The organism is Arthrobacter sp. NPDC093128, assembly GCF_040683875.1.
Taxonomy (GTDB): Bacteria; Actinomycetota; Actinomycetes; order Actinomycetales; family Micrococcaceae; genus Arthrobacter.
This window is the reverse complement of the sequence record NZ_JBFBEY010000010.1, coordinates 1-215,858: the sequence shown is the minus strand read 5'-3', so window position 1 is coordinate 215,858 and position 215,858 is coordinate 1. Positions and strand designations below refer to the sequence as shown.

Here is a 215,858-nt window from a genome sequence, read left to right as displayed (position 1 = left end):
GCCGATCTGCTGTCCCGGGTCGCCCGGCGCTGGATCGAGGGGATCGACCAGGACGGGTCCGAACCGTCGGAGGAAGAACTCCGCCGCCGCCAGGGCGTGTTCCTCCGGCAGGCCCGCCGCGGCCTGCAGCACATCGAAATCTTCGCGACCCCGGACCAATGCGAACCCCTCCTGGCCGTGATGAACACCGCCACCAACCCCCACACCCAGGCAGGGGCGGTTGCTGACAGCGACGCAGACAACAGCGGAAACGGCGTCGGGGTCAGCTACGACGGGACCGGCGGCGGCCTACCTGATGCTGACCTGGACCGGCGGACCCGGCAGCAGCGGCTCCTCGACGGCTTGGTCGGCGCCTGCAAAACAGCCCTCACCACCGATGCGCTGCCCGCCGCGGGAGGGCTCCGGCCCCAGGTCATGGTTACCATCGACTACCGCCACCTGCTGGACCGCCTCAACACGGGCACCGGAAACTCAGGAACCGGCACTGGGAGCAGCACTGCCTCTGGCACAGAAACGGGCACGGGCTCGTTCACGTTCACCGGGCCGGTCAACGCTTCCATGGTCCGGAAGATCGCCTGCGATGCAGATATCATCCCGGTCCTGCTCGGCAGCCAGGGACGCGTCCTGGACATCGGCCGCACCACCAGGGTCTTCCCGCCCCACATCCGCAAAGCCATCACCGCCCGCGATCAGGGCTGCGCCTTCCCCGGCTGCACCATCCCGGCGCCCTGGTGCGAAGCGCACCACATCACCTACTGGTCGCATGGCGGGAGCACGAGCACGGACAACGGAACCCTGCTGTGCTCCCATCACCACCATTTGATCCATAAGGAGCAGTGGCAAATCCAGGTCAAAACCGGGGTCCCCTGGTTCATCCCGCCACCACACATCGACCCACGCCAAAAACCCCGGCAAAACACCTACTTCAAATGCTGAAAATTTCGGGCGCTGCTTTACAGACTGGCGCTGCTTTAGAGACTGGCGCTGCTCTAGAGACTGATGAGGGAGCTGGAAGCCAGAACTGTCGGGGTCTGCTTCCCATGCTCCTGGAAAGTGATCACTGCGGTCACCGAGAAGTCGCGGTGTTCGTTGTTCCCGCCGCAGTATGAGTAGCCGTCGATCGCGAAGTCCACCTGCGTGAGGCCCGCGGTAGCGGCGTATATGAGATCCGCCGTGAACGTGCCACTCCTGAGGTCATGCGCAGTCGAGACGCTGGCGGCGTCCATACCTATGGACGAAAATGTCAATGACAGGCCGCCGGTGACCGACGCCAGCCGGCGTCCCTGCAAAACCGATGCGACCGGCGCGACCGGACTCATGGTCAGTTGAACGCTCAGAGAACCGGAGAGTTCGCCGAGTCCCCGCATGCTGAGCGTGACGGGCACCTTGACCGCGGGCCGCAGGTGGCCAGCCTCATTGGGATGCGTGTTCGAAGGAATGGCTCGAATACCTGAAACCAGCGCGGCGGAAGCCGTCGTTGCGGAAGCCGTCGTTGCCGAGGCCGGCGTGCTCGAGTCCGGTGCGGTCGAGGCCGGTGCGGCGGTCATGACGGCCGGCATGGCCGGAACGGACCATGCGCCGCCCCACACCACCGTGCGGGTCGCTTCGGCAGGTTCCGTGGCGCGATATGCGAGCTCTGACATCTTCGTCCCCCCGTACATTCGGTTGGGGATCCGCGACGGACCGCCCAGCTGCTGTGGCCGGTTTTACCGGTGACTCCACTGTGCACACTGAGCCTCTAGGTTGCCTCAACCGAGCCGCAAGGTTCGGTCAATATCTGCTGATTCATCTGGGCGATTCGACCCCGGGCCCGGGGTGCCCTGCGTGTTAAGTTGAATATCCGGGATCGCACCGATCTGCCAGCAACTCCGGAAAGAGCCCTCGCCGTGGAATCGCCAATGCCCGTACGGATCCTGACAGTCTGCACGGGAAACATCTGCCGCTCCCCCGTGGCCGAACGCCTGCTGCAGGCCGGCCTGGACCAGGTCCTGCCCGGCGGCTTCGAGGTGCGCAGCGCCGGCACCCGCGCCATGGTGGGCAGCCCCATCCAGCCGCTCTCCGCGGACATCGTCCGGATGTACGGCGGCACGGACAAGGCGTTCGCCGCCCGGCAGCTGACCGCCAAGATCCTCCGCGACACGGACATCGTCCTGACCATGACGTCCAAGCACCGCGGCGAGGTGCTGCAGCTGGACGCCTCCCTGCTCAAGCGCACGTTCACCATCCGTGAATTCGCCCGCATGCTGGAGGCACTTGAGGAACGCGATGCGGCCGCTGAGTCCTCCGGCGCCGGCGCCGCCCCCGAAAAAGCGTCCGACGCCGGCACGCTCTGGCGCGGGCTGTCCGCCCGCCTCGCCTCCGTCCGGCACCTCGCCCTCGCGGCCGACAGCGCCGACAACGAAGTGATCGACCCCTACAAACGGGGCCCCGAGGTCTACCGCCAGATGGAAGACGAACTGGCCCCGGCCATCCTCACCATACTCCGCTACGCCCGGCTCAACACGCCCACATAACAGGACCTTCGGCGTCGTTCTTTTCGGTGTCCGCGGTGGTACCGTCCGGTTATGGACAACCAGTCTGATCCGGAAGGGGCGGCTGAGAACAAGCCGCCCCGGGGAAGTTCCGTATGGCTTCCCACCTGGCTGCGCCGGCAGCCCACCTGGCTCAAAGCGGTTCTGGCGATGGTCCTGGTGATCGCTTTGGGCAGCACCGCCTACGCATTTTCGCAGGTGGGACGCGGCGGAGCGCCCGCCCCCACCGCCAGCGGGGCTGCGACGGCGGAAGGCGCCACTGCGCCGCCGTCTACGGAGGCCCCGTCCGAAACGGCCGCAGCACCCGCCCCCGCTCCGACGCCGCCGCCGGCACCTGAACCGCCGCCCGTCGCCCTGAACATCCTGCTGATCGGCAGTGACAGCCGCGGGGACTTCCGGGCCGAGGAAGCCCAGGCCGCCGCCGGAAGTCCGGCCGACCAGCGCGCGGACGTGCTGATGCTGATCCACATCCCCGCCGACCGGCAGAAGGTCTACGGCATTTCCCTCATGCGCGACCTGTGGGTGAACATCCCCGGCTACGGCGACGCGAAGATCAACGCCGGGCTGGAGCTGGGCGGCACCCCGCTGATGGTCCGCACCGTGGAGACGCTGTTCAACACCCACATCGACCACGCCGTGATGGTGGACTTCAAGGGGCTGTGGGATGCCACCAACGCCCTGGGCGGCGTGGATGTGAACGTCACCGTTCCCTTCACCTCGGGCACCGACTCGGGCCACTACTTCCCGCCCGGCATTAACCACCTCGACGGCGGCCAGGCCCTGCAATTCGTGCGGGAGCGCTACGCCTTTGTGGACGGCGACTTCCAGCGGATCCGCAACCAGCAAACGTTCCTCAAGGCGTTCATCGGCAAGTTCATGAGCGAGGGTACGCTGGGCAATCCTGCGACGGCGATGCTGCTGGTCAACACCCTCCGTCCGTTTGTGCTGGTAGACCCGGGCCTCACTCCGGAGACGCTCGTGCGGCTGGCCTTCGGCCTGCGCGGGGTGGGGCCGGAAGACGCCACTTTCTTCAGGCTGCCCGACGGCGGTCTCGGCACCAGCACCACCGGGCAGTCGATCGTTTTCCAGAACCCCGCCGCGGTGGCCGCCGTGTCCGCGGCACTCGCAAACGGCAGCCTGGCGGACTATGTGGCGGCCAACGGATTAGAGGGCGGTAATTGAGCGTTCACAATCGGCCTCCACAGGCGTGCAGGGCGTAAACTAAGGGCCAACTGCAGGGGCTGGGGAGCTGATGGGGATGCACGCACACTGCGTGGTGATTGAGGAGGATCCGGACATCCGGAGCCTCCTTTCCCTTGCCCTGTCCCGGGCCGGCTTCAACGTGAAAACCGAGTCGACCGGAGCTGCCGGCATCAATGCCGTGGCTGAGGACAAGAACCTTGAGCTGGTCACGGTGGACGTGGCCCTGCACGACCTCGGGGGCACCGACCTGCTGCAGGCACTCCGCGGTGTTTCACGTGCACCGATCCTGGTGATCTCAGCCCGCGCCGAACCCGTGGACAGGCTCGCCGCCTTGGAATCGGGCGCGAGCGCGTACCTCACCAAACCCTTCCGGCTGCGCGACCTGCAGGATCTGGTCCACACCCTCGCCCCGGCGAACTAGCCGGGGCGCACCACGCCATAACCACCTGCAGGCGATTAGGTGCCTACACAGCTGGTCCGTGGTGCAAGGTGATGGAGTCCTGCCGGGCGGTCCACGCCGCGGCGAGCGCCGCCGTCGTGAGTGTTGCCGGTGGGGGTACCTGCCGGGTGAGTGTTGCCGGGCGCCCGCCGCTTAGGCGGCGAGGCTCATGGCCCGGCTCCTGACTCCGGTTGACGTCCCGGAGCCCAGTGACGCGGGAGCCAGGACGCTGATGTTGCATTCCGACTGGAGCGGGTCAATCGAGGCCGGTAGGTGGTGCGATTTCGAACATGCCTGCAGCTGCTCCATTGCAGCTGGTTCGACACGTGCGTGGCTGACATCCACAACGAGGTGGAGTCCTTCTTTCAGGTGGTTGGCGCGCTTTACGACTACGTACAGGGCCTGGAGGCTTTGGGCCGTCACATGCCCTTGGGCTGCTACTTCTGCTTCTCCACAATCGAGGTCGAGCCGGACTAAAACCTTGAGCTTGTCGTTCAAGTGAATCCCCTATTCATGCATGGCCGCGACGCTGCGACCGCATTCAGACTATGGGCCAGATGTGACGTACGCAACACTCGGCGTCACATCAGGACAGAGTGGCGTTACGAACGGCGCGGGTTGTTGAACCCTGCTGCGCGGTGGGGTAATGGGCCGCCGTATTCGCCGCCGGGGCGTGGGCTGGGGCAATTCACGTGAGCTAAGGGCCGGCGGCGCCTGGGGAAGCCTCGGTCTCAGAAGGCTTGTCACCACCGGCCCAGCTCAACGTGATCCGGAAATATTGTCCGGGCCAAGTATCGGTCTGGCGGGGCCTTCCCAGGGGGACCGGGATGTCCGTCGACCGACTCCTAAAGACTATTTACAGCCGCCATTCCGATCTTGAGTGACGGCTACTTGTCTTTAAGTTGCAGAAGTGACGCTGTGTGCAGGGCGCTACGCACGGCGAAAGCGGACCACTCTATCCCCCTGTAGCGAACGCGGGTGCCCGCAGCGGAATAGCTTTATATATTGAGTCAATGACCGAGACTTCAGTGCAGCACCCAGCCGACAACACCCCAGCGGCCGCCGCCCCCGTAGCCCGGAAGGTCCCCACGGAACGGATCCACCACGGCGACACGTTCGTGGACAACTACGAATGGCTGCGCGCCAAGGACTCCGCGGAAGTGGTGGAGCACCTCAAGGCCGAGAACGCCTACCAGGAGACCGTCACCGCCCACCAGGAACCGCTCCGCGAAGCGATCTTCCAGGAAATCAAGGGACGCACGCAGGAGACAGACTTGTCCGTTCCGAACCGCAAGGACGGTTGGTGGTACTACACCCGCTCCGTCGAAGGCAAGGAATACGGCATCCAGTGCCGGGTCAAGGCGCAGGACACCGGAGACCCGGTGGCCGACTGGACACCGCCGGCGGTGGAGGCCGGCGTCGAACTTTCCGGTGAAGAAGTCCTGCTGGACTGCAACGTGGAGGCCGAAGGCAAGCCGTTCTTCGCAGTGGGCGGGACCGCCGTGACCGTGGACGGCAACCTTTACGCCTACGCCGTGGACAACGCGGGCGACGAACGCTTCACGCTGCGCTTCAAGGACCTGCGCACCGGGGAGATGCTGCCGGACGTCATCGAGAACATCTTCTACGGGGTCTCCTTCTCCCCCGACGGCACCCGCCTGTTTTACACCGTGGTGGACGACGCCTGGCGCCCCTACCAGGTGAAGTCCCACGTGCTGGGCACGCCGGTCACCGACGATGAGGTGATTTACCAGGAGGACGACGTCGCCATGTGGCTCGGCTTCGACCTCTCCTCGGACCGGCGCCACCTGGTGCTGAGCATCGGCTGCTCGGAGTACAGCGAAACGCGGCTGCTCCGCTTTGATGATTACGACGCCGGACTCGCCACCGTGATCTCCCGCGACGAACATGTCCTGTACGAGGCCGAGCCGTTCCTCCTGGATGGCGCTGAAAAGATCCTCGTGACGCACAACCGGGACGCCATCAACTCCATGGTCTCGCTGGTGGACCCGGCCGAGCTCACCAAGCCGCTGGCCGAGCAGGAGTGGACCACCGTCGTCGGGCATTCCGACCAGGTGCGCGTCAACGGCGCGGGGGTCACCTCCACGCACGTGATTGTGTCCGTCCGCAAGGACACCATTGAGCGCGTCCAAGTGCTGGCGCTGGCCGGCCTGGGCACGCCCGCGCAGGGCGATCCGGTGGAGCCCGCGTTCGACGAGGAGCTGTACACGGCCGGTGTGGCGGGCTCCGACTACGAGGCGCCCGTGATCCGGATGGGCTACACGTCCTACTTCACGCCGTCGCGCGTGTACGACTTTGTGCTGCCCACGCCTGCTTTGCCGGCCGGCGAACTGCTGCTCCGCAAGGAGAGTCCGGTGCTGGGCGGCTATTCCTCCGCCGACTACGTGGCGACCCGTGAATGGGCGACGGCGGCCGACGGCACCCGCGTTCCTCTTTCGGTGCTGCGGCACGCCTCGGTGGCCCGGGATTCCTCCGCGGCGGGCCTGGTGTACGGGTACGGCTCCTACGAGCTGAGCATGGACCCGGGCTTCGGTATCCCGCGGCTGTCGCTGCTGGACCGCGGCATCGTGTTCGTGATCGCACACATCCGCGGCGGCGGCGAGCTGGGCCGGCACTGGTACGAGGACGGCAAGAAGCTCCACAAGAAGAACACCTTCACGGACTTCGTCGCCGCCACGGACTGGCTGGCTGACTCAGGGTGGGTTGCACCGACGCGGATCGCGGCCATGGGCGGATCCGCCGGCGGGCTGCTGATGGGCGCCGTGGCCAACCTGGCACCGGAGAAGTACGCCGCCATCGTGGCCGCCGTGCCGTTCGTGGACGCGCTGACCACCATCCTGGATCCGGAGCTGCCGCTGTCCGCCCTCGAATGGGAGGAATGGGGCAACCCGATCACGGACCCCGAGGTGTACGCGTACATGAAGTCCTACACGCCGTACGAAAATGTTGGCGCCCTGCCGTACCCGAAGATCGCCGCGGTGACCTCGTTCAACGACACGCGCGTGCTATACGTAGAGCCGGCCAAGTGGGTGCAGGCCCTGCGGTCTGTTTCCACCGGGGCTGAGCCGATCGTGATGAAGATCGAGATGGACGGTGGCCATGGCGGAGCGTCCGGCCGGTACGTCCAGTGGCGCGAGCGGGCCTGGGACTACGCCTTCGTGGCCGACTCCGTAGGTGCCGTGGAACTGCTGCCGGGGGCCGGGCTGAAGTAGGTTCTTTCCCCCATCGATTGCTCCGTAGCCGCCCTTTTGGACTCCCAGAAGGGCGGTTACGGAGCAATGGATGGGATTTTCGGGGCCATCACCCCGGTCACCGCGACCGGGCGGTCCATTCGTCGCGGAGCATGGCGTAGATAACTTCCGTGGCCCATTCGCCCTTGTACCGCCATTTGTCCACGTGTTTGGCCTCGAGGCGCATGCCCAGCCGTTCACAGATGGCGGCCGACGCGGTGTTGAGCGCATCCAGCTTGGCGTCGATCCGGTGGAAGTCCAGGCCCTCGAACCCAAGCCTCAGCACGGCCTCGGCAGCCTCGGTGGCGTAGCCGTGGCCCCGCGCACCGGGAGCCAGGCTCCAGCCCACCTCGCCCTGGCCATGACCGGGAAGCCACTTGAGCACCACTTCGCCGATCAGGCCGGGCGAGTCCGCAGCCTCAATGGCCAGCGCCACCCAGTCGCCCTCCTTGTCGAACACAAAGTTGGCGTAGTGGCCCACGCGTTCCATGCACTGCGTATAGGTCTTGGCCGCGCCGGGCAGGAACCGCGCGGTGCCGGGCAGCGAGTGGTACGCATGGAAGGCATCGAGGTCGGCGGCCTCGAAGCGGCGCAGGACCAGGCGTTCGGTGCGGATGGGGAGTCTGATATCCGGCATGGTTCGAGCGTACCGTCTCCCATGGTCCTCCCATTTGGGGCGGCGCCTGGCACCACGATTTGCCGATAGTGGCCGCTATTCCAGGTTCATAGCGACCACTATTGGCAAACGGGCGGCCGTAGCCAGCGAAATTACGAAGCAGCCGGTGAACCGACGACGGCGGCAGTCGCCTCCGCGAGACGGCCTTGTGCATTACTTCTTCACAACGTGGAATCCATTGACGGGCTTAAGGAGCGCCATCATGACGGCCGTCGCTTCCATTGCACTGAACACCGGCAGCAGGACAACCTGGACTGCGGTCCACGCGCTTCGAGCAAGCCAACCCGTTATCCCGTGCTCGTCGAGGTTCGCCTTCAACCCCGTGAGATACAGGGTCACAAAAGAAGCGAAGGAGAAGTTGGCCAAGGCCCGCACCCAAGGCTGAATCTCGAAGCCATAGAAGAAGTGACAGATAGTGTACAAAACGGCGAACGGAGCGAGCGTCCAGAGCATAGTGTTGGCGCCGATGGCCACGCGCCACCTCAGCTTCACGGGGGCGTGGACCGCAACCTTCATCAGGCCCTGGTACCAGCGCCGCCGCTGCCTGAGAAAGTCACCTACGCTTTGTGTCGACTGCTCTTCAAGGTACCCGTCAACCCACCGCGCCCGCCCGCCTGCTTCCATGAGTTTGAGGGCCCAGAAGGCATCCTCGGTGATGGACCCGTGGGGTCCGAAATCGAAGCCGATGGCCTTCTCCACGTCGTTGCGGACCACGATGTAGCTGCCGTGCAGGCCAAAGACCGTCCGGCCCAGCTTGTGCTGGAAGTGGAAGCGGGCAAAGTCGTCGCCGGTGCGCACATTGTCCGCCAGGGTCAGGAACGGGTGCTTCTTCCAGTCCCGGTGGTAGAGGAGGGCTCCCTGGCCCGCGCGCAGCCGGCCGCTTTCCTCTTCTTCCCGGATCATCTGGGCTATGCCCTTTATGCCGGAGGACGTGGGTTGCGTTTCCTCGTCGAGGTGAACCAGCCACGCGTCCTCCGGAATGTGGGAACTTTCGAGGGCGAACTGCAGTGCGCGGGCTTTATAAAGGGAAGTATTTGGCGTTGCGTAATTGCGGGGGATGACCAGGTACCTGATGGTGTCGCCCTGGGGAAGATCACCGACTCCGGGGTCATCCTCGATGACGATTTCAACGAGGTAGCGGAAGAGCGGGGTTCTTTCCATTTCGGTAGCGCACCTCCGGATGGTGCTGGCCACCGCCTCCCGGTTTGTGCCGCGGGTGACTATGCGGAACACCACCAGCTGACTGATTGGTGCCACCGCGTCCAGGTGGGCCGGGTGCCGGAACGACAGAGCCCCCAACAGTCCCAGCAACCCGGGGATGACGGCGCCGAGCCACACAACACTGGCGGATCCCCACAGACTGTCTGCGAAGGACACAGGTTTCACCGCCACCGGCCACAGGAAATCCTGGAGCAAATAGAGGCCAACGATCGCCAGCGTCATGCACAGGACAATCCTGGTGCGGTGCCCCGTTACGAATCCCAGGCTCCAGTCGCGGACAGGCTCAAGGACCTTCCCCGGACGGTCAAAATGAAATCTCGTTCGGAATCCAGACCCTACTGCGATCCGCGGGGCCGAAATCCCCTCTTCGAGTGTTGACATAGCTCTTCCTTCAGATGGCTGGTTTTGGTCCGGCGCGGCGCCGGCGGAGTTCTGGTGTTGTGCCCCTGCCAGCCCGATTTTGGGCAGGACAAATCAGCGCGGCGTGATGCCGGGACCTGGCCGCATCAGGCAGGGGGTAATCAGGAGCGGTGCGTTTTAGGCTTTGAAGGCGTCTAGCCGCGGAGTAGCGGCACGGCCGTCCACTGTGCGCGGTGCCTGTGGAGGCTTAGCCAGTGCTGTGCCCACGTTGAAGTGCGCCAGCCTCCCGGATGCCTGCCCGGCGGTGCGAGGGGCAATGACATCTTGATACGCAAAGAGTTAGACACGGTGAGACCCCCTTAGGTTCCGCGTCGCTGACCAAAATTGACGGTTAAGAAACGACGGCGGGCCCCCTCAGTTGGGACCGCCGTCGCGTGAACGAAACCGCTTGCTTAGAGGGTAGGGACAGCGGCGGGGCAGGGTCCACCGTGAGCGCTACCCGACATTTTTGGCAGAGACACTGGAAACCCGGGCGGGACTACTCGCTTAAATGGGGCGGACTACCTGTTTCAGCCGCTATGAAGCAGCCGGTGAACCGACGACGGCGGCAGTCGCCTCCGCGATCGCACGCTCCTCGTCCGTGGGCACCACCAGGACGGGGATGAGTGACTCCGCGGTGGAAATCACGCGAGGTTCCTTGGACCGCTCACTGTTCAGCCCGGCGTCGAGCTCTATGCCCAGCGCACCCAGCTTCTCCCCCACCAAAGCGCGGAACTGGTGCGAGTTCTCACCGATGCCCGCGGTGAACACGAGGGCCTTGGCCCCGCCCACGGCCACGTGGTAGCCGCCGATGTACTTGGCCAGCCGGTAGGACGCGACGGCGAGCGCAGTGGCAGCGCGGGCGTCGCCGGCTTCGGAGGCCTCCACCACGGTGCGCATGTCATTGTTTCCCGCGAGCCCCTTGAGCCCGGATTCACGGTTGAGCAGGGAATCGATGTCCTCCGTGGACCAGCCGGCCCGGCCGAGGAACACGAGGATGGACGGGTCCAGGTCGCCCGATCGGGTGCCCATCACCAGGCCCTCCAGCGGGGTGAAGCCCATGGACGTGTCCACCGATTTTCCGCCGCGGATGGCCGTGACCGAGGCGCCGTTCCCCAGGTGGGCGATCACGCCGTCGAACTCTTCCACCGGCAGATCCAGCAGCGCCGCCGCCTGGTTGGCCACGTACTCGTGCGAGGTGCCGTGGAAGCCGTAGCGGCGGATCCCGTGGTTGGTGTACAGCGAGTCCGGCACCGCGTAGCGCCAGGCGTGCTCGGGCAGGGTCCGGTGGAAGGCGGTGTCGAACACGGCAACCTGCGGCATGTCCGGCCACTTCCTGGCGATGGCGCGGATGCCCAGCACGTTGGCGGGGTTGTGCAGCGGCGCCAGCGGGTTGAGCCGCTCGATGGCGCGGGTGATCTCGTTATCGATCAGCACGGGCTCGCCGAACCGCTCGCCGCCGTGCACCACGCGGTGGCCGACGGCGTCCAGCTTCCGGTCGCCCAGCACCTCGTGGATGGCGGCATCCACCTGCTCCAGGGCCTCCGCGTGGTCACGCGGGCCCTCGATCTCGCCGTCGCCTTCGCCGCCGTTGCCCATGCCGATCTTCTCGATCAGCCCCTCGGTGAGGACGCTGTGGGATTCCACATCGCGCACCTGGTATTTGAGCGAGGACGAACCGGAGTTGATGACGAGGACGAGCACTGGGCCTCCTAAGCCTTGGCTGCTGCGGTGGTCGGTGGAAGTTCGATCGTAGCGTGGACGGCCACCGGGATCTGCGGGGTTGCTGTAACGTCTCTGGGGGCCGGGCCCTTCGCGTTGTGCTCCCAGGCGGGACACGGCTTTCTCCCGCTGCAGGCGGAGGCTGGCCAACCCCAACCCTTAAGGACACATGACTACGACCAAACCAGCCGACATTGCAGGCCACGGTCTGCCTCCTGCAGAAACCCCAACCGCCGGTACGGCGGGGATGCCGTTGGGAGCCAGGCGCCTTGCCCTCATCGGGGGCCTCTGCATTCCGGTGGGTTTGGTCGCCGGTCCGTATCTGTTCGGTCTTCAGGCCGTGGCAGTGGCCGGGGCGGTGGCGGTGGCCATCGCGTTGTCCTACAGGCTCGGCGAGCGCTGGTTCTCGCCGTGGTCGTGGCTGACCGCAGTTGCCGGCGCCCTCTGGATCGCCTCAACGCTCGGATACTGGGCGACGATCGTGACGGCTGCCCAAGCGTCGGCTGCCCTGTCTACCTGGTCCGCTGTGCTGTTCAATGTCGGTGTCGGGGCGGTGGTGCTTATGGCCGCCGGTGCCCTCGCTGGAGCGGTCGCACGGTACCGCTCCGGACGGCGGACCAGCGCCCCGTCGGCCTGAAGCCGGCGAACCCGGACCCCGTCTCTTACGGGCGGCCTCTGCCGCGGCGGCTGAGACCGGCAGCCATCCGCACTGGCCGCCCGAAACGTAACTTTTCGGCACGCCTAAATTAACGCTATCCTCGTCCTAACAGGACCCCGATGACGAGGAACAACGATGACCACCACAACTCTTCCGGCCCGCCCCGCCACGAACGGGCGTTGGTCGCGGCTGCTGCTGATGGGGCCGGCCTTTGTCGCCGCCATTGCGTATGTGGATCCGGGAAATGTCGCGGCGAATCTCACGGCCGGCGCGAACTACGGCTATCTGCTGGTCTGGGTGCTGGTGGCCGCGAATGCCATGGCGGTCCTGGTGCAGTACCAGTCGGCCAAGCTTGGTCTGGCGACGGGGCTCAGCCTCCCGGAAATTCTTGGCAAACGCCTTGGCACCCGCCGGCGGCGGCTGTACTGGGTCCAGGCTGAAGTGGTGGCCGGGGCCACGGACATGGCAGAAGTCATCGGCGGTGCCGTTGCCCTGAACCTGCTCTTCGGGCTTCCCTTGCTGGCCGGCGGCCTCATCATCGGGCTCGCGTCCATGCTGCTGCTGGCACTGCAGTCCGCCCGCGGCCAGAGATCCTTCGAATACGCGATCCTGATCCTGCTCGGGATTATCGCTGTCGGGTTCGTGTCCGGGCTTTTCGTCAATCCCCCGGACGCCGGCGGCGCGCTGTCAGGTCTTGTGCCCCGTTTCGAGGGGACGGACACGGTCCTGCTCGCGGCCAGCATGCTCGGCGCGACGGTGATGCCGCACGCGATCTACCTGCACTCTGCCCTGGCCCGGGACAGGCACGGTTTCTCCGAGGACCCTGCCGTAAGGACCCGGTTGATCCGTGCCACGCGCTTCGATGTGGCCGGAGCCCTGATGCTGGCCGGTGTCGTGAACATCGCCATGCTCCTGCTGGCCGCGTCCAGCCTGCGGGGCATCGAGGGAACGGACACCATTGCCGGAGCCCACGCCGCCGTGACGTCAGCCCTTGGCCCCGTGATCGGCGTGGTGTTTGCGATCGGGCTGTTGGCTTCAGGTCTGGCCTCCACCTCGGTGGGCTGTTACGCGGGGGCGACGATCATGGGCGGCCTGCTCAAGATCCGGGTGCCGCTGCTGACCCGGCGGGTGATTACGCTGATACCGGCCCTGGTCATTCTCGGCGCAGGCATTGAGCCGACCCTCGCCCTGGTGCTGAGTCAGGTTCTGCTCAGCTTCGGGATACCGTTCGCCCTGATTCCGCTGATCCGGCTGACCGGAAATCGGGACGTCATGGGAATCCACAAAGACTCCACGGCGCTGAAGATCGCCGGCTGGACCAGCGCAACGTTGATCGTTGGCCTGAACTGCGTCCTGATCGTGCTGACGATTAGTGGGCAGTCCTAACAAGGCGCCGCCCGCACCTTATCGCCCGGGCATTGCCGTTGGGCGGGCTCGGACTATTTTGCGGCGTCATCAAGCAACTGCCGGAATTGTTCCTCCGAGTCCAGTGTCAGTTTTTCGCCGTTAAGGAAGAACGTGGGAGTGCCGGTGACACCCAAGGCGGTACCGTCGGCAACGTCTTTGCGGATCCGGTCCTTGGTTGCCTCATCGGCGACGGCGGCATCGTATTTGCCCAGGTCCAGACCGAGCTCTTGGGCGAAGGTGCGGAACAGGGCCGCCTGGGAATCCTGCTTTTCGCCCCACTGCGGCTGGGTTTCGAACATCTTGGTGTACATCCGTTCGTATTTTCCCTGCTGGGCGGCGGCCTCGACGGCGAGGGCGGCAGTGCCGGAGTTCCGGTGCCCGGGTAGGGGAAAGTAGCGGTTCACGAAGGTGACCCGGTCACCGTAGTCCTTCTTCAGTTCCTCCACCAGCGGCACCGCCACGCGGCAGGACTCACACTCAAAGTCCAGGAATTCAACGAGCTGCGCCTTTTCGGTGGCCGGGTTCGTGACCCGGTGGCTGTCCTCCCTGACGAGCTCTGCATTGACCGCAGGCTGCACGGCCTCCGGGGTCGGTTTGGTGGCCGTGAATACCGCGTACCAGATCAGGCCGCCGACGACGACAACTGCCATCAGGATCCATAGGACCAAGCGGACTTTCCGGGCGGGGTCGGTGGTGTTCGCGGGCGTGGATGGTGCTGGTGTCATTAGTGGGGCATGCTTTCCTGGTCGCGGTGGGCGGCAGGTTCTATCTGGAAAGTGGAGTGTTCGACGCTGACATCGAAGTGTTCCGCGACGCAGTGCTGCAGGTCCGCCAGGATGGTCGCGGCGTGGCCGTCCCTCATGCACGGGTCCTGGACGGTGACGTGGGCGGAGAGCACCGGTGTTCCGGAGGCGACGAGGGAGGCGTGCAGGTCGTGCACGTCGATGACGTGCGGCAGGGCCAGGATGTGTTCGCGGACCTTGCCCAGGTCCAGGCCGCGGGGCACGCTTTCCATTAGCACGTCGGTGGTGTCCCGGAGCAGCTTCAGGGTGCGGGGAATGATCAGCGTGCCGATCAGCAGGGACACGACGGCATCGGCCCGCGTCCAGCCGGTGAGCGCGATGACGACCGCCGCGACGATGACGGCGACCGACCCAAGGGCGTCGTTGAGGACCTCGAGGAAGGCTGCCTTCATATTGAAGTTGTGGTTCCGGCCCGAGGCCAGCACGATCAGGCCGATGGCGTTGCCGGCCAGGCCGATGATGCCGAACCACAGCATGGTGGACCCGCCGACTTCCGGGGGGTCGAAGAGCCGCCGGATGCCTTCGACGATGACGAATCCGCCCACGCCCAGCAGCAGGGCCGCCTGCCCGGCGGCGGCGATGATTTCGGCGCGCTTGTACCCCCACGTCCGCTTCAAGGTGGCAGGCTTCAAAGCCAGCGATGCCGCGATCAGTGCGATGAGCAGCCCGGCCGAGTCGGTGAACATGTGCCCTGCGTCCGCCAGCAGCGCCAGGCTTCCGGTCAGGACGGAGCCGATGATTTCGGCGACCATCACCGCGAAGGTGATGCCGAAGACGATGACCAGTTTGCCGCGCTGACTGGCGGCACCGGCGGCACCGTGTGAGTGGTCGTGCCCGCTGCCCATGGGTCAGACCTTCCTGTGGGTGTTCAGTGTCAGGGCCTGCGGCCGCTCCCCGGATTCACACCCGGCACAGCAGCCGTCCGTGTCGGCGCCGGGGGCCGTGTCGGCGGCGGGGGCAGTGCCTGCGCTATTGGCAGTGCCGGCGGTGTTGGGGACCGTGCAGCAGACATCGCCGCGCCAGGCGTTGATGCCTTCCCGGATGGCGATCGCCGCGATCACCAGTGCGGCGCCGGCATCCGCCCACCACCATCCCAGCGTGCTATTCAGGACAAGCCCCGCCAGCAGCACTGCGGAGAGATATGTGCACAGCAATGTCTGCTTTGAGTCCGCGACCGCCGTCTTGGAGCCAAGTTCCCGGCCCGCGCGGCGCTGCGCCCAGGACAGGACCGGCATGACGGCAAGGCTCAGGGCCGCAATCACCATCCCGGGCGTGGAGTGCTGGGCCTCTCCTCCTCCGGTGAGGGACCTGACCGCGTCGACGGTGACGAACGCCGCGAGGGCGAAGAAGGACACCGCGATGATCCGCAGCGTCAGATGCTCACGCCGTTCCGGGTCCGTTGCGGAAAACTGCCAGGACAACGCCAGCGCGGACGCGACCTCGATGACCGAATCCAGTCCGAAGCCGATCAGGGCGGAGGAGTCCGCGACGCCGCCGGCCCAGAGGGCCACCACCGCCTCGACGAGGTTATAGGTGATGGTCGCGGCAGCGAACAGCCGGATCCTGAGGCTCAGTACCGCACGGCGTTCCGGGCTCGGCTTGTGAACCAGGGCCGTCATGCGAAGCACTCCCCGTCCGGGGCGCAGCAGGACGGATCCACCGCGAGGACGACACCGATCAGGTCCCTGATCGCGTGGCCCAGCCGGGCGTCCGCGAGTTCATACCGACTACGGCGGCCGTCCGGGACAGCGACCACGAGCCCGCAGCCGCGCAGGCACGTCAGGTGATTGGACATGCTCTGCCGGGACACGCCCAGGGAGTCGGCCAGATCCGAAGGATAGGACGGGGCGTCTGAGAGGGCCAGGAGGATCCGGGCGCGCGTAGGGTCCGAGACAGCGTAGCCGAACCGGGCCAGCACGGGGGCCTTGGTGAGCGTTTCCATTCCACCAAAGTACATCTGTCGATGTACTCACACAAACCTGTATTACCGAACGGGGCATATCTCAGGCTGTCTGCCCCAGACGATGGTGGGAAACCCACGCCGTTGCGAAAGGTCCGGCGGGAGCCTAGAGTCGGCGGACCAGTTGGACAACGCACGGAGGACTTTGCCATGACTGATAGCACTTCCCGAGCGGACAGCAACGAGCCGGGCACCGGGGCCAAGAAGCCGGATCCCACCGGCGTCGAGGGTGCCAACCCCGCCCTGGACGACACCGGTAACGTCAAGGCAGCCGAGGTGGGCGAGGCCCCGGAGCCGCCCGAGAATCCGGAAGAGCTGGACCTCACGCCGGAGGGCCTGGCCGACGAGCCGGCCAAGCAGGAAGACCCCGACAGCCCGGCGGAGCCCGAAAACAGCTAGCCGGGCATCTGGCCGACGCCGGCGCCCGTACCGGCGCCGGTCGCCGGAAACCCCGGGGCTACGCGTGTGCGGCCGCGGGTTCCGGCGCCGCGGCGGGCTCCACGGACTGCGCCTGCACGGCGGTGATGGCCACCGTGTTCACAATGTCCTCCACGGTGCAGCCACGGGACAGGTCGTTCACGGGCTTGCGGAGCCCCTGCAGGACAGGCCCGACGGCGACCGCTCCCGAGGATTGCTGCACCGCCTTGTAGGTGTTATTGCCCGTGTTGAGGTCCGGGAAGATGAACACCGTGGCCTGTCCGGCGACGGACGAGCCCGGCATCTTGGACTGGGCGATGGCGGCGTCCACGGCGGCGTCGTACTGGATGGGACCCTCGACGGCGAGGTCGGGGCGGCGGGCCTTCACCACTTCGGTGGCCTGCCGGACTTTGTCCACGGCCTCGCCGGTCCCGGACCCGCCGGTGGAGTAGGACAGCATGGCCACCCGCGGGTCAACGCCGAACTGCGTGGCGGTCTCGGCCGAGGCCAGGGCAATGTCCGCCAGCTGCTCGGCGTTCGGGTCCGGGTTGACCGCGCAGTCGCCGTACACCAGCACCCGGTCCGGCATCAGCATCAGGAACACTGAGGAAACGATCTTCACGCCGTCGCGGGTCTTCACGAACTCCAGTGCAGGGCGGATGGTGTGGGCGGTGGTGTGCGCGGCACCGGACACCATGCCGTCCACCACGCCCAGCTGCACCATCATGGTGCCGAAGTAGCTGCCGTCCAGCATGACCTCCAGGGCCCGGGCAAGGTCCACGCCCTTGTGCGAGCGAAGCTCCGCGTATTTCTCGGCAAACTGCTGGCGCAGCTCCGACGTGGCCGGGTCCACGATGTTCATGCCGGAAAGGTCGATCCCCTGGGTGGAGGCCAGCTCACGGACATCCGACTCGTTGCCCAGGATGGTGAGGTCGCAGACGTCCCGCCGGTGCAGGATTTCCGCGGCGCGCAGGATCCGCACGTCGTTCCCCTCGGGCAGCACGATGTGGCGGCGCTGCAGCCTGGCCCGCTCAATCAGATCGTGCAGGAACCGCAGCGGCGTCATCCGCTCCAGCCGCGGCAGGTGCAGGCGCTCCACCAGCTCGGCCTCGTCCACGCGCTTAGCCCACAGCCCGACGGCGGAAGCCACCTTGCGGCGGTGCCCGGACCAGATTTCGCTGCGGACCTCGGACACGCGCTTGGCCGTGGTGTAGGTATCGTCCGGGGCCGCGAACACGGGGAACGGCGCCTGCGCCAGCAGCGAGTAGATGTTGGGGTCCGGGGCCAGGCCGCCGGTGAGGATCAGCGCAGACGGAACCGGGAACTCCGGCGAGAACGACGACGCCAGGCACGCGACCATCACGTCCGCACGGTCACCCGGGACGATCACCAGCGCGCCGTCGTCGAGCACGTGCAGGAAGTTGGCCACACTCATGGCCGCCACCTTGATGGAGTGGACGTCGCGTTCCATGTCCGGCCGGCCGGCCACCTGGCGGATCCCCAGGGCCGTGGCCACCTCGCCCGTGGTGGGCCGGGCAATGTCCTCCAGCTCCGGGAAGACGTACACCGGCCGGCCCGAGGCACCGGGCTTCACGGCGGCGACGATCCCGTCCACGTCCTCCGGGTCGGCGCGGTTCACCATGATGGCCAGCAGGCTGCAGCGTTCCGCCGCCAGCTCCTTGCGGGCAACCTCGACGGCGTCAGCCGCCTCGGCGACGGTAAGCCCCTTCGCGCCCACCACCGCCACAATCGGGGCGGCCAGATTGTTCGCGAGGCGCGCGTTGAGGTCGAATTCGACGGCGGCGTCCTGGCCGGTGAGGTCCGTTCCCTCCACGATCACCACATCGCAGTGGCGTGACATTTCGGCAAAGATCTCCACGCAGCGGGCGTCGATCTCCGCCCGGTTTCCTTCGGCCAGCAGGCCGCGGACCTCGGTAAACGTCAGGCCGCCGCGGCAGCGGTCGTCGTCAAGGTCGAACCGGGCCTTCATCAGGGCCACCATGGGGTCCGCCGCGGCGTCGTTGCCGTGGACCACCGGTTTGAAGAAGCCGATGCGGTCCGCGTGCCGGTGCAGCGTGTCCGCCAGACCCAGCGCTATGAGCGACTTCCCGGATCCCGGTGTGGTCGCGCTGACGTATATCCCCTTGGCCATGATCCGCCCTTAGGTTGTGACGTGGTGGTGCTCCGTCCCTCCATACTTTCATCTGTTGGCGGCGGGGGCGATCCGGCCCGCTTTCTCGGAGGCTTGGCGGTATCGGCGCAGCGTGCTGCTCAGCACTGCCAAACCGTAGACTATTGCGGATGGTGTTGCGACGGCCGCCAGGGCGACGCCAATCGGCGACACCTGCCCGTCATGTGCCAACAGAAGTCCGGTGGGACCTTGCAATGCCGTTGTAGCGCAACCAATCCACGTCACCAGCGCTGCGGGCAGTGCGCGGGATGCCGAACCCCGAGCCAGGAGCGGAGCAAGGAACCCTCCCGCCGCGGCGAGCGCGGTGACGATAAGGACCGTTCGCTGCGCGACCGAGCTCATTGCGGCCGGCCCGGTAGTTCCCGGTCCGAAAACGCCCCAGTAGGCCATCGCCGCAGCAAACCAAAGCATTCCAATTCCGCAGAAGACCGTCACCACGGCGTGCGCAGGAGGTCGCGGCCCTGTAGCGATGAGGTCGCCCCAGCGGTCGTCTGCGTACAGGGCCAGCAATATCGCCAGTACGACGGCCATTAGGCCAAAACCGCCGTAAATGATCGCAAACATCCAGCCCTCGAGGTTTCCTTCACCTCCGGACGTCACGCTGCCTTCGATTGCCAACTGAAGCGCACTACCCAGGGGAACGCCGATGAGGATGGGTGCGAGCAAGCCAGTGGCAGCACCGGCGACGACGATGACGGACCACGCGGGCAGGCGCCGTCCCCACGGTTGAATCAGCGCCAGGGCCAGCACCACAGCGGACAGGTCCAAGCCGGTTGTGAGGATGTTTCCGATGACGAAGCGTGGCGTATCCATCTCGCCCACGCCGGTGCCCGGCCGCATGCCCACCTGAGAGCCGGCCAGCCACGCAATCTTCACCACAGCATAAGGAGCGACCGAGGCTACTACGCCCCAGAAGGCCACGATCCGCCAGCTTTGTTTTGACAGCACCATTTCTTCCCCCCAAAGGTTAGAGACAGTTCTCTAGATGCTGGTCTCCAAGATGCCATAGAATGACGGAAATGCCAACGCCCACTTCATATACCCGAGAGCAAATCCTCGATGCGGCCATGCACGCCGTGCACGAGCACTGGCGCTCAGCGACGGTCGCTCACGTCACTGCCAGGCTCGGTGCTCCGTCCGGTTCCATCTATCACCGCTTCCGCTCCCGGGAGGCGCTCTTCGCCTCGGCCTGGATTCGCTCCATTAGGCGTTTCCACCGGGAATTGGAGCGCGTTAGTGCCGGCGATCCGGTCGAAGCAATCGTAGAGACTGCCCTGCTCATCCCGCGCTTCTGCCGCGAGAACCCCTTGGACGCCCGGATGATGACCGCGTATCGGTACAACGACCTCATGCAGGACCCCCCGCCCGGCTTGCTGGTGGACTTGGAGAACCTCAACGCCCCTGTCGGCGAAACCCTGAATCGGCTTACCCTTGCGCGCTACGGCCGGGCGACGCCGCGCGGGCTCAGCATCGTTGCTCTCGCCTGCCGCGAGGCACCCATCGGCCTGATCCGCCCGATGATTGGGGAAGCGATCCCACTGTGGATCGACGATGCCGTCCGTGCTGCGAGCACCGGGATCGCACGCCTGCCGGACGAGCCGTAGTCCAGCGGGATGATCCGCCCTTAGGGTGCGACGCGGCGGTGGTTCATTCCGCTAATCAGCCCCGGAACCAGCCCCGGAGTAGGCCCGAAATCAACGACGGCTCTTGACAGCATGCGCCAAAATGGGATTACCTAATGAACATTCGGTAAATAAAGCTGGAGGCAATGACGCATGGCTGAACTAACCATTCCCGGGGCAACCCACCAGATCCTGAAAGACGACTATGCCTCCGAATGGATGGGTATCGAAGTCCTCAAGCTCGACGACGGCCACGCCACCATCCGCATGACGCTCCGGCAGGAAATGCTCAACGGCTTCGGCATGGCCCACGGCGGAATGATCTTCGCCTTCGGCGATACCGCCTTCGCCCTCGCCTGCAACCCCGCCAGCCCGCCACCCGGCGCAGCAGGGACCGAGACCGACACCATCACCGTGGCAGCCGGCGTCGACATCAACTTCCTCAAGCCGGCCTTCCGGGGCCAGGTGATCACCGCCGTCGCGAACCGCCGCGCCCATTCGGGCCGCAGCGGCCTGTACGACATCCAGATCTACGCCGCAGACCCGCACAGCGCCGCAGGCACCAACACCGCCGACAATGCAGGCACCACCACAGGCGGCTCCCCCGCGGACGCTGCCGATTCCCCGGGCGAGCTCATCGCCGAGTTCCGCGGCCGCAGCCGCACCATCTCCAAGAAATAGAAACAGGGAACCCAGATGACCCTCCACGCCACCGAACCAGCCTCCGCCACCGGCGCCGTACTGGACCCCGAAGAAACCATGTCCCGCGACGAACTGGAGACCCTGCAGCTCAGCCGGCTCCAGCACACCGTCGCCTACGCCTACGACCGCGTCCCGCTCTACAAGCGCAAGTTCGACGAAGCCGGCGTGCACCCCACGGACCTCCGCGAACTGGCGGACCTGGGCAACTTCCCGTTCACCACCAAGGACGACCTGCGCCAGGAATACCCGTTCGGGATGTTCGCGGTGCCGCAGAACGAGGTGGCCCGGATCCACGCCAGCTCCGGCACCACCGGACGCCCCACCGTGGTGGGCTACACCAAGAAGGACCTGGCCGACTGGGCCAAGCTCGTGGCCCGCTGCTTCCGTGCCTCCGGCGTCCGGCCCGGCATGAAGGTCCACAACGCCTACGGCTACGGCCTCTTCACCGGCGGCCTGGGTGCCCACGCCGGCGCCGAAGCGCTGGGCTGCACCGTGATCCCCATGTCCGGCGGACAGACCGAACGCCAGATCCAGATGATCCAGGACTTCGAACCGGACGTCATCCTGGCCACTCCCACGTATCTGCTCACCATCGCCGACGCGATGGCCCACAAGGGCATCGACCCCACGTCCACATCGCTCAAGTACGCCGTGCTCGGGGCCGAACCGTGGACCCAGGAAATGCGCCACGAGCTCGAAGTGACCATGAACATCAAGGCCTGCGACATCTACGGCCTGTCCGAGGTCATGGGGCCGGGCGTGGCCGGCGAAGCCGTGGAGACCCAGGACGGCAGCCACATCTGGGAGGATCACTTCCGCCCGGAGATCATCGACGCCTTCAACCCGGCGCCCGGCAAGGAGAACGTCCTGGGCGACGGCGAGCACGGCGAACTGGTGTTCACCTCGCTCACCAAGGAGGCGCTGCCGATCATCCGCTACCGCACCAAGGACCTCACCCGGCTGCTCCCGGGCACCGCGCGTCCGGCGCACCGCCGGATGGGCCGCATCACCGGCCGCAGCGACGACATGATCATCCTCCGCGGCGTGAACCTCTTCCCGTCCCAGATCGAGGAAATCGCCCTGCGCATCCCCGAGCTCAGCCCGCACTTCCAGCTGGTGCTCACCAGGCCCGAAGGCCAGCGCATGGACCAGCTAACGGTCAAAATCGAATGCCGCGAGAACGTCACCTCCGCGGACAGCACGACGGCGGCACGCACCCTGCGCGAACAGATCAAGATCCACGTGGGTTCTTCGTGCACGGTGGAGATCGTGGAGCCTGGTTCGCTCGAGCGCTCCAGCGGCAAGCTGCGCCGGATCTACGACATGCGCCCCAAGGGCTAGCGCGAACAGACACTTTACGGCCCTGGGCCCTGGCGTTTAACCCACGACACGGGGATGGTCCCCGGCTACGGCAGCCGGGGACCATCTTTTCGGGAGGCATTCAGTGCACTGCTGCCAATGCGCGACAGCGCTGTGACGTGCCGATGGCTAACCGTCTACCGGGCAACCCAATGTGCCTGATCCCGTCCCGGTCTGTGAAGTCCCGGACTTTGAAGCTGTTCCATTGTTTGGACCGGTCCCCGCACCGGTAAGTTCCTAATACAAAGTTTCTAGCACCGGAGAATCCCCCAGGCAAGGGGTTTTTGCGGGCGCCCACCGCCGGTTACGCCGGTTGACCGAACGTTCATGAGAAAATAGCCGGTATGTCCACAACTGATGCACCCACCAAGCGCGGCCGCCCGGGATACGACCAGCAGTCGGTGCTGCAAATCGCCGTCGAGGTCTTCAACCGCCACGGCTACGACGCCACGTCCATGGGCATTCTTGCCGAAAACCTGGGCATCTCCAAGTCGGCCATCTACCACCACGTGCCGTCCAAGGGGGACCTCCTCAAGCTCGCCCTTGACCATGCCCTGGGCGGCCTCGAGGCGATCCTGGACCAGCCGAAGGCCCAGACCGGAAGCGCCGACGCACGGCTCGAATTCGTCCTCCGCCAGACCATCTCCGTACTGGTGGAACGCCTGCCGTTCGTCACCCTGCTGCTGCGCCTGCGCGGCAACACGGACATTGAGCGCAACGCGATGGAACGCCGGCGCACCTTCGACCACACGGTGGCGGCACTGATCTCCGCCGCCCGCGATGAAGGCTCCCTCCGCGAGGACATCGACCCCCGCACGGTCACCCGACTGCTGTTCGGCACCATCAACTCAATCGTGGAATGGTACAAGCCCGGCGGCACGCTGTCGCCGGAGAAACTGGCCGACGACGTCATTACAATGGCATTCAAGGGGCTCAGCGCGCCACGCTGACGGTGTTCTCCCCCACGTCCTCCCCGCGGCTGCGAGGGAAGTCATTGACGGCGGGAATGGCGGCGATCACCCTGTAGTCATGGCCACGAAGTTATCCGAAGTCATCTTCGGCACGTTCCCCCAGTTGCGTTACCAGCCCACCGCCAAACGGGTCCGTGCCATGGTGGGCGGGAACGCCGTCGTCGACACTTTATATGCACTCCTGGTGTGGGAGCCCAAGCGCGTCACCCCCATCTATGCCGTCCCCGAAGTGGATCTGCGGGCCGAACTCGAGCCGCCGCGGCAGGAGCCGGGCGAGGTCACGGAACACGGTTTCAAGCTCGGCTCGGACGGACCCCCGGCGCTGGATCCGCGCACCGGTTTCGGCCGGCACACGGCGCCCGGTGAGGAGTTCGACGTCGTGACCTCCGGGGCGAGGCTGCCCCGGGCGGCCTTCCGGCCGGAGGACCCCGACCTCGCCGGCTATGTGGTGCTGGATTTCAAGGCGTTCGACTGGCTGGAGGACGATGAGGAAATCATCGGCCATCCCCGTGATCCGTTCCATCGGGTGGATATCCGGGCGTCGTCGCTCACCGTTGAAGTCAGGCTCGACGACGTCACGCTGGCCACCACGAACGGCGCCCAGCTGCTCTACGAAACCATGCTGCCGGTGCGCTACTACATCCCTCCGGCGGACGTCCGGCTGGACCTCATGGAGGCCAGCCCCAAAAAGACGGTGTGCCCGTACAAGGGAACGGCGAGCTACTGGACCTACCCGCAGTCCGAAAACGGTCGGAACATCGCGTGGATGTACGACCCGCGGTTCCGCGACGCCGCGCAGATCCATGGGCTGGTGAGCTTCTTCAACGAGCGGGCGGACATCACGGTGGACGGCGTCAGGCAGGAGCGGCCGGTCACGCCGTGGTCCACGCCGCCGCCGGAATCGCCGTGAGGCCGGGTGATCCTTGGTCGCCCTGACGCGGGGGTCACCTTGGCGCGGGCAAAAGATAAGGCGTCCCGCTGAGCCGGAACGCCCGTCTTCTTCGCCGCCGGCCTGGTCACCGGCAGGGCCACAGCCGCTAGAGCTGGTACTCGGCCTGCTGGATGCCGAGGGTTTCGTGAACGCAGAGAACGTTGTTCTCGGTGTCCATGAACCATGCGCATTTTTCTGAATCGGTAGTACAAATGTGGTGTTCGCCAGTCTTCAGATCAGGGCGATCGTAATCCTGGAACCGGACGCCGCGGGCTTCCATTTCATCAACGGTCCGCTCGATGTCCCTGACCTCAAAGCTCAGCGTGGTGTGCTCTGAGTGCCTGCCGTCCTTTACGGGCATCAGCTGCAGCATGGGGCCGTCGCCGCTGCCAAACAATTCGCTTCCGTCATCTGCCACGCCGCGATGAGGCAGTCCGAGTGTTTCCGCGTAAAAACGACGGGCGCGCTCTTTGTCATCCACGGGCAGGACGGTTGTGGCTGTGTTCAATACTAGGGTCATTTCGCCACCTCCTACGCTGAAAATTTTACGCCGGGGCAGGGCGGAAAGATCTTACGAAAAGAGGCATCGACAGGCTCAACCACCGACCCGGTGATCGAGCCTGTCGAGATCCGCGGGCTAAGGTGGGGGCATGGACACCGCTCTGGACACGATCCTCGCCCGGCCGGTTTGCGCCTTGGTCTACGACGCCCTGCTGGCGCTGCTTCACGGCATCGGGTCCTTCGAAGTTGAGCCGAAAAAGACGTCCCTGCACATCACCCACGGACGGGCCTTCCTCGGCGTCCATCCGCGCAGCAACGGCCTGCTGATCAACGTTGTCACAGCAGAGCCGATTGAAGACCCCCGGATCCGCCGCAGCGAACGGGTCTCAGCCAACCGTGTGCACAACGAACTGCTGGTCACCACAGCGGCCGGCGTCGACGCGCAGTTGCAGGCCTGGATCGGGCAGGCCTACGACCTCACAAAGTAGCGACCCACCCCCAGACGCTCTCTCACTTCCTGCACCTTAAACCCCAACGCTCTCTCACCGGGGTGAGAGAGCGTCGGGAAAAAACCCACCGGAAGTGAGAGAGCGTCGGGGTGGGGGGCTACTTTTCGACCCGCTACTTTTCCACGAGGGTGAGGACGTCGTAGGTGGCCACGATTTCGTCGTTCTGGTTGGTCAGGACGGCGTCCCAGGCCACCTCGCCGTACTCGTCGGTCTCGCGCGGGGTGATTTTCTTCGCCGTCAGGGTGACACGGATGGAGTCCCCTGCGGCCACCGGAGTGATGAAGCGCAGGCTCTCCAGGCCGTAGTTGGCCAGGACGGGGCCCGGAGCCGGCTCGACGAACAGCCCTGCACCCCAGGCCAGCAGCAGGTAGCCATGCGCCACGATGCCCGGGAAGAACGGGTTGGCTTCGGCGGCCGCCTGGTTGGTGTGCGCGTAGAAGGTGTCGCCCGTGGAGTTGGCGAACGCCGTGATGTCCTCCAGGGTGACCTGGCGCAGCTCGGACCGGACAGCGTCCCCGATGTGCAGGGTGGCCAGCGGCTTCCGGAACGGGTGGGTGCCTTCGGTCTCAACAGTGAAGTTGCGGTCCGCGCCCGTGTGCCAGACGCCGGTGACGGCGGTGAGCATGTTGGGCGAGCCCTGGATGGCGGTGCGCTGCATGTGGTGCATCACCGAGCGGATGCCGCCCAGTTCCTCGCCGCCGCCGGCACGTCCCGGCCCGCCGTGGACCAGGTGCGGGACCGGTGAACCGTGGCCGGTGGAGCTGCGGGCGTCCTCGCGGTTGAGCATCAGCACGCGGCCGTGGTGCGCGGCGATCCCGGTGACCAGTTCCCGGGCCACGGCGGGATCGTTGGTGCATACCGAGGCCACCAGGGAGCCGCCACCGCGGGCGGCGAGGCGGACGGCGTCGGCCAGGTCCGTGTAGCCGATCACCGAGGAAACCGGCCCAAAGGCCTCCAGCGAGTGGACTGCCTCGGCCTCGGCGTCGGCCCAACTGAGCAGCACCGGGGACATAAAGGCACCGCTTTCGACGACGCCGACTCCCCCGTCCGCTTTGGTCACCTTGGGCGAATCGAGCGTGCCGTACGCGAGCTCGCCGCCGGCGTCGAGCATGGCCTGCACGGCGGCGCGGACATCGGCCAGCTGCTCGAGGGAGGCCAGGGCACCCATGGTGACGCCCTCGGCACGGGGATCGCCCACCACCACGCGTTCCTCAATGCGGGCACCCACGGCGGCAACGACGTCGGACACCAGCTCCCGGGGCACGATGGTGCGCCGGATGGAGGTGCACTTCTGGCCGGCCTTGACGGTCATTTCGGTGACCACGGACTTGATGAAGGCGTCGAACTCCGGTGTGCCCTTGACCGCGTCCGGGCCGAGGATGGCGGCGTTGAGCGAGTCCGTCTCCGAGGTGAAGCGGACGCCGCCCTGCACAACGTTCGGGTGCGACTTCAGCGCGTTGGCCGTCGACGCGGAGCCGGTGAAGGCCACCAGGTCGCGGTAGTCGAGGTGGTCCAGGATGGTGCGGGCTGAGCCGGAGATGAGCTGCAGGGAGCCCTTCGGCAGGATGTTGGACTCGATCATGGCCTTGACCACGGCGGCCGCCACGTAGCCGGTGGGGGTAGCAGGCTTGACGATGGTGGGAACGCCGGCGATGAACGCGGGCGCAAACTTCTCCAGCATGCCCCACACCGGGAAGTTGAAGGCGTTGATCTGCACGGCCACACCGGGGATGCGCGTGTAGATGTGCTCACCGGCGAAGGAGCCGTCGCGGGACAGCACCTCCATGGGACCGTCCACCACCACCTGGGAGTTGGGCAGCTCGCGCCGTCCCTTGGAGCCGAACGTGAAGAGCACGCCGATGCCGCCGTCGATGTCCACCAGCGAGTCGATCTTGGTGGCGCCGGTCTGCGCGGACAGCTCGTAGAAGTGGTCGCGGCGCGCGTTCAGGTACTGCGCCAGTTCCTTCAGCTTGAGGGCGCGCTGGTGGAAGGTCAGCGTGCCGAGTTCCGTCTGGCCGGTGGTGCGACCGTAATCCACGACGTCGGCAAGGTCCAGTCCCTCGGTGCTCACCTTCGCGAGGAGTTCTCCTGTGCTGGCGTCCAGGACCGGAACAGCGGAAGCCGCGGCTCCGGCGTCGGGCGTCCACCAGGAGTCCCGGACGAAACTGGGGACTGTCTCAACAGTGTCCAGTGAGGATTTCGGAGCAGTTGCTGTGGTGGTCATCGTTGACGGGTCCTTCCAACGGGGGGCAAGATCTTCACGGCCAGAGCATTACTGACCGTCCGTTCGGTAATATGTCTACAGTACATGAATGTGCCTTGCTGCACACTAGAGGAAGACCAAGGAAAGATAGGTGGCCATGCAGCCCGAAACAGGCAGCCCCGAACTGTGGAAAATCACGCTGGGCGAACTCGACGAGAAGATGGGCGTGAAAATCGTCGAGGAATCGGTGGAGCGCGTCGTCGCCACGATGCCTGTGGAAGGCAACCGGCAGTCGTTCGGGCTGCTCCACGGCGGTGCGTCACTGGCCGTGGGCGAGGCCGTGGGGTCCTGGGCTGCCGTGATCCACGCCAGCACCCTGGGCAAGACCGCGGTGGGTGTGGACGTGTCCGCCACCCACCACAAGTCGGCGCGTGAAGGCCGGATCACCATTACGGCCACGCCCATCCACCTGGGCGGAACACTGACAACGCACGAGGTCCTGCTGACCAACGACGCCGGCCAGCGCCTGTGTACCCTGCGGATCACCAACCTGCTTTTGGACAGGAAGAACTGACGCGACGCGGGTCGGGACTTATGGTCGAGTGCCGGTCCGTGGAGGGGGTTGATTCTGTCTCCGGTTACGAAGCTGTCATAGTCGGTAGCGCCATCCACAACCAGGCGTGGCTGCCTCCGGCCGCGCTGTTCTTCACCCGCCTTGCACCCGAGCTGGCTAACGACCCGTCTGGGCCTTCAACGTAGGGATGGCCGACGCCTTGACGGATCCAATTACAGCCCAACTCGCTAAACCCGCTTCCACGTCTTCAGGCAGCATCACGCCATAGCTTCCCGCCCTCACGGCCTGGCAGGACCGGCTGCTACCCTTTTTGCATGCGCCCGGCGACACACCGGCTCGCCGCGGTCGACGAGGCGAACTTGGTGCTTGACCACGCCGGTCAGGTCAACGTGTTCCTCGTCGCCGGTCTGCTGACGGCGGGCGGCTTCGTCGGTCCCGATGGCATGCCTGACCTGAGCGCCCTGCGCGCCTGCCTTCGCGAGCGGATCGCGACGCTGCCACAGCTCCGGAAGATAGCTGTCGCCACGGGCCGCCGGCACCGCTGGGTCGAGGCGGCGCCCGACCTCGAGCACCACATCCGGCTCATCGAGGCCGTCGATGGGCTCGCTGGCTTCGAGCAGACGTGCGGGGAACTGATGAGTGCGACGCTGGGACTGGATCGTCCATACTGGGAGATTCTGGTGGTGCCGGGTGCGACCGTGGGTGGGATCGGAGTGGTGCTGCGCATCCACCATGCTGTCGCCGACGGGATGGCGGCGTCAGCGATCGTACAACAGCTCTTCGACCCCGTGGAATCGCGGGGGACGTCGGTGCACGCGCCTAGTGTCCTGGTGCCGGGGCAGGCACCGCGACGCGACCTACGGCATATCCTCGGGCGGTTCGGCTTCGGTCTGCGCCGCATGCGGATGACCCTGAGCGGTCGCGAGGTCGGTCCCACGGTGCTGCTCGGTGAGCGTAGTCCGCATCGCGGGGTTGTGTTCCTGGACGCCGACCTCGCTGCGCTCGAGACGCATGTTCGGCCGGTCGGTGCCACCGTCAATGATGCCCTGCTCGCCGCAGTGGCGTTGGGCTACCGGGCGGTGCTGTCCGCCGCCGGGGAGCGGATCCCTGCCCGGCTACCGGTCTCAGTGCCGGTCGCGCTGCAGCGCCGCGGGACAGCGGGAAACCAAGTCGGGGTCATGCTCGTGCGGCTGCCGCTCGGCGACGTCGAACCCGATGAACTCGTCCGGCTCATCACGGAACAGACCCGGCAGGAGAAGGCGCGGGCGAGGGAGCAGGGAACGCTCGAGTTCATGCGCGGCCCGATCGGCGCACGCATCATGGACCGCGTGGCTCGAAGGCAGCATCTCGTCGCAGGGTTCGTCACCAACGTGCCAGGCCCGGCTGGCACCTTTCGCCTCGCGGGTGCCCCGGTCGTCGCGATCTGGCCGGTTGCCGTGCTCGCTGCCAACGTCCGGCTCGGCGTCGCGGCTGTCTCCTACGCCGGCAGGCTCCACTGCGGCGTCCATTTCGACGCGGAAAACGTGCCCGGAGCAACCTTCGCGCGCGCTATGGGCGAGGGACTGGCGCGGCTGGGCGCGTGAACCCCAAAAAAACTTCATGACTTTGCATCCAAAGAGGGCCTCCGGCCGGTAGTAAGGGCGTAAGCACAAACACAGCCCGTCACCGGGCATCCCTCTGAGGAGTTTGAAATGCGCAAAACAACCTACGCCGCCGGAGCACTATCGCTCCTGGCTGCACTGACCTTCGCGACCCCGGCCCAGGCCGGTGGCTGGCACCACGACGATGCCCCCGCGAAGCTCTCGGTCCTGCACGGCGTGCCCGGCCTGACCGTTGACGTGTGGGTGGACGGCAACCTCACCCTGGATGATTTCACTCCTGGCACCCTGGCCGGTCCGCTGGAGCTCGCGGCCGGGGACTACGAAATCGCCATCACCGCCGCGGACGCCACCAGCGCCGACAATCCAGTCATCGGGCCGGTGGACGTTGAACTCGACGGCGGTGGAGACTACACCGCGGTGGCCCATCTCGACGCCGACGGCGCCCCGACGGCCACGCTCTTCGCCAACGACACGACGGCCCCGCGCAACGACAGCAAAGGCAAGCTGACGGTCCGGCACGTAGCCGCGGCCCCCGCCGTCGACGTCCTGGCCGGCGGAACGGCCGTGATCGAGGGACTCAGCAATCCGGACGAGGCGACCCTTCAGCTGGAGGCCGGGACCGTCTCGGCGTCCGTTGCTGCCGCCGGAACCACAGCTCCGGTGATCGGGCCGGCTGACGTTACCGTCGAGGCCGGCAAGAACACGATTGTCTACGCCTGGGGAAGCCTGGCCGACGGCACGCTGGCTGTGGCTGTCCAGGTTGTTGACTCCTCCGGGCGGTGGTGCGGACGCCACTGACGCCGCAACCGAGAACGTCGTGCGCCATCACTGAATACCGCTCCCGGCGGGGCCGCCTGACAGGTGGCCCCGCCGTCGTGCACCCGCCCCTGTGTCAGAGTGCCCCGCCCGCAGCTTCCGGCGTTGCGGAGTCGTGGCTGTCGCCGCCATGGCCGCCGCCGCCGTGATGGTGACCGCCGTGACCTCCTCCATGACCGCCGCCCCCGCCGCCGCCGGAGTCGCCCACCCTTTCGCGGGCAAGGAACATTTCGACGTCGAAGAGGTTGTCCGCGCGGCGCGCCACATTCAGGAGCGTGGACATGGATGCCACCTCTTCCACCTGCTCCTTGAGGAACCAGAGCATGAACTGCTCACCGAGGGGGTCGTTTTCCGCCCGCGCCGTCGCGAACAGCTCCTTGATGCAGTCCGTGACTTCGACCTCCTGGGCCAAAGCCAGGACCAGGGGTTCCTCCGCCGACGTGAAGTCGTTCCGGACCGGCTCGATTCCGGGGATCGTGATCCTGATGCCCCGGTCCAGGATGTACCGCACCATCATCATGGCGTGGTTCCGTTCCTCCAGCGACTGCCGGTAGAAGTGCTTGGCCAGCCGGGGCAAATCCTGTCCGTCGAACCAGGCGGCTATGGCGATGTACTGCTGCGATGCTGCGAATTCGTTGCCCACCTGTTTGGCGAGCAGATCATTGAATGTGGTGCTCATGGGGCACTCCTCGAGTCGGGGTTCAAGGCTGAGGACCTGCGGCACAAAGGCTCGTCGGGGCCCGGGGTTGCCGGAGGGCCTGAAATGAGCTTGCTCCGGTGCGGCGCCGGCGGTCAAGACCCTCCCGGTACCTGTCCATGGGTGTGCCCATGGCCGCACCCATCGCCGCATCTATGGCGGACCGTCAGGCGGCACGGCATAATGTGGTTCCACAGGTCTCACTGCCGCTCGAAGGAGCCATCGATGACGCCTGCCGGCCCGCATGATTGGGACGCTGCTCTCGATCATGCGTTCGCGGCCGGCCAGGAAGCTGCACTCGCCGAGGCCTACAGGCGGCTGAGCCCGCTGGTGTACACCCTGGCGCTGCGATCGATGGGGGAAGGCGCGGCAGCCGACGACGTCACCCAGGAAGTGTTTATCCGGGCCTGGAAATCACGCGCAAGCTACCGGCCCGAGGCCGCCCGCCTGCCGGCCTGGCTGGTGGGGATCACCCGCAACGCCATTGCCGATGCGCTGTCCGCCCGCATACGCCGGCAGGAGCTGGAGCACGCGGCCGGCCAGTTCGCAGGTGACAGCCTCGCCGCAGCTCCGCCGGCAGCTGACGTGGAAGCCGTGGCCGACCGCATAACCTTGGAGGAAGAGCTGGAGCGGTTGGGCGATCCACAGAAGGCGATCATGAAGCTGGCGTTCTACGAGGACCTCACGCACGATGAGATCTCGTCGCGCCTGCAACTGCCGCTCGGTACCGTCAAGAGCCATATCCGGCGGAGCCTCTCCCGGATGCGGACCCGCCTGGAGGTGGGCCATGAAGCATCTTGACGACGAGCAGCTGAGCCTGATGGCCCTTGGCGAACCAGCCCTGACGCCGGCCGAGGCTGACCACCTGGCGTTCTGCAGTGACTGTGCCCGCACTCTCGCTGCCCTGGAACGCACCGTCCATGCCGCCACGATCGATCCCGCCGAAGTGGAACTGGCGACGCCCGGCCCGCACAACTGGACAGCCATCCACCAGGCGTTGGGTCTCTCCCCCGACCAGGCGCAGGACCCGTTGGGCCGGCAGTCGTCGTGGGGCAGTTCAACGACGACGGCGGCGGGCTCCGCGCCTGAGGCAACGACGGCGGCGGGCTCCGCGACTGAGTCACCGGAGCCGGCGGCGACGCCACCGGCGCCTTTCCGCAAACGCGTCCGCGAACAGCGCCCCGGTTCAACGGCCCGCCGGTGGGTGGCGATGGCCGCGGCGGCCGGAATCGTGCTCGGCGCCGCCGCGGTGTGGGCAGCCTACAGCTTCCTCGGGAAGGGCCCGGAAGCGATGCCCTCACCCACGCCGACCGCATCCCAAGCCGTGGTCATTGCGCAAGCACCGCTGCAGCCGTTGGAGTCCTACACAGCCAACGGCAAGGCCCTGGTGGAGAAGCTTCCCGACGGATCCCGTCAGCTGGTGGTCCAGCTGTCCGACGGCCAGGTCAGCGGCTTCCGCGAAGTCTGGGTGATCTCGCCGGACCTGAGCAAACTCGTGAGCCTTGGCGTGTTGGACGGCGAACCCGGCGTTTTCGCCATCCCCGAAGGACTCGATCTGGCTGAGTACCCCATCGTGGACGTCTCCAACGAGCCGTTCGACGGCAACCCCGGGCACTCCTCGGACAGCATCGCCCGCGGCGAGCTGGCCGCTGAAAACTGAAATACGAAGGGATCCATCATGCTCTCAGACACCTCTGCTCCTGTGATCAAGGCAACGCTGCCTGTTGTAGGCGAGCACATCGAGGAGATTGCCAAACGTTTCTACCAGCACATGTTCGAGGCGCGTCCGGACCTCCTGGACGGCCTCTTCAACAGGGGTAACCAGGCGGACGGCCGGCAGCAGCAGGCATTGGCGGGTTCCATCGCCGCATTCGCCGGATTCCTCGTGGACAAACCCGATCAGCTGCCGGACCATCTGCTCTCCCGGATAGCCCACAAGCACGTCTCACTCGGGCTGAGCCCGGACCAGTATCAGGTTGTCCACGACCATCTGATGTGGTCCATTGTGGATGTGCTCGGAGACGCCGTCACACCCGACGTCGCAGCGGCCTGGGACGAGGTCTACTGGCTCATGGCCAACATGCTCATCAACAAGGAGCGGGGACTCTACAACGCCGTGCACCTCTCGCCCGAGACGATCTGGCGGACCTGGCGCGTTGCCCGGCGGATCCAGGAAACCGACGACGTGGTCACGTTCATCGTGGAACGGACCGACGAGCGCGACGTCAAACCGTCCCTGCCCGGCCAATACGTCACCATCAAGATGGCCATGCATGACGGCGTGCACCAGCCCCGGCAATACAGCCTCACCAGGGCCGACGACGGGCACCACCGGCAGTTCGCGGTGAAGCGGGTTCATGGACTCCCGACACCCGACGGCGAGATGTCCAACTTCCTCCACGACGAGGTCCACGAGGGCGACGAGGTGGTGCTTTCGGTACCCTTCGGTGACGTGGTCCTGGAATACACGGACAGGCCTGTGGTGCTGGCCAGCGCGGGCATCGGCATCACGCCCATGGCCGGAATGCTTTCCCATCTGGTGAAGTCCGGTTCCCGACGCCAGGTCATGCTCCTCCACGCAGATGACACGGCCGAATCCTTCCCGCTGCGGGCCCAGGTGACCGAGGATCTGGCGAAACTGCCGGACGCGTCATTGAGCACGTGGTTCCTTGAGCCGGCGGTCCCGGCGACGGGCGGAACGGGCGGGGCCGGGGGTGCGCCGGAATTCGAAGGTTTTATGGACGTCAACGCCGTCGATCTGCCTGACGATGCCGAATACTATCTCTGCGGCCCCCTGCCCTTCCTCAAGTCAGTCCGGAGCGCCCTGATTGCAAAGGGCGTCCCGGCCAGGGACATCCAGTACGAAGTGTTCGGCCCGGACCTCTGGCTGGCAGATTTCCAATAGTTTGGAGTTTTTGTCCACTTATCGCGAGATAACGCCCCATTTGGACGCGATAGGTGGACAAAAACTCGGCTCAGCGGCGGGAGCGGCGCCTGGCCAGGACCAGCGCGATGCCGCCGAGGACCAGAACCCCGGCCCCGACACCCGCGGCCGTGAGGAGGCCATCGGCACCGGTGGCCGGCAACTGACCTGACACACCCGCGGGCGCGACGCCGGCAGGAACAACCACGGGGGCGGGGTCAACAAGAAAGGTGACGGTCACCGGAACCGAGGCAACGCCGTCGACCGTTTGGCTGGCTGCAGCCGTATGCGTGCCGGCCGCGAGTCCCGCCGGCAGCGGCGAGCTCCAGCTGCCGTTCGACGGGACCTGCGCCGGTGCGGCCCCGTCGATGGTCACGGTCACCGCGGCGCCGTTGAACGCGGTACCGGTGATCTGGCCTGGAACCGCGTCGTGGGCAAAATGCTGGCCGTCCTGGACGTTGGTGACCGCGGGCGCCGGCGGTGCGACCGTGAAGGTCCGGCTGGCCGCCGGGCTGTCAGCGATGCCGTGGGCGGTCTGAACTGCCGTAACGGTGAAGGAACCGACCCTCGCGTTGCCGGTGACGGGCACGGTCCAGTTACCGTCGAGGCCAACCACTGCCTGCCCGGAGGCGTCCCCGGAGAGATGCACGGTGGCGCCGGGCGTACCGGTGCCCTGGATGCGTTCGAGCGCCGTGAGGACTGCCCCGTCGGCCGGGCTGGCAATGGAAGGCGCCGGCAGGTCGGAAGGCAGCACAGTGACGTCGAACGTACTGGCGCCGGAGTGGCTGAAGCCGTTGATGGTTTCGGCGGTAAACCGCAGCCGGCCGGCCGGAGACGGAGCGGTGAACTGCCATTTCCCGGAGGCGTCCACGGGCACCTCCGCGGGCGCCTGCCCCGGCACTGTGATCCGGACGGTTGACCCTGCGGCGACGGCGGAGGCCGGAGCTGCCGGGACCTGTCCGGTGATTGCCTGCCCGAGCGCCACTCCGCCGCCGCCGGCCGGTTCCGTGAGCACGGGTTTGTTGAGGAACAGCTGCAGTTGAACGCCGGGAAGCCTGGTCATGGCGTCCTCCAGGGTGGTGGCCACGGCGAAATTCGACACGGAACCTGGCGCGTCACCCGCAGAGTGCGTGCCGACGGCGAAGTTTCCGCTGATCCACGGGCCGCCGGAGTCGCCGCCGCTGGACTGGACGGAGTTGGACAGGAAGCCGCGGAACGCCCGGAGATCCGAGGGGTCGGAGGTGATGCCGCCCACGACGTAGATTCCCACCTCATCCACCGTGCCGCAGGACCAGCCGTCGGTGCGGCCGGAGCGGCAGACGGCCTGCCCGGGTGACGGCGACGCTGTTCCGATGATCTTCACTGCCGTGGAACCGGGGTTTGTGGGAGCATCCCAGCGGGAGGCCGCAGGCCGAAGATCCAGGCCGGAGCGGATGGACTCGATCACTGCGATGTCCGTGCCGATGTTTCCCGGGTTGGCCTCGTCACCGGTGATCCACGAGTTGCCCGGCCCGCCGAACTGGCTGAAGCCCAGGGTGCCGAGCAGGTTGCTGGCAGGCGATTCGGGACGTTCCACGTTGGCCGTTGAAAGGGTTCCGTCGTCAGTACAGTGGCCAGCGGTGAGCACTATCGGCTCCCCCGCCGGGCTGTAGGCGCCATACCCTGCGGAGCAGATGATTCCGTTGTTGAGGACAAACCCTTGCCCGCCGAAGAAGTCCTCCTCCGGAGCGAGCGGTTCGCCCTGCTCCAGCCGGACGTTCGAATACCGCGCCACGAACTCGGACGGCGAGGCCGCGGGGGCTGACGATGCGGTGCCTCCAGCCGGGGCCGCCGGGGCCGCGGGGGTCGCCCGAGCGATGCCGGCCTCCGCCTGGTTGGTGCCGCCGGTGCGGATCACAAAGCTGCCGTTGGCGTAGGCGACGGCCTGAAGGCCGGCGGCGCCAACTTCGCGGACGTAGTCCGTGAACAGCTGGTCCGTGCTGGCCGCAACCCGGTCCGGCGTTTCCGCGTCGGACGGTGTTTCCGGTGTTCCCGGTGTGGAAGCGGAAGCGCTGGGTGACGGCGCCGCGGGCGACGGTTCAGGGGCGGACGACGCCCCGGCTGATGGCTTAGGTGCCGGCGCCACCAGGACGAATTCACCGGGCGCATCCGCATGACCCGCCGCGCCGGATCCTGCAGCATTGAGTTCAGCCACCCGGGCCGCAAGCTCCGGGCCGATGCCCTCGACCACTATCCGGCCGTCCTTCAGGCTGATTCCCACATAGCCGGGCAGTGCGCGCAAGGAGGCAACGGCGTCGGCCGCGCGTTTGCCCTGGTCACCGGCGGCGTTGAACTGTTCGAGCGTCATTCCCAGGTCGCGGAGGACGGCCTCCATCAGCCCGGCATCGCTGATCGCGGGCGCGGAATCGCCCGCTTCGGGAGCCGGTGTGGACACGGCCGGCGCCGCGGGAGAGGCAGCAGGCGCTGCGGTGGAAACGGCAGGCGCCGAAGGACCAGGGAGCGGCGGACCGGACTCTGCGACGGCGGGACCCGAGAGGAAGGTGGAGCCGAGGGCCAGGGCGGCTGCGGCAGCCAGTCCCAGGGCGCGGTTGAAGCGGTTACGTCCGGAATGATGCGTCAAAGCGTCCCCCAAATTTCGTTCACGTCGCCACCCTTGTTGCCAGCCGGGACCGGATCGCAGCCAGCTCGGCCACGGTGATCCCGTGCCGCAAAAGATAGTTTGTGGTGTCCAACTGCCGGACGAACTCGAGGGCTCCCCCGCCGCGCTTCTCCAGCAGGGGCACCAGGGCGTGTTCTTCCAGGTAGCGCTCGTGCTTGTGGGGCACCGCGGCCGTGCGGTGGCGTTCGTTGATCCCCCGCATGGCGGCCTGGTAGCCCGAAACAATCTCGTGGTCACCGGCGCCCGTGAGGTCCTGGAGCATGGCAGCGATCATTCCGCTGCGGTCCCGCCCGGCCGAACAGTGAATCACCACACCGGCAGGTGCAGCGGCGACGGCCCGGAAAACGGCCACGAGCTTGTCCGGAAACAGCCGGGCGTTGGCCGCGTAGCACTCCGGATCGTTCAGGTACGGGGAACACAGTTCCTTGAACTCCGGGTGCTCCGGGTCTTCGGTGGGAGCATGCACCACGTCGAACACCGCCAGCACGTCCGCGCCCACTTCGGGATCGGTGTCCCGGCGGCCGTGTTCCGCAGCGTTCCGAAGGTCGATCACCGTGCGGACGCCGTGGTCGTACGCCTGTTTCCAGCCCGCTTCGGTGACCCATTCCCGGCGCCCCATCCGGAACACGCTGCCGGAAATGCGCCACGCATTCACGGCTCCGTCCCAGTGCACGGGCTGTCCAGGCTGTTCCATCCAGCCAGCTAACCACAGACCCCCGGCATCCGGCACCGGTACTTGCCGAAAAATGGGGTGGCTGCCGGCAAACAAACGGGAACGCCAAACGGTGTTCGCAGGGCCGGCGCAAGCGTACTCTTGGGCGTACTTGCGGCTTTGCCGCCTGCCCGCGGCCACGCGGCCCGGCGCACAATTCAGAACAAAGGGGAAACTGATGGGTGACCGGATATTACGACGGCGGCGCGCGGCGTTCGCGGCAGGCCTGGCGACGCTCGCCTTGGCGTTGGGAACCGCGGCGGGTCCGGCGGGTCCGGCGACAGCCGCTCCTGCCCTGCAGCTGAATTACGTCGCTATCGGCGACTCCTACACTGCAGGAACAGGTGCCGGAGAAGACGTCAAACCGGCGAGCACAACGTGCTGGCAGAGCAGCCCGGGGTATGTTGCCGACGTCGACAAAACAGGTCGAGTGTCCCTGGTGGTCAACGCCGCCTGCCACGGGGCACTCCTCACCGGCGGAACTGAGACGAGCGTGCAAACCCAGATCCAGACTCTGGCGTACACGCAAGCCCTGAATGCCTCCACCGGCATGGTTACGGTCACCGCCGGAGCCAATGACGCCGGAGTGAGCCCCGTACTGCTTGCCTGCGCATCCAATGGCGTAGAGGTGTGCGCCAACGCGGTCGCGGCGTCGGAGGGCGCCCTTGGACAGGTGGGCACCGGGCTGGCGACCGCCTACGCGACAATCCAAGGGGTGGCTCCGAACGCGAAGATCGCGGTCCTGGGGTATCCCAGGCTGTTCGAACCGGCCGACGGGAATCCCTACTTCTCCTTGGACGAGCAGGTCCTGATCAACCTGGCCACGGATCGGCTCAACGCCGCCATCGCCGGGGCCGTCGCCAGTGCCAACGCCGGCGGGGCGGACGCACAGTTCGTCGATGTCACCCCCAGGTTTTCCGGGCACGCTGTGAACTCCGACGATCCCTGGATCGTCTACAACGGTGGGAACCCTCTGGCTGATTCCAACTTCCACCCGAACGCCGCGGGGCACCGCGCATATGCAACTGCGGTAATGAGTGAGGTCAAGCCGGCCAAATTGGCTAAGTAGCGGGCCAGCGCCGCCCCGGTGGACTATGCCTGCGGGTCCGCCGGGACTCGGCCCGCCACGGGGCGCGCCATTCCGGCGCCTCCCAGCCTTCCATGACGTAGATCCGCTCTCGAGCCACTTTGTCGTCCCTGATTTTGGAATCCGTCACGATGCGTTGGCGGCGCCGACCCCTGTGCCATATTGAGTGCTAGGCCTCCGGCGCCGGTTCAATGGACTCCACTGCGTAGGGTTTAGTCGCCGACCGCCGCAGTGGAGGACGCAGGCGCACCTGATACGGGCCATTCCGGAACGTGGCGCGGGGGTCTAATTGGACAATCAACAATGGTTCGTCGCGGGCGGCGTCCACCCGCACCACTATGCCGTCCCGCCGCCCGCCCACGAGCAGCGGGGTCGCCGGCTCTACCGCAGTCTCCTTAAGTCGTTCCTGATATTCCGGTCCCGCCGCGAGGAACAGGATTCCGTGGGCGACCCCAACGACACTCAGCGGGATCACCGCGTCAGGCGGTGGGGGTGCCGGGGCGGGCAGGGTTTGCAGGTGGTTTTCCTGCGCAGACGACGCTCTGGCTATCTTCAAGTCCCGATCGCATTCCTGGCACGCGGCCCGCGCCCCGACGTCGGCCAACAGGGTCACGAGCAGTCCTCTGGGTGCGTGGCCCCATTTGTCGGCCACGATCTGGCACCACGCCGTGTGGTACTCCCTCCCGTACTTCATCACGTAGACCTGATCCTGGCCGAGTACGGGCACCCCTTCGCGCCAGGCGGCCGGCTCGACTGGCTTGAGCTCGCCGAGGCCTCTGGTGTCGGCTTGGGCGGGGTGGCTGGCCTTGACGTACTTGCGGATCAACGGATTGAGTTGCCGTTTTGGCTTTGGAATTGCGAGCCTTCCTGTGCGGCGGGAGAGCGTGCGCTTCGCGGACACTCCAGTTGCCCCTTACCTAGCTTGCGGGCTTTTCGCGCAAGTTGCCAGTCCGGACTGTGACTTTTGGTTGGGAATGCCGGCGTTAGTGCCGATCCATGCCCTAGCGCTGCTTCGCGAGCCTGAACTCCAGGCCGGTGCGGACCATGGGCCATTCGTGCTCGAGGATCGAGAACACCACGGTGTCCCGGAGCGTGCCGTCCGCGGTCCGGGAGTGGTTGCGCAGCACGCCGTCCTGCTTGGCGCCCAGCCGGGCGATGGCTTCCCGGGACTGGTGGTTGAGCCAGTGCGTCCGGAATTCGACGGCCGGGCAGCCCAGCGTTTCGAAGGCATGCCGGAGCAGCTGCAGCTTCGAATCCGGATTGCTGCCGCTGCCGTGCGAAGAAGCCGCGTTCCAGGTGGAGCCGATCTCCACGCGGGGAGTGGCGGCGTCGATGTTCATGTAGGTGGTCATCCCGATCACCCGGCCGGGACCGCCCGTGGCGGGGTCGATCAAGCGGGTAGTGAACGGCAGCATGGAGCCCTGTTCCTGGAGCCCCAGCCGGCGGTCGATCTCGGCGGCCATGCCTTCAGGGGTGGGCACACTCGTGTACCAGAGCTTCCAGAGCTCGCCGTCACGGGCCGCTTCCACCAGGCCGTCATGGTGCTCGTGGCTCAGCGGCTCGAGGACGACGTATTGACCGGTCAGCGTGATGGGTTCGATGGAAGTCACGGCACCATCCTAGGGGGCACCGGCTAGGCTGAACCCCCTAAGCCACCACGCTTACGCCGGCCAGTCGAAGAATCCCTTGCCGGTCTTCCGGCCCAGTTCCCCGCGGGCCACCTTGTCGCGCAGGATCTGCGGCGGCGCGAAGCGCTCCCCCAGCGTGGACTGCAGGTACTCCGCGATGCCCAGCCGGACATCCAGGCCCACGATGTCCGTGGTCCGCAGCGGCCCGGTGGGGTGCTTGTAGCCCAGCACCATGGCGTTGTCGATGTCCTCCGCGGACGCGACGCCCTCCTCCACCATGCGCATGGCCTCCAGCGCGATGGCCACGCCCAGCCGCGACGAGGCAAAGCCGGGCGCGTCATTGACGACGACGGCGGTCTTGCCGAGTGCCTCGACCCACCTTTTCGCGGCAGCGGCAAGCTCCTCGGAGGTCTGTTCACCGAGCACCACTTCGATAAGCGTGGACGCCGGCACCGGGTTGAAGAAGTGCAGGCCCAGGAAGTTCTGCGGACGCTTCAGTTCGCGGGCCAGGCCGTTGACGGACAGCGAGGACGTGTTGGACGCGAGGTAGGCGTCGTCGGAAAGGCGCGCTTCGATTCCGCGGAGCGAGGTGACCTTCAGGTCCCAGTCCTCCGGGACGGCCTCCACCACCAGTTGGCGGTCCTTGAAGTCGTCGTAGTCCACGGTCACGGACAGGCGGGAGGCCATCTCGTCCAGGTTGGCGTCCGTGGCGCCCCGTTCGATGCTCTTGGCTGCCGCGGACTCGACGCGTTCCCGGGCGGCTTCGGCGGAGGCTTCGTCCCGCTCCACCACCAGGACGTTGGCACCGTTGATCAGGAAGGCGTGGGCGATGCCGGCCCCCATGCGGCCGCCGCCGAGAACCCCAACGAAGTTGGGAAGTTTGGCGTCGGGAAAGTTGGCGCCGCGAAGGTTTGCCGGAAGTGCGGAGTTGCTCATGGTCACTGCTTCCCGTCGGACTGGTCTGAATTCTTGGCTGACTTCTTATCTAAGAAAGCCTGCATCCGGTCGAACTTCGCCTGGGATTCGAACAGGATCCCCTGCGCCAGCTGGTCGATCAGCGGGTGCGCCTCAGCCGGTGCATGGAACACTGATTTGGTGATCCGCACGGCCAGCGGGTCCTGCCGGGCGATGCGGTCCGCGAGGCTGTGGGCCCCGTCCATCAGCACGGGGGCCTCGTGGATCTCCGTGATGAGGTTGACAGCGAGGGCCTGTTCGGCGCGGAGCACCAGCCCCGCCAGCAGGATCTGTTTGGCGACGGGCTCGCCCACCAGCTCCTTCAGCCGCCAGCTGGCACCGGCAGCGGCGAGGATGCCCAGGCCCGTCTCGGGGTTGCCGATGCGGACGCTGGGCGTGCCGATCCGGAAGTCCGCGGCGTAGGCAAGCTCGGCGCCGCCGCCCAGGCAGTAGCCGTCCAGTGCCGCAATGACCGGCATGGGCAGCTTGGCGATCCGGACGAAGATCGTGGAGTTGATGCCCTGCAGCGCATCGTCCCGGCGCCGTTCACGCAGCTGGGCGATGTCCGCGCCGGACGCAAAGACGCCGTCGACGCCCGCGATGATCAGCACCTTGGGGTTCTGCTCCAGCGCGGCACACACGAGGTGGAGTTCGTCCACCATCTGCTGGTCGATGGCGTTGCGGACCTCGGGGCGGTTGAGGAGCACCACCACGCGGTCGTCACGCTCCTCGACCAGGAGGGTGCGGAAGTCGTGGGTGCCCAAGTGTCCGTTCGCGCTGTCCGGAGCCGGCATTAGACACGCTCCAGCAGCATGGCAGTGCCCTGGCCGACGCCGATGCACATAGTGGCGAGACCCATTTTGGCGTCTTCGCGTTCCATCCGGCCCAGCAGGGTGATGGCGATCCGTGAGCCGCTGGAACCGAGCGGGTGCCCCAGGCTGATGGCGCCGCCGTCGTTGTTCACAATGTCCGGGTCCAGGCCCAACCGCCGCATGCTGGCGAGCGACTGGGTGGCAAACGCTTCGTTGAGTTCGACGGCGCCGAGGTCGCCCACGCTGTAGCCGCTGCGGGCCAGCACTTTCTGAGTGGCGGGGACGGGGCCGATGCCCATGATCTCGGGTTCGCACCCCGCCGAGGCGCCGTCGATGATGCGGGCGCGGGGGGTGAGGCCCAGCTTCTGGATGGCCGCCTCGGACGCCACGATGATGGCTGAGGCGCCGTCGTTGAGGGTGGAGGAGTTGCCGGCGGTGACGATCGAGCCGCCCTTGACCACGGGGCGGAGCCCGGCCAGGACGTCCATGGTGGTCCCGGCGCGGGGTCCTTCGTCGGTGTCCACGACGGTTTCGCCCTTGCGGGTCTTGACCGTCACCGGGACGATTTCCTCGGCGAAGCGTCCGGCGGCGATGGCCGCGAGGGACCGTTCGTGCGAGCGGACAGCAAAGGCGTCGGCGTCTTCGCGGGAAATGCCGTCAATACGGCCCACCTCCTCCGCCGTCTCCGGCATGGAGTACGTCATCTTGCCGTCCCGGGAGAGTTCGCCCTTCTGGAACAGCGGGTTGGCGAACCGCCAGCCGATGGACGTGTCGAAGATGGCGCCGGGCTTGGCGAAGGCCGTCTGCGGCTTCTCCTGTACCCAGGGTGCCCGGCTCATGGATTCCACGCCGCCGGCAATCACGATGTCCGCGGCTCCGGATTTGATCATGTGGCTCGCCATGATGATGGCGCTCAGTCCGGATGCACACAGCCGGTTCACCGTGATTCCGGAGATATGGAGGGGAAGCCCCGCCAGCAGCGTGGCCATGCGGGCCACGTTGCGGTTTTCCTCGCCGGCGCCGTTAGCGTTGCCCAGGATCACTTCGTCGATGGAGTCGGGGTCAAGCCCGGCCCGCGAAACGGCCTCCCGGACCACGAGGGCGGCGAGGTCATCCGGGCGGACAGCGGAGAGCGCGCCTCCGTACCGGCCCACCGGCGTCCGGGCACCGCCCACCAAAAATGCCTGCGGTCCTGCTACTGCTGAGGCCATGGAAACACCCTTCACGCGATAAACGGCACTGTCATCTGCGGCGGCAAGAGCCCTGCGACTAATTTACCGACCGTTCGTTCTATAAAGATTACACGGCGGCCGCAAGGGGTCAACCGGGCTCCCGGCGCTTCCTGCCGGAGTTTTTGTCCACTTGTCGCGAGATGGAACCCCTTTTGGACGCGATAAGTGGACAAAAACTCCAGAAAGTTACAGGACCACGACGCCGAGATGGGCCGCCAGGAGCGGGGCGAGCAGGCTCAGCTGATAGTCATCGATCACGACCCCCGCGAGGCTTTCGAGCCCGCTGATGGTGCGGAAGTCGGTGCCCCTGAGATCGAAGTCCTTGAACTTGGCGCCGGCCAGGTCGAGGGTGCCGATGGTGCAGTTCTTCAAGGCCACCCGCGTCCCCGTCACCGAGCCGAGGTCCAGCTCGTTGATGATGCAGTCGCTGATCTGCACGTCCGTCAGCCGCGATCCGCGCAGGTTGACGTAGTCCAGCTTGCCGCCGTCGATCCGCACCGACGTCCAGCCGCTCTCGTACAGCTCCGCCGATCCCCACCGCGGATTGCTGATCTCGACATCCCGCAGCGTGGCCCGCGCCGCCGTGAACACCGGGGCGTAGACCTCCGCCAGGATGCAGTCCCGGAACGTGGCACCGCGCAGCTGGGTTTCGTTGAAGGAAACCCCGCCGAATTCACACTCGGCGAAGTCCGTGCCGCTCAGCTCCAGGCCGTCGGCATCAGCACGGCTGAATCTCAGGCCGTCGTACCGTTCTCCACGCTGGAAATCCGGCGACGGCTCATCGCGGAGTTCCTCGAGCCGGACCGGAGAGAGCCTGGGTGCTGTCACCTTTGCTGCCTTGCCTGATGCTGCCTTGCCCGAAGGCGCCCGGCCTGCCGCCGCCCTGCCCGTGGCGGGCCTGCCCGCCATCAGAGGGACTCGGCCTTCGCAGCAATCTCGGCCAGGTCCTTGGCCAGCGCCTTCCTGGTCATGCTCATGCCGATCTTGCCGAAAAGGGCCATGGCGATCTTGCTCAGCAGGGTGGGCCTGACCACCTCGGCGCCGAAGGTCAGCGAGAGGTCCGTCCCGCCGTCGCGCCCGGCAAGGGTGAACCGCGTGGTGTAGTCCGCGCCGCCCTGGAGCGCTTTGACCGTGGTGCTGCCGGCCCGGGTCGGCGACGGCGGTTCGGCCTGGGACACCCACATTTCCACGGTTTCGGCGCGGCCCATCATGGTGCGGGTCTCCTTCCACCGGGTGCCTTCGCCGTATCCGCCCTCGCTGAGCATCTGGATGGAATCTATTCCGGAAAGGGTGGCGGCCGAGCCCGGAATGTCCGAGATCACGGCCCAGACCTTGTCCGGGCTGGCATTGACGTGCTGCGTGAGGGTGGTCTTGTGGTCCATGCAATCGAGCCTAGCCGGGAGCACCGACAACCGTCACGGACGGCGCAGGGCACCTTCAAATTCCTTTGGAGCATCCGCAAAACGCCACTTGAATTAGTAAGCATGCTTCGTGTTATTGTATTGATGCTTAGTTTTTTACCGGCAACGAGAGGTGGAATACACCATGGGAATCGGCGACAAAATTCAGAACGAAGCAGAGCACCTCGGCGGCAAGGCCAAGGAAGCGGCCGGCAACGCCACGGACAATGACCGTCTGCGTGCAGAGGGTCAGAAGGACCAGGTCGTTGCCGACGCCAAGAAAGTTGGCGAAAACGTGAAGGACGAGTTCAAAAGAGACTAGAGCAACCTAGGCAGCGGCCACGGCAGCTGCCCGGAAACGGCGGCGGGCATTCCTTTGGGGGATGCCCGCCGTCTTTTTTGTGAGATTCTCTGGTGACAGCAACTGCCCTACGGAAGGTCCGCACGATGACGATCATCGACCTCAGCGGGGCCGGCACTGCCCCGAAGAACGCGGGGAACCTGCGCGGCTACCTCGCGGAACCTGCGGGGACGGGTCCGTTTCCCGCCGTCCTGATGATTCACGAGGCGTTCGGCCTCAACGACATTGCCCTGCGCCAGGCGGACCGGCTGGCAGCGGCCGGCTACCTCACCCTGGCTGTTGACCTCTTCAGCGACGGTGGCTCCCGCCGCTGCCTGGTGTCCGCCATGAGGTCGATGCTGTCCGGCTCCGGCAAGGCGTTCACGGACCTCGCCACTGCGCAGGCCTGGCTGCAGGGCTCGGGACGCACCAACGGCAAGATCGGCGTAATCGGCTTTTGCATGGGCGCCGGCTTCGCCCTGCTGGTCGCCAGGAACGGCTTCGATGCCGCGGCCGTTAACTACGGCAGGCTGCCCAGGCACCCGGAAGAAGCCCTGCTTGGCGCGTGCCCGGTGGTGGGCAACTTCGGCAGGAAGGACCGCACCCTGCCCGGCGCTGCGGCCAAACTCGAAGCCACGCTGGAATCGCTGGGCATCGAGCATGACGTCAAGGAATTCGAAAACGCCGGCCACGCTTTTATGAACGACGCCGAGGAGGGGCCCCGGCCGCTGCGGCCCCTGTTCCGGGTGATGGGCATCAAGCCGGACCCCGAAGCGGCCCCCGAAGCCTGGCAAAGGATCGAGGACCACTTCGCCCGGCACCTGAAGAACTAACCCCATCGATTGCTCCGCAACTGCCTTTTTGCGGCCCCATAACGGCGGTTACGGAGCAATCGACGTGGATATTACGACGACGACGGCGGCGGCCGCCTCGTGAAGGTGACCGCCGCCGTCGTCGTACTGCTTGGGTGGAAAGCCCTAGCTGAAGAGTTCGCTCTTCGGTTCGTTGTTCCTGACTTTTTGCCAGCCGAGCCACAGCACCAGGGCGAAGAACGGGATGGTGGCCAGGGTCCAGAGGCCGAGGTGGAAGACCTCGCCGGTCTTGCTGGTCATGGTGTCGAAGCCGATCAGCACCGTGATGGCCAGCAGGGCGACCAGGCCGGCCCAGCTGCTCCAGGTTCCGCCGGGCGCGGGTAGGGAGGAGACCTTGCCCTTCTTCTTGCGCAGCGCAATCTGGCTGGCGAAGATGGCGCCCCACGTGAAGATCACGCCGATCGACGCCGAGTTGAGCGCGAGGTCGAAGGCGTGCGAGCCACCAAGCCAGATGTTGAGCAGGATGCCGACAAGGTACACAGCACCGATGGCCAGGATGGCGGCGTACGGCACGTGGCTCTTGGACATCCGGGTCAGCCACTCCGGGGCGTGTCCGTTGTTGGCCATGGTGCGGAAGATCCGGCCGATCGAGTACAGGCCCGAGTTGCAGGAGGACAGCGCGGCGGTGATGACGATCATGTTCATGACGTCGCCCATCCAGCCGAGGCCCATCTGGCCGAACACGGTGACGAACGGCGAGGTGCCGGCCACGTACTGGTCCGAGGGAAGCAGCATGGCCAGGAGGGTCACGGAACCGACATAGAACACCACGATGCGGAAGACGACGGCGCGGATTGCCTTGGGCACTTCCTTGGCCGGGTCCTGCATTTCGCCGGCCGTGATGCCGACGAGTTCAATGCCGTTGTAGGCGAAGATCACGGCGTTCAGGACCAGGATCATGACCAGCGCACCCTTGGGGAACATCCCGCCTTCGGCTGCGAATAGGTTGCTGACCGAGGCGTGGCCGTCGCCCACCTGGGCGTTGGTGACCACCATGAAGGTGCCCACGGCCAGGAAGATCAGGATGGCGCCCACCTTGAGGCAGGAGGCCCAGAATTCGAATTCGCCGAACGCCTTGACGCTCAGGAGGTTGACGCCCACGAGCAGCAGCAGCGCGGCGATGGCGGACAGTTCAACAGGCACGTTGGGGAAGAAGAACTGGAAGTACAGTCCGATCGCGATGAGCTCGGCGATGCCGGTCATGGCCCAGTTGATGAAGTACATCCAGCCGGACAGGTACGCGCCCTTCTTGCCGAACATTTCGCCGGCATAGCTGACGAAGGAGCCCGAGGTCTGGCGGTACATGATGAGTTCGCCCAGGGCGCGCATCAGCAGGTAGGCGATGACGCCGGCAATGGCGTAGGAGAAGATCAGCGCGGGGCCCGTGGAGGCCAGGCGCCCGCCGGCACCCATGAAGAGGCCGACGCCGATGGCGCCGCCCATGGCGATCATGGTGACCTGGCGGCCGCTCAGGGACTTCTTGTAGCCCTCGGCGCTGAGGGTGGAGTCGACAACGGCGGATTGCGCCGTCGAGCTCACGAGTTCTGTGGGGGTACTTTGTGGCACAACTGTTCCTTGTGGGTCGGGGGATGGCCGGCACCGGAACGCGGAGTTTTTGTCCACATAATTCGGGTTTATCCCCCGTTTGGGGCAATTACGTGGACAAAACTCTTCGGGCGTCGAAGGTTCGCGCGGCCTACCTAGCTTACAAGGCCCACGGAACCGCCCGTGACGCAGACAACAGATAGGAGGAGTTATGCCGAATTAATTTCCCTACCTGGCCGAAGTTCTCAGAATAATATTCTGGTGATTATCGATTTGGACGTCATAGCTGGTCAAAGGTTCGGCGCCGGTGGTGGAGCAGCCGGTGTCCAGTCTGAAGGCGTTCTGATGCAGCGGGCACAGGACCAGGTCCCGGTCGATGGTGCCGTCCGCGATCGGACCGCCCTTGTGCGGGCAGACAGCGGACAGCGCCCGCAGGCTGCCGTCGCGGAGCCGGAACACCGCCACCTGTTCGCCGGCCACGCCGAACGCCCGGCCCTCCCCGAACGGGATCTGGTCCACGGAACCGAGGTTGTGACCGGCGTTCATCGGACCGGCACCTGGGGAAGCACCGTGAGCGGCAGCGACGTGCGGAACTGCCCGGGCGTGAGCGGATCGTCGCGCTCGGTCCACGGATCCACATAGCTGTCCACAGAGGCCTGCATGGCCGCGTCCAGGGCGGCCGCGATGCCCTCGGCGTCGTCCACCACCACGGCGCGGATGTGGTCGATGCCCACCCTGGGCACAAACGCGTAGGTCCGCTCCAGCCAGTTGGCGTTCTCCCGGTAGTACTGCATGAACCGGCCGGTCAGCACCTTCACCTCCTCGGGGTCGTCGACGGTGGCCAGCAGGTCACCCTTGCGGATGTGGGCGCCCGCCGCTCCCCCGACGTAGAGTTCCCAGCGGCCGCCCTCCACGGCCACTACGCCCACGTCCTTGACCAGCGACTCGGCACAGTTGCGCGGGCAGCCCGAGACAGCCAGCTTCAGTTTGGCCGGTGCCTCGATGCCCTGGAACCGTGACTCGATCTCGATCCCCAGCTTGGTGGAATCGCCGGTGCCGTAGCGGCAAAAGTCCTTGCCTACGCAGGTCTTGACCGTGCGGAAGCTCTTCCCGTACGCATAGCCGGACGGCATGTCCAGGTCGGCCCAGACCTGCGGCAGGTCCTCCTTGGGCACGCCCAGCAGGTCGATGCGCTGGCCGCCGGTCAGCTTGATCAGGGGGATGTTGTGCTTTTCGGCGACGTCGGCAATCCGGCGCAGCTGCTGCACGGACGTCACGCCGCCCTTCATCTGCGGAACCACGGAGAAGGTGCCGTCCCGCTGGATGTTGGCGTGCACGCGGTCATTGATGAACCGGGCGTCCCGCTCGTCGATGTATTGGTCCGCGAGCATCATCTTCATCAGGGACGCGAGGCCCATCTTGGATTTCGCGTCCTCCGCACTGCCGGGTGCGAGCGCGGCGAACACCGAGGATACCGAGCGCAGGCCCTGCTTGCGGATGGCTGCCATCAGTGACGCCTTGTCCAGCGGAATGCCGGGCACGTAGTAGCTGGCGGCGGGGTCCTCTTCCACGGCGCCGCCGGCGGCCCATTCCACCACCTGCTTCACCAGCAGCTTGCAGGACCCGCAGCCTTTGCCGGCCCGCGTGGCGTCCATTGCTCCGGCCACGGTGTTGCACCCGCCTTTGACCGTGTCCACGAGGGATCTTTTGCTGACGCCGTTGCAGTTGCAGACCTGGGCGTCGTCGTCGAGCTCGGCCACGCCCTGCTCCTCGGCGGGGCCGCCCAGGTCGAACATCAGCGAGATCCGCTCCTCGGGCAGGGGCAGCCCCTTGTCGAAGGCCTGGGTCAGGTACGCCACCTTGCGGCTGTCGCCGAGCAGGGTGGCGCCCACCATCTTGTTGTCCCGGATGACGATGGACTTGAACACGCCCCGGCTGGGCTCGGAGAACACGATGTGTTCGTCCGTCTCCCGTTCCGGGCCCTGCAGGCCCATCGACGCCACCTCGACGCCGGCAACCTTGAGTTTGGTGGCGATCCGGGAGCCGAGGTAGGCCGCGGTGGAGTCCGCGCCGGTGACGTGATTGGCGAGCACCACGGCCTGCTCCCACAGCGGCGCCACCAGTCCGTAGACCTCGCCGCGGTGCTGGACGCATTCGCCCACGGCATAGATGTCGTCCTCGTCCACCACGCGCAGCTGGTCATCCACCACGATGGCGCGTTCCACGTGAAGCCCGCTGAGCACGGCGATGTCCACGTTGGGGCGGATCCCGGCGGCCACCACCACCATGTCGCAGCCGATGTCCGGCCGGTCCCGCAGCCGCACGCCGATGACCCTGTCCGTGCCCAGGACGGCGGTGGTGCGGCTCCCGGTGTGCACCCGGATGCCCAGGGCCTCCACACTCCGGCGGAGGATGGCTCCGCCGTCGGGTCCCATCTGGGCGTTCATGAGGTGCCCGCCGGAGTGCACCACGTCGACGTCGATGCCGTGGCTCTGGAGCCCGCGCGCCGCTTCCAGTCCCAACAGGCCGCCCCCGATGACTACGGCACTGCGTTCTCCCTCCGGGGGACGATCCTGCTGAGCGTGCTGGACCATGTTGCGGGTGTCGTCGATGGTGCGGAACGTGAAGACCCCGGGCTTGATCGAACCGCTCGGCGTGTACAGGCCGTCCATGGGCGGCATGAAGGACTGGCTGCCCGTGGCGATGATCAGGACATCGTAGGGAACAACGTGGCCGTTGTTGGCGAAGACGTATTTGGTGAACCGGTCGATCCGTTCCACCCGGACGCCCGCGTGCAGGGTGATGTTGTTGTCCTGGTACCAGTGCAGGGAGTTCAGGAAGATGTCCGCGTCGCTTTCCTCGCCGGAGAGGACGTGGCTGAGCATGATCCGGTTGTAGTTGCCGTAGGGCTCGTCGCCGAACATGGTGATGGTGAACTGCTCGGCGCCGCCGCGGGCCAGGATCTCCTCGACGGCACGGGCACCGGCCATGCCGTTGCCGATCACCACCAGCCGGCGCCGGGCGGCCGGCTTGGCCTGGCGCCTGCGCTGGGTCTTGAGCTGCGTCTTGAGCTGCGTGTTGTCTGCGACGGACGTCATCAGTGTTCCACCATGCCCAGGTCGATGACCACGTACCCCGCAACGCCGTCGGCCGCCAGGAGGAACACCTCGATGACGGACCCGCCCTCGATGTCCTCCACCACCCGGAGCGGCACATGGACGTCGCTCTTGGCGCCGATGGGGAAATACCGCATGGGCACGCCGTCGCGCATCAGGACCACGGTGACCAGTTCGGAACTGGAATTGCCGCCCCGGAAGTAGAGGGCCTGGTTGATGATTCCGTCCGGAACGAAGTGCGCGAGCTCCCGGTGGATGGGGACGGGCTTCTCGAGTCCCGCTCCCTCGAAGGGGAAGACGCCCTGCAGGAAAAGGTTCTTGGTGATCACGGGACAGATCCTTTCGGCCGGCTGAGTAGGTCCCGGCGGCGGACCGCTGGGAGGCTACTTGAGCGTGGGAATCACTGACTCCCTTCCATCGTGCTCCGCGGTTGTTTCGGCCCTGCAGGCAGGGCGTAACGATCCCTTAACGCAAATCTCACCATTTTTCGAAGCTGCTTCCCGGGCCGCTTCCCGCGGCGGCCCAGGTGCCCGAAACTAGGCCAGCGCGCCTTCAGCCATCCCGTAGCGGAGCCAGCCTGCGCCGCCGGTGCTCCCGGCGGCGGACCGTGCGGCGCATTTACTGAACCATTCGCCCAAGGCGCGGTCGTGGCTGACCATGATCAGCGTTCCGCTGAATTCCGAAAGGGCCGCTTCCAGCTGCTCCACCAGCACGGGTGCCAGGTGGTTGGTGGGTTCGTCCACGAGCATCGTCTGGAATCCGCCGAGCAGGAGCCGGGCAAGGGCCAGCCTGCGCTGCTGCCCGGCGGAAAGGCTTCCGACCGGAACATGGAATTCCGTGGTCCGGAAGAGGCCCAGCCGCAGCAGCGCTTCCGCGTGCTCGTCGATGTTGCCGCCCAGGCCGGCGACGAAGGCCGGGAGAAGCCGCATCCCCGGACGGACCGGCGGTTCCAGCTCCTGCTGCAGATAGCCGATCCGGCCATGCCGCAGCACAGTGCCCGCCTCCGGTTCGAGGGTGCCGGCCAGCACGGACAGCAGCGTTGACTTCCCTGCCCCGTTGGGACCGGTGATCAGGATCTTCTGACCTGCCTCCACCCGGAAATCGGTCGGTCCCAGGCGGCCGGGCACCTGCACACCGCGCGCTTCCAGCGCCGGTCCCGCCGTGGCAGCGTCCTCGTCAGTCTCCCCCTGAAGGTCCACCGCCAGTTTTAGGGGAACCGGCGGCCGGTCAATGGGATTGGCTTCGAGCCGGCGCAGCCGCTCCTGGGCGTTGCGGACCTTGCTGGTGGCGGCCTGCTGCCAGGTGCCTGCCTTGAAGTCGAAGCCCATTTTGTCGCCGTCGCGGCGGCGGGCGTAGCCCATTTTCCCGGCCACGGTGTCCGCCTGAAGGCGCTCGGCAGCCATCGCGTCCAGCCAGCCGCGGTACTGCTGCACCCAGCGTTCCCGCTCGGCGGCCTTCTCCCGCAGATACCCGTCATAGCCGTTCCCATAGCGGTTGACCGCGCACCGCTCGGCGTCCACTTCGATGACGGAAGCGGCCACCTTGCGCAGCAGCGCGCGGTCGTGGGAAACCACGACGACGGTCCCCCGGTGAGCGGCCAGCCGCGCCTCGAGCCAGGCCGTGCCGCTGGCGTCCAAGTGGTTGGTGGGCTCGTCCAGCAGGAGGACGTCCGCAGGATCAGCCAGCACGCAGGCCAGGGCCACGCGGTGCTGCTCCCCGCCGGAGAGCGAACCCAGCGCCCGCTGCCGGTCCAGCCCGCCGAGGCCCAGTCGGTCCAGGGCCGCCTCCACCCGGGACTCGGCGGCGTAGCCTTCCCGGAGCTGGTACTGGGTCTGCAGGTCACCGTAGCGTTCCAGCTGTTCCTCGTCGGCATCGGCCAGGCCGGATTCCAGGCGGTCCAGTTCGGCCTCGATGGCGCGGAGCGACTCGAGTGCGTGGTCGATGGCGTTGCCCACGGTGAACGACGCCGGCAGGCCGGTGGTCTGGGCCAGGTAGCCGACGCGGCCGTGGTTCGCCGCCGTGCCCTCGTCCGGGGACTCAAGCCCGGCAAGGATCCGCAGCAGCGTTGATTTGCCGGCGCCGTTTTCGCCGACGACGGCCACGTGTTCACCGGCACCGATGGTCAGGTCGACGGCAGTGAAGAGCCGGCGGTCCCCATAGCCATGGGTGACGCCGGTCAGGGAAAGATGTTCAGTCAAGAGGAGTCCTCGCAGGTCCGCAGTGAATGGCGACAGCGCCGATATGTGTACTGGGAATGCAGCCGGAAAGAAGGGCCGCGCTTAGGACTTCATCGCTCCAGACTGCCCGGCGGAGGCGGACGAGTCAAGCCGCGACACCACGGTGACACCACCAATCACCAGAATGCATTGACGCGACACCATAATGGCGTCATAGTGGTGTCATGCAACTCAACCAATACGTAACCTCCGTCCAGCACCAGCTGGACGTTGCCGCCGAAGCCGGCGGCCCTGACGCCCGGGAACTCAGCGAACGCCTCACGGCCGCGCTCGAGTCCACCGTCCGGCTCGTCCTGCTCGAAGCCCTGTCCGACGCCGCCAGCGAGATCACCCTGGAGCTGGCACCGGCCTCAGTGGAGGTCAGGCTGCGGGGACGCGATCCCGAGTTCGTGGTCACCAACCCGCCCGCCGCCAGCGAGTACGAGGCGGTGGTGGAGCGGTCCAGCCAGCCTGCGCGGCAGGCCACCGAAGAGCTCGACGGCGCCAGCACCTCCCGCACCACGCTCCGGCTGCCGGATCACCTCAAGCAGCAGGTTGAAGAGGCCGCCGGCCTTGAAGGCCTGTCCGTGAACTCCTGGCTGATCCGGGCCGTGGCCGATGCCCTCAACGGCAGCCAAACATCACACCGAACCGCCCGTCGGGATCCCGGCGAGCAGACCTTCACAGGATGGGCACACTGATGGAAACCTTCGAGACACCCCAGCCAATCGCCGTCGTCGTGGACGTTTCGGTCCGCGCCGATATCTGGATCGTCGCCGGCAACCGCACCGACACCGTGGTCAACGTCCAGCCCCGCACCGCAACCCGCACCTTGGACGTCAAGGTGGCCGAGCAGACCACCGTGGACTATTCGGACGGACGCCTGCAGGTCAGGCTGCGTCCCCAGCGCCGCCACACCTGGTTCAGCGACGGGGGCGCCGTGGACATCACCGTTGAAGTGCCCATCGGCTGCAGCCTGGAGCTGAAGTCCGGCATGGGCGACCTCCGCTGCGAGGGCGAGTTCAGCTCGGCCGAGCTGAAGACCGAAATGGGCCACGTCCGCCTGGACCACTGCACGGACCTCAAGGTCCACACGGGCATGGGCGATGTGACCGTCGAACGCGTCGCGGGCCGGGCGGAAATCAAGACAGGCTCGGGCAAGATCCGCATCCGGGAGATCGACGGAATTGCCTCTGTCAAGAACGGCAACGGCGGCACGCACATCGTGGATGCCGCCGGCGAACTCCGCGTCAGTGCCGCCAACGGAGACGTCGCACTGGAACGGGCCGGTGCCTCAACAACGATCAAGGCCTCCAACGGCGACATCACCGTCGGCGAGGTCTCGCGCGGAACCCTCACCCTGCAGACCGCCGCCGGCTCCCTGGCCATCGGCGTCCGCGAAGGCAGCGCCGCGTGGCTGGACCTCAGCACCAAGTACGGGCGCGTCCGCAACGGACTCGACGCCACCACCGGGCCCGGCGAGACGGACGCCAAAGTGGAGGTCCGTGCCCGCAGCGCCTACGGCGACATCACCGTGCGGCGCTCCCCTGTTCCCACCAGGTAACCCAACCAGGCACGAACCCAGCAAAGGAAGAGTCATGGCAAGCACCACCTCTTCGGCCATCACTGTGGCCGGGCTGCGCAAGGCATACGGCAGCAAACAGGTACTCGAAGGCGTGGACCTCACCGTTCCGGCGGGAACCGTCTTTGCCCTCCTCGGCCCCAACGGCGCCGGCAAGACCACCATCGTCCACATTCTGTCCACCCTGATCTCCGCCGATGGCGGGGAGGTCGCCGTAGGAGGTTTCGACATCGTGCGCCAGGCCGATGAGGTACGCGGCAAGATCGGCCTCACGGGGCAGTTTTCGGCCGTGGACAGCCTGCTCACGGGCGAGGAAAACCTGGCCCTGATAGGCAGGCTCCGGCACCTTCCGGCGGCTGAAGTCAGGCGCCGGACGGCAGGGCTTCTGGAAAAGTTCGACCTGGTCGAGGCGGCCAAGCAGCCCCTTGCCACGTACTCGGGCGGCATGCGGCGGCGGCTCGACCTCGCCATGACCCTGATGGGCGATCCGGAGATCATCTTCCTGGATGAGCCCACGACGGGCCTGGATCCGCGGAGCCGCCGCACCATGTGGGAGATCATCCAGGGCCTCGTGGCCCGCGGCGTCACGATCTTCCTGACCACCCAGTATTTGGACGAAGCCGACCAGCTCGCGGACAGGATCGCGGTGCTGGACAAGGGCCGCATCGTGGCCGAGGGCACCCCTGCCGAGCTCAAGCGGCTGGTCCCCGGCGGGCACATCCGCCTCACCTTCGGTGACCTGGCCGCGTTGGAGCGGGCCGCCGTCGTGCTCGAACCGGACAACCGTGACGACGATTCCCTCACCCTGGAAGTCTCCGGCGACGACGGCGTCCGGTCCTTGAAGGACGTACTGGACCGCCTGGAGCGCGCCTCGGTGGAGGTGGCCGACCTGTCCGTCCACACACCCAACCTGGACGACGTCTTCCTCGCCCTCACCAGCCAGAAGGAGAACGCACGATGAGCACCCTCAGTTATGCCGCGTCCGACGCGACCACGATGCTGCGCCGGAACCTCAAGCACGTGGTCCGCTACCCCTCGATCCCGCTGTTCGTCGCGGGGACCCCGATCATTTTCCTGCTGCTCTTTGTGTATGTGCTCGGCGGGACGCTGGGTTCGGGTCTGGGCGGCGGCAGGGATGACTACCTCGCGTACATCGTGCCGGGCGTACTGATGCTCACCCTCACCGGGAGCGCGACGGGAACCGCCATCTCGGTGTCCACGGACATGACGGAAGGCATCGTTGCACGCTTCCGCACCATGGCGATCTCCAGGGGCGCCGTGCTCACGGGCCACGTCCTGGGCAGCCTCATCCAGACCATGGCCGCCATGCTGCTGGTGGCCGCCGTTGCCCTGCTGATCGGATTCCGGCCCACCGGGTCCCCGGCAGGCTGGCTCGGAGCCCTGGGCGTGCTGACGCTGATCGGCTTCTCCGTGACGTGGTTGTCCGTGGCCATGGGCATCAACGCCAAGAGCGTGGAAACAGCCAGCAACCAGCCCATGATCCTGTTGCTGATGCCGTTCCTTGGCAGCGGGTTCGTGCCCACGGATTCCATGCCCGAGGTCCTGCGCTGGTTCGCCGACGTGCAGCCGTTCACGCCGTTCATCGAAGCCGTACGCGGACTCCTGATGGGCACGCCCGTGGAGGCTGGCACCATGCTTGCGACGCTCATCTGGTGCGCAGTCTTCAGTGTGGGCGGGTACGTGTGGGCGCTGTGGCTCTACAACCGCAAGTCCGTCCGGGCGTAGGAAGCAGTGCGGGCCCGGGGCGTAACGCCCCGGGCCCGCACCGCCGTCGTACGTTCCGTCGCCGGACACAAACCTAGGCGGCGAGCGCCACAGCTTTCTTGCGGCGCGCTTTCGCCAGACGGGTGCCGATCAGGCCCTGGCGGGGGCTGAACAGGTAGACGACGGCGAAGATGGCACCCTCGGTGAGCACCACCATGGCGCCGGAGGCGGTGTCCAGGTAATAGCTGAGGTAGATGCCGGCGATGGAGCAGAGCGCCGAAATCACCGGGGCGATCACCAGCATGCGGGAGAACCGGTCCGTCAGCAGGTACGCCGTGGCTCCGGGGATGATCAGCATGGCCACCACGAGGACCACGCCCACGGTCTGCAGCGCCACCACCGAGGTGAGCGCCAGGAGGCCCAGCAGCAGCGCCCCCAGCCGTTTCGGGGACAGCCCGATGGCGTGGGCGTGCGTGGGATCGAAGGCGTAGAGCGTGAGGTCCCGCCGCTTGAGGATGAGGATGGCGAACGCCACCACTCCCAGCACCAGCACCTGGATGAGGTCAGGAATGCTGACGCCCAGCAGGTTGCCGAAGATGATGTGGTTGAGGTCGGTCTGGCTCGGTGTGACCGAGATAAGCACCAGGCCCAGGGCGAACAGCGAGGTGAAAACGATGCCGATGGCCGCGTCCTCCTTCACCCGGCTGGTGTTCCGGACCACCCCGATCAGGGTGACGGCGATCAGCGCGAAGACCAGCGCGCCCAAGGCGAACGGCGCCCCCACAATGTAGGCGAGGACCACGCCCGGGAGCACGGCATGGGACACGGCGTCGCCCATGAGCGACCAGCCGATCAGCACCAGCCAGCAGCTCAGCACGGCGCAGACAATGGCGGCGAGCGCCGTGGTGATGATGGCGCGGACCATGAAGTCGTAGCTCAACGGTTCAAGCAGCAGGTCGAAGAGATCCATGGTCAGTTCCTGCCCTGGTGGTTCGAGAGATCCTGCACCCGGCGGCCCGCGCCCGAAGGACCCGGGGCGTCCTCATCGGGGAGATCCTCGGTCGGGAGGTCCCGGTTGAGGACGTCCAGGCCGAACGCCATGGCCAGGTTCTCGGGCTGCAGGACCAGCTCGGGCGGGCCGTGCATCAGGACCTTGCGCATCAGCAGCACGGCTTCGTCGCACAGCTGGGGCAGGGCGTGGAGGTCGTGGGTGGAAATGAGGATGGTGCAGCCGTCCGAGGCGAGTTCACGCAGCAGGCGGGTGATGGTGGCTTCGGAGCGTTTGTCCACCCCGGCGAACGGCTCGTCCAGGAGCATCATGGTGGCGCCCTGGGCGATGCCCCGGGCCACGAAAGCGCGCTTCTTCTGGCCGCCGGAGAGCTGGCCGATCTGCCGGTTCGCGAACTCGGAGAGTTCCACCCGGTCAAGGGCAAGCTCGACGGCGGCACGGTCCGCCTTGGAGGGGCGGCGGGTGAAGCCCTGGTGCCCGTAGCGGCCCATCATCACCACGTCGCGGACGGACAGCGGGAACTGCCAGTCCACGTCCTCGCTCTGCGGGACGTAGCCGATGCCGCCCTCCTTGCGTGCCTTGGCGGGTGACTCACCGTTGATGAGGACGCGGCCGGCGTCGGGCTTGATCATTCCCATGATCACCTTGAACAGGGTGGACTTTCCGGAGCCGTTCATGCCGATCAGGCCGCAGATCCGGGCGGTGTCCAGGGTCAGCGACGCGGCGTCCAGCGCCAGGACCTCGCCGTAGTGGACGGTGACGTTTTCAACAAGGATGGCCGGGTTGCTCATGATGCCGCCCCCGCCGGGGCACTAACCAGTGCTTCGGTGATGATCTTGGAGTCGTGCCGGATGAGCTCCAGGTACGTGGGGACGGGGCCGTCCGCCTCGGAGAGCGAGTCCACGTAGAGGACGCCGCCGAATTTCGCGCCCGTGGCTACCTCCACTTGGCGCATGGGGGCATCGGAGACCGTGGACTCGCAGAACACGGCAGGCACCTTGTTGGCCTTGACGAATTCGATGGCCCGGGCGATCTGCTGCGGCGTGGCCTGCTGCTCGGCGTTGACAGCCCAGATGTAGACCTCGCGGAGGCCGGCGTCGCGCGCCAGGTAGGAGAAGGCCCCCTCACAGGTCACCAGCGCCCGCTGCGCCTCGGGAACGGAGGCGAGCTTCTGCACCATTTCGTCCTTCACGGTCTGCAGCTTGGCCTTGTAGGCCGCACCGTTCGCCTCGAAGGCGGACGCGTTGTCGGGGTCGAGCTTCGAGAACGCCTTCACCATGTTGTCCACGTAGATCTGGACGTTGACCGGCGACATCCACGCGTGCGGGTTCGGCTTGCCCTGGTAGGAGTCTTCGCTGATGGACATGACTTCCACGCCTTCAGAGACCACGGCGTGCGGAACATCCAGGCCCTCAACGAACTGGGCGAACCAGGCTTCCAGGTTCAGGCCATTGTCCAGGATCAGATCGGCCTTGGCCGCCTTGCGGATGTCCCCTGGAGTGGGCTCATAGCCGTGGATTTCGGCGCCGGCCTTGGTGATGGACTCGACCTGCAGCTTGTCCCTGGCCACGTTCTGCGCGACATCCGCCAGCACGGTGAAGGTGGTCAGCACCACGGGTTTCTCACCCCCTGACCCTTGGCCGGGGGCGGCACCCCCGCACGCGGCTAGGGACAGGCAGAGGAAAACGGCGACGACGGCGGCTCCGGCAGTGCGAAGGCCCTCGGTTCGGCGGACTACTTTGGCGCACCGAAACAGAAATTTAGGCATACCGAATATTGTACTGGGCGCCTCCTCGCGGCTGCAACGTCGCTGCTTCACACGCCGACGAACTGACACGCATCTGCCGACCCAGCTGACTCGCAGTTAACGTCGTCATTCTCCGTTTTCACGACGCCTACTGCGAGTCAGTTGGGAAGCTAGGCTGGAGATATGGGAACAGCTGTCCGCAATTCCCCGGCGCCACAGCCGGAGCTCTATCGTTTTTCCGCGCTCGACTACACCACCGTGGGGCTCTACGTGGCCGTGGCGGCACTCTTTGCCGTGGCAGGATCGCTGCTGCAACCGCTGCTGCAGCTCTCCCCGGACCCCACTATTGCCGTGTACTCGGTGAACCTGCTGTTCTACGGCGTCGTCGGTGTCCTGGCCTTGGCTGCCGCCCGCCGGGTTGTCTCCCGGGACCTCCGCGTCCTGGCCACCAGGCCCTGGTTCACGCTGATCATGATTCCTGTCGCGGTGGTGGCCATGCTGATCCTGACGGCCCTGCTGGTGGCCCTCACCGGACCGGTGCAGGGCTCCGCCAACCAGGCCAATGTCCAGGCGCTCGTCCAACAGGTGTCGCCGTGGCTGATTGTGCCGCTGCTGGTCATCGTGGGTCCGTTCGTGGAGGAGTACATCTTCCGCCACCTGCTGATCGGCAAGCTCAGCCGCCGCCTCAACATCTGGGTGTGCTGCATCCTGTCCACGGTCCTTTTCGCGGCGCTGCACATCGTGGGCCAGGAAACCCTCACGCTTCCGGTGCTGATGCCGTACCTGGCCATGGGCGCCACGCTGGTGTTCGTGTACGTGTGGACCGGGAAGAACGTGATGTTCTCCTACTTCGTCCATGCCGCCAAGAACCTGCTGGCCGTGGTGTTCATCTACGCGATCCCGCCCGAACTGATGGAGCAGCTGCAGCAGGTCCAGCCCTAGGTTGAGGGACAGGCCGCGGAGCGTGAGCGTAAGGGTGCCGCGCGCCCTGCCCGGGCGCGCTGAACCCGGACCGGAACTGTCCGCAGACCTCTTCCGGCGGGAACACCGCCGTCGTACTTTTGACCCATGGGACTCAACATTCAGATAGCGATCGACTGCAGCAATCCGCACGAACTGGCGGACTGGTGGGCGGAAACCCTGGACTGGGCGGTGGAACCGCAGGATGAAGCGTTCATCCGCTCCATGATCGAGCAGGGGTTTGCCACCGAAACCGAAACGAAGACCCATAACGGCAGGCTGGTGTGGGCTGCCGGCGCAGCGATCCGGCCGGTCGAGGAACTCGAAGCCAAGGCACCCGCCCGCCGCCTGCTGTTCCAGACCGTGCCGGAAGCGAAGACCATAAAAAACCGGGTGCATTGGGATGTCCGCCTTGACGGCAGGGACAAGGATGAGGTCCGCGCGGAGCTTGAGGCACGCGGCGCAAAATTCCTGTGGACCGCCAGCCAGGGGCCGCACGAATGGCACACCATGGCGGACCCCGAGGGCAACGAGTTCTGTATCAGCTGAGGCGATTACTAGACTCGGTCTGTGAGCAACGAATTCCCAGCCAAGGTATCCGACGTCTTTAAACCCTCCCGGTGGCGCACCGTGGCCGGCTTCGACGACTTCCAGGACATGACCTACCACCGGCAGGTTGAGCGGGACTCGGACGGCGCCGTGCTGCGGGACCTGCCCACGGTCCGCATCGCCTTCAACCGCCCGGAGGTCCGGAACGCGTTCCGCCCGGGCACCGTTGACGAGCTCTACCGCGCCATGGACCATGCCCGTATGACCCCCAACGTGGCCACGTTGCTGCTCACCGGCAACGGGCCGTCACCCAAGGACGGCGGGCACTCGTTCTGCTCGGGCGGGGACCAGCGGATCCGCGGCCGTGACGGGTACCGCTATGCGGAGGGCGAGACCAAGGAGACCATCGATCCCGCCCGCGCGGGCCGCCTGCACATCCTGGAAGTCCAGCGGCTCATGCGCACCATGCCCAAGGTGGTCATCGCCGTCGTCAACGGCTGGGCGGCCGGCGGCGGGCACTCGCTGCACGTCGTTTCCGACCTCACCATCGCCTCGCGCCAGCACGGCAAGTTCAAGCAGACGGACGCCACCGTAGGAAGTTTCGACGCCGGCTACGGCTCCGCGCTGCTGGCACGCCAGATCGGCCAGAAGGCCGCCCGCGAAATCTTCTTCCTGGCCCGCGAATACTCGGCCGAGGACATGGTCCGGATGGGCGCCGTGAACGAAGCCGTGGACCACGAACGGCTCGAGGAAGTGGCCCTGGAGTACGCGGCGGACATCGCCCGGCAGTCGCCGCAGGCCATCCGCATGCTCAAGTTCGCCTTCAACCTTGCCGACGACGGCCTGGCCGGGCAGCAGGTGTTCGCCGGCGAAGCCACCCGGCTGGCGTACATGACGGACGAGGCCGTGGAGGGCAAGGAAGCCTTCCTCGAGAAGCGCGATCCCGACTGGTCCCAGTTCCCGTACTACTTCTAAGCCCGCACTACTCCTAAGGCAGCCCCTGTGACTTCCCAGCCCCCGAACTTCGAACCCGCAAACCTCGATTCTGCCCTGCGGGCCTTGGCGGACGCCCTCCACGGCGAGGGCCCCGCCGTCGAACTTTCCGCCGACGCTGACGGCAACATTGTGGTTTCCGCCGTGGAGACTCCCGGCTTCGAGGACGCCGCCGTGGTGGTGCGTACTTCCGGTTCCACCGGCGCGCCCAAGGCGACGGTCCTCACCGTGGAGGCTCTGGCGGCGTCGTCCGTGGCCACCGCGTTCGCACTCAAGGGCGAGGGCCAATGGCTGCTCGCACTCCCCCTGCAGTACGTTGCCGGGGTGCAGGTCCTGGTGCGCTCCCTCTTCGCCGGCACCCGGCCGTGGGCCATGGACCTCTCCGCAGGGTTCACGCCGGAAGCGTTCACCGCGGCTGCCAAGGAGCTCACGGACAAGATCCGCTTCACGTCGCTGGTGCCCACTCAGCTGCAGCGGCTGCTGGACGCACCGTCGGCTGAAACGCTGGCCGTGCTGCGCCGGTTCAACGGCATCCTGCTCGGTGGCGGCCCCGCCTCTCCGGAACTGCTTGATGCGGCCCGTGACGCCGGCGTCCGCGTGATCACCACCTACGGTTCCGCGGAGACCTGCGGCGGCTGCGTGTACGACGGCTTCCCGCTCGAGGACGTCCTGGCACGGGTCGACGGGGACGGCAGGATCCTGCTGGGCGGCGCCACCCTGGCCGCCGGCTACCTCGGCGAAGCCGGACCGGCAGCCGACGACTTTTTCGAGGAGGACGGCGTCCGCTGGTACCGCACCGGCGACCTCGGCTCCATCGACGCCACCGGGAAGCTCACCGTGCTGGGCCGCGCCGACGACGTCATCATCACCGGAGGCGTGAAAGTTTCCGCCACGCACGTGCAGGCCGAGCTGGAAAAGCTCGACGGCGTGACGGCGGCCTTCGTGGCAGGTGTCCCCTCGGAAGAGTGGGGCCAGGCCGTGGCCGCATACGTTGCAGTGGAGGACAGCTCCCCCGCCGGCATCGAGGGTTTCACCGCGAAGCGGCACGATGGCCTGGGCCGGCTGGCTCCGAAAACCGTCCTCGCTGCCGGCGAGCTGATGATGCTGCCCAACGGCAAACCGGACCGGCTGGGCATGACTGTTCTGCTGGACGCGCTGCATCAGGGAAAATAGAGAAGCCCCGCCCCGGCCAAAGGGCCGGAGCGGCAGGATTTCGGCGGGTTTACCCCTCCGCACTGAAATGAACAACGAAGCAATCGGAGTACTGACCGTGGCCACAGCCGCACAATGGATCCAAGGCGCCCGACCGCGCACCCTGCCGGCTGCCATCGCACCGGTCCTGATCGGCACCGCCGCGGCCTTCGAGATGGACGCCTTCAAGCCGCTCAACGCCGTCCTGGCCGCGTTTGTGGCCCTATTGCTCCAGGTCGGCGTGAACTACGCCAACGACTACTCGGACGGGATCCGCGGCACCGACGAGGACCGTGTGGGGCCCCTTCGCCTGGTGGGCTCGGGCGCTGCGAAGCCCGAGATGGTGAAGCGGGCGGCGTTCGCCGCGTTCGGGCTGGCCATGCTGTTCGGCCTGGTCCTGGTGGTCATTACCCAGGCGTGGTGGCTAATTCTGGTGGGCCTCGGCTGTGTCCTGGCCGCCTGGGGGTACACCGGCGGCAAGAACCCGTACGGCTACATGGGCCTGGGCGACGTGTTCGTGTTTGTGTTCTTCGGCCTCGTGGCCACCCTGGGCACCACGTACACGCAGGCGGGGCAGCTCAGCCTGGCCGCCATCATCGGGGCAATCGGCACCGGCCTGATCGCGTGTGCGCTCCTGATGGCCAACAACGTCCGGGACATCCCCACGGATATCCAGGCCGGCAAGAAGACCCTGGCCGTGCGGCTCGGTGACAAGCACGCCCGCGAAAGCTACGTCCTGATGCTGGCCGTGGCCATCCTGCTGGTGGTGGTCCTGGCACCCGCACGCCCGTGGATGCTCATTGTGCTGCTGCTGATCCCGGCCAGCCTGATGCCGTCATGGCTGATGATCAACGGCCGGAAGCGCAAGAGCCTCATCCCCGTCCTCAAGCAAACGGGCCTGATCAACCTGGGCTACAGCGTGCTGTTCTCCGTGGGCCTCGTCCTGAGCCACGGGCTGTAGGGATACAGCCCGTGGCTCAGGCGGGGTGGGCCGCCGGGCGAGCTCAGGCGTCCTTGCGGGGAGTTTCTTCTTTGCTGGGAGCTTCAGTACGGGGAATTTCCGTACGGGGAGCTTCGGTGCGGGGAATCTCCGAACGGACCGTGATGTCCGGGTTGGCGTCCACCAGGGTGTCCTCGGCGTCGGCGTCTTCCACCTCGCCGGCGGTGCGGATGGGCTTGGCCCGGCCGGAGAAGCGCTCATGCAGGCTGGCCGTAGCGGCGTCGCGCTGCTTCTGGAAGAACAGGTAGCTGATGGCGAAGGCAATCAGGCCGGCAAAGACTGCGGCCAGCAATATTCCCACCTCGAGGAAGCTGAACAGCACGAGCAACGGCACGAACAGCGCCAGACGGATCAGGGAGTATTTCATAAAAGCCACGGTTCAAGTTTAGCCGTCCGGCGTCGAAGCCCCCGCCAGTTGTGCGGTGGAGCCCCTGCCCGGGAGGGAGCCCGCCGGTATGCGGCCGGGCCCGGCAGGCGAAACATCGGGAGGGCAGTGCTGCAGGCGTCCGGACGGTAGACTAATGGTATGCCCCGTGTATTGGTCGCCGTCGCCGTTCTAGCCATATACGTCTATGGCATCGTGGACGTGATCCGCACTGAAAAGCACCTCACGAGGGGTATCTCCAAGACTGCCTGGATCATCGTCGTTGCTGTCCTGCCGGTCGTGGGTGCGGCACTGTGGTTCATCATCGGACGGCCGCGCGGGAGCCGCCCCGCCGCCCAGACCTACAGCCACACCGTCGCGCCGGATGACGACCCCGATTTCCTGCGCAACCTCGAAATCCGCCGCCGCAACCAGGCCGAAGCGGACCGCCTGAAGAAGCTCAAGGACGAACTCCAGGCCAAAGAGCATAAGCTCAACGGCGGTGCTTCCGGCACGGGCGGATCAGGCGAGGGCAAAGGCAAGGGAAGCCAGAACGGCAGCCACCGGGGCGACAAGCACTCCGAAGAATCACACCACCCCGAGACCGACTCCCACGGCACGGACGAGGTCAAGTAAGCCGCTTGAGTGGGCCCGGTCGCGTAAGCCTGTTCAAGTAAGCCCGCTTCGGTGGCAGCAGGTTTCCGCCGTGCCCGGCGCCCTGAACAAGCCGGCGCTAAGACTCCATGCGTGCTAAGACTCCATGGCGTTAAGAATCCATCAAGAATGCGGCAACAACGCACCGCAGTGCAGTCCGCGGATGTTTGATGAATTTAGTGGACTCTCGCATGCGGAGCACGTAATGCAGCGAGCCGAGTGCAGACAGCCGAATGCAGCGAGCCCCCGAGCCAGGCGTAAGGAGCCCTGCCATGACCAACGACACTGCCGAGGCGGTCCTGTTCTTCGTGGGCATGGCCGTGCTGCTGATTGTCCTGGTGGTCACCCTCATCCGGTCCACAAAGTAGAGCCGCCCTCGTTCCCCATTTGCCACTAGTGGCCGCTATTCTCCACGCATAGCGGCCATTACTGGCTAAACGGCGGCGCCTGGAGAATCGCCGCCGGCCGCCAGCCGCGGCAGTCCGGAACCTCCACCTGTCCTCCACATTGCCGCGGGGCTGTGGGGGCCGTCCTGCTACGGGGTCAAAATGCTCCTATGCACCTTCCCTCCGAGCTTCCGCAGGACCTTCGCCACGGTCCGTTCACTGTGGCGCAGGCCCGGTCCGCGGGCCTGACGAGGCGGCGCCTGAGGGCAAGCGACCTGGTTCAACCTTGTCGCGGGGCACGCGTTTCAGCACTGGCCGGGGATACGTTGCTGCTTCGCGCCACCGCCCTCGTCGCTGTCACTGGAGCGGTGGTCAGCCATCTTTCAGCGGCCGCGCTGTGGGGGTTCCCGCTGCCGCTGAACCTCCGGAACATCGACGTCGTCCATCTGACGTGCAGTCCGGGCCAGCGAGCCGTCCGGCGGAAGGGTGTGGTGGGCCACCGGCTGATACTGGAGCCTGCGGAAATCACCAGCGGACGGCACGTGCAATGCACCTCTCCCCTGCGGACGTGGTTCGACCTTGCGGGAATCCTTGGTCCCGATGACCTTGTCACAGCCGGCGATTTCCTGTTCCGACGGAGGAATCCGCTCGCCACTCTTGCCGAGCTGGACGACTTCCTGTCCAGCAAGACCGGTAAGCCCGGCTATCGCAGGGCCATGCGGGCACGTGCCTTGCTGCGGACACGGACGGACTCCCCCAAGGAGACGGAAGTCAGGCTGCTACTGCGTCGCCATGGCCTTCCCGAGCCGGCCATCAACGTGCCCATGCTTGACGCCTCCGGCAGGTGGATCCAGGACCCGGATATGTCCTATGAGCGGGAAAAGGTCGCCATCCAGTACGACGGCGGCCACCACGCCTCACCTGCTCAACGCCGCAGCGACATCTGCCGGGACGAGGATGCCAAGGAGGCGGGATGGCGGGTAGTGGTGCTGACCCAGAGCGACCTCGATCCCTTCGCACCCGGCACTGAGCCCCGGGCCGTGACCCGTGTCCGCAAAGCGCTCGTGGAGCGTGGCTGGGCACCTAAAGCTTCCCCCCGTCGTCGGCCATCCGACAGCAATGGCCGCTAAGCGGGTGGCTTAGCGGCCATTAGTGGCAAATCGGGCAGAAATCGCGCACAGGGGGAACGCAGAGAAGGCGCCCCCTGCCTACAGCCCCGAGTAGGAGTGCAGGCCGTTGAAGAACTGGTTCACGATGGTGAAGTTGAAGATCACGCAGAGGTAGCCCACGATCGACAGCCACGCGGCGCGTGTGCCGGTCCAGCCGCGCGTGGCCCGGGCGTGCAGGTAGCCGGCGTAAACCACCCAGATCACGAACGTCCAGACTTCCTTGGTGTCCCAGCCCCAGAACCGGCCCCATGCCTTCTCGGCCCAGATGGCACCGAACATCAGCGTGAACGTCCAGCCGACGAACGCGACAGCGTTGATGCGGTAGGACAGGTTCTCGAGGCTCAGCGCCGAAGGCACCAGGCGCATGAAGCCCAGCTTGTCCCCGCCGCCGGCCGCGATGGTCTTCTGCCGGTGGGCCTGAACCAACTGCAGGGCGGACATCGCGAAGGTCAGAGTGAAGAGCGCGGAGGAAATAACGGCGATGGAGACGTGGATGATCAGCCAGTAGCTCTGCAGCGCCGGCACCAGGTGCCCCACGGGCGTCCAGTAAGCCACGGACGCGGCCACGAGCATGATGATGGCCAGGCCGATCACAAACGTGCCCAGGAAGCGCAGGTCGCGGCGGATCAGCACCAGCAGGAAGACCGCAACCGCCACGAAGGCGCCGGTGGTCAGGAATTCGTACATGTTGCCCCACGGCACCCGGCCCGAACCGATGGCACGGGTGACCACGCCCGCACCGTGGATCAGTGCGCCCAGCACGGTCAGGGCAACTGCAACGCGGGCAGGTACGCGGCGTTCGGCGGCGTAACGCATTCCGGCGTCGGCCGTCTGCCCGGCACCGCCCGCGGCGCCATTGGACAAACCACCCGTTGCCGACGACGGCCGCTCGGCGCGGCCTATCGGCCCGCTGACGTCCGAATCGGCCCGGTCGACTGCGGGACGGTCAACAGCTGCACGGTCGACGGCGGCCCCCACCCCTGCACCGACCGGGACCTTGGCCGTTGCGGAGTCTGACGCACCCGCCGCGGCAGCAGCCTTGAGGTCCACTGCGCGCAGCGCCTTGCTGCTCTTGGCCAGGTCCCACGCGAAGGCGATAAAGGCCACCGTGTAAGTGCCGGCCGCCAGCAGCATAAAGAGCTCGCTGTACTGGCCCATGGTTTCGTTGATGGGGAACATTACTGGTCCTTCTTCGACTCGGGTGAGCCGGCTGTTGACTGGATGAAGTCTTCTGTGGGCGTGTCCGTGGCGGCCTCGTTTTTGCCGCTGCCGGCCTTGCTGCTGTCCGTGGGGACGACGCCGGCCGGGACACTCCCCGCCGGGCCATTATCCATCTGCCCGCTGGGAGCATTCTGGGAGTCCAGGTCCCATTCGTCCGTGAGGAGTGAACGGATCGCCGCCGCCTCTGCGGCGAGGCGGTGGTCCTCGCCGCGGGCCAGAAGCCCGTACTCCACCATGGTGCGGCCGTCCTCATGCGTGCCTGTGCGAACCCAGACCCGGCGGCGGTTCACGTACAGCGAGGTCACCAGCCCGGCCACGGCCAGCAGCGCGAAGATCAGGGCGTACAGCTGGCCCGGGTTGTGGTGGATGTCCACGCCGATGTAACGCTTCACGCCGTCGAAACTGATCGAGCCCTTGCCGTCCGGGAGCGTGTAGGTGCTGCCGGGAGCCAGGGTGATGCCGCCGGCGTCGAGGTTCCGGGCGTTGAGCGGCGTCAGCTTCTTCACGTCGAGTTCGAAGACGTTCTGCGGGGAGCCGTTGTCCAGGCCAAGGTCGCCGAAGTATGAGTTCAGGGTGAGCTGCGGGTTGATGAGCTCCGGATCACCGCTAAAAGAGACGCCCTTCTCGGTGACGAACGCGGTGGGCAGGAAGAACCCGGCGAAGCCGAGCTGGTCCGGCTTGGCGTCCGGGACCTTGATCACCACGGAGGAGTAGTAGTTCTCGCCCTGCAGCTTCGCCACCACCGGCCCCTGCATCGCAACATTCCCGGCGCCGTCGCGGACGGTCACAACCGGGGCGTAGCCGTTGCCGGTCAGGTAGACGCTGGTGCCGCCGAGGCTCACGGGATCGTTGACCTTCAGCACCTGCTTCTCCGCAGGCGCGTCCGGGGTATCCCGCGTGGTCACGTCCGCCTTGAAATCGATGGGCTGGCCGAACTTGCCCTTCGATTCACGGTCGAACGTGATCTGGAACTTGTCCAGCTGGATGGAGTACGGCTGGAGCTGGCTGCTTTGGAAATTGGAGCCTGGGGTGAACTGGTCGTAGCCCACCAGCGTGTTCACGAACGTGTCGCCCTCCACCAGGATCCGCTGACCGCTGTAGCCAAAGAGCCCGCCGGCCGCCACGGACACCAGGACGCCGATCAGGGATGTGTGGAACACCAGGTTTCCCACTTCCCTCAGGAAGCCGCGCTCGGCCCCCAAAGAGGGCCGCGCACCGTCGTCGTCCCTCACGTCAACGCGGTAACCGCGCTTCTTCAGCTTCGCGGCAGCGTCCGCAATGGCGGCCGACGCCGGGATCCCGGCATCCGGGGGGATCACCAGCGTGCCGTACTCGGGCAGGCGGGACAGCCTCGCCGGAGTACGCGGAGGCTGGGAGCGCATGGCCTTGTAGTGGGCGATCGCGCGGGGAACCACGCAGCCGATCAGCGAGATGAACAGCAGGATGTAGATGGCGGAGAACCACGCCGAGGAGTAGACGTCGTAGAGCTGGAGGGAGTCCAGGATCTTGCCGTAGTCCGGGTGGTCCGCGATGTACTGCGTGACGATCGACGGGTTCGCGGGGCGCTGCGGGAACAGCGATCCGGGCACCGCGGCAACGGCCAGCAGGAGGAGCAGGAACAGCGCTGTGCGCATGCTGGTGAGCTGGGTCCAGGCCCAGCGGAGCATGCCCAGGGGCCCCAGCACCGGAAGGGCAGCTTCGGCCTTGGCCTGGGCCACGGGAGTCGCTGCTCCGGTCTTGCCGCGTTCCGGTGCTGTTTCCTCCGGGGCAGGGGACTTCTTCTGTTTGTTCACTCGCTCGCTCATCAGATCGGCAATTTCACGTCGGTTTGGAACCAGTACTGCAACCCGGAAACCCAGGCGCCCCACACTCCGCTGGCCATCAGCAGGCCCAGCACCACCAGGATGCCGCCGCCGATCCGCTGGATAGCGAGCCGGTGCTTGCGGAAGAAGGACATCACGCCGACGCCGCGGCGCACGGCCAGGGCGATCAGCAGGAACGGGATGCCCAGCCCGAGGCTATAGACGAAGGCCAGGAAGGCGCCCTTGGCGGCCGAGGACCCTCCGGACATGCTCAGGAGCTGGACGGCGGAGTAGGTGGGACCGATGCACGGCGCCCACCCCAGGCCGAAGGTGATGCCCAGCAGCGGCGCGCCCCACAGCCCGGCGGGCGGCTTGGCATGGATCTTGGCGTCCCGCTGCAGCCAACTGAATCCGCCCATGAACACCACGCCCATGATGATCACCAGGATGCCCAGCACCTGCGTGATCCAGGCATTCTGACCGCCGCTGATCATCGACCCCAGCTGGCCGAACGCCCCGCCCAGCAGGACGAAAATCACGGAGAAGCCGAGCACGAACAGGCCGATGCCGGCCAGCATCCGGCCGCGCTTCTGCTTCTCCAGGTCCACGCCGGTCAGTCCGGTGACGTAGCCCAGGTACCCCGGCACCAGCGGCAGGACGCACGGGGAGAGGAAGGACACGAGTCCGGCCAGCAGCGCCACCGGGATGGCAAGCAGCAGCGAACCGTTGAGGATGGCTTCGGCGAAGGGGCTGTTCACGGTGAGGGCGCCGCCGTCACTCTGCCACGGCGGCGGTAATAAGGGCCTTGAGCGTGCCCTTTTGGATTTCGCCCAGGACGCGGGACGCAACCCGGCCCTGCTTGTCCAGCACCAGCGTGGTGGGCACAGCACCGGGAGGCACCAGCCCGGAGACGGCCAGGAGCACGCCGCCGTCCTTGTCATGGAAGCTGGGGTAGGTCAGGTCGAAGGTCTTGTCGAACGCCTCGGCGGCAGCCTTCTCGTCGCGGAGGTTCACGCCGTAGAACTGCACGCCCTGCTCCTTGAACTCCTGGTGCAGCGCTTCCAGCGACGGCGCTTCGACGCGGCACGGCGCACAGGCAGCGAACCAGAAGTTGAGGACGGTGACTTTTCCGACGAAGTCCGCGGGCTCCACGGTGGTTCCGTCGAACAGGGTTCCCTTGATGCTGACGGCGGATTTGCGGTCCGCGGCAGCGAACTCGGTCACGGACCCGTCGCCGGCCACATAATTCTTGTTGTCCCCCGCCTTGGCCTGTTTGGCCAGGGCGTCTTCCTGCGCACACCCGGAAAGGCCCAGTGTCAGGGCGGCCAGACCCAGGCCGCCGGCGGCGAGGACGCTGCGGCGGGAGGCCGGGCGCATCGCCTTGCTGCCTTCGTAGACTCCGTTGTTGGTCTTGGATCCGGCCACGCTCAGGCCCCCGGGGTGCTGGAGGCGCCGGGCAGAAGGGCGGCAGCGGGCTCGCTGTAATCCACGCGCAGCAGGGTGCCGTCGTCGTCGAACACCAGCGAGGTGAGGGAGGTGAGTGTGCATTCGCGCTTGCGCGGATCGTGCCAGAGGGGCCTGCCCTCGGCGCTCAGCCGCGTGGACCAGATGGGGAGCTGATGGCTGACAAGGATGGCCTCGGCGCCGTCGCCACCCAGTTCGATAGCACGCAGGCGTGCGTCCTGGACCGCGGCGATGACGCGGGCGGCCTGGTCTTTGTAGGGCTCGCCCCACGACGGAATGAACGGGTTGCGCAAGTGCGGCCAGTGCTTGGGCTTGAGGAGTTCGGCCTTGTTGACCCTGAGGCCTTCGAAGTGGTTGCCGGCCTCGATGATGCGGTCCTCGGTGTTGATTTCGAGGTGCAGCGCTTCGGAGATGGGGCGGGCTGTTTCCTGTGCCCGGGTCAGCGGCGACGCCACCAGATGCACGATTTTGGCCCCCTGCGCGGCGCGGTCGCTGAAGTGCACGGCGAGCGTCTTGGCCATCTGCTGTCCGAGTGCGGAGAGGTGGAATTCCGGCAGCCGTCCGTAGAGGACGCCGTCCGGATTGTGGACCTCGCCGTGGCGAAGGAGATGAACAGTGGCTTGGGGCATGTTTACCAGTTTCTCAAAGATGTCGGGTGATCTGAAATCTTCTACAAGAAGTAGAACTGGGACGTTTGAAGAAATGTTCCCAGGAGTTGGAATAAAAGATGCAAATGCATGTTTATACTTGGTGAAGCAGTTAGTTGAGACTTCAACCAAAGAAGTTTCGGCTGGCGATCAGACATCCTTCCGCAAGAGATTCCGACCACAGATCACAAGGAGCAACACCATGGCACTGCCCACCAACATCACCACCGGCACCTGGACCCTCGACAACTCGCACAGCGAAATCGCCTTCACCGTGCGCCACGCAGGCATCAGCAAGGTCCGCGGCCAGTTCAAGGACGCCGCAGCAACCCTGGACCTCTCAGAGAACGTTGCCGACTCCAAGGTCAACGCCACCATCCAGACCGCCAGCTTTGACTCGGGCGACGTCAACCGCGACGGCCACGTCCGCGGCGAAGACTTCTTCGACGTCGAGAAGTTCCCGGAGATCTCCTTCGTTTCCAACGCTATCGTTCCCAAGGGCGACGCCTACGAACTCCAGGGCGATCTCACCATCAAGGGCGTCACCCGCGCGGTTGCACTCGAGACCGAGCTCCACGGCGTGGCTGTGGACCCGTTCGGCATGACCCGCGCCGGACTCACCGCTGAAACCACCATCAGCCGCAAGGACTTCGGCCTGACCTGGAACGCCGTCCTGGAAGCCGGCGGCGTGCTGGTCAGCGACAAGGTTGCCATTAACCTTGAGCTCGCGTTCATCGCCCCGGCCGCATAGTTTCTGCGCCCGAGAAGAACCGCACACCAACACAGCACCCCGCTCCGTCACTGCGACGGAGCGGGGTGTTGTGTTTTGTGCGCCGTGTTTAGTGCGTTCTCCCTAATTCGGAATACCTCTCCGGAATGATCCACCGCGCGGCCGGAGAGGGGTACGGTGGAAGCAAACCATGCTGGGGGCAGGGCACCGTTACTGATCCCGGTACCCGTTTAATCAGTAGTCGACCCGCAAAGGACCAACTATGAGCACGCCTCCAGCCCAGCCGGCCAACCCGAACGAACCTGAGAACGGCAAGCCTGACGCTCCCCAGTACGGGCAGAACGCGCCAGAGTCCCCCGCGGCACCGCAGTATGGCCAGCAGTCCCCAGCCGCTCCCCAGTACGGGCAGAACGCGCCAGAGTCCCCCGCGGCACCGCAGTATGGGCAGCAGTCCCCAGCCGCTCCCCAGTATGGCCAGAACGCGCCAGAGTCCCCCGCGGGACCGCAGTACGGGCAGAACGCGCCGCAGTCGCCTGCAGCCCCGCAGTACGGGCAGAAGGCGCCGCAGTCCCCCGCCGCACCCCAGTACGGGCAGCAGCCGCAGCAGTTCGGACAGCAGGGCACGCCGCCCCAGTACGGCCAGCAGCCGCAGCAGCCCTACGGCCAGGCCCCCCAGCAGTACGGCCAGTCACCGTACGCCCAGTACCCGTCCGAGCAGCCCCAGGGTGCTGCCGCCGGCGGTGTTCCGAAAATGGTCAATAACGCTTTCTGGATGATCGTTGCGGCAGGCGCCCTGTGGCTCATCTCCCTTCTGGTTGCCATTCCCGGGCTCGATGATCCCACCATGCGGAGTACGTTCGAGGAGCAGATGCGGGCCGGCGGAGCGGACGTCGACTTTGAGTCGATCAAGGGCGTTGTGATTGGCATGATGGTTGTGGTGGGCCTGATCGGCGCGGGACTGTACGCACTGGTGGCGCTCAACGTACGCAAGGGCAAGAACTGGGCACGCATCCTGGGCACGGTCCTGGCGGCCCTTTCGATCTTCAGCCTCCTCCCGCTCGGCATCGGAACAGTGGCAGTTTTGCTTGGCATTGCAGCCATCGTGATGCTTTACCTCCCGGCCTCCGCGCCGTACTTCCAGAAGCAGCAGCCTTTCGGGAACCCCTACTCCCAGCCGGGCAACCCCTACGGCCGCTAACTTCGGCCCGGCTGCCTGACGGCAGCCAAGCAGCACCACAACGCAACACCTCAGTTCCACAGCCAGCGGGCGTGGACTTCGGAAGGTCAGCGGCTTCAGCCGCCAGACTCCGGAGTCCGCGCCCGCTGTGTTTTGGCGGGCCGCTCCTTGAGCCGAAATTGAGGTGAAAACTATCCACAGATCGCTCCTGCGCGCGGTACCGTGTAACCAAAGTGACGCTGGGGGCAGAAAGACGTGGCTGATCCCGGCAAGTGTTTAGTCAGTGGCCGACTTGCAAAGGATCAACATGAGCACTCCGCCCGTCCCGCCGTCGTATCCCTACGATCCCCACTCAGGCGGTCAGTACGACCAGCAGCCTCCGCAGTACGGGCAGAGCCCTCAGTTCGGGCAGAGCCCTCAGTTCGGGCAGAATCCTCAGTACGGCCAGCCCCAGCAGTTTGGGCAGAGCCCTCAGTACGGCCAGCCCCAGCAGTTCGGGCAGCAACAGTTCCTCGTCTACCCTTCGGAGATGCCGCAGCAGCCGACTGCGGCTTCCAGTGCCGCTCCTCCGCTCGTGAACACCGCCTTCTGGCTGCTGATCGGCGCGTGCGTCCTGTGGGTCAGCTCGGTCTTCCTGTCGATAGGTGCAATTGACGACCCCGCAATGCGCAGTCAGTTCGATGCCAGGCTGGCAACCAGCGGAGCTGACGTGGATTTCGAGGCCCTCAAGGGCGTCATCGTGGGAATGGTGGCACTGATAGCCGCCATCGGTGTGCTGATGTATGCGCTGGTCGCATTCAATATCAGGAAGGGCCGCAACTGGGCGCGGATTCTCGGCACCATCCTTGCGGCGTTCTCCCTGCTTGGCGTCCTCGAAATGGGGGCTGGGCACGCTGTCCATCCTGGCCGGCGTGGCCGGGATGGTGCTCCTGTACCTCCCCGCATCCGCACCGTTCTTCAGGAAGTACCAGCCATTCGGTAGCTCCTACGCGCAACCGGGCTACCCCTACGGCCGCTGAGCGCCGGTAGACCCGGGACGCACTCCAGTGAACGGATCCCCCGGGCTGACCGGGCAAGCGGGGAGCTATTCGGCGTCGTCCGGGCCCTGGGTCCGCTGTGCGTGATAGGCAAGGATCTGCAGTTCGGTGGCCATGTCCACCTTGCGCAGGTTTACGCCGGCCGGCACCTGCAGCATCACCGGCGCGAAGCTGAGGATGCTGCGCACTCCGGCTGCGATAACGCGGTCGCACACACCCTGAGCCACAGCCGCGGGCAGCGCCAGCACCACCATGTTGGTTCCGGTGCGCTGGAGGACGGGCTCGAGATCCGCGACGTCGCTGACCCGCAGCCACCCGACTTCGTTGCCCACCACCATCTGGTCGGCGTCGAAAATCGCCACAACGTCGAATCCTCGGGACTCAAAGCCCCCGTACCGCGCCAAGGCCTTGCCCAGGTTACCGGCGCCCACGATCGCCACTTTCCAGTCGCGGGTCAGGCCCAGCGCCGCTGAGATATGGCGGCTGAGGTACTGCACTTCGTAGCCGACGCCGCGTGTGCCGTAGGACCCGACGTGCGAGAGATCCTTCCGGAGCGTGGACGAACTCACGCCGGAGGCTTCGGCCAGCGATTCGGAGGAGACGCGTTCAACACCCTCGGCCAGCATTGTGGTGAGGGCGCGCAAATAGATGGTCAGCCGGGCCACGGCCGCGGGCGGAATCTGCTTGGCCGCAGTACCGCTATCCCCGTGGACAGCCTCGGGGGAAGAATCCAGCGAAGTCACTATCTGCTCCATTGCGTCGCGTTGTGAGTCCACTCTAGAGCCCAGTCTGCACTGCCAACAAAGCAGGAGTCACGGCGCGCCACGGCTCCCGGTGCATAATGCCGCCGTGCTCCGGCGTCACCCGGCCGCGTCCCATGCAGCTCCCCGCCATCCCTACTTGGCCATGGCCTGGCGCAGGACCCGGTCCAGGCGGGGTTCGTCGATCTTCCAGAAGTCACGCTGGATCCCGTCGACGAGAACCACGGGGATTTCTTCGGCATACCGCTCACGGAGTTCCGGACGGTTGTCCACCAGCTGTTCCGTCCACTCCAGGCCCAAGGCGGCGGTGACGCGTCCGACGGCGTCGCGCGCCGCCTCACAGAGGTGGCAGTCAGCTTTGGTGATCAGTACCACGTCGGGTTTTGCCATGCCTTAACCGTAGCCCGGGCCGCCGTCCCGCCGCGACGTCACCAAGGCCGGGCGGGCATTGACTAGACTCAAGGCATGCCCGAGGAGAAGTACGTCGCCGTAGTCCGGCAGCCCGCCGGTGCGTCCCATCACGGCGAGGCCGCCTTCTTCGACGTCGACAACACCCTTATGAAGGGCGCCAGCCTCTTCCACGTGGCCCGCAAAATGCACCAGCGCGGCGCGTTCACCCTGCCGCAGGCGGCCGGTATGGCGTGGAAACAGTTCAAGTTCATCCTCCGCGGCGAGAACATGGACGATGTCCATGCGGTCCGCGATTCGGCACTGACGCTGGCAGCCGGCATCACAGTGGAGGACATCAAGGCACTCGGCGAAGAAGTCTTCGACGAAATGATCGAGTCCAGGATCTGGCCCGGCGCCAAGGCCCTGGCCCAGCAACACTTACGGGTAGGCCGCATGGTGTGGCTGGTGACGGCGACGCCCATCGAGGTGGCCACCGTGATTTCCACGCGGTTGGGCCTGACCGGAGCCCTGGGAACCGTGGGCGAAATTGAGAACGGCGCGTACACCGGCCGGCTGGTGGGCGACATCCTGCACGGGCAGGCCAAGGCCGTAGCTGTCCAGGGCATCGCGGACGCCGAGGACCTGGACCTCAACCGCTGCTGGGCCTACAGCGATTCACACAATGACATTCCGCTGCTGAGTATGGTGGGCCATCCGGTGGCCATCAACCCCGACTCCCGGCTTCGCCGCCATGCCCGCGACAACAACTGGCCTGTCTACGACTTCCGCTCAGGCCGCCGCGCCGCCACGCTGGGACTGAAGGCGGCCACGATTGGCGGGGCAATCTACGGCCTCTGGCGGGGCTTCACCCGCTTCCGCGGCCCCACGGTCTAACCCAAGCCGGACTCCCGCTCCCCGCCTCTTCAGCGAGCATCCCGGAACTCCAACCGTCGGCGGTTTTTCGCGCAGGAGCGCATCTCGACGGCGAAGCACTGCGGCCGGGACGCTGGCCCAAAGAAAAATGCCCGCTGCCAAAGGCAACGGGCATCTCACGCTGTAGGAAGTATCTCTACTTCTTGTTACGGCGCTGGTGGCGGGTCTTACGAAGCAACTTGCGGTGCTTCTTCTTGGCCATACGCTTGCGACGCTTCTTAATAACTGAACCCACGAAAGTTCCTTACAAACTAGATGGAGTACCTGTCTGATGGAAGAGGTCCGTGGACTAGGCAACAGACTAAACAACAAACAGATTCTTACAATAACGAAAAACGTTCCCTAACAGGGTACCGCTTATCCGGCCCACCCACTGACCGCCTGCCTGAAGGCACATACGGCGGCGGCCGCGAAGGAACCTAGGCGGAGTCCGACTGGCCTTCCACAACAGCACCCTTGACGTACTGTTCGACGGCGCTCTCCGGCACCCGGAAGGACCGGCCGAAGCGGACGGCCGGCATCTCTCCGGAATGGACAAGGCGATACACGGTCATTTTGGAAACGCGCATGAGCTCGGCCACTTCGGCCACAGTCAGGAACTGAGCGTTCGAGAAGTTCGACTCTGCGGACATTTCCCTTATTCCTTTTTTGTTAACAGCTGATAAAGGCAACCCCATTGAAACCCCATTGCGGTGTGCCGATGCTGAGCCATCAACCTACCCTGTGCTAGTTACTCTAGTGGCTGATGGTGCCATAGTGAAAGTCATTCCGCGTAACCAGTTTCCGGGCCCGCGCCCGGTCAAACGCTGAAAATTCAGCCCTGCAGGGCACTCCTGCGCTTGCGCGCGGACGAAGCAAGCTGTCCCAGCACCGACGCCGTGACATCCCACTCCATGCAGGCGTCGGTGACGCTCTGGCCGTAGACCAGCTCGTCAGTACCGGCAGCGTGCTCGGCCACATCCAGGTTCTGCGCACCGCCCACCAGGAAACTCTCCAGCATGACGCCGGCAATGGCCGAGGCGGCGGTTCCGCCATCCTCCAACTGCGCTCCGATTTCGAAGGCCACTTCCGCCTGGCGGTGGTGGCTCTTGCCGCTGTTGGCGTGGCTGGCGTCCACAATCAGCCTCGAGTTGAGCTGCTTGCCGGCCAGTTTCGCCGACGCCGCCGCGACGTCCGCCGCTGAGTAGTTGGGGCCCTTGCGCCCGCCGCGCAGGATCACGTGCGTGTCCGGGTTGCCGGCCGTGGCCACGAGCGCAGCCCGGCCGTCACCGTCGATTCCCAGGAACGCCTGGGACGCCGCCGCGGCACTGCAGGCATCAACGGCAACCTGCAGGTCGCCGTCGGTCCCGTTCTTGAACCCGATCGGCATGGACAGTCCGGACGCGAGCTGGCGGTGGATCTGGCTTTCGGTGGTGCGTGCCCCGATGGCGCCCCAGGAGACGAGGTCCGCCATGTACTGCGGGCTGATGGGTTCCAGGAACTCCGTGGCCGTGGGAAGGCCCAGCGAGGTGACCTGCTTCAGGAACTGGCGGGCGGCCCGCAGTCCAGTGGCGATGTCGTGGCTGCCATCAAGGTGGGGATCGTTGATGAGGCCCTTCCAGCCCACGGTAGTGCGCGGCTTCTCGAAGTAGGTCCGCATGACGATCAGCAGGTCTTCCCGGTGCTTCTCCGCCTGGCTCACCAGCCGGCGGGCGTATTCCAGGCCGGCTTTGGGGTCATGGATGGAGCAGGGTCCCACGATCACCAGCAGGCGATCGTCCACGCCGTCCATGATGGCCCGGACTTCGTCCCGGCCGCGTTCGACGACGTCGGCCACCCGGGCGTCCAGCGGCAGCTCCGCGATCATGTCCTGCGGTGACGGGAGCGCCTGGAATTCGCTGACGCGCAGGTTGGAGGTGGATTTCTGCGCGGACGCAGTACCTTCCCGGGAAACAGTGTTCTCCAGTGGATTGGAAGGATGCGTTTCGGTGGCTGCTGCGGTGCTCATGTGTGCGGGTCCTGTTCCGGATGGTGCGGAGCGGGCCCAGATCAGAACCCGCCGGAGAAATGGCGAAGGGCAGAGAATGATCTCTGCCCTGTTGGCTCTGAAGGAAAGTTGGGGTGCGTGTCAGTTAGACGCGGGCTCCTCCAGAGCCAACGAAAAATACGCATACCAACGGTTAGTCATAGCCAAGACCATAACGGCCGAACGGACCGTCCGCAAACCGGAGGCGTCACAAAAAGTCCCCGTTACGGCCCACCACCCTGCCCCGCCCCGCCCTTCCTGACCCAACTAGGTAGCAGCAGGTGTCGTTTTGAGCCGCCAAAACGACACCTGCTGCTACCTAGTTGGGGGCGGGAAAGCGGGACCTCAGCCGAGCAGCTTGCGCAGGTACTGCAGCTGACGGTTCCACTGGTGTTCCTGGCCGCCCTCATGGTTGTTGAACCGGTACACCTCGATGTCCTTGGCCGGAACGCCTCCGGTTCCCGCAGGCCTGGCCGTTGCCGGTTTCGTTCCGTAGGCGTTGAAGCTGGCAAAGACCGTGGACGGAGGGCAAATATCGTCCATCTGCGCGGCCGAGAACAGCGCCGGCGCCGTTGCCGCCCGGCCCAGGTTGACGCCGTCGAAGTAGTTCAGCACGGCGAGGATGGGCTCGTAGCGATCCCGGTGGCGGGCCAGGAAGGCGGCGATTTCGGGATACGGCCCGCGCGGTGCGATGTCGATGGAACGGGGGAAGTCCTGCAGGAATGGCACATCCGGCAGGGCGGCGATCACGCCGTCGAGCCTTCCGGCCGCGAGCCCGGCCACCGCAACGGTAATGCCGCCGCCCTGGCTGACGCCCGCCACCACAACCCGCGAGGCGTCGACGGCGGGGTGTGCCTGGGCGGCCTCCACCGCACGGAAGGCATCCACATAGACCCGCCGGTAATAGTAGTCCTCGCGGCTGCCGACACCGCGGGTCATCAGCCCCGCATGCGCCACGTCGCCCGCTGAGGGGTGCGGGTCGGCGGTGTGCCCCAGAATTCCGCCGTAACCCTGCCCGCGGGTGTCCATGATGAAGTGCGCGTAACCGGCCTGCGCCCACTTGGTGTCCTGGTTGGACAGCCCGCGCCCGCCGGAATAGCCCACGTACTGCACGACGACGGGCAGCGGCTCGTCCGCAGGCCGGTTCGCCGGCAGGTGCAGCCAGCCTTTCACCAGGGAACCGCCGAAGCCGGCAAACGTGACATCGAAGGTGTCGATTACCGTCAGGTAGTTGTCCACCGCTTCGAAAACGGCGTCCAGCGTGTAGTCCCGGGCCTCGCTGATGGTGCGGTCCCAGAAGGCATCAAGATCCGCCGGGGCCGTGACGCCGGACGTGTAGTTTCGGAGCTGCTCAAGCGGTAGGTCGAAGAGGGGCATGGGGATTCCGGTTCTGTGAAGCGGGGCGAGAGGTAGGATGTTGTATCTTCTCAGGCGCACAAGGCAGGTTCAACCGGCACGACGCCACATTGAGGACTGTGTACCAGCGCGACTGGAGATGACGTTGTTGGACGCGCTGCCCCGCCACTCAGACCAGCGCCGCCTGGTAGTTTTCCAAGGCCTGCGACCCGCGCACGAGTGCCCGCAGCTCGGCCAGGCCGCCGGAGACCGCGCCTGCGGCACGGGCCTGGACCAGGACGTTGCCGACAGCTGTGGCTTCGACGGGTCCGGCGATGACGCGTTTTCCGGTGGCGTCGGCCGTGAGCTGGCACAGGAGCCGGTTCTGCGAGCCGCCGCCCACGATGTGCACTACGTCCACGGGCACGTCCGCGAGGCGTTCGGCGTCGGCGATGGTTCGGGCGTAGCCGGCTGCGAGGCTGTCCAGGATGCAGCGGGTGATGGCGGCCGGGTGGTCGGTCAGGACGGCTCCGGTGTTGCGGACGGCTGCCCGGATCCGTTCGGGCATGTTATCCGGGGCGATGAAGTACGGGTCATCGGCGTTGATCTGGGGCCCGCCGAACGGCAGCGCGGCGGCGGCCGTGAGCAGTTCGTCCAGCGTCGCCGTGTATCCCCGCTGGGCCCAGGTGCGCTGGCACTCGCTGAGAAGCCAGAGCCCGCCGACGTTGCGGAGATACCGGATGGTGCCGTCCACGCCGCGTTCGTTGGTGAAGTTCGCCTGCCGGCTGGCCTCCGTGAGCACCGGTTTGGGGAGCTCGACGCCGACGAGGGACCAGGTGCCGGAGGAAATGTAGGCGAAGTTCTCCGCTTGCACGGGTCCCGGCGCGGCGCCTGTTGCGCCGGCGGGTACGGCGACGACGGCCGGTACGGCGGCGACGGCGGAGGCGGTGTCGTGCGAGCCGACGGCCACCACCTTCGTTGCCCGGGCCAGTCCGGTGCGCACGGCGATGCCGGGCAGCAGGGTGCCGACGGTTTCGCCTGGCTGGATCAGCGGCGGGAACAGCTTTTTGGGCAGTCCCAGCGCGGCGACGAACTCGGTGGCCCACTCCCCCGTGACAGCGTCAACGAGCCCGGTGGTGGAGGCGTTGGTGGCCTCGGTGCGGCGGACCCCGGTGAGCAGGAACGCGATCAGGTCCGGGATGAGCAGGGCCTGCAGCCCGTCCAGGTCCGGCTCGGTGGCGAGCTGGTAGATCGTGTTGAACTGCAGGAACTGCAGCCCGGTGGTGGCGTAGAGCCGGGCCGGGTCCAGTTTTTGGTGGACCCGGGCGACGGCGGCGCGGCTGCGGTCATCACGATAGCTGAACGGCTGCGCGGTAAGTTCCCCGGCAGCGTTCACCAGGCCGTAGTCCACCGCCCAGGTGTCGATCCCGATGCTGCTGATCGTTTCGCCGCGCTCGGCGGCGACGCGGGCCGCGGCAGCGAGCCCGGCCAGCACTTCGGCGAACAGGGCATCGAAGTCCCAGCGGAGGCCGCCGTCGGACTCCACCACGCCATTGGGAAAGCGGTGCACGGTTTCCAACGTCGCTTTGCCCTCAGAACCGGCACTGCCGGCTGCTACGCGTCCCAGGATGACCCGTCCGGAGGAGGCACCAATATCGACAGCGGCGAACACCCTGCCGGCGGACAGGCCGCCGGCGGACACCGCCCCGGCCGGGGCCGGGGCAGTGTCCACAGATGCACCGTCCGGCGCTGTGGGCACGGTGCTCACCGGAGGAAGGCGGCGGCGACGCCGGCGTCCACGGGAATGTGGAGACCGGTGGTGTGGGACAGTTCGGCGCTGGTGAGCACGGCGGCGGCGTTGGCCACGTGTTCGGGCAGGACCTCGCGCTTGAGCAGGGTGCGCTGGGCGTAGTACTTGCCCAGTTCCTGCTCGTCCACGCCGTAGACCGCGGCGCGCTTGGCGCCCCAGCCGCCGGCGAAGATCCCGGAGCCGCGGACCACGCCGTCGGGGTTGATGCCGTTGACGCGGATGCCGTATTCGCCCAGTTCAGCCGCGAGCAGCCGGACCTGGTGGGCCTGGTCGGCCTTGGTGGCGGAGTAGGCGATGTTGTTCGGGCCGGCGAACACGGAGTTCTTCGAGGAGATGTAGATGATGTCCCCGCCCATGTCCTGGTCGATCATGACCTTCGCCGCGGCCTTGGCCACCAGGAAGGAGCCCTTGGCCATGACGTTATGCTGCAGGTCCCAGTCCTTTTCGGTGGTTTCCAGCAGCGGCTTGGAGATGGACAGCCCGGCGTTGTTGACCACCAGGTCCAGGCCGCCGAAGGCCAGCACCGCTTCGGCGATGGCCGCGGCGATCTGCGCTTCGTCGGTCACGTCCGCCTGCACGCCAATGGCAACGTCCGGTCCGCCGAGCTCGGCGGCGACGGCCTGCGCGTTCGCCAGGTTCAGGTCCGCGATGACGACGCAGGCGCCTTCCGCGGCGAGGCGGGTGGCGATGGCCTTGCCGATGCCCGACGCCGCACCGGTCACAAGCGCGATGCGGGTGGCGTGCGACTTGGGCTTGGGCAGGCGGGCCAGCTTGGCTTCCTCCAGCGACCAGTACTCGATCCGGAACTTCTCGGATTCCTCGATCGGGGCGTACGTGGAGATCGCCTCGGCACCGCGCATCACGTTGATGGCGTTCAGGTAGAACTCACCGGCGACGCGGGCGGTCTGCTTGTTCGCGCCGAAGGAGAACATGCCCACGCCCGGGACCAGCACGATGGCCGGGTCCGCGCCGCGCAGCGCCGGGGACTCCGGAGTAGCGTGCCGGTCGTAGTACCCCTGGTAGTCCTCGCGGTAGTCGGCGTGGAGTTCCTGCAGCCGGGCGATTGAGTCCTCGACGGAGGCGTCCGCGGGCAGGTCCAGGATCAGCGGCTTGACCTTGGTGCGCAGGAAGTGGTCCGGGCAGGACGTGCCCAGCGCGCCGAGCCGCGGGTGCTCGGCGGCTTCCAGGAAGTCCAGGACGACGGCGTCATCACTGAAGTGCCCCAGCTGCGGTTTGTCCGTCGACGCCAGCCCGCGGATCACCGGCGCCAGTGCGGCGGCCTTGGCCCGGCGCTCGGCTTCCGGGAGTGCACCGTAACCGGGCAGCTTCGGCCCGAACGGCTCAGCGCGGCCGTTCTCGGCGATGAACTTCTCGGCCTGGTCGATGATCCACAGCGAGTTCTGTTCTGCTTCTTCGCTGGTGGCGCCCCAGGCGGTGATGCCGTGCCCGCCCAGGATGGTGCCGACGGCCTGCGGGTTCGCATCCTTGATCGCGGCGATGTCCAGGCCCAGCTGGAACCCGGGCCGGCGCCACGGAACCCAGAGAACCTTGTCGCCGAAGATCTTGGCGGTCAGCGCCTCCCCGTCCACGGCCGTGGCAATCGCGATGCCCGAATCCGGGTGCAGGTGGTCCACGTGCGCGGCGTCCACGAGCCCGTGCATGGCAGTGTCGATCGACGGGGCCGCGCCGCCCTTGCCATGCAGGCAGTAATCAAAAGCGGCCACCATCTCATCTTCACGGTCCACCCCGGGGTAGACGTTCTTCAGGGCGTTGAGCCGGTCCAGGCGGAGCACGGCAAGGTTTCCCGGCTTCAGCGTGCCGAGGTCCCCGCCGGAACCCTTCACCCAGAGCAGCCGGACGTCCTCGCCCGTCACCGGGTCCTTCTCGGTGCCCTTGGCCGAGGTGTTGCCGCCGGCGAAGTTGGTGTTCCGCTTGTCCGCACCGAGGCGGTTGGAACGGGCAATCAGGTCTTCAACAGTCTTGTTGGTGTTCTGCGTGCTCATGCTGTTATGCGCCCCATCCGGCTTGCTGGCCGCCCACGCGGTCCTCATTGATCTGTTTCTGGTAGCCGCTGGCCTTGAAGGCAGCCATCGGGTCCGCGGGCAGGCCGCGGGATTCGCGCCATTCGGCCAGGACCGGGCGGACGTCAGTGTAGAAGGCGTCATTGAAGACCGCGTTCGCGGCCAGCACATCACCGGACCGCTGAGCCTCGCCCAGCGCGGCGGTGTCCACCATGAGGGCACGCGCAGTCATCTCCTGGACATTGAGCACCGAACGGATCTGGCCCGGGATCTTCTCCTCCAGGTTGTGGCACTGGTCCAGCATGAGCGCCACGCCGGAATCCTTACCGAACCCGCCGCCGCGGATCACCTCGTACATGATCCGGAACAGCTGGAACGGGTCAGCCGCGCCCACAATCAGGTCATCATCGGCATAGAAGCGCGAGTTGAAGTCGAAGGACCCCAGCTTGCCCAGGCGCAGCAGCTGCATCACGATGAACTCGATGTTGGTGCCCGGGGCATGGTGGCCGGTGTCCAGGCAGACAAACGCCTTCTCGCCCAGCGCCAGTGTCTGCGCGTAGGAGGTGCCCCAGTCCGGAACGTCGGTGTGATAGAAAGCCGGCTCGAAGAATTTGTACTCCAGCACCAGGCGCTGGTCCTCACCCAACCGGGCGTAAATCTCCTGCAGCGACTCCGCCAGGCGGTCCTGCCGGCCGCGCATGTCATCCTGGCCCGGGTAGTTCGTCCCGTCCGCCAGCCAGATCTTCAGGTCCTTCGAACCGGTGGCGTGCATGATGTCGATGCACTCGAAGTGGTGCTCCACCGCCCGGCGGCGCACGGAATCATTGGAGGACGTCAGCGAACCGAACTTGTACTCATCATCCTGGAACGTGTTCGAGTTGATCGTGCCCAGGCCCACACCCAGGCCCGCCGCGTAGTCCTTCAGCGCGGCGTAGTCATCCACCTCGTCCCACGGAATATGCAGCGCCACCGTCGGGGCAAGCCCGGTCAGCTCGTGAACCTTCGCTGCGTCCGCCAGCTTCTCCTGCACCGTCCGCGGCGTGCCCGGCGTGCCGAAAACCTTGAAACGGGTGCCCGAATTGCCATACGCCCAGGAGGGTACTTCAATGGCAAGCTCCCCGAGCCTGCCCAGCGCCGTTGCTACGTCATTCATGATGGTTCTTCCGGTCTCTCGTAGTGCGTTTGTCTATTGAGTGCCGACTCCCGTGTCGGCGGCATGCGTTGTGTCCCGGCCCGTGACGCCTAGCCGTCCGCAGCGTTGGCTAGTCCGCAACGCTGGCTAGTCCGTGGCACTGGCCGTGGCCAGCTGGTCCTCTAGGTTGAAGATCTCCTCGAGCGCCACAAACCCTGTGTCAGGGGGCTGCTCCGTGTCTTCGAAGAGCGTGGCCATCTCCGCCTGCCAGCGGGCGTTGACGTCGGTCAGTGCCATCCGTGCCCGCACGGCGTCGAAGTCGTCGCACTCCACGTAACCCACCAGCAGTCCGTCCCCGCCCAGGAAGAGCGAGTAGTTGTGCCAGCCCGCGTCCTTGAGCGCACGGAGCATCTCCGGCCAGACGGCGGCGTGGCGGCGCCTGTACTCATCGATCAGTCCCGGTTGGACTGAGGAGCGAAAACACACCCTCATCTGCGACTCTCCTGGATTTCCGATTCTTTGAATCGTTTCATTGTTACGATTCAAAGTACTCTTGAAGTGAAGTGGGTGTCAAGCATTTGTCAGCGGATGAAAACCATCTATCTGCTGGCTGGGCCGTTTCGTCGCCCCCGAACGCCGCACTGGCAAGGACAATTGGTCAGGGGTCTGGTCCAGGCGGTTGCCCGCCGTCCCGCATGAGAGAGCTTGGAGAAAGATGTCACGGTCAGCCAGCATCAAGGATGTTGCGAACCATGCCCGCGTGGCAGTGGGAACAGTTTCCAACGTCCTGAACTATCCGGACCGGGTTTCGCAGCGGACCAAGGACCGGGTGCTGCAGGCCATCGACGAGCTCGGCTTTATCCGCAACGATGCGGCCCGCCAGCTCCGGGCCGGGCACAGCCGCACCATCGGCCTGATCGTCCTGGACGTGGGCAATCCCTTCTTCACCTCCGTGGTCCGCGCCGCCGAGGACGCCGCCGCCCTGCAAGGCAGCGCCGTCCTGCTCGGGGACAGCGGGCACGACGCCAGCAGGGAGTCGAACTACATCGACCTCTTCCAGGAGCAGCGAGTCCAGGGCCTGCTTATCTCGCCGGTGGGCGATGTCACCGAGCGCCTGGACCAGCTGCGCGAACGCGGGGTGCCCACCGTCCTGGTGGACCGGCTGGCCGACGAGGCGAAGTACAGTTCCGTCTCCGTTGACGACGACGCCGGCGGCTACCTTGCGGCGCGGCACCTCCTGGACATCGGCCGCCGTCGGCTCGCCTTTGTGGGAGGCCCGACGTCGATACGCCAGGTGGCGGACCGCCTCCAGGGGGCGCAACGCGCCGTCGCCGAGGTTCCGGATGCTTCCTTGGAAGTACTGGATTCCGCCGGACAGACGGTCCTGGCCGGCCGAGGCGTGGGCGACCAGTTGGTCCGCCGCAGCGCTGACGACCTTCCGGACGGGGTGTTCTGCGCCAACGACCTGCTGGCCCTGGGCGTTATGCAGTCCCTCGCCATGATGCACACGCTGCGGATCCCCGAAGACATTGCACTGATCGGCTACGACGACATCGACTTTGCCGTGTCCGCCGTGGTGCCGCTTTCCTCCATCCGGCAGCCCACGGAAGCGCTCGGGCGGACCGCCATCGAGCTGCTGGCCGAGGAGCTGGACGCCATGGGACCGACGTCCGTGCGGCCCCATCACCGCGCGGTGATCTTCACTCCCGAGCTGGTGGTGCGGCAGAGCACGGCGGGGGCTTCCGCCGGCTAAAGCTACCGGAGGCCGCGGAAGAACGCACGCACATCGACCACCAGGAGATCGGGAACCTCCATGGCCGGGAAATGGCCGCCGCGCTCGAACTCCGCCCAGTGGACGACGTTGTTGTCGCGCTCAGCGATGGCACGGACCCCGAAGTCGCCGGGAAACACCGCCACCCCGGAAGGCACCTCGGACCGTTTCGCCTTCTGCCCCCAGCTGGCGCGCCCCTCCCAGTAGAGCCGCGCCGACGAAGTGGCAGTTCCCGTGAGCCAGTACACGCTGACGTTGGTAAGCATCAGGTCGCGGTCGACGGCATCCTCCGGAAGCTCGAAGGCAGGATCTGTCCACTCCTTGAACTTCTCGACGATCCAGGCGAGCTGCCCGGCGGGCGAGTCGGCCAGCCCGAACCCCAGCGTCTGCGGCCGCGTCGACTGGATGATCGCGTACCCCGCACCATCCTCCATCTGCCGTTGCATGCCCGCGAGGCGCGCCTGTTCGGCCTCGCTCAGACCGGCCAATTCCGCCGGATCGCCTGTGGGGAATCCGAGGCTGCCGTTGACGTGGACCCCCACGACGTGTTCGGAAGCGATGCCGCCCAGCATGGGTGAGACCACAGAGCCGGTGTCACCGCCCTGGGCGCCGTAGCGCTCGTAGCCGAGCCGGCTCATCAGCTCCGCCCAGGCACGGGCGACCCGCGCCAGGTCCCATCCTGCCTCTCGTGTCGGCCCTGAGAATCCGAATCCGGGGATGGATGGTGCGATGACGTGGAATGCGTCGGCCGGGTCGCCGCCATGGGCGCGGGGATCAGTGAGCGGCCCGATGATGTCCATGAACTCCACGATCGAGCCCGGCCACCCGTGGGTAATGATCAGCGGCAATGCGTCCGGTTCGGGTGAGCGCACGTGCAGGAAGTGAATGTTCTGCCCGTCAACGGTCGTCGTGAACTGCGGGAAGGCGTTGAGCTTCGCCTCGTATGTGCGCCAGTCGTAGGTGGTCCGCCAGTAGTAGGCCAGCCCCTGCAGGTAGCTGACGGGAACGCCGTAGGTCCAGCCGACGCCGGGCAGTTCGTCGGGCCACCGGGTGCGCTCCAGCCGATCGCTCAGGTCATCCAGCTCGGCCTGCGGGATCTGGATGCGGAACGGCCGGATCTCAGTGCTGTTGGTTTCCATGCGTCACACGGTACCGACCCTTGCGGACAATAGCTGTCCTCAATGAAGCACGTTTCGATGCCGGGCGATTCCGGTCAAATCCGGAGCCTGCGATGGACTATCGGCGGAAAAACCGCTATGTTATCGATATTCGTTACTATCGATCATCGATAACACATGGGGGAACAATGAAACTGGCCAAGAACCGTCAGCGGCCCGGAGAAAAGAAGGTAGTGTCCAGGGCGGATGCCGTGGCGATCATGATCACCGCGGGCGCGGCAGCGGCGGTCACGACATGCCTGACTGCCTCCGGAATCATCGAAAGATTTACCGGGCCGGTGACGTTGATCCTCCCGCTGCACTCTGCGCATCAGAGCCCGACGGGACTCGGCCTGGATGCGGTGGCACGGTTTACGTCCATGGAAGCAACCATCCCGGCCCTGCCGGCGGGCGAAGCCGTGCTCTTGGCCTGGGCCGGCGCCCTGAACCAGGTCAGTTTCCTGGCTGTGATGGCGTTGCTGTTCCTGCTCGCTTTCCGGCTCCGCGGAGAGAACCTGTTCACGCCGTCGTCGGCCTGGATCGTGGGGAGCTGCGGAGCGGTCCTTGCCCTGGCCGGAACCGTGGCACAGGCTCTCGATGCGGCGGCCCGAACCCGCATTGCCGAGCTGATTGGCGCGAACCATCGGACCCCCGGCGAAATCATTGTCCTCGTGGCGGACTTCAACATTGCACCCCTGCTGGCTGGCACTGTCCTGGTACTCGTCGCCGGGGTCTTCCAGTTTGGCCGCCGGTTGCAGAGGGACACCGAGGGACTTATCTGATGCCGGCCGAGGACTACTCCGCCATTCACTGCCGGCTCGACGAACTGCTTGCAGAACGCGGCATGAGCCTGACGGAGCTGAGCCGCCAGGTCGGCGTAAGCCTGGTGAACCTGTCCGTGTTGAAAAACAACCGTGCCAGGGCGATTCGCTTTTCCACGCTGACGGCTTTGTGTGAGGTCCTGGAATGCCAGGTCGGCGACCTCCTCCGTCACCAACCCGCCGGGGACTAGCGCGGCGCGGGCTGCCCGTCCCACCATGCCAGCACGCGCGTGCCGAAGAACGTGAGCCATTTGGACGGCTCTCCGGGCGCCACATCGACGTCGAACCACACCCGCCCGGGGTGGCGAAGCTCCTGCAGCCAGGTGCCGTCGGGACGGCGCGCGGCGCGTATCGCTTCGATCGCGTCGGCAAGCCGCGGATCCGGCACCGCACCGTCGTGCAGGGCAGCTGCCCGGAAGTAATCTGCCGCGTTGAGCGCACTGTAGAACCAGCGGAAGGGGTATGCGAAGCGGGTCGCCCACGGCCCCACGGGCTCGCCTGCGGACAGGGTGCGGAGCAAATGGCGCTGAAGCAGGTATTCCTCGGCGGCCCGCCGAACCGCCCGCTGCGCGCGGCTGCCGCCGGTAGCGTCCTCGTAGTACAACAGGCCCTTGAGGGAATTGAGGGTGGAATGGAACGACGAGCGTGTGGAGCCCTCCACCCACTCGCAGTTCCAGCCGCCGTCGGCCATGCGGTGCTTGAGGAACCACCGGGCGATTCCGGAGACGTCCGCCCCAAGCCACGCGCCGTTGGCGAGGGTGTACGCGTTGATGCAGCAGTCGACTTCGCCGCCCCAATACGGCAGGTTGCCGTACTCCCAGCGGCTGTTCCGGGCGAGCAGCTCGGCCGTGCCGGCGAGGGCGGCAGCATCGAGGCCCCAGTCACGGAGGGTGTTGAGGGTCCACGTCGTCGCGGTCCAGGGCTGTCCCGCGTCCTCGGCTGCCTCGGGGCCGCGGAAGTCGAAGTCTTTCGGGAAGAATGCCCCGCCCGCCCACTGGCCGTCCGGATCCTGCAGCGCGAGCAGCCGCGCCCCGAACCCTTCCGTCGCGATGCGTGCCCGGGTCGCGACCCACACGTCCGGCGGGGCGCCCGCGAGGTCGCGCTCGACCTGCCAGCGCAAGGCCGGGTCCGCATCAAGCAACCAGTCGAGCAGGGCGGGGTCGAAGGCCATGGTCCGAATACTACGGCTACTCCGGCCCGGTCTACGGGTGCGGAGGCTAAGCGCGAACGGACAGATAATGACCTGTTTTTCACTTTTGGGGTCATTCTCTGCCCGTTCGCGCTCAGTGGGGGCCTACAGCGCCTGCACCACCAGGTTCCGGTAGGCAGCCCGCAGCGGGGCCATCTGCCGGAAGCCGAGATAGCCGCCGCCCAGCACATTGCCGCTCCCGTCCCGCCAGGCCAGCACAGGCAGGCCGTTGATGGAGAAGGCAACGCCCGGCCCGTCCTTGACGAGTTCCATCCGATAGAAATCCAGGGCGTCCTCCGTGGGCGGCAGCGGGTCCGCCGCCTGCGCCACCAGCTCGAAGCCTGAGCTCTTGCGCAGGTTGCAGGTCCGGAAGGCCCGCTCCTCCGCGTACTTGTGCCGGAAATAGGAGACGTGCAGGGCATCGATGTCGCCCGAGTGGTACTGCGGGTAGTAACCGGTTCGCGGCGCCAGGCCGCCCGAGAACAGGTCCCGTCCGCCGTGGCCCGCTGCCGCAAAGAACACCATGGCCAGCCCCGGCTCCGCGAGCGGCAGGAACTGCCAGCTCACCCTGACGCGGTCCGGGAACTCCACCGGGCACCAGAACGTCCAGTGGGCGTGGTCGCCGAACTCTTCCTCGTCCCTTGACCCGGACAGCAGCAGCGCCCCCGGCCGCGGGTCAGCGGAGGGTGGCGTCCCGCCGTCGTCGTGCGTTTCCGGATGCCGGGCCAGGCTGACCGGGCCCTCGGCAATCCAGTCCGCCACGTCCTCCGGCCCGGTGAGCGGGTTGCTGTACAGCACGCCGCCGGAGTTCTCCCCGGGCGTTCCCATCAGGCGGACGCCGCCGTGGAGTGCTGACGGGTTCCCCCGGGGACCGCGAGGCCCAGCGATGTCAGCTGCGATGAGACGTGCTCCGCCACCAGCCGGGCACCGTCCACGTGGAAGTGCGTGTTGTCCGCCAGTCCGTCCGGCCAGTGGGCGTGCTCGCCCGGACCAAAATGGCAGAACAGTGACTTGGATCCTTCCACGCCGAGCCGCGTGTACAGGCCGCGCGTCCAGCTGTTGAGGTCGATCAGCGGGACGTGAAGCTCCGCCGCGAGCTCCCGGACCACCTCGGGGTAATCCTCCAGGCTCTGCTCCAGCCGTGCACCAGCCGCGGCAGCTGCCCCGGCCAGGAAGTGGCGCCGCTCCACCGACGTGCACAGCACCGCTACCGCGCCGAGGGCCCCGACCTCGGCGACCATGGTCCGCAGGTTGGCCGCGTAGCCGGTCCTGGCCGCCAGGTGCGGGCGCTTCTGGTCGTTGTGGCCGAACTGGATCAGCACCAGGTCGCCCTCGCCGGCCAGTTCCAGCAGCGCGTCCCACAGCCCTTCGACCCGGAAGGACTCGGTGCTGGCCCCGCCCTTGGCGAAATTGTGGACGGAACCCCAAGTGTGGACGTGCGGGGCAAGCTGCGCGCCCCAGCCGCTCATCGGGTACTCATGGGTGGGACAAGTGGCGACCGTCGAGTCGCCGGCCAGGAGGATCTTCATTTTCGGCCTTTCGGTCAGGTGACGGTTGGGGTGACAGGTTTCCGGGCGTGCCGGGGCAGGCGGTGCCGGAGCGGCAGGCCGTGCCGGGGCGGCGCGGCTCAGCCCTTGACGGAGCCGATCAGCATTCCCTTGGCGAAGTGCTTCTGCAGGAACGGGTAGAAGATCAAAATGGGCAGGGTGGCGACGACGATCACGGCAAACTTGATGCCCTGTTCCGGCGGGATGTAGTTCGGGTCCACGTTTCCGGTGCCGAGCAGGTCGGAGGACGCGGTGACCTGGCGCAGGTACATCTGCAGGGTCCACTTGGAGTTGTCGCTCAGGTAGAGCAGCGGTGACATGAAGTCGTTCCAGATGCCCACGGCGTAGAACAGGGCGAACGTGGCCAGCACCGGTTTGGACAGCGGGAGCAGGATCCGCCAGAGGATCCCGATTTCGGTGGCGCCGTCCATCTTGGCGGACTCCTCCAGCTCCTGCGGGAGTTCCTGGAAGAAGTTCTTGATGATGATCAGGCTGAACGGGTTGATCGCAGCCGGCAGGATGAGCGCCCAGTAGCTGTTGAGCAGGCCGAGGTCCTTGATCAGCAGGAACGTGGGGATCATGCCGCCGGAGAACACCATGGCGAAGACCACCAGGGACAGGATCAGCTGGCGGCCGCGGAGGTTTCGTTTGGCCAGCGGGTAGGCCATGGTGACCGTCAGGATCAGCTGCACCACCGTGCCCACCACGGTGACGAGCACCGTCGTGACCAGGGCGCGGATGAACGCGGGGGTCGAGAAGATGTACTCGTACGCGCCCAGGCTGAACTGCTCCGGCCAGACGAAGAAGGCCCGCCGGGTGATCTCGGCCTCGGTGGCGAAGGAGCCCGCAAAGACGTAGACGAACGGCAGTAGCGTCAGGACGCCGATCACGGTCAGGAAGACGTAGTTGGCGGCGTCGAAAATCCGGCCGCCGGTGGTGTTGTGGATCTTCATTAGAACAGTCCGCTCTGGTTGAACCGCTTGGCCAGGGCGTTGGTGCCGAAGATCAGCACGATGCCCACCAGGGACTTGAACAGTCCGACGGCGGTGGAGTAGCTGTAGGCGCCCTGGGTGATGCCCACGAAGTACACGTAGGTGTCAAAGACGTCTGCCACGGACCGGTTCAGGGCGTTGGTCATGAGGTAGATCTGCTCGAAGCCGGTGTTCAGCATCTGCCCGATCGCCAGGATGAGCATGACGATGATGGTGGAGCGGATCCCGGGCAGCGTGATGTGCCAGACCCGGCGGAACCTGCCGGCGCCGTCAATGATGGCGGCCTCGTACTGGTCCTGGTCCACGGTGGCCAGGGCGGCGAGGAAGATGATGGTTCCCCAGCCGGTGTTCTTCCAGATCTCCTGCAGCACAATCAGCGGCCGGAACCAGGCCGGGTCGGACAGGAAATCGATGTCCGTGCCCAGCACGTTGTTGATGAAGAGGAACAACGGCCCGAAATCCAGGGCGAACAGCAGGAAGCTCAGCGACGCCACAATGGTCCAGGACAGGAAGTGCGGGATGTACACGAGCGTCTGGACCGTGCGTTTGAGGATCGACAGGCGGACCTCGTTCAGCAGCAAAGCCAGGACGATGGTCAGCGGGAACGCGATCCCCAGGCTCAGGAACGCGAGGATCAGGGTGTTGCCCAGCAGCCGGCCGAAGTCCGGGTTGCTGAAGAAATCCTGGAAATGCTGGAAGCCAACCCACGGGCTGCCGTTCACGCCCAGGAACGGGACGTAGTCCTTGAACGCGATCGACACCCCGTACATCGGGGCGTAGCGGAACACCGCGAAGTAGACCACACCCGGCAACAGCAACAGATACAGCCACTTGTAGTGGGCGAAATGGACGGCGAAGCGGCGCCGCCGCCCCGGGGCAGGCGCGGGTGGCGGCGCCTGCCCCGGGGCTTTGACGTCAACTGCGGACGCTGTCACTTGCTGTCCTGCCAGAGCTTGTTGATCTCTTCCTGGACCTTGTCCCCGCCGCTGGACTTCCACAGCTTGATGGCGTCCTTCAGGCCCTGCTCATCGATCTGGCCGGCCAGGTATTTGATCCGGGCGTCCGCCACGATGTTGTCCAGCTGCGCGCCCTTGGCAACGTAGGTGGGTGATACGAAGGCCGCAGCCGGGTTGTAGACTGCGCTCTTCAGGTCCCCCGCCATGACCTCAACGCGCTTGTCGAAGACTTCCTGTTCGTAGTCGGAGGCCTGCTTGACGGGATAGAAGTTGTTGCCGGTGACGTTGGTGCCCAGCTGCGCGTAGCTCTTGATGTCCGTGGCCACAGCTTTGCCCTCGGCAGTCTCGGGTTTGATGGCGGCGGTCTTTCCGTCCTCGACAGTGAAGTTCACGCCCTCGATTCCGTTGTTCAGGAGGGCGGCCACTTCCTTGCCGTTCATGGTGTTCAGGAACTCAAGGACGTTCTTCAGCTCAGCCTCGGTCCGGACGCTGGTCTTGGGAATGGCCAGGAAGCCGGAGTAGCCGTCCGTCGGGTGTGCGTGGAGTTCGCCGTCCGGCCCCTTGAGGTTACCGACGAAGCCCACCTTGTTCTCGAAGTCATTGGGGTTGGCCTGCTTGAAAAGGTTGATGAGGACACTCACGCGGGAGTCGACGTCGACGATGATGCCGCCCTTGCCGTTGAAGAACGGCTCGTTCCACTTGGTGCCGTCGAAGGTGGCGAAGTCAGGGTTGATGAGCTTCTCGTCCACCATCTTCTTGACGAAGCGGTTGGCTTCGAGGAACTCCTCGGTTTCGAAGCTCGGGATCAGCTTCCCGTCTTTTTCGGTCCAGCGGTTGCCGGCGCCGTACCACTCTTCGATGATGTCATAGGGGCTGTTGGAGCCCAGGGCGCCCCACTTGGGGATGGTGATGCCCCAGGTATCGTCCTGGCCGTTGCCGTCCGGGTCCTGTTCAGTAAAGGCCTTGGCCACGTTGTACAGGTCCTCGGTGGTCTCGGGTGCCTTCAGCCCAAGCTTGTCCAGCCAGTCCTGCCGGAACATCACGGCCGCACGGATGGGGTTGCGGGCGCGGAAGACGCCATAGACCTTGCCGTTGATGCTGGCGTTCTGCTCAACCTCCGGGAAGGTGGTCTTCAGGTTCGGGTACTGGTCCAGTTTGTCGGTGAGATCCCAGAAGGCGCCGGCCTCGGCGTTCTTGACGAACCCGGGCGACTTGCTCTGGACCACCAGGACCTGGGGAATTTCGGCGGACGCCAGCGTGATGTTCATCTTGTCCTCGTAGGACGCATTCGGCGTCCACGTGATGCTGATGTCCTTGCCGGTGAGCTCCTCGAGCTTCTGCTGCACGGCGCCGTCGGCCGACGGCGGCTGCGCCTCGAGGAACGGCGCCATGAGGCTGATCTTCGAGGTGTCCGCAGCCGGGGCTTCACCCCCGCTGCAGGCTGTGAGTGTCAGTGCGGCGGCGGTCACGACGGCGGCCGCCAGGCTGAGTTTTCTGCGGATCATGGTGTTTTCCTTTTCCACTTCTTCGGGGGTTGGCTGGGTAAGTCTGTTAATGGTTTGGTGGTTTGGTGGTTTGTGGTTTGTTGGGAGTTCACTGTTTGATACGTTTCATTCCTGGGCCGCGCCAAGGCAGGTCAAGTCGATTGTGAAGACCTTCCGGCAGCCGCCATCTCGCGCCCTACCCTGACCCCGAAGCCATCACCGACACCAACACCGACACCAACACCGGCACCGGCACCGGCGCCAGACTCCGCCGTCACGGAGTCGTCATTGGCGGTGAAGAAGCGGTCGCACAACCAGCCGGTCACGTACAGCCACGCGCCGATGCTGAAGAAGGGGATAAGTCCCGGCAACGCCTGGCTGGCGAACAGGGCGGCCGCGGTCACAAAAAGCAGGATCGCGGTGCCCGCCAGATGGCGGAGGGCAAACCGCGAGGACATCAAAAGGTATTGCGGGAGCGGCAGCTCATAACGGGCAAACATGGGGAAGATATGGCAGACCGCGGCCACCAGGAAGATGGCACCGACGAACACACCGGCAGCCATCAGTTGCGACAAAAGGTCCCCGGAGCCGGAGAAGTAGTTCCAGTTGAGGGCGAGGGCTGCGCCGGCGAGCATAACCGGCAGCGCCAGGGCGTTTCCGCGACCAAAGTTGCGCCGAAATTCCTTCGTGAACGCACGAAACAGCGGGGCAGCCTCGCCCCGGACCCTACGGCGCACCAGGATATGCGCGGCGGCGGTCGCGGGGCCAGCGCCAAACACCCCCACGCCCGCCAGCGAGAACACAATCCACAACAGGTTCAGGCATGCAATCCACAGCAGGGTGTCGAAGAATGAATAGGCCTTCGCGCTAAAACTTCCAGCCGGCACGTCTGGCCTCCGATCTCTCCATCGTTGCAGGAACGGGGGCCACAGTGGTCCACGTCACGTAAGTAAGCGGTTTCTCGAAAATGTAGACGCTTTTGGGGTGGCGGTCAAGATGCAATTTGAATCGTTACATAATCCGCCCGGGCGGGTTATGCTGTTGTCACCAGCATTTTGGAAAGCGCTTACCATGGGTGTGCCTGGCGGTCCCGGCCTAGGCTGATGTCAGCCGTCCAGGGCCACGGCCCGGCGATTTGCTGACCAGACACCGACGTCAACACCCCGTCCCGGGGACAGAAGAGGAGAGCCATGGGCACCCTGTCCGAGCCCGTCCCGGAAGAACGCAAACTCACCACTATGTCAGCGGCCAGGGTGGCACTCGTCGGGGTCCACGGCTTCGGGACGCACCACCTCCGCAACCTAGAACGGCTGCAGGCAAGCGGCGCCGTCACCCTCGTGGCTGTAGCGGATCCAAATCCTCCTGCGCCGGGCGCTCTTCCTCCCGAGACTGCGGTCTTTGGCACCCTTGACGAGCTCCTGGCGGCGACCCCTGCACTGGACCTCGTTATAGTGGCCACGCCCATCCAGACGCACGCACCCCTGGCGCTGACCGCCCTCCCCCGCGCCGACCTGTACCTGGAGAAGCCTCCCGTCGCTTCACTGGCCGACTTCAACCGGCTGCAGGAGGCCGCCGCCGAGGCCGGACGCAGCGTCCAGATCGGCTTCCAAAGCCTTGGCTCCCACGCGCTCCGGGCCATTGAGGACCTGCTCGCGGCGGGCGAGATCGGCACACTCCTGGGAATCTCCGCCACCGGGCGCTGGGTGCGGGACCGTGCGTATTACAAACGTTCGCGCTGGGCGGGCAAGCGCAGCCTGAACGGCGTCGACGTCGTGGACGGCGTGGCCACCAATCCACTGGCGCATGCCATCGCCACGGCCTTGGGGATCGCCGGCGCGCGGACCCTGGATGACCTCGAATCGGTGGATACGGACCTCTACCGGGCCAACGACATTGAATCGGATGACACCTCCGTGATCCGGGTGCGAACCACATCGGGGCTGCCCATCACCTGCGCGCTCACGCTGTGCGCCACCGAATCCGTGGAACCGTACATCACGCTGCAGGGCAGCGAAGGAACCGCGGTGTTCCACTACACCGAAGACCGCCTCAGCATCAGAGGCACCGACGGCGAGCGCAGCCAGGTCTTCGGCCGGGATGACCTCACCGAGAACCTGCTGGAACACTTGCGCCAGCGCCACTCGCCGGACAGCTCATCCCACGCTGCGCCGCTCATCAGCCCGCTCGCCGACAGCGGCGCGTTCATGAGCGTGCTTGAAGCCATCCGCACCGCCGACGCTCCGGCACTGATCCCTGCGCAGTACATCAACTGGACGGGCGACGGCGATTCCGCCCACGCCGTGATCACCGGCATCGAAGACGCCCTGGAACGCGCGACGGCGGCACACGCCACCTTCAGCGAGCTTGGCCTGCCGTGGGCACGGTCCACGGCCGACAACCCGGAGAAGCCTTCACTCGCCGTTCAGGACCCCGCCGTTCAGGACCCCGCCGTTCAGGACGGCGGCCGGCACGACGGCGGTCCTGCGGCCGGTGCGCTCAGCGGCGCCACCACGGTGGCCACCCTGCAGGACGGCACCGCCATCGCGGCACGGCTCTCACCCCGGCCATACTTGCACCCGGTGCGCACGCTCGGTGGTGTCACGGTCACGGACCACCTCCCGTCAGACCACTCCTGGCACCTCGGTGCGGGCGTGGCCCTGCAGGACGTCAACGGCATCAATTTCTGGGGCGGAAAGACCTACACCCGCACAGCCGGACGGTACGAAGAACTCCCGGACCACGGCCGGATCGTGCAGCTCTCCGCCGCTCCCGTGCCGGGGTCGCTTGACGGTAATTCCGTGCAGCAGGAACTGAGCTGGCAGGCTCCGGATGGCAGCGAGCTCCTCCGCGAGCGCCGCAGCATCCGGTCGACTCAGGTGGACGCCCGAACTTGGCGGCTGGACCTGGCGACGGAACTGACCGCCGTCGTCGACGCCTCACTGGGAGGACCCGGCTCCAACGGTGCCGCCGGCAGCGGCTACGGCGGATTCTTCTGGCGGCTGCCCGCGTGCTCCGCCGCTGAAGTCTTTACAGCCGCGGAGCACGGTGAGACTGACGTCCACGGCTCCGTCTCGCCCTGGCTGGCGTGGACTGCGGACTTCCCGGAGGGCCCGGCGAGCCTGGTGTTCGCCGCCCCTGCGGAGGCGCCGGATCCGTGGTTCGTCCGGCTGTCCGGCTACCCCGGGGTAGGCTCGGCCTTCGCTTGGAACAGGCCCGTGGACCTCGCCGCGGGGGACGCCGTCTCGCGCTCCTTCACGGTGTGGATCGCGGACGGCATGCTGTCCCCGGAGGAAGCTGCCGCCTTGGCTGCCGGGCCGGCTGCCGGGCCGGCTGCCGGACCAGGCGAAGCTGCCTCACTATCTGAGGACCGGTGACGGGCGCACCTGGTCCGCTTCGGTGGTCCGGGAAACCCTTAAACACCTGCCCGGCCCTTCCGGGCGGCTAGCTCAACCCGCTCTTGAGTTCCTCGATGGCTTTCTTCGCGGCTTCCTCCGGGCTGAGGCGGCCGAAATGCACGTCGCTGGAGAACCGGGTGAGGATTTCCCCGGCCGGGCTTGCACCTGCCGGGGGCACTGCCGGCGAGTCGCCCACTTCGTCCGCAATGTCGTCAATGAAGGATGCTGTTGCTGCATCCACCGCGCTGAGCTTGGGCGTGATGGCGGCACGGACCTCCGAGTTGCCGGGAATGCCGCGGTCTGCCAGCGCGATCTCTCCCGCTTCGACGCTGTTGGCCAGGAAGTCGATGAACTGCTGGGCTTCCTTGGGGTGCTTGGTCCGGGAACTTGCCGACCAGAACTGGGATGCCTTGTAGTATTGCTGGGCCGACTTTGCGTTCCCGTCGGTGCTCGGCGGGCGCTTGATTTCCAGTGGCTGCCCGGAGGCCTTGGTCAGGGCACCCAGCTGGTTGGACCACATCCATCCCAGGGCAAACTTGTTGGTGGCCATGCCCGTCTGGTCCAGCGGCGCGCTGGCCTCTTCGGTGAGGATGGAGGCCGGCGGGACGGACTTCGCGTCACGGAGGTCGGCCTGGAACTCGAAGAAGCCCTTGGCGTCCGCTTCGTCGAATCCGAGCTTTCCGTCCGAGGTGAACAGTGACTTGCCGTGCTGGCGCAGCCACAGGTTGAAGGAGGCGTCACCGGTCACCGGCCCGGAACCGTAGGTGCCCGCCTTGCCCTTGGCTGTGATGTCCGCGGCCGTATGCTCGTAGTCCTTCCAGGTCCAGGACTGGTCGTCCGGCAGGGTCACGCCGCTGGCGGAGACCAGCGAGGGGTTGGCCAGCACCACCAGCGCATTCATTCCTGCCGTCACGGCAAACTGCCCGTCCGGAGTCTTGCCGGCGTCGGCCGCGGCTTTGTCGAACTTGGACAGGTCCACGTCCTTCAGGTCCAGCAGCGCACCGCGCTTGGAATACTCCCCCAGGTACTGGAGGTCCATCTGGATGACATCCGGGGCCTGCTGCGAAGCCACCTGGGTAGCGAGTTTGTCCCAGTAGCCCGACCAGTCCCCGTATTCGCCTTCGATCTTGATATTGGGGTTCTTGGCCTCAAAGGTGTCGATTAGTTCCTGCGTCATCTTGTGCCTGACGTCCGAACCCCACCAGGTGAAGCGCAAGGTCACCGGTCCGCCGGCATCCGGCTGGGCACCACCACCGCAGCCCGAAAGGGTCAGGGCGAGTGCGGCTGCCACGGCTGCGATCTTGGGAGTTCGGGATTTCAGGGCGCGCAAAATCATTCGATGTCCTCTTGACGGCTTGGTTTGTCGAAGCGAGAAAACGCTTTCTCACCCACCCTAGGTATGTGTCACATCACAGTCAAGGGCTACTTGGTCCTGCCCGGGACTGCCGGGGCACGGCGCTAGGCCCTTCGCCATCTATGGCCGCTATACCCGGCGTTTAGCGGCCCTTTTCGTCAGATCGCGGGGTCAGCCGCGGGTCGCGGGGTCAGATCGCGGGTCATTTCCGACTCTCGGCCATGCTCCCTCAGGCTGGCCTGCTCCCTCAGGAAGCCGCGGTCCGCCGTCGGGCGTTCAGCCAAAGCAGCAGGCCGATGACCGCAGCGGACAGCATGCCCAGCGCCCCCGTCACCACCAGGCCGGTGCGGACGCCGAACTCCTCCGTGAGCCAGCCGGCCAGCAGCCCGCCCAGCGCGTGCCCGCCCAGCAGGAGGGGCAGGTAGAGCGCCAGCACGCGGCCGCGGACTTCCGCGCCTGCCTCCAGCTGGACGGTGGTGGCGGCGCTGGTCAGGAAGAGCAGCGTCATCACGCCCACGAGCACCAGCATGGCCACGAACAGCTCCTGCGTGGGCATCAGCGCAGCGATCAGCTGGGTCAGCCCGAACAGCCCGGCGCTCGCCACGATCCCCTTGCGGCCCAGGGTCCGCAGCCTCGCCGCCAGCAGGGCTCCGGCCAGCGCGCCCAGGGCGCTGAAGGTGTTGAACATGCCGAATCCGGCGGCGCCGCTGTGCCATACGTCCTCGGCGAAGGCGGCGAGCACCACGGGCCCGTTCATGCCGAAGGCGCCCAGGAGCCCGGCGAGCAGCATGACCAGAAGCAGGGAGGGCCGGTGGCGGACGTAGCGGAAGCCGGCGAGGACCTGCCCGCGGCCACGAAGGGGCGGCGCGCTGGGGTAAAGCCGGGACGTCCGGATGGCGGCGATCAGGCCCAGCACTGCCAGGCACACCAGGGCGTTTGCAGCGAAGGCGGCGGCGGACCCGATCCTGGCGATCAGCAGGCCACCGAGCGCGGGACCCAGCATCGCGCCAAGCTGGCCGATGGCGCTGTTCAGTCCGATCGCGGGGCGCAGGGCGGCGTCGCCCACCACCTCGTTGACGAACACCTGGCGGGCCGGCCCGTCCACCGCGGACGTGATGCCCAGGGCAACGCAGCAGGCGTACACGGCCCAGACGGATATCCCGCCACCGGCATCCAGGACCGCAAGGGTCAAGGCGAGCAAGGCCGTGATCGCCTGGCAGACGAGGAGGATGCGGCGCTTCGGGTAAAGGTCCACGAGGATGCCGCTCAGCGGGCCCACCACCAGCATGGGCAGGAACTGGAGGGCCACGGCCACACCCACTGCCCCGGGGCTACCCGTCAGCTGCAGGACCAGCCAGTCCTGGGCGAGCCGCTGCATCCAGATTCCGGTGCTCCCGGCGAGCTGGATGGCGACGAAGAGTCGGTAGTTGCGCTGGGCCAGCGGGTGGTACCAGCGCGGCGGACGGTCAGTGGCGGCTTGGAGGGACTCTGCGGACTGGGGGCGCTCGGAAGACACGTCTGGCTCAGCTCGATAGTGAAATGGACCTGTGAAATGGACCTACTGGAGACCTGCAAAGAGGGGGACCTGCAGGGGCAGTAATTTGGTGCGGGTGGAGCTAGGCGCGGGTGGACCGCATTTTGACCGAAGCGGAGGCCAGGATCAGGGTGCCGGGAACCACAACGAAGAGCGCGGCCAGCATCCAGACGAACACCACGGCCGCAAAGAGCGCTGCGGCCAGCAGCAGGGAACCTGTCCAGTCGCGGAGCGACAATGCCTTGCCGGCGGCAAGTGCGGCGGACCAGGCGCCTGCTGCTTTGGTACCTGTTCCTTTGGCGCCGGTTCCTTTGGCTGCCGTTCCCCTCGCTGCGCTCCCGGAACCCGCGGCAGGGTCAACAACGTGGCCGGCGAAGTCGGACCATGCCGCCGCAGTGCGCAGCAGCAGGATCGCTGCGGCTGCCGCAAGGATCAGGGTGGCGGGCAGGACCACCCCCTGGCCGGGCAACTGCCCCACCATGGTGAGCAGGAGGTTCAGGACAATCACGACGGCGGCTGCCGCCGTCGTGATTCCCAGCTTCCAGCTGCCCGGCAGCGCTGAGCGGAACGTGCCCCAGAGGGCACGGATGGAATCGTCCCGGCCGGAGAGGTGGCGCTCGAGGTGGGCGATGCCCGCGGCGTAGGCGGCGGGGATGGTGACCAGCGGAAGGGACAGCACCAGCACCAGCAATCCTGCCAGCAGGGTCTCGGAAAACAGTGCGAAGCGGTTGACCGGGATCCGGTCGTCGCGGCCTGACGCGGGTGTGGTGCTCTCCATGATGCTCATTTTCTGTTAGCCCTTGAGGCCTTGGGTGGAGACGCCTTCAACTATGTAGCGCTGGAAGACCAGGAAGAAGATCAGTACCGGGAGCAGGGCCAGCACGGACATGGCGATCATGGCTCCGTAGTCCGAGCTTTGGGTCTGGTCCACGAAGAGGCGAAGGGCCAGCGGCAGCGGGTATTTCTCCGGGGTGTTCAGGTAGAGCAGCGGGCCCAGGAAGTCGTTCCAGCTCCAGATGAAGGAGAAGATCGAGGTGGAGATCAGGGCCGGTTTCATCAGGGGCAGCATGATCGAGGTGAAGATCCGGACGTGGCCGGCGCCGTCGATGCGGGCCGCCTCGTCCAGTTCGGCCGGGAGGTTGCGCATGAACTGGACCATCAGGAACACGAAGAATGCGTCCGCGGCCAGGAACTTGCCGATCAGCAGCGGGATGTAGGTGTCCACGAGGCCCAGCTGCTGGAAGACGATGTACTGCGGGATGATCACCACGTGGAAGGGCAGGAGCAGGGTGGCGATCATCATCCCGAACAACACGCTGCGGCCCGGGAACTTAATCCGGGCGAAGGCGTACGCCGAGACGCTGGCGGAGAGGATGGTGCCCACCACCGCGCCGATGGCCAGGATCAGGGAGTTGGTGAAGAACTGCAGGGTGGACACACCGCCGATCCCGTCCATGGCGGTGACGAAGTTGTCGAAGCTGAAGTTGCTGGACCACAGGGAGGTGTTGGCTCCGCCGATTTCGGAGTTCGGTTTGAAGGACGACGCGACCATCCACAGCGCCGGGTAGAGGACCACACCGGTCAGGGCAAGCGCCACGACGTGGAAGATGGCGCTCTTGATGCGCTTGGCCCCCGCGGACTCGGACTTCGGGTTGTACACGGGTGCCGGCGCTTCTGCTACCGGTTTGGTGGGGGTTGCCATGGTTGTCATTTTGCATCACCGCTGTAGTGGACCCAGGACTTGGAGGTTTTGAAGAAGATCAGGGTGATGATGCCGACGACAATCACCAGGAGCCAGGCCATGGCGGAGGCGTAGCCCATCCGGAAGTCGCTGAAGCCCCGCAGGTACAGGTAGAGGGTGTAGAAGAGGGTGGAGCCGGCCGGGCCGCCTTCACCGTTGGAGATGATGTAGGCCGAGGCGAAGATCTGGAACGCGTGGATGGTTTCCATCAGCAGGTTGAAGAAGATCACGGGGGAGAGCATGGGCCAGGTGATGTTGAAGAACTTCCGCACCGGCCCGGCACCGTCCATCGACGCTGCCTCGTAGAGATCGGCCGGGATCTGCTTCAGGCCGGCCAGGAAGATCACCATCGGGGCGCCGAACTGCCAGACGGTCAGCAGGATCATCATGGGCATGGTCATGGACGGGTTGCCCACCCAGCCGCCGAGGTTGATGCCGAAGAAGGACAGGCCCTGGTCCACCGGACCGGAATCGCCGAACATGGCCTTCCAGACGATCGCGATGGAAACGGACGCGCCGATCAGGGACGGGGCGTAGAACGCTGAGCGGTAGAAGCCCTGGCCCTTGCGCGCACTGTTCAGGAGCATGGCCACGGCCAGTGCAGCGGCGAGCTTGAGCGGGGTACCGAAGACCACGTAGGACAGGGTCACGCCGACGGACCCCAGGAACCGTTCGTCCTGGAACAGGGTGGTGTAGTTGTCCAGCCCGATCCACTTGGGCGGGTCGAAGAGGTTGTAGTTGGTGAAGGACAGGTAGAGCGAGGAAATCATCGGGCCCACGGTCAGGGCGATGAATCCCAGCAGCCAGGGCAGCAGGAAGGTGTAGCCGGCGCGGGCGTCCGCCCCCCGCTGCCGCGATTTGCGCGGCTGCGAGGGAGCGGACGGCGTCGAACGCCTGCTCAGGGTTGGGCTTTGGGTCACGAGTTCAATCCGTCAGTTGTGATCGTCGGGCAGACAATACGCTGCTCAGGCGTTCTGCTTGATGAGGTCTTCGGCTTCCTTGAACCACGCATCCGCCGCGCCGTCCACGGTGAGTTTGCCGAAGTTCAGGTCCGAGCTGATGCGCTTGAAGGAGGTTTCCAGTGTGCCGAAACCGACGATGGGCGGCTCCGGGGCGTCCTTGAGGTACTTCTCGATGGACTTCTCGTAATCGACTACCAGCTTGTCGGTGCCCTCGAACGTGGTGCCGTCGCGCTGGGTCTTCGACGCCGGAACGCCACGGGAGGTCTTGAAGATCTGGCCCACCTCGGGGTCGTTGACCATGAAGTCGATGAACCGGGCGGCGGCGTCCTTGAACTTGGTCTTGGCGCTGGCAACCATCAGCATGGAGGGCTTCAGGAACAGGCCCAGGTTGTCCTTGTCATCGGAGGGAACCGGAACGAGCTTGAGCTCCTTGGCACCGCTGTCCCCGAGGTAGGCGGCCATGAAGTTGTCCCAGGTGGATTCGGTGGCTGAGACGTTTGAGCCGAACGGCGACTTCGGGGCGAGCTGGGTGACGCGCTCTTCGGAAACGAGGGCAGGAGTGCCGCGGAGGGCCACGGTCTGGTTCCACCATTTCTTCAGGTCGTCCTTGGTGAAGCCGAGCTTGCCGTCCTCGGTGAAGGCCTCGATGTTGTTCTGGCGCAGCCAGATGTTGAACATCCACCAGATGCCGGTGTAGTCCGTGCCGCCGAAGAGAGCGCCGTTGCTCTTTGCCCCGACCTCGGCCAGGAAGGCGTTGTATTCCTCGTAGGTCCAGGTGCCGTCCGGTTCCGCGATGCCGAGTGAGGCGAGTTTGGCGGGGTCGTAGTAGACGGCGAAGGCGTTGGTGCTGGTGGGGATGCCGTAGGTCTTGCCGCGGATCTGGCCGGAGGGCAGGAGGGACTTGTCGAAGGCGTCCGTGTTGATCTTGACGGTGCCGAGGTCCAGGAGCTGGTTGCGCTGGCCGTAGTCCCGCAGGTAGGACAGGTCCCACTGCATCACGTCGGGAAGTCCGCCGCCGGCAGCTTCGGTGGCACGCTTCTGCCAGTAGCCGGCGAAGTCGGTGAAGTTGCCGTTGACCTTAATGTCAGGGTTCTTCGACTCGAACAGGGCGATGGCCTTGCGGGTGCGCTCCGCGCGGTCGTCGTTGCCCCACCAGGTGTAGTTGATGGTGACGGGGTTCTCCGCCGAACCCGTCTGTGCGGGGGCCGGGGAGCCACACGCCGCCAGCACGGCGGCAGATGCGGTGCCCAGTGCCACGGTGGTGAGGAAATTCCTTCTGTTGATCATTAGAGCCTCCTTGCTCGGTTGTGTAAGCGCGATTCTTTGTGATTCTCTACAACGAGAGTAGTGACTTGGCTTACACACGCTTTCTGAAACGATACAATATCGTCATTCACACATTTGGGCAAGCGTTTTCCAAACATCTGCTTTCTTGCCGGCACCATGCATCAGCAACGACGAAGGAGTCCCATGTCACCCCAGGAAAAACCACCTGCGCCCGCGGTGTGGACCAGCCTCGAGGGCATCGCCTACGGAGGCGACTACAACCCCGAACAGTGGCCGGTCAGTGTCCGAATGGAGGACCTGGAACTGATGAAGGAAGCCGGGGTCACCTTCCTCAGCGTGGGCATCTTCTCCTGGGGGCTGCTCGAGCCGTCCGAAGGCGAATATGACTTCGGCTGGCTGGACGATGTCCTGGACAATCTGGCGGCCGCAGGCATCAAGGTGGCCCTCGCGACCGCTACCGCCGCTCCCCCGGCCTGGCTCGTGCGCAAGCACCCCGAAATCCTGCCGGTCACGGCTGACGGGACCGTGCTGGGGCCGGGCTCACGGCGGCACTACACGCCGTCGTCGGCCGTTTACCGGCGGTACGCCACCGGCATCACCCGGGTGCTGGCAGAGCGTTACAAGGACCACCCGGCGCTGGCTTTGTGGCACGTGGACAACGAACTCGGCTGCCACGTCTCGGAGTTCTACGGCGACGAGGACGCGGCTGCCTTCCGCGATTGGCTCGAACGGCGCTACGGGAGCATCGATGCCCTGAACGCGGCGTGGGGGACGGCCTTCTGGTCCCAGCACTACGCTTCGTTTGAGGAAATCCTGCCGCCGCGGGTGGCACCTTCCACGCTGAATCCGGGCCAGCAGCTGGACTTCCAGCGTTTCAATTCCTGGGCCCTGATGGACTACTACCATGCCCTGCTCGAGGTGCTGCGGGAGGTGACTCCGGGGGTGCCAGCCACCACCAACCTCATGGTTTCGAGCGCAACGAAGTCCATGGACTATTTCGACTGGGCCAAGGATCTGGACGTGATCGCCAACGACCACTATCTGGTGGCCGCCGATCCGGAACGGCAGATCGAGCTCGCGTTCAGCGCGGATCTCACGCGCGGCGTTGCGGGCGGTGACCCGTGGATCCTGATGGAACACTCGACGTCGGCCGTCAACTGGCAGCCGCGCAACCAGCCCAAGATGCCGGGCGAAATGCTGCGCAATTCCCTGGCGCACGTGGCCCGCGGTGCCGACGCCGTGATGTTCTTCCAGTGGCGGCAAAGCTTCGCCGGTTCGGAGAAATTCCACTCCGCCATGGTCCCCCACGGCGGGCGCGATACCCGTGTCTGGCGCGAGGTGGTGGAGCTGGGTGCCTCCCTGAAGCGGCTGGCGCCCGTGCGCGGGTCGCGGGTTGAGTCCCGGGCGGCCATCGTGTTCGACTACGAAGCCTGGTGGGCCAGCGAAATCGATTCCCACCCGAGCCATGACGTCAAATACCTGGACCTGATGCGGGCTTTCCACCGTTCGCTGTTCCTGCGCGGGATTGCGGCGGACCTGGTCCATCCTTCAGCCTCGTTGGAGGGCTACGACCTGGTCCTGGTGTGCACGCTCTATTCGGTGACGGACGCGGCCGCTGCCAACATCGCTTCGGCTGCGCGGGCCGGGGCCACCGTCCTGGTCAGCTACTTCAGCGGGATCGTCGACGAACGGGACCACATCCGGCTCGGCGGTTACCCCGGCGCGTTCCGTGGCCTGCTGGGCGTCACCGTGGAGGAATTCCATCCACTGCTGGCCGGGTCGACCGTCAAGCTCAGCAACGGCCCCGGCGATGGGCCGGGCGTCGGCTGGGTGGGCTCGGTGTGGAGCGAGCACGTACACGTGGCAGATGTTTCGGGGGACGCCTCCACGGACGGGCCGGCCGAGGTCCTCGCGACGTTCACTGAATATCCGCTCGACGGCGTTCCCGCCCTGACCCGTCGTCCCGAGGGCGCGGGTTCGGCCTGGTACTTGGCCACGTTCCCGGATCAGGACGGGATCGAAGCACTGGTGGACCGCCTGCTCGCCGAGTCCGGAGTTGCCGCAGTGGCCGAAGCTGACCAGGGGGTCGAATTGACGCGCCGCCGCGGCGCCGACGGCAGGAGCTTCGTGTTCGCCATCAACCACTCGCGCGCCGATGCCACGGTCCGTGTGGCAGGGGAAGAGCTGCTGTCCGGCGAGCGGTTCGCAGGTACGGTTCCGGCCGGCGGCGTGGCGGTGATCGCGGAGGACTAACTACGTCGCCGGACCTCCACCGCACACGACGGAGGCTTGTCCGCAGCTCCTGCCCTGCAAGGTCAGGATCTGCGGACAAGCCTGGGATCCGCGGGCTGCTTAGCTTCGAGAGCTAGCTGATGGCCGACTTCATTTCATCAACGGCCTTCTTTCCGGCTTCCTCAGTGGACAGCCGGTCGAAGAGCACCTCCGAGGTGTAGCGCTTGACGATCTCCTGGATGGCACCAGCGCCCTTCGGCGGCGGAGCCGGAGCCTCGCCGAGCTCGCCCTTGATCTGGTCGATGAACTTGACCACCTTGATGTCGGCGGGGGTCAGCTTGGGCTCGATTGCTGCCCGGACATCGGAGTTGGGGTACACGCCGCGGTCGGCCAGGAGCGCTTCGCCGGCCTTGGTGTTGTTGGCCAGGAAGTCGATGAACTTAGCGGTTTCTTCAGGGTGCTTGGTGCGGGAAGACGCGGACCAGAACTGGGAAGCCTTGTACCAAAGATTGGCGTCGGCCGAGCTACCGGTCTTGGACGGGAACCGCAGGATCTGCAGCTCGCCGCCGGCAGCCTTCTCCAGGGCCGGCAACTGGTTGGACCACCAGAAGGCGAGCCCGTTCTTGCCCGTGGCGAGGCCGCTCTGATCCAGCGGTGCAGCCTCGGCCTCAACCACCTCGGAGGCAGTGGGCACGGCCTTCTTCTGGCTGAGCTCCTTCAGGAACGCCCACCACTCGGCGATGTCGTTCGGTTCGAAGCCGAGCTTCCCGTCACTGGTGTACAGCGACTTGCCGTTCTGCCGAAGCCAAACACCGAGCGAGGCTTCGTCGGTTCCATAAGCGGCGGCGCCGTACGTACCCTTCGGCGACTTCGCCGTGACCTCGGCGGCGATGCGTTCGAAGTCTTCCCACGTCCATGTGCTGTCATCAGGCATCTCAACGCCTGCAGCCTTGAAGACGGCCGGGTTGGCCAGAATAGTGGCCGCGTTGATTCCGGCGGCAATGCCGGTCAGACCGTCCTCGTTCTTGCCGGCATTGAGGGCGGCTTCGTCAAGCTTGGACGTGTCGATGTCGTACTTGGAAAGATCCAGCAGGGCACCGCGGCTGGAGTACTCCGTGATGTACTTTTCGTCCATCTGGATGATGTCCGGGGCGTCATTGGCCGCAACCTGGGTGGCCAACTTGTCCCAGTAACCGCTCCAGTCACCAAACTCGGGCTTGATCTTGATGTTCGGATTCTCGGCTTCGAAGGCAGCAATCGCGGCCTGTGTCAGCTGTGCGCGCTTGTCGCCTCCCCACCAGGAGAAGCGGAGTTCAACCTTGCCGTCGGCAGTCTGCGGAGCGGCTCCCCCACCGCAGGCACTGAGGGCAAGGACGACGGCGGCAGCTGCGGCGACCGCGCCGGTTCGGCGCAGCCCCCGCCGGGACTGGGCGGATTTTGCCCCTGCTGCGCCACGACTGGCGGCTGAGGCAGGGCGGGAAAATAGCGGCACTGGATTCTCCGATCTTCTTTGATCTTGAAAGCTGATTGGGTTCGAAAACTGAATGACTTGAAAGCTGGCGAGAAAACGCTTTCTCATACCTGAGAATACAAGCTAGACACTTGTAATACAAGACGTTTCGTCTGCCAATTTGGACACCTGGCCCAAGGGGCTGGGGCGGAGGGGCAACGAACGCCCATCCACCCCAGGAACCGCCAGGAACCGCTAGGAACTACCAGGCCCGCGGCCCGGAACTCTGTAGCCTGACCAGGCCCGCGGCCCGGAACTCTGTAGCCTGACCAGGCCCGCGGCCCGGCCCGCCGCGGTACAGCCCTGCCTATTTGATGCCGGTGGTCGCGATTCCCTTGATGAGGAAGCGCTGGCCGAAGAGGAACACCAGGAACACGGGCAGCAGGGACACGATGGACATCGCGAAGAGCGAGCCCCAGCTTGTCGCGGACTGCGAGTCCACAAACGCCCGCAGGGCCACCGGGACGGTGAACATCTCGGGATCCGTCAGGTAGATCAGGGCTCCGAAGAAGTCGTTCCAGGTCCAGATGAACGTGAAGATGGTGGTGGTGGCCAGGGCCGGGACCATCAGCGGCAGGATGACCTGCAGGAAGATGCGCGGGTGGCCGGCGCCGTCGATCCGTGCGGCTTCATCCAGTTCCTTCGGAATGCCGCGGATGAACTGCACCATGAGGAACACGAAGAACGCGTCCGTCGCCAGGAGCTTGGGCACAATCAGCGGCCAGAACGTGTTCACCCAGCCGATCTGCGAGAACAGGATGTACTGCGGCACGATGATCACGTGGAACGGCAGCATGATGGTCAGCAGCATGATGCCGAAGAACAGCTTCTTGCCGCTGAACTGCAGCCGCGCGAAGGCGTAGGCGGCCATGGAGCAGGAGATCAGGTTGCCCAGGATGGAGCCGATCACCACCACCGCGGAGTTGAGCATGTAGTGCCCGAAGGGGTGGGTTAGCGCGGACCAGCCGTCGACATAATTGCCCATCTCCAGGCTGTTCAGCCAGAGCCCGGGTTCGCGGAAGATCAGGTCGTTGGGCCGCAGCGATGAAACCACCATCCACAGCAGCGGGTAGATCATGACGCCGCCGGCAATGATCAGAACGGCATGTTTGGCCAGCGCCTTGATCCGCGCGCCGCGGCTGAAAGCCAGCGTTCCCCGGGATTCGCGTTTCCGGCTGCCGCCCCTGGGGCTCTTGCCCGTCGTTTTCCCTTCGGAGGACGGCAGTTTCTCCGGAGCCGGCAAGGTCTTTAGTTCAGTCATCGTAGAACACCCAATACTTTGAAGCGATGAAGTTGATGGCCGTGAAAGCGCCGATGATCACCAACAGGAACCAGGCCATCGCCGAGGCGTACCCCATGTCGAACTGGCCGAATCCCTTCTGGTAGAGGTAAAGCGTGAAGAACATCGTGGAGTCGGACGGTCCGCCGTTGCCTCCCGAGACAATGAACGCCTGGGTGAAGGACTGGAAGGAGCCAATGATCTGCAGGACGAGGTTGAAGAAGATGATCGGGCTCAGCATCGGCAGTGTGATCCGCCAGAACTTCTGCAGGGTGGTGGCTCCGTCAACCTCGGCCGCCTCGTAATACATGCTGGGAATCTGGCGCAGGCCCGCAAGGAAGATGATCATGGGGCTGCCGAACGTCCAGACATGGAGCAGGATGATGGAGCCGAGCGAGGTGGACGGATCCGAGATCCAGCCCGGTCCGGTGACCCCGAACATGGCCAGCACCTGGTTCACCAGGCCGGAGGTTCCGAAGATCTGCTTCCAGAGGATGGCGACGGCCACCGAGCCGCCGAGCAGGGACGGCAAGTAGAAGATGGACCGGTAGAACGGCAGGCCACGTAGGCCCTTGTCCAGCACCAGCGCAATCAGCAGCGCGACCGCCAGCTGCATCGGGACCCCGACCAGCACGTACGTGAAGGTCACCCGGAGCGAATTGTGCAGCCGTGCATCGCCCAGCATGCGGGTGAAGTTATCCAGCCCCACCCATTCCGGCGGCTGCAGCAGGTTGTAGTCCGTGAAGGACAGGTAGAGGGACATGATCATGGGGCCAACAGTGATGGCCACGAGACCGATCAGCCATGGCAACAGGAAGATGTAGGCCGCCTTGTTGTCACGGCGGTTCGCGCGTTTCTCCTCGGGAGTGGCCGGCCCTTTGCGCCGGCCTATGGAGGACAGTTCGCTGATGGCGCTCATTGCGTCCCCCTCGGTTGACGGGCGCCTGCCGGCGTCCCCGGGTAATGCTGTGCGGCCATGTGGTCTCCTTTGGTCATCGTGGCCTTCCACGGCGTGCTGGTGTGAAGTGCTCTAGCCGTCCCGGGCCGTGCCAAACAGTTCCGGCACCACCCGCCTGCCTGGCTCCCGGAGTGACCCGGCCAACAGCGGCTTTGTACCAAAGTAAACGCTTTCTTGACCCCTGTACAGCCTTTTGCTAATTTTTGAGAAAGCGTTTTCTGGAATTCGGCCAATTCCGGATCAGAGCAGCTGCGAGAGGCAGGACAATGATGTTTGCACCCGGCAGGACGCGCCGATGAATCCGGGCACCAAGGATACTGCACCACGGCCCAGCGCCGTCGGCGGTTACGAGGACTGGCCTTCCTACCTGCGCTCACACCCGCGCCATGTCGCGGAGACTCCCACGGGGCAGGAACTGGCAGACGCCCTCGGAGTCCCGTCCGCTCCGGCGAACTCCGGCGCCGGGATTGAGTTGGCTGCGCCGGATTCAGCTGTACTGCAGTCAGTTGCCTTCGAGTCGGAGGAGACGCACGACGGCGTCACTACTTCACGGGTCAGCTGGCAGTTGGGTTTCGGTCCCCGCACCCGCGCCTGGTTCCTGCGCCCGGCCGGCGCGTCCGGCCCGTTGCCGGGAGTCCTGGCCCTCCACTGCCATGCCGGCATCAAGTCCGGCGGCGCCGAACGCCTCGTGGATGCACAGCTCGTGAACCCGCACTCCGCCAATCGCGGCCTGCATACGTCGGCCCTCCAGCGGAAGCTCTACGGCGGCCGCCCCTTTGCCACCTGGCTGGCATCCCGGGGCTTCGCGGTCCTGGCCCACGACGCCTTCTCCTGGGGCAGCCGCCGCTTCGACCTGGGCACGCCCCCGTGGCGGACAGCCGCCGTCGTCGAGGGTCGCAAGGCACTCTGGCGGGAGGCCGGCGTCGTACCTTCCGAAGCGGACCTCTACGACGCCGCCGCGGCGGCGCACGAGGACACTGTTGCGAAAGCAGCCGGCCTCCTGGGCACGAGCTTCGCCGGAATGGTGGCGCACGACGACCTCGCGGCCCTCCGCGTCCTTGCGGGACTTCCGGGCGTGGACGCCGGCCGGCTGGGCAGCATCGGTTTCTCCGGGGGAGGCGGCCGGTCGCTGATCCTGGCCGCGCTCAGCCCTCTCGTCCGCAGTTTCGTGGTCACGTGCATGATGACCACATACCGCTCGCTGGTCCCGTCGTACCTGGATGCCCACTCCTGGCTCTTCCAGACCCCCGGCCTATCGCGGCTGGGCGACTATCCCGAGCTCGCGGCGCGCTCGACGGCGGACCGCTTCCTGGTGCAGTACGCGCTCGCCGACGAGCTGTTCCCTGCGGACGGAATGCGCGACGCCGATGCCCTGCTGGGCGCGCAGCATGCGTCCGGCCGCTACACCGGCAGCTTCTGGCCGGGCGGACACGCTTTCACCACGGACATGCAGGACGAAGCCGCCGGCTTCCTCCTCGACTCCCTTTCCCCAGCCCACCGGGTCTTCGCCCGCCAGAACGGACACTCATGACAGCCGACATCTTCAGCACCGCCGCGACCAGCCAGCGGCCGGGGCCATCCACCGGGGCCCCGGATTCCGCCCTCCCAGCGCGGGTCGCCCTCGTGGGCGCCCACGGGTATGGGGCCCGCCACCTGGACAACCTGGCCCGGCTCGCCGCGCTCAACCTCGTGGAGCTCGTCTCAGTGGCGGACCCTCGGCCACCGGCGGAGGGCACCCTGCCTGTCGGCGTTGCAACGTTCCCTTCCCTGGAGGAACTCCTGGCCGCCGGGCCGGCGCCGGACGTGGTCATCCTGGCCACCCCCATCCAGACCCACGCACCGCTGGCGCTGGCCGCACTCGCCGCCGGGTCTGATGTCTATGTTGAGAAACCGCCCATGGCGTCGCTGGCCCAGTTCGACACCGTGCTCGTCGCGGCCCAACAGGCGGGCCGGCTGGTCCAGGTGGGCTTCCAAAGCCTCGGCTCCCATGCCCTGCCGGCCCTGGACCGGCTCGTGGCGTCCGGTGAAATCGGCGAGGTCCGCGGTGTCAGCGCCGTCGGCACCTGGGTGCGCACCAAGGGATACTTCAAACGCTCGCGCTGGGCGGGCAAACGGAGCCTGGACGGTACCGACGTCGTGGACGGTGTCGCCACCAATGCACTGGCGCATGCCGTGGCCACCGGGCTGCGGATCGCCGGTGCGGCGCTGGCCGCGGACGTCGTGTCCGTTGAAACTGACCTTTACCGGGCCAACGCGACCGAAAGCGACGACACGTCGGTGATCCGCGTGCGGACTGCCGGCGGCACCGTGCTGCTGTGCGTCCTGACGCTGTGCGCCGACGAACAGACTGCGCCATCGGTCACGGTCCACGGCACCCTCGGGCGGGCCGAATTCTTCTACACCGAGGACCGGCTGGCGGTCACCACGCCCGACGGCGGGCGCACCGAGGTGTTCGGCCGCACCGACCTGCTCGAAAACCTGCTCGCTGCCCGCCGGTCCCCCGGTCCGGAACACGGACTGCTGAGTCCGCTGGCCGGCAACGGGGCCTTCATGAAGGTGCTGGAAGCCATCCGGACGGCCGAGCCGCCGCGCGCGATTGGCGCCACGCACGTGACCTGGGAAGGCGAGGGCGACGACGCCCATCCCGTGGTCGCCGGCATCCGCCAGCTGATGCGCAGGGCCGCGGCGGCGCAGGCCACGTTCGCGGAGCTCGGCGCGCCCTGGGCCCGCGACCTGCCCCGTGAACTGCCCGATGACCTGCCCGCGGCCGGGGCAGCGGCTGCCGGCGCCCAAGCTCCGTTCACGGTGAACGGGAAAGTGGTGGCGAGGCCGGCCGACGGCAGCCGGACAGCACCCACGTCATCGCCGCGGCCGTACCTCCATCCGGTCAGCACCCTGGCCGGCACCGTGGTGACGGACCATCTGCCCGAGGACCATGTGTGGCACCTTGGCGCGGGGGTTGCCGTCCAGGACGTGGACGGCGTCAATTTCTGGGGCGGACGCACGTTCACCCGCGACGCCGGGGCCTACGTCTGGCGGAAGGACCACGGTCGGATCGTAACGCTCGCGGTGGAACACCAGGGCAGTTCGCGGACCGAAACCCTAGGCTGGCTGGCGCCGGACGGGTCTCCCCTCCTCAATGAACGGCGGACCTGGAGCTGGGCCGCCGTCGATGCCTCAACATGGCGGCTCACCCTCGACTTCGAACTCACCCCCTCCGGCCCGGACCCGGTCAAACTCGGCAGCCCGGGCTCGAACGGCCGGCCGCAGGGCGGCTACGGCGGTTTCTTCTGGCGCCTGCCCGCCGTCGGCGGGGCCGCGGTATGGACCGCGGCCGCGGACGGCGAGGACGCCATACACGGCACGGCACCCTCCCCCGCAGCGCCCTGGCTGGCCTGGTCCGGAACCTTCGGGAGCGGAGAGTCCGACGGCGGCCCCGCCACTTTGGTCTTCCTGCCCGGCGCCTTCCTGCCCGGCGCCGGCGCAGGGCAGCCCCGCGATCCCTGGTTCGTCCGCGCGGCCGGGTATCCCGGCGTCGGGCTGTCCCTGGCGTGGGAGCAGGCAGCAACGGCCAGCCACGCCAGCCCGCTTCATCGAACCGTCACGGTCCTGGTGGCCGACGGCCTCCTGTCCACCAGCGAAATCGAACAGCTCATCACTACATTGGGGGAAACCACATGAATACCGCTACCCAGCAGACACAGCAGGATCCGGGCGGCACCAATGCCGCAGCAGAAGGAGCCGCACCGGGGAACCCGACCGATCGCGCCGTGAAACGGCGGCGCGTCCTGGACATCCTGGATGCCGCGGGCGCGGATTCGCTCCTGCTCACCACCAACACGGCACTGACCTGGTACCTGGACGGGAGCCGGGTCCACATCAGCCTCGCCGGCGACCCCATCGCGGCCATGCTGGTTGACCGCGACGGCGACCAGCTGGTCACGTTCAACAACGAGGCCGCCCGGATCGCCGCGGAGGAGCTGCCCGACGGCGTCGCCCTCCACACCGTGCCCTGGCACGGAGAGCTGCATGCCGCCGCAGCAATGCTCGCCCCCGGCGGGAAACCGCTGGCAGAAGCGGATGTCACCACCGAGCTCAGGGCTGCCCGCCAGGAATTCCTGCCGGGCGAAAGCGCCCGGTACGCCAGGCTCTGCGCCGAGGCGGCTGCCGCGATGACTGAGGTACTGTCCAAGGCCACGCCGGAGACCACGGAGTTCGGTGTGGCCTCCGCCTTGGCCGCACGGATCGTGGCGATGGGAGCCGAGCCGCTGGTCCTTCTCTGCAACGGCGCCGGCCGCAGCGAGTTCCGGCATCCGCTCCCGACGCACGAGCCGCTCGGACGGCGGGCCATGGCGGTGGTGTGTGCGCGGCGCAACGGGCTGGTGGCCAACGTGACCCGCTGGGTGCGGTTCGACGCCGGGACGCCGGCAGAACGCGACGCCGAAGCCCGGATTGCCGCCGTGGAGGCGGACATCTTTGACGCCACGGTTCCCGGTGCCCGGCTGGACGGCATCTTCGCGGAAATCCAGGAAGCGTACTCCCGGCACGGCTTCGGCGCAGGCCAGTGGACCCTGCACCACCAGGGCGGCCCGGCCGGCTATGCAGGCCGCGATCCGCGGGCCACGCCCGCCACCGACGACACTGTGGTCCGCAACCAGACGTTCACCTGGAACCCCTCGGGTCCGGGGGTGAAGATCGAGGACACGGTGCAGCTGACGGAGTCGGGCATCACCGCCCTCACGGTGGATCATCGCTGGCCAGCCGCCGTCGTGAACGGCATCGCCCGGCCGCTGACGCTGCAGCTGTGAGCGCTCGCTTCCCAGCACCCGCACAGCATTGCGCAGGCCCAAACTCCTGCCGCAATACGGAGTCACTGGTATAGACCGGCAGGTGTTTTCGGGAGGAATCCACAGAAAGTTTTCCGCCTTGTATGCCGATTCGATGCCCCATCGAATGGATTTGACTTGAAACCCAAGTCGGATTCGGTGGGGCCCCGCCCGGCTCCCGACCATGGGGAAATTGATGGCACCGCGTTCCCTGCAACCGGTTTGTTGAGCCTCCGTTACGTTGCCTCGAGCGGTTTTTTGGCGTGTTTTATCTCACCATCAGTTCCCTTGCGGGCTGAACCGGGGCGTCAATAGCGTGGCACGGGACCGCGACGAACCAGCGAAGGACAGCAATGCCATCAGCACCCGCCAAGACGGACCCGCCTGCCCCGACTGACCAGAAGCCCGCCGAACAGGAGCCTGCAAGTGTCCGGCAAGGCATGCCTGCACCGCCCGGCCCCAAGAGCCTCAGGACGTTCCTGACAGCGGGACTCCGTTGGGACCTGCCAGCATCACTGGTGGTGTTCCTGGTGGCGGTCCCGCTTTCGCTCGGTATTGCGGCCGCTTCCGGTGCGCCGGTCATGGCCGGCCTGATTGCGGCCGCCGTGGGCGGGATCGTGGCCGGCAGCCTGGGCGGTTCACCGCTGCAGGTCAGCGGGCCTGCCGCCGGCCTGACGGTCATCGTTGCCGGCCTGATCGAACAGTTCGGCTGGCCCGTGACCTGCGCCATCACCGCCGCGGCCGGCGTGCTCCAGGCCCTGCTGGGACTGGCCAAGGTGGGCCGCGTGGCGCTGGCCATCGCACCGGTGGTGGTCCACGCCATGTTGGCGGGCATCGGCATCACCATTGTGCTGCAGCAGATACACGTGATGCTCGGGGCCGAGTCCGCCAGTGAAGCCTGGGAGAACATCACGGCCTTCCCGGCCAGCATTTTCGCCGCCGACATCGCCGCGGCAGTACTTGGCGCTGTGGTGATCGCCCTGCTGCTCGGGTGGAAGCACCTTCCCGCGGCTGTCCGCAAGGTTCCCGCGCCCCTCGTTGCAGTCATCGCCGCCACGGCTCTCTCCCTGCCCTTCAACGTGGACCGGATCAGTTTCGACGGTTCCCTGCTTGGCGCGATTGCCCTGCCCGAACTCCCCGACGGGAACTGGACGGCAGTCGTCCTTGGCGTGGTGACCATTGCACTGATCGCCAGCGTTGAATCCCTGCTCTCCGCAGTGGCCGTGGACAAGATGCACCACGGCCAGCGGACCGACTTCAACCGTGAACTCATGGGGCAGGGCGCAGCCAACGTGACCTCGGGGATGCTGGGCGGCCTGCCCGTCACCGGGGTGATCGTCCGCAGCGCCACCAATTTGGAGGCCGGCGCGCGTACACGCAAGTCGGCCGTGCTCCACGGTGTCTGGGTGTTGGTCTTCTCGCTGCTGCTGGCGGGCCTGATCCAGCTCATTCCCCAGGCTGTCCTCGCAGGCCTGCTGATCGTGATCGGCTCCCGCCTGGTCAGGACGGCCGACATCAAGACAGCCCGCCGGACCGGTGACCTGACCGTCTACGGTGTGACGCTGTTCTGCGTGGTGTTCGTCAACCTGCTCGCCGGGGTCCTGACCGGCCTGGTGCTTGCCATAGCCCTGGTTGTCTGGCGTGTGGCGCGGGCCAGCATCCACGCGGAGCACGTCGGGACCGACGGCGGGAACCGCTGGCGCGTGGTCATCGACGGATCGTGCAGCTTCCTCTCGCTCCCGCGCTTGAGCGCCGTGCTGGCCTCAGTTCCGGCCGGTGCGCATGTCACAGTTGAACTGGAGGTGGATTTCCTCGACCATCCCGTGCACGACACCATTGATTCCTGGCGCAACAGGCATGTGGGCAACGGCGGCACGGTGGTCATCGAGGAAAGCGGTACGGCCACGCTGCACGATGCCCAGGCCGGTCCGCCGAGCCGCGGCAGTTCACGTTCTGCCCTTCGGAGCGGATTCGCCCCGTGGCGCAGCTGGCAGCGGCGACTCCTGCCGGGGCACACGGCGGCTGGCCCGGAAGTACCCGCGCCGCTGCGCTCGGTGCTCACCGGAGTGGACAACTATCACCGGCGGAACGCCCACCTGGTGCGTCCGCACGTGCAGGAGCTGTCCTCGTTCCAGGACCCGGGCACCCTGTTCGTTGCCTGCTCGGATTCGCGCGTGGTGCCGAACCTGATCACCAGCAGCGGTCCCGGCGACCTCTTCACCGTCCGGAACGTGGGCAACGTGGTGGGCGACACCGGCCGCGACGCGTCCATTGAGGCGGCCCTGGAATTTGCCCTCAGCGAGCTGTCCGTGGAGTCGATCGTGGTCTGCGGGCACTCCGGCTGCGGTGCCATGACGGCGCTGTGGGCCGATCCGGACGGTGCCGGTGCCACGGCTGCGTCCGATTGTGGTGTTGCACCCGATGGTGGTGCTGCGTCCGATTCCGGCGTGGCACCCGGGACGGCCGCAGGGACGCGGGGCGCCATCGACGTCTGGCTCGACCACGCACGGCCGAGCCTGGCCGCCTTCCGCGACGGGCATCCGGTCCAGGCTGCGGCGGCCGATGCCGGATACGGTGCCGTCGACCAGTTGGCGATGGTGAACGTTGCTGTCCAGCTGGACAGGCTCGAGCGACACCCCGGCCTCCGGGAAGCCTTGCAGGCCGAACGGGTGCACGTTGTGGGTCTCTTCTATGACATCTCCACGGCGCGGGTCCTGCAGATCACGCCGGACGGCATCAGCCACCTCGACCCCGCCGCCCTCAAGCACTAGGCGGTCACCCGCTCGGCGGTCACCCCAAAGCGGAGCCGGCTCAGTGGTTCGTTCTCCTCGGCCTGACGCAGCCGTACGGCACGCCTCAGGCCGAGGAGAACCACACGACGTGTGGTTCCCGTCGGGACGGCCGCGTAACCGGGGCCCGTTCCGCGTGGACGGCCCGCTCAGTCCGGGCGGCTTCAACGCGGGCGGTCTCAACCTGGGCCGTTTCAGCCCGCACAGTGTCAGTCCGGACATTTTCCGTCCGCACGGCCTCAGCCGGGATGATCTTTTCCACCCTGACGATCTCCAGGGCCTCCACGTCCAGCAGCTTGCGCGCCCCCGTCCGTGAGTCCACGATCCAGAACAGGTCCATGGACGGAATCGTCTCTGTCACGCGTCCCCGGTGGAACAGCCGGCCCTTGTGCCAGGCCTCGATTTCTTCCCCGGCCGACAACTCCGAACATGTCCGGACGTTTGATTTCCCGCCTGCATCCACAATGAGCCCCTCCCCTGGCGCCAAGTGTGCTGCGACCAGCGCTTCAACTACGGCTGGTCATCAACTGAGATCAGCATCCTCCAGCAAGATTGCAGCAACGTTTCCGGAGGGTGATTTTCCTGTGTCGCTTGCGCAGGGGCTGGATCAGGACGGCATCAGAACGCCGTCAACGCGGCGCGGGATGCCCAGCGGGTTGGCTTCCCGCAGCGCAGGATGCAGCACAGATTCCGGGGCGTCCTGGTAGGCCACGGGACGCTGGAAGCGGCGGACCGCCGTCGCCCCCACCGAGGTGAACAGCGACGTGGTGGCCGGGTACGGGCCGCCGTGCTGCTGGGCCCAGTTCACCGCTACGCCGGTGGGCCAGCCATCGAACAGCACGCGCCCGGCGAGGCCGGCAAGCTGCTCCACCAGCCCCGAAACGTCCTCGCCCGGCTGCGCGTGGACTGTGGCGGTCAGGCTGCCGGGCACCTTGGCCAGGACGTCTGAGAGTTCCGCCTGGTCCGTGTACTCGATCAGCAGCGTGGTGGGGCCGAAGCACTCCTCCAGCAGCTCGTCCGGGCGTTCCAGGACGTTGGCGGCGGAGGTGGAAAATACCACCGGTGCGGCACCGTCGCGGGTGGCGTCCTGGTCCGCCGTGCCGCTGACGATGGTCACGTCGGGCAGCGAAGCCACGCTCCGCAGGCCGTCGGGGTAGGCGTCGGAGATCCGGCTGGTGAGCATGGGCGCCGCGTCCTTGCCCTTGGCCGCCTCAGCGAGTTCGGCTGCAAAGCCGGTGCCTGCCGGAATGAAGACCAGGCCCGGCTTGGTGCAGAACTGGCCGGCGCCCATCGTGAAGGATGCTGCAAGACCCGCCGCGAGCTGGCTGGAACGCTCGGCCAGCGCGGCCGCGGTGATGACCACGGGGTTGAGGCTGCCGAGCTCACCGTAGAACGGGATGGGTTCGGGCCGGGAGACGGCAAGGTCGAACAGTGCCCGGCCGCCGGGAATGGACCCGGTGAAGCCGACGGCCTTAATGGCCGGGTCCTGGACCAGGGCGGTGCCGGCCTCACGGCCGCTGATCAGGGCAAACAGGCCTTTGGGGGCACCGGCCGCGGCCAGTGCCTCGGTGACGATTTCCGCCGTCCGCCCGGAGAGCCTGAGGTGGCCGGAGTGCGCCTTCACTACGACGGAACAGCCGACGGCGAGCGCCGACGCCGTGTCGCCGCCCGCCACGGAGAACGCGAACGGGAAGTTCGACGCCGAGAAGACAGCCACAGGCCCGATCGGCTTCAGCAGCCGCCGAAGGTCAGGCTTGGGCGGCGCAGCCGATGGATCGGCGTGGTCGATCACCGCTTCAAGGTAGGAACCTTCGGTGATCACCGTGGCGAACAGCCGCAGCTGCCCGGATGTGCGGGCCACCTCACCGGTGAGCCGTGCCTTTCCCAGCCTGGTCTCCGAGTCGGCGATCTTCACCAGTTCGGCCACGTTGGCGTCCAGAGCGTCGGCCACGGCGGTGAGCCAGCCTGCGCGCTCGGCGTCCGATGCGACGGCCGCGATGGAGGCGGCCCGGGTGGCGGCAGCCGTGAGCTCGGACAGTGAAAAGGTTGCTGTTGTCACAGTGACTTCCTGTTCTGGTTGTCGGCGGATGGTCCGCTGAAGGCGAAGCCCAGTCCTGCCCGGCCGGCGAGGGTGAGCCGGCCGTTGCTGACCAGCACGGGCGACGGCCCGTCAAGCACACCCAGCTGTTCGAAGGAGGCGTCTTCGACGTCCTCCACGAGGGTGGGTTCGGCCATGGTCAGCGCGAGCTGGCCGGAGAGCTCCGGCAGCAGGTGCGGCATGACCCTGATGCTGTGCGTGCGGGCCAGTTCAACGATGCGGCGGAAGGGCGTGATGCCGCCGACGCGGATGATGTTGGGCTGGATGATGTCCACCGCTCCCGCCTCGATGAAATCGCGGAAGCGGTAGATATTGTGCAGGTTTTCGCCCAGTGCGATGGGCACCGGGGATTGTTGGCGCAGCCGCCGGTACGCCCAGAGGTCATCCGCCCGGAGGGGTTCCTCGAGCCAGTCAAGGCCGAACTCCCCCAGCACGTCCAAGGCACGGAACGTGGTGGGCAGGTCCCAGCGCTGGTTGGCGTCGATCATGAGCTTCCGCTCCGGCCCGAGGACCTGCCGGACAGCGGCAACACGTTCGGCGTCTTCCCGGATGTCCGGCTTGCCCACCTTGATCTTGACGGCGTTGTGCCCGGCTGCCACCCAGCGTTCCACCTGCGCCACGAGCTCCTCGAGGGAATAGTGCAGGTTCACGCCGGAACCGTACACCTCCACCGAATCCTGGCGCTGGCCCAGCAGCCCGGTGACCGAGGTGCCGGCACGGCGTGCCTGCAGGTCCCATAGCGCAAGGTCCACGCCCGCCATGGCAATGGTGGTCAGTCCCCCGCCGCCCGCCTCGTGCAGCCGTTTCCACAGCTGGTCCCAAACCGGTTCGGGGTTCGCTGCAAGGCCGGCGATGAAGGGCGCGATGTCGCAGTCCAGGAGCGCCTTGACCGCCTGCGGGCCGATGGTGGGCGTCCAGGAGAACCCGTACCCCGTGCCGCCGTCGTCCGTGTGGATCCCGGTGGCGATCACGTGGTTTTCCGGTGCCTCCGCGCCCCAGCTGCGCAGCAGCGGGACCGTCAGGAGGCGGGTGGACAGACCCTTAATGAGCGGCGCCGACCGGACGGCTTCGGCGACGGGCGCACTCATTAGCGGCCGGCCAGCTCGTAGCCCTTGGCCAGGATGGCCTTGAGCTGGACCAGCTGCTCTTCGGTGGGGTCGACCAGCGGGGCGCGGACGGGGCCCACCGGCAGGCCGCCCAGCCGGAGTCCGGCCTTGATCAGGGAGACGCCGAACCCCGGGGTCTGGTCGCGGAGGCGGACCAGCGGGGCGTAGAAGCCTTCCAGCAGGGCGTGCCGGCGGTCCTCATCACCGGAGACGTAGGCGTCGTAGTAGGCCTTGGCGATTTCCGGGGCCATGGCGAAGGCCGCCGAGGAGTAGAGCGGGATGCCCAGGCCGCGGTAGGCGCCCTGGGTCAGTTCCGCGGTGAGCAGGCCGTTGAAGAGCAGGAAGTCCTCGCGGCCGGTGGCGTTAACGGCGCTGACGATTTCCTGGGCCACGCCCACGTCGCCCAGGCCGTCCTTGAAGCCGATGACCTTGGGGTTGGCGGCGAGGCGGGTCATGGAGGCGGCCGTGTATTTGGCGTTCCCGCGGTGGTAGACGATCACCGGCAGGCTGCTGGCCGCGGCCACGGCCTCGATGTACGCCACCAGGCCGTCGGTGGGGCCGGTGACGAGGTACGGCGGGAGGACCAGCAGGGCGTCGGCTCCGGCTTCCTCGGCCACCCGGGCAGCGGCAAGCGCATGGCCCAGCGGTCCGCCGGCACCGGCAACCACCGGCACCTGGCCCGCTACGGCCTCGACGGCGGCAGTCACCACTGTGCGCACCTCGTCAATGCTCAGGGCATGGAATTCACCGGTGCCGCAGGCCGGGAACACTCCGCCCGGACCGTGCGGCAGGCGGGACGTGATGTGCTCCTTGAGGATGTCCACGTCCACGTCTCCTTCCGGCGTGAAGGGTGTGACAGGGAAGAACAGTACGCCATCGAATTTCATGGGGTCTCCTTGGAGCCTGTGCCGGCCGCGACCAGCGCGGCGGGGTTCTCATCGTTGAGGGGCAGAACATTGAGGGGCTGTACATCGTTCGGCCCGGACAGCTCGGTACGCCAGCTGCGCGTGGGTTCCCAGCCGAGCAGTTCGCGGGCCTTGGTGATCGAAAAGGCCGGGCTGGTGCCCGTGAGTCCGGCGGCAAGCTCCGCGCTGCCGGGCAGGAATTGCGGCATCAGTTCGGCAAGGGGTGCCGTGGCCAGTGCGTCGGCGGCCCCCACGAAGAAGGTCTGGCCGTTGGGAATCGTGTCCATCTTGGCCAGCAGCAGGTCCAGGAAGTCCGCCACGTCGCGCGCATCCACGTAGTTGAAGAGTGCCGGCGCGGACAGTGCCGGATCGGCCAGCCGTTCGCGGACGGTGTGGCCCTGCTGGGTGGGCGCGCCCGCCCATTCCTCCGGCGAGATCACGTAGCAGGGACGGAAGGCCGCGTACCGGAGGGCGTCCCCCTGGGCGGCGGCGAACATCTGCACCGTCTGTTCGGCGATGAGCTTGGACAGTGCATAGGCGTTCCAGGGCCGGGGTGTGGTTTCCTCGTCCACCGGGAAGCTATCCGGCAACCAGCCCGCGGGCGAACCGTAGCCCAGCACCGTGGGGCTGCTTGCCGTGATGATCTTGCCGATGCGCAGTTCCGTCGCGGCGCTGATGACGGCGTACGCCAGCCTCGTGTTGGTGCTGAGGATGACGTCTTCCGGCGCGCTGAACGGTACGGCGATCGCCGCAAGGTGGACGACGGCGTCGGGCGCTGTTTCCCGAAGGTGGCGTACCGCCTCTCCCGGCGCCAGGAGGTCGGCAGTGCGCTGCTCGACGCCGTCGGGCAGCTGGGCGGCGGGAACGGCGTCACGGTCCACGGAGATGACCTGGTGGCCTGCGCCGGCGAGGCCGGCAACAACGCTGCGTCCCAGCCGGCCGGAGCCGCCGGTGACAAAGATCCTGCTCATATTGGTTCCTTTAGGATTCAGGCCGCGGGCTAGGCGCCGCGGCGAAGATCGACGCCGAGTCCCAGGTCCGCGGTGCGGACCGGCAGCCCGGATTCCAGTGAGGCGTTGCCCGCGATGCCGACGGACACGGAGCGAAGCCCGTCCAGGTAGCCGGAGGGCCGGCCCAGGGGATCCTCGCCGGGGCCGTTGAACAGATCGGACAGCAGGAGTTCGTCGCCCCCGCCGTGGCCGCCTTCGCCATTGACGATGGGCACCTCGTAGGCCTGCTCCCAGTGCCGCTGGACCACCAGGCGTTCGCCGTTGCGGCGGACCGCGTCCTCTTCTTCGACCGGCGTCGCAGATGGGTCCACCACGGTCTTCTTGTCGGTGCTGTTCAGGACGGCGGCGCGCTCCACGACTTCAAGCTCCGCCCGGCCTTCGGTGCCGTTGACAGCTACGCGGTAGCCTTCCCACGGGCTGTGGGCGTTCAGGGAGTAGCTCAGGCGCGGTCCGCCCTGGTACTCCACCACGAGCGCCAGGTTGTCCTCGATGGTGATGCCGGCCGTGAAGACGTCCTGGTCGCGGCGGTACCCGTCGTAGTGTTCGTTGTCCAGGAAGAGTGCCTTGAGGCGTTCGTCGTCCCGCAGGTCCAGCGCAAACGGGTCCTTTTCGACTGTTTTGTCCCCGATGCCGGGGGTTTCGGCGTCGGGCGTTCCCCGTTCCGGACGCGGGCCGAGGCCGCGTTCGGCGGCGTTCTTGTCGCCGTAGAACTTCAGGCCGCCGGAGGCGAAGACGCGCTCGGGGACGTCGTTGATCCACCAGTTGACCAGGTCGAAGTGATGGGATGCCTTGTGGATCAGCAAACCGCCGGAGTTCTTCTTTTCGCGGTGCCAGCGGCGGAAGTAGTCCGCGCCATGGACGGTGTCCAGGACCCAGCTGAAGTCGATGGAGGTGACCTTGCCGATCACGCCGCTCTGGATGATTTCCTTCAGGGCGCTGTTGCGCGGGGAGTAGCGGTAGTTGAAGGTGACCACCACGTTCCGGCCGGTCTCCTCCACCGCCTGGGTGATGCGGCGGCAGCCTTCGGCATCGATGGTGAGCGGCTTTTCGACGACGACGTCGGCCCCCGCCTCGAGCGCCTCCACGATGTAGTCCGCATGCGTGTAGTCCGGCGTGGTCACCACAACGCGGTCAATATCGTTGTCCCGGATGAAGGCCGTGAGACCTGCGGGTTCAAAGGCCGCAACGGGGCCGGGAGCGCCGAGTTCCTGGATGAGCTTCTGGTAGAACTCCACACGGCCGGGGTTGACGTCGGAGAAGGCCACGAGTTCCGCAGTGTCCGAGTGCTTGCCGTAGATGGCCCGGATGTACATCTCGGAACGGCCACCCGTGCCGATCAGGACAATCCGCGCCTTGCGCACGGGGCTGGCGGAGCGGACAGAGCGAGCGGCTGCGTCGGCAGTTGCGTCGTCGGCTGCGACGGCGCTGCCTGGATTGACGGTGTTGGCTGTGTTGCCCATTGCGGTGTAACCCTTTCGGAAGGCAGGAACCCTAGCCGCTTGACGGCCGGTAGCGGTGCGGTGAGAATTATGAGAAAGCGTTTTCTCAGCGCGTTATAAGCTTTGTATCAAGACTCTGGCGGTCACGTCAACCATCACCCGAAACGGGGAGGAGTCGGAGAAGCCCGGAAAGGGGCCACATGGGCAGGAGAGCCACCACCCCGCGAATCGGCATTGCCGACGTCGCACTCAAGGCTGGCGTTTCACACGCGACGGTGTCGCGTGTCATGAACGGCAACTTCACCGTTGACGCCACCATCGCCGCCCGGGTCCGGGCCGCAGCCACCGAGCTGAACTACCAGCCAAACCCGGTGGGCCGCAGCCTGGCACTGGGCAAGACCGACACCATCGGCATTGTGGTGCCGGACCTCTCCAACCCCACGTTCCAGGCGATCCTCCGCGGCCTCAGCATGGCCGCCGCCCAGGACGGCTACCGCGTCCTGATCGCCGATTCCTCCGAGGTTTCCAGCGAGGAGGCCATCCTCGCCGGCGAGGCGCGCCGCCGCTGCGACGGCCTGGTGCTGTGCGCGCCGCGCATGAGCGATGCCGAATTGGAAGAGCTGGCGCCGTCACTGCAGCCCATGGTGCTGATCAACCGCACCACCGACGCCCAAGCTCCCAGTCTGATGGTGGACTATGGGCAGGGCATCCAGGAACTCGCGGAACACCTCGTGGGCCTGGGCCACACGAGGCTCGCCTTCCTGGCCGGTCCCGAGCGGAGCGCGTCGAACGGCCTGCGCCTCCTGGGGCTGGAGAAGTTCAAGGCCGCGCACCCGGAGATTGACCTGCAGATGCTCGAGGGCGGCTCCAACTTCGAGGTGGGGCACCAGTCAGTGGATGCGGTCCTTGCGAGCGGAGCCACCGGCGTCCTGGCCTTCAACGACCTTGTGGCCATGGGCCTGCTGAGCGGACTCCACGAGCGCGGCATCCGGGTCCCGGAAGACATCTCGGTGACCGGCTTCGACGATATCCCGTTCGCCCGCTACACCACGCCCACGCTCACCACGGCAGCGGTCCCCATCACCGAGCTCGGCCAGCAGGCATGGCACCGGATGCGGGACCTGATTCGCAACGTCCCCTCCGACGCAGCCCCCGAGGGGCCCACGGTATTCCAGCCACGCCTGGAAGGCCGCGGCAGCACGGGACCGGCCAGCACGGAGCGCCGCGCAGGCTAGTCCGCGGGCGGAGCCAGCAGGACGTCGACGAGCGTCGTCAGGCCATCCGCCATGTCCACACTCTTGTCATAGAGCCACTGCAGCTGCAGGCCGTCGAAGGCCGCCACCACCAGCCTGGCGAGCAGCGTGGCGGACACGTCCGTGCGCACTTCGCCGGCGTCCTGGCGCCGGGCGATGTCCTGGGCAAGCTCCTCCACCACCTGGGCATAGCGCTCCTGGAAATAGGGGTGGGAATCATGCCCCGGGTCATTTGCGGTGGCTGAGGCCACGGCGTAGAGCGTAGTAAGCCCCGGCTCCTGGCGGTTCCGCTCGGCGATCGGCGCCAACAGCCGGAGGCCCACACCCGCCTCGTCACTGGCGGCCAGGCCGCGCCGGTCCCGCTCGGCAAGGACCGCCGTCAACAGCTCCTGCTTGCCCCGGAAATAGTGGAACAGTGTTGCTTCCTTCACGCCGACCAGCTCGGCAACCCGTTTGAGCGCCGTTCCCTCGAAGCCTTCCGTGGCAAAAACGTCAGTGGCCGTCTGGATTATCTGCTCGCGGCGCTCCGCCCCTTTTGCATAAGGGCCGCGGGTCTTGGTCAGTGACATTGAGCCAGTGTATTTCACTTTGTTCTTTAAAAATCTAGTCAGACTTGGTTTTTGTCGCTACCATCATTGTCAGGACCCAACGGAGGGTCACTTTTCGTCAGGAGGCAATGTGGCCGTCAAGACCATTACCCAGGATTCCGCTGCTTCTCCGGCCAGCGGAACTCCACACAGCAGTACCTCACAGAGCAGCACTTCAACGAGCAAGGCTCCCCGCGCCTATGTCATCGGCATGCCCATCGCGAGCGCAGGCCTGTGGATGGCCGTGCTGGCACCGGCCCTCGTGGTGCTGGCCATCAAGGTCTCCGAGATCACCACACCGGACACCCGGGCAGGGGCGCTGAGCCTCGTGGCCGGCGTGGGCGCCATGGTGGCCCTGCTTGCCAACCCGTTCTTCGGCAGGCTCAGCGACCGCACCACCTCGCGGTTCGGCATGCGCAAGCCCTGGATCGTCGGCGGCTCCCTCCTGGGGCTGGCATCGCTCTTCCTGCTCGGCTCCGCCGCCGACGTCGCCACCGTGCTCATTGCGTGGGTGATCGCCCAGCTCGGCTTCAATGCCGCCCTCGCGGCACTCGTAGCAACGCTCCCCGACCAAGCCGCTCCGGCCGAGCGCGGGCGCCTGTCCGGGCTGATCGGTATGACCCTGCCCGTAGGCCTGGTTGCAGCGGCCTTCTTCGCGCAGCTGTTCGACAACGCGCTGCAGATGGCCGTGGTCCCCGGTGTTGTGGGAACCGCAGTGGCGATTGCCTTTGCCTTCACCTTCAAGGACCGGGTCCTGACGGAAAAGCCTGCACCGCTGAACCTCAAGGAGATCCTGGGGTCGTTCTACTTCAACCCCCGCACCTATCCCGGACTGGGCTGGGCCTGGCTCACCAAATTCATGGTCTACATCGGCTACTGCGCGGGCCTGCTCTACCTGCCGTACTTTTTCACGGACCACCTTCACGTTGCTGAAGCTGACGTCACCAGCCTGGTGTTCCAGGCCACCCTTGTCAGCTCCGCGGGCACGGTCGCCACCAGCCTTGCCGGAGGCTGGATCAGCGACCGCATCGGCAAGCGCAAAGGCATGGTCATCGCCTCGGCGCTGATCATGATGGTGGGCCTCATCGTGATTGCCACCAGCAGCACCACCGACCAGGTCCTCGTGGGCCAGGCGATCGCCGGGCTCGGCCTCGGCTGCTTCGGTGCGGTGGACGTCGCCCTCATCGCAGACCTCCTGCCCGGCAGCCAGTCAGAGAATGCCAAGACCTTCGGCGTCTTCAACATCGCCCAGGCGCTGCCGCAGTCCCTGGTGCCCGCCGTTGCCTTCCCGGTCATCGCCTTCGGCGGTTACCCCGCACTGTTCCTCGGCGGCGCAGCCGTCGGCATCATCGGCGCTGTCCTCGTCATCCGCATCAAAGGAGTCAAGTAAATGAACCCCGCACTGTCACCGGCTGTATCGGTCCCGGCCCCGGATTCCCCGGACGCCGAGGCACGGATCCGCGAACTCGCCCGAAGCCTTACCCTCGAGCAGCAGGTCCAGCTGCTGACCGGAGCGGACGTCTGGGCCACGCACTCCATTCCTGAAATCGGGCTGAGCCGCGTGGTGATGTCGGACGGGCCGTCCGGCGTCCGCGGCGAAGACTTCGACGAGCGCCACGACTCCCTCTCCCTGCCGTCGTCGTCCGCCCTGTCCGCCACCTGGAGCGTCGAAACGGCGCGCCGCTACGGCCAGGTCCTGGGACAGGAAGCGCGCCGCAAGGGCGTGCACGCCATCCTGGGCCCCACCATCAACCTGCACCGCTCCCCGCTGGGCGGCCGCCATTTCGAATGCATGAGCGAGGACCCGCGGCTCACGGCAACCATGGCCGCCGGGTACATCGCCGGCGTGCAGTCCATGGGCGTCGGCGCCACGCCCAAGCACTACCTGGCCAACGAGGCCGAAACGGACCGGTTCACCGCGGACTCCGTGGTGGCCGAGCGTCCCCTGCGCGAGCTCTACCTGGCGGCCTTCGAGGATGCCATCACGGAGGCCCGCGCGTGGCTGGTGATGAGCTCCTATAACTCCATCAACGGCACCACGGCCAGTGAGAACAAGCTGCTCGAAACCCCGCTGTCCACCGAATGGGGCTTTGACGGCGTGGTGGTTTCGGACTGGACCGGTGTCCGGTCCGTGGACGCGGCCAACGCACACCAGGACCTCGAAATGCCCGGCCCGGTGGGCCACTGGGGCCCCAAGCTGCTGGCCGCCGTGAACGACGGCCGGGTCAGCCGGGACGCCATCCTCGAGAAGGTCACGCGCATCCTGCGGCTGGCAGCCCGTGTAGGCTCCCTCGAGGGATTCACGCCCGCCGTGACAGAACTTCCCGCCCAGCTGAACGGTGCCGCCGTCGCCCGTGAAGTGGCAGTCCGCGGCGCAGTCCTGGTCCGCAACGAAGGCGGCCTCCTGCCGCTGGACGCCACCAGGCTCAGCAGCGTAGCGGTGATCGGCCACAACGCCGAGGAAGCGCGCACCCAGGGCGGCGGCAGCGCCACCGTGATGCCCAAATACACCGTCTCGCCGCTCGAAGGGCTGCGGAAGGCACTGCCCGACGACGTCGACGTCGCCTATGTCCGTGGCGCCAAGGTGGCCGAGGGGCTGCAGGCGTTCCCCCGCACCTCGCTCCGCAACCCGGTGTCCGGCGGCCCCGGCATCCGGGTCACGTTCCTCGCCGGGGACGGCTCGGAAATTTCCGGCGAGGACCGCCTCGCCTCGCACCTGATCTGGTTCGGCGTGGGCATCCCCGACGGGGCCGCAGCCATCCGGATGCAGGCCGACTGGACGGCCGAGACGGCGGGCGTCCACCACCTGGGCGTCGGGACGGTAGGACAGATCCGGCTCGCGCTCGACGGCGACGAGGTGTTCAACAGCGAGCTCGAGGACGACACAGACGTCCTCGGCGCCGCCCTGTTCGATCCGCCCAAGACCGTCCACGCGATTGAAACCGCGGCCGGCCAGCGCGTGCGCATCGAGGCCGAGTACCAGCTGCCGAAGCAACAGATCATCCCCTTCACCGCCATCCTCCTGGGTGAGGAAACGGTGGTGGCCGATCCGCAGGCGGAAATTGATGCGGCAGTGGCGGCCGCACGCACAGCCGATGTGGCCGTTGTGGTGGTGGGCACCAACGCGGCCATCGAGTCCGAGGGCTTCGACCGCAAGGACCTGGACCTCCCCGGCCGGCAGAACCAGCTGGTGGAGGCCGTCGCCGCCGTGAACCCGCGCACGGTGGTGGTGGTGAATTCCGGTTCGCCGGTGCTCATGCCATGGCTGGACAAGGTGGACGCCGTGCTGCTGGGCTGGTTTGGCGGCCAGGAATTCGGCACTGCCATCGCCGGCATCCTGCTGGGCGACGAGGAGCCGGGCGGACGCCTTCCCACCACCTGGCCCGCAGCCCTGGCGGATGTACCCGTCCTCAACACCATGCCCGTTGACGGCAAGGTGGACTACTCCGAGGGCATCCACGTCGGCTACCGGGCCTGGCTTAAGCAGGAAGCTGCCGGCGGAGCCGCCCCGGCCCTGCCGTTCGGTTTCGGACTGGGCTACACCACCTTCGAGCTTGGTACCGCCCACGCGCCCCAGTCGGTTCCCGCCGGGCAGGACGTTGTGGTGCATGTTCCGGTCCGGAACACCGGCACCCGCACGGGACGCGAAGTGGTCCAGGTGTACCTTGACCGCCCGGAGTCGGCTGTGGAGCGCCCGGTCCGCTGGCTCGCCGGCTATGCCGGAACGCACCTTGCACCGGCCGGAACGGACAGCGTTGAGGTGCGCATACCGGCGAAGGCCTTCGGGCATTATGACGGCGGGTGGCAGTTCGAGCAGGGCACGTTCCGCCTGCTGGTGGGCCGGCACGCGGCTGACGATTTCCAGGTGCTGGAGATCGAACTGCGCTAGCTCTGTGTCGTGGAGTTATTGTCCGGATAACGCGAGATAAGCGCCTCTTTCGGGGCGTTATCTGGACAAAAACTACCGGGCTAAGGCCGGGTTGGGTCCGATTCCTTCGGACCCAACCCGGCTTCTTTGTAGTACCCCTCGATGTGGGCTGCCACAAGCCCGGCGGCCATGCCGCCGTCGTGCCTGTGGATGGCTGCCAGGATTTCGCGGTGCTCCAAGCGGAGGCGGGCGGCGGTGGCCTCCCAGTCGGGAAGATTGGCCGTGAGCTTGCCGGCATAGCTTTGGATGGCCTCCCGCAGCGAGCCCATCATGGCACTGACCACGGCGTTCCCGGCGGCTTCGGCGAGGGCCAGGTGGAATCGGACGTCGAGCGCCAGGAATTCGTCCGTATCCGGGCACGCCTCCATTTTTTCCAGCAGCGCGGCGGCCTCGGCCAGCGCCGGGGAGTCCGTGCGGGCCCGGGCCACTGCCCAGGATTCCAGCAGTACGCGCGTCTGGACGATGTCTGCCACGGGGAGGTGCGAAGTGGCCACATGCAGGCGGAGCGCCGAGCCGAGCGCCGCCGTCGGGTCCGCGATGACCACGGTGCCGGCTTCGGGACCGGACCCCACTCCTGCGCGCACGACCCCCATGGCCTCCAGGATCCGGATCGCTTCGCGAACGGAGGTGCGCGAGACCTGCAGTTGTTCGGCGAGCGTCCGCTCCGCCGGCAGCCGTCCGCCCAGGGCCAACTCGCCGCTCGACAGCTGGTTCTCGATCCATCGCAGGACCAATTGATGGGTACGCATGGGCCAATGGTACTTGATGTGGTTGGACCACACCCCTTAGAGTGTGGTTAGACCACAGCGGCATCCTGTCCAGCACCATCCTGTCCAGAGCCACCAAGCCCTACGCCCCGGAGGCAGCAATGACGCACACCATCCAGCCCAACAACCCGGAGACCACTCCGGCCCCCGACGCAACCGGCGTACCCGGCACCGCGACCGGCACGGCTCCCGCTGGCCCCGGCGCCTCCGTAACGGGCGCAGGGAACCGGGCGGCAGCGGCGGTCCCCGCCGCGCTCAAGCGCCGCGTGCCGAAGTACTCGGACCTCGCCCCGCTGATGCAGTTCAAGAAGCCGGAGTTCAGCCGCGCCGCAAAGCTCCAGCGCGCCAGCACCGTCTGGGAGCTGCGAGACATGGCCAAGCGCCGCACCCCGCAGGCGCCCTTCGACTACACCGACGGCGCCGCGGAAGCCGAAATCACCCTTCGCCGTGCACGCCAGGCGTTCCTGGACATCGAGTTCCGGCCGGGCATCCTCCGGAACGTCTCCAGTATCGACCTGAGCACCGACATCCTGGGCAAGCCGTCGCGGCTGCCCGTCGGCATCGCACCCACCGGCTTCACCCGGATGATGCAGTCCGAGGGCGAGTACGCCGGATCCCAGGCCGCCGAGACCGCCGGAATTCCGTACACGCTCTCCACCATGGGCACGGCGTCCATCGAGGACGTCGCCGAGGCCGCGCCCAACGGACGCAACTGGTTCCAGCTGTACCTGTGGACGGACCGTGACCGCTCCCTCGAACTGATCGAGCGCGCCGCCAAGGCAGGCAACGACACCCTGATGGTCACGGTGGACACCGCCGTCGCCGGTGCCCGCCTCCGGGACGTCCGCAACGGCATGACCATCCCGCCGGCACTCACGCTGAAGACCGTCCTAGACGCGTCCTACCGCCCGGCCTGGTGGTTCAACTTCCTCACCCACGAGCCGCTGACGTTCGCCTCGCTCTCGCGCTACACCGGCACGGTGGCGGACCTGATCAACTCCATGTTCGATCCCACGCTCACATTCGAGGACCTGGACTGGCTGCGTGAAACGTGGAAGGGCAAGCTGGTGGTCAAGGGCATCCAGACCGTCGACGACGCCCGCAAGGTGGTGGACCACGGCGCCGACGGCGTGGTGCTCTCCAACCACGGCGGACGCCAGCTGGACCGCGCCCCCATCCCGTTCCACCTGCTGCCCGAGGTCAAGGAAGCCTTCACCAAGGACAACTCCGACGCCGCGATCATGCTGGACACCGGCATCATGAGCGGTGCTGACATCATCGCCGCGCTGGCCCTGGGCGCCGACTTCACACTGATCGGCCGCGCCTACCTGTACGGACTCATGGCCGGCGGCCGCGCCGGCGTGGACCGAGCCCTCCAGATCCTGGAGAAGGACATGACCCGCACCATGGCCCTGCTGGGCGTCAGCAAGCTCTCCGAGCTCACCCCGGACCACGTGCGGATCCTCCGCAAGTAGCCCGGGTCCCGTCTCGAAATCCCCGCCCAACTGACTCGCAGACAACGCACCCAAAACGGGTTTTGACAGCGTTATCTGCGAGTCAGTTGGGGATCGGGGCTGTGACTGTTGGCGGGAACCAGCCGGGCTCGTTCGAAGGATGTGGCCTACGCTATGAATGTCTGGATTTTTACAGCACTATCTGTACTGGTGCATCGTGTACAGGTGCAACGACGGATGTCGTGCCTGAAAACGGGGCGCTGTCGAATCACACGGAGCAGCGAAGGCCAGGGATGGGCGTGAACCGACCAGAGGTAAGCAATACTGGGCAGGGAAACGGCCGCGTCAGCTCCGAGCTGGCTGAGCAGCTCAGTGACCTCGCACGGGAGCTGCAGCAGGACGATGATGTCCACGCCGTCCTGTCCGGCATCGTCCAGGCTGCCCTGGACCTGATCCCGGGTACCGCGCACGCCTCAATCAGCCTCGTGACCGGCCGGAAAAAAGTTGATTCCGAAGTCGCTTCGGGAGACCTGGCCCGCCAAGTCGACGCCCTGCAGAGCTCCACCGGGCAAGGGCCCTGCCTGGACGCGGCTTACCGGGACCGCGTGGTTCGTGTTCCAGACCTCAGCCGGGAGGACCGCTGGCCCGAATTCTCTCAGGGCGCCGTCAAACTCGGGGCACGGAGCATGCTTTCGTTCCAGTTGTTCGTTGAAGGTGATCGGCTCGGCGCGCTGAACCTCTATGGCGCCGCCCCGAATGCCTTCGACGACGAATCCGAGCACGTCGGCCTCCTTGTTGCCGCGCACGCCGCCGTTGCTTTCGCGGTCTCCCAGAAAATCAATCAGCTCGGCGAAGCGCTGCTTTCCCGGCAGCTGATCGGCCAGGCAGAAGGCATCCTGATGGAGCGATACAAGCTCACAGCGGAGCAGGCCTTCCTCCTCCTCACCCGGGCCAGCTCCAGATCCAACATCAAACTCCGGGATATTGCCGGACACCTTGCCAGCAGCGGGGAACTTATCGCGCCGAGGTTCTCTGCTGCCGACAGCTGAGCGGCCGCGACGCGCAGCCATTTTCTATCGCGTGGCAAATCCAGGCGCTGTCTTGGGGGCGTATAGTCGGACAAGGTCAAGACTCGGCCGTTGGAACCTCATTGTGGAGCTACCATGCCGAAGTTTTCCCAGGGCCTGCCTGTCGCCGCCAAAGGCGCTCACGTGTCTCGGGGCCGGCCAATTGTCCCGGCGCCAGCAGGGTCCGACGCTGTCCCCGTCGATAAACTTCCCTGCCGCTCAACGCCCGGTACGTTTGAGATTGTCCGCGCCGACGGAGGAGGGTTCCTCCTACGGCTCGTTGACGGGAACGGGACCGTGCTTGCCTTCTCCCGAACATATCCCGACATTTCCGCCGCGGTGGAAGGCGTCGAGGCGCTGAGGGAAGGCGCTGCCACGTCCTACATTTCGGACCAGACAGCCCGGCCTCCGGTGCCGAGCCTTCCTAAGACACCAATCCCCCGACGCCTTGCGCAGGGCTAGCTGACATAGCCGCCGACACGGGATCCCGTGTCCGGTGGCTGCCGATCACCATTGGGGGGACCGGCAGTCATCGGAGACTCGACGCCCGCTGGGGTCAAGTGGCTACTTCTTGCGTCCGAACTTTGGCAGGTTCGCAATGAGGTCGGCGGCCTTCGTGGCGGCGCGGCCCACGGTACGGCCAATCTGCTGCGGCACCGAGTCATCCCCGGCCGTGGCCACCGGAATTGCAACGGCCGGGCTCAGCTGCCCGCCCGCGGAGACGCCGGACACTTCCGCGGCGGCGGGGCGGGCCGTCCCCGCACTGGCCGGCGACGGCGCCGCGGCCACGAGTTCGGCGGCCTGCTCCGTTTTTTCCTCCAGGATCCGCGCGGACGGTGAGCTTGCGGCCGGTGCGCTGGCGACGGCGGCCCGCGGCCCGACGTCGAACGTCTCCAGCCAGCTGGCCACACCGGCAAGCGGTTTGGGATTCAGCGCGTAGTAGCGCTTCTGGCCCTGGGCACGCATGCTGACGAGGTCCGCCTCGCGGAGTACTTTCAAATGTTTGGAAATGGTGGGCTGGCTGGCGTCCAGTTCCTCAACCAGCTCCCCCACTGCTTTGTCCCCCGAGCGGAGGGATACCAGAATGTCACGCCGGGTTGCCTCAGCAATGACGGCAAATACGTCGTCTGTCACCATGTGATCCACCCTAGCGACATATACGCCGGATGGCATCCACTATTTCGCCCCGCGCACGGGCCATTGCCCCGTACCGGCCACGGTGCTAGAACGGACTCACGGTTGCCCCGGGCTGTCCGGCTGCGGCCGCACAAACGTGAGGGGTGGGTGGCCATGGATTTCCTGCGCCAGCAGCTGTTCAACATCATCGCTTTTGTGTTTTTGGGCCTGTTCGTGGCGGTCTGGAGCTCAGTGCTGCTGCGCGTCGGGTTCTGGGTTCCGGACGGCAGGACTGTGGCGCCGCCGCTGAACGGCGCCCTGGTCACGGCAGCAGGTGTGCTGGCCACATCACTGAGCTCACTGACGGCGTCGGCCCTGGGGTTCACCATCGCCGAGGTCCGCCGCGACGAAGAAGTCCGCCGTGATCTCCAACCCGGCGCCGACGCCGGCGTTGCCTTCAACCCGGCCGAAGTCACGGCCCGGCTGTCCCCGCGGATCGTGGCGGCGGTAGTGGTTTACCTGGCGGTGGGGCTGCTTGTCCTGCTGCTGTGGCTGGTCAAGGGAACCGCGTCCACGGACCTGATCGGCGCCTTCGCGCTGTCCCTGCTGGGCTGGCTCCTCGGCGCCGCCGGAGTGGTGTTCCAGACGGAAAAGCCGGTCTCCTAGCCGGCGCAGGCCCGGCCGGAGCACACGCTAGTCGAACCAGGGGTCCAGTCCGTAGAGCGGGAACAGTTCCTTGCGCGTGGCCATCACCGTCCGGTCCACCTCGTCATTGGGATCGAAGCCGACCTCCCACGAACGCCACCACAGATCCACGTCGTCACCCATGAGCTCGGGCGCGGACACACCGTATTTGGCCCCGTATTTATCCTGGACGTACTGCCGCCAATCCTCGGGAACCCGAGTGCTGAGCGGGACCGGCCGGCCGGCGGCGACCGCAATGAGGTGGCTCCAGGAGCGCGGCACCACGCTGATCACGTTGTAGCCGCCTCCGCCCGTGGCAATCCACCGGTTGCCGCAGTAACGGGCGGCAAGGTTCCCGACGGCGGTGGCGGCTTCGCGCTGGCCGTCCACGCTGATGTTGAGGTGCGTGAGGGGATCCAGCCGGTGCGAGTCGCAGCCGTGCTGGCTCACGATAACCTCGGGTTCAAAGGCACCGATCAGCTGCGGGACCACGGCATGGAAGGCCCGCAGCCAGCCGGCGTCGCCCGTCCCTGACGGAAGCGCCACGTTAACCGCACTGCCCTGGGCGTTGGGGCCGCCGATCTCGTTGGCGAAGCCCGTGCCGGGAAACAGCGTCAGCCCGGTCTCGTGCAGGGAGATGGTGAGGACCCGGGGATCATCCCAGAAGATGCTCTGCGTCCCGTCGCCGTGGTGGGCGTCGACGTCGATATATGCCACACGCTGCACACCGCCGTCGAGAAGCTTCTGGATCGCCAGGGCGGCGTCGTTGTAGATGCAAAAGCCGCTGGCGCGGTTGCGGGCCGCGTGATGCATGCCGCCACCGAAATTGACTGCCCGCACGGCACTGCCGTCCAGGATGGCACCGGCCGCCAGCAGCGACCCGCCGGCAAGCCGGGCACTGGCCTCGTGCATCCCGGCGAAGGCGGGGTCGTCCTCCGTGCCGAGGCCGCGCTCCAGGTCGGGGACGTCCGGGTTCAGGCTGACGCGCCGGACCGCCGCCACGAACTCGGGGCTGTGAACGGTGCACAGTTCGTCGTCGCCAGCCACGTCCGGGGCAGCCACGGTGACGTGCGCCAGGTCCAGCAGGCCCAGGCTTTGGGCCAGACGGGCGGTAAGCTCCATGCGTTCGGGGGCCATCGGGTGCCCGTGGCCGAAGTTGTAGGCAGTCATGGCCATGTCCCACACCACCGTCGTTGGCAGTGCGGGCTGAGCGAGTCCGGGCAGGAATGTCATCAAGGACAGGCTACCCGAGCCTGGTGACAGAATTTCGCGGTCATCGCGCGGAATATAGTGGTTTACTACTGAAGGAAGCAGTTTCAACCGAGGAAAAGCCGCACATGACGCAAAGCCAGCCGAGGTCCAAGAGCCCGGCTAACTGGCATCCCGGCATGCCGGAGCGTGAGGGCCTGTGGATCTTCACCGGCATCCGCGACTTCATCGACAACATCGCCAACACCTCACCCGCGCGGCTGGCACTGACGGCGTTCGGTGTTGTCATCCTCGTGTTCACGGGGCTCCTGTCCCTGCCGGCGTCGTCCGCCACGGGCGACTTCACTCCCCTGCACCAGGCCCTCTTCACCGCAGTGTCCGCTGTCTGCGTCACCGGCCTGACCGTGGTGTCCACCGCCGTGCACTGGTCCTTCTTCGGCCAGCTGGTCATCCTGATCGGCATTTTCGTGGGCGGCCTCGGCACCCTGACCCTGGCCTCGCTGCTGGCGCTGATGGTCAGCAAAAAGCTCGGCGTGCGCGGCAAGCTGATCGCCCAGGAAGCCATGAACAACGCTGGCCGGCTCGGCGAGGTGGGTACCCTGCTGCGGATCGTTATCACCACGTCCGTGGTCATTGAGGCAGTCCTGGCGCTGGCTCTGATCCCCCGGTTCCTGACCCTGGGCGAAAGTTTCGGCCAGTCTGTGTGGCACGGCGTCTTTTATGCGATCTCGTCCTTCAACAACGCCGGTTTCACGCCGCACTCGGACGGCATCGTCCCCTACGAAACCGACCTGTGGATCCTCATTCCGCTGATGCTCGGCGTGTTTTTCGGCAGCCTGGGCTTTCCTGTGGTGATGGTGCTGCAGCAGAACGGGCTGAACTGGAAGAAATGGAACCTGCACACCAAGCTGACCATCCAGGTATCGTTCATCCTCCTGGCTTGCGGAACCGTCCTTTGGGGGCTGATGGAGTGGGAAAACATGCGGACCATCGGTTCCATGGACGTCGGCGACAAAATCACGCACTCGCTCTTCGCCTCCGTCATGACCCGGTCCGGCGGCTTCAACCTGGTGGACCAGAACCACATGGAATCCACCACCATGCTCCTCACGGATGCGCTGATGTTCGCCGGCGGCGGTTCGGCGTCAACTGCCGGCGGCATCAAAGTGACCACCATCGCCGTGATGTTCCTGGCCATCGTGGCCGAAGCCCGCGGCGACGCAGACGTGAAGGTCTACGGCCGCACCATCCCGCAGGGAACCATGCGGGTGGCCATCTCGGTGATCGTGGCAGGCGCAACGCTGGTTTCCGTTTCAGCCTTCATCCTCCTGAACATCAGCGGTGCTTCCCTGGACCGGGTGCTGTTCGAGACCATTTCAGCTTTCGCCACGGTGGGGCTCAGCACGAACCTCAGTGCCGAACTGCCGCCGTCGGGCGTTTATGTCCTGTCCGCGCTGATGTTTGCGGGCCGCGTCGGCACCGTAACCCTTGCTGCTGCCCTGGCGTTGCGCCAGCGCAGCCAGCTGTACCACTACCCGGAAGAGAGGCCCATCATTGGCTGATCCGTCAGGCGCCACCCATCGCCCCGCCCACAATGCCCCCGTTCTGGTGATCGGGCTGGGCCGTTTCGGCTCATCGACCGCCGAACAGCTGGTCAAGCAGGGCCGTGAAGTGCTGGCCATCGAGCGTGACCGCAACCTGGTGCAGAAGTGGGCCCCGGTGCTCACCCACGTGGTCGAGGCCGATGCCACCAACATCGATGCCTTGCGCCAGCTCGGCGCACAGGAGTTCAGCTCCGCCGTCTGTGGCGTGGGCACGTCGATCGAGTCCTCCGTGCTGATCACCGTGAACCTGGTGGATCTCGGCATCGAACACCTCTGGGTCAAGGCGATCACGCCCTCGCACGGCAAGATCCTCACCAGGATCGGCGCCAACCACGTGATCTATCCGGAGGCCGACGCCGGCGTCCGGGCCGCGCACCTGGTCTCCGGCCGGATGCTGGACTTCATCGAGTTCGACGACGACTTTGCGATCGTCAAGATGTACCCGCCCCGAGAAACCGTGGGCTTTACCCTGGACGAGTCCAAGGTCCGGTCCAAGTACGGCGTCACCATTGTTGGCGTGAAATCGCCCGGCGAGGACTTCACCTACGCCCGGCCGGAAACCAAGGTGTCCTCCCGGGACATGCTGATCGTGTCCGGCCACGTGGACCTGCTCGAGAGGTTCGCTGCCCGGCCGTAGCCCGGCCGCGCTTACCCGAGCTGGGTGGTGATCTCGGCCGCGCGGGCCGCTGCGGCGCGGGCGCCGTCGGCGATGATCGCCGGCATGCCGCGGTCGTCAAACGTGGCAATGGCGCGTTCCGTGGTGCCGTTCGGGCTGGTCACGGCCTTGCGCAGAGCGGAGGGATCCGCGCCGGGCTCCGCCAGCATCAGGCCGGCGCCCGCAACGGTTTCCCGTGCCAGCAGCAGGGACAGCTCAGGATCCAGCCCGAGTTCGACTCCGGCGGCAGCCATCGCCTCGGCCAGGTAGAACGCGTAGGCCGGACCCGAACCGCTGATGGCAGACAAGGCATCCACCTGCTCCTCGGGCACCTCCACCACAGTCCCGGCGCCTTTGAGGACATCCTTTGCCAGCTGCAGCTGTTCGGCCGAGCAGTTGGTTCCCGGCGACACGGACACGACGCCGCGCCCCAGTTTGGCGGGAGTGTTCGGCATGGAACGGATCACCGGCTGGCCCGCCGGCAACGCGGCCTCGAGCTGCGCGATGGACACCGCAGCGGCCACGCTGATCACGATGGTCTTCGGGGACAGCGAATCGCTGATCTCCCGGGCCAGGTCCGTGATACCCACGGGCTTGACGCCAAGAATCACGACGGCGGAGCCCGTGGCGGCCTGTTTGTTGTTGTCCGGCTCCTCTTCGCCTGCGATGGCCGTAATGCCATGGTGGCGCTGGGCAAGTTCGGCAGCACGCTCCGCGCGCCGGACAGTCGCCACGATGTCCGCCGGGTCCGTTCCGGCCTCCAGCATGCCGCTCATGACGGCCTCGTTCATGGATCCACAGCCAAGGAATGCGATTCGGTTGCTCATTGGTCCATCATTGCAGTTCGCTGCTGGTTGTCGCATCCGCAGTCTATGGACCGGACCCTTGGCCGCAGCCGGCGGAACCGCGGAAACTCATTCACAGGTGGCTCACATGCTCGCCGCAGCTTCCTCACAAAGTGGGCCCCTAACGTAGTACTTACCTCATTGAGGGTGCGAGTGATGAGGCAAGCATGGGGATGTTTGCCCGGCACCGGTGGTCCACAGCAGGTTTCCCCCATTTTCCTGCCAGGGCCGCCGGTGCTTTCTCTTTTAACCGTTGCCTACCCGCCTGACCGGTGTCCCGGCCATGAACCGGCGTCCCGCTACCATCAGGCATCGACCCTGGCTGCCGGCCGCAGCAGCGCATTGCCAGCCTATGCACAGGGAAAACTGCTGAAACACACATTCTGGGTCTGTAACTTGGAAAGTGCCTCATAGGTGCGAGTGATGACAGCCGGTTCCTCGGAACCGGCGCGGCGCCGGGCGGTTGCGGAAGGGTTCCCCCAATTCCTTCGGCAGAACCGCCCGGCGTTTTCGCTTTAACCGAGGTTTCCCTTTGACCAAGGTTTCGCTTTGAGGGCGAGGTTTCAGTCCCCTTCGGGCAGCCCAAGGAGCCGGCCCTCAAGGAACCGCCGCTCAGCGGCATTTCCTGCCAGCGCCAGTGCATCACGGTACGCCGCACCGGCTTCCCGGAAGCGGCCCAGGCGCCGGAGCAGGTCCGCCCGCACGGCGTGGAAAAGCCCGTAGCCGGCGAGGTCCAGCCCGTCCACCAGCCCGAGGGCCGCCGCAGGGCCGTGCACTTCGGCAACGGCCACCGCCCGGTTGAGGGCCACCACGGGACCGGGTGACAACTGCAGCAGCTGATCGTAGAGCGCCAGGATCTGGCCCCAGTCCGTCGCTTCGGCCGACGGGGAGTCACTGTGGACCGCGTTGATGGCGGCCTGCACCTGGTACGGTCCCGGCCGGTTCCGGCGCAGGCACTGCCGCACGATGGCCTGGCCCTCGGTGACGAACTCCTTGCCCCACAGCGTCCGGTCCTGGTCCGGCAACAGCACCAGGCCGCCGTCGGCCGTCATCCTGGCCGCTCGCCGCGACTCAATCAAAAGCATCAGGGCCAGAAGCCCGTGGGCTTCGGGTTCATCCGGCATGAGCGAAACAAGGAGCCGGGCCAGGCGGACAGCCTCCGTGCAGAGATCGTCCCGGATCAGCGCCTCGCCGGAGCTCGCGCTGTAGCCCTCATTGAAGATGAGGTAGACGACCGCGAGGACAGCCGTCAGCCGCTCCGGCAGTTCCGCGCCGCGGGGCACCCGGTACGGAATCCGGGCGTCCCGGATTTTCGCCTTCGCCCTGACCAGCCGCTGGGCCATGGTTGCTTCGGGAACCATAAAGGACCGGGCGATCTCAGCGGTGGTCAGTCCGCCTAGGAGCCGCAGCGTCAGTGCCACGCGGGCCGGCATTCCCAGGGCCGGGTGGCAGCACGTGAAGATCAGCCGCAGTGTGTCGTCGCGCATCCCAGCTTCCTCCGCCAAGTCATCCAGCAGCAGGTCCTCGGGCGCCACACCGGAGGCCTCCCCTGTCCGGGAGTGCAGGAGGGCGGCCTGGGCATACTTGTCCTCGCCGGCGGCGTCCCTGCGCAGCCGGTCGATGGCCCGGTTCCTGGCAGTGGTGATGATCCACCCTGCCGGGCTGGGCGGGATGCCTGCGGACGGCCAGCGCTGCACGGCCGCGGTGAAGGCGTCCTGGACGGCATCCTCGGCGATGTCGATGCTGCCGAAAACCCGGACCAGGACTGCCACGGCGCGGCCGTACTCCCTCCGGAAGATACGGGCTATCGACTCCGTAGAATCCCCCGGAGCAGAATCGTCCGACGCGGAACCGGGCCCGGTCATCCGGATGCGTCCGAACGCCTAGTGCTGGACGGGGCGGACTTCGACCGGCAAGGTGACGATCTTCGCCAGCCTGCGGCCCCAGTCGAGGGCTGCGTCCAGGTCGTCGACATCGATGATCGTGAACCCGCCGAGGTGTTCCTTGCCTTCCGTAAAGGGTCCGTCCGTGATGAGCACTTCGTCCCCCTGTTTCCGCAGGACGGTGGCGGTATCCGCGGGATGGAGTCCGGCGGCGAACACCCAGGCGCCGGCCGCCTTCATCTCCTGATTAAGGCTTTCCAGGTCGCGCATGATGGGTTCCAGGAAGTCCGCGTCCGGTACGGGACCGTCGGGCTGGTAGATGCTGAGCAGGTACTGTGACATTTGGTTTTCCTCCTTGAGGATTCGGCCGGCCCGGTGCCGGCCGCTCACCTTCTATACGAACGGCGCCCGTCCGTATCGACACCGCCTGTGGCACCCCATGCATCTTTTTCTTGCCAAGGCCTGCCTAGGCGTCCCTTGCTCCGACCAGCGGGAGGCTCAGGTGCTGCCGGGCAAACCTCAGGGTTTCGTTCAGCCACTGTTCCCGCTCCCCCGCGAACTTCGCCCGCCGGGTGGAAATCTCCGCCACCACCACGCCGTCGAAACCGCTGCCGGCCAGGTGCTGCAGCGCCTCGGCGCAGCCCTGGTTGCCGCGTCCGGGAATGAGGTGCTCGTCCCGGCCGGAGCCGGATCCGTCCGTCAGGTGAATGTGCCGGAGCTTGCTGCCCAGGGCCTTGATCGCCTCAACACTGTTGGCCCCCGCGGTGGCGGCGTGCGAAAAGTCCCACGTGACGTCGTCGTAATCCTGGCCCAAAGGGTCCCAGTGCGGCAGGTAGGCAACCGTCTCCCGGCCCCGCACACGCCACGGGTACATGTTTTCCACGGCGATCCGCACCTGGTACATGTCGGCGAGCTGGCGTATGCCGGCAGGGAAATTCTCCGCGTAGTTGCTCTGCCAGCGGAACGGCGGATGCACCACCACGGTGCCGCAGCCCACTTCACGGGCCATCCGGCAGGACATCTCGATCTTGTTCCAGGCCGATCCCCACACCTTCTGCGTCAGCAGTAGTGTCGGTGCATGGATGGAGACGATCGGCTGCCGGTAGCGGTGGCTGAGCTCCAGGAGGGAGTGCGGACTCTGGCTGGTGGCATTGTTGGTGACCATCACTTCCACGCCGTCAAAGCCCAGGTCCTGCGCCACGGCGAAAGCATCGTGCACGCTCAGCGGGTAGACGGAGGCGCTGGACAGCGCCACCGGGATCACGCGGTTTTCTTCAGCGGAATGTTCGACGCCGTTGCTCATCTCAGTCTGCCCTCCCGCCGGAGGCTGCGGCGGGGACGGTGGCCGGGCCCGTTAGTGGTTGTCGCGGCCCCAGCTGTGGCGGTGGCCGCCGCAACCGGCGGCAGCGCGACGAGGGCCGCCGGCTCCAGCGGTCCCTCAAAAATCAGCTGGTCCAGCCTGCGCAGGATCAGCCCTTCCCGCAGTGCCCACGGGCAGATCTTGACCTTCTTGAATTCGAAGAGTTCCAGGGCCGCCTCAGCGACGAGCGCTCCGGCGAGGAGCTGGTTGGCGCGGGCTTCGGAAACACCCGGGAGGTGCAGCCTGTCCTCCGTCTTCATGGCCGAAATCCGCTGCGCCCAGAGGCCAAGGTCCGTGGCGCCCAGTTCGCGCTTGACGTACGGTCCGGCGGCGCTCGGGGCTGCACCGGCGATCCGGGCCAGCGAGCGGAAGGTCTTGGATGTCCCGGCCACCACATTCGCCCTGCCCAGTTCGTTGAAGCTTCGGACTGCAGGCTTGAGGGTTGCGCGGATGTTGCGGCGGAGTTCCTTGACGCTCTTCGCGGACGGCGGGTCCTCGAACAGCCAGTCCCGGGTCAGGCGGCTCGCTCCCAGCGGTACGGACGTCGCCAGCTCCGGCAGCTCGTCCTGGCCGAACGCCATTTCGAAGGAGCCGCCGCCGATGTCAAGGTTCAGGATGGGTCCGGCGCCCCAGCCGTACCAGCGCCGGACGGCAAAGAAGGTCATAGACGCTTCCTCGCTGCCGGTGAGCTCCTGCAGCGTCACCGTGGTTTCGTGCTTGACCCTGGCCAGAACGGCGGGCCCGTTGGTGGCCTCGCGGATGGCGGATGTACAGAACGCCAGCAGGTCCTGGGCTTTGTGTTTGGCCGCAAACTCCCACGCTTCGAGGACGAATTCGATGAGTTCGTGCTGGCCGGCGTCGTTGATGTTTCCTTCGGCGTCGAGGAACTGCACCAGCGAGAGCGGACGTTTATGCGAGGCGAAGGGCACCGGGCGCGCGCCGGGATGCGCATCAACCAGGAGCAGGTGGACAGTATTGGAACCGATGTCGAGGACGCCTAGACGCATTCTGCCATTATTCACCGATAGCAAGCCGCCGGCGCAAATGCGTCGGCGGCTTGCTTGTCCGGGTCGGGATTACAGCGGCTATTACTCGGCTGCTGCGTCGGCGGTAGCGTCGGAAGGCTGGTCCGCGCGCTTGAAGTCGCGCCGGATGTTGGCCACGCCCTCGGGATCGATTTCAAAGCCGAAGGTGCTGCCGGGGTTGATGACCATACCGAGCTCTTCGCCAAGGTTGCCGATGATGGCGGCTCCCTGGGTGCCCAGGACGTTGGGGGCTGCGTCGAGGAACTGCTGGTCAACGCGGCTCGGGTGCGAGAACACGGCCAGTACGGGCTTACCCTCGGCGTTGGACAGTACCAGTGGCTCGACCTGCGCGTCTTCGCCTTCGAGCGCATCGGAGCTGATGATGTAGACCTCGTTGTTGAGGAAGGACAGGATGACGTCCACCGGGTTGGCATCCGGGTGGTCACCTGTGGCGAGCTTCTCCTCGAGGTCGTTCAGGGGCTGGATTTCCGCGGGTGCAGGCTGTTCAGTCATGCATCTACTCGACCACGTTTGCCGGGCGCGGCGCAAACGCGAATTCGCCGGTCAGCTCCGGATTCGCCGGAAAATCGGCGAATTCGCACCCTTCCGGCGAATTCAGCGAGCAGTGGAATCGCTACTTCTTGGCGGCGGCCTTCTTCTTCGCCGGTGCCTTGCGGGCCGTGGCGGGACGCTTGGCCGGGCCCTTGGCGCGCTTCTCCGCCAGGAGTTCCACGGCCTGTTCCCGGGTCAGTTCCTCGAGCGAGGTGGCACGGGGAACGGTGATGTTGGTGATGCCGTCGGTGATGTACGGGCCGAAGCGGCCTTCCTTCACCACGATGTTCTTCTCCGACACCGGGTCAGGACCGAACTCGGCCAGCGGCGGAACGGCGGCGCGGGCGCCACGCTGCTTGGGCTGCGAGTAGATCTCCAGCGCCTGCTCCAGCGTGATCGTGAAGATCTCCTCTTCGGAACCGATGGAGCGTGAGTCCGTGCCCTTCTTCAGGTACGGGCCAAAGCGGCCGTTCTGGACCGTGATCGGGTTCCCCTCGGCATCCTGGCCCAGGACACGCGGAAGACTCATGAGCTGCATCGCCTCATCGAGGGTGATGGAGTCAACGGTCATGGACGCGAACAGCGAACCTGTGCGCGGCTTGGCCTTGACGGGCTTCTTCGCCGGCTTGGGCTTGCCGTTCTTGTAGTACTCCACCGGCTGGTTGGCCAGCTGCTCCTCCGTCATCTCCGGAATGATCTCCGTGACGTAGGCGCCGTAGCGGCCGTTCTTGGCCACAACGGTGTGCCCGGTATGCGGATCCTCGCCAAGAACACGCTCTTCGGGAGCCGCGGTTTCCATCAGCTCTTTGGCCTTGGCCGCCGTCAGCTCATCCGGGGCCAGGTCCTCGGGAACGTTGGCGCGGGCGGACTCAACAACCTCACCGGTCTTCGGGTCCACCGTGGGGATGGAGCTTTCGAGGTACGGTCCGAACTTGCCGACGCGCAGCGTGATTCCCTCGGCAATGGGCACCGAGTTGATCTCCCGGGCGTCGATTTCGCCGAGGTTGTTCACGATGCTCAACAGTCCGGGATCGGCGTCCTCGCCGTAATAGAAGTGCTTGAGCCAGGCAGCGCCCACGGCCTGGCCGTTGGCGATCTTGTCGAGGTCACCTTCCATGTCCGCCGTGAACTCGTAGTCCACGTAGTCATGGAAGTGCTGTTCGAGCAGCCTGATCACGGAGAACGCGATCCAGCTGGGGACCAGCGCGGAGCCCTGCTTACGCACGTAGCCGCGGTCCTGGATGGTGGAGATGGTGGAGGCATACGTGGACGGGCGTCCGATGCCCTTCTTTTCCAGCTCCGCTGTCAGGGAGGCTTCCGTGTAGCGCGGCGGCGGCGAAGTCTCGTGGCCCACGGCGATGATGTCCGCGGCGGTGACGGAATCGCCCTTGGCCACGTTGGGCAGGCGGCGGGCTTCCTCGGAGTCGTCATCCCCGCGGCTTTCGTCCTTGCCTTCTTCGTAAGCGGCGAGGAAGCCGGGGAAGGTGATGACGGTACCGGAGGCCGAGAACTCGGCGTCCCGGCCGTCCACTGCCACCGCGCCGAGGCGGATGGTGGCGGTGGAACCCTTGGCGTCACCCATCTGGGAGGCGACGGTGCGCTTCCAGATGAGCTCGTACAGGCGGAACTCGTCGCCGGAAAGCTGCTTGGCGACCTGCGCGGGGGTGCGGAAGGAGTCACCGGCGGGGCGGATGGCCTCGTGGGCTTCCTGTGCGTTCGCAGCCTTGCCGGTGTACACGCGGGGCGACGCCGGGATGTACTCCGGGCCGTACAGCTCGGAGGCCTGGCGGCGGGCTGCCGTCACGGCTTCGTCACTCAGCGCGGACGAGTCCGTACGCATATAGGTGATGTAGCCGTTTTCGTAGAGGCGCTGGGCCACCTGCATGGTGCTCTTGGAGGAGAACCGCAGCTTGCGGCCGGCTTCCTGCTGCAGCGTGGAGGTGGTGAACGGAGCGGCCGGCCGGCGGGTGTACGGCTTGGTGTCGACGGAGCGGACACGGAATTCTGCGTCCTGCAGTCCCGCCGCCAGGGACATGGCGAGTTCCTCGTTCAGGTGCGCAACATTGCGCGAGGTGAGTTCGCCGTCGTCGTTGAAGTCACGGCCGCTGGCCACCTTGGCGCCGTCAACGGCAGCCAGCTTCGCTTTGAAGGAGCCCGACTCGGCGCCGAACTGGCCGGTGAGGTCCCAGTAGGACGCCGACTTGAACGCCATGCGTTCCCGTTCGCGGTCCACCACCATGCGGGTGACCACGGACTGGACGCGGCCGGCGGACAGGCCGCGGGCCACCTTGCGCCAGAGAACGGGGGAAATTTCGTAACCGTACAGGCGGTCCAGCACGCGGCGGGTTTCCTGGGCGTCCACGAGGTCCTGGTCGACATCGCGCAGGTTGCCCATGGCGCGCTGGATGGCTTCCTTGGTGATTTCGCCGAACGTCATCCGGTACACGGGGACTTTGGGCTTGAGCACTTCCAGCAGGTGCCACGCGATGGCCTCGCCCTCGCGGTCCCCATCGGTTGCGAGATAAAGAGCGTCAGCGTCTTTGAGCTGGGCCTTGAGTTCGGCAACCTTTTTCTTCTTGTCCGGGGACACCACGTAGTACGGCTTGAAGTCGTTTTCGATGTCGACGGCGAACTTGCCGATGGAGGTTTTCTTGAGCTCGGCAGGGAGTTCCGAAGGCTGCGGCAGATCGCGGATGTGACCGATGGAGGCCTCGACGATGAAGCCCTCGCCCAAGTACTTGGCGATGGTCTTGCTCTTGGCCGGAGACTCCACGATCACGAGTTTCTTGCCGGTTTTGGCCTTGCTTGGCACGGTGCTCCTACAGAAAAAGGTTGGCTCGGGCAGATGAGCCCATACTCGCCTAGTTCACCATATTTTGCAGGAGGATGCGCATTCATGTGGAAAACGGGTGCCGGGAATCACTTCCGGTCGTCCGGAATCAGGGACCACATTGTGGCCATGCGTTCGGCTCCTTCGGGGACCCGGTCCGGATCGTCAAGCTCGTACTCCCTGAGCAATCCAAAGACCTTCGCCGTCAGTTCCGAGCGCTGCGTCGGGGTCAGGTACAGGAGGTCGGTGGACAGCACCACGAGACCTGGGGATTCGGCCGTTTCACTGTTTTGCCGGCGTTCGTCCCGGACCTTGGCGTACGCGTTGACCCTGCGCCGGAAGGCATCCAGTTCCAGGTCCAGAACGGCAAACTCCGGGCTGGCCACTCCCCCGCCGGAATTGATGGTGAAATCCGTCCCGGCAGCCCGCCATCGCCGTTCGCGCGCATCGCCCGCGGTGGCGGCGGGTTCCACGATTCCCCACTTCTGCAGGGCCCGCAGGTGGTAGCTCATGGCGCTCGGCGTCAGGCCCGTCTGCGCGGCAAGCTCCGTGGCCGTCCGGCTGACCTGCGTGGAATACAGCTCCGAGATCACTTCCAGCCGTGCCGCATGGGCAAGCGCGCGGATGGCCTTGGGATCGGTGATCTCCACCTTCTTCTCCGGCCGTACCCTGCGTTTGGCGCCCTCTCGCGTGGCTGGCTCCGCCTCAGGAGTTTCTGCATTCACACCTCCATTCTATCGAGCCTGCGGCAACTCTGAAAGAAACGCTTGACATTCCCACAGGGCGGGGAGTAGCTTCGCGGACATGGGGGACTCGTCCGGGCCATCGTCTGCCTTACTACGCGCAAATTCACCGCTCTGGCGAAACCGGGATTTCCTGTTGGCAAGCAGCGCCCGCTTTATGGCCGCCGCCGGCATGGGCGCCGTTGTTGTCAGCGTAATGCTGTATCTGCAGGCGGCTGACGCGTCCGGCACCATTCCCCTGGCGGGCTCCTGGCTGGTGGCCGCCTACCTGCTGTGTTCGGCCCTCCCGCTGGTGGTCCTCGCCCCCTGGGCCGGCAGGCTGGCGGACACGCGGGATTCCCGGACACTCGCGACGGCGACTTCCGCCGGCAGCGCCGCCGCCGTGGCTGGCATGGGCCTGAGCATGCACTACCTGGAGAATTACATTCCCGCGCTCTTCGCGCTCACTCTCGTGCTCAACGTTTGCCAGGCCGTGGCCGGCCCCACATGGCAGGCGCTGCTGCCCCGGATCGTCGGTGAGGAGCGGACACCCCGCGCCGTCGGCACCATGCAGGCCACCATCATGATCGCGGGGATGGCCGGACCCGCGGCCGGAGGGCTGCTGAGCGGATGGGGCGGCCCGGTGCTGGTCTTTTCCGTGGCGAGCGCCTGCTACGTCGCCATGGGGCTGGGCGCCGTCCTGATCCGGACACGACGGGGGACCGCAGCGGACCTCGCCGGCCGGAACCGGCCCGCTTTGCTGGACGGGCTCCGGCTTATCCGGCGGGACAGCCTGGTGTGGGCCCTGGTGATCGGCGCCCTGTTTTTCATAGCCGTGGGGGAAGCGACCAACGTCCTTGAAGTGTTCCTGGTCCGGGGCGAGATGGGTGCCTCCGAAACGCAGTACGGCCTGCTCGTTGCCGCGTTTGCCCTGGGAATGTCTGCCGGGGCCGCCCTCGCCGGCCTGATCAAAACGCCCCCGGTGCGGCTCCGCGTCCTCCTGGGGTCCATGGCACTGACGTCCGCGGTGCTGGCCTGCATCGGGCTGGTGCCGAACGTGGGCATTATGTTTGTTGCCTACACCGGCATGGGGGTCTCCTGCGGTGTCCTCAATGCATGCTTCGGGGCAATCGTGATCCTCCGGATCCCCGAGGATGGCCGGGGGCAGGCGATGTCCATGATCGGAGGCCTGACCCGGGCCGTCGCCATTGCGGCGTTGGCTCTCGGCGGACTCCTGGGCGCGCTGCTGCCGGTCCGGTCCGGCTTCCTGCTGATCGGCGGAACCGGCGCAGTCGTTTCCCTGGTCATCGCCATAACGGTGCTGTGGCGTTTCGGTTCACAGGATCTGGCACCGGCCCTCCCGGATGCTCCAGGCCAAACTGACGCCGGCCAAACTGACGCGCGCACGGATGACCCGGACGGCCCCGCCCCTACCGGGTCTGCCCCCACGGGCCGGGCGGTTTCCGGCAAGGCGGCCGGCCCAGCCCTGTCCGGCCAGGCGGCCGGCCCAGCGGTATCAGACCCCGCAGTCACTGGCCGGGCAGGCCATGGTTCAGGCCGGCAGCAGGAATCCGTCGCGGACCAGGTTGCGCACCTCGGCCAGAAGCCCGTCCCGGAACGCGTCGCCGTCAAACCCTTCTCCCCCGCCCAGCAGCGCTTCAAGGGCGCCAATGATCTGCCCGACGGACAGGTCACCGTCGCACGCTGAGACGAAGCCCGCGAGCTCAGTGCTCAGCAGGTTGGTGCGGCGGAGCCCTGCGCCTTGGCGCAGCAGGATCACGCCGGGGTGTTCCGCTCCGGGGCGCTGGTGGCGCTCCTCAGTGACGTCCTCCGCCACCAGCAGGTGCGCGGCGGCCAGTTCGTTGGCTGCCAGCCAGTCGGCCCGCTCCACGGCTGCGCCCAGGTGGGGGCCGACGGGCTGTTCGATGGGATAGGTAATCTCCTCGAAGCGGCTGATGACCGGCCGGACGCCGGCAGCGGGTCGCCGCAGGTAGATCATGCCGAAACCGATCCCCTCCACGTTCCGCGAGGCGAAGTCGTCCAGGTAGGCGGCGTAGGCGTCCTGGTAGTGCTGGCGGTCCCGGGCTTCGGAGGCATCCTGCAGCCAGGTCTCGGCGTACTGTTCCGGTCCCACCAGCTCGCGCTGGATGAACCATGCATCCACGTCCGGACCGGCCCAGCTTTGCGGCCGTTCCTGCCACGACGTTCCGGCGGCGACCTCCCAGTTGCCCAAAAGCTGCGCTGTTCCGGCCGGGGCGAGGACCGACGGCAGTGCCCTGACCAGCGAGGCGACGATGTCGTCCCCCGGCAGGCCGCCGTCGCGGTAGGTGAACTGGTCCGCGGCAGCCTCGCCGAGGCTCCGGGGCGTGATGACGAACGGCGGGTTGGAGACCACGAGGTCGAAGGTTTCACCGGCCACCGGTTCCAGCAGCGAACCTAGCCGGAGGCTGACCCACGTTTCCGGGCTGGCCGGGTCGATGTGCAGCGCTTCGGCGTTCAGGAGCAGGTTGAAACGGGTAAAGGCCAGCGCCCGGGCAGAGATGTCCGTGGCCGTCACGTGCTCAGCGTGGTGCAGCAGGTGGAAGGACTGGATGCCGCAGCCGGTGCCCAGGTCCAGGGCCCTCGCCACGGGACGCCGGATCGTGGTGCGCACCAGGGTGGTGGACGCCTGCCCGATTCCCAGAACGTGGTCGTGCCGGAGGACGCCGGGCTGCTGGTGCGCCGCGAGGTCGCTGGCCACCCAGAGATCCGCGCCGCCGCTTCCGTCCGTGTCCGTTGCGGCATCACCGCTCCAGCCATACGGCCGAAGATCAGCCTTCGCCCGGACAGCTCCCGTGCCGCGACCCGTGCCAACCCCCGCCGTCTCGGCCGGTTCAACGAGCCCCAGCGCCAGGAGACCCTCCGTGCGGATCCCCGGGAGGGCGGCGTCGAGCACTTCCGCGTCCTGGGGCACCGCCAGCAGCCACAGGCGTACGACGGCGGCAAGCGCCGCGGCGTGCCGGTCACTCTTTCCGGCGGCTTCGGTGACAATCAACGCCGGAATGAGCTGATCGCGGCCGAGGGCGGCATTGGCTGACTCGCCGAGCAGTCCTGCCACACCATCCACGGTGTACCCGGCGTTGCGCAGGTCCGTGGCGAGGGCCGACAGCAGCTCCGGGAGGTCGCTGCGCGGGGCGTCGGGAGTGTTGCCGGCCGTGAAGTGCATAGCTGTTTCAGTCACCGTGCAAGTCTATGGTTCCGGCGGACTCCTCCAGGCTGGGCGCGGGCTGGGCGCAGGCCGGGTGGTGAGGCTGCGATGACGGGCCGCGTTGGCCAGGCTGTGCCCGGCCTGCGGCCGGATTGTGGGCAGCACCACTTATGCTTCTGAGCATGAGCCGCAAAAGTGTGATCTTCGTTGACGCAGGTTTCCTCCTGGCCACAGGCGGGCTGCGGGTCACCGGGAACTCACTGCGCTCTGCGTTTTCCGTCCAATACAAGAGCCTGGTGGACGGAATCCAGGGTTTCGTGAGCGAGCGCGACAGCCGGGACCTGCTGAGGATGTACTGGTATGACGCCGCCAAGGACGGCCTGTTCAGCGACGAACACAAGCGGATCGGCCTGCTTCCGGGCGTCAAGGTTCGGCTGGGGCGCATGTCCTACAACGGCGAGCAGAAGGGCGTGGATCTCAAGCTCGGGCTGGATCTGGTGGGTGTCGCCCGGAACCGCTCGGCCGACGTCGCCTACCTGCTGTCCGGCGACGACGACCTGGCCGAAGCCGTGGAAGCAGCCCAGGACCTCGGCATGAAGGTGGTGCTGCTGGGAATCGAGAACCAGGGTCACCGGCTGGGAGTCACCGCGGTGGCAGAGCACCTTGCGTTGCAGGTTGACGACATCGCCACGCTGCCGCAGTCGCTCCTGGACCGCTGCTTTGCGAAGTCCGCGCCGATGACGGCCTGGGCCATCGCGGAACCGTCCGATGCAACGGCCGACGCCGCTGACCGGGTTGGGGCTGTTGCGGCAGCTTCCGACGTTCCCACGGAGGCGGACGTGGCGGCGTACGCGGCCCCGCCGGTTGCTGGCAGCGCATCAGCAAACGGCCAGCGTTCAGTCCCGGGGCCCCGCCCGGTTCCGCGTCCGGGGGCCCTTCCCGGTGGGGCGGGTGCCGGTGGCGTGGGTGCAGGTTCAGGTGCTGGCGCGTCAGTGGGGACCTCCGGCCCGTCTGCCGCGGCCCCGTCCACTGCCTCGTCCGGCGCCTCGTCTGATGCTTCGGGGCCCGCCGGTCCGCTCGCCCCCGCTGCCGCCGGCCAGGCAAGTCCGGGCCCTGCTGGTCCGTCCGGCAGGCCGGTGCCCACGCCGGGCCCACGGCGCGTGCAGCCTGATGCGCGGCCGGTGCCGGCGGCAGGTGCTGTTCGCCGTGAACCGGTGTATTCGACCGAAACCGGCGCCCCCGCGGCCCAAAGCCCCTGGTTCGATCTCGTGGAAAGCGCCGAAGCTGTGGCTGTCAGCCTTGCGGACAACTGGCACGGCAGCGTTACCCAGCGCGAACTCAACGAACTCCTCGCCGAGCGTCCGCTGCTGCCGCCGACCATTGACCGGGTGCTGATCAAGGACTGCGCCGCGAAGATCGGTGAAGCCAAGACGGACCTCCAGGACATCCGCAAGGCCATCAGGGCGGCATTCTGGCGCCGCCTGGATGAGCTCGTGTAGCAGCACTGTCATGGCCGGCCCGTACAGCCGGAGGTTGCGGATCCGGTGCGTGCAGGGGCACCATGGTCCCATGCATCTGCAGCAACGATTTATCAGCCCTCGGCCGCTTTCCGGCCGCACGGGCTTCTTGTTGCGCGCATAACTGCGGCCGCCGGGGTCCGTCCGGTGCAGCGGCTGAGGGTGATTGCTCCCCTACCGCAAGCTGCCAGCAAAGGATCCCCCCGTGAAGAACTATCTCTCCCTGACTGAACTCAATTCCGCCCTCACCCTGCGTGACCTTACGGACCCCGCCGCCGGTGCCCACGCCATGCAGCTGTTACTGGCAGGCGTGGTGTCAGCGCTCGAACGGCTCTGGAGCGTCCCCTCGGAAACCCACCGGCTGAATCCGCTCGTGGCCACCGCCGACAACTACGACAGGCTGGGCTACTCGCCTGCCGACATCACCCGTGACTCGCGGTATTCGCGCCACGTCAGTCCCACAGTGATGCTCCGTAGCCACACTTCGGCGGGAATCCCGGCGCTCCTCGACTCTCTCCGTGGCGAGCAGGGCCTTTACGACAGGCTGCATGTGCTGCCCGGACTGGTTTACCGCCGGGACGCCGTGGACCGCACGCACGTCGGCGCGCCGCACCAGGCTGATCTGTGGCGCCTCAAAGCGCGCGGGCTGCTGGGGCCGGCCGACCTCCAGTCGATGATGGCGGCCGTCGTTGAGGCCGTGCTGCCCGAGGCGGACTATCCGGGGGTGCAGTGGCGGTCAACGCCGTCCACGCACAGCTATACGGCCGCCGGCCGGCAGCTGGACGTGCTGGTCACGCTGCCGGACGGCAGGAGCGAATGGCTCGAACTCGCCGAGTGCGGCCTTGTGGCTGCCCCGGTCCTGCGCAGCTCCGGGCTTGATCCGCGGAGGTGGGCCGGCCTTGCACTGGGGATGGGACTGGACAGGGCAGTCATGCTGCGCAAAGGCATCGACGACATCCGGCTGCTCCGCTCGGAGAACCCGGAGATCCGGGCGCAGCTGCTGGACCTTGCCCCCTACCGGCCGGTTTCACTCATGCCTGCCGTCCGCCGGGACCTTTCCCTGGTGCTGGCCGACCCTGCCGAGGCCGACGTCGAACTGCTCGGCGACCGGGCCCGCGGCGCCCTCGGGACGGACGCCGACGTCCTCGCAGCCCTGGAGATCAAAGCGGTGACGCCGACGGCGGAGCTGCCGCCGGCCGCCGTCGACCGCCTCCGCATGGCCCCGGGAGACGTTAACGTCCTGCTCCAACTGGTGCTCCAGCCGCTCGACCGGACGCTGACCGGTGAGGAGGCCAACCGGCTGCGGGACCGCGTCTATGTTGCCCTGCACCGGGGAAAAGTGCAGGAACTGATCGCCGGCTAAGCAACGCTCGAAGGGCGCCCGGAGCCTCGGCAGGCGTCCGAACCGGCCCGTTTCAACGGGTAAGTTGGACGTATGCTTTCACGTTCATCCGGGCCGCAACGGCTGACTGCACTACGGCGCGTCGCCGGCACGGCGGTTGCCGGCGCCTGCCTCGTGGCCGCCGCCTCGGCCTGCTCCCCGGCCATCTCCATCGAGAACGCCGACGTCCCGGCATGGAAGGCCACGGCGCTGCCGACGGCCGGCGGAACCGTGCTTGAGGATGCCGGCAAGATCCTCAACCGCGAGCCGCTGGTCAAGGACGCGGCCGACGTTCCCGCGGGGGCGTACACCCTGACAATGACGTGCGACGGCGGGGGCAAGGCCTTCTTTACCGTGACGTCGGGCGGCACCAGGATTGCTGAAGCCGGGGCGGCCTGCAACGGCAGCCGCGAACGCGCCAGAATCACCGTGCCCGCTGCCGGGACCGTGCAGATCAGCACGTCCAGCGTGGATGCTCCGCTCCTCTACGCGTACCATCTGGCGGCAGGAAGCTAGCTGTGACTTGCGCCGCCGGCGACGGTGCGTATGCTCGGGGACATGTCAGCTCTTTGGGGGAAGCGGATAAAGCGCCTCGCCGCGGTCCTGCCGGTTCTATGGCTGCTCGCCGGCGGTATAAGCGGCTGCGAATACAACACTGACGGAGATGCGCCGAAGGACGCAGCGTCCGGCCCGCCGTCCAACGCCAGCCCGGACAACCGGGTCACGCCGCCCAGTCTTCGGGACCAGCCGTACCCACAGGACAACATCGACGCGCTGGAAGAAGTTCTGGGCCCCCGGGATGGGAGCGGGCTGCCCTACGCCGCAGGGGCTACGGCCTCGTGGACCGAGGAAGTCCCCACCGGCGAATACTTCCTGACGGCGGCCTGCGTTGCGGCGCCGGGCGCCGAACTGGTGGTGCGCCTGGGGAACGCCGAGCCGGAACGCACGTCTTTCCGGTGCGGAATGGGCAAAGTGATGTACCTGGACCACAAGGGCGGCAGGATCAGCGCTGAAGTTGTGCCGCCGGCCGAGTGGCCGTACGTCTTCACGGGCGTCAAGCTGGACCCGGATCGGGCGCCCCGCGGCCCCTCTGCCGCCGAAACAACGGCCTGGGCTGCCAGGAAACTCGGACCTGTACAGGCCGGTGAGTACCGGGGCTATCCGTGGGACGGCAAGTGGCATCATTCCGGTCCTGTTGACGCGCCCGGCATGCTGACCTTCACGTTCGTCTGCGAGGGGCCGGCCACCGTCGACGTCACCGTTCTCCGGCCCAGGGGTGAGGATCTGTTCCAGGGCAGCGGCCTTCCCTGCGGCCGACCGGTTCCCGCAGACATTCAGGTGGGTCCGGAGGGTGTCATGGTGATGGTGGACGCGAACAACCACCCCGTCCAGGCCGCGTACAGCCTGCTGCCGGCTGCCGGGAGCGGGCAGTAGTGGCGGTCCGGACGGCAAAACGCTCGGTGTTCCTGGTCGCTGCCCTGCTCGCCGCCGGCCTGGCCGGGTGCGAATACGCAGACGACGTCGGGCAAGCCCCTTCGGGCGCCGGCCGGACGGGCAGCGGCGTGGCCTCAACGGCGCCGCTGCCTTCTGTGGATCCGGAACTTGAAGCCGAGCTGGAACGCAACATGGCCGCCGTCGAACTGATGCTCGCGGAAGTCCCGGTGGGCGCGGGAGGAGGGACGGGAGGCATCAGCAGCCGTTCCGGCGCAGGCGGCTTCATGTTCCATTCCTACCTCACCCAGGCGGGCACTTATACGATCTCCGCCGCCTGTGTGGGCGCGCCCGACGCGCAGCTCGCGGTGATTTCCCTGGGAACCCAAACAGTCGAGCATTTTCCGACGCCGTGCGGGGAAGTGGTCAGCCATCAGATTGCGTTGGGAACGGGCCAGGTGGAGCTGTACCTGGTAAGAGACAAAGGACCGGAAGCGCGTACGTCTGCGGGTGGCGTGCGGATTTCGGACCCAACGCCGTGACGGCGGAAGACGCCCGAGGTATGCCTCCCCCGCCGCCTTGACGCAGCGCCTGGACGGCGTCCGGCATCCTCTGGCTTGCGCGTGGCGGCAGGCCTAGAGTCAGAGTATGCACACCGTGCAGGCACCCCGGGTGCCACGGCGGACGGCCGCGGCGGCCGCCGTCGTGCTTTCCGGTGTGCTGGCCGCCGGGGCGGCGCTGAGCGGCTGCGAATACGTGTACGACGACGGCCGCGGGCCGTTGCCGAGCGCGACGGCGCCGCCGTTCACGGACGCGGCGCTCCCGCAGGACCCACGGCGGAACCTGCCGGTGTCCGGGGCGGAACTTGACGCCTGGGTGGAGCGGGTCCTCCCAGATACGGCCGGGCAGGTTTTCCACACGGGTTTCGGCCTGCTGCAGGCGGCGACCACGCGCCTGGAGAGCACAGGGCATCTGCCAAGCGGGACGTACTCGCTGACGCTGGCCTGCAAAAGCCCCCGCCGGGTGTCCTTCACCGTGCGCGACGGTGAGTTTGCGCTGGTGGACCTGAGCCTGCGCTGCGGAACATCACGGGTGAACGTGATCCACGTGTCCGAGGATTCCGTGCTCAGCGTGGAAGTGGCCGCGCAGTCTGCCGCGAACTTCGCCTACCGGGTGAGCCGGATCTGAAATCCGGCCTCAGGGCTAAACTGCACAGCCCTCAGGGCAGCGCAGGGTCTCCGGGCTGGAGGCGCACTCCGCGCAGTAAAGCGTGAGGGTGCGGCAGCTGAGGTTGGAGCAGTTCTCGAATTTGCTGGTGGGGGCTGAACAGCGCACACACTCGCCGATGGTCTTGGCGTCCTCGCTGAATTCGAGGTGCATGCGCTTGTCGAAGACGTAGAGCGAGCCCTCCCAGAGGCCCTGGTCCTTGAACGTCTCGCCGTAGCGGACGATCCCGCCGTCCAGCTGGTAGACCTCCTTGAACCCGCGGTTCACCATGAGGCTGGACAGCACTTCGCAGCGGATCCCGCCGGTGCAGTACGTGACCACCGGTTTGTCCTTGAGGGAGTCGTACTTGCCGGAATCGAGTTCCTTGATGAAGTCGTGCGTGGTGGCCACATCCGGGACAATCGCATCCTTGAACTTGCCGATCTGCGCTTCGAACGCGTTGCGGCCGTCGAAGAACACCACGTCCTCGCCGCTCTCCTTCTTGGCATCCACGAGCTGGTGGAGCTCTTCCGGCTTGAGATGCGTTCCTCCGCCCACAACGCCGCCGGCATCCACGTTGAGTTCGCCGGGGGCGCCGAAGGAGACGATCTCGTCACGCACCTTGACGCTGAGCCGCGGGAAGTCCTCCGCGCCGCCGTCGGACCACTTGATGTCGATGCCGTGAAAGCCTTTGTACTCGCGTGTGGTCTTCACGTACTGCTTGACGGCGGTCAGCTCGCCGCCAACGGTCGCGTTGATGCCGTCCTTGGAGATGAGGATGCGTCCGGTCAGGCCCAGCTTCTCGCAAAGGGCGCGCTGCCACAGGCGCACGACATCGGGGTCGGCGATCGGGGTAAAGCCGTAAAAGAGCACAATTCTGTTTAGAGCCACGTTTTAAGGGTACTTGCTGCCCTCAAACCCGGAACCGGCACCGTTCCGCAACCGGTACGTCCCTCCGGTCACAATTCCATAAGCAAGCCCGGTTCCCGGACCCTACCCCTGTTGCTGGCGGCAGGGCTGGAATACTCTCATCACATGAGTCCAGACGCCATGGTTGAAGACATCACCCGCCTCGTGGAGATCTGGGTGACCGGATGGGCCGGTTGCCGGGGCTACGAGACGCGGACGGAAGGCCGCTTCCCGGCCGCGCTGCGCGCGGACACCACCAAGGAATGGGAATACTTCGCCCACGATCCCTCGGACACCGAATTCGCCGAGCTTGCGGCAAAGACGGCTGAAGCGCCGGCCAGGATCCTCACCATCCTCACCAATGACGTCGCGCGGTACACCTACCTGGCCGAGCAACAGGGCCTGAACGTCACCTCCGCATCCCAGACCATGATGATCGTGGACATGGAGACGCAGGACTCCGAAGATCCCTGGCTGTCGGATGATGATCTGAAGCTGACCACGTTCAGGGAGGACGGCGTCCATCATGCCGTGGTGCACGCCGGCGAATCAGTGGCCGTCAGCGGTCGCGTATTCGTGGTGGGTCACACTGCCGTTTTCGACAAGATCGTCACCGAACCGGCGTATCAGCGGCGCGGGCTGGGGAGCTTCATCATGAAGGCCCTGGCGGCGCAGGCCTTCGAGCACGATGTGGAAAACGGCCTGTTGCTGGCGTCGCTGGACGGGCAGAAGCTGTACTCCCACCTGGGCTGGAAGACCCTGTGCCACGTGCTGATGCTGTCCGCGTCGGACGAAGGTTCTGACCTCTCGGTCGGCTGACGCCCCTTCACCATCGGCATTGTTGATGCCGGGCGATTTGAGCCCGGATGAAACAATATTGAGGTGAACCCCCATGACTCCCTGATTCCGCTGCTGGGCCGTGGCCCGGACCCGGAACAGCTGCGTCATGTGCGCATCATTCCCGCCCGCCAGGCCGTGAACGAGCCGTGGCCGGAATGGACCCACCCCGATCTCATCAAGGCCTACGGTTCCCTGGGAATCCATGAGCCGTACCGTCACCAAATCCAGGCGGCGAACTTTGCCCACGGCGGCGAGCACGTAGTCATCGCCACGGGTACCGCCTCCGGTAAGTCCCTGGCCTACCAGCTGCCTGCGCTGGACGCGATCCACCGTTCGGAGCTGCGTGTACTTTCCGAGCCGGGAAAGATCCACGACGACGGCGCCGTGGCCTTGTACCTCTCCCCCACCAAGGCCCTGGCCGCCGATCAGCTCGCTGCCATCCGTTCACTGAAGCTCCCGACGGTCCGGGCGGAAACGTACGACGGCGACACCGACCCGGCGTCGCGGCGCTGGATCCGGGACCACGCCAACGTGATCCTGGCCAACCCCGACATGCTGCACTTCGGCATCCTGCCCAACCATGCCTGGTGGGCCAGCTTCTTCCGCCGGCTCAAGTACGTCATTGTGGACGAGGCCCACAGCTACCGCGGCGTATTTGGCTCCCACGTGGCCAACCTGATGCGTCGGCTGCGGCGCATCTGCGCGTATTACAGCGCCAACAACTCCCAGCCGGGCCCGGTGTTCATCGCGGCCTCGGCAACGGCTTCCGAGCCTGACATGTCCTTCGGCCGGCTCATCGGCGCACCGGTCCGGGCCGTGTCCGAGGATTCCTCGCCGCACGGCTCCACCACCGTGGCCTTCTGGGAGCCGGCCCTCACGGAACTGCGGGGTGAGAACGGCGCGAAGGAGCGCAGGACCGCCCTTGCTGAAACTGCGGACCTGCTGGCCAACCTGGTTTCCACCCGCATCCGCACCATTGCGTTCATCAAGTCCCGCCGCGGGGCCGAAACCATCTCCGCCATCACCAAGCGGCTCCTGGACGAGGTGGACCCCAGCCTCCCCCAGCGCGTCGCGGCGTACCGGTCCGGTTACCTGCCGGAAGAGCGGCGGGCGCTGGAGAAAGCCCTGCGGTCAGGGGAACTCCTGGGCGTCTCCAGCACCTCCGCCCTCGAACTCGGCATCGACATCTCCGGCCTCGATGCCGTCCTGGTTGCCGGCTGGCCCGGCACACGGGCATCCCTCTTCCAGCAGATCGGCCGGGCGGGGCGAGCGGGCCAGGACGCCATCGCCGCGTTCGTGGCCAGCGATGATCCGCTGGACACCTACCTGGTGAACCACCCGGAAGCCATCTTTGACGTTTCCGTGGAAGCCACGGTGTTCGATCCCTCCAATCCGTACGTGCTGGGGCCACACCTGTGTGCCGCCGCGGCTGAGCTGCCGCTGGGCTACGCAGAGCTGGAGCTCTTCGGACCCACAGCGGAGAAACTCCTGGACCAGCTCGTGTCCCAGGGCTACCTGCGCAAACGTCCGGCCGGCTGGTTCTGGACCCATCCGCAGAGCGCGGCCGCCATGGTGAACCTTAGGGCGGACGGCGGCGGTCCGGTAAGCATCGTCGACGCCGAGACGGGTTCCCTGCTCGGAACGATGGACTCCCCGCAAACGCATTACCAGGCCCACACCGGTGCCGTGTACGTGCATCAGGGCGACAGCTATGTGGTGGAAGACCTGAACGAGGGAGACCACTGCGTGATGGTGCGCCGCGCCAACCCCGACTACTACACCACTGCCCGCGACGTGACCCAGATCGAAGTCCTGGAGACGCAGCGCACGGCCCAGTGGGGTGACGTTGCGGTGCATTTCGGGGACGTGAAAGTGACAACACAGGTGGTCTCCTTCCAGCGCAAGGCGCTGATTTCGAATGAGATCCTGGGCGAGGAACCGCTGGAGCTCGGCGCCCGGGACCTGTTCACGAAGGCTGTCTGGTTTGTGGTGGACAACCGTTCGCTGACCGGGGCCGGGCTGATCGAAGCCCAGTTCCCCGGAGCCCTTCACGCAGCCGAACACGCCGCCATCGGGCTGCTCCCGCTCGTGGCGTCCAGCGACCGCTGGGACATCGGCGGGGTCTCCACTGCCATTCACGCCGACACCGGGGTGCCCACGATCTTTGTGTACGACGGGCACCCCGGCGGCGCCGGTTTTGCCGAACGCGGCTTCGATAAGGCCAAGGTCTGGCTGTCGGCCACCCGTGACGCGATCGCCGCCTGCGAGTGCGACACCGGCTGCCCGTCCTGCGTCCAGTCGCCCAAGTGCGGCAACAAGAACAACCCGCTGGACAAGGCGGCCGCGATCACCCTGATCGACGTGCTGCTGAAAGACGCCACTGAGCAGCTGGGAGGTCCTCAGCCGGCCCCCGCAGGGCAGACGAGGCAAACGGAAGAGCACGCGGCTCCGTTCTGAGCACCGGTTCTGGACCTGGTCGGCGGCCTACCCGCATCCGAGCCCGGTTCTGGACTATCCGCGGGCTGACTATCAGCGGGCTGACTGGCACATGCGACTGCAGGGCTGCCCGGGAACGCGCACGTCATGGGGGCGGCCCGGCCCTGGCGTGGCCGGTGGCGGCGCCGAACATGCTGCGGTTCAAGAGCTCCGTCCGGATCTCCACTGTTTCACCTCCCCCTTCCGTGCAGCCGACAATCCTTGCCCCCTGCCTGCCCGCGACATCGGCCGCGACCGAGCACGGCGCACCCGGGCTGATTCCCCGCAGGGCGTCGGCGGCCGCCAGTGCTGCAAGGTCGGCGGCCGCTGCGGCCCTGGACGCCATCACTGCGGATTGGGCGAGCAGGAGCATCAACGCCATGGCCACCATCACCACCATCCCGAGCCCGGCGGCAAGAACCGTTCCGGATCCGCGCTCAGACGAACGCGTAGGACGGCTCTCCACCGGATTCCGCGGGTGCGCAATCCGGTGCCCTGCAGTCCGAGGTTCCGGACTACGAGGTTCCGGATTCTTCGGCTCCGGACTCCGCCCTTCCTGAAGCCCTGGCTCCGGCCTCCGCAGTTTGGTCATGAGGCCGAAGCTTCCGGACGATGCTCCCGCGCGGGTGCGGACCGTGGCACTGACTGACGGATGCCTGCTGATTCGGCGGTTTCGCCCCGCGCCATGGCCCGGGCGGACAGGGTCCAGGGGACCATCGACCCGACGGGACCGGAGACCCGGCCGGAAACCGTGACGCTTAGCCATGCGCCATCGGCCACGATCGACGACGACGCGGAGGCGCCCGCGAGTTGCCGGACGATTCCGTCCACTGCTCCGGCGTCCTCCCCCCGGGCCAGCGCCCTCGCCCCGGCCCTTGCCGCTTCTTCGAGCCGCAGCTGGGTAATCCCGGCCGCCGAGCCCGCGAGCAGCAGGGCGAGGAGTAGCAGGACTGCCGGCAGCGCCACCGCGAATTCGGCCGTGACAGCTCCGCGGTCCTTCCCCGGACCCCGGAGTGCCTTCCCGCCCGGCGCACCACGGTGCACGACGGGCGTCATGGCAACGCCAGTGCTGTCCGGATCAGGTTCAGCAGGAAGCCACGGACTTCATCGCTGCGGAGAATGAACACCAGAATCCCGGCAAAGCCCACTGCCGCCAAGGTGGCGATGGCATATTCCGCGGTGGCCATTCCCATCTCCGATCCCATCAGGCGTGTTCGCGCACGTGCGGAGACCGGGGCCGCGGCCCTGGCACCGGGGTAGATTTCCCGGACCTCCGCTTCTTCCGATGCCGCGAGGCCTGAGGGCTCCGGCTGGGTATAGGGACGGTGGTTGGACGTGGTTGACATGGCAGTTCCTTTCATTGGTTTCCGGCTGAATGCCGGCTGACTCGACTCTCCCGGCTCCGGCAAACGCGGATAAGGCAGAAATTGGGCTAAGTGGAAAAGCCTGTGAAGTCTTGGCTGTGGAGGAACACTCGAACGCCGTCAAAGCCGCGCACAGAGGCCTCGGGCTCAGGCTCCGGACGGGAGCATGGCGAGCAGTACCGGCACAACGCCCAGACAGATGAAGGCGGGCAGCGAACACAGGCCGAGCGGGATAACCAGCCTGACGCCGAGCGCGGCGGCACGCTTTTCCGCCGCGCGGAAGCGCTCCCGCCGCAGCCGGGCGGCCTGGGCGTAGAGAATGGCAGACGACGGCGCCCCGGTCAGGGCGGCAAACCCCAGCGCCTGGCGCAGGATCAGCAGCTCGGGCGTCCGGACCTCGGAACTTCGCCAGGCTGTTTCCCAGTCGGCTCCAATGGCCAGGGCCGACACAACCGGGCGCAGCGACCGGTGATACTCGGGTGAGGCTGAAGCTGCGACCAGCTCCAGCGCCCGTCCGATCCCCGAACCGGCATCCAGCATCGCTCCGATCAGCTCCAGCATCATGGCCGTGTCACGCAGGCCCTCATCTGCCTGCAGATCCGGCCCGTCCGTGGTGCCGCCGTCGCCGTTCCTGCCTTCTCCCACGTGCACCTGATGCTGCCTGAGGAGCCTTCTGTGCGCACCTCCACGGCCGGTCAAAGCCAGCGTCACGGCGGCGGCCAGCGCCAGCGCGAAGAACACGGACGGCAGCCATTCCGCCGTCATGGTGTTCCAATGGCAGAGCGGACCAGCCTGGCGGACCAAATCCGGCCGGCGGCTGTCAGCGCCACGCCCGCGGCGAGCGCGGCCACGCCAAACGGTGTGCCGAGCAGGATGGACAACGGATCCACGCCAAGGGCAACCCCCAACCCCAGACCCAACAGCGGCAGCCAGGTGAGAAGCGTGACGGTAGCCTTCGGCCCTGCCAGGGCAGTCTGCCGGGCGGCTTCAGCGTCGTCCTCCACTTCAAGCTGGGCGGCCAAGCGGGTCAGGACGTCCGCAAGCGGGCATCCGCTGGCGGCCGCAATATCGAAGCAGGCGGCCAGCTCGCCCCAGATTCTCCGTTCCCGATTTTGTCCCCCGGAGAAGGCAGCGGCAGACGCTGCCCGAATGGCGTCCGCCACCGGAGAACCCCTCATGGCGGCTGCCCGGGCCACCGACAGCAACGACAATGACGCAGGCGTGAGCGCCGGTCTATCTTCGGCTCCGTGGCAGTCTTCCGCGGCATAGACCAGCCACAGTTCATCCCACAGCCGGGCGGCCGTACGTCCGCCCTTGAGCAGTGCGGCCAACTGCTGGACAACAACCGTCATCGGCACAGGGGCGGAGCGTCGGCCGGACTTTCCTGGCCAGATTGCACGCCGGCCATCGGGTGTGTCCCGCTGGCCGACGCTTCCTGTGCCACGGCCTCTGCCGGCACCCCGGCCCCGGCCGACGCCCCTCCCCTGAGGCTCAGCGCGCCCCGGATCCAGTGCGTTGCGGATCCTGCCTGATCGGCCGCCGGGAGGCCGCAGCGCCAGCCACGCAGCAAGTGCCAACGAGGCGATCAGCGGAACCATCATTCGCTTGCCCCGGGCATTGATCCCCGCGGCACGGATCCCCAGTCCGCCGGCCCGCGTCCCCCGTCCACCATCCCGGAATCGTCAAGGCCAAGCCTCCGGGCCAGCCCTGGCCATGCCGGTCCCAGACTGACGGTTCCCGCCTGCACCGCCACGGCCGCGGAAACTTCCAGTCCGTGGGCGGCATCGTCGACGACGCCGATGCATGCAACGTGGCGTCCTCCGCGGGACCGTTCAACATGCACCACGACGTCGAGGGCGCTGGCGACCTGCAGCCGCATGGCGTCCTGGCCCAGCCCGGCGAGGGCGCCCAGGGCCGTGAGCCGCGCAGGCACGGCGGCCGCTGTGTTGGCATGGATGGTGCCTCCTCCTCCGGTGTGTCCGGTGTTCATGGCGGTCAGCAGTTCACGGACTTCGGCTCCGCGGCACTCCCCCACCACCAGCCGGTCGGGCCTCATCCGGAGGGCCTGGCGGACCAGTTCGGCAAGGTCCACGCCACCGCCTCCTTCGAGGTTTCCGTGCCTCGATTCAAGCGACACCACGTGCGGATGGACAGGGTTCAGTTCAGAGGCATCCTCTATCAGGACCAGCCGTTCGCCATGATGGCTCAGCCCCAGCAACGTGGAGAGAAGGGTGGTCTTGCCTGATCCGGTCGCCCCGCTGATCAGGAAGCTCAGCCGGCGGGAAACCATGCGCTCCAACACGTCCTGGACCAGGCCGCCAAACATGCCGCCCTCCCGAAGTTCGTCCAGTGTGAACACTTCGTGCCGGCGGATACGGACGCTCAGCAGGGTTCCTGCAGTCGAAATGGGCGGCAGGACGGCGTGGATGCGGTAGCCGGCCTGGAGCCTGACGTCCACGCACGGGGAACCGTCGTCGAGGCGCCGCCCACCTGCCGCCACGAGCCGGGATGCCAGGGCGCGGACCTCGGCTTCGGAGGAAAACGATACCCCCGCACTCTCCAGGCCGTTTCCCCGGTCCAGCCAGACCGAGTCCGGGGCGTTGACGAAGATGTCCGTTACTGACGGATCCCGGGTCAACACTTGGAGAGGTCCGAGGCCGTTGAGCTCGGCACTGATGCGCTCCACCGCGGCCAGCGATCCCGCCGTCCCAAGGAGTTTGCCGGTGGCCTGCACCGCAGCGGCCACCCGGGACGGTGTCACCGGGCCGGAATCGGCCATTACTGACTCCCGGACGGATTCGAGCAGGCCCGCATCCAGGGCACGGTTCGGGCGCCGCCTGGAGCCCCCGCCAGACCCGGGAAACCGGGACAGCCCCGGCGGCTGCGGGGGTGTGCTCATGGAAGCTCACCGCCCAGCAATTCCAGGACCGACGCCGCGAACCGGCGTACGGTGCGCCGGCGGCCCATTTCCAGCAGGCGGCCGAGTTCTGTGGCACTGGCGGTGCCTTTTACCTCCGGGACAAGTCCCTGCAGCGGCAGGCCCACGGATTCGGCGATCAGCGGCCCGTCGAGGACTGCCCCGGCCTTGCCCCTGATGACCAGCGCCGTCTCCACCGGAGGAAGCTCCTGCAGCAGCCTGGCCGAGGCAACGGCTGCTTTCAGCTGCGCAGGAGCCACCACGAGGATGCGGTCACAGTCCCACGCGAACGTCCGCAGCGGCTCCGTTCCGCGCCCGATGTCCACGAGGACCAGTTCGTACCCCCGCCGGGCGGCATCGAGAACCCCGCCGACAGTGGCGGCTTCCACACCGGACTGGCGTTCGCGGCTGCCCGGCCAGGACAGGAAGGAGAACCCGCCCGCCACGGGCAGTGCATCGGATAGCTGTTCCGGGTCAATGCTTCCGCTGGCATCCGAAAGGTCAGTCCAGCGAAGCCCGAGAGATTCCTCGGCAGCGAGCGCAAGCTCGAGGCCGCCGCCCCAGGGATCGCCGTCGATCAAGAGAACCCGGGCTCCCCATTCCGCGGCTGCCTGCGCGATCCAGATGGCAGCGGTAGTGGCGCCGGCACCCCCGCACCCGCCGGTCACGCCCAGAACAAGTCCTCCCGCTTCCGGAGACCGGGAGCGGCTCAGGTATTCAGCCAGCCACGCGGCAGCATCGGGGAGCACTGCCACGCGTTCGGCTCCCAGGGCCGCGGCAAGGTGCCAGAGGCTGTCGCCCTCGCCGCCCAGACCCACGAGAACGGCAGGGGCCCGGCGCCGTGGCGGCAGCTCCCGGATATCGCTGCCCACCAGCACGACGGCTGCGGTGTCCCAGAAGGGAGCCGCTTCGGTGGCGTCGGCCACCACGCGGAGTTCGCCGCCGGCAGCGGCCACGATCCCTTCAATCTCGCCGCGCAGGAAGTCGAAGCCCGTCACCAGGAGCGTTTCCGCGGACTCGGCCGGAAGCCATGCTCCCGGGGCCCGTGCACCCACCGGTGCATCCCTTGCCGGCGGAAAGGCGCGGCCAGGCGCAGTGCCCGGGCCAGGCAACTTTGCCGCCGCCGATTGCCGGGCGGGCGTTTGCCGTCCCCACGCTGACCGTCCAGTCGCGTCGCGTTCGGGCGGCGCGCCGCGTGCAGCACTGCGTGCCGCCGTGGCCGACTCCGGGGGGCCTGCGGCTCTTCCGGAGGCTCCTCCGGAAGCTGCCGCCGGTCCGGGCCCGGTAAATTCCGGCAAAGGTTTCTGAAGATGCTGCCTGCTCATCCTGACACTGTGCCCAGCAGCCTGTCGGCGCAACAGACCGCCCGCGTGCCATGTGGACAACGCTCGCATCCGGGCGCCTGTGGAGGGAGAGTGCGCCGACACAAACCCCTACGAGGACACACGCTGTCCGCAATTGACCCGCCCCCGGCGCAAACCATGACGCACCACAGGGCAGAATTGGGGCTATGTATCTGCTGCTGTCCGCCCACACCGACGGCGCAGCCCTACAGGAACTCACGGCGGACGGCACGCCGGCGGCGGCGAACCCGGAACCCCGCCTGATCAGCGCCGCCGAGCTGGCCGGCGTCGTGCATGAACTCGAAAAGCGGCGTCCGCGCTGGATCTGGCACCGCACGCAGGACTGGTACCCGGCGCTGCTGAATGCCGGCGTCGAGCTGGAACGCTGCTACGACCTCACGCTCTGCGGCGCCATCCTGGCACATTCGGAGTTCACCGCCCACACTGCCTACGCCCGGAGCGCGGAAAAGCTCACGCATGACGACGACCTGCAGCAACCGCCCCGCAGCCTCCAGCCGCCGCCCCAGCCGGCACACCAGGGGGCCTTGTTCGAGGACTCCGGGCTCGGCCGTGCGCCCAGGCACTCGCCGGAGGAACTGCGCACCGAGTACGCGGCCCAGCAGGAAGCCCTGAGCCAGGCGGGCACGGACGCGAACCGCAAGCAGCGGCTGCAGCTGCTTCTCGCCGCGGAATCCGCCGGTGCCATGATCGCCGCGGAAATGCAGCACACCGGCGTACCCTGGCGGGAAGAACTGCACGAACAGATCCTTGCGGACTATCTCGGCCCGCGCCCGCCGCTGGGCCACCGGCCCGCCAAGCTCGAGGCGCTGAACACCGAACTCCGCAGGCTCCTGAACTCGCCAGGCCTGAACCCGGATTCGCCGCAGGAACTCATGCGGGCCCTGCACCGGAACGGCATCGAAGTGAAGACCACCCGGCAATGGGAGCTGAAGGAATCCAGCCATCCTGCCATCGAGCCGCTCCTTGCCTACAAGAAGCTGTCACGGCTGCATGCGGCCAACGGCTGGGCCTGGCTGGACGCCTGGGTTAAGCACGGCCGCTTCCAGCCCGAGTACGTGGTGGGCGGAGTCGTCTCCGGGCGTTGGGCATCCCGGGGCGGCGGTGCCCTGCAGATACCGCGCCAGATCCGCGGCGCCGTGCACGCCGACCCCGGCCACAAACTCATCGTGGCCGACGCCTCACAGCTTGAGCCGCGTGTCCTGGTGGCCCTGGCCCAGGACTCCAAAATGGCCGAAGCCGCCCGGGACAAGGACCTTTACGCCGGCATCGCAGCGCAAGGCTTCGGCGGTGACCGCGCCAAGGCCAAGATCGCCCTGCTCGGTGCCATCTACGGCGCCACCACCGGCGAATCCGGGCGCCTCATGCCCCAGCTGACCCGCACATATCCGCGTGCCGTCGGCTTCGTGGAACAGGCCGCCCGCGACGGCGAAGCGGGCGGGACAGTCTCCTCACGGCTGGGCCGCAGCAGCCCACCGCCGTCGGACCGCTGGCTGCAAAGCCAGAAGTCCACCACCGCCGAGGAACAGCGGCGGGCAGATGCGGTTGCCCGCTCGAGGGGCCGGTTCACCCGCAACTTCGTGGTCCAGGGCTCTGCCGCCGATTGGGCTGCCTGCTGGCTGGCGGAATTACGACGGCGGCTCCGCGCCATGCGGTCAGCCGGCCAACCAGCCGGCGAGCTGGTGTTCTTCCTGCACGACGAAGTCATGGTCCACTGCCCTGATGATTCGGTGGAGGCCTGCATCGGGGCCATCGAGGCAGCAGCCGCTGCGGCCAAGGAACTGCTGTTCGGCCGGATTCCGGTCGAATTTCCGGTGAGCGTAGCCGTCGTGGACTCCTACGACCAGGCGAAATAGCCCGTGGAAGACGCGGTCTGTAATGTACCCGCTGGTAGCTTTGTGAACTGCCTCACCTCCCGGTTAAGCTCAATTAGCCGGTTTGCAGCAGTGGCAGTGCAGCACCGATAAAGGACCGGCCGATGCAAAGACGCATGGATTTTTGGGGAGGCACCACAGAGTGGCTGGCACATTTGAAATTGTTAGTACGGAGGAAGAGGCTTTCTACTTCCGGCTCACGGCGGACGACGGCACGTTAGTGGCGGTTTCGCCACGGTTCAAGACGCTGAAGGGCGTCGTCGCAGGCATTAATGCCGTCCGTGAGAACGCGGCCACCGGTCTTGTGGTGAACCGTTCCCGGCCGGAACTGGCGTCCAGGTAACTGCAGAAGCAGGCCCGCCTCGCCCGGACCGCCTGGCCGGGCCCGCGCCGGCGAGGTCAACCGACCAGGAAATTACACATCAATCTGGTGCAGCCGGTTCCGGTCCCACGGAACCGACCAGCCCAGGTGATCAAAGAGCTCGTTCAGGATCATTCCCGTAAACCCCCAGACCACCACCTTGTTCACCACGAAGGCGGGGCTCAGGAAGGTCTGGCCGGCGCGGCTGACTTTGGCCATGACCCGGTTGTCCGGATCCAGCAGGTCCCGCACAGGGATCCGGAACACCTGGGCGGATTCGCCGTAGTCCACAACGCGGACCGGCGACGGTGAACGCCACCAGGCCAGGACCGGCGTCACCAGGAAGTTCCCGCGGGGCAGCGCCAGTTGCGGCATGGCGCCGAGAACCTCCACGCCGGCCGAATCCAGCCCGGTTTCCTCCTCCGCTTCACGGAGGGCCGCCTCGATGGGCGATTCGCCGGGGTCGATTCCGCCGCCGGGGAAGGCCACTTGGCCGGGGTGATCGTCAAGGGTGTGGGCCCGTTCCAGCAGGAGAACATCGAGATCCGCCGGGGCGAGCTGCTTTCCGGAGGCGGCCGGCACATTGTCCAGCGCACCGAACAGCATCAGCACGGCGGCCTTGCGGGCCACTGAGTCGTCGACAGACAGCTCGCGCCAGTACGGATTGCGGGCCGGGCCGGTCCCGGCGTCGATGGCGGCAATGAGTTCGACGAGATCCTGGCGGGCGGTCATGGCTCCCGCTTTTGTGATTCCATCCGGATTTCCGCCGCCCGGTGTGTTTCCGCCAGCAATTGCGCCAGCAGGGCCTCCTGACCGGGGGCGAGCTCGTACTTGAGCAGCTTCCGCGCCTTCTCCGGATCCGTCTCCCCTGCCCCGTAGCTGGGGCACCACGTGGCCACCGCGCACGCACCGCAGGCGGGCTTGCGTGAATGGCAGACGCGGCGCCCGTGGAACACCACCCGGTGCGAAAGCATGGTCCAGTCCCTCGGCTCGAACAGCTCGGCCACGTCCGCTTCGACGCGCACCGGATCATCCGACTCTGTCCAGCCGAAGCGCCGCGACAGCCGGCCGAAGTGCGTGTCCACTGTGATTCCGGGAATGCCGAAGGCATTGCCCAGCACCACGTTGGCAGTCTTGCGCCCCACCCCCGGAAGCGTCACCAGGTCCTGCAGCCGGGGCGGCACCACGCCGTCGTACTCGTCCACAAGCCGGTTGCACAGCGCCATGACGTTCCTCGCCTTGGCGCGGAAGAACCCCGTGGGCTTGAGGATCACCTCAAGGTCGGCCGGGTCGGCCTCGGCCATGCTCCGGGCATCGGGATACCGGGCGAACAGCAGCGGCGTGATCTGGTTGACCACCACGTCGGTAGTCTGGGCCGAGAGCACCGTTGCCACCAGCAGCTCGAACGGGCTGCGGAAGTCCAGCTCGGCGTGCGCGTACGGGTACAGCTCGGCGAGCGCCCGGTTGATCCTGCGGGCGCGGCGCTTCAGCGCCAGCAATGATTCCCCGGACGCCTGCGGTGTGATGCTGCCCGGCTTCGGTGTGCCGGAATTGGTGGCCATCGGGGGCCGGCTAGCCGCGCTCGATGTTGCTGAGGTCGCGCAGCACGCCCACCCGTCCATCAGTGTGCTGGACCAGGAATTCATGTCCGCGGTCTTCCAGGGCAAGAACCCAGCCGCCGGGTTCGATCACGAACGCCGGCGTGCCCGTCCGTTCCTCGACCGCGGTGCGGGGCTGGGCCACGGCGAACCAGAACGCCTCGTGGACCGGCTCCTCATCGTGCTCCTCGGAGCGGCTGGACGGGTCCACTGTGGCACCGATGGGCTCCTGCGAACTCACCTGCGGGTGCAGCATCGTCTGGGCCGGCGACGACGCTGCGGGCACCGCGCCCGTGGCGGGACCGCTTGCGGACCCGTGGCCGATGGCGGGAACTTCCGCCGCCTGGGTCGCTTCCGGTGCGGACGGTACGACGGCGGCCGCCTGGGTCGCTTCCGGTGCGGACGGTACGCCGGCGGCCGCCTGCGTCTGCTCCGCTGCTGAAGGCACGACGTCGGCGGCCTGGGTTGCGGGCGACGCGTCGGCGCCGCGGCCTGCGGCGGCCCCCGCGGAGGCAGCGGCTGCGTTGCCGGATCCGGCGGAGGCAGCGGCAGGAGCGGCCGCTGTGGCGTCACCCTGCGGGGTGGACCGCTCGTGTGCCGAATCGGGCTGAGCCCAGCTCTGCGAGGCAGAACCCTGGTGACCCGTCCCCTGCTGGGCAGCACCGAACTGCGTTGCCCCGTCGTGCGTTGTCCCATGCTGCGTTGTCCCATGCGGGGCCTGGCCAGCCGAAGCCCCAGCATGGGGGCGGTCGCCGTTCACTGCCGCGCCGCCAGCCGCGGCTGCACCACCAGCTGCACCGCCCGGCGTGAGGCGCTTCGCCCAGCCGGCTAGCGCACCGGAGCCCGGTTCCTTGGCCGGCTTGGGCTCCTTCGGGGCGCTGGGCTTGCGGAACGGCACGGCGGATTCACGGGCCACCACGTGTGCGGGCGCCTCGGCGCGGTCCAGGAAGTCGCCGGCGAAGAAAGGAATGAAGCGCGCAAGGACAGTGGCGGCAAACAGCCCCAGGGATCCGATCAGCGACACCAGCACGGCAGGTGCATAGGTCTCGGCACCGGTCAGGAAGAAGAAGCCGAGGGCAAAGGACGCAACCACGGAGGCGAACTGGTCGATGGAAAGGGACCCGACCCGGAGCTTTGACTCCGGAGTGAGGCGGCGTGCCACGAAGAGTGCGGTCACGATCAGCGGCAGGAGGACTCCCAGCCCCAGGAAGAAGAGACTGCCCAGGTTCCACAGGTTGTACCGCGAAGCGAACATCGGGATCAGCGACCCTACAAACAGAATCAGCGTTGATCCGAAGACGGTAAGGTCACGGATGGTGAATGGGCCGAGGACCGTTTCATTCTTCCTGGCCGTCAGCCGGCTTCCCGCGGGCTTTGGCCCTTCTGCGTTGGCCGGCTTGCCGGCACTCGCCGGGCTGGACGCCTGGCCGGGATGCGGATGGGCGGCCTTATGCTGTCCATGGCTTTGCTGGTTCATTCTGTTCTCCTTAGCACGGTGGCGCCCTGGACAGCGCCTCCTAACGGCAGGCAAGAACAGGACCGCAAGCGGTCCTGTCGCCTCCATCGGATGTCACAACTTCATCTCAGCCTAGCCAAGTGCTTGGCTGATCACTAGCTGACGGGCCGGAGGCGGGCGCACCGGAATGCAGGCGGAATTCGCTTTAGCACACCCGCCTGTTTGCGCGGTGAATGTTTTCGGTTAGGACAGGCGGGTCCAGGAATCCAGCGCCTGCGTGTAGCTCGCAGGCGCATTGCGCGTCTCCGCGGACGCGGCAAGGTGCCGGTTGGTGATCCGGCGGGCAAAGAACCCCGCATACGGAAGCACAACCACTGTATCCAGGCCGTTCCTCCACGCGGCAACCAGGGCGGGCAGGCTTTGTGGTTCCGGGGAATCTGCGGCCTTCCGCGGCGGCTGCCCGTGGGTCTGCGGCCGGCGTTGCCCCTGCCAGTCGCGATAGGCGTCGCCGTCGATGCCTTCCCATCCATATTCAGCCGCGAGGCGCCGCCATCCGGGACCGGGGCAAGCGGGGGAACGTCGGCGCCGGGCGCTATCCCCCATGCCTGCCGGATGAACAGCAGGACGGTCAGGTGCTGCGGGTTGTCATCCACCCGGATGACCATGTCCTGCGGCCAAGGATTGTGCGGCATCGGTTCCGTGAATCTCATGATTCCCCCAAGTCATCCTGTCGTGGTGCCAGTCTGACGGATGCGCAGCCCTCGCACCAGAAGCCGCGGTACGCCCCGTCCGGGAACCATTCGGCGCTTAATCCGCGCCGTTCACGGTTCACTATGTGACCGGGCACACGTGCGGTGCCGGGCAGGCGTTAGTGTGTATTTCGGAACAGCTCTTTGCGGTACAGCCGTGATCAGCCGCTGCCTGATGCCGCGCAAGCGGCACGGCTGCGGCACGGTGACGGCGGGGTGCCGCCAAGCAAAGATCGATGAATGATGAGGTTCACCATGTCCCATGACACACCCAGCTCCACGGCTACTGCTGCCCACGCCGAAGTGCCAGCCAACCAGTCCTCCGCCGGAGGAGCCGCAAACGCCTCGGCCAACGGGGGCCAGGCCGGGAACGGCGATGCCTTCGAGAACCTCTCCCACGAGAACCGGAAGTTCGCCCCCTCGGAAGACTTCGCCGCGAACGCGGTGGTCACCGCCGAAGATTACGCGGAGGCCGACGCCGATCGGCCCGCTTTCTGGGCCCGGCAGGCCCGCGAAATGCTCACCTGGTCCAAGGACTTCACCCAGACCCTGGACTGGTCCAACCCTCCCTTCGCCAAGTGGTTCGTCGGCGGCGAGGTCAACGCCGCCTACAACGCCCTGGACCGCCACGTGGAGAACGGGCTCGGGGATCGGGTGGCCATCTACTTCGAGGGCGAACCCGGTGACAGCCGCAGCTACACGTACGCGCAGCTCACCGAAGAGGTCAAGAAGGCTGCTAACGCCTTCGAGTCCCTCGGCGTGGCAAAGGGCGACCGCGTGGCCGTCTACCTGCCCATGATTCCCGAGGCCGTCATCACGCTGCTGGCCTGCGCCCGGATCGGCGCCGTCCACTCGGTGGTGTTCGGCGGCTTCTCCGCCGATGCCCTTCGCTCCCGGATCGACGACGCCGAAGCCAAACTGGTGGTCACCGCCGACGGCACCTACCGCCGCGGCAAGCCCAGCGCCCTGAAACCCGCGGTCGACGACGCCCTGGCCAAGTCCGGCCACACCGTCCGGAACGTGGTGGTGGTCAAGCGCAACGGCCAGGACGTCGACTGGCACGAGGGTCGGGACCACTGGTGGGCCGACACCGTCGGGGCAGCCTCCCCGGAACACACTGCCGTGGGCCACGACTCCGAACACCCGCTGTTCATCCTCTATACCTCCGGCACCACCGGCAAGCCCAAGGGGATCCTGCACACCACCGGCGGCTACCTGGCCCAGGGCGCCTACACCCACAAGGCCGTGTTCGACCTGCATCCGGAAACGGACGTGTACTGGTGCACGGCCGACATCGGCTGGATCACGGGCCACTCCTACGTCGCCTACGCCCCGCTGATCAACGGCGCCACCCAGGTCATGTACGAGGGCACCCCGGACTCCCCGCACCAGGGCCGCTGGTGGGAAATCATCGAGAAGTACCAGGTCTCCATCCTCTACACCGCCCCCACGGCGATCCGCACGTTCATGAAGTGGGGCAAGGACATCCCGGCCAAGTTCGACCTCTCCTCCATCCGCGTCCTGGGCTCCGTGGGCGAACCCATCAACCCCGAAGCCTGGATGTGGTACCGGGACGTCATCGGCGCCAACGCCGGCAAGAACGGCGAGAAGAAGGAGCACCCGGCACCGATCGTGGACACCTGGTGGCAGACCGAAACCGGCGCCCAGATGATCGCCCCGCTGCCCGGCGTCACCGCCACCAAACCCGGCTCCGCCCAGGTACCGCTGCCCGGCATCGCCGTGGACGTGGTGGATGAACTCGGCGAGTCCGTGCCCAACGGCCACGGCGGCTTCCTGGTGATCCGCGAACCGTGGCCCGCGATGCTCCGCGGCATCTGGGGCGACCCGGAACGGTTCAAGGAAACCTACTGGTCACGCTTCGAGACCATGTACTTCGCCGGTGACGGCGCCAAGAAGGACGAAGACGGCGACGTCTGGCTCCTGGGCCGCGTGGACGACGTCATGAACATCTCCGGCCACCGGCTCTCCACGGCGGAAATCGAGTCGGCGCTGGTGTCCCACCCGGCGGTGGCCGAGGCCGCCGTTGTCGGCGCCGCCGACGAAACCACCGGCCAGGCCGTCGTCGCGTTCGTCATCCTCCGCGAAGACGCCGTGGACACCGGCGACACGATCGTCCAGGAGCTCCGCAACCACGTCGGCAAGGAGATCGGACCCATCGCCAAGCCCAAAACCATCCTGGTGGTGCCCGAACTGCCCAAGACCCGCTCCGGCAAAATCATGCGCCGCCTGCTCAAGGACGTCGCCGAAGGCCGCGAAGTGGGCGACGCCACCACCCTGGCAGACAACACCGTCATGGCCCAGATCGCGGCCTCACTCAAGAAATAACAGCAACTCCCAACAGGCCTGCCTTCGAGGCAGCATACGGCTCCGTTTACCCCGCCGGGCGGGTGTGAACGGGGCCGTCGTGCTTTGTGACGATTCAAACACGGATTGCAGCCAAAATGTTGTTTCCCGTTCTTTCCTGTTCTCTTTTGAGAGGTTATAGTCATGACCATGTGAGGAGCCTCACATGCAGCTATTTTTCAAGGGAGAGAACATGGCAGCACAGTTTAATGCGTCGGCAGCTGGTTATCCGAGCCGGCGGACTATCCTCAAGACCGTCGGCGTCGGGGCGGCAGGGCTGGCCGGCATCCCGTTCCTCGCAGCCTGCACCGGCGGCAGCGGGCCGTCAGCCACAGGCTCCGACTCCCCCGGACTGACGTTCGGTTCGGGGTCCTCGGACGATGTCCCGAAGCGCGCGTACCAGGCCGTCACCGATGCATTTACCGCCAAGACCGGCAAGAAAGTCACCACCAACGTGGTGCCGCACAACGATTTCCAGAACAAGATCAACTCCTACCTGCAGGGTTCCCCGGACGACACCTTCACGTGGTTCGCCGGCTACCGCATGCAGTATTACGCGGAGAAAGGACTGCTGGCCCCCATCGACGACGTCTGGGAGAGCATCGGGGGCAACTACTCGGAGGCGCTGAAGAAGGCCTCTACCGGCCCCGACGGCAAGTTGTACTTCGTACCCAACTACAACTACCCGTGGGGATTCTTCTACCGGAAGAGCCTCTGGACCGAGAGGGGCTACGAAGTTCCCGAGACCTTCGACGCCCTCAAGTCCCTGGCCACGACGATGAAGGCCGACGGCATCATTCCCATCGGCTTTGCGGACAAGGACGGCTGGCCGGCCATGGGCACCTTCGACTACATCAACATGCGGCTGAACGGCTACCAGTTCCACGTGGACCTGTGCGCCCACAAGGAGTCCTGGGACCAGCAAAAGGTCAGCGCCGTTTTTGACACGTGGGCCGAGCTGCTCCCTTTCCAGGACCCGGCGGCCCTCGGCCAGACCTGGCAGGATGCCGCCAAGGCCCTCGAGGCCAAGAAGACCGGAATGTACCTGCTGGGCTCCTTCGTGACCCAGCAATTCACTGATCCTGCAGTCCTGGCTGATATCGGATTCTTCGCCTTCCCGGAGATCGCCATGGAAGGCCGGGACGCCGTCGAGGCCCCCATCGACGGACTTCTGCTGTCCAAGAAGGGCGGCGAGAACAAGGCTGCCCGCGACTTCATGGCGTTCCTTGGATCCGCCGAGGCGCAGGACGCGTACGCTGCGGTGGATGCGTCGAATATCGCCACGGCCAAGGGCGCGGACATGTCCAAGTTCACGCCGCTCAACAAGACGTGCGCGGATACCATCGCTAACGCCAAATACATCAGCCAGTTCTTCGACCGCGACGCCCTGCCGGCCATGGCCAACAACGTGATGATCCCGGCGCTGCAGACCTTCATCAAGGACGGCAAGATGGACGTCAAAAACCTCGAAACCCAGGCCAAGACGCTCTACGCCGCACAGTAGCGAGGGAAGACTTCCATGAGCAGCACCGCAAGAGACCTGGTTCCGCCCGAAGCGAGGGAGCCCGAGGGGGCTCCCTCGAAGTTGTCCAGAACCTGGCGGGCCAAGGGCGGACGGGTCCGCCGCCTGTCCGGACGCGACAAGCTGGTCCTGTCGCTGATGGTGGGCATTCCCACCCTGATCGAGCTGACGCTCGTGTGGCTGCCGACGCTAATGTCGGTGGGCCTCAGTTTCACCCGGTGGAACGGCCTGGACCTGGGCGCCATCCGCCCGGCTGGGCTGGACAACTACCAGTACGTCACCCAGGACTACCCGCCGTTCTGGCCCGCCGTGCAGCACAACCTGCTGTGGCTCCTGTTCCTGGCCCTCGTGGCCACCCCGCTGGGCCTGCTGCTGGCGGTGTTGCTGGACCAGAACATCCGCGGCAGCAAGATCTACCAGAGCATTTTCTTTGCACCCGTCATGCTCTCACTGGCCCTCATCGGCATCATCTGGCAGCTCTTCTACCAGCGGGACAACGGGTTGCTGAACTTCCTCCTGGGCACAGCCGGGACGCCGCAGGCCGTGGACTGGTTCGGGGACTCTTCCGTCAATATCTGGGCCGCGATGATCGCGGCCACGTGGCGGCATGCCGGGTATGTCATGCTCCTCTACCTGGCCGGGCTCAAGGGCGTGGACCCCAGCCTCAAGGAGGCCGCAGCCATTGACGGGGCCAACGGCTTCCAGACCTTTTTCCGCGTGGTATTTCCCGCCATGCGGCCCATCAACATCGTTATTGTGGTCATCACCATCATCGAATCGCTGCGCGCCTTCGACGTTGTCTACGTCATCAACCGCGGCACCAACGGCCTGGAAATGCTCAGCGCCCTGGTGATCCAGAACCTGGTGGGTGAAGGCCAGGTGATCGGCGTGGGCTCTGCGCTGGCCGTGGTGCTGCTGGTCATTTCCCTTGTCCCCATCGTCTTCTACCTCAGCCGCACCTTCGGCAAGGAGGGCAAAGCATGAGCAGCACCACACGGACCGGCAGAACCGGTACCACCGCCGGGTTCCGGTCCGGCAGCCGGCCGAAGCGCCACTACGGCACCCATATCTTCCTCACCGTCATGGCCGTCATGTGGCTGGTCCCGCTGGGCTGGTCGCTCTTCACCGCCCTCCGCCCGGTGGCGTCAACCAACGAGCACGGCTATTTCAGCCTGGCCGGCGACTTCAACTTCAACAACTTCACCCAGGCCTGGACGCAGGGCGGGTTTTCCACGTACTTCTGGAACTCCGTCATCATCACGGTCCCGGCCGTGCTGATGACGCTCTTCCTGGCGTCCCTGATGGCGTTCGCCGTGAGCCGCGTGAGCTGGAAGTTCAACATCACGCTGCTGATCATGTTCACCGCTGGCAACCTGCTGCCGCCGCAGGTCCTCGCGGCGCCGCTGTTCGAAATGGCAAAGCATTTCGAGGTGCCGTACTCCTTCAGCGATTCCGGCAACATGCTGAACACGTACATTGTGGTGATCGCCGTCAACACGGCTTTCCAGATGGGCTTCTGCACCTTCGTGCTGTCGAACTATATGAAAGCCCTCTCCGCGGACCTGACCGAAGCCGCGCTGGTGGACGGCGCCGGTATCTGGCGGCAGTACCGGGAGATCATCATGCCGCTGTGCCGGCCGGCGTTTGCCGCCCTCGGCACTTTGCAGGTCATCTTCATTTACAACGACTACTTCTGGCCGCTGATTTTCATCCAGAGCGGCAACCGGCTCCCGATCACCACGGCCATCAACAACCTCCAGGGCCAGTTCCTGAACAACTACAACCTCCTGGCCGCCGGTGCCGTCATCACTGTCATCCCTACCTTGGTGATCTACCTGCTCCTGCAACGGCAGTTTGTTGCAGGGCTGACTCTTGGTTCCAGCAAGGGGTAGACCATGATGGACTCTGACGGGGACCGCATCCCCCCAGCCGCAGCCCGAAAGGAACTCCATGCTCCCCGCAGCACGCCACCAGGCAATCGTGGACGCCGTCCAGCGCGAACGGGTTGTCCGCGTCTCGGACCTCGCCCAGCAGCTGGGTGTGTCGCTCATGACCGTCCGGCGGGACATCGAGCTGCTCGAGGAAGGCGGCCGGGTGGAGCGGATCCATGGCGGTGCCAAGCTGCCGGGCGATGCCAGCACCCATGAACCCGGCTTCGAGCAGAAGTCCACGCAGCTAACGGCGGAGAAAAGGGCCATCGCAGTGGAAGCGGCTTCCCTGGTCCATGAGGGCATGGCCGTGGGATTGGGGGCCGGAACAACCACGTGGGCGCTGGCGAAGGAACTTGTCAACGGCCCGCGCATCACCGTGGTGACCAACTCCATCCGCATTGCCGACCTCTTCCATCACGGCTCGTCGTCCGGCGCGGGACGCTACGGCTCCACGGTGATCCTGATCGGCGGCGAGCGCACGCCGTCGGACGCGCTGGTTGGACCCATCGCGACGGCGGCGCTCAAGCAGCTGCATCTGGACCTGCTGTTCCTGGGCGTGCACGGCATGGATCCCGATGCCGGCTTCACCACCCCCAACCTGCTGGAGGCCGAGACCGACCGGGCGTTCGTGGCAGCCTCACGCAAGGTGGTGGTGATTGCCGACCACACCAAGTGGGGCACGCAGGGAATGAGCACCATCGCGGGGTTCGAGGAAGCCGACGAAGTCATCAGCGACGCCGGCCTCAGCGGGGACGCGCGGCGCCTCCTCCAGGAAAGCGTCAGCCGGCTGCGGATCGTCAGCGCCGGGTAGCCCGGCCACGCGACCGCTCGAGGCAACCGGCAGGCCCACCGGCAGGCCCGGAGGCAGCTAGGGGCAGCCGCAGGACTGCCTGATCCGCAGTTTGGTGGGGAACAGCCGGTGCTCGGGCGGACTGCCCTTGGTCTCTCCCACGAGGGCACTGACGGCAGCCTCCGCCATTGCCCGAACGGGCTGCTCCACCGTGGTCAGCGCCGGCCAGCTGAATTCCGCCTCGGCCGAACCGTCGAAGGACGTCAGCGCCATGTCCCGGGGCACCGAGATGCCTGCTTCGTGCAGGGCCCGGAGGATTCCGATGGCCTGCATGTCCGAGCTCGCGAACACGGCCGTGGGACGGCTCGCGGAAGCCACCAGGCGCTTTCCCGCCGCGTAGCCGCCCTCGCGGGTGAAGTCGCCGCGGACAACGGGGCCTTCGGGCAGGCCCGCGCCGGCCAGGGCCTGAAGCCAGCCCTGTTCACGTCCGTCGAACTCGTTGGAGACGTTGGTACCCATGGCCAGCGCGATGTTGGTATGGCCATGGCCGATCAGGTGCTCCACCCCGATCTTGGCTCCGGCGGCCAGATCCACGCCAACGCTGTTGAAACCGGGCGATTCACCACCGTGGTTGAGCAGCACCGAGGGAATCTCGGCCGATTCGAGGTCCGCCAGGTCAGGTTCAAAAAGGACACTGGCCAGCACCACGCCGTCCACCTGGCGGGCGGCCAGGTTGCGGATGTTCCGGCGCTCCTTCGCCACGTTTCCGTCTGAATTCGTCAGCACCAGGGCGAATCCGCGGTCTGCGGCGGCGTCCTCCACGGCGTGCGCCAGCAGGGAAAAGAACGGGTTGCTGTTGTCCGGAATCACCAGGCCGATGGTCTCGCTGGACCCCAGCTTCAGGGCCCGCGCGGCAGCGTTGGGGCGGTAGCCCAGGACGCGGATCGCGTCCTGGACCTTCGCCTCCGTGGCCGGCGCAACCCGCTTGGGCCCGCCATTGACCACGTAACTGACCACGGCAGTGCTCACGCCTGCGTAGCGGGCAACATCCTTGCGGGTTACCGGGCTTCGAGGTACGTGCACTGCGGGAGTGGTCATGGAGTACATGCTAACTACTCGTCCCGCGGAGCGTCGCCAAAATCGCGGATGGGCAGGCGTTCGCCGTTCCGCTGGGCCGAGGCATGCGCCACGATCCCGGGAAGGGTGAACCGCGCGGCGACCCAGGCATTGACCGGCGGCAGCGATCCTGCGTTGACCGCGGTCACGAAGTCGTCCACCAGGAACTGGTGGCTGCCTTCGTGGCCGGTCGGAGCGCCGAGGAATTCGTCGGGCAGGCGTCCGCGGTCGTGCACGGGTGCAAGCCCGGAGATGAAAGCATCACGCAGCTCGGGGGCAACGCCGGCCAGTGAGGGATCATCCAGCGGGATGCTGGGCCGGGTTTCCACCTGGTCCGAGATGTCGTGGACGTTTTCCTTGTCCTGCCACACCGTGACCTTTGCGAGCTGCTCGAAGCTTGCCTCGGTGCCGAAGAAGCGGAACCGCGATTCGCGGATGTGGGACGGGTAGCCCACCCGGCGCATCTCGTTCGTGCGCATGGCACCGCCGTCGTTCAGTTCAAAGAGCGCGGTGGCGTTGGAGAAGTCGTTGTCGAACATGCTCACGTCTTTGTCGAAGACGCCGTCGCCCCGGTCGTCCTTGACGCCGATGCAGCTCACACTGACCGCGTGCGAGGGCAGGACACCCAGGACGCCGCCGATTGCGTGGGTGGGGTACAGCATCGGCGGGTAGCTCGCCGTCGCCTTCCACGCGTCTCCGCCGCTGTACTGGTAGGCGTCATAGAAGCCAAGGTCCATGTCGTGGACGTAGTCGCCTTCGCTGTAGAAGATCCGGCCGAACTTCCCGGCGGCGTGCTGGCTGCGTGCGTAGACCGTGGCGGGGTTGTAGTAGCTTGTCTCACCCATGGCGTAGACGAGCCCGGTTTCCTTCACGGCCTCGATGATGCGCTCGATCTCCTCTTCCGAAACAGCCATGGGAACAGCGGAGTAGACATGCTTGCCGGCGCGCAGCGCCTGCTCCACCAGCGGTCCGTGGGTCCAGCGCTGCGTGAAAATGGCAACGGCGTCGACGTCGGACGCCAGCAGCTCCTCGAAGCTCGCCTTGGTGCCGTCAAGCCCCCAGTGCTCCAGCGCGGCGGCGGCGCGTTCCGGCCGCTCGTCAACGACATAAACCTCGCTCACGCCCGGGTGGAGCTTGAAGAGGTGGGCAAAGTGGCCGCCGAACTGTCCGACGCCGACGACTCCGATAGAAAACGTCATTGTTTACCTTTCCTTGTTGCCCGCAGGTCCGGGCATGAAGAGCCCCGTGCGGGCCTGCCGAAAGTCTTTCACCGCAATCTACTCGAGTCAACAGAGTGAGAACGTTTCAACGGCAACTTTCAATGTTTTCAAGAGAAATAGCTTGCGCAGTCAAATCTACTCGTGTAGATTCCTATCCAGTTGTTACCCACATCACAGTCAGGAAAGGGTCGAAGATGACCACCCTTACCAAGCAGCAACAGGACCCGGCAGCAGGGCACCGCAGCCCCAAGCCAGCGAAACCCGTCCGGAAGAGCCTCATCCACCGCCTCGGCGACTTGAAGGTGGCATTGTTCTTCATCTTCCCGGCGATGATCGGCTTTGTTCTCTTCTATCTGGTCCCTACCATCCGGGGCGTCTACCTCAGCTTTACGGAGTACAGCATCCTGGGTGAGCCCACCTGGATCGGTATGAAGAACTACACCGCCATGCTCGGCGATGAACTGTTCTGGAACGCCATGGCAGTCACCGTCCAGTACGTCGGATTGAACATCGGATTCCAGACCGTGATCGCCCTCGGACTGGCACTCCTAATGCACCGGGTGGCAAAGTCCACCTTTATTCGCGGCGCCCTGCTGCTGCCCTTTCTCGTGGCAAACGTGATCGTCGCCCTCCTGTGGTTTTGGATGCTCGACTACCAGATGGGCATCGTCAACGAAATCATCAACTGGATGGGCCTGCCGCGCATTGCCTTCTTCGGGAGCGAACAGTGGGCCATTCCCACCATCGCCGCCGTCAACGTCTGGCGCCACATGGGCTACACCGCCCTGCTGATCTTCGCCGGACTCCAGTCGATCCCCAACCACGTCTACGAGGTTGCATCGCTCGACGGCTCATCCGCCACCCGGACCTTCTGGAGCATCACCATGCCGCTCCTGCGCCCTGTCATGGTGCTCGTGCTGGTGGTCACCGTGATCGGGTCCTTCCAGGTGTTCGACACCGTGGCCGTCACCACCGCCGGCGGCCCCATCAACGCTTCCCGCGTCATCCAGATGTACATCTACCAAAAGGCCTTCGGCGAATCGGACTTCGGCTACGCCTCGGCACTGTCCGTCATTCTCTTCCTCATTCTTGCCCTGGTGGCCTTCGTGCAAATGAAGTTCCTCAAGGGCAACGAATCGGATCTGGACTAAGGAACCCCAGCCATGAGCACTTCCACACTTACCCGCAAGAAGTCCGTCAACAACGTTCCCGTCAAGAAGCCGGTCAACTGGCGCCGCGTCGGCGCTTGGGCCCTGGTGGCCATCGCCGTAGCTGTCACCGTGGCGCCCTTCCTCTGGATGCTGCGGACGGCGCTGTCGAGCAACCACTCCCTGGCAGCCAACGCGGGCAACCTGCTCCCCGCGGACTTCAGCCTCGGCGCCTTCAAACGGGTCCTCGGAATGCAGACCCCGGAAGAGGCCATCGCGGAAGGAGGCTCGGGAGCAGCGATCAACTTCTGGCTCTACCTGCGGAACTCGGTCATCTTCGCCACCGTCACCACCGCCGGACAGGTCTTCTTCAGTGCGATGGCCGCCTACGCCTTCTCCCGGCTCCGCTGGCCCGGACGGAACGTGGTGTTCAGCCTCTTCCTGGCCACGATGATGGTCCCGCCGATCTTCACCGCGCTGCCCAACTTCCTCATGATCAAGAACCTGGGGCTGCTCAACACGTTCGCCGGCATGACGCTGCCGTTCCTGTTCATGACACCGTTCGCGATCTTCTTCCTGCGGCAGTTCTTCCTCAGCATGTCCCGGGAAGTCGAGGAAGCCGCCATGCTCGACGGCGCCAAGCACCTCCGTATCTTCTTCCAGATCGTCCTCCCCAACGCCGCCGCACCCCTGGCCACCCTGGCCCTGCTGACGTTCATCGGCCAGTGGAACGAATACTTCTGGCCGCTGCTGGTGGGCCAGGACGAAAGCGTCCGTGTCCTCACCGTGGGCCTGGGCGTCTTCAAGTCCCAGTCCCCGCAGGGCGCCCCTGACTGGACCGGACTGATGGCCGCAACCCTGGTGGCCGCCATCCCGGTGCTGCTGCTGTTCATTGCCTTCGGCAAGAAGGTAGTCAACTCCATCGGCTTCTCCGGTATCAAGTAATCACCTTCACTTTCACCCCTCCCCTGAAACACCCTCGAAAGGTCCATCATGAAGAAAACCATCGGCGCCGCAGCTGTCGCCGCAGCCATCGCGCTCTCCCTCTCGGCCTGTGGCGGCGGAAGTCCCGCCTCCAGCGAAGCCAAGGGCGAGATCAATTACTGGCTGTGGGACGCCAACCAGCTTCCCGCCTACCAGCAGTGCGCTGACGACTTCACCAAGGCCAACCCGGACATCAAGGTCAAGATCACCCAGCGCGGCTGGGACGACTACTGGACCACGCTCACCAACGGCTTCGTCGCCGGCACCGCACCGGATGTCTTCACCAACCACCTCTCGAAGTACCCCGAGTACGCCTCAAAGAAGCAGCTCCTCTCCCTCGATGACGCCGTCTCCAAGGATGGCATCAAGCTGGACAGCTACACCAAGGGCCTCCCCGAGCTCTGGGTCGGCCAGGACGGCAAGCGCTACGGCCTGCCCAAGGACTGGGACACCGTAGGCCTGTTCTACAACACGGCCCTGACCGACTCTGCCGGCATCAGCGCCGAAGACATGGCCAACCTGGACTGGAACCCCTCCGACGGCGGTAGCTACGAGAAGACCATCGCCCACCTGACCGTGGACAAGAACGGCGTGCGCGGCGACGAAGCGGGTTTCGACAAGAACAACGTGGCCACCTTCGGCCTGGGCCTGGCAGGCAGCGGCTCCGGCCAGGGCCAGACCGAGTGGAGCTTCCTGAGTGCCACCACGGGATGGACCCACACGGACAAGAACCCCTGGGGCACCAAGTTCAACTACGACGACCCCAAGTTCCAGGAAACCATCACCTGGTGGGCCGGCCTCGTCGAGAAGGGCTACATGCCCAAGCTGGAAACCACTGTCGGCGCCAGCCTTGCCGACAACTTTGGTGCCGGTAAGGCCGCCATCAACACCACCGGCGACTGGCTGATCGGCCAGTACCAGAGCTACAAGGGCGTGAAAACCGCGTTCGCCCCCACCCCCAAGGGCCCCGACGGCAAGCGCGCCAGCATGTTCAACGGCCTGGCCGACTCCATCTGGGCCGGCACCAAGAACCCGGCTGCATCCGTCAAGTGGGTTGAATACCTCGCCTCCACCGATTGCCAGGACGTCGTGGCCTCCAAGGCCGTAGTCTTCCCCGCCATCACCAGCTCCTCCGACAAGGCAGCCGAGGCGTTCAAAGCCAAGGGTACCGATGTCTCGGCCTTCACAACGCACGTCAAGGAAGGCACCACCTTCCTCTTCCCCATCGCGGACAAAGCGGCCAAAGTGGATGGCATCATGAAGCCTGCAATGGACGCCGTGCTCTCCGGCAAGAAGCCCGCCAGCTCCTTGACCGAAGCCAACAACCAGGTGAACGCCCTCTTCAAGTAGGCCCACCCTGACGTGGCTGCGTAAGTGGTCGCAGCCACAGCCCCGGGTGCCGCCGTTTCCTCCTCGCGAAACGGCGGCACCCGGGGAAACCCAACACAATATTCAGAATCCGACGGAACAGCGCCACATACGCTCACCGCCACAACGAAAGAGAACGCCCTATGAAACCCCTGCACCTCCGCTCCGCCGGCACCAGCCTGGTGATCAGCTTCGACAGCGGGGAGGCCGAGGTTATTCACTGGGGCGCCGATCTGGGCACCTCACTGCCCGACCTGGCCATCCTCGGCGAAGCTATCCCCAATTCCGCCATCGACGCCACCGTCCCCGCCGGGCTCCTGCCGCAGGCATCCTCGAGCTGGCGCGGACGCCCGGCCCTTCGCGGGCACCGGATCGCCGACGGCGTTCCCGGCTACGACTTCTCCGTCCGCCTCCGCGCTTCGGCCGTCGAATTCGGCGAAAAATCCGCCGTCATTCTTCAGTCCGATCCTGATGCCGGCATCACCGTGGAGTCCACGCTGGAACTGCACGACGGCGGCCTGCTGGAGATGCGCCACACCGTCACCAACACCGGCACATCACCCTTTCAGCTCGACGAGCTGGCCGCCGTGCTGCCGGTGGCTCCTGACGCCGTCGAACTCCTTGATCTGACCGGACGCTGGTGCCGCGAACGCCACCCGCAGCGCCGGGCCATCCAGCAGGGCACCTGGGTGCGCAGCGGCCGGCACGGCCGCACCGGCCACGATTCCTCGCTGCTGCTGGCCGCCGGCACGGCGAACTTCGGCAACCGCCACGGCAGGGTCTGGGCCACCCACCTTGCCTGGAGCGGCAACCACGAACAGTTTGCGGACACCATCGGCGACGGACGGACCATGATCGGCGGCTCCGAACTGCTGGGCCCGGCCGAAGTGATCCTCCAGCCGAACGGCAGCTACACCACTCCCGCCCTCTTCGCGGCATACTCGGACCGCGGCCTGGACGGCATCAGCGAAGCCTTCTACAGCTGGTTCAGGAACCGTCCGCACCACGTGCTGCCGGCGGCTTCAGCCAAGTCAGCAGCAGGCAAGGCGGGATCCGGCAAGGCCCGCCCGGTGGTGCTGAATGTCTGGGAAGCCGTCTACTTCAACCACGATCTCGACACGCTGGTCGAACTGGCAGACTCCGCGGCGGACCTGGGCGTGGAGCGCTTCGTCCTCGACGACGGCTGGTTCCGCGGCCGCCGGAACGACCAGGCCGGCCTGGGCGACTGGTACGTGGATGAGGGCCTGTGGCCGGACGGCCTCACGCCGCTGATCGAGGCCGTCACGTCCCGCGGCATGGAGTTCGGCCTCTGGGTGGAGCCGGAAATGATCAACCTGGACTCCGACGTCGCACGCGCCCATCCGGAATGGATTGTCGGACCCGCCGCCCGGTCGCACAAGGACGGCGGCCGGCTTCCATTGACCTGGCGCCACCAGCACGTCATCGACCTGGTCAACCCCGACGCCTGGCAGTACATCTTCGACCGCATCGACGCCCTGCTGCGCGAAAACAACATCAGCTACCTGAAGTGGGACCAGAACCGGGACCTCACCGAGCACGGCCACGCCGGGCGCTCCTCCGTCCACGAACAGACCCTGGCCGCCTACCGACTCTTTGGCGAGCTCAAGAAGGCCCACCCGGGCCTGGAGATTGAAAGCTGCTCCTCCGGCGGGGCACGCGTGGACCTGGGCATCCTGGAAACGACCGACCGGATCTGGGGCTCGGACTGCAACGACGCTCTGGAACGCCAGACCATCCAGCGCTGGACCGGGCTCGTGGTGCCGCCGGAACTGGTCGGCGGCCACGTCGGCCCCACCACCTCCCACACCACCGCCCGCACGCACGACATTTCGTTCCGCGCCCTCACTGCCCTGTTCGGCCACTTCGGCCTGGAATGGGACGTCCGCCAGGTCCACGGCGCCGAGCGGGAAGAGCTCAAGCGCTTCATCGGCATCTACAAGGAGCACCGCGGCCTCATCCACTCGGGCCGGATGGTCCACGCGGACGTGGCCGAGGATTCCCTGATGTTCCATGGTGTGGTTTCGCAGCGTCCCGCCGCACCGGGTGAAACTGCCGCCCTGTTCACCTTGGTCAGCACCAAGACTGCTTTTGCCGAGCAGCCGGGACGCATCACCGTGCCGGGACTCGAACCGGAGGGCAACTACCGCGTGGAGGCCATCTTCCCGACGCCGGGCGACGCGGACTATGCGCACAACTTCACGCAGGTGCAGCCGCCGGCGTGGCTGGCCGCCGGGGCAGAAGCCAACGGCCGGTTCCTGGCCGAGGTGGGCCTGCCGATGCCCGTCCTCAACCCGGAGCACGCGCTGCTCCTGCGCTTCACCGCCGCGTAAGTCGCCGCCGCGCAGGTCGCGGCTTCGCCGTTTCACACAAAAGCCCGCCGTCCGGGTAACCACCCGGACGGCAGGCTTTTTTGCCCTCAGGCTCACTTAGCGGGCGTCGACCAGGACTACTTCGTACTTGCTTGCCCCTTGAACGCCGAACTTCGCGTTAACCACGGCGAGGGTATCGCCGAACAGGGCCGCCGTCGTCGGGATCTGGAAATCAGTGCTGGTGATGACGTCCTTGACCTCGAAGGAATCCAGCCGGGAGTCCAGCCGGACGCGGCTCACCTGGTTGATCATGTTTTGCACGGCCCAGAGGGTGTTCCCCTTCACCACAATCCCGTCCACGTAGGGCAGGCTGTCACCGGTAATGCCAGCACTGGCACCCGAGTCCGGGTCCACCGTGTACAGGGCCTCGTTGGCGGAATGTGCCACGATCAGTGTCCGGCCGCCCCGGACGGCCGCAATGCCGTTCAGGTTGAAGTCGGCGGGAGTCTCTGCAGCCGGTCCGGTCAGCGTGAGCGTCCTGACCTCGTCGCCCGGTTTGCCGTGGCGATCCACGGCGACGAAGTAGAGCTCCCCTTTCGCGGAGTTGGTGAACCAGGCGCCGTCGTCCGTCACCGCGACGTCGTTGATGAAGGCTGGCTCCCCGGTCAGCTGGTAGGTGGCCACAGTCTTCCGCGAGTCGGTGTCATAGACGTACGCCTGGCCGCTGGTGCCGCCGGCAACGAAGAGCAGGCCGTTCTCCACGTCCACTTTCATGCCAACGGCCATCCGGCCGTCTGGAACGTCGATGAAGAGCCTGGCGGTTCCGCGGCGGATATCTCCGCGGTAGATGTCCCCCTTGAACAGGTCCCCGGCGAAAAAGGTGGTGCCCTCTCCCTCGGCAATGCCTTCGGCGGATGAGGCCCCCGGAAGCTCAATCACCTTGTCATCGCCGTTCGTCGACGGCGGACCGGCAGACGCCACGGGTGCCGGAATGATGAGTGCTGCGAGGGCCACGAGTCCCACGGCGGCACGGCGAATTGTTTGTCCTGAATCCTCATTTTTCCGGCGCATGATGACGCTCTCTCCAGATCGGGCTTTCCGCGCGAGCTGACCGGTACGGGAGCTCCGCACGATGGTCCTTCAAGTGTAGGCACCGCCACAACGGGTGGCCAGAGGCGAAGGATGGCTTACGCCCGCGTGCTGTGGGCCGCCCGCTCAGGCAGCCGTAAAGAACAGCGCGCACGGCACGCATAGCGATAGATTGGCACACATGACTGAAGCCTCCCCCGCCACCGATGCCGGCCGCGGCACCATCCTGGTCCTCAACGGGCCCAACCTGAACCTGCTGGGTACCCGTGAGCCGGAGAAGTACGGCACGGCAACCCTGGCCGACGTCGAACAGCTCGCCAAGGACGCCGGTGCGGCCCACGGCGTGGAGGTTGAATGCTTCCAGTCCAACCACGAGGGTGCGCTGGTTGATGCGATCCACGCCGCGCGGGGCAAGGCCATCGGCATCGTCCTCAACGCCGGAGCGTACACGCACACGTCCGTGGCCATCCGCGATGCCATCTCCGCAGTGCAAGTACCGGCCGTGGAGGTTCACATCACCAACGTGCACGCCCGCGAGGAGTTCCGGCACCACTCCTACCTATCGGACATCAGCAAGGCTGTGATCGCCGGCGCCGGCGTCATGGGCTACCGCTTCGCCGTCGAATACCTCGCAGAGCTGCATGCCGGCAGGGCCTGAGATGCCATCCGCCGGTGCGGGGAAGGCGGGCACGGCGGACTGGTACCGGAACTTCGGCACTGTGGACGCGCCGGGTTCCTCCCCTTGCTACGCCGAATGGTCGCTGGGAATCTCCGGCGATCCTGAACTGATCCGCCGCATCGATGAATGGCCGCACAACAAGCGCCAGCCCCTGCTGATCCTGGCCGCCGCGCGCTTCCTCGGCGCCGGAATCTCTCCGTACCGCGAGTTCCGCGAGTTCCTGCTGGCACGCTGGGAAGAGATCTCCGGGATTGTGCTCTCCCGCGCCACCCAGACCAACGAGGCAGGCCGCTGCGCCACCCTGCTGCCGTCCCTCGCCGGCATCGCCGCGGCCGAAGGCCGTCCGCTTGCCCTGATCGAGGTGGGAGCGTCGGCCGGCCTGGCGCTGTTTCCGGACAGGTATGCCTACGAGTACGACGACGGCACGTCCGTCACGCGGCTGGCTCCGGGCCCGGATCCCCGGCCAGCGGCGGACGGCCCGCCTGTCCTGCGGTGCACGGTGTCAGGTGCCGTCCCGCTGCCCACGAAACTCCCCGAGGTCGTGTGGCGGGCCGGGATCGACCTGAACCCCCTCGACGTCAGCAATCCCGACGACGTCGCCTGGCTGGAGGCCCTCATCTGGCCCGAGCAGGACTTCCGCCGCGACCGGCTGCGCCGGGCCATCGCCGTAGCGCAGCAGGACCCGCCGCTCCTGGTGGCAGGTGACCTGAACGAACAGCTCGTTGCCCTGGCTGCCCAAGCACCCTCCAACGCGGCCCTCGTGGTGTTCCACAGTGCCGTGATGGCTTATCTGGACGCCGCGGAGCGGCAAGCGTTCAGCGACGATCGGCAGGCTGGCGGCAGAGCGCGGCTGCCACTGGCTGTCCAATGAAGGCCACACGGTGATCGCCCAGGCGGACGGCTCGGTAGTGGTGCCGGAGATGGATGACGCCCGGCTGCAGGGCCGCTTCCTGCTGCTCCAGGACGGAGTCCCGGTGGCCATCGCCGGACCGCACGGCCAAAGTCTGGAGGGGCTCTAGGCGCAGCGGCGGCAGCGCGGCTATATCTGGAGGCCCGGCTACTTCTGGATGCACTGCCCGGACGACACGGCACTGCTCAGCCCCGGTGCCTGGGCAGCGACCGGTCCAAGATCGTCCATGGTGATGGCGAAGCCCATGTCGGCATCCGAAGTGGCCTTGGCGAAGACCACACCGGCGACCAGGCCGTCGGTGGTCAGGAGCGGCCCGCCCGAGTTGCCCGGCCGGACATCGCCGGCAAGCCGGTAGACGTCTTCGGACGCCGCATTGTTGCCGTAGATGTCCGGCACCAGGACGGTGGCGATGTCCTGCACTGTGGCCGGTTTGGACTGGAACGGCCCGCCATGCGGGTAGCCGGCGAAAGCGGCCGGGCTGCCCGCAGGAAGGTCGGCGCTCAGCTGGAGCGGGGACGACGGCAGGCCGTCAACGGCAAGGATGGCAAGGTCGTGCTGGCTGTCGAAGTAGACCACCCTGCCTGGCATGGCTCCTCCGCCGGGGATCTCCACCACGGGCTGCGACACGCCCGCGACCACATGGGCGTTGGTCACAACGCGCCCCGGTGACACCACGAAGCCGCTCCCGGTCTGGTTCTGGCCGCACTGGTAGGCGGTACCGGCGATTTTCAGGACCGACTCCCCCGCCCGGTTCAGGGCCGGCGTGTCGGTGTTCGCGTTGGGAACGGCAACATGCCGGCCCTGGCCGAGACCCTCGATGAGCGTGGGAATGCCGTCACCGATCACTGTGGAGCGCAGCTGCGCCACGGCCGTTTTCACCGGCACGGGGGTGAGGCCGTCGATGAAGCGGATGACCTTGGACTCCGCCAACTGCTGGGACACAAACGGAACGCCCAGCGCGCTGACGCTGAAGGACAGCATGGACATGACCAGTGCGGCCACCACAACGTTGACGCCGCCGCCCACCACGCGGTCCATGGCCCGCAGCGGCTGGATCCGCACGGCACTGCGGATTTTGCGGCCGATCATGGTTCCCAGCGCATGCCCCAGGACCATCAGCACGACGGCGGTGGCCACAATCGCCGTGAGCCTCCAGCCGCTGTCCTCCACGAGGTCGCTGACGATGGGCACGGACACAAAGGCGGCCACAGCGCCGACAACAAACCCGGCGATGCCGCCAAGCGTCACCAGGAAGCCATTGCGAAGGCCATAGATCAGGTAGGACAGCAGCGTCAGGATCAACGCCAGGTCCAGGATGGTCAAGCCGAACACACGGGCTCCTCACGAAACAGGTAAGCCCCAATTCTAGTGGCGAAGCCTGACAGTTTGCCGACGACGGGCGGACCCTGGCGCATCCCGCCACACGCTTCCAAACGCTGCGTAAAACCCTCCCAAAGCCCGCTCCGGTAGGCCCGATTCGGCCCCGGAAGGGCTCCAGTGCCCCGTTTCAGGCGTTTCGCGTGCCAAGTACGTCACAGAAGCTTCAAAATTCTGAAACAATGGCTGAAGCGCCCCAGCCGACACATTTACTCAGGAGATTTCATGGACATCGAGGTATTGCGCCGCGCACCCCTATTTGCCACGCTCGACGACGAAGCATTCCGTCTGCTCACGGACGAACTCACAGAGGTGGACCTGTCACGCGGAGCATCGGTTTTCCGTGAAGGCGACCAGGGTGATCAGCTCTACTTCATCGTCTCCGGCAAGGTGAAGCTTGGCCGCACGTCCCCTGACGGACGCGAGTCCCTGCTGGCCATCCTCGGCCCGGGCGAGCTCTTCGGTGAAATGGCACTGTTTGACCCGAGCCCGCGTACGGCCACGGCAACTGCCGTCTCGGAGACCCGCCTCGCCGGCCTGAAGAACGAAAGCCTCAACGCCCTGCTGCGCACCCGCCCGGAGGTTTCGGCCCAGCTGCTGCAGGCCCTGGCCCGCCGTCTGCGCCGCACCAACGATTCCCTTTCGGACCTCGTGTTCTCCGACGTTCCGGGCCGCGTGGCCAAGGCACTGCTGGACCTGGCCGACCGCTTCGGCCGCCCGGCAACCGACGGCGTCCTGGTGGCCCACGAGCTCACCCAGGAAGAACTGGCCCAGCTGGTGGGTGCGTCCCGCGAAACCGTGAACAAGGCCCTGGCCGAGTTCGTGCAGCGCGGCTGGCTCCGCCTCGAAGCCCGCGCCGTTGTGATCCTGGACATGCAGCGCCTCCGCCAGCGCTCCCGCTAGTTCCGGACGCGCAAAATACGCTGCGAACCGTAAAAAGAATGGCGACACCCGGATCCGGGTGTCGCCATTCTCTTTGCGCGTCTTCAGGAAAATGGCGCGTCGTTAGCGCTCCCGCTGGGGCTCGCCGGCGACCGTCTTGGCGGCCTCGACTTCGAGCATCAGGGTGCCGTTTTCTTCGACCAGCTTCGGCTGGTACACGTGAGCCTTGCGCTTGTAGCTCAGGTAGGCGATGCAGCCGTTGGCGGCAGCCATTTTCTCGAGCATGATTTCGGAACCGGGCACCAGCAGCTGGCCGAGCTTCAGGCCGGTGGTGTTTTCCTGGCCCACTTCGTCGCCCAGGGCAGTGGTGTCACGTTCGGCGATGACCTTGCTGGCGCAGACCCAGCGGCCCCACACACCTTTGCTCCCCAGCAGGGTGGGCTGCTGGTTCACGGGCACGGTGGCGGCAAAGTAGCGGGTGTTGAAGCGGCGGTGGGCGAAGTCCGGGCTGAGCCAGTTGACCAGCGGTTTGAGCAGGTCGGTGCGAATGGACAGGCCGCGCTTGGCCAGGACGTCCGTGAAGGATTTCTCCTGGTTGGCCACGGCTTCGCGGGCGCGCATCCATTCAGGAGTGGACGTGGCTTCCACCGTGGTGGAAAAGTCCGGGCCAGCCAGCAGGACGCCGGTCTCCTCGAAGAGTTCGCGGATGGCGCCCACCACGTAGCGGCGCGCCATCCCGACGTCGTCCGTTCCCATCTGCTCCGCCCAATGCTGCGCGGTGGGGCCAAGCCAGCCCACGGCGTCGTCGTCGGACGCCTCGAGGGAGCCGCCGGGAAAGGCGAGCACACCGAGCGGGGAAGAACCCGGGCGGTAGCCCAGCCAGGTTTCCAGTCCTGTGGGCGCATCGCGCAACAGGACAACGGAGGAAGCGGGACGGGCGGCACGTGGTGTCCGCTCGCCGTGTTCGAGCCAGCTTTGTGCTGCCCCCTCGAGATCGGGAGGCAGCACAAACAGGCGACGGGCTAACTGGGGCAAGGGAAGTGACCGGCCTTTAGCTAAATTCGGCGATTAGTTCGACTTCCACCGGCGAGTCCAGCGGCAGGACCGACACGCCGACGGCGGAGCGGGCGTGCTGGCCGGCGTCGCCCAGGACTTTGCCCAGGAGTTCCGACGCGCCGTTGATAACTCCCGGCTGACCCGTAAAGGACGGATCGGAGGCCACAAAGCCAACAACCTTGACGATCCGGGTGATGCGGTCGAGGTCGCCGATCACGCTCTTGACGGCGGCAAGCGCGTTGACGGCGCAGACTGCGGCAAAGCGCTTGGCGTCTTCGGGAGACACCGTGGGCTCGTCCGCGAAGCCTTCAGTGCCCGTGGACACCTTGCCCGTAGCTTCGAGTTTGCCGTTAATAAAGGGCAGCTGTCCGGAGGTGTAAACGTGGTTCCCGGAGATGATGGCCGGCACGTAGGCAGCCACGGGGGCCGCGACCTCCGGAAGGGCAAGTCCCAACTCGGCCAGCCGCTGTTCGACGGCGGATGCCGGCGCTCCGTTTTCCGCGCCGGAGGCCGGATTTTCGGCGTGGGCCGGGGTTTCCGGCGCCGTGCCTGCAGGGCTTGTCATAACTACTGCTTCTCCCTCTTGAGGTAGGCAACGAGGCCGTTGCCGTCAGGACCGGTGACGACCTGGACGAGCTCCCAGCCGTCTTCTCCCCACTGGTCCAGGATCTGCTTCGTGGCGTGAATAATGAGCGGAATCGTGGCGTACTCCCATTTGGTCATGACCTAAAGACTAGTCCTTGCCGGTAAAGTGGAAAACATGGCGACTGGTAAGAACCCTTTATTCGACACGGCCACCACCCTCGGAAAGATCCTTGCTTTCCTTGGCGTGAGCGCGATTTGTGGTGTCCTGGTGGCAGGCCTGCTGGTCCCGGCGGCGGCTGTTTCAGGCAGCACAGCCAGCGGTTCCATCGAGTTCTTCGACACTCTCCCGGCAGAGCTGCAGGTAGATCCGCCCAGCCAGTCCACCAAGATCCTTGCCGCTGACGGCAGCCTGATCGCCAACCTTTATGCCGAAAACCGCACGCGTGTTTCGCTGGACCAGATGTCGCCATACATCAAGGACGCCGTGATCGCCATTGAGGACAGCCGCTTCTATGAGCACGGCGGCGTGGACACCACCGGCATCATGCGCGCATTGGTCAGCACCGCACGCGGCAACAAGCAGGGTGCCTCCACCATTACGCAGCAGTACGTGAACAACGTCATCAATGCCTCGCTCGAGGCCGAGGGCAAGACCGAGGACGTCAAGCTCAACGGCGTCAACAAAGGCGTGGGCGACAAGCTCCGCGAGATGAAGCTGTCCATCGCCCTGGAGAAGAAGTTCACCAAGGAGCAGATCCTCGAGGGCTACCTCAACATCGTGTTCTTCAACCGGGACGCCTACGGCATCGAAGCCGCGTCCAAGTTCTTCTTCAGCACCACCGCCAAGGACCTCACCCTCCCGCAGGCCGCTCTGCTCGCCGGCGTGGTGAACAGCCCGTCCTTCTACGACCCCATCACCAACCCGGACAACGCCAAGAACCGCCGCGACCAGGTACTGAAGGCCATGTACACCCAGGGCAAGATCAACCAGGCAGACTACGAGGCCGCAGTGGCCACGCCGGTGGAAACCAAGGTCACTCCGGCCCGCCAGGGTTGCGCCTACGCTTCCACGGCCCCGTACTTCTGTGACTACGTCCTGCACCTGCTGCTGAACGACCCCGCCTACGGCGCCGATGCCACTGAGCGCGAGCGTAAAATCTTCCGCGGCGGCCTGACCATCACCACCACCCTTGACCCGAACGCCCAGAACGCGGCGCAGGCCCAGGTCGATGGTGCTGCCGGCGCCAACCCGGACAAGTGGGGCGCTTCCATGGTGTCGGTCCAGCCGAACACCGGCAAGATCACCAATATGGCCCAGAACACGGTATGGCTGCCCTCGGACGGCAAATTCCAGGCCGAACAGAACTTCAACGTGGACACCCTCGACAAAGACGGCAACGACCTAAACGGCCTGGGCGGGTTCCAGCCCGGTTCCACCATGAAGCCGTTCACGTTTGCGGAGTGGCTCAACGAGGGCAAGTCCATGAACACCGTGGTCAACGGCGCCGTACGGAAGTACCCGCTGAGCTACCAGTTCCGGAACAGCTGCGGCGTGACCACAGGCGCGTACAACTCTGCGGAAGCGGGCCTCGGCGCGGCGGATGACCTGCAAAACGCCGAGGATGGCTACTACCGTCCGATGTCGGTGCTGCAGGGCCTCTACAACTCCATCAACACCATCACGTTCGCCTCGGCCGCGCAGCTGGACTTCTGCGGAATCCAGAAGGTTGTTGACGCCGTGGGACTGCACTCCGGACTGCCACAGCGGGACGACACCGGCAAGGTGGTCGAGGCACAGCCGAAGATCAACATGTTCACCCTGGCCAACCTGCTCGGCTCCACACAGACCTCGCCGCTGACCATGGCCAGCGCATTCGCCACGTTCTCCAATGACGGCAAGTACTGCGCTCCGATTGCCATCACCTCCGTTACGGACCAGACCGGCGCGCAGCTGCCGGCCCAGTCCACCAACTGCCGGGACGCCCTCAAACCCGAAGTCGCGCGCGGCGTGAACTATGCGCTCCAGGAAGTGCTCAACCAGGGATCCGGTTCACTCATCCAGCCCCGGATTTCGACCAAGACCAGCTTCCCCATCGCGGCGAAGACCGGTACCTCCAACAACAACGGCTCCACCTGGGTGGTGGGCCACACCACCGGCCTTGCCACAGCGGCCTGGTTCGGCGATCCCTTGGGTGACCAGAAGCGTGCCGGCCAGAACGTCACCATCAACGGCAAGTTGTACAAGGGCATCGACGGCTACATGATCGCCGGCCCGATGTTCTCCAACTTCATGTCCCAGGTGGCTCCGGCGTACGGAACCAACCCGTTCACCGCACCGCCGTCCAACATGATCGGCGGGGCGCCCACGCGGCAGACCACACCGTCAACGCAGAGCACGGCGCCGGCGCCCTCCACACCCGCACCGGGGCCCAGCAAGGACAACGGCAAGGGCAACGGGTAGCACGCCGATGGGGGACGCAACATCGCTGGTAAGCCGCGCCCGAAGCTTCGGGCGCGGTTTTGCCGTCACCGCCGCGGCCGGCGCAGCTGTAGGGCTCGCAACGGCGGGCTACGGACTGTGGGAAAAGAACCAGTTCGTCCTCCGCGAGGAAACCCTGCCCATCCTTCCCGCCGGATTCGGACCGTTCCGGATCCTGCACCTGAGTGACATCCACTTTGTCCCGGGGCAGGACCGGAAGGCCCAATGGCTGTCCTCGCTGGCGGAACTGGAACCGGACCTGGTGGTCAACACCGGCGACAACCTCAGCCACGCCAAGGCAATCGACCCGCTGCTGAAGGCACTGGCGCCGCTGCTGGAGTATCCGGGCGTGTTCGTACCGGGCTCCAACGACTACTTCGCACCCGCCCTCAAGAACCCTGCGTCCTACTTCCTGGGTCCCTCAAAGGCCCAGACGAATCCGGTGGAGCTTGACTGGCCGCGGCTGCGCTCCTACTTCGGGATGTCCGGCTGGGTGGACCTGACCAACCGCAACCAGTCCGTGGTGCTGAACGGCCTGCGCTTCGATTTCTCCGGGGTGGACGACCCCCACTTGAAGCTGGAGCGCTACGCCGGCTGGCCCCGCGGGACCAAGGGCCAGGACACCACGCCCCATCTTCGGGTGGCGGTCATCCACGCCCCGTACCAGCGCGTGCTGGACCACTTCACCGAGGACGGCGCGGACCTGCTGCTGGCCGGCCACACCCACGGCGGCCAGATCTGCGTGCCCGGATACGGCGCCCTGGTGGCCAACTGCGATATCCCCACATGGCGGGCCAAGGGCCTCAACGACTGGGAAAGCAACGGAAGCACGACGCCGGTCAACGTCTCCGGCGGGATCGGCACCTCACGCTTCGCGCCCGTACGCATCGCCTGCCGGCCTGAGGCCGTGCTGCTGACGCTGACCTCGCCCTGACGGGTTCCGACACGCTCAACCACCGGGCAGGCCGGGCCTGACCGCGGCCCGCGTATTGCGAAACGCAATGACTGGCCAAGATTCCTGCGCCGCCCGGAATCCTGTGAACCGTGTCACTGCATGGCCTAAGGTAGTTGCTAAAGGAAACTACATTCGCAGTTGAGCTTTAAGAAGCGGGCATGGCCAAGCAGACTCCATTCTTCACGTCAATCAGCCGACTCTATCCCCATGTGAAGCCGATCATCCCGCGGCTTTTTATGGGGCTTCTGTGCGCACTCCTGGCCAGCATCGTGGCGCTGGCCATCCCGCAGGTGCTGCGGGTGCTCATCAATGACTCCCTCCAGCCGGGCGGCGCAACGGACGCAGTCTGGGTTGCGTCGCTCATCATCCTGGGCCTGGGAGTCGCCGAAGCCGGGCTTGTCGCCCTACGACGCCAGTTCGTCATCAACCCGGCAACCACCGTGGAAACGCGGATGCGGGTATCGCTCTACGGCCACCTCCAGGCCCTGACGGTGTCCTTCCACGACCGCTGGGGCTCCGGGCAGCTGCTGTCCCGGGCCATGACGGACCTGAACTTCCTGCGGCGCTGGATGGCGTTCGGCGCCATCATGCTGGTGGTGACCACCCTGACGGTGGTGATCGGCGTCGTCGTGATGTTTTCCATGAGCTGGCAGCTGGCGCTGATCTTCCTGGCCGCCGCCGCGCCCATCATGATCTACGGTTTCCGGTTCCGGACGCGCTTCAGCAAGGTGGCCCGCCGGAGCCAGGACCAGGCCGGCGACCTGGCCACCACCGTGGAGGAATCGGTTCACGGCATCCGGGTGCTGAAGGCGTTCGGTCGCAGCCGCGAGGCCCTGGAAAACTTCAACGAGCAGGCCGAGGAACTGCGGCAGACCGAGATCGCGAAGGCCAAGCACCTCGCCACCTTCAGCATGGTGGTCACCCTCCTCCCGGAACTCGCGCTGGGCGCCGGGCTGGTGGTGGGCGTCATGCTGGCCGCGGACGGCCAGCTCAGCATCGGCGCCCTGGTGGCGTTCTTCGCCACCGCTGCCGTCATCGCCGCTCCGGTGGAATTCTGCGGCATGCTGCTGGCCATGGCGCTGACAGCCAAGTCGGCCATTGACCGGCACTTTGAGGTCATGGACGCGGCCAACACCATCACCAGCCCTGAGCAGCCCCGGAATCCCGCCCGGCTCACGGGGGCCCTCTGTTTCAACTCCGCCACGTTCGCGTTCGAGGACGCCCCGGACAAGCCCATCCTCAAGGAAGTCAGCCTGGCCATCCGGCCCGGCGAGACCATGGCGCTGGTGGGCGTCACCGGCAGCGGCAAGAGCGCGCTGCTCCAGCTGGTCCCCCGGCTCTACGACGTCACCGCGGGCTCCATCACCATCGACGGCGTGGACCTGCGCGAGTTCTCCGTGGAGGAACTGCGCACGGTGGTGGGCGTGGCTTTCGAAGACACCACGCTGTTTTCCAATTCCGTCCGGGACAACGTCCTGCTTGGCGCAAGGGAGCGGAGCCAGGAAACGCTGGAGGAAGCCCTCGACGTTGCACAGGCCCATTTTGCCTACTCCCTCCCCGAGGGTCTGGACACCCTGATCGGCGAGGAAGGACTCAGCCTGTCCGGCGGCCAGCGGCAGCGCATCGCCCTGGCCCGCGCCATCGCCGCGAAGCCCAAGGTGCTGGTTTTGGACGATCCCCTGTCCGCCCTGGACGTCAACACCGAGGAACTCGTGGAAGCCCGGCTGCGCGAAGTCCTGGCGGACACCACCACGCTGATCGTCGCCCACCGGCCGTCCACCGTGGCGCTGGCCGACCGGGTGGCGCTGCTCGAGGAAGGGCGGATCGCCGCCGTCGGCACCCATGCGGAACTGCTGGCGCGCAACGAGCACTACCGCTACGTGATTGCCAGCCTGGAAACCGGGCCCAAGGACCTGGATTCCGAACTGTCGGACCTCTCAGAATTAAGCGACGAGTCCGAGGAGATTTCCCGATGAGCACCGCAACGTTCGGCACCGCCAACGAGGACAACGCCCACCTGACCAAAAGCGAAAGCAAGACCGTCCGACGGCGGTCGCTCGCCTTGCTCGGGTCCCTGATCCGTCCGGTCCGGCTGAGGTTCTGGCTCACCATCGCCATGGTGGTCCTCTCGCAGGCCGCGCGGGTGGCCGGACCGGCGCTGATCGCCTTCGGCATCGACCACGCCCTGCCGGCGCTCCGGGCCGGGGACAACGTGCCGCTGGTGCTCACCGGCGTCGCCTACCTGGCCGCGGCGATCGCCACCGCCGGCCTCACCGCCCTGTACGTGACCTCGACGGCCAAACTGAGCCAGGCGATGCTGCTGGACCTGCGGGTCCGCGTCTTCCGGCACACCCAGCGGCTCAGCCTTGAATTCCATGAGAAGTACACGTCCGGCCGCATCATTGCCCGGCAGACCTCGGACCTCGAAGCACTGCGTGAGCTCCTGGACTCCGGCGTCAGTTCGCTGGCCTCGGGGATGCTCTTTATGGTGTTCACCGCCATCACGGTGTTCGCCCTGGACTGGCGCAGCGGCCTCATTGTGCTGGCCGCCGGAGTTCCCATGTTCTTCCTGGCCCGCTGGTACCAGAAGCACTCCCAGATTGCCTTCCGCGAATCCCGCGTGGTGTCCGCGCGCCTGATCGTGCACTTCGTGGAAACCATGACCGGCATCCGGGCAGTCAAGGCCTTCCGCAAGGAGCGCGAAAACGCAGCCCGCTACGGGGAACTGTCCGAGGACTACCGAAAGGTCACCGTCCGGTCGATCAACCTCAACGGCGTCTTCCAGCCGGGGCTGGTGCTGATCGGCAACGTCTGCGTCGCCGTGGTGCTGCTCTTCGGCGGCTTCCGGGTGCTGGGCGGCGAGCTCGCCGTCGGCGTGCTGTTGGCCCTGATCCTGTCCACCAAGCGCTTTTTCCAGCCCGTGGACCAGATGGCCATGTTCTATAACTCCTTCCAGAGCGCACAGGCGGCTTTGGAGAAGGTCTCCGGCCTCCTGGAGGAGGTACCCACTGTAAGGCCTCCGAAGAACCCCGTAGCGCTACGCGATGCCCGCGGGACCATCGCCTTCAACGGGGTGGAATTCCGGTACGGCGACGGGCCCGTGATCATACCGACGCTTGACCTGCACATCCCGGCCGGGCAGATCGTTGCCCTGGTGGGCCGGACCGGCGCCGGCAAGTCCACGCTGGCCAAGCTGATCGCCCGCTTCTACGACGTGTCCGAGGGGTCGGTGACACTGGACGGCGTGGACCTCCGGAGCCTCACCACGCCGGACCTGCGGCGGAACGTGGTGATGGTCACCCAGGAGGCCTTCCTGTTCAGCGGGTCCGTGGCAGACAACATTGCCCTCGGCCGTCCGGAGGCGTCCCGGGAGGAAATCGAGGAAGCCGCGCGGGCGGTGGGCGCCCACGAATTCATCATGGAACTGCCGGAAGGGTTCGACACCGACGTGAACAAGCGCGGCGGGCGTGTCTCGGCCGGCCAGCGCCAGCTCATCAGCTTTGCCCGGGCCTTCCTGGCCCGCCCGGCGGTGCTCATCCTCGACGAGGCCACGTCCTCACTGGACATCCCCTCGGAGCGCCTGGTCCAGCACGGCCTCGCCAGCCTCCTGGCGGGCGTGGCGGGGCACGACGCCGGTCGCACGGCGCTGATCATCGCCCACCGCCTGTCCACGGTGGAGACCGCGGACCGTGTCCTGGTGGTCCATGACGGACGGGTCGTGGAGGACGGCACGCCGGAGGAGCTGATCGGCGGGGGCGGGCGGTTCGCGCAACTGCACGGGGCGTGGAAGGACTCGCTCGTATAGTCCGCGGCACCGTTCGGAGAGCCAATCACGCGCCGATTTCACATGGGGGCTGGAATCGGATACTCTTGTGAAGTTGCTTTTGAAGCAACGGATCGGGATGTGGCGCAGCTTGGTAGCGCGCGTCGTTCGGGACGACGAGGTCGCAGGTTCAAATCCTGTCATCCCGACCAAAAGTAAGAGGGTCTTCCATTCGGAAGGCCCTCTTTGCTTTGTCCTGCAGCCCCGCCGGGCCCGGTGTCAGAGGCTGTCGAATGTGGTTCTCTGGCCCGGCGTGGCCGTCGCCCAGCATTGGAATCCCGGGCCGGCCCGAACCGTCATCCTCCCGGTAGTCTGCGCTTCATGACACTCCCCCTGCGTCGTTTGGGTAAAAAAATGGCTCCGGGACATGGTTCGCGCATGTCCCGGAGCCTGCGTTCCCTTGCGGGAGGTGCGGCAGCTGCCTACATTGGGTCCGGCCAGTTGCCGATGGAAGCCTGGAACGACATGGGATCCGGCCAGTTGCCGATCGCCTGCATGGGATCGGGCCAGTTGCCGATGGCCGTAGTAGTGCTTCCCAGCTGATCCGCCCAGTTACCGACAGGACCTGCTGACAACACTGCGGGGGCCGCCGCTGAAAACGCCAGTGCGCCTGCCAAAGCGGCGGCGGCTGCGATCTTCTTCAACATTAGGTTTCCTCAATACGAGTCGGATTCGTTACAAAGTCAGCACTGCCCTTGTTGACATACATTGTAAAATGTTTTCCACAGAGACTGTCAAGCATTTGGTATAAAGACTGTCCGGAATAAGGAGGAAACCCGTGGGGAACGGATTCGGGGAGAAGCTCCGCGCCGAACGACTCGAACGTGGGTTGACGCAAGCAGAACTGGGAAAGGACCTCTATTCTCCCAGCTATATCTCCCTCTTGGAAACAGGCCGGCGCGAACCAACCGCCGATGTTATAGAAGAGTTAGCACGCAGGCTCGAGCTGGCCCCCAAAGCGTTGGAAGCCTGGAGCCAGCCGATCTCGGTGAGCGACGCCGAGTACGTACTGGCCGGGCTCTACGCACGCCAGGCCTGGGACCTCAGGGACTACCCGCTCGCGGCCGCCCACGCCGCCACCGCCGCCCAGATAGCCCTCGAGGGCAAGAACACCAGCGCCTGGTGGAACATGACCTACATGCAGGCGGAATGCCTCATGAAGCAGGGCCAGCTGCAGGAATGCCAGAACATTATGCTGCACCTCCTCGAACACCCCATGGCCACTGAGTCCGCCGGCCTGGGGGTGCGCGCACGGCAGATGCTCGCCGCGGTGTGCCACGGGCAGGGCCAGCTGGCCACCGCCGTCGAACATGCCCAAAAGGCCGTGGAACTGTGCTCCCAGCTGCCGAAGGGGTCAACGCTGATCATCGGTGCGCTGCGCGCGCTGATCGGCGCCCTGGCCGAAAGCGGGCGGCTGGACGAAGCCTGGACCTACTGCCAGGCCATGAACGACCAGATGGACGACCAGTCCATCTCGCAGCTCGCAGGCGAAGTGGCCTGGGTGATCGGCAACGTGGCATTTATGCGGCATGACTATCCCGAAGGCATCAAGTATCACGAGCGGGCCGCCAAACTGCTCTCGCCGGCCAATGACATCGAGCTCTGGGCCCGCTTCAATAAGGCCTCCGCCGCCGTCCGGCTCTCGTCCGGCATCGTGGAACCGGAAACCCTCTCCGCGATCGAGCGCGCCGAACTGGCACTGTCCATCGTGGGCGGAAACAAAACCGACCAGCTGGAGGTGGCGTTCATCCGTGCACGCTGGCTCTACCTCACCGGTGACATCCCTGCCGCGGTGGAGAAGCTGCGCGAGATCCATGCCGAGCGCAAGGCCCTGGCCCGTCACACCGCAGGCGAAGTGTCGCTCCTGCTGGGGAAGTCGCTCAAGGCCGCCGGGGAGTCCGAGGAGGCGCTGGTGCTCCTCGAAGAGGCCCAGAAGGAATTCAGTGCCGCCGGGGCCTCCGACCGCGTGCAGCAGGCCATGGACGCCGTGCTGGAGATCAAACTGGCCCAGCGGCGCGCTGCCGCGGCCGAAGCCGCGGCAGAGGCCAGCTAGGCAGGTCCTTCAGGCGAACCGGCTAGGCGAATTTGAGCCCGGTGAGTTTTTCGTACGCCTCGACGTAACGGCCGCGCGTCCGGCTCACCACGTCCTCCGGCAGGGCCGGCGGCGGCACATCCGAGGCCCGGTCCCAGCCGGACTCGGCGGACGTCAGCCAGTCGCGGACGTACTGCTTGTCGTAGGAGGGCTGTGACTTGCCCGGCTCGTAGGTGGCCGCATCCCAGAACCGCGACGAGTCCGGGGTCAGGACCTCATCACCCAGGGTGATGACGCCGGTGGCCACGTCGAAGCCGAACTCCACCTTGGTGTCTGCGAGGATGATGCCGCGTTCACGGGCAATTTCCTCGGCCCTGGTGTAGATCTTCAGTGTCAGCTCACGCAGGCGCGCGGCAACGTCCTCGCCAACAAGGCCCACTACGGCGTCATAGGTGATGTTCTCGTCGTGCTCCCCCACCTCCGCCTTGGCGGACGGCGTGAAGATGGCCTCATCGAGGCGTGAACCGTCCACCAGGCCCTCCGGCAGCGGAATGCTGCACACGGTGCGGGACTGCTGGTACTCCAGGAGTCCGGAGCCGGTGAGGTAGCCGCGGGCGATGCATTCCACCGGGAACATATCCAGTTTCTTGCAGATCATGGCGCGGCCCTCGACCGCAGCGGGAACGCCGTCCTGCACGGTCGATGCCAGCACGTGGTGCTCCACGCCCAGCTGCCCGAACCACCACAGGCTGAGCTGGGTGAGGATGCGGCCCTTATCCGGGATCTCGCTCGACAGCACGTGGTCGTAGGCGCTGATGCGGTCGCTGGCCACTACCAGGACGCAGTCCTGGCCGAACTGCGCCGTGAGGGAATCGTCCGCCGGAACGTACAGGTCCCGGACTTTCCCGGAGTACACGTGGCGCCAGCCCGGCAGGTCCAGCGTTTCGGTGTCGAGGCCTGCCTTGGGAGCTGCGTCCGGCTGGGAATTCTCAGTCATGCTATGCCTTTGCCTTCGTCACGGGCAGCGTTCCGGTGACGGATCCGTTGGTGGGCGCCACCTTGATTTCGCCGCGCGCCGCCTTCCGCCCGATATCGGTGCGGAACTGTCCGCCTTCAAGCTGCACCAACTCCACGCCGTCGTACGCCCGTTCCCGGGCCTCCACGAGGTCGGTTCCCAGCGCCACCACGGCGAGCACGCGGCCGCCGGCGGAGACTACCTTGCCGTCCTCGTCCAGCTTGGTGCCGGCGTGGATCACGTGCACGCCCTCCAGCTCATCAACCTTCTTGAGCCCGCGGATGCGGTCCCCGGTCCGCGGGGTATCCGGGTAGTTTTCGGACGCCACCACGACGGCGACTGCTGTGTCCTTGGACCAGCGCAGCTCTTCCGCCTTGTCCAGTTCGCCCTTGGCGGCTGCCAGCAGCAGCGAGCCGAGTGGTGTCTTGAGCCGGGCCAGGACGGCCTGGGTTTCGGGATCGCCGAAGCGGACGTTGAACTCGATGACGCGGGTGCCGCGCTTGGTCAGGGCAAGGCCCACGAACAGCACGCCGACGAACGGGGTGCCGCGGTGCGCCATCTCATTGACCGTGGGCTGGGCCACGCGGTCAATGACCTCCTGGACCAGGCCCTCCGGAGCCCACTCCAGGGGTGTGTACGCACCCATGCCGCCGGTGTTGGGGCCCTCGTCGTTGTCGAAGATGCGTTTGAAGTCCTGCGCCGGGGAGAGCGCCACGGTGTTGCGGCCGTCGCACAGGACGAACACGGAAACCTCGGGGCCGTCCAGGAACTCCTCGATCACCACGGAGCCGCCCACATCAAAGCAGGTCTGGGCGTGGGCAAGGGCTTCGTCCCGGTTCCTGGTGACCACAACGCCCTTGCCCGCCGCGAGGCCGTCGTCCTTCACCACGTAGGGGGCGCCGAAGGTGTCCAGCGCATCGGCGGCTTCCTCGGCGTTGCTGGCCACGCGCGCCATGGCGGTGGGCACTCCGGCCTCGGCCATGACCTGCTTGGCGAAGGCCTTTGACGCCTCGAGCTGGGCGGCGGCCTTGCTGGGCCCGAACACCGGGATCCCGGCTGCACGGACGGCGTCGGACACTCCCGCCGCCAGGGGCGCCTCGGGACCAACCACCACCAGGTCCACCGTCAGCTTGGTGGCCAGGGCGGCAACAGCGTCCGGGTCATTGGCGTCGATGGCGTGCGTGGGAACCAGTTTGCCGATGCCCGCGTTGCCCGGAGCCGCATGGACTTCCGAAACGTTGGGGTCTGCAAGCAGGGAACGGACAATGGCGTGTTCGCGGCCACCAGGGCCAATGACTAGTACCTTCACAGTCTCCAAGGGTACTTTGTGCACCCGGTCCGGTCCTAAGCCGTGACCTGCCCATCAATCCTTAAGGCCGGCAGCTACGAACCCCGGGCATGAAGAAGCTCACGAAGTGGCTCAAGGGCCCCACCGCACTGGCCGCGCTGGCAGGCGTGGCCGCGGCCGCCGTCGTCCTTTCCGTTGCGGAAATGATCGGCGCCTTCTTCACGGCGCGGGCAACGCCGCTCATTGCCCTCGGCTCCACCTTTATCGACTTCACACCGCCATGGCTGAAGGATTTTGCCATCGCCACGTTCGGCACCAATGACAAGGCAGCGCTGTTCGCGGGGATGGGCCTGACCATTCTCCTGCTGGCCTGTGTGCTGGGCGTTGTGGCTTACAGGAAGTGGGCCCTGGGCGTGGCCGGCGTCCTGCTGATGGGCGCGGTCATTGTTGCCAGCGTGGTCACCCGGGCCAGCGTGAAGCCGCTGGACGCCATCCCGTCGCTGATCGGCACCGTGGCCGGGCTGGTGGTGCTGCGCCTGCTGATGACGCGGCTGTGGCGGATGAGCTCATGGCCGGATGTGGCCGCCGACGTGGCAGCCAAGGGCACCGAACGTCCGGCCACAACGCGCCGTGCCTTCTTCGCCGCGTCCGGGATCACTGCTGCGGCGGCGGCCGTCGCGGCCACCGGGGGCCGTTTGCTCGGCGCGGTCCGCAGCAACGTGGCGCAGGCCCGTGAATCCCTGCAGCTCCCGGCGCCGGCCAGGGCCGCCCCCGCCGTCCCGGCCGGCGTGCAGTCACCCGCCCGGGGCGTCACGCCGTGGGTCACTCCCAACAATGAGTTCTACCGGATCGACACCGCCCTGAGCGTGCCGGAGATCAACGCCCAGGACTGGGAGCTCCGCGTCCACGGCCTGGTGGAGCAGGAAGTCACGCTGACTTTCCAGGACCTGCTCGACGCCGAGCTGATCGAGTCGCACGTGACCCTGACCTGTGTGTCGAATCCCGTCGGCGGAAACCTCGCCGGCAATGCCAAATGGCTGGGCCTCCCACTCCGCGAGGTCCTTAAGATGGCACGCCCCCAGGACGGCGCCGACATGGTGCTGTCCACGTCCGAGGACGGTTTCAGCGCGTCGACTCCGCTCGAAGTGCTGCAGGACGACCGGGACGCCATGCTGGCGATAGGCATGAACGGCGAGCCCCTGCCGCTTGAACACGGATACCCCGTGCGCATGGTGGTCCCGGGCTTGTACGGCTTTGTCTCCGCCACCAAGTGGGTTGTGGACCTGGAAGTCACCCGCTTCGCGGACAGCAAGGCGTACTGGACGGACCGCGGCTGGTCCGAGCGCGGCCCCATCAAGACCATGGCCCGGGTGGAGGTGCCCAAGTCCTTCGCGCAGGTCCCGGCAGGCAAGGTTGCCATCGGCGGCACGGCGTGGGCGCAGACCCGCGGGATCACCAAGGTCGAAGTGCAGATCGACGACGGCCCCTGGACCGAGGCCGTGCTGTCCGCGGAAGCCTCCGTGGTGACGTGGCGGCAGTGGTCGTTCGAATGGGACGCCACGCCCGGGCCGCACTACATCAAGGCCCGCGCCACCGACGGCACCGGCGAGGTCCAGACGGACAAGCGCGCCGATCCCGTGCCCGACGGCGCCTCCGGCTGGCAGTCGGTCATGGTGACGGTGCAATAGCCCGGGAATGGCCCCGGATTGCCCGGGTTTCCGGCACCTGCACCATAGACTTTAGCCATGCCAGAAAATCCGCATGCCACATTCACAGTGGAGTCCGCCGTCGAACTGGCAGTCGTGGAACGAAGCGGTTTCGTCGAATCCCGGCACATCGGCTCAGCCGTGGTCCTTGCCGCCGACGGAACGGTGGTCACGCAGCTCGGCGACATCACCACCCCCATCTACGCCCGCTCTGCGCTGAAGCCGCTGCAGGCCCTGGCGGCCATGCAGGCCGGCGTCCCGCTACGCGGCGCCCAGGTTGCCCTGGCCTGTGCCAGCCACACCGGGTCGCTGGACCACATGGACGTGGTGGAGGGGATGCTCAAGGCCGCCGGCGTCAAGGAAGAGCAGCTGCAGTGCCCCTCCGCCTGGCCGCAGGACGAGAACGCCCGCCACTGGCTCATCCGGTCCGAACAGGGCAGGTCCAAGCTCGCGTTCAACTGCTCGGGAAAGCACGCCGCCTTCTTGTGGGCCTGCACGGAGAACGGCTGGGACACCCACAGCTACCTTGAGCCCAACCATCCGCTGCAGCAGCGCGTCCGCTCCGCGATCGAGGAGTATTCCGGCGAGCGGATTGCACACCTGGGCATCGACGGCTGCGGCGCTCCCGTGGCGGCCATTTCCCTGACGGGGCTGGCACGGGCCTACTCCCGGCTGGCCAAGGCTCCGGGGGACAAGAATTCGAACGCGCGTGCCGCCACCATCGCCACGTCCATGCTTGACTACCCGTGGGCCGTCCAGGGCAAGGGCGAGCCCAACACCATCGTGATGGACGAACTGGAGATCATCGCAAAGATCGGCGCCGAGGGCGTGCTGGCCATGGCCACCGCCACGGGCGTTTCCGTGGCCATCAAGGTCCTGGACGGAAACCTGCGCGCCACCACCCTGGTGGGCCTCACCTTGCTGGCCGCCTCCGGCGCGGTGGACATCCCGGGCGTCTCCAGCGTGCTGGAGAAAGTGGTGGAGCCCGTGCTCGGCGGAGGACGGCCCGTGGGCAAGATCCGGCTCGGCCACGCCGTCTCTGCGCTGCTGGACTGACATGGCAATTTCACGCCGCCGCATCGATATCGACGAGGGCCGCGCCGCGCTGGCCGCCTGGCTGGAAGCGGGCGTTCCGGCGTCGGGCCTTCCGCGTGCGGTGACCGCGACTGCGGTGCGCTACTCGCTGGAAGAGGTCACCGCGAGGGCGCCGGGCAACTCCGTCGAGGTGCGCGTTCCGCCGTTCGGCGTCACGCAGTGCGTGGAGGGCCCGCGCCATACGCGCGGGACTCCCCCGAACGTCATAGAGTGCGACGCCGCCACCTGGCTGGCGATGGTCACCGGCCGGCTGAGCTGGTCGGACGCCGTGGCGTCCGGGAAGGTCGCCGCGTCGGGGCTGCGGGCGGACCTGTCGGAGCTGCTCCCGCTGTAGCCCCTCTTGGTCCATCTTGGAGTTTTTGTCCATATCGAGGGACTTGCGGGGCCTTTTGGACCCGGCATCTGGACGAAAACTCTGCGGGCGGGGTGGGGCGCGCGTTCAGAGACAAACGCGCAGCCCCGCCCCGGTGATTTCCGGGGCGGGGCTGCGTTCTTTTTGGTTCTGAGTGGCTGTGCTGCCGCTATTCGTGGTTGATGGCAGCCGAGCTGCGCTCCGGCGGCCCGGCGTGGGCTCCGGCGGGCCGGCTCATCTGGAATCCAGGAATGTCCTCAGGGTTGGGACCGCCGCGGAATTTGGGCGACGGCGCCTCTCCACCGCTGATCCGGGCAAGCTCCTGGTCCTCGAAATCATCCTCGACGCCAAGCATGATGGCTGAGTCGTGGTTGGTGATTTCACCCCGGAACGCACGGATCATGACGCTGCGGTCGAACTGGCCCTCCCATTTGGAGACCACGAAGGTTGCCACGCAGTTGCCCAGCAGGTTGACCACAACCCGCATGGAGTCCATCAGGCGGTCCGCACCGAGGAGCAGGGCCACGCCGGCAACCGGGAAGATCCCGAGGGCGGCCGCGGTGGCGGACAGCGCAAGGAACGAGGAGCCGGGAACACCGGCCATGCCCTTGGAGGTCAGGAGCAGGACACCTAGCGCGGCCAGCTGCTGGCCGAGGTCCAGGTGGTGGCCGAAAGCCTGCGCCAGGAAGAGCAGGGAGATCGAAAGGTAGATCGCGGCGCCGTCGAGGTTGAACGAATACCCGGTGGGGACCACCAGGCCGGTGGTGGCCCGTGAGCAGCCGGCGTTGGTCAGCTTGGTCATGATGCGCGGCATGACAGCCTCGGTGGAGGCCGTGCCGAGCGCCAGCAGGAACTCCTCGCGGGTGTACTTCAGGAATTGCCAGAGCGGGACGCGGGCAAAGCCCCAGGCCACGAGGAACAGCAGTCCGATGAAGACGATGGCCGCGCCGTAGCAGGCGGCTATGAGCAACGCGTAGGTGCTGAGCGTGTCGAGTCCGTACTGTCCGATGATGAAGGCCATGGCGCCGAAAGCACCGATCGGCGCCACCTTCATGATCCAGGACATGATCTTGAAGATGAGCTCCAGGACGGTCTCCATGAGGCTGATGACCGGCATGCAGCGCTCGCGTCCGATGACCACGATGGCCGCGCCGAAGAACACCGAGAAGAACAGAACCTGCAGGAGGCTGTTGTTCGCGAAGGCGCCGATGACGCTGGTGGGGATGACGTCCAGGATGAAGGCCGCGGCGTCCTTGGGCACGGCATGGCCGGTCTTGGCGTCCAGGGCTTCCTGGGACAGGGTGCTCGGATCAATGTTCAGCCCGGCACCGGGCTGGACGAGGTTGCCTACGATCAGGCCGAAGACCAGCGCGAAGAGCGTGGCCGCGGTGAAGTAGAGAAGGGCTTTGACTCCGACCCTTCCGACCGCCTTGACGTCGCCTACGGCTGAGATGCCGGTGACAATCACCAGGAAAATCAGCGGCGCGATGATCATCTTGATGAGCTGGATAAATCCATCACCGAGAGGCCTCAGCTGCGAGCCGAGGTCCGGCCAGAAATGTCCGATAAGAACACCTGCCACGACGGCGATCAGAATTTGGAAGAAGAGCGACCTATACAGGGGCTTCTTCTTCGACGGCGCCGAACTCGCCTTCAGCGCCGCGGAATCTGGGATCTTCATTGATCTGTACCTATCAATCGGGAACAGCCCCGGAGATCGGGGTCTGTTTCCAAAGTAACCCCGCTCACATAATTCCGCAAGGGGAAAATGAGTTTTCACAATGCGGAAATCATCTGAGTACTCCCGCCGCCGGAATCCGGAGTTTTTGTCCACATGATGGGTGCTGGAATGCCTCTTGGCCGCTATATGTGACCAAAAGTACTCAACGCTGCCAGCCCTGTTTGCGGAGGGCGTGTTGTACCCGTGACACCACCCATGCGGGGCCGTGCTTCATGTCTATTTTGTTGATCCGGACCTGCCTCCACCCCGCTTCGGCTACGCGCTGGTCACGATAGGCGTCCAGGGCCTGTTGTTCCGGGGTCAGGTGATGCGCGCCGTCGTACTCGATGCACGTTTGGAACTCCTCGCACCCCAAATCAGTCCACACGGGCCTTCGCGTTGCGTCGTCGACCCGGAAGTTGGGAGTAAAGGCGGGGAGGCCGGCGTCTTCCAATCGCAGACGGAGTTTGCTTTCGGGCGGCGAATCGACGCCGACCCGGACGAGCTCAAGCGCGGTCCTCGCCCTCCGCACGCCATGGATGCCATGCGCGTTGTCCACGAACGTCCTCAGCTGTCCCAGTGGCACCATGGCCCGCTTCGGCGGCCCGAAGGACCTGGCATGTTCGCTGACGATAGCGTCGCCGGCCACAACCAAGTCGTCGACGGGCAGCACTGAGCCAAGGTCCACCCAGGTTCGCGCGACCGATGTCAACCTCAGTCCCTCGATTTCGATGAGGTCGCCGTCGCGGATCTTGAGGCGGTGCCCCGCGACCCCCTTCCGCCGCGGCAGCGTTCCGCCACCCTGGCGGGAGAGATGAAGGAAGCGGCCGGGTTCTCGGAAATGCGGGCCCGTTTTCTTCCCCCACGGAACAGGTTCGACGACTGCGGTCAACGGGCCGCCGTCGTCTGGATGGAACTCCGCCCACGGAGGCAGCGGAATCCGAAGGATTTCGGCGGCGCTGATGAGGCTCGCAAAGGTAGCCGCGTCGAGCTCTGTGTGCGAGCGCGCGAGGGCGGCGAGGTCCGGGCGGCACGACGCCGGCACACGGATCCCGCGGCTGGGCCGGTTCAGGTCGGAGCCCCGCAGCCGGCTGATGGGCACGCCGGCCACGGCCGCCTCGCGAACGGAGAAGGGCCGGCCGCTGATTTCCTCGGGAAGCCGTGACAATCTGCTCATGGTCCATTGAGACACCTCACGGACGGCAGCCGGAGGTTATCCACAGGACAATTTACAGCTCGCGAGTTTTTGTCCAGCTACGGGCACTTGAGGCCGGCTGAAGTCGCGCTATGTGGACAAAAAACTCCAATCCGGGTCAGCCGCGGCCGATGAACGGCATTCCGGCGGCCGTGACCACCACCGAGCCCACGCTGGCCGACGGCGGCATTCCTGCCATCAGGAGTACGGCACGCGCGGCGTCCTGCACCGGGAACGTGGGCTCCACCCTGCGGCTGCCGTCAGCCTGCAGGGCGCCGGAGTCCACGCCGATGGTGCCCATGATGTCCGTGGCCGTATTGCCGATGTCGATCTGGCCGCAGGTAATGCCAAATTCCCGGCCGTCCAGCTCGATGCTCTTGGTCAGACCAGTCATGGCGTGCTTGGTGACCGTGTAGGCCACTGTCCGGGGCCGCGGTGAATGCGCTGCAATGGACCCGTTGTTGATGATCCGGCCGCCCTGCGGCTCCTGGGCTTTCATGGCCCGTACGGCCGCGGCGGCGCAGAGCATGGAGCCGGTGAGGTTCACCGCCACCACCGCGTCCCAGTCGTCCAGGCCGATTTCATCGACCGATGCGGCCGGGCCGAAGACGCCAGCGTTGTTGAACAGGACGTCAACCCTTCCCCATTTCCCGAGGGCGGCAGCGAAGAGACGCTCGACGTCGTCGGGCACTGTCACGTCGCAGGGCACCGTCAGCGCCTGGCGGTGGCCGGCCGCGGACTCCAGCAGCGGAGCCTCGCGGCGGCCGGCCAACACCACGCGGTACCCGTCGGCCAGCATAAGCCGCGCTACCGCCCTGCCTATCCCGGAACCTGCACCGGTCACGACGGCGACCGGTCCCGGCCGGTGGGGTGGTACGGGCCGGTGGGTTGCAGTCATTCGTCGCTCCTTGCATTGAGGGCCGGGCTGCCGAGGCCCAGGCTACCGGGCAGCGGGCACTTCCGCTGCCGTTACGGGCCAGCCTATGACTGTCTTGGGCCGCGGGGTGGCGTAGGTCCGGACTTTGGACGTGGACAGCCCCAGCCGCACGAGGGATTCCGCGATGGTGACGGCCGCCGCCACTCCGTCCACCACCGGAACGCCGGCACGTTTGCGGATCTCATCGTCCAGCCCGGCCATGCCGCCACAACCCAGGACAATGACCTCGGCCTTGTCCTCCCGAACGGCAAGCAGCGCCTGTTCGATGATCGCCTCGACGGCCCGCTCCGGTTCCTCTTCCAGCTCCAGGACGGCCATGCCGCTGGCCCGCACCGAGGCGCACCGCGCGTCGAGGCCGGCCAGCTTGAGCCGGTCCTCGATGAGCGGAACCGCCCGGTCAAGGGTGGTGACCACGGAGTATTTGTGGCCCAGGAACATGGCCGTGGAGGCTGCGGCCTCGGTGATGTCGACGACGGGGACGTCCAGGAGCTCCTGGAGCCCTTCGCGGCCGTGCTCGCCGTAACCGGCCTGGATGACGGCGTCGAACGGTTCGGGGTAGTGGACCACGGCGTCCATGACGGCGATCGCCGCGAGGTAGCTTTCGAAGTTGCCCTCGCAGGAGTCCGCTCCGAACCGCGGCGTGATCCCGATGATCTCAGTGCCCGGGGCCGCGGCGGACCGCGCCTGGGCGGCGATGGAATCGGTCATGGACTGCGTGGTGTTCACGTTGGCGACAAGTATTCGCATGGTGGGGTCTTCCGTTTCAGAGCGGTTGTCAGTGCGTGCTGGCCACGGCGATGGCTTCGCCGTCGACGTCTTCCAGCCGCTGCGAGCGGTCTGCGATGAAGTAGTACACCACCGCGGCGATGCCGGCCGCGAAGAACCACGCGAACGGGGCAGCAGCCTCCAGGGCGGGAACGAACGCGATCAGGAGCGCGACGGCGGCTGCCGGGACCAGCGCGATGATCGCCCTGGGGTTGAAGCCCTTCTTGTAGTAGTAGGCTCCGGCGGGGTCTTCCGAGTACAGCTCAAGGACGTTGACCTTGCCGCGCCGCAGCAGCCAGTAGTCGGCCATGACGACGCCGAACAGCGGGCCGAGCAGCGCCCCGAGACCGCCCAGGAAGTACACGATCACGAGCGGATTGTTGTACAGGTTCCACGGCAGAATGATGAGCCCGATGGTGCCGCTGACCCAGGCCGCCTTACGGAAGTTCAGGCGCTTCGGGAAGAGGTTGGTCAGGGCGTAGACGGGAGCCACGAAGTTTGCCATCAGGTTCACGGCGATGGTCAGGATGAGGAGCGCGAGGCAGGCCAGGACCAGGAACAGCGTGTTCGGAATGGTCTGGACCATGTCGGACGGGCTCTGGATGACGGTGCCGTTGATCTTGAACTGGCCGCCGGCCATGACCACCACAATTGCGCCGAAGAGGAGCATGTTGATGGGGATGCCCCAGAAGTTGCCGCGCACCACTGCCTTCTTCGAGACGGCGGACCGGGTGAAGTCGCAGAAGTTCAGGACGAAGGTTCCGTAGATGGCCACCCAGAGCGCGCCGCCGGCGAAGATGGTCCGCCACATGTCCGCGCCTTCGAGGGCGTTATCCGAAGCCCAGGCAATGGAGCCGTCGGCTTCCACGAAGATCCAGATGGCAATGGCCGCCATGGTCACCAGGATGATGGGGCCGGCAAAGGCCTCGTACTTGCGGATCATTTCCATGCCGAAGCTGACGATGACCAGCTGGACGATCCAGAGGAACACAAAGGCGGCCCAGCCCAGCGTGGAGAGGCCGAGGATGGAGTTGGCGTCCAGCTCGTGGAGCGAAGGGAGCATGGCCACAAGCATGACGCGAAGCACCACTGACGCGAGGTAGGTCTGGATGCCGAACCAGGCCACCGCCACGGCGCCGCGAAGGAGGCTGGCGATCTGGGCTCCCCTGATGCCGAAGCTGATCCGGCTCATGACGGGGAACGGCACACCGGTCTTCACGCCCATGAAGCCAGAGAAGCTCAGCAGGGCGAACAGCAGGATGGCCCCGACGCCGAGGGCCAGGAGGATCTGCCAGCCGCCCAGCCCGAGCGCGAACAGCCCGATGGCGAAGGCATAGTTTCCGAGGCTGTGGACGTCGTTGGCCCACAGGGTGAAGATGCTGTAGCTGGTCCAGCGCCGGCCTTCCCGCTTCGTCGGGGCAAGGTCGATGTTGTAGAGGCTGGGGCTGATGGTTCGCCCGGCTGCGGCGCTTGCTGTTGCGCACAAGGCTTCAACGCCCGTGGCGGGATGGACCGGCTGGCCCGACAACTCTGTCGGGGCGGGAGCCGTTTCGACGCCGACTGATGGGGTCGTCTGCATCTGGATCTCCAGTTCTAGAGGATGGGTGTGGAGGGAAGTCTGCGCTTCCGACGACTAATTCCATATAGTGGAAATTAGGTTTTGAAGAGTGGAATAACTCTATGACGTGGATCACCTCGGGTCAAGGAGTCCGCGCGGGTGGCGGCGGTCACAATCGGTCCCCAGGCCCTGCCCTGCGCACCTGGCGGGCCGGCCGAGCGTCATCGCCTTGACCGCTCGCGCTCTTCTGCATAATCTCGAATGGCAAGAATGTTTTCTCACAATATGAAAACTTAGAGCCCAGACATTCAACGATGAAAAGAGGCTGCCGTGGCTGCAGGAGAAGATACCTCCCATATCCTCAGCGGGTTGACTAACCAGCTGCCTGATCGTGATCCGGAAGAGACCGCCGAATGGATTGAGT

General features: G+C 66.4%; 196 protein-coding genes, 1 tRNA gene and 1 pseudogene. 88 read left to right on the top strand and 110 right to left on the bottom strand.

The features are described from left to right. Window positions 1-936: DUF222 domain-containing protein (locus AB0N24_RS14045; protein WP_364125178.1), on the top strand; the 936-nt coding region annotated here is incomplete at its 5' end. 53 nt (window positions 937-989) lie between these two features. Here AB0N24_RS14045 and AB0N24_RS14040 read toward each other — a convergent pair. Next, the gene (locus AB0N24_RS14040) at window positions 990-1,643 is read right to left on the bottom strand and encodes a hypothetical protein (RefSeq protein WP_364125175.1); all 654 of its coding nucleotides are present in this window, start codon (window positions 1,641-1,643) and stop codon (window positions 990-992) included. Between the two features lie 243 nt (window positions 1,644-1,886). On the opposite strand from AB0N24_RS14040, the gene AB0N24_RS14035 reads away from it, so the two are divergent. The 3 genes from AB0N24_RS14035 to AB0N24_RS14025 all read left to right on the top strand — a co-directional run bounded on the left by AB0N24_RS14035 (window position 1,887) and on the right by AB0N24_RS14025 (window position 4,155). Beyond that, complete coding sequence (locus AB0N24_RS14035) at window positions 1,887-2,513, top strand: low molecular weight phosphatase family protein (protein ID WP_364125173.1); 627 nt, start codon at window positions 1,887-1,889, stop codon at window positions 2,511-2,513. Window positions 2,514-2,564: 51 nt separating this feature from the next. After that, window positions 2,565-3,713: an LCP family protein gene (locus AB0N24_RS14030; protein ID WP_364125171.1), complete on the top strand. Its 1,149-nt coding sequence runs from the start codon at window positions 2,565-2,567 to the stop codon at window positions 3,711-3,713. Window positions 3,714-3,783: 70 nt separating this feature from the next. Beyond that, a complete protein-coding gene (locus AB0N24_RS14025) occupies window positions 3,784-4,155 on the top strand; it encodes a response regulator (RefSeq protein ID WP_364125169.1) in 372 nt (123 codons plus the stop codon). A gap of 171 nt (window positions 4,156-4,326) precedes the next feature. Here the strand turns inward: AB0N24_RS14025 and AB0N24_RS14020 are convergent, their stop codons facing one another. Then, window positions 4,327-4,671, bottom strand: coding sequence for a hypothetical protein (locus tag AB0N24_RS14020; RefSeq protein ID WP_364125166.1), 345 nt, complete (start codon window positions 4,669-4,671; stop codon window positions 4,327-4,329). A gap of 515 nt (window positions 4,672-5,186) precedes the next feature. On the opposite strand from AB0N24_RS14020, the gene AB0N24_RS14015 reads away from it, so the two are divergent. Next, window positions 5,187-7,406, top strand: a complete 2,220-nt coding sequence (locus AB0N24_RS14015; RefSeq protein ID WP_364125163.1) for a S9 family peptidase — start codon at window positions 5,187-5,189, stop codon at window positions 7,404-7,406. Between the two features lie 97 nt (window positions 7,407-7,503). On the opposite strand, the gene AB0N24_RS14010 is transcribed toward AB0N24_RS14015, so the two are convergent. From AB0N24_RS14010 to AB0N24_RS14000, 3 genes are all read right to left on the bottom strand, one after another. Beyond that, window positions 7,504-8,061, bottom strand: a complete 558-nt coding sequence (locus tag AB0N24_RS14010; protein ID WP_364125160.1) for a GNAT family protein — start codon at window positions 8,059-8,061, stop codon at window positions 7,504-7,506. 192 nt (window positions 8,062-8,253) lie between these two features. Further along, a complete protein-coding gene (locus tag AB0N24_RS14005; RefSeq protein WP_364125158.1) occupies window positions 8,254-9,702 on the bottom strand; it encodes a glycosyltransferase family 2 protein in 1,449 nt (482 codons plus the stop codon). Between the two features lie 555 nt (window positions 9,703-10,257). Continuing rightward, complete coding sequence (locus AB0N24_RS14000) at window positions 10,258-11,424, bottom strand: acetate kinase (RefSeq protein WP_364125155.1); 1,167 nt, start codon at window positions 11,422-11,424, stop codon at window positions 10,258-10,260. A gap of 187 nt (window positions 11,425-11,611) precedes the next feature. On the opposite strand from AB0N24_RS14000, the gene AB0N24_RS13995 reads away from it, so the two are divergent. Both AB0N24_RS13995 and AB0N24_RS13990 read left to right on the top strand, forming a co-directional pair. Further along, a complete protein-coding gene (locus AB0N24_RS13995; protein ID WP_364125152.1) occupies window positions 11,612-12,079 on the top strand; it encodes a hypothetical protein in 468 nt (155 codons plus the stop codon). A gap of 156 nt (window positions 12,080-12,235) precedes the next feature. Next, window positions 12,236-13,486: an Nramp family divalent metal transporter gene (locus AB0N24_RS13990; RefSeq protein WP_364125149.1), complete on the top strand. Its 1,251-nt coding sequence runs from the start codon at window positions 12,236-12,238 to the stop codon at window positions 13,484-13,486. Between the two features lie 53 nt (window positions 13,487-13,539). Here the strand turns inward: AB0N24_RS13990 and AB0N24_RS13985 are convergent, their stop codons facing one another. Genes AB0N24_RS13985 through AB0N24_RS13970 form a run of 4 tightly spaced genes read right to left on the bottom strand, consistent with a single transcriptional unit; the run spans window position 13,540 to window position 16,252 of the window. Then, entirely contained in the window at window positions 13,540-14,232 is a 693-nt protein-coding gene (locus AB0N24_RS13985) for a thioredoxin domain-containing protein (RefSeq protein WP_364125147.1), read from the bottom strand. Continuing rightward, complete coding sequence (locus AB0N24_RS13980) at window positions 14,232-15,155, bottom strand: cation diffusion facilitator family transporter (RefSeq protein WP_364125144.1); 924 nt, start codon at window positions 15,153-15,155, stop codon at window positions 14,232-14,234. Before AB0N24_RS13980 ends, AB0N24_RS13985 begins: the two co-directional genes overlap by 1 nt. A gap of 3 nt (window positions 15,156-15,158) precedes the next feature. Further along, entirely contained in the window at window positions 15,159-15,929 is a 771-nt protein-coding gene (locus AB0N24_RS13975; protein ID WP_364125142.1) for a cation transporter, read from the bottom strand. Continuing rightward, window positions 15,926-16,252: a winged helix-turn-helix domain-containing protein gene (locus AB0N24_RS13970; RefSeq protein ID WP_364125139.1), complete on the bottom strand. Its 327-nt coding sequence runs from the start codon at window positions 16,250-16,252 to the stop codon at window positions 15,926-15,928. Before AB0N24_RS13970 ends, AB0N24_RS13975 begins: the two co-directional genes overlap by 4 nt. Before the next feature lie 168 nt (window positions 16,253-16,420). On the opposite strand from AB0N24_RS13970, the gene AB0N24_RS13965 reads away from it, so the two are divergent. After that, on the top strand, window positions 16,421-16,669 hold the full coding sequence (locus AB0N24_RS13965; RefSeq protein WP_364125136.1) for a hypothetical protein: 249 nt from the start codon (window positions 16,421-16,423) through the stop codon (window positions 16,667-16,669). A 58-nt stretch (window positions 16,670-16,727) separates the two neighbouring features. Here AB0N24_RS13965 and pta read toward each other — a convergent pair whose 3' ends face one another. Together pta and AB0N24_RS13955 are read right to left on the bottom strand one after the other, a co-directional pair. Then, window positions 16,728-18,839 (bottom strand): phosphate acetyltransferase, encoded by a 2,112-nt coding sequence (gene pta / locus AB0N24_RS13960; protein WP_364125133.1) that lies wholly within the window; start codon window positions 18,837-18,839, stop codon window positions 16,728-16,730. A 48-nt stretch (window positions 18,840-18,887) separates the two neighbouring features. Beyond that, the gene (locus AB0N24_RS13955; RefSeq protein WP_364125130.1) at window positions 18,888-19,829 is read right to left on the bottom strand and encodes a hypothetical protein; all 942 of its coding nucleotides are present in this window, start codon (window positions 19,827-19,829) and stop codon (window positions 18,888-18,890) included. Between the two features lie 68 nt (window positions 19,830-19,897). On the opposite strand from AB0N24_RS13955, the gene AB0N24_RS13950 reads away from it, so the two are divergent. The 5 genes from AB0N24_RS13950 (at window position 19,898) to AB0N24_RS13930 (ending at window position 24,442) form a co-directional block, all read left to right on the top strand. Next, a complete protein-coding gene (locus AB0N24_RS13950; RefSeq protein ID WP_364125127.1) occupies window positions 19,898-20,482 on the top strand; it encodes a TetR/AcrR family transcriptional regulator in 585 nt (194 codons plus the stop codon). 171 nt (window positions 20,483-20,653) lie between these two features. Beyond that, window positions 20,654-21,181 carry a hotdog fold thioesterase gene (locus tag AB0N24_RS13945; RefSeq protein WP_364125124.1) on the top strand — a complete coding sequence of 176 codons (528 nt, stop codon included), beginning with the start codon at window positions 20,654-20,656 and terminating at the stop codon, window positions 21,179-21,181. 15 nt (window positions 21,182-21,196) lie between these two features. Beyond that, the gene (gene paaK / locus AB0N24_RS13940) at window positions 21,197-22,543 is read left to right on the top strand and encodes a phenylacetate--CoA ligase PaaK (RefSeq protein ID WP_364125121.1); all 1,347 of its coding nucleotides are present in this window, start codon (window positions 21,197-21,199) and stop codon (window positions 22,541-22,543) included. Between the two features lie 362 nt (window positions 22,544-22,905). Further along, window positions 22,906-23,511, top strand: a complete 606-nt coding sequence (locus AB0N24_RS13935; protein ID WP_364125119.1) for a TetR/AcrR family transcriptional regulator — start codon at window positions 22,906-22,908, stop codon at window positions 23,509-23,511. 79 nt (window positions 23,512-23,590) lie between these two features. Beyond that, window positions 23,591-24,442: a DUF427 domain-containing protein gene (locus AB0N24_RS13930; protein WP_364125116.1), complete on the top strand. Its 852-nt coding sequence runs from the start codon at window positions 23,591-23,593 to the stop codon at window positions 24,440-24,442. A gap of 127 nt (window positions 24,443-24,569) precedes the next feature. Here the strand turns inward: AB0N24_RS13930 and AB0N24_RS13925 are convergent, their stop codons facing one another. Continuing rightward, a complete protein-coding gene (locus AB0N24_RS13925; protein ID WP_364125114.1) occupies window positions 24,570-24,983 on the bottom strand; it encodes a VOC family protein in 414 nt (137 codons plus the stop codon). 130 nt (window positions 24,984-25,113) lie between these two features. On the opposite strand from AB0N24_RS13925, the gene AB0N24_RS13920 reads away from it, so the two are divergent. Next, a complete protein-coding gene (locus AB0N24_RS13920; protein ID WP_364125111.1) occupies window positions 25,114-25,452 on the top strand; it encodes a DUF5655 domain-containing protein in 339 nt (112 codons plus the stop codon). 133 nt (window positions 25,453-25,585) lie between these two features. Here AB0N24_RS13920 and paaZ read toward each other — a convergent pair whose 3' ends face one another. After that, on the bottom strand, window positions 25,586-27,697 hold the full coding sequence (gene paaZ / locus AB0N24_RS13915) for a phenylacetic acid degradation bifunctional protein PaaZ (RefSeq protein ID WP_364125108.1): 2,112 nt from the start codon (window positions 27,695-27,697) through the stop codon (window positions 25,586-25,588). Window positions 27,698-27,833: 136 nt separating this feature from the next. Between paaZ and AB0N24_RS13910 the strand changes: the two genes are divergently transcribed. From AB0N24_RS13910 to AB0N24_RS13900, 3 genes are all read left to right on the top strand, one after another. After that, the gene (locus AB0N24_RS13910; RefSeq protein ID WP_364125195.1) at window positions 27,834-28,250 is read left to right on the top strand and encodes a PaaI family thioesterase; all 417 of its coding nucleotides are present in this window, start codon (window positions 27,834-27,836) and stop codon (window positions 28,248-28,250) included. A gap of 314 nt (window positions 28,251-28,564) precedes the next feature. After that, the gene (locus AB0N24_RS13905) at window positions 28,565-29,833 is read left to right on the top strand and encodes a wax ester/triacylglycerol synthase domain-containing protein (protein WP_364125105.1); all 1,269 of its coding nucleotides are present in this window, start codon (window positions 28,565-28,567) and stop codon (window positions 29,831-29,833) included. A gap of 108 nt (window positions 29,834-29,941) precedes the next feature. Continuing rightward, window positions 29,942-30,649 (top strand): DUF4397 domain-containing protein, encoded by a 708-nt coding sequence (locus tag AB0N24_RS13900; RefSeq protein ID WP_364125102.1) that lies wholly within the window; start codon window positions 29,942-29,944, stop codon window positions 30,647-30,649. 94 nt (window positions 30,650-30,743) lie between these two features. On the opposite strand, the gene AB0N24_RS13895 is transcribed toward AB0N24_RS13900, so the two are convergent. Continuing rightward, window positions 30,744-31,346, bottom strand: coding sequence for a ferritin (locus tag AB0N24_RS13895; RefSeq protein WP_364125099.1), 603 nt, complete (start codon window positions 31,344-31,346; stop codon window positions 30,744-30,746). Window positions 31,347-31,589: 243 nt separating this feature from the next. Between AB0N24_RS13895 and AB0N24_RS13890 the strand changes: the two genes are divergently transcribed. Genes AB0N24_RS13890 through AB0N24_RS13880 form a run of 3 tightly spaced genes read left to right on the top strand, consistent with a single transcriptional unit; the run spans window position 31,590 to window position 34,269 of the window. Next, entirely contained in the window at window positions 31,590-32,165 is a 576-nt protein-coding gene (locus tag AB0N24_RS13890; RefSeq protein WP_364125097.1) for a sigma-70 family RNA polymerase sigma factor, read from the top strand. Then, the gene (locus AB0N24_RS13885) at window positions 32,152-33,024 is read left to right on the top strand and encodes an anti-sigma factor (RefSeq protein ID WP_364125095.1); all 873 of its coding nucleotides are present in this window, start codon (window positions 32,152-32,154) and stop codon (window positions 33,022-33,024) included. Before AB0N24_RS13890 ends, AB0N24_RS13885 begins: the two co-directional genes overlap by 14 nt. An 18-nt stretch (window positions 33,025-33,042) precedes the next feature. Continuing rightward, window positions 33,043-34,269 carry a globin domain-containing protein gene (locus AB0N24_RS13880; RefSeq protein ID WP_364125092.1) on the top strand — a complete coding sequence of 409 codons (1,227 nt, stop codon included), beginning with the start codon at window positions 33,043-33,045 and terminating at the stop codon, window positions 34,267-34,269. A gap of 70 nt (window positions 34,270-34,339) precedes the next feature. Here AB0N24_RS13880 and AB0N24_RS13875 read toward each other — a convergent pair whose 3' ends face one another. Both AB0N24_RS13875 and AB0N24_RS13870 read right to left on the bottom strand, forming a co-directional pair. After that, window positions 34,340-36,907: a trypsin-like serine protease gene (locus tag AB0N24_RS13875; RefSeq protein WP_364125089.1), complete on the bottom strand. Its 2,568-nt coding sequence runs from the start codon at window positions 36,905-36,907 to the stop codon at window positions 34,340-34,342. 19 nt (window positions 36,908-36,926) lie between these two features. Further along, entirely contained in the window at window positions 36,927-37,640 is a 714-nt protein-coding gene (locus tag AB0N24_RS13870; protein WP_364125086.1) for a tyrosine-protein phosphatase, read from the bottom strand. A gap of 196 nt (window positions 37,641-37,836) precedes the next feature. Here AB0N24_RS13870 and AB0N24_RS13865 point away from each other — a divergent pair, with 196 nt between their 5' ends. After that, window positions 37,837-38,727, top strand: a complete 891-nt coding sequence (locus tag AB0N24_RS13865; protein ID WP_364125084.1) for an SGNH/GDSL hydrolase family protein — start codon at window positions 37,837-37,839, stop codon at window positions 38,725-38,727. Window positions 38,728-38,914: 187 nt separating this feature from the next. Here AB0N24_RS13865 and AB0N24_RS13860 read toward each other — a convergent pair whose 3' ends face one another. The 7 genes from AB0N24_RS13860 to AB0N24_RS13830 all read right to left on the bottom strand — a co-directional run bounded on the left by AB0N24_RS13860 (window position 38,915) and on the right by AB0N24_RS13830 (window position 44,753). Next, complete coding sequence (locus AB0N24_RS13860; protein WP_364125081.1) at window positions 38,915-39,646, bottom strand: hypothetical protein; 732 nt, start codon at window positions 39,644-39,646, stop codon at window positions 38,915-38,917. A 100-nt stretch (window positions 39,647-39,746) separates the two neighbouring features. Then, window positions 39,747-40,355, bottom strand: a complete 609-nt coding sequence (locus tag AB0N24_RS13855; protein ID WP_364125078.1) for a GNAT family protein — start codon at window positions 40,353-40,355, stop codon at window positions 39,747-39,749. Window positions 40,356-40,406: 51 nt separating this feature from the next. Beyond that, window positions 40,407-41,309 (bottom strand): 3-hydroxyacyl-CoA dehydrogenase family protein, encoded by a 903-nt coding sequence (locus AB0N24_RS13850; protein ID WP_364125075.1) that lies wholly within the window; start codon window positions 41,307-41,309, stop codon window positions 40,407-40,409. A 2-nt stretch (window positions 41,310-41,311) separates the two neighbouring features. Beyond that, window positions 41,312-42,121: an enoyl-CoA hydratase/isomerase family protein gene (locus AB0N24_RS13845; protein WP_364125072.1), complete on the bottom strand. Its 810-nt coding sequence runs from the start codon at window positions 42,119-42,121 to the stop codon at window positions 41,312-41,314. After that, the gene (locus AB0N24_RS13840) at window positions 42,121-43,350 is read right to left on the bottom strand and encodes an acetyl-CoA C-acyltransferase (protein WP_364125069.1); all 1,230 of its coding nucleotides are present in this window, start codon (window positions 43,348-43,350) and stop codon (window positions 42,121-42,123) included. Before AB0N24_RS13840 ends, AB0N24_RS13845 begins: the two co-directional genes overlap by 1 nt. 207 nt (window positions 43,351-43,557) lie before the next feature. Next, window positions 43,558-44,280 (bottom strand): pentapeptide repeat-containing protein, encoded by a 723-nt coding sequence (locus tag AB0N24_RS13835; RefSeq protein ID WP_364125066.1) that lies wholly within the window; start codon window positions 44,278-44,280, stop codon window positions 43,558-43,560. Next, window positions 44,280-44,753 (bottom strand): SRPBCC family protein, encoded by a 474-nt coding sequence (locus tag AB0N24_RS13830; RefSeq protein ID WP_364125063.1) that lies wholly within the window; start codon window positions 44,751-44,753, stop codon window positions 44,280-44,282. Before AB0N24_RS13830 ends, AB0N24_RS13835 begins: the two co-directional genes overlap by 1 nt. A 163-nt stretch (window positions 44,754-44,916) precedes the next feature. Here AB0N24_RS13830 and AB0N24_RS13825 point away from each other — a divergent pair, with 163 nt between their 5' ends. Next, window positions 44,917-45,093 carry a CsbD family protein gene (locus AB0N24_RS13825; RefSeq protein ID WP_011693098.1) on the top strand — a complete coding sequence of 59 codons (177 nt, stop codon included), beginning with the start codon at window positions 44,917-44,919 and terminating at the stop codon, window positions 45,091-45,093. A gap of 125 nt (window positions 45,094-45,218) precedes the next feature. Continuing rightward, a complete protein-coding gene (locus AB0N24_RS13820) occupies window positions 45,219-45,944 on the top strand; it encodes a dienelactone hydrolase family protein (protein WP_364125059.1) in 726 nt (241 codons plus the stop codon). A gap of 144 nt (window positions 45,945-46,088) precedes the next feature. On the opposite strand, the gene AB0N24_RS13815 is transcribed toward AB0N24_RS13820, so the two are convergent. The 5 genes from AB0N24_RS13815 to AB0N24_RS13795 form a co-directional block, all read right to left on the bottom strand. Further along, a complete protein-coding gene (locus tag AB0N24_RS13815; protein ID WP_364125056.1) occupies window positions 46,089-47,549 on the bottom strand; it encodes an amino acid permease in 1,461 nt (486 codons plus the stop codon). 207 nt (window positions 47,550-47,756) lie between these two features. Then, window positions 47,757-48,074, bottom strand: a complete 318-nt coding sequence (locus tag AB0N24_RS13810; protein ID WP_364125053.1) for a Rieske (2Fe-2S) protein — start codon at window positions 48,072-48,074, stop codon at window positions 47,757-47,759. Next, the gene (gene nirB, locus AB0N24_RS13805; protein WP_364125051.1) at window positions 48,071-50,626 is read right to left on the bottom strand and encodes a nitrite reductase large subunit NirB; all 2,556 of its coding nucleotides are present in this window, start codon (window positions 50,624-50,626) and stop codon (window positions 48,071-48,073) included. Before nirB ends, AB0N24_RS13810 begins: the two co-directional genes overlap by 4 nt. Continuing rightward, window positions 50,626-50,973, bottom strand: coding sequence for a molybdopterin oxidoreductase (locus tag AB0N24_RS13800; protein ID WP_364125049.1), 348 nt, complete (start codon window positions 50,971-50,973; stop codon window positions 50,626-50,628). The genes nirB and AB0N24_RS13800 overlap by 1 nt, the downstream gene beginning before the upstream one ends. A 207-nt stretch (window positions 50,974-51,180) precedes the next feature. Beyond that, a complete protein-coding gene (locus tag AB0N24_RS13795) occupies window positions 51,181-52,842 on the bottom strand; it encodes an ABC-F family ATP-binding cassette domain-containing protein (protein ID WP_364125047.1) in 1,662 nt (553 codons plus the stop codon). Window positions 52,843-53,045: 203 nt separating this feature from the next. On the opposite strand from AB0N24_RS13795, the gene AB0N24_RS13790 reads away from it, so the two are divergent. The 4 genes from AB0N24_RS13790 to AB0N24_RS13775 are packed head-to-tail and all read left to right on the top strand — an operon-like array spanning window position 53,046 to window position 56,188. Continuing rightward, the gene (locus AB0N24_RS13790) at window positions 53,046-53,561 is read left to right on the top strand and encodes a histidine kinase (protein ID WP_364125044.1); all 516 of its coding nucleotides are present in this window, start codon (window positions 53,046-53,048) and stop codon (window positions 53,559-53,561) included. Next, entirely contained in the window at window positions 53,561-54,424 is an 864-nt protein-coding gene (locus AB0N24_RS13785) for a DUF4097 family beta strand repeat-containing protein (RefSeq protein WP_364125042.1), read from the top strand. The genes AB0N24_RS13790 and AB0N24_RS13785 overlap by 1 nt, the downstream gene beginning before the upstream one ends. Before the next feature lie 34 nt (window positions 54,425-54,458). Next, window positions 54,459-55,403, top strand: coding sequence for an ATP-binding cassette domain-containing protein (locus tag AB0N24_RS13780; RefSeq protein ID WP_364125039.1), 945 nt, complete (start codon window positions 54,459-54,461; stop codon window positions 55,401-55,403). Next, window positions 55,400-56,188 carry an ABC transporter permease gene (locus tag AB0N24_RS13775; protein WP_364125036.1) on the top strand — a complete coding sequence of 263 codons (789 nt, stop codon included), beginning with the start codon at window positions 55,400-55,402 and terminating at the stop codon, window positions 56,186-56,188. Before AB0N24_RS13780 ends, AB0N24_RS13775 begins: the two co-directional genes overlap by 4 nt. Window positions 56,189-56,261: 73 nt before the next feature. On the opposite strand, the gene AB0N24_RS13770 is transcribed toward AB0N24_RS13775, so the two are convergent. The 3 genes from AB0N24_RS13770 to AB0N24_RS13760 are packed head-to-tail and all read right to left on the bottom strand — an operon-like array spanning window position 56,262 to window position 58,944. Next, entirely contained in the window at window positions 56,262-57,137 is an 876-nt protein-coding gene (locus tag AB0N24_RS13770; RefSeq protein ID WP_364125033.1) for a metal ABC transporter permease, read from the bottom strand. A 2-nt stretch (window positions 57,138-57,139) separates the two neighbouring features. Then, window positions 57,140-57,967: a metal ABC transporter ATP-binding protein gene (locus AB0N24_RS13765; protein ID WP_364125030.1), complete on the bottom strand. Its 828-nt coding sequence runs from the start codon at window positions 57,965-57,967 to the stop codon at window positions 57,140-57,142. Beyond that, window positions 57,964-58,944: a metal ABC transporter substrate-binding protein gene (locus tag AB0N24_RS13760; protein WP_364125027.1), complete on the bottom strand. Its 981-nt coding sequence runs from the start codon at window positions 58,942-58,944 to the stop codon at window positions 57,964-57,966. Before AB0N24_RS13760 ends, AB0N24_RS13765 begins: the two co-directional genes overlap by 4 nt. A 162-nt stretch (window positions 58,945-59,106) precedes the next feature. On the opposite strand from AB0N24_RS13760, the gene AB0N24_RS13755 reads away from it, so the two are divergent. From AB0N24_RS13755 to AB0N24_RS13735, 5 genes are all read left to right on the top strand, one after another. Continuing rightward, window positions 59,107-59,865, top strand: a complete 759-nt coding sequence (locus tag AB0N24_RS13755; protein WP_364125024.1) for a lysostaphin resistance A-like protein — start codon at window positions 59,107-59,109, stop codon at window positions 59,863-59,865. A gap of 126 nt (window positions 59,866-59,991) precedes the next feature. Continuing rightward, window positions 59,992-60,432: a VOC family protein gene (locus AB0N24_RS13750; RefSeq protein ID WP_364125021.1), complete on the top strand. Its 441-nt coding sequence runs from the start codon at window positions 59,992-59,994 to the stop codon at window positions 60,430-60,432. Window positions 60,433-60,453: 21 nt separating this feature from the next. Then, window positions 60,454-61,407 (top strand): 1,4-dihydroxy-2-naphthoyl-CoA synthase, encoded by a 954-nt coding sequence (locus tag AB0N24_RS13745; RefSeq protein ID WP_364125018.1) that lies wholly within the window; start codon window positions 60,454-60,456, stop codon window positions 61,405-61,407. Window positions 61,408-61,434: 27 nt separating this feature from the next. Further along, window positions 61,435-62,598, top strand: a complete 1,164-nt coding sequence (locus tag AB0N24_RS13740; protein WP_364125016.1) for an AMP-binding protein — start codon at window positions 61,435-61,437, stop codon at window positions 62,596-62,598. A gap of 97 nt (window positions 62,599-62,695) precedes the next feature. Beyond that, a complete protein-coding gene (locus AB0N24_RS13735) occupies window positions 62,696-63,577 on the top strand; it encodes a 1,4-dihydroxy-2-naphthoate polyprenyltransferase (RefSeq protein ID WP_364125192.1) in 882 nt (293 codons plus the stop codon). Between the two features lie 43 nt (window positions 63,578-63,620). On the opposite strand, the gene AB0N24_RS13730 is transcribed toward AB0N24_RS13735, so the two are convergent. After that, a complete protein-coding gene (locus AB0N24_RS13730; RefSeq protein ID WP_364125189.1) occupies window positions 63,621-63,983 on the bottom strand; it encodes a DUF4229 domain-containing protein in 363 nt (120 codons plus the stop codon). Between the two features lie 159 nt (window positions 63,984-64,142). Here AB0N24_RS13730 and AB0N24_RS13725 point away from each other — a divergent pair, with 159 nt between their 5' ends. Together AB0N24_RS13725 and AB0N24_RS13720 are read left to right on the top strand one after the other, a co-directional pair. Next, complete coding sequence (locus AB0N24_RS13725; RefSeq protein ID WP_364125013.1) at window positions 64,143-64,616, top strand: PLD nuclease N-terminal domain-containing protein; 474 nt, start codon at window positions 64,143-64,145, stop codon at window positions 64,614-64,616. A gap of 574 nt (window positions 64,617-65,190) precedes the next feature. Further along, window positions 65,191-66,150, top strand: coding sequence for a hypothetical protein (locus AB0N24_RS13720; RefSeq protein ID WP_364125010.1), 960 nt, complete (start codon window positions 65,191-65,193; stop codon window positions 66,148-66,150). Window positions 66,151-66,228: 78 nt separating this feature from the next. Here the strand turns inward: AB0N24_RS13720 and ccsB are convergent, their stop codons facing one another. Genes ccsB through AB0N24_RS13695 form a run of 5 tightly spaced genes read right to left on the bottom strand, consistent with a single transcriptional unit; the run spans window position 66,229 to window position 71,305 of the window. Next, window positions 66,229-67,368: a c-type cytochrome biogenesis protein CcsB gene (gene ccsB / locus AB0N24_RS13715; protein ID WP_364125007.1), complete on the bottom strand. Its 1,140-nt coding sequence runs from the start codon at window positions 67,366-67,368 to the stop codon at window positions 66,229-66,231. Continuing rightward, window positions 67,368-69,215 (bottom strand): cytochrome c biogenesis protein ResB, encoded by a 1,848-nt coding sequence (locus AB0N24_RS13710; RefSeq protein ID WP_364125003.1) that lies wholly within the window; start codon window positions 69,213-69,215, stop codon window positions 67,368-67,370. The genes ccsB and AB0N24_RS13710 overlap by 1 nt, the downstream gene beginning before the upstream one ends. Next, a complete protein-coding gene (locus AB0N24_RS13705) occupies window positions 69,215-69,970 on the bottom strand; it encodes a cytochrome c biogenesis protein CcdA (protein WP_011693118.1) in 756 nt (251 codons plus the stop codon). Before AB0N24_RS13705 ends, AB0N24_RS13710 begins: the two co-directional genes overlap by 1 nt. A gap of 16 nt (window positions 69,971-69,986) precedes the next feature. Beyond that, a complete protein-coding gene (locus AB0N24_RS13700) occupies window positions 69,987-70,589 on the bottom strand; it encodes a TlpA disulfide reductase family protein (protein WP_364125187.1) in 603 nt (200 codons plus the stop codon). 50 nt (window positions 70,590-70,639) lie between these two features. Next, window positions 70,640-71,305 carry a histidine phosphatase family protein gene (locus AB0N24_RS13695; protein WP_364125000.1) on the bottom strand — a complete coding sequence of 222 codons (666 nt, stop codon included), beginning with the start codon at window positions 71,303-71,305 and terminating at the stop codon, window positions 70,640-70,642. Between the two features lie 220 nt (window positions 71,306-71,525). On the opposite strand from AB0N24_RS13695, the gene AB0N24_RS13690 reads away from it, so the two are divergent. From AB0N24_RS13690 to AB0N24_RS13680, 3 genes are all read left to right on the top strand, one after another. Continuing rightward, window positions 71,526-72,074, top strand: a complete 549-nt coding sequence (locus AB0N24_RS13690; RefSeq protein WP_364124997.1) for a YceI family protein — start codon at window positions 71,526-71,528, stop codon at window positions 72,072-72,074. Between the two features lie 241 nt (window positions 72,075-72,315). Then, window positions 72,316-73,251: a hypothetical protein gene (locus AB0N24_RS13685; RefSeq protein ID WP_364124994.1), complete on the top strand. Its 936-nt coding sequence runs from the start codon at window positions 72,316-72,318 to the stop codon at window positions 73,249-73,251. Window positions 73,252-73,537: 286 nt separating this feature from the next. Further along, window positions 73,538-74,212, top strand: a complete 675-nt coding sequence (locus tag AB0N24_RS13680) for a hypothetical protein (RefSeq protein WP_364124991.1) — start codon at window positions 73,538-73,540, stop codon at window positions 74,210-74,212. Between the two features lie 102 nt (window positions 74,213-74,314). On the opposite strand, the gene AB0N24_RS13675 is transcribed toward AB0N24_RS13680, so the two are convergent. Beyond that, window positions 74,315-75,010, bottom strand: a complete 696-nt coding sequence (locus tag AB0N24_RS13675; protein WP_104173320.1) for a redox-sensing transcriptional repressor Rex — start codon at window positions 75,008-75,010, stop codon at window positions 74,315-74,317. Between the two features lie 153 nt (window positions 75,011-75,163). Continuing rightward, window positions 75,164-75,418: a glutaredoxin family protein gene (locus AB0N24_RS13670; protein ID WP_364124988.1), complete on the bottom strand. Its 255-nt coding sequence runs from the start codon at window positions 75,416-75,418 to the stop codon at window positions 75,164-75,166. 75 nt (window positions 75,419-75,493) lie between these two features. Between AB0N24_RS13670 and AB0N24_RS13665 the strand changes: the two genes are divergently transcribed. Beyond that, window positions 75,494-76,312: an HAD-IB family hydrolase gene (locus AB0N24_RS13665; protein ID WP_364124985.1), complete on the top strand. Its 819-nt coding sequence runs from the start codon at window positions 75,494-75,496 to the stop codon at window positions 76,310-76,312. A gap of 175 nt (window positions 76,313-76,487) precedes the next feature. Here AB0N24_RS13665 and AB0N24_RS13660 read toward each other — a convergent pair whose 3' ends face one another. The 8 genes from AB0N24_RS13660 to AB0N24_RS13625 form a co-directional block, all read right to left on the bottom strand. After that, entirely contained in the window at window positions 76,488-76,586 is a 99-nt protein-coding gene (locus AB0N24_RS13660) for an AURKAIP1/COX24 domain-containing protein (RefSeq protein WP_003792170.1), read from the bottom strand. A gap of 184 nt (window positions 76,587-76,770) precedes the next feature. Further along, complete coding sequence (locus AB0N24_RS13655; protein ID WP_137323814.1) at window positions 76,771-76,983, bottom strand: helix-turn-helix domain-containing protein; 213 nt, start codon at window positions 76,981-76,983, stop codon at window positions 76,771-76,773. A 182-nt stretch (window positions 76,984-77,165) separates the two neighbouring features. Further along, window positions 77,166-78,338, bottom strand: coding sequence for a 3-deoxy-7-phosphoheptulonate synthase (locus AB0N24_RS13650; RefSeq protein ID WP_364124982.1), 1,173 nt, complete (start codon window positions 78,336-78,338; stop codon window positions 77,166-77,168). 363 nt (window positions 78,339-78,701) lie between these two features. Continuing rightward, window positions 78,702-79,733, bottom strand: a complete 1,032-nt coding sequence (locus AB0N24_RS13645; protein ID WP_364124979.1) for an acetylxylan esterase — start codon at window positions 79,731-79,733, stop codon at window positions 78,702-78,704. A gap of 148 nt (window positions 79,734-79,881) precedes the next feature. Then, window positions 79,882-81,423, bottom strand: a complete 1,542-nt coding sequence (locus AB0N24_RS13640) for a rhamnulokinase family protein (protein ID WP_364124977.1) — start codon at window positions 81,421-81,423, stop codon at window positions 79,882-79,884. Window positions 81,424-81,455: 32 nt separating this feature from the next. Then, a complete protein-coding gene (locus AB0N24_RS13635; protein ID WP_364124974.1) occupies window positions 81,456-83,504 on the bottom strand; it encodes a bifunctional aldolase/short-chain dehydrogenase in 2,049 nt (682 codons plus the stop codon). Window positions 83,505-83,508: 4 nt separating this feature from the next. Next, window positions 83,509-84,675, bottom strand: a complete 1,167-nt coding sequence (rhaI, locus tag AB0N24_RS13630; RefSeq protein ID WP_364124971.1) for an L-rhamnose isomerase — start codon at window positions 84,673-84,675, stop codon at window positions 83,509-83,511. A gap of 126 nt (window positions 84,676-84,801) precedes the next feature. Continuing rightward, window positions 84,802-85,146 carry an L-rhamnose mutarotase gene (locus tag AB0N24_RS13625; RefSeq protein WP_364124968.1) on the bottom strand — a complete coding sequence of 115 codons (345 nt, stop codon included), beginning with the start codon at window positions 85,144-85,146 and terminating at the stop codon, window positions 84,802-84,804. Between the two features lie 223 nt (window positions 85,147-85,369). On the opposite strand from AB0N24_RS13625, the gene AB0N24_RS13620 reads away from it, so the two are divergent. Then, window positions 85,370-86,407, top strand: a complete 1,038-nt coding sequence (locus tag AB0N24_RS13620; RefSeq protein WP_364124965.1) for a LacI family DNA-binding transcriptional regulator — start codon at window positions 85,370-85,372, stop codon at window positions 86,405-86,407. Between the two features lie 2 nt (window positions 86,408-86,409). On the opposite strand, the gene AB0N24_RS13615 is transcribed toward AB0N24_RS13620, so the two are convergent. After that, window positions 86,410-87,564: an epoxide hydrolase family protein gene (locus AB0N24_RS13615; RefSeq protein WP_364124963.1), complete on the bottom strand. Its 1,155-nt coding sequence runs from the start codon at window positions 87,562-87,564 to the stop codon at window positions 86,410-86,412. A gap of 167 nt (window positions 87,565-87,731) precedes the next feature. Between AB0N24_RS13615 and AB0N24_RS13610 the strand changes: the two genes are divergently transcribed. Then, entirely contained in the window at window positions 87,732-88,364 is a 633-nt protein-coding gene (locus AB0N24_RS13610; protein ID WP_364124960.1) for a hypothetical protein, read from the top strand. After that, a complete protein-coding gene (locus tag AB0N24_RS13605; protein ID WP_364124957.1) occupies window positions 88,364-88,594 on the top strand; it encodes a helix-turn-helix transcriptional regulator in 231 nt (76 codons plus the stop codon). The genes AB0N24_RS13610 and AB0N24_RS13605 overlap by 1 nt, the downstream gene beginning before the upstream one ends. Here AB0N24_RS13605 and AB0N24_RS13600 read toward each other — a convergent pair. The 7 genes from AB0N24_RS13600 to AB0N24_RS13570 form a co-directional block, all read right to left on the bottom strand. Further along, window positions 88,591-89,574 carry a squalene cyclase gene (locus tag AB0N24_RS13600; RefSeq protein WP_364124954.1) on the bottom strand — a complete coding sequence of 328 codons (984 nt, stop codon included), beginning with the start codon at window positions 89,572-89,574 and terminating at the stop codon, window positions 88,591-88,593. The two genes, AB0N24_RS13605 and AB0N24_RS13600, sit on opposite strands and share 4 nt — an antisense overlap. 123 nt (window positions 89,575-89,697) lie before the next feature. Beyond that, window positions 89,698-90,420, bottom strand: coding sequence for a DUF1961 family protein (locus AB0N24_RS13595; protein ID WP_364124952.1), 723 nt, complete (start codon window positions 90,418-90,420; stop codon window positions 89,698-89,700). Then, window positions 90,420-91,121, bottom strand: coding sequence for a rhamnogalacturonan acetylesterase (locus AB0N24_RS13590; RefSeq protein ID WP_364124949.1), 702 nt, complete (start codon window positions 91,119-91,121; stop codon window positions 90,420-90,422). The genes AB0N24_RS13595 and AB0N24_RS13590 overlap by 1 nt, the downstream gene beginning before the upstream one ends. Window positions 91,122-91,219: 98 nt before the next feature. Further along, window positions 91,220-92,092: a carbohydrate ABC transporter permease gene (locus tag AB0N24_RS13585; protein WP_364124946.1), complete on the bottom strand. Its 873-nt coding sequence runs from the start codon at window positions 92,090-92,092 to the stop codon at window positions 91,220-91,222. After that, a complete protein-coding gene (locus tag AB0N24_RS13580; RefSeq protein ID WP_364124943.1) occupies window positions 92,092-93,066 on the bottom strand; it encodes an ABC transporter permease subunit in 975 nt (324 codons plus the stop codon). The genes AB0N24_RS13585 and AB0N24_RS13580 overlap by 1 nt, the downstream gene beginning before the upstream one ends. Continuing rightward, entirely contained in the window at window positions 93,063-94,592 is a 1,530-nt protein-coding gene (locus tag AB0N24_RS13575) for an extracellular solute-binding protein (protein ID WP_364124940.1), read from the bottom strand. The genes AB0N24_RS13580 and AB0N24_RS13575 overlap by 4 nt, the downstream gene beginning before the upstream one ends. A 131-nt stretch (window positions 94,593-94,723) precedes the next feature. After that, window positions 94,724-95,458: a DUF624 domain-containing protein gene (locus AB0N24_RS13570; protein WP_364124937.1), complete on the bottom strand. Its 735-nt coding sequence runs from the start codon at window positions 95,456-95,458 to the stop codon at window positions 94,724-94,726. Window positions 95,459-95,761: 303 nt separating this feature from the next. Here AB0N24_RS13570 and AB0N24_RS13565 point away from each other — a divergent pair, with 303 nt between their 5' ends. Beyond that, window positions 95,762-97,945, top strand: coding sequence for a DUF6807 family protein (locus AB0N24_RS13565; protein WP_364124934.1), 2,184 nt, complete (start codon window positions 95,762-95,764; stop codon window positions 97,943-97,945). A 67-nt stretch (window positions 97,946-98,012) separates the two neighbouring features. Here the strand turns inward: AB0N24_RS13565 and AB0N24_RS13560 are convergent, their stop codons facing one another. The 6 genes from AB0N24_RS13560 to AB0N24_RS13535 form a co-directional block, all read right to left on the bottom strand. After that, window positions 98,013-99,302 carry an extracellular solute-binding protein gene (locus AB0N24_RS13560; protein ID WP_364124931.1) on the bottom strand — a complete coding sequence of 430 codons (1,290 nt, stop codon included), beginning with the start codon at window positions 99,300-99,302 and terminating at the stop codon, window positions 98,013-98,015. Window positions 99,303-99,567: 265 nt separating this feature from the next. Then, window positions 99,568-100,836, bottom strand: coding sequence for an MFS transporter (locus AB0N24_RS13555; protein ID WP_364124928.1), 1,269 nt, complete (start codon window positions 100,834-100,836; stop codon window positions 99,568-99,570). Window positions 100,837-100,936: 100 nt separating this feature from the next. Further along, complete coding sequence (locus AB0N24_RS13550; protein WP_364124925.1) at window positions 100,937-101,641, bottom strand: Poxvirus protein I5; 705 nt, start codon at window positions 101,639-101,641, stop codon at window positions 100,937-100,939. A 6-nt stretch (window positions 101,642-101,647) separates the two neighbouring features. Beyond that, window positions 101,648-102,565 (bottom strand): carbohydrate ABC transporter permease, encoded by a 918-nt coding sequence (locus tag AB0N24_RS13545; RefSeq protein WP_364124922.1) that lies wholly within the window; start codon window positions 102,563-102,565, stop codon window positions 101,648-101,650. Continuing rightward, the gene (locus AB0N24_RS13540) at window positions 102,562-103,515 is read right to left on the bottom strand and encodes a sugar ABC transporter permease (RefSeq protein ID WP_364124919.1); all 954 of its coding nucleotides are present in this window, start codon (window positions 103,513-103,515) and stop codon (window positions 102,562-102,564) included. The genes AB0N24_RS13545 and AB0N24_RS13540 overlap by 4 nt, the downstream gene beginning before the upstream one ends. A 45-nt stretch (window positions 103,516-103,560) precedes the next feature. Next, on the bottom strand, window positions 103,561-104,844 hold the full coding sequence (locus AB0N24_RS13535; protein WP_364124917.1) for an ABC transporter substrate-binding protein: 1,284 nt from the start codon (window positions 104,842-104,844) through the stop codon (window positions 103,561-103,563). Window positions 104,845-105,027: 183 nt separating this feature from the next. Between AB0N24_RS13535 and AB0N24_RS13530 the strand changes: the two genes are divergently transcribed. Then, a complete protein-coding gene (locus tag AB0N24_RS13530; RefSeq protein ID WP_364124914.1) occupies window positions 105,028-107,097 on the top strand; it encodes a beta-galactosidase in 2,070 nt (689 codons plus the stop codon). A 112-nt stretch (window positions 107,098-107,209) separates the two neighbouring features. Here the strand turns inward: AB0N24_RS13530 and AB0N24_RS13525 are convergent, their stop codons facing one another. From AB0N24_RS13525 to AB0N24_RS13515, 3 genes are all read right to left on the bottom strand, one after another. Continuing rightward, window positions 107,210-108,568 carry an extracellular solute-binding protein gene (locus AB0N24_RS13525; protein WP_364124912.1) on the bottom strand — a complete coding sequence of 453 codons (1,359 nt, stop codon included), beginning with the start codon at window positions 108,566-108,568 and terminating at the stop codon, window positions 107,210-107,212. Between the two features lie 325 nt (window positions 108,569-108,893). Next, window positions 108,894-109,847, bottom strand: a complete 954-nt coding sequence (locus AB0N24_RS13520) for a carbohydrate ABC transporter permease (protein ID WP_364124909.1) — start codon at window positions 109,845-109,847, stop codon at window positions 108,894-108,896. Continuing rightward, window positions 109,840-110,784 carry a sugar ABC transporter permease gene (locus tag AB0N24_RS13515; RefSeq protein ID WP_364124906.1) on the bottom strand — a complete coding sequence of 315 codons (945 nt, stop codon included), beginning with the start codon at window positions 110,782-110,784 and terminating at the stop codon, window positions 109,840-109,842. Before AB0N24_RS13515 ends, AB0N24_RS13520 begins: the two co-directional genes overlap by 8 nt. A 334-nt stretch (window positions 110,785-111,118) precedes the next feature. Here AB0N24_RS13515 and AB0N24_RS13510 point away from each other — a divergent pair, with 334 nt between their 5' ends. The 4 genes from AB0N24_RS13510 to AB0N24_RS13495 all read left to right on the top strand — a co-directional run bounded on the left by AB0N24_RS13510 (window position 111,119) and on the right by AB0N24_RS13495 (window position 118,420). After that, on the top strand, window positions 111,119-112,354 hold the full coding sequence (locus AB0N24_RS13510) for an acetylesterase (protein ID WP_364124903.1): 1,236 nt from the start codon (window positions 111,119-111,121) through the stop codon (window positions 112,352-112,354). Next, window positions 112,351-114,504: a DUF6807 family protein gene (locus tag AB0N24_RS13505; RefSeq protein WP_364124901.1), complete on the top strand. Its 2,154-nt coding sequence runs from the start codon at window positions 112,351-112,353 to the stop codon at window positions 114,502-114,504. Before AB0N24_RS13510 ends, AB0N24_RS13505 begins: the two co-directional genes overlap by 4 nt. After that, on the top strand, window positions 114,501-115,631 hold the full coding sequence (locus AB0N24_RS13500) for a M24 family metallopeptidase (RefSeq protein WP_364124898.1): 1,131 nt from the start codon (window positions 114,501-114,503) through the stop codon (window positions 115,629-115,631). The genes AB0N24_RS13505 and AB0N24_RS13500 overlap by 4 nt, the downstream gene beginning before the upstream one ends. A 371-nt stretch (window positions 115,632-116,002) precedes the next feature. After that, window positions 116,003-118,420, top strand: coding sequence for a bifunctional SulP family inorganic anion transporter/carbonic anhydrase (locus AB0N24_RS13495; RefSeq protein WP_364124895.1), 2,418 nt, complete (start codon window positions 116,003-116,005; stop codon window positions 118,418-118,420). Between the two features lie 85 nt (window positions 118,421-118,505). Here AB0N24_RS13495 and AB0N24_RS13490 read toward each other — a convergent pair whose 3' ends face one another. The 6 genes from AB0N24_RS13490 to AB0N24_RS13465 all read right to left on the bottom strand — a co-directional run bounded on the left by AB0N24_RS13490 (window position 118,506) and on the right by AB0N24_RS13465 (window position 125,017). Beyond that, a complete protein-coding gene (locus tag AB0N24_RS13490) occupies window positions 118,506-118,799 on the bottom strand; it encodes a hypothetical protein (protein ID WP_364124893.1) in 294 nt (97 codons plus the stop codon). A gap of 246 nt (window positions 118,800-119,045) precedes the next feature. Beyond that, complete coding sequence (locus AB0N24_RS13485; RefSeq protein WP_364124890.1) at window positions 119,046-120,497, bottom strand: aldehyde dehydrogenase (NADP(+)); 1,452 nt, start codon at window positions 120,495-120,497, stop codon at window positions 119,046-119,048. Beyond that, window positions 120,494-121,624: a mandelate racemase/muconate lactonizing enzyme family protein gene (locus tag AB0N24_RS13480; RefSeq protein ID WP_364124888.1), complete on the bottom strand. Its 1,131-nt coding sequence runs from the start codon at window positions 121,622-121,624 to the stop codon at window positions 120,494-120,496. Before AB0N24_RS13480 ends, AB0N24_RS13485 begins: the two co-directional genes overlap by 4 nt. Then, complete coding sequence (locus tag AB0N24_RS13475) at window positions 121,624-122,529, bottom strand: 5-dehydro-4-deoxyglucarate dehydratase (RefSeq protein WP_364124886.1); 906 nt, start codon at window positions 122,527-122,529, stop codon at window positions 121,624-121,626. The genes AB0N24_RS13480 and AB0N24_RS13475 overlap by 1 nt, the downstream gene beginning before the upstream one ends. Further along, complete coding sequence (locus AB0N24_RS13470; protein WP_364124883.1) at window positions 122,526-123,518, bottom strand: NAD(P)-dependent oxidoreductase; 993 nt, start codon at window positions 123,516-123,518, stop codon at window positions 122,526-122,528. The genes AB0N24_RS13475 and AB0N24_RS13470 overlap by 4 nt, the downstream gene beginning before the upstream one ends. Window positions 123,519-123,547: 29 nt before the next feature. Beyond that, the gene (locus AB0N24_RS13465) at window positions 123,548-125,017 is read right to left on the bottom strand and encodes a Gfo/Idh/MocA family oxidoreductase (RefSeq protein ID WP_364124881.1); all 1,470 of its coding nucleotides are present in this window, start codon (window positions 125,015-125,017) and stop codon (window positions 123,548-123,550) included. 179 nt (window positions 125,018-125,196) lie between these two features. Between AB0N24_RS13465 and AB0N24_RS13460 the strand changes: the two genes are divergently transcribed. Continuing rightward, window positions 125,197-126,231 carry a LacI family DNA-binding transcriptional regulator gene (locus tag AB0N24_RS13460; RefSeq protein WP_364124879.1) on the top strand — a complete coding sequence of 345 codons (1,035 nt, stop codon included), beginning with the start codon at window positions 125,197-125,199 and terminating at the stop codon, window positions 126,229-126,231. Here the strand turns inward: AB0N24_RS13460 and AB0N24_RS13455 are convergent. After that, window positions 126,228-126,818 (bottom strand): TetR/AcrR family transcriptional regulator, encoded by a 591-nt coding sequence (locus AB0N24_RS13455; protein WP_364124876.1) that lies wholly within the window; start codon window positions 126,816-126,818, stop codon window positions 126,228-126,230. The two genes, AB0N24_RS13460 and AB0N24_RS13455, sit on opposite strands and share 4 nt — an antisense overlap. A 109-nt stretch (window positions 126,819-126,927) precedes the next feature. Here AB0N24_RS13455 and AB0N24_RS13450 point away from each other — a divergent pair, with 109 nt between their 5' ends. Together AB0N24_RS13450 and AB0N24_RS13445 are read left to right on the top strand one after the other, a co-directional pair. Then, complete coding sequence (locus tag AB0N24_RS13450) at window positions 126,928-128,226, top strand: MFS transporter (RefSeq protein ID WP_364124873.1); 1,299 nt, start codon at window positions 126,928-126,930, stop codon at window positions 128,224-128,226. After that, window positions 128,227-130,725 (top strand): glycoside hydrolase family 3 C-terminal domain-containing protein, encoded by a 2,499-nt coding sequence (locus tag AB0N24_RS13445; protein WP_364124870.1) that lies wholly within the window; start codon window positions 128,227-128,229, stop codon window positions 130,723-130,725. An 80-nt stretch (window positions 130,726-130,805) separates the two neighbouring features. Here the strand turns inward: AB0N24_RS13445 and AB0N24_RS13440 are convergent, their stop codons facing one another. Continuing rightward, window positions 130,806-131,513, bottom strand: coding sequence for an FCD domain-containing protein (locus AB0N24_RS13440; protein ID WP_364124866.1), 708 nt, complete (start codon window positions 131,511-131,513; stop codon window positions 130,806-130,808). Between the two features lie 119 nt (window positions 131,514-131,632). Here AB0N24_RS13440 and AB0N24_RS13435 point away from each other — a divergent pair, with 119 nt between their 5' ends. After that, window positions 131,633-133,006 carry an alpha-hydroxy acid oxidase gene (locus AB0N24_RS13435; protein ID WP_364125184.1) on the top strand — a complete coding sequence of 458 codons (1,374 nt, stop codon included), beginning with the start codon at window positions 131,633-131,635 and terminating at the stop codon, window positions 133,004-133,006. A 278-nt stretch (window positions 133,007-133,284) separates the two neighbouring features. Further along, complete coding sequence (locus AB0N24_RS13430) at window positions 133,285-134,034, top strand: GAF and ANTAR domain-containing protein (protein WP_364124864.1); 750 nt, start codon at window positions 133,285-133,287, stop codon at window positions 134,032-134,034. Window positions 134,035-134,616: 582 nt separating this feature from the next. Here AB0N24_RS13430 and AB0N24_RS13425 read toward each other — a convergent pair. Then, window positions 134,617-135,189: a metalloregulator ArsR/SmtB family transcription factor gene (locus tag AB0N24_RS13425; protein ID WP_364124862.1), complete on the bottom strand. Its 573-nt coding sequence runs from the start codon at window positions 135,187-135,189 to the stop codon at window positions 134,617-134,619. A gap of 153 nt (window positions 135,190-135,342) precedes the next feature. Here AB0N24_RS13425 and AB0N24_RS13420 point away from each other — a divergent pair, with 153 nt between their 5' ends. Beyond that, complete coding sequence (locus tag AB0N24_RS13420) at window positions 135,343-135,834, top strand: hypothetical protein (RefSeq protein ID WP_364124859.1); 492 nt, start codon at window positions 135,343-135,345, stop codon at window positions 135,832-135,834. Between the two features lie 27 nt (window positions 135,835-135,861). Here the strand turns inward: AB0N24_RS13420 and AB0N24_RS13415 are convergent, their stop codons facing one another. After that, window positions 135,862-137,085, bottom strand: a complete 1,224-nt coding sequence (locus tag AB0N24_RS13415) for an acetoin utilization protein AcuC (protein ID WP_364124856.1) — start codon at window positions 137,083-137,085, stop codon at window positions 135,862-135,864. A 104-nt stretch (window positions 137,086-137,189) separates the two neighbouring features. Here AB0N24_RS13415 and AB0N24_RS13410 point away from each other — a divergent pair, with 104 nt between their 5' ends. Next, window positions 137,190-138,623 carry a potassium transporter TrkG gene (locus AB0N24_RS13410; RefSeq protein WP_364124853.1) on the top strand — a complete coding sequence of 478 codons (1,434 nt, stop codon included), beginning with the start codon at window positions 137,190-137,192 and terminating at the stop codon, window positions 138,621-138,623. After that, window positions 138,616-139,302 (top strand): TrkA family potassium uptake protein, encoded by a 687-nt coding sequence (locus tag AB0N24_RS13405; protein ID WP_104173368.1) that lies wholly within the window; start codon window positions 138,616-138,618, stop codon window positions 139,300-139,302. The genes AB0N24_RS13410 and AB0N24_RS13405 overlap by 8 nt, the downstream gene beginning before the upstream one ends. An 11-nt stretch (window positions 139,303-139,313) precedes the next feature. On the opposite strand, the gene proC is transcribed toward AB0N24_RS13405, so the two are convergent. The 8 genes from proC to AB0N24_RS13365 form a co-directional block, all read right to left on the bottom strand. Next, on the bottom strand, window positions 139,314-140,147 hold the full coding sequence (gene proC / locus AB0N24_RS13400; RefSeq protein ID WP_364124850.1) for a pyrroline-5-carboxylate reductase: 834 nt from the start codon (window positions 140,145-140,147) through the stop codon (window positions 139,314-139,316). Between the two features lie 581 nt (window positions 140,148-140,728). After that, window positions 140,729-142,030, bottom strand: coding sequence for an RNA polymerase sigma factor (locus AB0N24_RS13395; RefSeq protein WP_364124847.1), 1,302 nt, complete (start codon window positions 142,028-142,030; stop codon window positions 140,729-140,731). An 18-nt stretch (window positions 142,031-142,048) separates the two neighbouring features. Beyond that, complete coding sequence (locus tag AB0N24_RS13390) at window positions 142,049-142,390, bottom strand: YciI family protein (protein WP_364124844.1); 342 nt, start codon at window positions 142,388-142,390, stop codon at window positions 142,049-142,051. A 124-nt stretch (window positions 142,391-142,514) separates the two neighbouring features. Next, window positions 142,515-143,351, bottom strand: a complete 837-nt coding sequence (locus AB0N24_RS13385; RefSeq protein WP_364124841.1) for a sugar phosphate isomerase/epimerase — start codon at window positions 143,349-143,351, stop codon at window positions 142,515-142,517. Beyond that, window positions 143,348-144,415 carry a Ppx/GppA family phosphatase gene (locus AB0N24_RS13380; protein WP_364124838.1) on the bottom strand — a complete coding sequence of 356 codons (1,068 nt, stop codon included), beginning with the start codon at window positions 144,413-144,415 and terminating at the stop codon, window positions 143,348-143,350. Before AB0N24_RS13380 ends, AB0N24_RS13385 begins: the two co-directional genes overlap by 4 nt. An 81-nt stretch (window positions 144,416-144,496) precedes the next feature. Continuing rightward, window positions 144,497-144,946, bottom strand: coding sequence for an SseB family protein (locus tag AB0N24_RS13375; RefSeq protein ID WP_364124835.1), 450 nt, complete (start codon window positions 144,944-144,946; stop codon window positions 144,497-144,499). A gap of 121 nt (window positions 144,947-145,067) precedes the next feature. Continuing rightward, window positions 145,068-147,797: a type I DNA topoisomerase gene (gene topA, locus AB0N24_RS13370; RefSeq protein WP_364124832.1), complete on the bottom strand. Its 2,730-nt coding sequence runs from the start codon at window positions 147,795-147,797 to the stop codon at window positions 145,068-145,070. Between the two features lie 107 nt (window positions 147,798-147,904). Continuing rightward, window positions 147,905-148,540, bottom strand: coding sequence for a winged helix-turn-helix domain-containing protein (locus tag AB0N24_RS13365; RefSeq protein WP_364124829.1), 636 nt, complete (start codon window positions 148,538-148,540; stop codon window positions 147,905-147,907). A 79-nt stretch (window positions 148,541-148,619) separates the two neighbouring features. On the opposite strand from AB0N24_RS13365, the pseudogene AB0N24_RS13360 reads away from it, so the two are divergent. Continuing rightward, a pseudogene (locus AB0N24_RS13360) lies at window positions 148,620-149,864 on the top strand (MFS transporter); the annotation flags it as partial. A 225-nt stretch (window positions 149,865-150,089) separates the two neighbouring features. On the opposite strand, the gene AB0N24_RS13355 reads toward AB0N24_RS13360, so the two are convergent. Further along, window positions 150,090-151,742 (bottom strand): methyltransferase, encoded by a 1,653-nt coding sequence (locus AB0N24_RS13355; RefSeq protein ID WP_364125181.1) that lies wholly within the window; start codon window positions 151,740-151,742, stop codon window positions 150,090-150,092. Between the two features lie 164 nt (window positions 151,743-151,906). On the opposite strand from AB0N24_RS13355, the gene AB0N24_RS13350 reads away from it, so the two are divergent. The 6 genes from AB0N24_RS13350 to AB0N24_RS13325 all read left to right on the top strand — a co-directional run bounded on the left by AB0N24_RS13350 (window position 151,907) and on the right by AB0N24_RS13325 (window position 157,241). Further along, window positions 151,907-153,223: an NYN domain-containing protein gene (locus tag AB0N24_RS13350; RefSeq protein ID WP_364124827.1), complete on the top strand. Its 1,317-nt coding sequence runs from the start codon at window positions 151,907-151,909 to the stop codon at window positions 153,221-153,223. Window positions 153,224-153,446: 223 nt separating this feature from the next. Further along, window positions 153,447-154,604, top strand: a complete 1,158-nt coding sequence (locus AB0N24_RS13345) for a hypothetical protein (protein WP_364124825.1) — start codon at window positions 153,447-153,449, stop codon at window positions 154,602-154,604. 72 nt (window positions 154,605-154,676) lie between these two features. Next, complete coding sequence (locus AB0N24_RS13340; RefSeq protein ID WP_364124822.1) at window positions 154,677-155,138, top strand: hypothetical protein; 462 nt, start codon at window positions 154,677-154,679, stop codon at window positions 155,136-155,138. Between the two features lie 42 nt (window positions 155,139-155,180). Beyond that, the gene (locus AB0N24_RS13335; RefSeq protein WP_364124819.1) at window positions 155,181-156,056 is read left to right on the top strand and encodes a hypothetical protein; all 876 of its coding nucleotides are present in this window, start codon (window positions 155,181-155,183) and stop codon (window positions 156,054-156,056) included. After that, complete coding sequence (locus AB0N24_RS13330; RefSeq protein WP_364124816.1) at window positions 156,056-156,595, top strand: hypothetical protein; 540 nt, start codon at window positions 156,056-156,058, stop codon at window positions 156,593-156,595. The genes AB0N24_RS13335 and AB0N24_RS13330 overlap by 1 nt, the downstream gene beginning before the upstream one ends. Before the next feature lie 106 nt (window positions 156,596-156,701). Beyond that, window positions 156,702-157,241 carry a hypothetical protein gene (locus AB0N24_RS13325; protein ID WP_364124814.1) on the top strand — a complete coding sequence of 180 codons (540 nt, stop codon included), beginning with the start codon at window positions 156,702-156,704 and terminating at the stop codon, window positions 157,239-157,241. Between the two features lie 15 nt (window positions 157,242-157,256). Here the strand turns inward: AB0N24_RS13325 and AB0N24_RS13320 are convergent, their stop codons facing one another. Further along, entirely contained in the window at window positions 157,257-158,150 is an 894-nt protein-coding gene (locus AB0N24_RS13320; RefSeq protein WP_364124811.1) for a rhodanese-related sulfurtransferase, read from the bottom strand. 144 nt (window positions 158,151-158,294) lie between these two features. Here AB0N24_RS13320 and AB0N24_RS13315 point away from each other — a divergent pair, with 144 nt between their 5' ends. Continuing rightward, complete coding sequence (locus tag AB0N24_RS13315) at window positions 158,295-158,987, top strand: GNAT family N-acetyltransferase (protein ID WP_364124808.1); 693 nt, start codon at window positions 158,295-158,297, stop codon at window positions 158,985-158,987. A gap of 63 nt (window positions 158,988-159,050) precedes the next feature. Then, window positions 159,051-161,465: a DEAD/DEAH box helicase gene (locus AB0N24_RS13310; protein ID WP_364124806.1), complete on the top strand. Its 2,415-nt coding sequence runs from the start codon at window positions 159,051-159,053 to the stop codon at window positions 161,463-161,465. Between the two features lie 124 nt (window positions 161,466-161,589). Here AB0N24_RS13310 and AB0N24_RS13305 read toward each other — a convergent pair whose 3' ends face one another. The 7 genes from AB0N24_RS13305 to ssd form a co-directional block, all read right to left on the bottom strand. Continuing rightward, window positions 161,590-161,949, bottom strand: coding sequence for an Rv3654c family TadE-like protein (locus AB0N24_RS13305; RefSeq protein WP_364124803.1), 360 nt, complete (start codon window positions 161,947-161,949; stop codon window positions 161,590-161,592). 122 nt (window positions 161,950-162,071) lie between these two features. Then, entirely contained in the window at window positions 162,072-162,539 is a 468-nt protein-coding gene (locus tag AB0N24_RS13300) for a TadE family type IV pilus minor pilin (RefSeq protein WP_364124801.1), read from the bottom strand. After that, on the bottom strand, window positions 162,536-162,829 hold the full coding sequence (locus AB0N24_RS13295) for a DUF4244 domain-containing protein (protein ID WP_364124798.1): 294 nt from the start codon (window positions 162,827-162,829) through the stop codon (window positions 162,536-162,538). Before AB0N24_RS13295 ends, AB0N24_RS13300 begins: the two co-directional genes overlap by 4 nt. Window positions 162,830-162,994: 165 nt before the next feature. Beyond that, entirely contained in the window at window positions 162,995-163,612 is a 618-nt protein-coding gene (locus tag AB0N24_RS13290; RefSeq protein WP_364124795.1) for a type II secretion system F family protein, read from the bottom strand. After that, window positions 163,609-164,199 (bottom strand): hypothetical protein, encoded by a 591-nt coding sequence (locus AB0N24_RS13285; protein WP_364124792.1) that lies wholly within the window; start codon window positions 164,197-164,199, stop codon window positions 163,609-163,611. The genes AB0N24_RS13290 and AB0N24_RS13285 overlap by 4 nt, the downstream gene beginning before the upstream one ends. 245 nt (window positions 164,200-164,444) lie before the next feature. Next, on the bottom strand, window positions 164,445-165,746 hold the full coding sequence (locus AB0N24_RS13280; RefSeq protein WP_364124790.1) for a TadA family conjugal transfer-associated ATPase: 1,302 nt from the start codon (window positions 165,744-165,746) through the stop codon (window positions 164,445-164,447). After that, window positions 165,743-166,819 carry a septum site-determining protein Ssd gene (gene ssd, locus AB0N24_RS13275; protein WP_364124787.1) on the bottom strand — a complete coding sequence of 359 codons (1,077 nt, stop codon included), beginning with the start codon at window positions 166,817-166,819 and terminating at the stop codon, window positions 165,743-165,745. Before ssd ends, AB0N24_RS13280 begins: the two co-directional genes overlap by 4 nt. Before the next feature lie 455 nt (window positions 166,820-167,274). Here ssd and AB0N24_RS13270 point away from each other — a divergent pair, with 455 nt between their 5' ends. Both AB0N24_RS13270 and AB0N24_RS13265 read left to right on the top strand, forming a co-directional pair. Then, complete coding sequence (locus tag AB0N24_RS13270; RefSeq protein WP_364124785.1) at window positions 167,275-168,981, top strand: bifunctional 3'-5' exonuclease/DNA polymerase; 1,707 nt, start codon at window positions 167,275-167,277, stop codon at window positions 168,979-168,981. Window positions 168,982-169,141: 160 nt separating this feature from the next. After that, on the top strand, window positions 169,142-169,342 hold the full coding sequence (locus AB0N24_RS13265; RefSeq protein ID WP_364124782.1) for a YegP family protein: 201 nt from the start codon (window positions 169,142-169,144) through the stop codon (window positions 169,340-169,342). Between the two features lie 72 nt (window positions 169,343-169,414). Here the strand turns inward: AB0N24_RS13265 and AB0N24_RS13260 are convergent, their stop codons facing one another. The 4 genes from AB0N24_RS13260 to AB0N24_RS13245 all read right to left on the bottom strand — a co-directional run bounded on the left by AB0N24_RS13260 (window position 169,415) and on the right by AB0N24_RS13245 (window position 173,017). Next, window positions 169,415-170,092, bottom strand: a complete 678-nt coding sequence (locus AB0N24_RS13260) for a CoA pyrophosphatase (RefSeq protein ID WP_364124779.1) — start codon at window positions 170,090-170,092, stop codon at window positions 169,415-169,417. Beyond that, entirely contained in the window at window positions 170,089-170,922 is an 834-nt protein-coding gene (nth, locus tag AB0N24_RS13255) for an endonuclease III (RefSeq protein WP_364124776.1), read from the bottom strand. Before nth ends, AB0N24_RS13260 begins: the two co-directional genes overlap by 4 nt. 10 nt (window positions 170,923-170,932) lie before the next feature. Next, window positions 170,933-172,435, bottom strand: coding sequence for a hypothetical protein (locus tag AB0N24_RS13250; RefSeq protein WP_364124773.1), 1,503 nt, complete (start codon window positions 172,433-172,435; stop codon window positions 170,933-170,935). 222 nt (window positions 172,436-172,657) lie between these two features. Beyond that, on the bottom strand, window positions 172,658-173,017 hold the full coding sequence (locus AB0N24_RS13245) for a hypothetical protein (protein WP_364124770.1): 360 nt from the start codon (window positions 173,015-173,017) through the stop codon (window positions 172,658-172,660). A 401-nt stretch (window positions 173,018-173,418) separates the two neighbouring features. Between AB0N24_RS13245 and acs the strand changes: the two genes are divergently transcribed. From acs to AB0N24_RS13220, 5 genes are all read left to right on the top strand, one after another. Further along, window positions 173,419-175,509 carry an acetate--CoA ligase gene (gene acs / locus AB0N24_RS13240; RefSeq protein ID WP_364124767.1) on the top strand — a complete coding sequence of 697 codons (2,091 nt, stop codon included), beginning with the start codon at window positions 173,419-173,421 and terminating at the stop codon, window positions 175,507-175,509. A 211-nt stretch (window positions 175,510-175,720) separates the two neighbouring features. Continuing rightward, a complete protein-coding gene (locus AB0N24_RS13235; RefSeq protein ID WP_364124764.1) occupies window positions 175,721-177,031 on the top strand; it encodes an ABC transporter substrate-binding protein in 1,311 nt (436 codons plus the stop codon). A 15-nt stretch (window positions 177,032-177,046) separates the two neighbouring features. After that, window positions 177,047-178,033: a sugar ABC transporter permease gene (locus AB0N24_RS13230; protein ID WP_364124761.1), complete on the top strand. Its 987-nt coding sequence runs from the start codon at window positions 177,047-177,049 to the stop codon at window positions 178,031-178,033. Beyond that, on the top strand, window positions 178,030-178,941 hold the full coding sequence (locus AB0N24_RS13225; RefSeq protein ID WP_364124758.1) for a carbohydrate ABC transporter permease: 912 nt from the start codon (window positions 178,030-178,032) through the stop codon (window positions 178,939-178,941). The genes AB0N24_RS13230 and AB0N24_RS13225 overlap by 4 nt, the downstream gene beginning before the upstream one ends. 58 nt (window positions 178,942-178,999) lie before the next feature. Next, entirely contained in the window at window positions 179,000-179,791 is a 792-nt protein-coding gene (locus tag AB0N24_RS13220) for a DeoR/GlpR family DNA-binding transcription regulator (protein WP_364124755.1), read from the top strand. A 57-nt stretch (window positions 179,792-179,848) separates the two neighbouring features. On the opposite strand, the gene AB0N24_RS13215 is transcribed toward AB0N24_RS13220, so the two are convergent. Next, window positions 179,849-180,868 (bottom strand): LacI family DNA-binding transcriptional regulator, encoded by a 1,020-nt coding sequence (locus tag AB0N24_RS13215; protein WP_364124753.1) that lies wholly within the window; start codon window positions 180,866-180,868, stop codon window positions 179,849-179,851. Between the two features lie 14 nt (window positions 180,869-180,882). Beyond that, window positions 180,883-182,085, bottom strand: coding sequence for a Gfo/Idh/MocA family oxidoreductase (locus tag AB0N24_RS13210; RefSeq protein ID WP_364124750.1), 1,203 nt, complete (start codon window positions 182,083-182,085; stop codon window positions 180,883-180,885). Between the two features lie 215 nt (window positions 182,086-182,300). Between AB0N24_RS13210 and AB0N24_RS13205 the strand changes: the two genes are divergently transcribed. The 4 genes from AB0N24_RS13205 (at window position 182,301) to AB0N24_RS13190 (ending at window position 187,957) form a co-directional block, all read left to right on the top strand. Then, on the top strand, window positions 182,301-183,257 hold the full coding sequence (locus AB0N24_RS13205) for a sugar ABC transporter permease (RefSeq protein ID WP_364124747.1): 957 nt from the start codon (window positions 182,301-182,303) through the stop codon (window positions 183,255-183,257). A 12-nt stretch (window positions 183,258-183,269) separates the two neighbouring features. Next, window positions 183,270-184,199, top strand: a complete 930-nt coding sequence (locus AB0N24_RS13200; protein ID WP_364124745.1) for a carbohydrate ABC transporter permease — start codon at window positions 183,270-183,272, stop codon at window positions 184,197-184,199. 48 nt (window positions 184,200-184,247) lie between these two features. Then, window positions 184,248-185,588, top strand: coding sequence for a sugar ABC transporter substrate-binding protein (locus tag AB0N24_RS13195; protein WP_364124742.1), 1,341 nt, complete (start codon window positions 184,248-184,250; stop codon window positions 185,586-185,588). A 161-nt stretch (window positions 185,589-185,749) separates the two neighbouring features. Next, complete coding sequence (locus AB0N24_RS13190) at window positions 185,750-187,957, top strand: alpha-galactosidase (protein WP_364124739.1); 2,208 nt, start codon at window positions 185,750-185,752, stop codon at window positions 187,955-187,957. A 96-nt stretch (window positions 187,958-188,053) separates the two neighbouring features. On the opposite strand, the gene AB0N24_RS13185 is transcribed toward AB0N24_RS13190, so the two are convergent. Then, entirely contained in the window at window positions 188,054-189,007 is a 954-nt protein-coding gene (locus AB0N24_RS13185) for a hypothetical protein (protein ID WP_364124736.1), read from the bottom strand. Between the two features lie 199 nt (window positions 189,008-189,206). Here AB0N24_RS13185 and aroQ point away from each other — a divergent pair, with 199 nt between their 5' ends. The 3 genes from aroQ to AB0N24_RS13170 are packed head-to-tail and all read left to right on the top strand — an operon-like array spanning window position 189,207 to window position 190,723. Next, window positions 189,207-189,683, top strand: a complete 477-nt coding sequence (gene aroQ / locus AB0N24_RS13180) for a type II 3-dehydroquinate dehydratase (protein ID WP_364124733.1) — start codon at window positions 189,207-189,209, stop codon at window positions 189,681-189,683. Between the two features lies 1 nt (window position 189,684). Next, window positions 189,685-190,575 carry a DUF2332 domain-containing protein gene (locus AB0N24_RS13175; protein ID WP_364124730.1) on the top strand — a complete coding sequence of 297 codons (891 nt, stop codon included), beginning with the start codon at window positions 189,685-189,687 and terminating at the stop codon, window positions 190,573-190,575. 10 nt (window positions 190,576-190,585) lie between these two features. Next, a complete protein-coding gene (locus AB0N24_RS13170) occupies window positions 190,586-190,723 on the top strand; it encodes a hypothetical protein (protein ID WP_364124727.1) in 138 nt (45 codons plus the stop codon). Window positions 190,724-190,761: 38 nt separating this feature from the next. Here AB0N24_RS13170 and AB0N24_RS13165 read toward each other — a convergent pair whose 3' ends face one another. Beyond that, window positions 190,762-191,946, bottom strand: a complete 1,185-nt coding sequence (locus AB0N24_RS13165; RefSeq protein ID WP_364124724.1) for a MarP family serine protease — start codon at window positions 191,944-191,946, stop codon at window positions 190,762-190,764. Window positions 191,947-192,216: 270 nt separating this feature from the next. Here AB0N24_RS13165 and AB0N24_RS13160 point away from each other — a divergent pair, with 270 nt between their 5' ends. Continuing rightward, on the top strand, window positions 192,217-192,894 hold the full coding sequence (locus AB0N24_RS13160) for a Crp/Fnr family transcriptional regulator (RefSeq protein WP_011693220.1): 678 nt from the start codon (window positions 192,217-192,219) through the stop codon (window positions 192,892-192,894). A gap of 102 nt (window positions 192,895-192,996) precedes the next feature. Here the strand turns inward: AB0N24_RS13160 and AB0N24_RS13155 are convergent, their stop codons facing one another. Genes AB0N24_RS13155 through AB0N24_RS13145 form a run of 3 tightly spaced genes read right to left on the bottom strand, consistent with a single transcriptional unit; the run spans window position 192,997 to window position 194,652 of the window. Further along, the gene (locus AB0N24_RS13155; protein WP_364124720.1) at window positions 192,997-193,908 is read right to left on the bottom strand and encodes an NUDIX hydrolase; all 912 of its coding nucleotides are present in this window, start codon (window positions 193,906-193,908) and stop codon (window positions 192,997-192,999) included. A 16-nt stretch (window positions 193,909-193,924) separates the two neighbouring features. Continuing rightward, window positions 193,925-194,494, bottom strand: a complete 570-nt coding sequence (locus AB0N24_RS13150; protein WP_364124718.1) for a RidA family protein — start codon at window positions 194,492-194,494, stop codon at window positions 193,925-193,927. Window positions 194,495-194,496: 2 nt separating this feature from the next. Beyond that, complete coding sequence (locus tag AB0N24_RS13145; protein WP_011693223.1) at window positions 194,497-194,652, bottom strand: DUF4177 domain-containing protein; 156 nt, start codon at window positions 194,650-194,652, stop codon at window positions 194,497-194,499. A gap of 37 nt (window positions 194,653-194,689) precedes the next feature. Between AB0N24_RS13145 and AB0N24_RS13140 the strand changes: the two genes are divergently transcribed. The 5 genes from AB0N24_RS13140 to AB0N24_RS13120 all read left to right on the top strand — a co-directional run bounded on the left by AB0N24_RS13140 (window position 194,690) and on the right by AB0N24_RS13120 (window position 201,923). Next, on the top strand, window positions 194,690-196,975 hold the full coding sequence (locus tag AB0N24_RS13140; RefSeq protein ID WP_364124716.1) for a transglycosylase domain-containing protein: 2,286 nt from the start codon (window positions 194,690-194,692) through the stop codon (window positions 196,973-196,975). A gap of 7 nt (window positions 196,976-196,982) precedes the next feature. Further along, entirely contained in the window at window positions 196,983-197,927 is a 945-nt protein-coding gene (locus AB0N24_RS13135; RefSeq protein WP_364124713.1) for a metallophosphoesterase, read from the top strand. A gap of 179 nt (window positions 197,928-198,106) precedes the next feature. Continuing rightward, on the top strand, window positions 198,107-199,924 hold the full coding sequence (locus tag AB0N24_RS13130) for an ABC transporter ATP-binding protein (protein WP_364124711.1): 1,818 nt from the start codon (window positions 198,107-198,109) through the stop codon (window positions 199,922-199,924). Next, complete coding sequence (locus AB0N24_RS13125) at window positions 199,921-201,753, top strand: ABC transporter ATP-binding protein (RefSeq protein ID WP_364124708.1); 1,833 nt, start codon at window positions 199,921-199,923, stop codon at window positions 201,751-201,753. Before AB0N24_RS13130 ends, AB0N24_RS13125 begins: the two co-directional genes overlap by 4 nt. 93 nt (window positions 201,754-201,846) lie before the next feature. Beyond that, window positions 201,847-201,923: transfer RNA gene (locus AB0N24_RS13120), tRNA-Pro, on the top strand. 270 nt (window positions 201,924-202,193) lie between these two features. Here the strand turns inward: AB0N24_RS13120 and AB0N24_RS13115 are convergent. Continuing rightward, window positions 202,194-202,418, bottom strand: coding sequence for a hypothetical protein (locus AB0N24_RS13115; protein ID WP_307052247.1), 225 nt, complete (start codon window positions 202,416-202,418; stop codon window positions 202,194-202,196). 131 nt (window positions 202,419-202,549) lie between these two features. Here AB0N24_RS13115 and AB0N24_RS13110 point away from each other — a divergent pair, with 131 nt between their 5' ends. Then, a complete protein-coding gene (locus tag AB0N24_RS13110) occupies window positions 202,550-203,824 on the top strand; it encodes a helix-turn-helix transcriptional regulator (protein WP_364124705.1) in 1,275 nt (424 codons plus the stop codon). Window positions 203,825-203,846: 22 nt separating this feature from the next. Here the strand turns inward: AB0N24_RS13110 and AB0N24_RS13105 are convergent, their stop codons facing one another. Further along, complete coding sequence (locus tag AB0N24_RS13105; protein ID WP_364124703.1) at window positions 203,847-204,800, bottom strand: phosphoribosylaminoimidazolesuccinocarboxamide synthase; 954 nt, start codon at window positions 204,798-204,800, stop codon at window positions 203,847-203,849. Between the two features lies 1 nt (window position 204,801). Beyond that, entirely contained in the window at window positions 204,802-206,127 is a 1,326-nt protein-coding gene (gene purD / locus AB0N24_RS13100; RefSeq protein ID WP_364124700.1) for a phosphoribosylamine--glycine ligase, read from the bottom strand. Window positions 206,128-206,216: 89 nt separating this feature from the next. Between purD and AB0N24_RS13095 the strand changes: the two genes are divergently transcribed. Genes AB0N24_RS13095 through AB0N24_RS13085 form a run of 3 tightly spaced genes read left to right on the top strand, consistent with a single transcriptional unit; the run spans window position 206,217 to window position 209,241 of the window. Further along, window positions 206,217-207,794: a molybdopterin-dependent oxidoreductase gene (locus tag AB0N24_RS13095; RefSeq protein ID WP_364124698.1), complete on the top strand. Its 1,578-nt coding sequence runs from the start codon at window positions 206,217-206,219 to the stop codon at window positions 207,792-207,794. Window positions 207,795-207,851: 57 nt separating this feature from the next. Beyond that, window positions 207,852-208,868 (top strand): asparaginase, encoded by a 1,017-nt coding sequence (locus tag AB0N24_RS13090; protein WP_364124695.1) that lies wholly within the window; start codon window positions 207,852-207,854, stop codon window positions 208,866-208,868. 1 nt (window position 208,869) lies between these two features. After that, window positions 208,870-209,241, top strand: coding sequence for a sterol carrier family protein (locus AB0N24_RS13085; protein ID WP_364124692.1), 372 nt, complete (start codon window positions 208,870-208,872; stop codon window positions 209,239-209,241). Between the two features lie 187 nt (window positions 209,242-209,428). Here the strand turns inward: AB0N24_RS13085 and AB0N24_RS13080 are convergent, their stop codons facing one another. From AB0N24_RS13080 to AB0N24_RS13060, 5 genes are all read right to left on the bottom strand, one after another. Further along, entirely contained in the window at window positions 209,429-210,940 is a 1,512-nt protein-coding gene (locus AB0N24_RS13080; protein ID WP_364124689.1) for a cation:dicarboxylase symporter family transporter, read from the bottom strand. 202 nt (window positions 210,941-211,142) lie between these two features. Continuing rightward, complete coding sequence (locus tag AB0N24_RS13075) at window positions 211,143-212,156, bottom strand: hypothetical protein (RefSeq protein ID WP_364124687.1); 1,014 nt, start codon at window positions 212,154-212,156, stop codon at window positions 211,143-211,145. A 136-nt stretch (window positions 212,157-212,292) separates the two neighbouring features. After that, a complete protein-coding gene (locus AB0N24_RS13070; protein WP_364124685.1) occupies window positions 212,293-213,072 on the bottom strand; it encodes an SDR family oxidoreductase in 780 nt (259 codons plus the stop codon). Window positions 213,073-213,114: 42 nt separating this feature from the next. Further along, window positions 213,115-213,858: an aspartate/glutamate racemase family protein gene (locus AB0N24_RS13065; RefSeq protein WP_364124683.1), complete on the bottom strand. Its 744-nt coding sequence runs from the start codon at window positions 213,856-213,858 to the stop codon at window positions 213,115-213,117. A 28-nt stretch (window positions 213,859-213,886) separates the two neighbouring features. Further along, window positions 213,887-215,455: an NCS1 family nucleobase:cation symporter-1 gene (locus AB0N24_RS13060; RefSeq protein ID WP_364124680.1), complete on the bottom strand. Its 1,569-nt coding sequence runs from the start codon at window positions 215,453-215,455 to the stop codon at window positions 213,887-213,889. Window positions 215,456-215,858: the final 403 nt, after the last annotated feature.

Bases quoted from the DNA above. Each gene is read 5' to 3' on its own strand.
- AB0N24_RS13505 (WP_364124901.1), top strand. From the start codon at position 112,351: ATGACAGCCGACATCTTCAGCACCGCCGCGACCAGCCAGCGGCCGGGG.
- AB0N24_RS13480 (WP_364124888.1), bottom strand. From the start codon at position 121,624: ATGAGTGCGCCCGTCGCCGAAGCCGTCCGGTCGGCGCCGCTCATTAAG.
- AB0N24_RS13215 (WP_364124753.1), bottom strand. From the start codon at position 180,868: ATGACCACTCCCGCAGTGCACGTACCTCGAAGCCCGGTAACCCGCAAG.
- AB0N24_RS13825 (WP_011693098.1), top strand. From the start codon at position 44,917: ATGGGAATCGGCGACAAAATTCAGAACGAAGCAGAGCACCTCGGCGGC.
- AB0N24_RS13635 (WP_364124974.1), bottom strand. From the start codon at position 83,504: ATGAGCACGCAGAACACCAACAAGACTGTTGAAGACCTGATTGCCCGT.
- AB0N24_RS13500 (WP_364124898.1), top strand. From the start codon at position 114,501: ATGAATACCGCTACCCAGCAGACACAGCAGGATCCGGGCGGCACCAAT.
- AB0N24_RS13585 (WP_364124946.1), bottom strand. From the start codon at position 92,092: ATGAAGATCCACAACACCACCGGCGGCCGGATTTTCGACGCCGCCAAC.
- AB0N24_RS13225 (WP_364124758.1), top strand. From the start codon at position 178,030: ATGAGCAGCACCACACGGACCGGCAGAACCGGTACCACCGCCGGGTTC.
- AB0N24_RS13930 (WP_364125116.1), top strand. From the start codon at position 23,591: ATGGCCACGAAGTTATCCGAAGTCATCTTCGGCACGTTCCCCCAGTTG.
- AB0N24_RS13390 (WP_364124844.1), bottom strand. From the start codon at position 142,390: ATGTCACAGTACCTGCTCAGCATCTACCAGCCCGACGGTCCCGTACCG.
- AB0N24_RS13865 (WP_364125084.1), top strand. From the start codon at position 37,837: ATGGGTGACCGGATATTACGACGGCGGCGCGCGGCGTTCGCGGCAGGC.
- AB0N24_RS13080 (WP_364124689.1), bottom strand. From the start codon at position 210,940: ATGAAGATCCCAGATTCCGCGGCGCTGAAGGCGAGTTCGGCGCCGTCG.
- AB0N24_RS13355 (WP_364125181.1), bottom strand. From the start codon at position 151,742: ATGCACTTCACGGCCGGCAACACTCCCGACGCCCCGCGCAGCGACCTC.
- AB0N24_RS13335 (WP_364124819.1), top strand. From the start codon at position 155,181: ATGTCAGCTCTTTGGGGGAAGCGGATAAAGCGCCTCGCCGCGGTCCTG.
- AB0N24_RS13070 (WP_364124685.1), bottom strand. From the start codon at position 213,072: ATGACTGCAACCCACCGGCCCGTACCACCCCACCGGCCGGGACCGGTC.
- AB0N24_RS13145 (WP_011693223.1), bottom strand. From the start codon at position 194,652: ATGACCAAATGGGAGTACGCCACGATTCCGCTCATTATTCACGCCACG.
- AB0N24_RS13765 (WP_364125030.1), bottom strand. From the start codon at position 57,967: ATGAGCAACCCGGCCATCCTTGTTGAAAACGTCACCGTCCACTACGGC.
- AB0N24_RS13710 (WP_364125003.1), bottom strand. From the start codon at position 69,215: ATGAGCGAGCGAGTGAACAAACAGAAGAAGTCCCCTGCCCCGGAGGAA.
- AB0N24_RS13985 (WP_364125147.1), bottom strand. From the start codon at position 14,232: ATGACACCAGCACCATCCACGCCCGCGAACACCACCGACCCCGCCCGG.
- AB0N24_RS13470 (WP_364124883.1), bottom strand. From the start codon at position 123,518: ATGAGCAGGATCTTTGTCACCGGCGGCTCCGGCCGGCTGGGACGCAGC.
- AB0N24_RS13175 (WP_364124730.1), top strand. From the start codon at position 189,685: ATGCCATCCGCCGGTGCGGGGAAGGCGGGCACGGCGGACTGGTACCGG.
- AB0N24_RS13880 (WP_364125092.1), top strand. From the start codon at position 33,043: ATGCTCTCAGACACCTCTGCTCCTGTGATCAAGGCAACGCTGCCTGTT.
- AB0N24_RS13495 (WP_364124895.1), top strand. From the start codon at position 116,003: ATGCCATCAGCACCCGCCAAGACGGACCCGCCTGCCCCGACTGACCAG.
- AB0N24_RS13920 (WP_364125111.1), top strand. From the start codon at position 25,114: ATGGACACCGCTCTGGACACGATCCTCGCCCGGCCGGTTTGCGCCTTG.
- AB0N24_RS13770 (WP_364125033.1), bottom strand. From the start codon at position 57,137: ATGGATCTCTTCGACCTGCTGCTTGAACCGTTGAGCTACGACTTCATG.
- AB0N24_RS13075 (WP_364124687.1), bottom strand. From the start codon at position 212,156: ATGAGCAGATTGTCACGGCTTCCCGAGGAAATCAGCGGCCGGCCCTTC.
- AB0N24_RS13290 (WP_364124795.1), bottom strand. From the start codon at position 163,612: ATGACGGCGGAATGGCTGCCGTCCGTGTTCTTCGCGCTGGCGCTGGCC.
- AB0N24_RS13550 (WP_364124925.1), bottom strand. From the start codon at position 101,641: ATGAGCATCATGGAGAGCACCACACCCGCGTCAGGCCGCGACGACCGG.
- AB0N24_RS13420 (WP_364124859.1), top strand. From the start codon at position 135,343: ATGGATTTCCTGCGCCAGCAGCTGTTCAACATCATCGCTTTTGTGTTT.
- AB0N24_RS13840 (WP_364125069.1), bottom strand. From the start codon at position 43,350: ATGGCCTCAGCAGTAGCAGGACCGCAGGCATTTTTGGTGGGCGGTGCC.
- AB0N24_RS13210 (WP_364124750.1), bottom strand. From the start codon at position 182,085: ATGACGTTTTCTATCGGAGTCGTCGGCGTCGGACAGTTCGGCGGCCAC.
- AB0N24_RS13955 (WP_364125130.1), bottom strand. From the start codon at position 19,829: ATGGTGCTGTCAAAACAAAGCTGGCGGATCGTGGCCTTCTGGGGCGTA.
- AB0N24_RS13535 (WP_364124917.1), bottom strand. From the start codon at position 104,844: ATGATCAACAGAAGGAATTTCCTCACCACCGTGGCACTGGGCACCGCA.
- AB0N24_RS13200 (WP_364124745.1), top strand. From the start codon at position 183,270: ATGAGCACTTCCACACTTACCCGCAAGAAGTCCGTCAACAACGTTCCC.
- AB0N24_RS13670 (WP_364124988.1), bottom strand. From the start codon at position 75,418: ATGGCAAAACCCGACGTGGTACTGATCACCAAAGCTGACTGCCACCTC.
- AB0N24_RS13595 (WP_364124952.1), bottom strand. From the start codon at position 90,420: ATGGGAACGCCCGGGGAGAACTCCGGCGGCGTGCTGTACAGCAACCCG.
- AB0N24_RS13790 (WP_364125044.1), top strand. From the start codon at position 53,046: ATGCAACTCAACCAATACGTAACCTCCGTCCAGCACCAGCTGGACGTT.
- AB0N24_RS13680 (WP_364124991.1), top strand. From the start codon at position 73,538: ATGAGCACTCCGCCCGTCCCGCCGTCGTATCCCTACGATCCCCACTCA.
- AB0N24_RS14005 (WP_364125158.1), bottom strand. From the start codon at position 9,702: ATGTCAACACTCGAAGAGGGGATTTCGGCCCCGCGGATCGCAGTAGGG.
- AB0N24_RS13690 (WP_364124997.1), top strand. From the start codon at position 71,526: ATGGCACTGCCCACCAACATCACCACCGGCACCTGGACCCTCGACAAC.
- AB0N24_RS13650 (WP_364124982.1), bottom strand. From the start codon at position 78,338: ATGAGCACCGCAGCAGCCACCGAAACGCATCCTTCCAATCCACTGGAG.
- AB0N24_RS13950 (WP_364125127.1), top strand. From the start codon at position 19,898: ATGCCAACGCCCACTTCATATACCCGAGAGCAAATCCTCGATGCGGCC.
- AB0N24_RS13510 (WP_364124903.1), top strand. From the start codon at position 111,119: ATGAATCCGGGCACCAAGGATACTGCACCACGGCCCAGCGCCGTCGGC.
- AB0N24_RS13760 (WP_364125027.1), bottom strand. From the start codon at position 58,944: ATGCCTAAATTTCTGTTTCGGTGCGCCAAAGTAGTCCGCCGAACCGAG.
- AB0N24_RS13905 (WP_364125105.1), top strand. From the start codon at position 28,565: ATGCGCCCGGCGACACACCGGCTCGCCGCGGTCGACGAGGCGAACTTG.
- AB0N24_RS13895 (WP_364125099.1), bottom strand. From the start codon at position 31,346: ATGAGCACCACATTCAATGATCTGCTCGCCAAACAGGTGGGCAACGAA.
- aroQ (WP_364124733.1), top strand. From the start codon at position 189,207: ATGACTGAAGCCTCCCCCGCCACCGATGCCGGCCGCGGCACCATCCTG.
- AB0N24_RS13885 (WP_364125095.1), top strand. From the start codon at position 32,152: ATGAAGCATCTTGACGACGAGCAGCTGAGCCTGATGGCCCTTGGCGAA.
- AB0N24_RS13995 (WP_364125152.1), top strand. From the start codon at position 11,612: ATGACTACGACCAAACCAGCCGACATTGCAGGCCACGGTCTGCCTCCT.
- AB0N24_RS13590 (WP_364124949.1), bottom strand. From the start codon at position 91,121: ATGAAGATCCTCCTGGCCGGCGACTCGACGGTCGCCACTTGTCCCACC.
- AB0N24_RS13700 (WP_364125187.1), bottom strand. From the start codon at position 70,589: ATGCGCCCGGCCTCCCGCCGCAGCGTCCTCGCCGCCGGCGGCCTGGGT.
- AB0N24_RS13350 (WP_364124827.1), top strand. From the start codon at position 151,907: ATGAGCCGCAAAAGTGTGATCTTCGTTGACGCAGGTTTCCTCCTGGCC.
- pta (WP_364125133.1), bottom strand. From the start codon at position 18,839: ATGGCCAAGGGGATATACGTCAGCGCGACCACACCGGGATCCGGGAAG.
- AB0N24_RS13845 (WP_364125072.1), bottom strand. From the start codon at position 42,121: ATGCCGGCTCCGGACAGCGCGAACGGACACTTGGGCACCCACGACTTC.
- AB0N24_RS13755 (WP_364125024.1), top strand. From the start codon at position 59,107: ATGGGAACAGCTGTCCGCAATTCCCCGGCGCCACAGCCGGAGCTCTAT.
- AB0N24_RS13620 (WP_364124965.1), top strand. From the start codon at position 85,370: ATGTCACGGTCAGCCAGCATCAAGGATGTTGCGAACCATGCCCGCGTG.
- AB0N24_RS13820 (WP_364125059.1), top strand. From the start codon at position 45,219: ATGACGATCATCGACCTCAGCGGGGCCGGCACTGCCCCGAAGAACGCG.
- AB0N24_RS13615 (WP_364124963.1), bottom strand. From the start codon at position 87,564: ATGGAAACCAACAGCACTGAGATCCGGCCGTTCCGCATCCAGATCCCG.
- AB0N24_RS13230 (WP_364124761.1), top strand. From the start codon at position 177,047: ATGAGCAGCACCGCAAGAGACCTGGTTCCGCCCGAAGCGAGGGAGCCC.
- AB0N24_RS13560 (WP_364124931.1), bottom strand. From the start codon at position 99,302: ATGATTTTGCGCGCCCTGAAATCCCGAACTCCCAAGATCGCAGCCGTG.
- AB0N24_RS13235 (WP_364124764.1), top strand. From the start codon at position 175,721: ATGGCAGCACAGTTTAATGCGTCGGCAGCTGGTTATCCGAGCCGGCGG.
- nirB (WP_364125051.1), bottom strand. From the start codon at position 50,626: ATGACGTCCGTCGCAGACAACACGCAGCTCAAGACGCAGCTCAAGACC.
- AB0N24_RS13415 (WP_364124856.1), bottom strand. From the start codon at position 137,085: ATGACATTCCTGCCCGGACTCGCTCAGCCCGCACTGCCAACGACGGTG.
- AB0N24_RS13425 (WP_364124862.1), bottom strand. From the start codon at position 135,189: ATGGTGACAGACGACGTATTTGCCGTCATTGCTGAGGCAACCCGGCGT.
- AB0N24_RS13250 (WP_364124773.1), bottom strand. From the start codon at position 172,435: ATGAACCAGCAAAGCCATGGACAGCATAAGGCCGCCCATCCGCATCCC.
- AB0N24_RS13565 (WP_364124934.1), top strand. From the start codon at position 95,762: ATGGGCACCCTGTCCGAGCCCGTCCCGGAAGAACGCAAACTCACCACT.
- AB0N24_RS14040 (WP_364125175.1), bottom strand. From the start codon at position 1,643: ATGTCAGAGCTCGCATATCGCGCCACGGAACCTGCCGAAGCGACCCGC.
- AB0N24_RS13575 (WP_364124940.1), bottom strand. From the start codon at position 94,592: ATGATCCGCAGAAAACTCAGCCTGGCGGCCGCCGTCGTGACCGCCGCC.
- AB0N24_RS13195 (WP_364124742.1), top strand. From the start codon at position 184,248: ATGAAGAAAACCATCGGCGCCGCAGCTGTCGCCGCAGCCATCGCGCTC.
- AB0N24_RS13105 (WP_364124703.1), bottom strand. From the start codon at position 204,800: ATGACTGAGAATTCCCAGCCGGACGCAGCTCCCAAGGCAGGCCTCGAC.
- proC (WP_364124850.1), bottom strand. From the start codon at position 140,147: ATGAGCAACCGAATCGCATTCCTTGGCTGTGGATCCATGAACGAGGCC.
- AB0N24_RS13135 (WP_364124713.1), top strand. From the start codon at position 196,983: ATGGGGGACGCAACATCGCTGGTAAGCCGCGCCCGAAGCTTCGGGCGC.
- AB0N24_RS13990 (WP_364125149.1), top strand. From the start codon at position 12,236: ATGACCACCACAACTCTTCCGGCCCGCCCCGCCACGAACGGGCGTTGG.
- AB0N24_RS13410 (WP_364124853.1), top strand. From the start codon at position 137,190: ATGACGCAAAGCCAGCCGAGGTCCAAGAGCCCGGCTAACTGGCATCCC.
- AB0N24_RS13605 (WP_364124957.1), top strand. From the start codon at position 88,364: ATGCCGGCCGAGGACTACTCCGCCATTCACTGCCGGCTCGACGAACTG.
- AB0N24_RS13530 (WP_364124914.1), top strand. From the start codon at position 105,028: ATGTCACCCCAGGAAAAACCACCTGCGCCCGCGGTGTGGACCAGCCTC.
- AB0N24_RS13830 (WP_364125063.1), bottom strand. From the start codon at position 44,753: ATGGACCACAAGACCACCCTCACGCAGCACGTCAATGCCAGCCCGGAC.
- AB0N24_RS13900 (WP_364125102.1), top strand. From the start codon at position 29,942: ATGCGCAAAACAACCTACGCCGCCGGAGCACTATCGCTCCTGGCTGCA.
- AB0N24_RS13315 (WP_364124808.1), top strand. From the start codon at position 158,295: ATGAGTCCAGACGCCATGGTTGAAGACATCACCCGCCTCGTGGAGATC.
- AB0N24_RS13515 (WP_364124906.1), bottom strand. From the start codon at position 110,784: ATGAGCGCCATCAGCGAACTGTCCTCCATAGGCCGGCGCAAAGGGCCG.
- AB0N24_RS13060 (WP_364124680.1), bottom strand. From the start codon at position 215,455: ATGCAGACGACCCCATCAGTCGGCGTCGAAACGGCTCCCGCCCCGACA.
- AB0N24_RS13720 (WP_364125010.1), top strand. From the start codon at position 65,191: ATGCACCTTCCCTCCGAGCTTCCGCAGGACCTTCGCCACGGTCCGTTC.
- AB0N24_RS13810 (WP_364125053.1), bottom strand. From the start codon at position 48,074: ATGAACGCCGGTCACAACCTCGGTTCCGTGGACCAGATCCCGTTCGGG.
- AB0N24_RS13125 (WP_364124708.1), top strand. From the start codon at position 199,921: ATGAGCACCGCAACGTTCGGCACCGCCAACGAGGACAACGCCCACCTG.
- AB0N24_RS13945 (WP_364125124.1), top strand. From the start codon at position 20,654: ATGGCTGAACTAACCATTCCCGGGGCAACCCACCAGATCCTGAAAGAC.
- AB0N24_RS13380 (WP_364124838.1), bottom strand. From the start codon at position 144,415: ATGCGTCTAGGCGTCCTCGACATCGGTTCCAATACTGTCCACCTGCTC.
- AB0N24_RS13090 (WP_364124695.1), top strand. From the start codon at position 207,852: ATGCCAGAAAATCCGCATGCCACATTCACAGTGGAGTCCGCCGTCGAA.
- AB0N24_RS13270 (WP_364124785.1), top strand. From the start codon at position 167,275: ATGTATCTGCTGCTGTCCGCCCACACCGACGGCGCAGCCCTACAGGAA.
- AB0N24_RS13440 (WP_364124866.1), bottom strand. From the start codon at position 131,513: ATGCGTACCCATCAATTGGTCCTGCGATGGATCGAGAACCAGCTGTCG.
- AB0N24_RS13665 (WP_364124985.1), top strand. From the start codon at position 75,494: ATGCCCGAGGAGAAGTACGTCGCCGTAGTCCGGCAGCCCGCCGGTGCG.
- AB0N24_RS13730 (WP_364125189.1), bottom strand. From the start codon at position 63,983: ATGAAATACTCCCTGATCCGTCTGGCGCTGTTCGTGCCGTTGCTCGTG.
- AB0N24_RS13220 (WP_364124755.1), top strand. From the start codon at position 179,000: ATGCTCCCCGCAGCACGCCACCAGGCAATCGTGGACGCCGTCCAGCGC.
- AB0N24_RS13085 (WP_364124692.1), top strand. From the start codon at position 208,870: ATGGCAATTTCACGCCGCCGCATCGATATCGACGAGGGCCGCGCCGCG.
- AB0N24_RS13295 (WP_364124798.1), bottom strand. From the start codon at position 162,829: ATGTCAACCACGTCCAACCACCGTCCCTATACCCAGCCGGAGCCCTCA.
- AB0N24_RS13775 (WP_364125036.1), top strand. From the start codon at position 55,400: ATGAGCACCCTCAGTTATGCCGCGTCCGACGCGACCACGATGCTGCGC.
- AB0N24_RS13245 (WP_364124770.1), bottom strand. From the start codon at position 173,017: ATGGGGGATAGCGCCCGGCGCCGACGTTCCCCCGCTTGCCCCGGTCCC.
- AB0N24_RS13385 (WP_364124841.1), bottom strand. From the start codon at position 143,351: ATGAGCAACGGCGTCGAACATTCCGCTGAAGAAAACCGCGTGATCCCG.
- AB0N24_RS13115 (WP_307052247.1), bottom strand. From the start codon at position 202,418: ATGTTGAAGAAGATCGCAGCCGCCGCCGCTTTGGCAGGCGCACTGGCG.
- paaK (WP_364125121.1), top strand. From the start codon at position 21,197: ATGACCCTCCACGCCACCGAACCAGCCTCCGCCACCGGCGCCGTACTG.
- AB0N24_RS13975 (WP_364125142.1), bottom strand. From the start codon at position 15,929: ATGACGGCCCTGGTTCACAAGCCGAGCCCGGAACGCCGTGCGGTACTG.
- AB0N24_RS13695 (WP_364125000.1), bottom strand. From the start codon at position 71,305: ATGCCCCAAGCCACTGTTCATCTCCTTCGCCACGGCGAGGTCCACAAT.
- AB0N24_RS13140 (WP_364124716.1), top strand. From the start codon at position 194,690: ATGGCGACTGGTAAGAACCCTTTATTCGACACGGCCACCACCCTCGGA.
- AB0N24_RS13280 (WP_364124790.1), bottom strand. From the start codon at position 165,746: ATGAGCACACCCCCGCAGCCGCCGGGGCTGTCCCGGTTTCCCGGGTCT.
- rhaI (WP_364124971.1), bottom strand. From the start codon at position 84,675: ATGAATGACGTAGCAACGGCGCTGGGCAGGCTCGGGGAGCTTGCCATT.
- acs (WP_364124767.1), top strand. From the start codon at position 173,419: ATGTCCCATGACACACCCAGCTCCACGGCTACTGCTGCCCACGCCGAA.
- AB0N24_RS13460 (WP_364124879.1), top strand. From the start codon at position 125,197: ATGGGCAGGAGAGCCACCACCCCGCGAATCGGCATTGCCGACGTCGCA.
- AB0N24_RS14010 (WP_364125160.1), bottom strand. From the start codon at position 8,061: ATGCCGGATATCAGACTCCCCATCCGCACCGAACGCCTGGTCCTGCGC.
- AB0N24_RS13970 (WP_364125139.1), bottom strand. From the start codon at position 16,252: ATGGAAACGCTCACCAAGGCCCCCGTGCTGGCCCGGTTCGGCTACGCT.
- AB0N24_RS13655 (WP_137323814.1), bottom strand. From the start codon at position 76,983: ATGTCCGCAGAGTCGAACTTCTCGAACGCTCAGTTCCTGACTGTGGCC.
- AB0N24_RS13435 (WP_364125184.1), top strand. From the start codon at position 131,633: ATGACGCACACCATCCAGCCCAACAACCCGGAGACCACTCCGGCCCCC.
- AB0N24_RS13625 (WP_364124968.1), bottom strand. From the start codon at position 85,146: ATGAGGGTGTGTTTTCGCTCCTCAGTCCAACCGGGACTGATCGATGAG.
- AB0N24_RS13785 (WP_364125042.1), top strand. From the start codon at position 53,561: ATGGAAACCTTCGAGACACCCCAGCCAATCGCCGTCGTCGTGGACGTT.
- AB0N24_RS13300 (WP_364124801.1), bottom strand. From the start codon at position 162,539: ATGACGCCCGTCGTGCACCGTGGTGCGCCGGGCGGGAAGGCACTCCGG.
- AB0N24_RS14015 (WP_364125163.1), top strand. From the start codon at position 5,187: ATGACCGAGACTTCAGTGCAGCACCCAGCCGACAACACCCCAGCGGCC.
- AB0N24_RS13095 (WP_364124698.1), top strand. From the start codon at position 206,217: ATGAAGAAGCTCACGAAGTGGCTCAAGGGCCCCACCGCACTGGCCGCG.
- AB0N24_RS13980 (WP_364125144.1), bottom strand. From the start codon at position 15,155: ATGGGCAGCGGGCACGACCACTCACACGGTGCCGCCGGTGCCGCCAGT.
- AB0N24_RS13375 (WP_364124835.1), bottom strand. From the start codon at position 144,946: ATGACTGAACAGCCTGCACCCGCGGAAATCCAGCCCCTGAACGACCTC.
- AB0N24_RS14025 (WP_364125169.1), top strand. From the start codon at position 3,784: ATGGGGATGCACGCACACTGCGTGGTGATTGAGGAGGATCCGGACATC.
- AB0N24_RS13645 (WP_364124979.1), bottom strand. From the start codon at position 79,733: ATGCCCCTCTTCGACCTACCGCTTGAGCAGCTCCGAAACTACACGTCC.
- AB0N24_RS13835 (WP_364125066.1), bottom strand. From the start codon at position 44,280: ATGGCGGGCAGGCCCGCCACGGGCAGGGCGGCGGCAGGCCGGGCGCCT.
- AB0N24_RS13850 (WP_364125075.1), bottom strand. From the start codon at position 41,309: ATGAGCAACTCCGCACTTCCGGCAAACCTTCGCGGCGCCAACTTTCCC.
- AB0N24_RS13160 (WP_011693220.1), top strand. From the start codon at position 192,217: ATGGACATCGAGGTATTGCGCCGCGCACCCCTATTTGCCACGCTCGAC.
- nth (WP_364124776.1), bottom strand. From the start codon at position 170,922: ATGGCCACCAATTCCGGCACACCGAAGCCGGGCAGCATCACACCGCAG.
- AB0N24_RS13325 (WP_364124814.1), top strand. From the start codon at position 156,702: ATGCACACCGTGCAGGCACCCCGGGTGCCACGGCGGACGGCCGCGGCG.
- AB0N24_RS13965 (WP_364125136.1), top strand. From the start codon at position 16,421: ATGACTGATAGCACTTCCCGAGCGGACAGCAACGAGCCGGGCACCGGG.
- AB0N24_RS13870 (WP_364125086.1), bottom strand. From the start codon at position 37,640: ATGGAACAGCCTGGACAGCCCGTGCACTGGGACGGAGCCGTGAATGCG.
- ccsB (WP_364125007.1), bottom strand. From the start codon at position 67,368: ATGTTCCCCATCAACGAAACCATGGGCCAGTACAGCGAGCTCTTTATG.
- AB0N24_RS13780 (WP_364125039.1), top strand. From the start codon at position 54,459: ATGGCAAGCACCACCTCTTCGGCCATCACTGTGGCCGGGCTGCGCAAG.
- AB0N24_RS13685 (WP_364124994.1), top strand. From the start codon at position 72,316: ATGAGCACGCCTCCAGCCCAGCCGGCCAACCCGAACGAACCTGAGAAC.
- AB0N24_RS13065 (WP_364124683.1), bottom strand. From the start codon at position 213,858: ATGCGAATACTTGTCGCCAACGTGAACACCACGCAGTCCATGACCGAT.
- AB0N24_RS13150 (WP_364124718.1), bottom strand. From the start codon at position 194,494: ATGACAAGCCCTGCAGGCACGGCGCCGGAAACCCCGGCCCACGCCGAA.
- AB0N24_RS13890 (WP_364125097.1), top strand. From the start codon at position 31,590: ATGACGCCTGCCGGCCCGCATGATTGGGACGCTGCTCTCGATCATGCG.
- AB0N24_RS13185 (WP_364124736.1), bottom strand. From the start codon at position 189,007: ATGCGCCGGAAAAATGAGGATTCAGGACAAACAATTCGCCGTGCCGCC.
- AB0N24_RS13205 (WP_364124747.1), top strand. From the start codon at position 182,301: ATGACCACCCTTACCAAGCAGCAACAGGACCCGGCAGCAGGGCACCGC.
- AB0N24_RS13925 (WP_364125114.1), bottom strand. From the start codon at position 24,983: ATGACCCTAGTATTGAACACAGCCACAACCGTCCTGCCCGTGGATGAC.
- AB0N24_RS13935 (WP_364125119.1), top strand. From the start codon at position 22,906: ATGTCCACAACTGATGCACCCACCAAGCGCGGCCGCCCGGGATACGAC.
- AB0N24_RS13465 (WP_364124881.1), bottom strand. From the start codon at position 125,017: ATGGGCAACACAGCCAACACCGTCAATCCAGGCAGCGCCGTCGCAGCC.
- AB0N24_RS13285 (WP_364124792.1), bottom strand. From the start codon at position 164,199: ATGACGGTTGTTGTCCAGCAGTTGGCCGCACTGCTCAAGGGCGGACGT.
- AB0N24_RS13190 (WP_364124739.1), top strand. From the start codon at position 185,750: ATGAAACCCCTGCACCTCCGCTCCGCCGGCACCAGCCTGGTGATCAGC.
- AB0N24_RS13130 (WP_364124711.1), top strand. From the start codon at position 198,107: ATGGCCAAGCAGACTCCATTCTTCACGTCAATCAGCCGACTCTATCCC.
- AB0N24_RS13750 (WP_364125021.1), top strand. From the start codon at position 59,992: ATGGGACTCAACATTCAGATAGCGATCGACTGCAGCAATCCGCACGAA.
- AB0N24_RS13545 (WP_364124922.1), bottom strand. From the start codon at position 102,565: ATGACAACCATGGCAACCCCCACCAAACCGGTAGCAGAAGCGCCGGCA.
- AB0N24_RS13455 (WP_364124876.1), bottom strand. From the start codon at position 126,818: ATGTCACTGACCAAGACCCGCGGCCCTTATGCAAAAGGGGCGGAGCGC.
- AB0N24_RS13725 (WP_364125013.1), top strand. From the start codon at position 64,143: ATGCCCCGTGTATTGGTCGCCGTCGCCGTTCTAGCCATATACGTCTAT.
- AB0N24_RS13600 (WP_364124954.1), bottom strand. From the start codon at position 89,574: ATGGCCTTCGACCCCGCCCTGCTCGACTGGTTGCTTGATGCGGACCCG.
- AB0N24_RS13910 (WP_364125195.1), top strand. From the start codon at position 27,834: ATGCAGCCCGAAACAGGCAGCCCCGAACTGTGGAAAATCACGCTGGGC.
- AB0N24_RS13340 (WP_364124822.1), top strand. From the start codon at position 154,677: ATGCTTTCACGTTCATCCGGGCCGCAACGGCTGACTGCACTACGGCGC.
- paaZ (WP_364125108.1), bottom strand. From the start codon at position 27,697: ATGACCACCACAGCAACTGCTCCGAAATCCTCACTGGACACTGTTGAG.
- AB0N24_RS13610 (WP_364124960.1), top strand. From the start codon at position 87,732: ATGAAACTGGCCAAGAACCGTCAGCGGCCCGGAGAAAAGAAGGTAGTG.
- AB0N24_RS13520 (WP_364124909.1), bottom strand. From the start codon at position 109,847: ATGACTGAACTAAAGACCTTGCCGGCTCCGGAGAAACTGCCGTCCTCC.
- AB0N24_RS13395 (WP_364124847.1), bottom strand. From the start codon at position 142,030: ATGACCGGGCCCGGTTCCGCGTCGGACGATTCTGCTCCGGGGGATTCT.
- AB0N24_RS13475 (WP_364124886.1), bottom strand. From the start codon at position 122,529: ATGAAATTCGATGGCGTACTGTTCTTCCCTGTCACACCCTTCACGCCG.
- AB0N24_RS13260 (WP_364124779.1), bottom strand. From the start codon at position 170,092: ATGACCGCCCGCCAGGATCTCGTCGAACTCATTGCCGCCATCGACGCC.
- AB0N24_RS13445 (WP_364124870.1), top strand. From the start codon at position 128,227: ATGAACCCCGCACTGTCACCGGCTGTATCGGTCCCGGCCCCGGATTCC.
- AB0N24_RS14030 (WP_364125171.1), top strand. From the start codon at position 2,565: ATGGACAACCAGTCTGATCCGGAAGGGGCGGCTGAGAACAAGCCGCCC.